The sequence below is a fragment of the Brevibacterium sp. K11IcPPYGO002 genome (assembly GCF_050920635.1).
In the GTDB taxonomy this organism is placed as follows: Bacteria; Actinomycetota; Actinomycetes; order Actinomycetales; family Brevibacteriaceae; genus Brevibacterium.
This window is the reverse complement of record NZ_CP131929.1, coordinates 3,843,699-4,072,046: the sequence shown is the minus strand read 5'-3', so window position 1 is coordinate 4,072,046 and position 228,348 is coordinate 3,843,699. Positions and strand designations below refer to the sequence as shown.

Sequence of the window (228,348 nt, the reverse complement as noted above, 5' to 3'; positions counted from 1 at the left end):
GTCCGGAGAACACCGGAGCCAGCACTCAGTCATCCGCAGGTCCCCTGACAGCGGGCGACGTCTTCGAAGGGACGAACCGACGCGGGCCGGCGACCTGGGTGACCGAATGCGTCGTCACCGACTCCGTACCGGGCAAGCGGTTCGCCTTCGCGGTGCGCCGGATCGGCCCCCGCACTCCGAGCCTCGAAGGAGCGAACGCCAGTTGGGCATACGACTTCGAGGACCTCGGTGAGGCGACTCGAGTGACCGAGACGTGGACCGATGACCGCCGAGGCTGGCCCGACCCTCTGGCCTGGGTCTTCGACCACATCGTCACACGCGGGAGGAGCTTCGCGGACTTCCAGCGACTGAATATCCGGCGGACTCTCACGGCGTTGAAGGACGACGTCGAAAAGCGGTGACGCAATCGAAACGAGGGCGAAACATCGCCTCGCTAGCCTGATCCCATGACAGACACGGCACAGTTCACCGAAAGTCCCGTCGGCCAGCCCGCGAGTCCCGCCCACCATGCGGAAAGCATGAACTTCTACACCCGCAAATGGGTCCGGCCCGAAGACCTCAACGCCAACGGTTCCCTCTTCGGCGGCAGCCTGCTGCGATGGATCGACGAGGAGGCTGCGATCTATGCGATCATCCAGCTCGGCAATCACCGGGTCGTGACGAAACTGATCTCGGAGATCGACTTCCAGGCTTCGGCGAGGGAGGGCGATCTCATCGAGATGGGACTCATCGCCACGCATTTCGGGCGAACCTCACTGACGATGAGGGCCCGGGTGCGCAATATGATCACGCGCAGATCCATCCTCAGCATCGACAAGATCGTGTTCGTCGGGGTCGATGCGGACGGCACCCCGATTCCCCATGGGTATTCGACGATCACCTATGACCGGGATCGGATGCCCGAACCGCAGGGAACGATGTCGTAGGAGAGACCCTCGATGCGGCTCAGAGGTTCCCTGACAGGGTATCCCTCACAGGCGAGAACACGTCTAACCTGGAAACATGGACAACCGAGCCGAAGTACGCGAATTCCTCATGTCGCGGCGGGCGAAGATCACCCCCGATCGCGTGGGCCTTCCCTCACACGGCACGAGACGGGTTCCGGGACTGCGTCGCAGCGAGGTCGCGGCGCTGGCAGGACTGAGCGTCGAGTACTATTCGAAGCTCGAACGCGGCGCCATCGCAGGGGCATCCGCGGCAGTCCTCGAAGCACTGTCCGAGGCCCTCATGCTCGACGACACCGAGCGGAGCCACCTCGTCGATCTTGCCCGCGCCGCCGACGGCATCCCGACCTCGGGTCGCAGGCGCCGACCAGTGACCGTCCAGCGTCCCCCGCACGAGACGCTGTTCTGGATGCTCGATTCGATCACGGACTCGATCGCCTTCGTCCGCAACGATATGCAGGACATGGTCGCCGTCAACGACCTCGGCCGCGCATTCTATTCACCGATCATCGGAGATGGCGGCCGGACACCGAACCTGGCGCGATTCCAATTCCTCGACCCCGCCTCGAGGGACTTCTATCCGGATTGGGACCTCTTCGCCCAGATGTGCGTGGCGATCATCCGGAGTGCGGCAGGGAAGGATCCGCACAATCGCGGGATCCAGGACCTCGTCGGTGAGCTGTCGACCCAGAGCGAGACGTTCAGAACTCTGTGGGCCCAGCACGACGTCCGCACACACGGGACGGGAATGAAGCGCTTCAACCATCCCGTCGTCGGTGAACTCGACCTCGCCTTCGAAGAGCTGCGAATCACCGCCGAAGACGGACTCGCGCTGATCATCTACACCCCGGAACCGGGGTCGGATTCGGAGCAGCGGGTGCGTCTGCTCGCTTCCTGGGCGGCATCGGACACCAACCACCACCCCGACTTCGGTCTCGCGGGAGACCGAACCCAGACCGACGCCGAAGCGGACGTGAATCGTCCGCGGGGCTGAGCCTGACAAACAGAACCGAAGAACCGAACGTTTCAAGGAGAGAACAATGCGCGGAGTGATCATGCACGGGCCCGGCGACGTCCGGGTCGAAGAACGACCCGATCCGACCATCGAGGCACCCACCGATGCGGTCATTCGTGTTGTGGCCGCTTGTGTCTGCGGATCGGACCTGTGGCCCTACCGTGGTGCGGACGCACCGGACCAGCAGCTGATGGGCCACGAATACGTCGGCATCGTCGATCAGGTCGGCGACGAGGTGCGCACCGTCAAACCCGGTGACTTCGTCGTCGGATCATTCGTCATCTCGGACAACACCTGCCAGATCTGCGCCGCCGGCTACCAGTCACGCTGCGTCAACGGCATGTTCGTCGACGGTGGGATCGGCACCCAGGCCGAAATCGCCCGCATCCCCCATGCCGACGGCACCCTGGTCGCCACGCCGGGACAGCCCGATGACGACCTCATCCCGTCCCTGCTGGCCGCATCCGATGTGCTCGGCACCGGGTGGTTCGCCGCGGACGCCGCCGAGGTGGGACCCGGGAAATCGGTCGCCGTCATCGGCGATGGCGCGGTCGGACTGATGGGAGTCCTCGCGGCCAAGCAGATGGGGGCGGAGACGATCATCGCCATGAGCCGTCACGCCGACAGGCAGAACCTCGCCCGCGAATTCGGTGCCACCCATATCGTCGAAGAACGCGGCGACGCCGGAGTGGCGAAGATCAGGGAACTCACCGACGGGCTCGGCGTCCACAGCGCCATCGAGGCGGTCGGCTCACAGGAATCGATGATGCAGGCGATCCAGTCGACCCGACCGGGCGGTCACGTCGGCTATGTCGGCGTCTCACACGACGTCGAACTGCCCGGAGGGGAGCTGTTCTTCGGCCTCGTTCACCTGCACGGCGGGCCGGCACCGGTTCGCCGTTTCCTGCCGGACCTCATCGACCTCATCTGGAACAGAACGATCGACCCGGGCAAGGTCTTCGACCAGACGATGAGCCTCGACGACGCCGCGACCGCCTATGCGGCGATGGACAGTCGCGAAGCCGTCAAGGTCCTGCTCAAACCATAAGTACGTCATCAGGTGTCGGCGGGAAAAGGTGACACGGTGGAACTGAACGATCTGCTCACAGCGCTCAACGCCGGAGAGACGATCACAGTCGGTTCACCATTGCACGAGGCCATGCCACGCACCAGCCAGGAAGCGCTGCGCATCACGGCCGAGATCAACGGCAGCTATCACGAACCCGACGAGGTTCGAGCGCTGCTGGCCGAACTGACGGGCCGCCCGATCGATCCGTCCGTGACGAAGTTTCCCCCGTTCCACTCGGACTTCGGGAAGAACATCACCCTGGGGCAGCGGATCTTCATCAACTCCGGGTGCAGCTTCCAGGACCAGGGCGGCATCATGATCGGCGATGACACGCTCATCGGACACAACACGATGCTGGCCACCCTCAACCATGAGATGGAGCCGGACCGGGCCGTCGTCGTCGGATCACCGGCACACGTCGTGCGCACGATCGACGAGTGAATCAACTGATCAGTGAGCCTGCTGTCTCCACGCGACCGATCCCGGGCCGCGGGGAGACCAGGCGAGTTCAGCTGCCGAGGTAGGCCAAGGCGCCGACGACCTGTGCCTTCGTCGCAATCTCGAGTGTCGGGTCGAGTTCGGGGGCGAAGAACGGCGAATGATTGGCCGGAACATCCGTGAGCACGGTTCCGGCCTCCTCGGCGGCCTGGTACTTCTCGGCATCGAAGGACCCGACGAACCAATAGGCATAGGGGATGCCGAAGGCATTCGGCAGCTCGCTGAAGTCCTCGGACGCGGTCGCAGGTGTCGCCTCGAGCACCGCCTCGGCGCCGAAGTACTCGGTGAGCGCCTCGGTGACGGTGTCATTGACGGCCTCACTGTTGTCCGTGAGCGGGAACTGGTCGAAGTACTCGAACCTCGGTTCCTTCGGGGTCCCGGCGGCCTCGCATTCGCCGCGGACGATGCGCTCGATCGACGCGATGACCCTCGCCCGCACCGCGGTGTCGTAGGTGCGGACATTGAGCAGCAGCTCGGCGCGATCTGGGATGATGTTCGACTTCGATCCGGCGTTCGACGCACCGACGGTGACGACGGCGAACTCACCCGGTTCGGTCTCCCGGGACACGATGGTCTGCAGGCGCAGCACGATCGAGGCCGCGAGCACCACGGGGTCGATGGACAGGTGCGGCATCGACCCGTGGGCGCCGCGGCCGAAGACCGTGATCTTCACCGAATCACCGGCCGACATCACCGGACCGGAAGCGGTGAAGATCGTGCCGGCCGGCAGCGGCATGACATGCTGGGCCAGGGCCACATCGGGGGTCGGAACCGTGTCCGTCAGCCCGTCGCCGATCATCGCCTTCGCTCCCGCCGCGTTCTCCTCTGCCGGCTGGAAGAGCGCGATATACGTGCCTGACCAGGCATCTTGGTTCTCTTTGAGCAGTCGGACCGCGCCGAGGAGAGCGGCGGCATGCATATCGTGACCGCAGGCGTGCATGACTCCGTCGACCTCGGACGCGAAGTCGAGGCCGGTGTCTTCGGTGACGGGGAGGGCATCGATATCGGCTCGTGCGAGAACGGTGGGCCCGGTGCCGTTGTCGATGACGGCCACCAGCCCGGTATCCGAGATCCGGGTGACTTCGAGGCCGAGGTCGGTGAGCTCTGCGGCGAGGCGCTCGGCGGTCCTGTGCTCGTCGAGGCTGACTTCAGGGTGGCGGTGAAGGTCTTTGTAGACCTCACGCTGCCAGTCCAGCTGGGAATCGATGGAGTCGAGGAATGCGGGTGTCGTCATCGTGTCTCCTGTTCAGGCGGCGGGTGGAGTCTCCAGGCGCGGATGAGTTCACGGTATCAGCGGGGAGGGGCCCGTTCAGGGGCGCTGGTCCGACGGTGCGAAGTGACCGTCCTAGGGAGTGAGCAGCCCTCGTTCGGCAAGATCCGTCCGCAACTCGGCGGCTCCTGAGAACACATGGCCGATGAAGCCGAGGCTTTCGGCTGCCTCCACGTTGGCGGGCAGATCATCGACGAAGACCGTTCGGGCCGGGTCGAGGCCGAAACGGTCTCGGGTCAGTTCGAAGATCGCCGGATCGGGTTTGACGAGGCCGACTCGGCCCGAGACGACGATGTCTTCGAGTTCACTGATCGCCGGGGCGACGGCGGGAGCGTGATGAATGGTCTCGGCCGACCAGTTCGAGAGTCCGAGCAGGCGGATACCGGAGTCGCGCAACTGCGCGACGATCTCGGCCATGCCGTCGATCGGACCGGTCAGCGACTTTTCGAAGTGCTCGTAGTAGCCGGCGACGATCTCACCGTGGCGGGGATCCGCCTCGGCGGCGCGTTCGATGATCTCGGTGATCGGAACCCCGGAATCAACTGCGGTGTTGAGCGCGGGAAAATCGGCCGCCTCGGCGAAGGACTGCCAGTCCTCGGCACTCATGCGATCTGCCAGAGGTCCTGTCTGGTCCCAGCCAATGAGGACATTGCCGAGGTCGAAGAGGACGGTCGTCGGGGTCGGGCGATCGAGTTCGGTCATGGGCCACCACCTGTCATCGGCATCTGAGAGTCGATCCCTACGCTACCCGCAGTCGCCTGACCATTGTGGATTCGGGCCGGCTGGCTTAGGTTGGTTGCATGATCGGCTACCCGCCACTGCAGATTAGGGTGAGGACGCCCCGACTCGAGCTCGTCGGTGCCAGTGATGAGAGGTTGGCGGAACTTGCTCCGCTGGTCCGCGATGGCAAGGTCTTCGCGGAACCCGCTCCCTACGATGATCCGATGTCGTTCTACGAATCCGACCCGGACGTGCGGGTGAGCAGATGGCTCCAGAGTGTGTGGCGCGGACGCGGGCGTTTCTCTCCCGCCGAGTTCCGGTTGGCGTTCGCCGTGATCGTCGACGGTGAGCCCGTGGGGATGCAGGACCTCATTGCCGAGAAGTTCGATACCTGCGGCACCTTCGCCACCTTCTCCTGGCTGTCGACGGATGTGCGTGGTCGCGGCCTCGGCACGGAGATGCGCAGTGCTCTGCTGCATCTCGCCTTCGCCGGACTCGGGGCGAGAGAGGCCGGTTCCGATGCCTTCGTCGACAACGTCGGGTCGAACCGTGTATCCGAGAACCTGGGTTATGAGCACAACGGTGTCGAATGGGACATCCGCCGCGGCGAGCCGGGCCTCATCCAACGCTGGCGCCTGACCCGCGAAGCGTGGGAAACCAGACGGCGAAACGACATCGACCTCACCGGAGTCGACGACTTCCTCGCCCTCCTAAACAACCATTAATTGCTACCCGACGGCGGCTCAGCAACCTCGCGCGAGGTATCTGGGCCCCCGTCGGGTAGTAATTAGGGAGATCACAGGTCCAGTGAGAACACGTCATGGACCGGGGACTTGTGTCGGAGGTCGGGGTTGCGGTGCATTCCGAGCTTGTCGGCCACTCGCTGCGACGGCCGGTTGTCGTGGTGGATGACGGCGACGAGGACGGGACTGACGGCGAGATCACGGGCGTGATCGACGCAGGCCCGCGCCGCCTCGGTGGCGAATCCCTTGCCTTGGGCCGCGGCCTTGACGTGGTAGCCGACCTCGAGGTGAGGGATGCCATTGACGGTCTGCCAGGTGAGGCCGCAGTCGCCGATGAATTCTCCGGTCCGGGTTTCGACGAGCCACAGTCCGAACCCGTGCTCGGCATAGCTACGCCGGCTCCAGCGGATCCACTCAGCCACCTCGGTGCGGTCTTTGGGGTGAGGGTAATACTCCATCACTCGCGAATCGCCGAGGAGGGCGGCCATCTCGTCGAGATCGTCGTCGGTCATCTCCCGCAGGTGCAGACGAGGAGTGTTGCGGGGCGGCATGAGTTCAGGATAACCGGGCGGGGCGATGTGCCTGGAGCTGCCGGAGTGTTCAGCCAGATCGGCGTCGCCGGCGTTCACGGATGACCGCGAGTGTCGTGGCTGTGATCATGAGTACGAGGGCGAAGAACCACAGAAACGCGGCAAAGTCATGGAACGGGGCCGTCTGGGAACTCAGTATGCAGGCGGCGGCAAGCAGGATGAATGCGACGATCCAACGGGTGAGTACCGAGTGCTTCATCGCTCCTCCATAGTCAGGGTTCACGGTCGTTGGCACCGACTCTAAATAGAGCAAGGGTGCCTGTCAACGCCGGTGACGGCGGCTCAGCAACCTCGCGCCAGGTTGCTGAGCCGCCGTCAGGTAGCAATTGGGGAGGAGATGACAGCGACCCTGCGTTCACACCAAGTGGGTGAACACAGGGTCGCTGGTGAATCTCAGAAGTCTCTAGGTGAGACTCTCAAAGAGTCTCAGAGGCCGCGGACGCGGGTCGCCTGCAGGCCCTTGGAGCCCATCTCCGAGTCGAACTCGACGTTCTGACCCTCGGTGAGCTCGCGGTAGCCGGTGGCTTCGATCGCGGAGAAGTGGGTGAACACGTCAGCCGAACCGTCGTCAGGCTGGATGAATCCGAAACCCTTTTCCGCGTTGAACCATTTCACGGTACCTGTTGCCATAATCTTTGTATCCTTATTTTTTAACTGATGACCGCTGCTGCGATCGTGATGGTCGAACCCAATGCTGGATCCGGCTTTCCCGCTGGCTGGACTGGATCTTCAGACGCAGATCCAACGAAAATCTGTGGGTGAACCGAGGACTCGGAATCGCTGGTGAGGATGAGGTCTCTGATGTGAGGTCTCTGTCTCGGACGAAATCGCGGGGATACTCGGTTTCGATCATGCACTCGAAAGTGCGGACGGAAGTCGTCAAACGACTGAATTGGGAAAAATCATGAAGGGCGCGGAAGGCAGACACGCGCCGACGGGCAAACACATGGTGACGAGCGAATCTACCTGCTCTTGAGACACCATCTGCTCCGCACATTTCTGTGCGAGAACAGTTCCAGCATAACAGAGTGATCGCTCTGCGGGTGATTTCGGTCGAATGATTTCAGTCGAGAGATGGCACACAGCGATGTGCACTCGACCGGACAGGTGTTTAGGATTGTATACATTCCGTTTTGTATGCAATCCGCCGTGACCCCGGACGCAGGAGCACCCGAACCGTGGACAACCGAGAAACACCGCCGCCAGGACCCCGCCGACAGCGACGTCTTGCCGCGAAGTACCGGCGCCGGCGCACCTTCGTCGCCGTGGCTGCGGTCCTCATCATCGGCGCCCCGGTGACGATCGCGGTGGCGGTGCACAACCTCGGCGCGAATCTCACCTCGTCCCCGCTGCGCGCCCACGGCGGCGACGTACCGGAGAAGCTCACCGATGAGACGAACGTCCTCATCATCGGATCCGACACCCGCGATCTCGACTCGGCGAAGGAGGCCTCCGATGGCTCTGACTCGGGTTCCGCCGCGACCTCCGGGGCCGCCTCGGCGCAAGGATTCGGCGGCGCTGAAGGTGCCCGCAGCGATGCGATGATCCTCGCTCACGTCGCCGCGGACGGCGGTCGCATCGACGCCGTGCAGATCCCACGTGACACGATCATGGACATACCCGCCTGCGACGACACCGGCCACGGCGCGTCAGCGTCCACGCACGGGATGATCAACTCGGCTCTCAATGCGGGGCCGGCCTGCTCCGTGTCAGCGGCGGAGGAACTCACCGGGGTGCGCGTCGACCACTTCATCAACGTCGACTTCGACGGATTCTCAGCGATCGTCGACGCGCTCGACGGGATCACCGTCGACCTCGACGAACCTCTCACCGACCCGAAGGCGAACCTCGACCTGCCCGCCGGCCACCAGACGATCGGCGGTGACGACGCCCTAGCCCTGGCCCGGACGCGGCACGCCGTGGGCGATGGCAGCGACATCTCCCGAATGGGCAACCAGCAGATGGTCATGGAGGCCATCATCGACCGCGCCAAGAGCGGCCAAGTCCTCACCCGGCCCGACCGCCTCTACGGATTCCTCGACGCCGTGACCTCGACGATCGGCGTCGACGACGAACTCGACTCGATGCGTTCGCTGGCCTCCCTGGCCACGACGGTGGCTTCCGTGCCCGAGGACGACATCACCTTCGAGATCATGCCCTGGACCGCGGCGCCGGAGGACCCCAACCGAGTGGTCAAATCCGCCGAGGCGGATGCCGTGTTCACCGCCATCATCGACGACGAACCGATCGCGGACCTCGTCGGCTGAATCGGCTCGGGCCGTCCCCGGCTGCGGCAGCGCTGGTTGCCCCGGCCGAAGCCGGCAGGGAGCCGTCGATGACCTCCCGTCCAGGCGATATTCATCCGCGGCTCCTAGACTGGGTCGCATGTCTACGATCGAAATCACGCAAGACAACTTCGAGTCGACCATCAACGACAACGAGATCATCCTCCTCGACTTCTGGGCCGATTGGTGCGGCCCCTGCAAACAGTTCGCCCCGGTCTACGAACAGGCCGCCGAGGCCAACCCCGACATCGTCTTCGGCAAGATCGACACCGAAGCCCAGCAGCAGCTGGCCGGACTCTTCGCGATCTCCTCGATCCCGACCCTCGTCGCCTTCCGCCAGGGCATCGTCGTCTTCGCCCAGCCCGGCGCGCTCGCCGCCCCGCAGCTCGACCAGGTCATCACCGCGGTCAAGGGACTCGACATGGACGAAGTCCGTGCCGAACTGGCCAAGCAGGAAGCCGCCGCTGCCGCAGAGACCGACGGAGCGGACGGTGCCGCACCCGATTCGATCCCTGCCGACCCGGGCGTCGACAAGTGACCGCGACCAGCAGCCACAATGACCACACCCACTCAGACAGAACCGACGCAGGCAATACCGGCGCGCCCGATTCCGTGGCCGCCTGGGAAGAGCGCTACGCCGAGGGCGACGACGCCATCTGGTCCGGAAACCCGAACGAATCCCTCGTCGCCGTCGTCTCCGAGATGACCCCCGGCCGCGTCCTCGACGTCGGCTGCGGTGAAGGCGCCGACATCGTCTGGATGGCCGACAACGGCTGGGACGCCACCGGCATCGACCTGTCGACCACGGCCATCGACCGTGCCCGCCGGGCCGCCGAATCCCGCGGAATCTCCGCCGAATTCGTCGTCGCCGACGTCTCCACCTGGGAACCGGAGGACCCCGATCGCCGAGGCGGCTTCGACCTCGTCACCGGATCCTTCCTCCACACCCGGTTGCCGGACACCCGAGAGGAACTGCTGACCCGCGTCGCCGCGCACGTGGCACCGGGTGGGGCACTCCTCCTCGTCTCCCACGCGACGATGCCGCCGTGGGCCGCCGAACACAGCGAGAAGTTCGAGCACGGCATGGACCACCACCATGAACTGGTCAGCCCGAACGGAGACTTCGCCCTCCTCATCGGCGCCAGCCCGCACCGGTGGGAGATCGAACTCGCCGACACCCGCACCAGGCAGGCGACCTCCCCGTCGGGCGAGCTCGCCGAACTCGAGGACGCAATCCTCCTGGCCCGCCGGGTCTGAACCAGGCGACCTGAACCCAGAGACCCGAACCCGGCACCCAGCACCGAGGCGGCTGCGCGGTCATGATCGACCGCGCAGCCGCCTCGGCGAACCGGGCATTCCCAGCTCCTGAGACCCAATCGAAAACCCGGTCTCACCTGGTGCATTTCCGCCCCGTGAGGGGCTAAGGTGGTGCCATGGCTCGGTTCAGCTTCCTCGAGTGGCCGGTACTCCGGCAGCTGCGCACGTCGGATAAGACGGGACGCGGCGAATCCGTCGTGTCCCAGCAGACTCGGGACACCACCCCACGTACGGTCACGGCCGACAAGGTCGTCCAATCCGTGTGCCCCTACTGCGCCGTCGGCTGCGGGCAGAAGATCTTCGTCAAGGACGACAAGGTCGTGCAGATCGAAGGCGACCCGGACTCACCGATCTCACGCGGTCGCCTGTGTCCGAAGGGCGCAGCCAGCGAACAGCTCGTCAACGCTCCCGGTCGTGTCACCGACGTCCTCTACCGGGCTCCGAAGGCCAAGGACTGGACGAAGATCGACCTGTCGACCGCGATCGACATGATCGCCGACCGATTCATCGAAGCCCGCCGCAACCACTGGGAAGACGTCGACGACAAAGGCCACCCGCTGCGGCGGACGATGGGCATCGCCAGCCTCGGCGGGGCGACCATCGACAACGAGGAGAACTACCTCGCGAAGAAGCTCTACACCGCGGCCGGGGCGATACAGATCGAGAACCAGGCGCGCATTTGACACTCCGCCACCGTTCCCAGTCTGGGAACTTCGTTCGGGCGCGGCGGCGCCACTCAACCCGTCCAGGATATGGCGAATGCGGACTGCATCATCATCCAGGGCTCCAATATGGCAGAGTGCCACCCGGTGGGCTTCCAATGGGTGAGTGAGGCCAAGGCCCGGGGTGCCCGCATCATCCACGTCGATCCTCGTTTCACGCGCACCACCGCGATCGCCGACAAGCACGTGCCCATCCGGGCCGGCTCCGACATCGTGCTGCTCGGTGCGCTCATCAACCGACTGCTGAGCGAAGGCAGGCACTTCGACGAGTATGTGCGTGCCTACACGAACGCCGCGAACCTCATCAGCGACGACTACGTCGACACCGAGGATCTCGACGGGCTGTTCTCCGGGTTCGACCCGGACACGAACTCGTACGAGAACTCGACCTGGTCGTACCAGACGGACGAGCACGGCGCTCCGCGGACGGATCCGAGCCTGGAAGACCCGAAGACGGTCTTCCAGATCCTCCGCCGCCACTATTCGCGCTACACGCCTGAGATGGTCGAGGAGAACTGCGGAATCAGACCCGCAGACTTCGACTACCTCTACGAATCGGTGACCGAGAACTCGGGCCGGGAGCGGACCACGTGCTTCGCGTACGCGGTCGGCTGGACCCAGCACAGCCTCGGCGCGCAATTCATCCGTACCGCCTCGATCCTCCAGCTCCTGCTGGGCAACATGGGTCGCCCGGGCGGCGGAATCATGGCGCTGCGCGGGCACGCGACGATCCAGGGATCGACCGATATTCCGACCCTGTTCAATCTGCTGCCCGGCTACCTGCCGATGCCCAGCGCCGGAGTCCACGACACCTTCGACGACTATGTCGCCGCCGTCGGCACCCCGGAGACCCACAAGGGCTACTGGGCCAACGGTCGTGCCTACACCACCAGCCTGCTCAAGGCCTGGTGGGGCGATGCGGCGACTGCGGACAACGACTTCGCCTTCGACTATCTGCCGCGCATCAACGGCGCCCACGGCACCTACCAGACGCAGGTGCGCATGCTCAATGACGGCGTCGACGGGTACTTCCTGCTCGGTCAGAACCCGGCCGTGGGATCGGCGAACGGCCGGATGCAGCGCAGGGCGATGAGTCACCTGAAGTGGATGGTCGTGCGCGACTTCAGCCTCATCGAATCCGCCACCTGGTGGAAGGACGGTCCCGAGATCGAGACCGGGGAGCTGAAGACCGAGGACATCGACACCGAGATGTTCTTCCTGCCCGCAGCCAACCACACGGAGAAGGCCGGCACCTTCACGCAGACCCAGCGTCTCGTGCAGTGGCGCCACAAGGCCGTCAACCCGCCCGGGGACGCGCAGAGCGAACTCGACTTCTTCTACGAACTCGGCCAAGCCGTGCGCGAGAAGCTGAAGAACTCCGATGACCCCCGCGATCGACCGCTGCTCGACCTGACCTGGGACTACCCGGTCGACGACGAAGGCGAAGTCGACGCCGAGGCGGTCGTCAGGGAGATCAACGGCTACTTCGTCGGCGGCGACCGCGACGGCGAGCCCTTGGACAACTTCAACCAGATGACCGACGACGGCACCACCGCCGGAGGCTGCTGGATCTACGCCGGCGTCTATGCCGGTGGCCAGAACATGGCCGCCCGCCGCAAACCGCGGGATGAGCAGGACGAGACCGCCGCCGAATGGGCGTGGGCCTGGCCGGCGAACCGTCGCATCCTGTACAACCGTGCCTCGGCCGCACCCGACGGAACTCCCTGGTCGGAGCGGAAGAAGTTCGTGTGGTGGGACGACGAGGCCGGGAAGTGGACGGGCAAGGACGTGCCCGACTTCCCGATCGACCGGGCCCCGGCGGCGCGGTCGGACCAGGCCTACGGCGGGCCCGCCCACCTCGACGGTGACGATCCGTTCATCATGCAGGCCGACGGCAAGGGGTGGCTGTTCGCGCCCAGCGGCATGGTCGACGGTCCGATGCCCACGCACTACGAGCCGCAGGAATCGACGGTGTCGAACCCGCTGTATGCGCAGCAGAACAGCCCGACCCGGATGGTCATGCGTCGTGAGGACAACCTGTCCGCACCCGGTGCCGGAGTGCCCGGATCCGAGGTCTTCCCCTACGTGTTCACGACCTACCGGCTCACCGAGCACCACACCGCCGGAGGCATGTCCCGGTGGCTGCCGTACCTGTCGGAGCTGCAGCCGGAGATGTTCTGCGAGATCTCACCGGAACTCGCCGCCGAGGTGGGACTCGAGCCCTACGGCTGGGCCACCCTGGTCTCCCCGCGGGCGGCCATCGAGGCCCGTGTGCTCGTGACGAAGCGGATGACCCCGCTGACCATCGGGGGGAAGACCGTCCACCAGATCGGTCTGCCCTACCACTGGGGCGTGGGCGGTCAGGGCGCCGTCGTCGAAGGCGATTCCGCCAACGACCTGCTCGGAGTGACGATGGACCCCAACGTCTACATCCAGAACAGCAAGTACGTGGCCGGAACGATCATGCCCGGCCGCCGACCCCGCGGACCCGAACTCGTCGACTTCGTCGAGAAGTACCAACGCGAGGCCGGGCTCAGTCCCGAATCCGGAAACCAGCAGGTCACGGTGTCCGCCGAGGATGTCGCGGCCGCCCATGGCACCGGGCAGGGCCGCAGCGCCGGTGGGCACGCTCACCGAGGCGGCGACTCGGCCGTCGGCGTCACCCCCGGCAAGACCTTGGACGGGGGACGGGATGGAGCCTCCGATCGGGACGGCACGACCGCCTCGGCGAGTGGATCCGGCGAGGGCGACACCGACGCCTCGGCGACGGTCGACAGTGCCGATGATCGCAGCGGTAGGATCACCATCGAACCCACCGAGGCGACCGAACCCGCCGAGCCCACCGAACCCGCCGAGACTGCGGTGTCGAACCGCGCCGACGACGGGGACCCCAGCGACGGCGACCCCGACCACGGACGGCACGCCGACGGCAGTGCGATCGCCGACACCGAGGTGGCCGAGGCCGAAGCTCGCGCCCGCGCGGCCCGGGACCGGCAGGAGAACGAGGAGGAGGACTGATGTCGACACCGACGATCGATGGAGGCACGCTCGCGGACGGGCACTGGCACGATTCCGCGCACAGCCGCAAGGGATTCTTCACCGACACCTCGATCTGCATCGGCTGCAAGGCCTGCGAAGTCGCGTGCAAAGAGTGGAACCGCAACCCGCAGGACGGCACCTTCGAACTGCTCGGTTCCTCGTATGACAACACGGGCAGCCTCGGGGCGAACACGTGGCGGCACGTCGCGTTCATCGAACAGGATTCCGACCGCATCGAGAAGGCTCGCGAATCCGGGCGCAAGCTCGTCAATCTCGGCATGCCCACGATCCGTCCGCGCACCGATGAGTCTGCTGCCGCGCAGCCGCTCGATGGGGCCTTGGGGGCGGCGGCCGAAGGTCGAACCTCCGCCGGACTGCCGACGACTCCTGAGCTCGGAGTCGACCTGTTGGCCCCCGGTGCCTTGGAGCCGAGCGACCCCGATGACTTCACCGGCGTCGATACGACACCGCCGGACACCGCGGACTTCCGGTGGCTGATGTCCTCGGACGTGTGCAAACACTGCACCCACGCCGGCTGCCTCGACGTGTGTCCGACCGGCGCGCTCTTCCGTACCGAGTTCGACACCGTCGTCGTCCAGAACGACGTCTGCAACGGCTGCGGCACCTGTGTGGCCGGCTGTCCGTTCGGCGTCATCGAGCGCCGAGACGACGGCACGATCAACACCCCCACCGACCGGGACGATCGCAAAGCCGCGGACATGGACGTGCCGGATGCGGGCACGGCGAACAAGTGCACCCTCTGCTATGACCGCCTCGTCGAGGGCCAGGAACCGGCATGCGCCCAGACCTGCCCGACCCAGTCGATCAAGTTCGGCGACCGGGACGACATGGTCGCCCAGGCACATGACCGTGTGGCCACACTGCACGAGAAGGGCCTGACCGAGGCCCGCCTCTACGGAGCGAACCCGAACGACGGGGTCGGCGGCACAGGGTCCGTGTTCCTCCTCCTCGACGAACCCGAGGTCTACGGCCTGCCGCCGGACCCGCGAGTCGCGACGAAGGACCTGCCGAAGATGTACGCCAACGCCGGGATCGCGGCGTTGGGCATGGTCGCCGCGGCCGGGCTCGCGTTCCTCGGGAGCCGCCGTTCATGAGCACCTCAGAATACGATTCCTACCGCCCACCCGAGCCGGAAGGCGGACGGAAGAAACGTCGCCGAGGCGGCCGTGGCGGTCCCAGCGGACCTGACGGTCCCCGTGGTCGAAGGGGCGGTCGCGGCGGCGGGTGGAAGAACCGCGGTGCCGACGGCAACCGTGAGATGCCGATGGTCGAGGATGTCGAGTTCACGTCCTACTACGGTCGACCGATCGTCAAGGCTCCGCCGTGGGGCGATGAGATCAGTGCGTACCTGTTCCTCGGCGGTCTGGCCGGGGGATCGTCTCTGTTGGGCTACGGTGCGCAGCTGACCGATCGGCCGGGCCTGCGCATTGCCTCCCGGATGACCGCCATTGCGGCGACCGGCATCGGCGGTGTCGCTCTCGTGGCCGACCTCGGCAGGCCTGAGCGGTTCCTCAACATGATGCGCGTCGTCAAGGTCTCCTCGCCGATGAGCTTGGGAGTGTGGATCCTCTCGGGCTTCGGCGTCGGATCGGGCGTGACCTTCGCGATCGAACTCGACCGGATCACCGGCGAGAAGCTGCTGCCTCTGGGACCTCTGCGGAAGGTGCTCCATGGTCTGGAGACGCCGGCTGCGGTTGAGTCCGCGTTCTTCGCCACACCGTTGGCCGCATATACCGCTGTGCTTCTGGGCGCGACGGCGGTTCCGACCTGGAACGCCGCCGGTCGCAACGGTCTGCCGTATGTGTTCGTGTCCTCGGCGTCGATGGCCGCCGGTGGTGCCGCAATGGCGTTGGCTCCGGTGGGTCAGACCGGCCCGGCCCGGCTGCTCGCGCTCGCCGGGACCGCCGGAGAGGCTTATGCGATGTCGGCGATGAAGAAGCGCATGCATCCGGCCGAGGTCGATCCGATGGACGACGGCGAACCGGGTCACAAGCTCCACCGCGCCGAGAAGCTGCTCATCGCCGGAGCCATCGGCACCGCCGTCGCCGAGGTGGGCGCGCGGGTGTTCGCGAAGAAGCTCGGTGGCGGCTGGAAGACTCGGGCTGTGCTGCGGGGGCTGTCCGTCGTTTCCGGTGCAGCCTTGGCGGCCGCCTCGGCGTACACGCGTTTCGGTGTGTTGGAAGCCGGCATCGAATCGACGAAGGACCCCAGGCACGTCGTTGAGCCGCAGCGAGCTCGCCTCGAGGAACGTCGGGCTCGCGGCATCACCGACGACTCGATCACCACAGGCCGGTAGGCGAGCGGAGGTTGACCTTCACCGCTCGAGTCGCAGGGCGTCGCTCACCGTGAGCAGCTCTCACCGTTCGTGCCACCGCCTCCCGTTGGTGGCACGTCCTACAGTCCGCTGGGCATCAGTCACCGTTCGTGCCGAAACACCCCTCCGCAACGCGGTGGTGTGCGAGAACCGGTGAGGGACGCTCGAACTCGCTGCGCGAACTTCCCCTGCGAACGCCGATTGGTGCCGAAAAGTGCCTCACGAGACAGCATATTCAGCAAACATACTTGCGAAATGAGGCTCATTGGGTAGCGTGAGAAACCTATGAAGAAGCTACTCAGGGATCGCCAGAGCATCCAGCTCGGTGTGTTTGTGGCAGTAGCCTTCCCGCTGATCTACTTCGGGATGAGTTTCCTCGGCTGGAGCAATGGGATGTTCAGCTGGTGGCAGACACTGCTGTTCGGACTCGTCCAAGGTGCCGTCTTCTGGTTCTTCATGTCCAGCTTCCGACAGTTCCGCGACGAGGACGTCACTCTTCGCTGAGCAGGTATGGCGGTGACGCCGAGTCGCAGCACCGGCATTTGAAGAAACGGACTGTGGGCAATGGCCTTTCTGCCAAGTCAGCCATCTACGACTGAATCACTGTTCCTCCACACCAATTCACCGTCGACGATGGTGGCACGCACCTGTGCCTCAAGGAGTCGGTCTTCATCATCGGAGAAGGGATCGACGTCGAGAACGACGAGGTTGGCACGGCCGCCTGGGGTGATCTGGCCAATGCCGTCGGCGAATCCCCCTGCCCGCGCCGCGGAATGCGTGAGTGCACCCAATGCTTGGGCTGGCGTGAAAGCTCGCTCCGGATGATAGCTGGCATCCCCAGGTTCTAGTGCCGAGCGGGTGGTCAAGGCGATGAAGAGGTTGTGCGACATCTGATGCGGTGCCGTCGGCGCATCCGTGCCCAGAGCAATGTGGACTCCGGCCTCTCGGAACTTCTGCCACGGGAACCCGCTCTCGGCGCGTTCGCCTCCGAGCACCGCCATCCAATTGCCCATGATCGCCGGATCGCAGTGCACCGGCTGCATCGATGCAACGACGCCGAGGCCGGCCATGCGTGCGATCGTCTCGTCGGTCACTGACTCGAGGTGTTCGATCCGCGGGGACCGGATTCGGGGTCCATTGACGCGCACGCATTCGGCCACAAGGTCGAGAGCGATCTCACTGGCGTGGTCGCCGATGGCGTGCATGGCAAGCTCGAGCCCATCGGCATCGGCAGCGACAGCGACCGGGGCCGCCGACTCGAAAGACCATATCGGCCCGGCATGAGTGCCGTCGACATAAGGATCGCGCATGGCTGCGGTGCAGGCATCGATGACGCCATCGAGAATGAACTTCACACCGACGATGCGGAACCATTCGGAGCCAGGGAGGTCGGCGAACTGGTCGCGAACCTTGGCGGCCCGCGCGACAGCGGCGAGATCGCGGGTCGGATCGCCGGTGGGCCGCAGCAACCAGTGAGCAGTGACAGGAAACGGCAGTCGTCCGCCTCTCTCGAGCCGACGGCGGAAAGTCGCAGCCTCTGCTTCGCCCACCGCCATGTCTGTCGCCGATGTAACTCCGTTCTCCAGATAGACGCGGAAGGCGCTGTCGAGGAAACGATCACGATCTTGATCAGTCGTGACGGACTCGAGATAGGTCCATGCGTACTCGATCGCCGCGTTTTCGAGCAGGAACCCGGTGGCCTTCCCCTGCTCATCGCGGACGATCTCGCCGCCGTGCGGGTCCGGTGTCGCCTCGGTGATGCCCATGGCCTCAAGCGCCGCTGTATTCACCCAAGTGGAATGCACATCATTAGAGTCGAGCAGCACGGGGATGTCGCCAACCACCTCGTCGATCATGGCCGCCGTGGGCCGGTTGTCGGGGATGGCGTCGAACATCCAACCCGAGCCCAGCACGCATGGGGCTTCGGGCTGCTCCCGCCGCCTGAGCACCAAGCGCTCTTGGATCTCATCGAGACTCGTGCAATCACGCAGCTGAACCTTGTCGAGCGTCTGGCCGAGCATCATCATGTGCGTGTGTCCCTCGACGAACCCGGGCGCGAGGAGGCTTCCTTCGAGGTCGATCCGCTGGGCGGAGTCTCCGGCGGTGTCGAGGACCGCAGAAGTCTCTCCGACGGCGAGAATACGGCCGGCATCGATCGCCACTGCCTTGCCGATCGGTGCGTGTTCGTCTCCGGTGAAGACAGCGGCATTCTCATAGACCGTAGTCATGATGTCCTTTCGTGGGTTTCTGCGGCCTCGTCGAGGCTGTTGAGCGTCTTCTCTACGCGGCTTGATACGCGTGCGATGAGCATCGTCGGAATGATGAGTGCGACGCTGACGAGACCCACGATCAGTCCGAAGCTCGGAATTCCGACACCGTCGATGATCCAGGCTCCGATGATCGGGGCGAAGCTGGACCCGACGATATAAGCCCCGATCAGCGGTCCTGACCAGTTTCCTCGCGCATCGAGACCGGCGGCAGTGGCAATGAAGAGAGTGAAGGCGAAGGCGTAGATGGTGTTCACCGCGATGATGAGAATGGCGAGCATTGCGGGATCCGTCTCCACACCGATCCAGATCTTGATCGCTCCTCCGAGCGCCAGCGCGATGCCTAAGGGCAGGGCGCGTCCGATTCTGCTGCCGAGCAGGATCACAACGAGCATTGCTCCGGCACCGATGCCCGCTGCCGCGCTGAGCGCGAAGCCGAGGGTCTGATCGGTCATTCCGACCGCGTCTCCGAGGGTCGGTGCTAGCGTCCACACCGAATCCTCGCTGGTCCCCCACAAGGGGAAGACGATCAGGACGCCGATTCCTGCGAGGAGGACGGCCCGCGGCGTCCGCGGTCGATTCGATGAAGGGGTCGTATCAGCCGTGGTTTCGGCGAGGACTTCAGCTGTCGAAGCTTCAGGTGTGTTCGGCAGCCAAATCGTCACGGCGAGACTGATCAGCGACAGCAGGGCCAGCGATCCGAAGACGGTGATCTGGGCAAGGCCGAGGGCGGGTATGACAGCGAGGACGACCATGACGAGCAGCCGGTTGACGACTCCGGACGATGCGCTGACCCGGTTGGGATTCCGCAGAGCGGCGATCGCCGCACCAGAGGTCGACACCGCGGCACCGAGTCCCGCCGAACCAAGGAGGAAGCTGATGACGATGAGCCCTGTGGGGCCGGTGACCAGCGCAGCGACGAGGAAGGCGATCGTCGCGATGCCGAGCCCGCTGCCTGCGATGGTTCGCCTTCTGGCACCGGCTGCGGCACGAGAGGTCACCAACCCGATGATCGCCGAGGTGAAGAGTCCCCAGGTGAGGAGATTGCCTGAGGCGACGATGTCGAATCCGATCTGTTCGAAGACCGACATGATCAGCGGGGCGAGGTTGGCCAGCATGAGTCCGGCGAGAGAGACGAGGAAGACTGCAGATCCGTTCCGCGGCCCGAGGGGGACCCGCGGATCATCCGGCGTCGGCGGTGCGGAGGTGGAAGTGGAACTCATAGGTCGGCCCCTTTGCCAGTGCGAGTTTCGCGAGTTAAACGAAAAGATTTCGGTTATATAGAATGGTGCCCGTACACCGAGACCTTGTCAATGCGTAGACGAGTAGCGTTAGTCCAGATTTCGGGCCCCTTAAGCGCCTGGGCGTCCGGACGTCCTTGAGGAAGTGAGCGCTTCATGGCACGACCTAGTTCCCCACTGCTGAGCCGGGAGAAGATCGGACGCGCAGCGATTGGGATGATCGATGGCGGCGGTGAGCTCAAGATCCAGCCCTTGGCCAAGAAGCTCGGGGTCAGTCTGTCCTCGATCTACCATCATGTCGACGGACGTGAAGGGGTCATCCACGCGATGCGTGAGGTTCTCAGCGTCGAATACGCCCTGAACATCCCTGATCAGGGGTCATGGAAAGACAACCTGAAGGCAAGGGTGGATTCGCTGTGGCGGCTGTATTCGGATCATCCGCGGGTGATGATCCACCTGCTCGGAGTCACAGTCGAGGAACCCGGGACGTTGACTCTCTACGAGTCCCTCATCGACGTGCTGGCCGATGCGGGTGTGCCGGAGACCGAGCTTCTCACGACGATCGAAGTGCTCGATGCGTTTGCCTTCGGAGCCGCACTCGACGCGCTGTCGCCGCAGGTGATCTTCGCCCCTGCGTCAGAGGACTCTCGGCTCACCAGTTTGAGTGAGAATCACCCTGCGGGCACCGAGCGCAATCACCGGCTCTACCGACGCGGTCTCGACATCATCATCGCCGGCATCGAGGCTGGGATCCCTCAGCCCTAGCCCCTCACCTCACGTGCACGCCCGAACCGGCGACGATCTCACCGATGACCGGGTGACCGGGCAGTTCGCCGACGACGAGGAGCCCGCCGGAGGTCTGCGCATCGGCCAGAAGCAGCAGGTCATCCTCGGTCACAGAATCATCGGCGGTGAGATGCGGCCGCACCCAGTCGAGGTTTCGCCTGGTCCCACCGGACACATACCCGTCAACGATCGACTCATCGACGCCGTCGAGGCGCGGCACTGCGGCCGCGTCGATGACGGCTCCGACCCCGGAGGCTCGGGCCATCTTGAACAGGTGCCCGAGCAGACCGAAGCCGGTGACATCCGTGGCCGCCCGCACACCAGCAGCCACGGCCGCTCGTGACGCTTCGGCATTGAGTGCGGTCATCGTGGCGATGGCCTCGTCGAATCGATCCCCCGTGACCTTATGTCGGTTGTTGAGGATCCCCACGCCGATCGGCTTGGTCAATGTCAGGGGCAGCCCCGCCTCGGCGGCGTCATTGCGCATGAGCTCATCCGGGTGGGCCACGCCGGTCACGGCCATTCCGTACTTCGGTTCGGGATCGTCGATCGAATGTCCGCCGGCGACGGGACAGTTCGCCTGCGCCGCCACGTCGAGTCCGCCGCGAAGAACCTCGGTGAGCAGCTCCATCGGCAGCTTCTCCCGCGGCCACCCGACGAGGTTGATCGCCGTCACCGGGGTCCCGCCCATCGCGTAGATGTCGGAGAGCGCGTTGGCCGCAGCGATCCGACCCCAGTCGTAAGCATCGTCGACGACGGGAGTGAAGAAGTCCGCCGTCGAGAGCACCGCAAGGTCGTCACGGACCCGCACCGCCGAGGCATCATCACCGTCATCGAGGCCGACGAGGACATCTGGACCGGACTGACCGACCAGCCCGCGCACCGCGTCCTCGAGTTCGCCCGGCGGGATCTTGCACGCACATCCTCCACCGTGGGCGAACGAGGTCAGGCGGTCCTGCATCTCAGTCATACCCGGAGACTAACACTCACGTGACGAGACCGTCACCAGATCCGATGGGTGTGCACATCGAGAAGAGCGACGTGCTCCGCGCTCAGCTGTGAGCACTCGCCCACGCCCGCGATAGGATGACCGATGGAGGCGTCCGTGTCCTGGTGGGCGCCCTGGTCTTCAAAACCAGTGAGACCGAGTATCTCGGTCTGGCGGGTTCGATTCCCGTCCGCCTCCGCCAACCGTTTCGCGGTCCCGCCGACCAAGCGGCGCCGCCGTGACCCTGCACCGAGGAGGCCGCCCCATGGTCGATCCCGATCCGCGTCGATCCATTCCGCGCACGGATCACCTCCTCGCCCTTCCCGAGGTCATCACCGCAGGTGAGCACCTCAAGCAGGCGACCATCAAAGCGATCATCTCCGAAGTGCAGACCGCCGCCCGAGCCGGTGAGATCCCCGTCGCCGAGGTGGCCCCCACCATCACCGCCGAGCTCGGTTCCCGTTCGGCCTCCTCCCTGACTCCGGTGCTCAACGCCACCGGCATCCTCGTCCACACGAACCTCGGCCGAGCACCGCTCTCACCTGCAGCAACACAGGCAATCACCGAGGCGGCCGGCTACGTCGACGTCGAGATGGACCTCGTCACCGGCAAACGCAGCAAGCGGGGAACCGGAGCGAAAGCCGCACTCTTGCGGGCCTGCCCGGCAGCCGAGGACGCCCTTGTCGTCAACAACGGTGCGGCCGCCCTGCTGCTTGCCGTCACTGCGCTGCGCGGCCGCAGCGCAGGTTCCGGCGAGATCATCATCAGCCGCGGCGAACTCATCGAAATCGGCGCCGGCTTCCGCCTCACCGACCTCATGACCACCACCGGCGCCAGGCTGCGTGAAGTCGGCACGACGAACCGCACGCACCTGGCCGACTACGCCGATGCCATCAGCGACGACACGTCCTGCCTGCTCAAGGTCCATACGAGCAACTTCCGCGTCGAAGGATTCACCTCCTCCGTCGAGGTCGCTGACCTGCACAGACTCGCCGAGGAGCACGAACTGCCGCTCGTCGTCGACCTCGGCTCCGGACTCTTCACCCCCGACCCGGCCCTGCCCGACGAACCCGACATTGACACCGCCCTACGCGCCGGTGCCGACCTCGTCATCGTCTCCGGCGACAAACTCCTCGGTGGCCCGCAAGCCGGCCTCATCCTCGGCCGCACCGAAGCAGTGCAGACACTGGCCAAACACCCCCTGGCCAGAGCACTGCGCACCGACAAACTCACCCTCGCCGCGCTGGACGCGACGGTCACCCACACCGCGAACCCGATCCACGACGCCCTCCACATGGATCCGAACCATCTGCGCCAACGCACCGAAGAACTCGCCGAGGCGGTCGGTGCCACGGTCGTCGACCACGACGGACGGGTCGGCGGCGGGGGAGCCCCCGGGGTGCCCCTGCCCGGCTGGGCCGTCGAGCTGCCCGAAGAGTGCGCCGAACCGCTGCGCCTCGGCGATCCCGCGATCGTCGCCCGCGTCCACCAGGGACGATGCCTCGTCGACCTGCGCTGCGTGTCCGAAAGCGACGATCGACGCGTCGCCGAGGCAATCGCCCGAGTCCGTGGCAGCCATGCCTGAAACACCGCACGGCTCCGCGCACGCGACCCCGGGTACCTTCGTCATCGCCACCGCCGGGCACGTCGACCACGGGAAGTCGACGCTGGTGAGCGCCCTGACCGGGATGGAACCCGACCGCTGGGCCGAGGAGAAGAAGCGCGGACTGACCATCGACCTCGGTTTCGCCTGGACCACCCTGCCCTCGGGCCGAGAACTCGCCTTCGTCGACGTTCCCGGACACGAGAAATTCCTCGCGAACATGCTCGCCGGGCTCGGCCCCGCCCCCATCGCCTGCTTCGTCATCGCCGCCGACAAGGGCTGGCAAGCTCAATCGAGCGACCATCGCGACGCGATCAATGCGCTCGGCATCACCCACGGCCTCGTCGTCATCACCCGCGCCGACCTCGCCCCCGACTCCGTCGAGACCACACACGCCCAGGTCAGCGCTCAACTGCGGGGAACAACCCTCGAACACGCTCCGATCGTCGCCGTCTCGGCCACTACTGGGGAAGGTCTGCCCGAACTCATCAGCGTCCTCGACGAGGTCACGGCCCCAGCCGAGCCTCCGACCATCTCGGGGAGGGTGCGACTGTGGGTCGATCGGGCCTTCACCATCAAGGGAGCCGGCACCGTCATCACCGGCACCCTCACCTCAGGCACCCTGACCGCCGGTGATGCCGTCGAACTGCGCGGAGAGACCATCGACCGGACCGTGGGTGTGCGGGGTCTGCAGTCCCGGAATTCCACCACCACCGAGGTGGTCCCGCAGGCCCGCGTGGCCGTCAACCTCCGCGACGTCCCCGCCGACGACCTCCACCGCGGCGACGCTCTGCTCACGAGCGGGACCTGGCCGATCGTCGACACGATCGACGTGCGCCGCACCATGGGCGAGGCCCTCGACTCCGGCATCCACGAACTCATGGCCCATATCGGCACCGCCGCCGTGCCCGCCAGGCTGCGGGACTTCGATGCCGATCACGCCCGACTCACCCTCGACCGGCCGCTTCCCCTGCAGGTCAGCGACCGGATCGTGCTGCGCGCCCCGGGCAGCCGCAACGTCTTCGCAGGCCTCCTCGTCCTCGACGTCGACCCGCCCGAACTGTCCCGGAGAGGCGACGGTGCCAGGCGCGGCCGAGAGCTCGCCGAACGACCCACCGCAGGCGATATCCTCGCCGAGGTGGCCCGCCGCGGAGCCGTCGAACGCTCCGTCCTCACCCGGTTCGGTCTGCAGGTGCCCGGTGACGAGGGTTTGCCCGCCGACGTCGAGAGTGTGGGCGGCTGGCTCGTTCACTCACCGACACTGACCGCCTGGGTCGAGGCGACGAAATCCTTGGTCAGTCGCGAACTCGCGGCCACACCGATGGCCGCGGGAGTCCCCGTCAAAGCCGTCGCCGAGGCACTGCGCAGGAGCCCGGACACGAGCCGCAGACATGGTGGCGAGACCAGGCGCGATGCCCTGTCGATAGCGAACGATCAGCCGACCCTGCCCGAAGGGACGGGGACCGCAAATCGGGCACTGCTGGACGCGATCATCGTCCGCGCCGGACTCGAAGCCGTCGACGGAATGGTCCGCCCGCCCGGGCATACCGCGGGACTCGGTGCCGCCGAAGCCGGTATCGCCGAGATCGAACGTCGACTCGCATCCGACCCGTTCGCCGCACCGGAAGCCGATGACCTGCGCGAACTCGGTCTCGGAGCGCGGGAGCTCGCGGTCGCCGAGAAGGCGGGACGGATCCTGCGCCTCGGCGACGGAATCATCGTGTCCCCGCGCACCCCCGCGCAGGCGATGCGGATCCTCGCCGGTCTCGACCAGCCCTTCACCACAAGCCAGGCGAGGCAGGCGCTGGGGACGACCCGACGCGTCGTCATCCCCTTGCTCGAACACCTCGACGGCCGGGGCTGGACGCGCCGGCTCGACACCACACACCGCGAAGTCGTGCGCTGAGGACGGTCACGGCACCATCGGTCGGGTGGGCACGGCGACGAAACGATCTCCTCGTCGCTGGGCGGCCGCCTCGGCGAATCTCCGTGACCTGTATTACGATCATGTCGGAATGATCGTTCGCGCCGATCCGGGCGCTTCCGTCGATGGTATGGGTGATAACTGACTGCGGTGATGGGGCCGCAGCACACCATTTTTCCCTCACCCCTCTGCAATTTCGGAACCATCACAGGAGCAAACATGTCGAACTATCGTGTTCAGAATCCCGCCACCGGCGAAATCGTCGAGACCTTCGCCGAGGCGACCGACGCCGAGATCGAATCCACCGTCGCTGGCGCCCACACCACCTACCTGACGTGGAAGGACACCGACATTCAGGAACGGGCGTCGATTGTGCGCAGGGCGGCGGAGATCTTCCATGAACGCAAGGACGAACTCGCCAGGACCATTTCGGTGGAGATGGGCAAGTCGTATGCCGAGTCCGTCGATGAGGTCGAGTTCGCCGCCGACATCATCGACTACTACGGCGTCCACGGACCCAGTCTGGCCACGGATTATCAGATCCCGTCGACCATCCCCGGCACTGCCCGGATCGAAGCGCTGCCGATCGGCGCCCTGTTGGGTGTGATGCCGTGGAACTTCCCCTACTATCAGGTCGCTCGGTTCGCTGCCCCGAATCTTGTGCTGGGCAACACGATCATGCTCAAACACGCTGACATCTGTGGGCGGTCGGCGCTGCTGATGGAGGAGATCTTCCGCGCCGCCGGTGTCCCGGCCGGCGGATATAGCCACTTGTTTGCCAACCATGATCAGATCGCTGCGATCATCGCTGACCCCCGGGTTCAGGGTGTGTCGTTGACCGGGTCGGAGCGGGCCGGTGCGATCATCGGTGCCCAGGCCGGGCAGAATCTCAAGAAGGCCGTGCTCGAGCTCGGTGGGATCGACCCGATGGTCGTCCTCGACGCCTCTGATGTTGCGGCGGTGGCGCGTGAAGCGTGGGAGTTTCGGACGTATAACGCCGGACAGGTGTGCAACTCGAATAAGCGGCTGATCGTCATGGACGACATCTATGACGAGTTCGTTGCCGAGCTCGTGAAGTTGGGCACCGGGTTGAAACCAGGTGATCCGCTGAGCCTGGGTGAGGGCGAGTATGTGCCTCTGTCGAGCCGTGCTGCCGCCGAGACCGTTGACGCGCAGGTGACCAAGGCCGTGGCTGAGGGTGCCAGGGTGCTCATCGGTGGTGAGGTGGGTGAGGGTCCGGCTGCGTATTATGCGCCGACGGTGCTCGTCGATGTGCCCAGGGACTCGCAGTCGTATGGCGAAGAGATCTTCGGGCCCGTGGCTACTGTGTATCGGGTCTCCAGTGATGAGGAGGCTCTCGAGTTGGCCAACGATTGTGCCCTGGGCCTGGGCGGGTCCGTGTTCTCCACTGATGAGGGGCGTGCCGATCGGGTGGCCGCGCGCCTGGAGGTGGGGATGACGCATGTGAACACGATTGCGGCGGAGGCGGCTGAGTTGCCGTTCGGCGGGGTGAAGCGGTCCGGTTTCGGTCGTGAGATGGGGCCGATCGGGATGGGCGAGTTCGTCAACAAGCGCCTCCACTTCATCGCGAAGTAGAGTTCGCCCAGCAGGACTCAGCCTCCTCGCGCTGCCGACCTCAGTCGAGGGCGGCAGCGATGATGTCCTCCATCGCCGAGGCGGTCAGCCCCCGCCACTGCCGTCGTGACGGTGCGGACGGAATCCGCGCGCCGCGCACTTTGGCCAGGGCCACCTCGGTGATGGGGGCGTGCTGAGGAAATGCGGTCAGCGCGCGGCGTCCCGCTTCCTCCTTGCCGATGATCTCACCGGTCGCAAGCGTATGATGCATCCGCGCGGGACCGAGCACACACCACGCGACGGTGCCGGCTGAAAGTCCCCGCGGGGACGTCACGAGCCGACGAAGCAGCGTTCCCGGGGTGCTCGACGGACGGACGCGCAGCTGTGCGGCCAACGGAGTCCAGTACTCGCGCAGATTCGTACTGACCCACGGGCGAAGCGTCTCCGGCTGCGCGTTGACCTCCCACTCGGCGATCGGCCGACCCCGCACCGTGATCCCGCCGTCGACGAGCTCCTTCCAGATCACCGGATTGACGTCGAATGCGCCTTTCGGGTCGAAGATCTCCCCGGTGTGGGAGGCGATCGGCGGAATCTCGGTGACAGGGCGACCGACCTCGGATTCGGCGATGAAGACCGTATTGCAACAGGCGCTCACACCTCGCCCGCGCGCCGCCCCGACCACCAAGCGGGGCACCTGCGAGAGGTGGAGCAGCCGCAGGCGGCGGAGGAGATCTGGCCGTGTCCGGCACTCATCGGCGATGACCGCGACGAGGTCGATGTCGCTGCGGCCCGGACGATAGGCGCCGAGCGCGATCGAGCCGGTGACAGCGCAGGCGATGATGCCGCCGGGCAGGACCCGATCGGCAACACGCAGATAGGACCTGATGGCGGATGCGACGTCCGGCGGCAGCGCTGCGTTCATGGAAACAGCGTATCGAGTCCGCCGAACTCGCGCCCAGCGAACAATGAGATCAGGGAAACGCGCGGTTCATATGTCGTTGGAACCCCATTGAACGGCTGTTGACGGCCTGTTTGTTGAGCGAGGTTCTCAGGTTCGACAGCCTGGATTGCGGGCATGAGATCAGGGCCACGTGGAACCCGGTGGAAGGAAGCCGAGAGGGCCCAACGCCCGATACAACTGGAAAGTGGGAACTGATGAAACTCGTACGCAAGTTCGCTGTGGCAGCCGTTTCCGCGACTGTCATCGTCGGCGGCGTCTCCATGGCGACGGCAGCTTCTGCCGAACCGGCGCCCGTCTCCAAGGAGGCCGCTCCGTTCACGAGCAAAGCACTCGAGGGTGGCAAGGTGCCGAGCACCCAGGACGCAACCCAACTCACCCAGGAGCAGATCGACAACGCCCGCACGATCATCGCCGTCGGCAAGGGAGCAGGACTGTCGACGCAGGCGCAGAAGATCGCAGTGATGACGGCCCTGCAGGAGTCGAGTCTCTACAACCTCGACGGGGGCGACCGGGATTCGGCCGGCCTGTTCCAGCAGCGCCCGTCCATGGGGTGGGGCACCCTGGCGCAGGTGACCGACCCTGTCTACGCCTCGAAATCGTTCTACGGCGTCAACCCCGAAGGTGCAAACCTCGGCCTCATCCAGATCGAAGGATGGGAGACGATGGTCCCGGGAGCCGCCGCACAGTCAGTGCAGGGCTCCGCGTTCCCAGCCGAATACGACAAGTGGGACCCTTTGGCCACCGAGCTCGTCAACGGCAATCAGGACGTCGCCCCGATCAGCTGATCCGCCTTTGGCATGTTCCCGACACGATCCATTCCGAAGTCAGCAGTGCACACACGAGAAGCAGCAGGAGAGACGATGACAATTTCGCGCACACTCACGACCGCTGTCCTCACCGCAGGAATCCTCGTCGGCGGCACCACACTGGCCACCGTTCCGGCGCAGGCCGACCAGGCCCCCGCCGCGCAGGCCGTGGCCGCACAGTCTTCCGCCCTGCGGGCGGATTCCGGTACGACCGCCTCGGCGCAGGCCGATGACCGTCGGGCCGCGATCATCAACCGCGCGCAGACGTGGGTCGACCAGGGAGTGCCCTATGACATGGGTGCCTACCACCCCGACCCCGAGGGCAAGAACTACCGCACAGACTGCTCCGGATTCGTCTCGATGGCATGGGGGCTCGACGACAGCCTCAGCACCGTGACCCTGCCCGACGTCTCCCACGAGATCAGCAAGGACGAACTCCAGCCCGGTGACATCCTGCTCAAGGGCGGCCCCGGCACCGAGGGCGCCAACGGCCACGTCGTCATCTTCAACGGTTGGGCCAATGACGACAAGACGGCCTACCATGCCCTCGAGGAGAACGGTTCGCTCGGCTCGGTCGCCCACGACGTCTCCTACCCGTACGACCAGGACGACAGCTTCGTGGCCTACCGTCTGAACGGACTGTGATCTGATCGGCCCGTGATCCGGCACAGACTCGGCACTGGTCGGGTGCCGATCCGTCGGCACCGAATCGCCGGCCGTGCTCTGAGCAGCTGAGCACACATCGTCGCCGCGCCCCTCACATGGGACGCGGCGACGGCACATGTGACGAGGCGGGCCGCCTCGGGGGAACAGTGCCGACCTCGGAGTGCAGGATCGCCGAGGATCGACCCCACCGGTCACGTTCGAGCGCCTGAACTTTCCCTGGCCCACGCCTGCGAACCGCCCGACGAGCCTATCGAGACCCCGGTCACGGGCGGGTGAGAGCACCGCTGGTGACCGCGCGGCGTTCAGCGAACTCTGATCGCACGCACACGGATCCGTGACGATTCGTTGCGGCGAGAATAAGTCACCTCGAAGTCTCTCTGCATTGAACGGGGCCGATCGGTCCGTCAGTGTTGTGTGGGGCGATTCCACGGCACGTTCTGCATTGGTGTTCCTGTGCCGACCACAGGGCAGATGCCGCAGAACCCACCACGTGTGCCGCGCACCAGGAGTCGCCGACCGGGTCGAGGGCCCGATCAAGAGAAAGTGAGAACAGATGAAACGTGCGCGCACACTTGCGGTGACTGCACTGTCCGCCGCCGTCCTCGCCGGGGGAGTCTCCCTGGCAACGGCGACCTCGGCCTCGGCCGACCCGATCTCCGGAGGCGTCAGCCAGGAGGGTGAAGCAGCCCAGTCCGACGCCGGCTCGACCGGAGGGATCGACGACCCGGATGAGCTGAGCGAGGAGCAGATCGACAATGCGCGCACCATCATCGGCGTCGGCAAGGGCGCGGACCTGTCGGAGCAGGCACAGACGATCGCCGTGATGACCGCACTGCAGGAATCGAGCCTCAACGACCTCGACGGCGGAGACCGCGATTCCGCCGGTGCCTTCCAACAGCGTCCCTCGATGAACTGGGGATCGGCCGACGAAGTCACCGACACCGTGTACGCGTCGAAAGCCTTCTACGGGGTCGACTCCGGAACCGCCAACCCGGGACTGACCCAGATCGCCGACTGGGAGAACATCGACCCCGGTGACGCCGCACAGGAAGTGCAGCGCTCGGCCTACCCCGACGCCTACGACAAGTGGGAGCCGCTGGCGAAGAAGCTCGTCGACGAGAACCAGGACGTCGACTCCATCGACTGACGCATACTCACTGCGCCGCTGGCCCACACTGCCCGGCCCACCGACTGGTTCAAAGTGCAGGTGTCCCGCATTAGTGAGGGACGCCTGCACTTTGAACCAGTCGGTGGGAGCGTCTCCCCGCCCTCCCTCAGGCCAGTGCGCCGGCGGCGAGCCGGCGAACCACCTCGGTGAGATGATGGAGACCCGAGACGAGGTCCTCGTCCTTCGTGAATTCGGCCAGACTGTGCGAGACCCCGTCGACGCTGGGAATGAAGAGCATGACGGTGGGCACCTCGTCCTTCATGTTCGTCGAATCGTGTCCGGCCACGGTCATCACAGTCGCCGAGGTGAGTCCCAAATCATCGGCCACGGTGCGGGCCAGCTCGACTCCGTCCTCGGAGTACGGGTTCTGATCCCAGCTGTGTTCGGCGACGATCTCGATCTCCACGCGATCATCGGCGCTGACCTGGGCGATCGTGGCCATGAGCGTCTCATGGGCGGCGGCGATCACCTCGGCGCTGGGGGACCGCAGATCGAGCAGCAGGCTGACTTCGCTGGCGACGACGACCGGTGAGTTCGGGTAGACGGTGAGCTGTCCGCACGCGGTGTGGAGGGCACCCGGCTCGAAGTCGTCGACGAGCTCCCGTGCGGCCACGACCAGGCGCGCCGCACCGAGCAGAGCATCCTGTCGATCGGCCATGAGCGTCGACCCGCTGTGCGCCTGTGCGCCGGTGACCTTGAACTCGTACTTGTGCGCCGCCCACGTGGCATTGACCAGCCCGATGCTCACACCGTCCTCTTCCATGCTGCGGCCCTGCTGGACGTGGATCTCCGCATAGGAGGCGATCTCCGGGACCGTGAAGTCTCCGCGCTCTCCCAACTCATCGAGCGCCTCGGCGACGGTGACTCCCGCAGCATCACGCGTGGTCAGGGCCGCCTCCAACTCGGCCTTGCCGGTGAAGACATTGGATCCCATCATCGAGGGCTTGAACCGTGAGCCCTCTTCGTTGAACCAGTTGACCACGGCGAGGTTGAATTTCGCCTTCGACGGGTCCGCCCGCAGCTCATCGGCGATCGCGAAACACGCATGCGCCGAAGCCATCACCCCGTAGGCACCGTCGAAACGACCGGCCGTCGGCTGCGAGTCCATATGCGACCCCGTGAGCACATACGGGGCACCGGGCACGAGTTCGAGGAGCCCGAACTGATTGCCGATCGCATCCCGGTGGACGCTGAAACCGTGCTTGACGAGCAGGTCTTCGAACCATTTCCGCTGCTGACCATCGGCGGCGCTCGCCGCCTGCCGGTCGACCCCGTTCGTGCCCTCGACGGCACCGAAGCGCGAATGCACGGCCCAATCGGCGAGGAACTCGGCTTCGCGATCGGCGCTGATCAGGGAGGGTGAAACGGTCATGAGGGGTCCTTTCGAGACGGTGTCGCGGGCGGGGTGACCTGCGACGGCGGGATGGAGGGGTGCTGCGCCGGCGGTGCCGGTGTCAGGTGGAAGGTGCCCACCGCGGTGGGCACCCAGGTTTGATCAGGCGGTTTCGTCGGCGGACGGCGGCATCGTCGCCGAGTCGACGAGCACATGGATGAGGGCGGGCCCGTCGTGGGCCAAGGCCCGGTCGAGCGCGGCCGCGAAGTCCTCAGTGGCCTCGACGCGCTCGCCGTGACCGATCATTCCCGCTCCCGTCGCAGTGCCGCCTGCTCCCGGTGGAACAGAGCCGGAGACCCTCGCCGAGGCGGCCCCGGAGCTGCCGAGATCGAATGCCGACATCCACGCCGCGAAGTTCGGGTTGACCATCCGCGTGCCCGAGGGCCGCCCGGGATAGTGGTTCTCCTGGTGGGACACGATCGTGCCGTACACGCCGTTGTCGATGACGATGATGAGTGGTGAACCGCCGTGGGCGAAGGCCGTGGCGATCTCCTGCCCGTTCATGAGGAAGTCTCCATCGCCGCAGATCGCGACCGCACGACGCTCCGGGTACGCCAGGGAGGCCGCCACGGCTGCAGGAACGGCGAGGCCCATTGCTCCGTTGCGGGCTCCGACGAGGCTGGCCGGGCGCTCATGCCGGATGAACCGGTGCCCCCAGATCGTCGCATTGCCCGCCCCGTAGGTGAGGATTGCATCCCCGCCGAGGCGGTCATCGAGAATCCCGAACGCCACCCCGAGATCGACCCCGGTACGGCCCGGATTCTCCGGAGCCGCCTCGGCGTCGGGGCGGTGCGCGGCGAACCGGGACTGCACGTCGGCACGTGACTGCATCCACTCATCCGTTCGAACACCGCGCAGCTGCCCGGAAGCACGAGCGGCATCGGCATCGGTACTGGTCAGGGCACGAGTGAAGGATTCCGGGGAGGCGATGATGTGCTCATCGATGCGCCCTGCGTGCTGGGTGGCCTCCATATCGAGGGAGACGAGCACGGTTTCGGCGTCGAAGCCGATCGTGTACCCGTCGCTCAAGACATCGGACCGGGCGCAGCCGACGAAGACGACGAGGTCCGCCTCGGCGAAACCGGCCGCCACCGCATCGGCGCGACCGTAGCCGAGCCACCCCGCCCACGCCGGCGAGGAATGCGGAATCGCATCGTAGGCGCGCCAATCGCAGAAGATCGGGAACCCCGCTGAGGCGGCCAGTCGGGCCAACTCAGCTCCGCAGCCGTTGTGCCACCCATCCCCGCCGAGCACGAACACGGGACGCTTCGCGGCCGCGATCCGTGAAGCCAGCCAGTCGATGACGGCGGGGGCAGGGATCGGTGGGGCCACCTCGGCGAGGGTCGGCGTGGGGGCCTCGGTGAGACGGACGAGGACGTCTTCGGGCAGGCCGACGACGACGGGGCCGGGCCGACCGGATGCGGCGATGCGCAGGGCGTCGGCGGTGATCTCACCGGCACGGTCCTCGTCATCGATGGTGAGCACGCGCTTCGCCGTCGAGGAGAACCATTCGGGCAGGCTGAACTCCTGGAAGGATTCGCGGGACCGGTCATTGAGTGGGACGAGGCCGACGAACAGGACGAGCGCGGTCGCGTCCTGCCAAGCGGTGTGCACGGAGATCATCGCATTCGCCGCTCCGGGACCACGGGTGACCATGGCGATTCCGGGACGGCCGGTCAGCCGGGATTCGGCCAACGCCATGAACCCCGCACCGCCCTCCTGCCGGCACACGACGGTCTCGATGTTCGCGTCATACAGTCCGTCGAGGACGTCGAGGTAGGACTCGCCGGGCACCGCGTAGACGCGTTCGATGCCCGCGCTCTCCAGGGTGTCGACGATGAGGTGGCCGGCGGAACGCGACATTGGGTGTCCTTTCGAGGGTCGAACGGTGTGAGGTCCGGGGCTCCCGGCCCGGTGCTACGCTGGGTTCTCAGTGTTTGAAGCCGGGCAGGTCGACGCTCATGCGGGGTGCGACGAAGCCGGCGAAGGCCGTGAACAGGGAGAGGAAGACGAGCATCGCGGCGGCCGGCCACCAGTGGTCTCCGGCGGAGGCGACGAAGCTCGTGGCCAGCAGCGGGATGAACCCGGAGAGCATGCCTGCGGCGTTCTGCGCCATGCCCACACCCGTGTAGCGGGTGGTGGCGGGGAACAGGCCGGTGAGCACGGTGCCCGAGGCCGCGTAGGGCAGGGACAGGGTGGACACAGCCAGGGTCATGGCGATGACAACGAGGACCGGGTTGCCGGACTCGAACATGAAGAATGCGGGCACCGCGACGACCGCCGAGGCGATTCCGCCCCAGAGGATGACCTTCGAGGCACCGAATTTCGTTCCCAGGGCGCCGCCCCAGATGAGGGCTCCGATCTCGACGGCGGCGGCGACCATGCTGCCGAGCAGGAGGAGGGAGTTCGTGTACCCGAGGACGTTGACGCCGTACCAGACGCAGAAGGCGGTGACGAGGTAGAAGCCGCCGACGCCGAGCAGGGCCGCGGCCATGCCGATGATGATCTGCTTCCACGAGTCTCGGAAGGTCGTGCTGATCGGGCTCTTCTCGACCTCACCGGACTCTTCGAGCTGGCGGAAGACCGGTGACTCCTCGAGGCGGGAACGCAGGTAGACGGCGACGACGAGCAGCGGCAGGGCGATGAGGAACGGGATCCTCCAGCCAAACGAGTTGAAGTTCTCCTGTGAGAACAGCAGGGTCATGACGAAGAATCCGCCGGAGGACAGGATCGTGCCGATGGGCGAACCGATCTGCGGGATCGCCGCATAGCGGGCGCGCAGGTGCAGCGGGGCGTTCTCGACGACGAGGGTCATCGCGCCCGACCATTCGCCGCCGACGAAGAGGCCCTGGAGGATGCGCAGGAGGACGAGGAGGGCGGGAGCGGCGAATCCGATCGCCGCATAGGTCGGGAGCACACCGATGAGGCCGGTGACGACGCCGATGCCGATGATCGTGATGAGCAGGACCTTGCGGCGTCCGATCTTGTCGCCCATGCGGCCGAAGATCAGACCGCCGATGGGGCGAGCGGCCAGACCCACACCGAAGGTCGCGAAGGAGGCCAACGCAGCTGCGGTGGCGTTCTCGCTGGTGAAGTACTGGACGTTGAAGATCAGGGCGGCCGCGGCCGAGAAGAGGAAGAAGTCGTACCACTCGAGGGCGGTGCCGATCAGGGCGCCGGCGGCGACCTTGTTCGCGTCCTTGATGCTCAGCTCTGTGGTGGCGCTGAGCTCGGCGGACGCCGTGATGTTCTGCTCGCTCATGGTTCTCTCCGTCGAGTCCGGGGACCTGGGCCTGGTCGGCCGAGTCCGGGTGCGGGTGGTGCATCGGTCGATCACTGCGTTCGACCGGCAGGTATCGACCTTACAGAGTGCCACGTGTCCCGATCCAGACGCATTTGTCACCGAAAATCGGGCAGTGCTTGTGCAGATGCACATATTCTTGAGGGTGTGATGGATGAGAATAACGGATTTGTGGGCACACGACAGCTGCGGGACCGGCCGCAGCCCGGAGATGAACGGCGGTGGCTCGAGCTCCTCGACGCCCTCGATCTCGACGAGCTGACCGAGCGGTTCATGACCCGCGTGGTCACGGTCTCCGGCTACGATCCTGCCCCGATTCCGGTTTCGGAGCTGCGCCGAACCGGTCGGCTCTCCTTCTCCACCCTCATCGAGGGACTGCGGGCCGGTGGTTTCGACGGGCCTGTGGCCGTGTCGACGGAGGTTGGGGTCTCCCGGGCGCGGGCAGGCATCCCGCTCGAGGCCCTGATGACGGCGATCCGCCACGACTTCAGCGTGCTCTGGGAGGTGCTCACCCGGGTGGCGAGCCAGGACGACGCGGAGCTGGTCATCCGCCACACGGGCATCGTATTGTCGACGGTCGACGAATACGTCTCCCAGGTCCAACAGGCCTACACGGCCGAGCTCGCACGAATGCGGGCCGAGGAGTTCTCGGTGCATGCCGGCCTCATCGCCAGTCTCTTCGATGATCCGGACCCGACCGGTGAACGACTGTCGACGATCGCGACCGGGCTCGGTCTCGACGTCGACTGTCCGCTGCTCGTCATCGCCGCCACCGGCGACGACGTCCGGGCCCTGCGGGTCATCATCTCCGATCATGTCCGCGCGGGCGGTACCGTGTTCACGCACCACCTCGGCGAGGTGCTCATCGCCTTCACGCAGGTTCCAGAAGGCGCGGGCCATGTTTCCGATCCCGGCGGGGGCGGAGTCGGTCATTCGCTGGGGGCGCTCGCCGGCAAGATCGCCGAGGCGAGGGTGGGGTATGTGCGTGCCGAAGGGATCGGGGCACTGCGGCGGTCGGCGTTGACCGCGCGTGACCTCGCCGACGTCATCGCCGCTGATGAGACGTCTGCGATGACCTGGCGCAGCGGGTGGGCGCGGTTGGCCGCCCGGTCACTCAATGCCGCGGGCAACCCGATCCTCGCCGATGTCGAGTCCGCGCTTGCCGCCTGCGGTCCGGTCGAGCGAGAGCGCCTCATCGAGGCGGTGCAGGTCTATCTGGCGACGGGGAGCATCGGTGCGTCGGCTGAGCAGCTGTTCTGCCACCGCAACACTGCGGCCAATCGTCTGCGCCGTTTCGCCGACCTCACCGGCGTCGACCCGATGATCCCCGCCGAGGCGGCCCGCCTCGTCGTCGGTTGGGCGTGAGCCGCAGGGTTCCAGCGCAACAACTGCTTCAAAGTGTGTGCGCATAGCATTTGCGTTATGCGCCTGCACGTTGAGCCAGCTGGTGTGCACGTGGGCGCGAATTCGGCACCATATTGTGACTTGTTCGAAGCGGGGGACCAATCAGCGGGCCTGTGGCAGTCCGGTGAAGCTCTGCCCGTGGGGACCGGTCAGAGCGACCGCCTGGCCGTCGACGCTGAGCACGAATCGCCCGTCGGGCTCAATCCCGAGTGTCTCGAGCTGCGCGCGAGTGTCAGGGAGGACTCCGGCTCCCTCATTGCTGATCCAGACGACGTCGTCGCGTGATTGCATGAGAGCGGCGAAGCGGGCACGCGACTCAGCATCGACATAGGCGAGCACCGCACTGTGGAAGACGACCGGCTGGGCTCCGGAGGGTACTTCGGCGAGCAGGGATTCGACGGTCTCAAGCAGGTCTCCGCGGACGAGGTGCGGGGGATCGGCAGCTGCAATCGAGGCGGCGGCGAGGAGGCGCTCCCGCCTCGACTCATGCTCGGGCCAGATCAGCGACGTCAGCCATTCCCGCTGGTCAGCATCGGTGATATTGAGAGGATTGAGATCGATTCCGGCCCGCCACGCCACCTCGGGAAGGTGTTCCGGCGCCGTGGTGTTCGCCAGTTCGCATTCGAGCACGACCGGGCTGGGGCCATTGGCCGGGTCGAGCGTCACCGACTGCTCGAACTTCGCACCGGACGTCCCGGGAACAGAACGATCGGTGGTCACTGCGCCTCCGCGAGCGGTCCGATCGTCGGCTGCGGTGCGTCCGGCCGCTTCGGTGACGGTGAATCTGCAGCTGTAGCGGTCGGGATAGAGGCACAGACCCGCCGAGGCTCCGACCTCGATGAGCGCAATCGGACCGGGGATCTGCGCGAGCACCGGCAGCAGCGTCGCGCAGCGGCCCGCCTCGTTCGTCTGCGTGGACCGAGCGAGCATGAGCTCCCGAACGTCGTCCCAGTGATCGAGCAGCCACGATCGCAGCTGAACATAGGAACCCTCGCCCGCACCGAGGTGGCGCGCCGCTGCGAAGAGGAGATTGGCTTGGCGCTTCGGTCGGGGCAGTTCGAGCAGGAGCGAGATGACCTCGTCATCCGCGGCCACTCCCTCGGCCCACATGGCGTAGATCGGGGAGGTGCCGGCCGCTTCGAGGCGGGCGAACGTGCCGTAGTAGTCGCGCAGTGTCTCGGCCTCGAGCTCGGTCATCGGCTGCACTGCGGCTCCCCTTCGCAATCGGGTTGTCTGCACTCATCGTAACCGTGTCGCCGCAGCTGCACTCGCAACCGGACAGCGCAACAACTGCTTCAAAGTGTGTGCGCCCAGCATTTGCGTTAAGCGTTTGCACGTTGAACCAGCTGGTGTGCTCGTGGGCGCGGATTCGGCGCGGCGTCCCGCTATTCGGCACTTCATGTCCGATTGCTAGGCGAAGTAGGAGCGCTGTCGTAGTGTGTTGCCGTAATGCACTGGCTGCCGCGCCGATGCACCCGCAGCGAACCGCTGCCGCACGTCCGCGGCACGAGTCCGCGCCACCGCTGAGCCACCACCGTGGCCCGACCTGATCGAAGGAGATCGCATGTCATCCGAGGTGAGCCCGCGTATGAGCGGACAGACCCCCGCCGATTCGGCGCTGGAGAAGAGGACCCTGCGCAAGGTCCTCATCCGTCTCATCCCGTTCGTCATCGCGATGTACTTCATCAACTACCTCGATCGGACGAACATCGGCATCGCCGGACCGGGCGGAATGAACGAAGACCTCGCGATGAACGCGACTCAGTTCGGGTTCGCCGCAGGCGTCTTCTTCTTCGGCTACCTCATCCTCGAAGTGCCCTCGAACCTCGCTCTGCACAAGTTCGGCGCCCGCATCTGGCTGGCCCGCATCCTCATCAGCTGGGGCATCGTCGCCGCGGCCATGGCATTCGTGCCCAACCACGGCTGGCTCTACGTGCTGCGGTTCCTCCTCGGCGTCGCCGAGGCGGGGTTCTTCCCCGGTATCATCCTCTATCTCACGTACTGGTTCCCGACCTCGATGCGTGCGCGGGCCACGGCCCTGTTCATGCTCGCCATCCCACTCTCCAGCGTGGTCGGTTCGCCCCTGTCGTCGTGGCTGATCTCCAGCGGCAACTCGATCTTCGAGAACTTCGCCGGCTGGCGCTTCATGTTCATCATCGAAGGCGTGCCCGCCGTCCTCCTGGGCATCATGTGCATCTTCTACCTCACCGACCGCCCGCGGGACGCGAAGTGGTTGAGCGCCGAAGAACGCAACTGGCTGCAGTCGACGATGGACGCCGAGGAGAAGAGCAAGGAAGAGACCTTCCACTACCCGGTCCGCCGGTCCCTGCTGCAGCCACGCGTGTGGGCCCTGTCCTTCGTCTACTTCGGCATGGTCTACGGCCTCTACGCCATGAGCTTCTTCCTCCCGACGATCATCGCCGGATTCCAGGAGTCCTTCGGCGTCGAGTACTCGATCGTCGAGATCGGCCTGATCACGGCCATCCCCTATGTCTTCGGCGCCCTGGCCATGTACTTCTGGTCCCGGCACGGCGATTGCACGGGCGAGCGTGTGTGGCACGTGGCCGTCCCGCTGTTCGTCGGGGGAGTGGCGATTCCCATCGCCCTCTACCTGTCCTCACCGTTCACAACGATGATCGCCGTGACGATCACCTGCATGGCGATCTGCGCCGCCCTGCCGACGTTCTGGCCGCTGCCGCAGACCTTCCTCGCCGGTGCCGGTGCCGCCGCGGGACTCGCACTCATCAACTCGCTCGGCAACTCCGCGGGCTTCTTCGCCCCCTACATCACCGGCTGGCTGGCCGACCTCACCGGCACCCAGAACGCGGGCATGTGGGTCGTCGGCGCGGCCATGGTCGCCGCCGGCATCGTCACCCTCATCCTCCGGGCCGCGCCCGCCCCCGATAACCTGGACGTGATGAAGTAACGGCCCGCCGTCTGTCTTCGACCGACCGATCCGAGGAGCAGAATTGACGACCCCGACGTCCATAGCACCCGACTTTCCCGCCCTCGACCCGGCTGCGCTCGATGAGCTTGCCGCACGACTGAGCCCGGGTGCGCTGACGACTGACCCGGATGTCATCGACGCCCACTCCAGCGACGAAGCCCTGTTCTGCCCACGCGAGGGGGCGATCGCCCTGGTCAGGGCCACCTCGGCGGAAGACGTCCAAGAGGTCATGGCCTTCGCCAGTGCACATCGGGTGCCGGTCGTCCCGCAGGGGGCGAGGTCCGGGATCTCGGGAGGCGCGAACGCCTCACCGGGAGCGATCCTGCTCAATGTGTCGAAGATGAACGACGTTGTGGCCGTCAACGAGGCAGAACGCCTCATCACCGTCCAACCGGGCATCATCAACCAGGACCTCAAGGACCACCTCGCTCAGTTCGGACTGTCCTACCCGCCGGATCCCGGATCGGTGGCACTGTCATCGATCGGCGGGAACATCGCAACGAATGCCGGCGGACTCTGCTGCGTCAAATACGGTGTGACCAGGGACTATGTCCGATCGCTCACAGTCGTACTCGCCGACGGGACCATCACCACGCTCGGCCCGCAGACGGCCAAGGGTGTGGCCGGACTCGATATGCGCCATCTCTTCATCGGCTCCGAAGGCACCCTGGGCATCGTCGTCGAAGCGACGCTGCGCCTCGTGCCCGCCCTGCCCGAGCCGTTCACCGCGATCGCGACGTTCCCGGATGAGCGCAGCGGACTGCAGACCGTCGCCGATTTCATGGCCGGCGGCGGGGTGCCGAGCTTATTCGAATTCCTCGACGGGGCCAGCCTGCGCATGCTCAACGACTACGGCGACTTCGGCCTCGACGGCGATGCCGGTTCGATGCTCATCATGCAGGTCGACGACAACCCGACCGATGCGGAAGCCGCGATGGCGACCTTCACCGAGGTGGCCGAACGCTGCGGCGCCCTCGACGTTGCGTACTCGGACGATCCGAGCGACTCGGCGGCCCTCATCACCGCGCGGCGGATGATCCAACCGGCCTACGAGAAGTTCGCGGGCGCTCACGGCGGCGGTCAGCTGCTCGACGATGTGTGCCTGCCGCGCACCGCCGTGCCCGAATTCTGTGACCGGCTCACCGAACTGCGGTCATCATCCGGACTCGAGATCGCCCTCGTCGCCCACGCCGGCGACGGCAATATGCACCCCTCCATCTTCTTCGACTCGTCCGATGCGGGGGAGACCGCGAAGGCCGAAGAAGTGTTCGCAGAGATCATGCGCATCGGCATCGACCTCGGCGGGACGATCACCGGTGAGCACGGGGTCGGGTTCCTCAAACGCGCGTGGCTGCCGAACGAACTCGACGAAGGATCACGACGGATCCAGCTGGCCGTGAAGAACGCGCTCGACCCGCTGGGCATCCTCAACCCCGGAAAGATGCTCGCCGAGATCTGAGGGAGGCCGAGCCCTCGGACAAAGGGTGCACACGTCGCTTCGGCATGCCCGGAAGGCAGGGCAGAGCCGTCCTCTCGTCAGCTGGTGGCGAGCTCGCGCAGGGCTGTGACCGCATCCTCGATGAGTTCCTGCTGCGGGTGGCCCGGATCGCAGATCGCGTGGATGAAGCGGATCGGTTCGGGCGCTGTCAGCCGGATGATGGCCACCCCGGGAGGCAGGGGTTCGACACCGAGCCGCGGGAGAATCGTCAGACCCAAGCCCCGACTGACCATGTGCAGCGCCGTGACGAAGCTGTGCGCTTCATGTTTGAAGTGCACTCTCACTCCTGCACGGGAGCAGGCATCGAAGAGGATCTTTCGGCACGGGCCGTCCGCCGTGTCATTGTCGATCCAGGGGTGACTCTCCAATTCGCCGAGACTCACTTCCTCACGAGATGACAGCGGGTGGTCCTCAGGAACGGCGACGACATAGGGATCCTCGGTGAGGAAATGACTCTTCACCTGCTGCGGAAACTCAGGGTTCTTCGTCTCCGAGATCACCACGTGCAGATCGGAGGGGAACTCGGTCCAGGGGCCCTCAGCCAGATTGAGCTGCACCGTGACATCGGGATGACGGTTCTCGAGGTAGGCAACGAGTTCCGGCAGCCACCGAGTTCCCGCCGTCGCGAAGTACCCGATCGACAGGTACCCGATTCGATTCTCATGCAGGTCGGCGATGCATTGGCCCAAGCGTCCGGAGCTCTCGAGCACGGAGTCGACGTCGGGCATGATCGCCGATCCGGTGTCGGTCAGGCACAGACCGCGTCCCTGTCGCTGAAACAGAGTCAGCCCCGTCTCTTGTTCGAGAAGTTTGAGGTGATGGCTGACCGCGGACGGGGAGAGCCCGAGATGCTGCGCGGCGGATCGGACGGACCCGGTGAGGGCGACCGATTTGAACGACTTCAGGTGAGCGACGGTGTACACAGATGAACCGTACGCACGTCGTGGACAGTTGTGCAATAGTGTGCGCTTTTCTTTCACAGTCAGGAGACGAATAATCGTGCCTATGAACAGATCAGCCCTCAGCATGCGAGTCGCGAGTCCGAATCCCCGCCTGACGACAGCTCCTCGTCTTCTCCCGTGGATTGCCGCCCTGCTCACCATGACCTTCTGGGCGTCGTCCTTCGTCGTCATCCGCGACGCCGGCGAATTCTTCTCTCCTGGTCCGATGGCGCTGCTGCGGGGCGCGTCCGCAGCCGTGGTGCTCTCCGCCTGGATGCTCTTCCGTCGTCCGCGGTTCCCTTCCGGCAAGGTCGTCTGGCTGATTCTCGTCCTCTGGGGCATCGCCTGGTTCTCTGCCTATGTCGTCGTCCTCAACGCGGCGGAACGGTCGATCGATGCCGGAACCGCCTCGATGATCGTCAATATCGCACCGCTGATCATCGCCGTCTTCGCCGGTCTCGTCTTCGGAGAAGGGCTGCCGAAGCGCCTGCTCATCGGCATCATCGTCTCTCTGCTCGGAATCGGGCTGATCACGGCCGCCAGCTTCACCGGCTTCTTCACTGTCGGCGGCCTTGTCCTCAGCCTCGTCGCCGCAGTGCTCTACGCCTCCTGCGTGCTGCTGCAGAAGCATTTCCTATCCGGGGAGGATTCGGTGACCGTGACCTGGATGGGAATCCTCGTCGGTGCGCTGGTCAGTCTCGTCTTCGCTCCCGGCCTCATCGACGAGGTGGCCGCGGCGCCGATCGGCATCACGCTTCAGATCATCTACCTGGGGGTCGTACCGACCGCCATCGCCTTCAACCTCTGGGGATATGCGCTGAAATCTCTGCCGGCGGGTCTGCTCAGCTCTTCGAGTCTCCTCGTCCCCGCCATCGTCGTCGTGATGGCCTGGGTCGTTCTCGGAGAGGTCCCGCCTCCGCTGGCCGCAGTCGGCGGAGTGCTGTGCCTGGCCGGCGCGGCTGCCGCGATCGGGCCGCAGATCATCGGAGCTCTGCGACGCTCGCCGGGTCAGCCCAGCAGGGTCTGAGAGTTCAGTCGGGCAGGGTCTGAGGGCTCAGCCCTCGGCCTTGCCCTGACGCCAGTAGCCCATGAACGCGATCTGCTTGCGGTCGACTCCGACTTCCTGGACGAGGTAGCGGCGCAGACGCTTGACCGGTCCGGCCTCTCCGGCGATCCAGGCATAGAAGGGGCGGTCGTCCTTGTCCGTGGCACTCGAACTGCCCTGAGCCGCCTCGGTGAGGGCTGCGGGAACATCCCAGAGGATCTCTTCGTCGATGTTGACATCGTCGAGATCCCGGACCTGACCACTCAGACCGCCGGTCGACCCCGCCGCTCCGGCCCCGACGGGGGTCCGGGTCTCCGCACGCACCGCCTCGCGGACGGCAGGTTCGAGCAGCTGACCGAAGTCGGCCTGCCCGCGCGGCAGCCATTCGACCTCGAAGCCGGTGGGAATGGTCATGTCGATGATGTCCTCGGCGCTCGGGACCTCGAGAACGGCCTTGCCCTGCGCCTGGCTGTCCTTGAGCGAATCGAGGATCGAGGCGATGGCGGGCACAGCGGTCTCGTCGCCGGCGAGGAGGATCTGGTGGGCATCTCCCGGGGCGAACTCGATCCCGGCGCACGGAGTCTCCGAGGCACGGGAGGGACCGATGATATGGAGGCGGTGCCCCACCTCGGCGGCTTCGGCCCACTCGGCTGCCGGGCCCGAATGACCATGCTCATCGGTGTGGAGGACCATGTCGATGACGAGTCTGCGCTCGGCATCGTTCCATTCGCGCACGGTGTAGGTGCGCATCGCTCCGCGCACGTCGGGGCTGACCTGCAGCCAGGCCTGGTACCAGGACACTCCAGCGGCTTCCTGCTCGGTGAGGAATCCCGGCAGATCGAACTGCGGCGCAGCGGCACGCTGAGGAGGGATGACGAGTTTGATCCGCAGGTCACGAGGGTGGGTGTTCGGGCCGAATTCCCCGAGTCCCGCACCCCCGAAAGTCACCCGACGGAAGGACGGGCTGAGGTTGTCGACGGCGAGGACCTCTGCTTCGAAGGCACCGATGGGGGCTCGTGACACTGATTCTCCTTCGCCTCCCACGACCGCGCGGTCGTGAGGGCGTCCCCGCGGGGACGCGTTGTGTTCGTGTGTGCAGCTGTCGTGGATACGTCAACATCCGCAACGCTACTCTACTCTAATTTAGTAAGGCTAGCCTTTCCAAATAGTGCTACGGTGGTCCCGGCGTCACTACAGGCGCACCAGTTCCGTCCCTGCGGGGACGCCCACCGAAAGGCTCTCGATGCGTCGTCGTCAGCTCCTTGCCCTGTCCGTTCTCGCCCCGTTCGCCTTCGTCGGCTGCCGCGGCGAAGCCGATGGCGATGCGGGTGACGGCGCGTCTGGCACTGCGGGCAGCAACCCGAACTTCACGTATTCGCCCGAAGGCTATGACGGGCTGACGATCGAACTCGACCGTCCGGCGAAGCGCATCGCCGCGGACTTCTATTCGGCAGCCGGTCTCGCGCAGTACGGAATCACGCCGGTCGCGGTCTTCGGGTTCGGACAGAACGAGTCCCCGGGAAAGTCCTTCGACTCGGAAGGAGTCGAGGTCGTCGGCACCGATATGGAACTCGATATCGAGGCCCTCGCGGTTGCCGAGCCGGACATCCTCGTCGCCTACGGCAATGAAGCCGGCGACGGGTGGACCTGGTGGGACGAGAAGGTGAAAAGCCAGGTCAGCGAGCTCGTGCCGTTCGTCCCGGTCAAACTCGGCGGGCAGGGCCCCGACGCGATGTTCGCTCAGTACGCGGCCATCGCCGAGGCGCTGGGCAAGGACACAGACACCGGCGCCATCGCGGACAAGCGGAAGGCCTTCGACGACGCTCGGGCACGCATCCGCAGCGTGGCGAAGAAGCAGGACCAGCTGACAGTGTTGCTGGCGAACTTCACCGCGGAGATCAACTACACCTCGAACTCCCTGGGCGTCGCCGAGATGCTCAACGAGGACGGGCTCACCCTCGTCGGCCCCGACGCTAAGGGAGAGAGCAGTTGGGCAGAAGTCTCCTGGGAGAAGATGTCGGACTACCCGGCCGACGTCGTCCTCGTCCACGACGCCTCGACCGACTACGAGGACAACCCGGTGTACAAGAGCCTGCCCGCGGTCAAGGAGGACCAGCTCGGCACCTGGGACGATAAACGCGCCTACACTTATGACGGCTACGCGAAATGGCTGAACGAACTCGCCGACGTCCTCGAACCCGCGAAGAAGATCGTCAAGAGCTGAGGCCCGCACCCCGCCGGGCTACGATCGGTGCATGACCGACCTGACTGACGAACTCAGCACCGACGAGATCATCCGGTCCCTGGCCTCGGGTGCTCCGACCACGTGGCTCCGCTCCACCTCCACCGAGGCGGCCCTGCCCGACCTCGGCGACGTGATGGATTCCGCGGCGGCCCGGTTCGACCGCTTCGCGCCCTGGTTCGCCGAGACCTTCCCGGAGACGGCGACCGTTCCGGCCGAGCTCGCATCAGCGTTCCCGGAGGCAGACGGCGGGTTGATCGAATCGGCTCTGGTTCCGGCGCCTGCGGCGCAGCACCGCCTCGACGGTCTGTTCGGATCCGAGCTGGGCGGACGGCTGTGGCTCAAACGTGACGACTGTCTGCCGGTGAGCGGGTCGATCAAGGCCCGCGGCGGCTTCCACGAGGTGCTCGAATTCGCCGAGGCGGTCGCCGCCGACCATGGACTCGACGCTCATGATCCCGCCACCTATTCGAATCGTGAGTTTCGTGAGATCGCCGCGAACCACCGCATCGTCGTGGGCTCGACTGGGAACCTCGGGCTGTCGATCGGGATCCTGAGCGCTCGCCTCGGCTTCGCCGCCTCGGTGCATATGTCCGCCGACGCCCGGGAATGGAAGAAGACGATGCTGCGCGACCACGGGGTCGACGTCATCGAACATGCCGGTGACTTCGTCGAGGCCGTCGAGGCCGGCCGTGCCTCGGCCGAGGCAGCCGAGAACACGCACTTCGTCGACGACGAGGACTCGGTGAGCCTCTTCGCCGGATATTCGGTGGCTGCCCTGCGGCTGGAGCGCCAGTTCGCGGCCGCAGGCGTCACCATCGACGAGCAGAATCCGCTCACCGTCTATCTGCCGTGCGGCATAGGCGGCGGTCCCGGGGGAGTGACCTTCGGGCTCAAGCGGGTGTTCGGCACTGCGGTGCGCTGCGTCTTCGTCGAACCGAGCCAGGCACCGGCGATGTTCCTCGGCGTGCGCACCGGTCGGCACAGCGACATCTCCGTGCAGGACATCGGGTTGTCCGGAGCCACTGCCGCCGACGGACTGGCGGTCGCCCGCCCGTCACGCTTCATCGGACCGACGATCGGGCCGCTCATCTCCGGGTTCGCCGCGGTCCCCGACGAGGTCATCCGGGCAGGAGTCGGCGTGCTCCATGAGACCGAAGGCATCGATGTCGAACCCTCTGCGACCGCCGGGCTGACCATTCCGTGGCGGACGGGTGACGCGGCGGCTCAGTCCCCGACCGGCGTCCACCTCGTGTGGCTCACCGGTGGGGCGATGGTCCCCGCCGACGAACGCGCCGCCTACGTCGACGAAGGACTGGGGCTCGTGGACCGGATCAGCAGCACCGCCTCGACGATCTTCATCGACTGAACGGCGTGCCCTGGGCCGGGTCACGCTGCCTCGGTCACCAGTTCCAGGGGTCGTCGCTGACGGTGATGACGATCTTGCCGTCGACGATCTCTGCCGTGCCGTTGAGGTCGAAGGTCACGGTGTCATCGAAGGGCTCGGACTCGTCGAACATGTCGTAGCTGCCGGTCACGAGCGCCTCGCCGGAGGTGTTCGAGGAGATCAGCCACGCCGGACCGCCGTTCGGGCCGGTCGCGTCCTCGGGGTTCGAATACTGGTCGGCGCCCATGGAGTCATCGGCGACGGTGACCGTCGGATATGACGAGATCGACCAGGTGAGGCCGGTGGCGTCATAGCTGTCGGCCAGAGAGGATCCGAACGGACACCCGTCGGGCTGGGCGACTGTCTTCTTCGCGCAGCTGTCGATGAGGGTCTTGACCTGTTTGTCGACCTCGCTGCGGAACGCGTCCGAGGGATGGGCGGCGAGCAGCGGCGTGTCCTCACCCTCCATGTTCGCGTCATCGCCGAGGAAGGCCCGCACCTCGACCGCGTCCGCGGTGATGAGATCGGACTTCTCGGCCAGGTCGATCGTGTAGAGACCGGGGAAGGCCGGCAGGGACAGTGTCGACCCGTCGCTGTCGACGTCGGTTCCGTTGACCTTGACCTTCTTGAGGCCGGGAGTATCGACGGTGAGAGTGAGCAGGTCGGGACTCTTGAGCGCCCAGTCGTCGAAGAACACCGCCTTCTTTCCGGCTTTGTGCAGGGTCAGGGTGCTGTTGCCCTTGGAGCCGCCGACGTCATAGGTGACTGCGACCGTCGCCGTGTCTCCGGAGATCTCGGCATCCTCGACGGTGACATCGTCGGGCAGCGCCTTGGAGCCGCCGAGGACATCGTTGGTCAGCAGGGTTCGTGCTTCCTGCGGAACGTCGACGTCGGCGACCTCGAGGGCACCCTCGGCGTCGCCGTCGGAGAGCTCTGAGAAGTACTTCTCCACCGTCGCTTCGGGGCCGAACATGTGTCCGTTGAGTTGGGTGACGACGATGAGTGCGGCCACGAGGAGGAGGACAGCACCTCCGGCGACGACCGATACGAGCGTCGTCTTCCTCTTGTCGAAGGGTTTGGCCGGGCCCGCATACGGCTGCGCGGCGTACATTCCCTGCGGAGCCGAGTATGACTGCTGCCCGGCCGAACCCTGCGGGGCCGAATAGGCCGGCTGACCGGCGGCGCCCTGCGGATAGGCATAGGGCTGCTGGTCGGACGGTGCCGGATGCTGCTGCGGACCGACCGGATCCGAGAACTGCTGCGGACCCTGCTGTGGATGGGGCGGTTGGCCCTGCGAGTCGAACGTATTCGGCGATGCGGGCGGACTCTGATAGCCGGCAGGTCCCTGTGGTCCGAACCCGCCCGCCCCGTATGGCCCGACCTCGCCGGGTCCGGGGGCGACCGGCGGTGGCGTCGGGGCGGCGGCTCGAGCCAGATCGGGATGGACGAATGCGAACTGCGGTTCGCTCATGCCCAGGTACGGTCCCCAGTGCGGGTGCACAGTCCGTCCGGCGGTGATCCGTGCCACGGCGGGGAAGGTGAGGGCGAGCCGCGGGCCGAGGGTGCGCGAAAGCACCTCGATGATCCCGCCCCAGAGGGCGAAGATGAGGAACGTCCAGGCCAGAGGGCCGATCCCGGCACGGGCCGCACCGGATCCGCCGAAGAACATGGCCGCCTCGGCGGATCCGGACATCGACAGGTTCGCGGGGATGGCCAGCAGTGACAGCAGACCCCAGACGAGGCAGAACGCCACCGGCAGCTTCCACGCACTCGACCACTGCTGCTTGTCCTGCTCGATCACGGTCCAGGCCGGACGCCGGGTGACGGTGGCGACGATCGTCGCGATCAGCACCGCGGCCGCGACGACGAGCAGGCCCAGCCACAGCAGGTCGGGTGCCTCGCGGCTGAACAGGGTGAGGCTCTCGGAGAAGGTGTCAGAATAGGCGCCCAGGTCGCCCTGGGCGGTGGCGCTGATTCCGCCGAGGTGGGTCAGGGACGTGAGGATGAGGCCCATGTTGACGAACGTCAGCGGCACCAGCTGGCCCGGCATCTCGACGGACAGCGGCAGGACGAAGAGCGCGACGATCGAGAACACGGCTACGGTGAGGGCGAGGTGGATCCAGGTCACCAGCAGAGGTGGGACTGCCCAGCGCAGGAATGGTGCACCGATCGCCTCGGTGCCCTTGAAATGCCCGGCGACACGGCCGGCGATGCTCGTGATGAGGATGACGAGCAGGGGCAGGAAGAACGATCGGACGGTGACCGCCGAGACGGTGAAGGTAAACGATCCTTCCTCTTCGAAGGCGGAGGCGCGGGCGGCGAAGATGACCTGGAGGAGGAAGAGCACGAGCGTCATCGCCAGGGTAGCGACCCCGATGCGGATCCACGTGGACACCCGGTTGGGCGCGGGGGAGCGGCGTTCGCTCAATTTCGTCATCCACCACAGCAGACCCACGGTGACGATGGTGACCACCAAGGGTGCGCCGGTCGTGAAGATGCCCAATTGGGCGTTGAAGCTGTCAGGGGCATTGATGTCCAGGCGCAGCGCGGCCGAACCGAACAGTGACAGAGCCATGAGCATGAACGGCAGGGCGTAGTTGAGGCTGTCGAGGTTGAGGCCGGTCTCCTCGGTCAGAGAGCCGAACTCCGACATCGACGTGAGGATGACGGTGAGGATGATGGAGACGATGATGCCGCCGAGGAGGGCGATCCCCGGCGGGATCAGCGCCGTCTTCCAGGTCGCTCCCTTTGCCAGCGCCGAGGCGAATTTCGACTTCGGGGCATTCGCCGGGTAGCCCGGTGGCGCAGGGTAGGGCATAGGGCCGGATTGGAAGGGGCTCTGCTGGTGAGGGGCGTGCTGGTCGGGGGCGTGCTGATAGGGCACCTGCTGGTAGGGGTCTTGTCGGTATGGGTCGATGGTCTGCTCGGTGGTGGGTGTGCCATTTTCCGGCGGCGCCCAGCGAGCAGTCTCGTCGGTGGCCTCATCATCCTGAGGTGCGGGATCATCCGAGGTCTCGGCCGCGTCCGGAACCTCGTCTTCGGGGCTCTCCTGGTCCTCGGCGGTCTGATCCTTCGGATCCTCGGCGGCGGTCGGTGTCGTCTCGTCGGATTCGTCGTGCATACCCAGTCCTCAAGTGCAGTTGCCCGACAGCTCCGCAATGTAATTCAAATCGAAACAATCCACTGAGCAGATCAAGCATGTGTAGTTCACAACTTATATTAGGCTGTTAATGCAAGAGAAGTTCTCTATTAGGACTTTTTCTGAAATACGGCGTGATCGATCTGGAGTTGCGGATGAGTACGAACCCTCCCGGGCGCGGGGATGAGAACGAATGGGACGTCAACGACCGGTCGGGAAGCCAATGGTCCTCGCAGCCCGGAACCCAGCCGGGATCCCTGCCGAATCCGCAGTCAGGACCTCAGGCGGGCAACGGTTGGGGCACCCCTCCACCGCCTCCGCAGTCACCTCAGCCGCAGCGCCCCTATATCCAGACCCCGCACTCGCAGAGCGGCCCGCCTCATCGCAGCGGTCAGCCTCCTCACCAGCAGAGCGGACCCTCCCCGGCTCAGGGCGCCCAGCCTTTCCCCGGCGGCTACGCGGCCGCCAATGGAATGCCTCCACAGTCCGGCCAAGCTGCATACCAGCAACAGCCCTACGGCTACGGTCCGGGACCGTATCAGCAGGCCGGACCGCCAGCGCAGAAGAAGCGCGGCGGAATGATTGCCCTCTTCGCCGTCATCGTGATCGTTCTCGGTGTGGGCATCGGATGGGGTGCGGCGAAATTCTTCTCGAAAGATCCCGAGGACTCCGCCACCGTCGCCTCCACCGACGAACCGACGAACGCTGCCAGCGATGACGGTTCGGCTGCGGCCAGCAATTCACCCGAACCCACGGAGACCGAATCGGCGCTGCCCGACGACCCGAAGGAGGCACTCAAACAGCTCGCCGACTCCGACGGACAGACAGCGAAGAGCGAACTCAACGGCAAATGGGTGCCGCAGCTGAGTTCGAAGAAGGTCGGCCTCGAAGCCGAGGGAAAGACCTGGGACGAAGAAGCGATCCTCGAAGAATTCGAAGGGCTGCGCGAAGAGTTTCCCCGCGTGAAGCTCATCTGGTCCGGCGATTTCAGCAGCTTCAAAGAAGACAACTTCTGGGTCACCGTCGTCGGCATCGGCTACGACGACCCTGATGATGCTCTGTCCTGGTGCTCATCGCATGGCCTCGGCCCCGACAGCTGCTACGCCAAACAGCTCAACACCTCCGGCGGCCACGACGGAACGACCCGCCTGCAGGACTGACGGACTCTCGCCGAGGCGGCTCAACCGTGGATTCGCCGCCGATTGTTCACCGCGAACACCGCAATGCCGATGACGAGCCAGATCGCGCCGACGACCAGGGCCAGAGGATTCGCGCTGACGAGCACGGCGATGAGCAGTCCGGCGCCGATGATCGGAATGACGCCGTGATTGACCCAGTTCGGAGTCTCGCTGCCCTGCCTCTTCACGAGGAAGTAGCCGACCACCGAGGCCTGAAGGAAGATGAACGCCGTCAGCGCGCCGACGTTGACGATCGAGGTCAGCTGGTCGAGGCCATCGGCACGGGTCGCCGCCCACCCGGCCACGATGACATTGCCGCCGGCGGCCACGAGGATCCCCTTCCACGGGACACCGGTCTTCGGGGCCACCTCGGCGAGGAATTTCGGCACCTGACGCGACCGTCCCATGTCCATGAGGATGCGGGAGCCGGCGGCCTGACCGATCATCGCGGAGAACGCTGCGCCCACGGCCTTCGCCAGGGCGAGCAGCCAGTGCAGCCACGATCCCAGCGTCGAATCGACGGCTTCGTAGTAAGCGGCTCCCTCGAGCGCGGGATCGGCCTGCAGCTCCGCCGGGGTCAACGGTGAGAGCAGACTGCCCACCCAGGTCTGCGCGACGAAGAAGACGCCGGCCAATACGAGGCAGATCAGCGTGGCCCGGCCGACGATCCGCGGCCCGCCATTGGCCTCCTCGGAGAACGTCGCAAGCGAATCGAAGCCGAGATACGACAGCACGGCTACGGACACGGCCGCGAGCACCGCAGTCACGGAGAACGCATCGACCCCGGTCAGCGGGGTCAGCCATCCCCGCGTCGGCCCATGCTGGATGAGGTATGCGATGCCGAGGACGAGGACCAGGGCGAGGACGGCCACCTCGGCGAGGACGACCCCGGTGATCACCCGGGAGGCGACCTTGACCCCGGCGAGGTTGAGCCCGGTGGTCAGCACGACGGCGACGGCCACGAACACCCAGACAGGCAGGGCCGGGAAGATCGAGTTCAGCGCGATCCCGGTGAACAGATAGGCGACCGAGGGGATGAAGAGATAGTCGAGGAGGATCATCCACCCGGCGACGAAGCCGGCCGGTTTCCCGATTCCCGCCGAGGCGTAGGCGAAGACCGTGCCCGCGCGGGGGACCTCCCGTGACATGCGCATATAGCTGACCGCGGTGAAGGCCATGACGATCGTGGCGACGATATAGACCAACGCCACGGCCCCACCCGACCGGGCATCGAGAGTGCCGAACACCCCGACGGCGGCCGCCGGGCCGATGAAGACGAGACCGAAGAAGACGAGTTCGCTCAGCCCGATCGTGCGTTTGAGCGTCCCACCTCGCGCCGAGGCGGCCGTGCCCCCGGGTGCGGAAGTGTGAGTTTCGTTGTCGACCTGGTTGGACCGATCGTCGGCGGTCATATCGTCCATCGTGGTGCCCGTCTTTCGAAGTCTGTGCTTCAACTCTACGCGCAGGTCATGGCGTGGTTTCGAGTCCCCGATAGGATCGGAGGTTTCGAGTCCCGATAGGATCGGAAGAGACGAAGGAGGCCCGGATGACGTATCACCCGCAGATGATCCAGCCCGGTGGGTTTCCGCCGCAGGGCGTGCCTGCGAAGAAACCGTCCGTCGTGCCGGGAATCCTCCTCATCATCGCCGGAGTCCTCGGACTCGGCGTGGGGCTGTGCATCCTCGTCATCCCGATGTTCCTGTTCCTCCTCGGAGGTGGCGGCAACGTCGACGCCTTCGATGATTTCGCCTCCGGTTTCTACACCACCGGATTCGCTGTGGTCGGCGTATCCGTTCTGGTGCTGATCGCCGGGATCGTCCTCACCACAGTCGTCGCGAGGAAGCGAGGCCGAATGCGACCGCAGGTCTGGATGGTCAGGCCCCCTGGCGGGCCGCCGTTTCAGCAGACTCCCGGAGGACCTCCAATGCCGAGGCGATGATCGGCTGAGCGCCCGAACCGCGGCGGATGCCCGAGAGGATCTTCCGCGACGGCACCGGATCACCGCGCAACGGCACACGCACCACATCGAAGCCGTCCGGCAGGCGTGCCAGGCGAGGAATGAGCGCGACCCCGAGCCCCGCCGAGACCAACGATGCCCCCGTCTCCCACTCGCGTGACTGGTGTGCCTGTTCCGGCTGGAAGCCGGCCGCCGCGCACGCCGTGCGCACCAGGCGGTGATACGGCGAACCCGCCCGATCGAGGATCCAGGATTCTTCGGCCGCCTCGCTCAACGCCACCGCCGACTTCTCTGCCAGACGGTGTCCCACGGGAACCAGCAGATCGAGGCGATCGCTGAATAGCGCCGACTGCTCGAAACGAGGATCGCTGCGTGGTGGCAGCGGGTCGGTGGCCACGACTACGGCGACATCGGCGTGGTCGGAGACGAGGAGGTCGAAGCACTCCTCGGGATCGGCTTCGATGATCGTGACCTCGGCGCCCGGGAACCGCTCCATCACCGTCAGGGCAGTCGGGGGAAGCAGAGCGGCCGCGGCAGTGGAGAATCCGCACAGACGCAGCCGCCTGGTGCGTGTGTCGAGACCGGAATCGAGACCGTCGAGCTCACCGCGGATCTCCTCCCACCGGGTGAAGAGCTCCTGCGAGCGTTCGAGGAGGAGCTGACCGGCACGAGTGAGGACGAGGCCGCGGCCGCGCGGTTCGACGACACGCACACCGAGATCCTTCGATAAGCCTCTGAGCTGGTGCGATACGGCCGAAGGGGTGTATCCGAGGCGGTGTGCCGCCTCGGTGAGGGTGCCGACTTCGGCAAGGACCCGAAGGACGTGGAGACGCGGATCGATCATGCAATAGTATTGCACGTTTCGGATGAAGAAGATTCGCTTTTCTTCAGCATACCTCTGGCGGACACTGGGGGCAGGAGCACGAACTCCACGGTCGCGGCCGGCGAAGGGGCCGACATCAGACGCGGCCGAACCATGACAACGAGGTGGTGGACGAATTGACTCTGGCACCAGAGCAGAAGCGGACCGATTCCGGCACGAGCGGACCCGCCGGGTCGGGTGCGGCTGCCGGATCGGGCGGGCACGGCAGGACCGATATCGATCGGCTCATCGACGAACGCGTGCCGGGCTATTCGCTGGCGGCACCGTTCTATATCAGTCCGGAGTTCTTCGCACGCGATATCGAGGCGGTCTTCGCCTCCACGTGGATCTTCGTCGCCTCTGCTGCCGAGGTGCCCGAGGCCGGTGACTACCTCACGATCGACATCGGCGCCTACTCCGTCATCGTCATCCGCGATGACGACGGCGAGATCCGTGCGCACCACAACGTCTGCCGTCATCGGGGCACTCGGCTGCTGAACGACCTGTCCGGTTCGGTGGGCAATATCGTCTGCGGCTACCACCAGTGGACGTACACCCCATCGGGCGAGCTCATCTCCGCGGGCGTCCAAGCACCCGACTTCGATCGGACCTGCTTCTCGCTGCGCCCGGTGAACGTCCGTGTCATCGGCGGGCTGATCTTCATCTGCCTCAGCCCCACTCCACCCGATGACATCGACGAGGTGGCGGACGTCATCGAACCCTACCTGGCAGGACATGATATCGCCGGGACGAAAGTCGCCGCGCAGAGTGACCTCATCGAGGACTCGAATTGGAAGCTCGTCATGGAGAACAACCGCGAGTGCTACCACTGCGAAGCCGGGCACCCGGAGCTGACGTGCACGTTCTTCCCCACCTACGGCTACGAACCGGAAGAGATTCCCAAACGCCTGCAGCCGGCCTACCAGCGCTACCTCGACGCCGAAGACCAGCTGCACGCCAACTGCGACCGCAACGGCCTGCCTTACGCCCTCGTCGAGGAGCTGAGCGGACGACCCACCGGGTTCCGGATCGAACGAGCCGCGCTCGACGGACAGGGCGAGTCGTACACGATGGACGGATCGGCCGCCTCGGCGAAATTGCTGGGCGATCTTGACACCTTCGTCCTGGGCCGGGCCTCGCTGCACGTGCAGCCGAATATGTGGTTCCACGCAATGGGCGACCATGTGGTGACGTTCAGCCTGCTGCCGTTGGCCGAAGACAAGACGCTGGTGCGCACGACCTGGCTCGTCCACGCCGATGCGGAAGAAGGAGTCGATTACGATCTCGACAACCTCACGACGGTGTGGCTGAAGACGAACGAACAGGACGCGACCTTCTGCGAACGCGGACACCTGGGAATCTCGTCGCCGGCATATGTGCCGGGCCCCTACGCACCCACCGAATCGCAGGTCGATGACTTCGTCACCTGGTACATCGAACGTCTCAAGGCCCATCGAGAGCAGCGGACCGTGCAGTTGGGCAATGGGCAGTTGGAAGGAGTTGAGAGGCGATGAGGTACCGTCATTCGACATTCGCCCCGGCTGCGTCCGTGCCCGTGGGCAAGGCGACGCTCCGAGTGCCCACTCGGGGCGGGCGACCCGCACTCGCAGCCGCCGCCCAACCGGTCTTCGATACGGCAGTCGAGCCCGCGCTCGCCGCGCCGGTCGACCGGGTGCCCGCTGAATCAGCTAGCCCCGTGCTCGCCGAACTTCAACTCGATCCCGAGCTGCTCACCGGCCCCGTCGAGGTCACCGGCATCACCCGGGTGACCCACGACGTGACAACCTTCGAGCTGCGGGCGGGATGGATGACCAGCGTCGACTTCGCGCCGGGCCAGTACGTGACGATGCGCATCCCCGAGCTGGGTCTCGAGCGCTGCTATTCGATCTCCTCGGCGCCCTTCGGCACGAATATCTTCACCATCACGGTCAAGCGCGTGCCCGGGGGAGCGGTGTCGACCCATCTGCACGACAACGTGCGCGTCGGCGATCGGCTGCACGCGGACGGGCCGTACGGGCTGTTCAGCACGAGCTTTCATCAGGCCGAACGGCACCTCTTCCTGTCCGCCGGCTCCGGAATCACCCCGATCATGTCGATGGTGCGCAGCCTGCTGGCCCGACAGGGAGGGTTCGGCACCGACATCACCTTCGTCCACAGCGCCTCGACGCCGGAAGACATCATCTTCCGCGCCGAGCTCGAACAGCTCGCCGAGGTCGCCGGAGTCAGCGTCACCATCCTGTGCTCCCGGGATTCCGAGGACGAGACCTGGATCGGTCGGTTGGGTCGGATCGACGCGAACACCCTCGCCGAGGTGGTCCCCGACGCGGCCGACCGCGAAACCTTCGTGTGCGGGCCGGGTCCGTATATGGAGGCGGTACGGCCCTTGCTCGCCGAGGCGGGGGTGGCGTCGGCGCGCATGCATGAGGAGTCGTTCGTCTTCGCCACTTCACCTGCCGACCGTTTGGCTCGAGCTGGGGCGAGGGTCCGTGCCGCCGGGGCTGGGTCCGGCGGAGTCACCGGTGCGAGGCATGCCGTCGAGTTCACGGTCTCCGGGCGCGTGGTCGACTGCGATGAGTCCACGACCGTCCTCGACTCCGCGCTGGATGCCGGACTGTCGGTGCCCTCCTCTTGCTCGGAAGGCGCGTGCGGAACCTGCAAATCCGTCCTCATCAGCGGAGAGGTCGAGATGAAGCATGCAGGAGGAATCCGGCCGAAGGAGATCGCTGGGGGCAAGTTCCTGCCCTGCTGCTCGACTCCGCTGACCGACCTCGTCGTCGAGAGGTGAGCGTAACCTCACCGCAGCACGAAGCCGGGCACGAGATCATCGAGCGGGTCGACCTCGAACGTCGAGGTGGCCACCCGGTGGGCGCTGCCGGTGACGACCGGGACGACGCCGTCGGCGGTCTCTTCGAGTACTCGCGCCCGGAATCGCGTGCCGACGATCGACTCATGGACGAGCGTCTGCCTCGCGCCGAGCTCACCGGTGGCATGGAGAGCGGCGACCCGAGCCGCCGTTCCCGATCCACACGGTGAGCGGTCGACCTGACCGTCGGCGAAGACTGTGACATTGCGCTGATGCAGTTCACCGCTGGGCAGCGAGCCGAACCGGTCGACGAAGATCGTGCCATAGACACCGGAGAGCCGGTCATCCTCGGGGTGAACGGTGTCCGGATGACCGGCGAGACCCGCCTTGATCTCCCGGCCCACGGCGATGAGCGCGGTGAGGTTCTCGGGCACGACTTCGCAACTCACCTCACCGAGGCGGCCCACCTCGTCGGCCTGAGAGGAACCGGCGGCGGCACCTAACTGAGCGACGTCGACGAGCGCGTAGACCGCCCCGCCCCACGCGAGATCGACAGTGACCGGCCCCAGGCTGGTGTCCACTGTGATCCCTGAGGCGACGAGCCGGCTGGGCACGTTGACGAAGTCCACCGAGGCGGCCCGTCCCTCGGCGTCCGTGTGCACCTGCGCGCGAACTTGACCCGAGGGCACGTCGATCGTGACCTCCGTGGTCCCGGACGGATCGATGGCGACGACTCCCGCCGACACCGCCCAGGCACCCAGCGCCATCGTCCCGTGGCCGCATGCCGTGGAGAAGCCGTCCTTGTGCCAGAACAGGACCCCGAAATCGGCACCGTCGTCATTGGGTTCGGTGATGAAACCGCCGTACATGTCCGCATGCCCGCGCGGTTCGAGGCACAGCAGCTTGCGCAGATCATCGGCCGGCGAACCGGGTACGGCCAGTTCCCGACGCTGCGCCACACTGCGACCGGGGATCTCGACCGGGGGTTCGGCGACGATCCGGAAGGGTTCGCCGCCGGTGTGGAAGTCGACACTCGTGCAGACCGTCGTCACCCCTGTGCTCACAGCCCCATTCCCACTCTCAGCCCTTCCAGTACCGCCGCATGCACATTGCGGGAGGCGACGGCATCACCGATCCGGTACAGCGCGAACGGGTGCCCCGTCGCGGCGGAGGTGGTGGCCTCGGGATCCGGACCGGGTTCCGGCTGCGGGCGTCCGTGGACCCACGCCTCGAGATCCGTGGCCCCGTGGTTCGACGACTGCGACTTGAGCTCGAAATAGACCTCATCGTTGGGCGTCGTCCCGAAGTCGACGACCACGGCATCGGTGACGACCTCCGTCTCCCGATCCGAATAGTCGTTGCGCAGCATCGCCACGATCTCTTTGCCCTCGTTCCGCGGCTTCGCCGTCAGACGCTCGCCGAGGCGGACCTCGACTCCGAATTCGGAGAACACCTGCAGATACGCGGGGGAGTTCATCGACCCCACGTCGATGCCGATCGTGCGTTCGGGGCTGACGTAGGTGACCTGCTGACCGGCCCGGGCCAGGCGTTCGACGGCGTCGAGGGCCGGGTAGAACCCGTGGTCGTCGAAGACGAGCACCCGCTGCTTCGACTTCAGCCGGTCGTCCATGACATCCCAGACGTCGAAGCTCGGACCCTGCTCACGGAAGGGATACCCGGCATCGGGAACCCCTCCGGTGGCGACGATGACGACGTCGGGACCGAGGCCGAGTATGTCGGCCGCCTCGGCGAAGGTGTTCAGGCGCAGGTCGACACCGTGCTTCTTACACTGCTGGACGCGCCAGTCGATGATGCCGATGAGGTCGCGTCGGCGCTGCGAGCGGGCGGCGATGCGGACCTGCCCGCCGGGAGCGTCCTCGGCCTCGAGCAGGGTCACCCGGTGCCCGCGCACGGCCGCGACACGGGCGGCTTCGAGTCCGGCGGGACCGGCGCCGATGATGACGACATGCTTGGGCCCGGTCGTGACGTCGTGGGGAACCTCCTGCGGCAGATCGGCCTCCCGGCCGGTAGCGGGATTGTGGATGCAGGTGGCCGAACCGGAGGTGTAGATCGAGTCGAGGCACATGTTCGCGCCCACACAGGGGCGGATATCGTCCTCACGTCCTTCGGCGACCTTGCGCGCCAAGTGCGGATCGGCCAGCTGCGCCCGGGTCATCCCGACCAGGTCGAGGCACCCGTCGGTGATCGCGAACCGAGCGGTCGCGGCATCGGAGATGCGCGCGGCGTGGAGGACAGGGATGTCGATGGCCTCGCGGATACGGCGGCAGGTCTCGAGCCAGGGTGCCGAGGGCGTGCCCATGCCGGGGATCGCCTCGGCGAGCTGACGGTCCGAGTTGATCATCCCGACATTGAGGTTGAGGAAGTCGATGCCGTGATCGGTGTAGGTCCGCAGGATCTCGGTGGCTCTCGCCTCGTCCATTCCGTCCTCGCGGCGCTCGTCGACGGCCATGCGGATGCCGAGGACGAAATCATCCGGGACGACCGCGCGCACGGCATCGATGATGCGCATCGGGAACTTGATGAGATCGTCCAGTTCGCCGGAGAACTCGTCGTCGCGGTCATTGAGCCACGGGGCGAGGAAGGAATCGAGAAGGTGACCGGCGTGCATGACCTCGAGCCCGTCGAATCCGGCGGCCGCCACGCGTTCGGCAGCGGATGCGAAGTCTGCGACGATGCGATCCATGTCGAAGTCCTCGAGCGCCTTCGTGAAGGACCGATGCGCGGCCTCCCGGGTCCGAGAGGCCGAGACCAACGGCAGCCAGTCGCCGGCGAAGTTCGAGGACCTGTGGCCCAAGTGGGTCGCCTGGATCATGATCGCCGCGCCCTCGTCGTGGCAGTCTCCGGCGATCGCGGACAGCCACGGAACCACCTCGTCGGTGGACAGGTCGATGTTGCCGAACGCGGCGGGGGAGTCCTTGGACACGATGGCCGAACCGCCGATCATCGTCAGACCGACACCGCCGCGGGCCTTCTCCCGGTGATAGAGGCGGTAGCGGTCCTTCGGCATGCCGAGCTCGGTGTACGCGGGCTCATGCGAGGTCGAGACGATGCGATTGCGCAGCGTGAGCCGGCCGAGTGAGAAGGGCTGGAGCAGCGGATCGGCGGACGCGTCCGTCGCGGACATCGTCGGTGCGGGTGTGCCGGACGCGTCTGATGCTGGTGTGCCGGATGCGGGGTCGGCGGTCATGGGTTCCTCCTTCATTGCAGGAACGTCACTGTGGGTATGACTCCGCGGGGGAGTCCGGGCAGGTAATCGATTACCGACTACCTGCTTCTATGGTGCGATCTCACGGTTATGCTGTCAATAGGCGACCGGCAGATCGTCGCCGCACACATCGCGCTGGAGGAGGTGTGCGGTTTCGGACTGCTGACCACGAATCGAAGGGGAGCGTGAGATGGATCGAGTGAGAACACAGTCCGAATCGCTGCGCGAGCAGGCACTGGGCATCATCCGCGACGCCATCACCGCCGGTGAGCTCGCCGAAGACAAGATCTATTCTGCTGCTGGCCTGGCCAAGCAGCTCGGCATCTCACTCAGTCCCGTACGCGAGGCGATGATGGCGCTCGTGACCGAAGGGACCGTGGAAGCCGTCCCCAATCGCGGATTCCGTCTGGTCACCGTCACCGAGGCGGACCTCGAGGAGATCATCGCCATCCGCGTCCTCCTCGCTGTCCCCGCCGCCCGCAGTCTGGCAGAGGCGGGCAGCGACGACATCGTCGGTCGCGGCCAACGGGCAGATGCGGACGCGACGAGCCAATCGACGACCAAGGCGGACGCGGTCACCCGACTGCGCAGCCTCGCCGAGGCGACCGTCGCGGCGGCCGAGGACGGTGACGTGGCCGAGTTCTATACGCAGGACCGCAGGTTCCATGAGGCCCTGCTCGAGCACGGACTCGGCGGGCGCGCCGCGGCGATCAGCCTGCGCCTGCGCGATCAGTCCCGCCTCTACCGGCACCAGGACCAGATCGGGGCCGTCGCGGTCGATTCCGCTCGCGAACTGCCGCGGATCGTCGACCTCATCGAGGAAGGGAAGTCCGCCGAGGCGGCCGACCTCGTCACGTCGAACCTCTACTTCTTCAAGCGCGTCCCGGCTGACGCCGACGGCTGAGCCCCGGCGCGTTCGGCGGCGCGCTCGGCGTTGTGTCAGTACCCGCGGGTTCAAAATTCATACGCACTGATCAAGATCACCACGTATGAATCTTGAACCCGCTCATGCATGCACTTACCGCTCATGCACTCACCGCTCAGGTGCAGACCTTGTTCAGGCGGGTGCCTTGTCGGGGTCGGTGTCGACGATCGGCATGGACTCGATGTCCATGTCCGGGTTGTCCGCCTGGGTGCGAGCGAGCTCTTCGGCCTCTTCGTGGGTGTTCACCGTCGGGAACGAACCCGGCAGCGGCCGGTGCGCCGATTCCTTCATGAGCAGCACGGCGACGAGTGCGACGACCGAGAAGAACATGATGTAGAACGCGGGCATGTACGAGTTGCCGGTGACATCGATGAGAGCCTGGGCGAACAGCGGCGTGGTGCCGCCGAACAGCGAGACGCCGAGGTTGAACGTCAGGCCCATCGCACCGTAGCGCGACGCGGTCGGGAACAGCGCCGGCAGCGTCGAGGCCAGGCAGGCGATGTAGAATCCGGCGGGCAGGGCGACCATGAACAGAGCCACCATCACTGCCCACATCTCACCGATCTGCATGACGGCGAAGGCGGGGACGATGAGGATGATCGTCATGATCGCGGCCGTGAGGAAGACGAATTTCCGTCCCAGCTTGTCCGAGAGCTTGCCGATGAGCGGCAGGCACAGCGACATGATGACGAGGACCGGGATCGTGGCCGCAGCCGCCTGGACGTTCGAGACCTTGACGGTCTCTTCCAGGTAGGTGGGCATGAAGCTCGTCAGGGCGTAGCCGACCGTCTGGGAGCCGGCGACGACGGCGATGCCGATGAGGATCTCTTTCCAGAAGTGGCGGATGACGCCGAGGAGGCCGTGCCGGGCGTACTTGTCGTCCTTGACCTTGATGTCGCGGCCGGCTTCCTCGCTCGATTCGAAGCTCGGGGTCTCCGGGATCTTCAGGCGGAACCAGATGGCGACGGCGCCGAGCGGGATGGCGATGAGGAACGGGATCCTCCAGCCGCCGTCGAGCATGGCGTTCTCGCCGTGGATGGATGTGGTGATCACGGTCGTGATGGCGACGGTTCCCGCACCGGCGGCGAAGCCGAGGTAGGAGCCGACATCGAGCCACGAGGCCCAATAGCCGCGGGACTTGTCCGGAGCGAACTCCGAGACGTAGGTGGTGGCACCGGCGTACTCGCCGCCGGTGGAGAAGCCCTGGATCATCTTCAGCAGGTAGAGGGGGACGATCACCCACAGGCCGACCTGGGCCGCGGTGGGCAGGACGCCGATGAGGGCGGTGGCGGTGGCCATCGTGGCCATCGTGAAGAACAGGACCTTCTGGCGGCCGATCTTGTCACCGAGCGGGCCGAGCACCATGCCGCCGAGCGGGCGGACGAGGAAGGACACGGCGAAGCCGAGGAGGGTCACGAGCAGACCCATCTGTCGGTCCATACCTTCGGTGAACACCGACGTCATCGTCACGGCCAGGTAGCCGTAGACGCCGAAGTCGAACCATTCCATGAAGTTGCCGACGGTGGTTCCGCCGATGGCGGTGCGGATCGATTTGGTTTCGACGACGATGCAGTCATCGGCCTCGAACCGCTTCTGTTTCTTTATTGCACGCCGTTCCTTGCGGGTCGGCTTCTTGTCTTTCTGCGCGGGTCTGTCGTGGCCTTCTGACATCAGTGGTTCCTCGTTTCAGCTGCTGCTAGGCAAGTTGCAGGGCCGAGTCGCCGGAATGGTGCGGACTCTGCGCGGCAGTTGCTGTCGGATTTCGACAATGCAGAACATCTTTGTTGGGCCGTATGGGCATGTCAACAAAAATTGTGACACAGTTCATGACGAATGCGCCTGAGGGTAGTCACCTGCGTTGGAAATCGTCCAGTGGTCCAGAAAATACGCAATGAAGATGTTGTCTAATTGGCAGTGTCACTTGTCCAGTGATGTTGCCGGCCGAGGCCTGCGGGGTCGGCGGGGGCGGTGACTGCGCGCTGATCAGTTCCTGACGACCCGATAGGTCTCGAGTCCGGGGTCGACGGCGCCGCGGACGTGTCCGGACAGGCTTGCGGCCACGGCTTGGAGGAAGTCGATGGTGTCGGCGGTGATCTCCTCGCCGGGCAGGACATTGGGGATTCCGGGTGGGTATGCGGCGAGCGAGCTCACGCTCACCCGTCCGAGGGCCTCGGCGGCGGTGACGAGTTCGGAATCGGCGAAGTACGCCTCGCGCGGGGTCATCGCCAGTCGGCCGGCTGTGGGCAGTGGTGGGAGGCCGGCGGCAGGGGTCGTCGCGGTGGCGGAGTCTGCGGTTTCGAGGCGCAGAGTCTCCAGGGCGTCGATGAGGCGGCCGATGTCCGGGGACTTTCCGATGCCGATGAGGGCGACGAGGGTGGTTGCCGTCGACATCTCGGGGAAGATGTCGAAGTCCTCGGCCAGGCGCTTGCGCACCGTGTGGCCATCGAGTCCGGTGGCGGTGATGTCGATGGGCAGGCGGAACGGGTCGATATCGACGACGTCGGCATGACCGAGGAACTCGCCGGACAGCAGGTGGTAGCGGTCGGTGGCCTCGATCTGCGCACGGATATGGCGGATGTTCTCCAGCGAATCCGTGATCGCCTCTTTCGAGGTCATGAGTGCGCGGCGGGCCAGGTCGATCGAGGCCATGAGGTGGGCGTTCTCGCTCGTCGAGGCGGTCATCATGAACGCGCGTGCCAGCGCCGGTTCGAGGCGATCGGCGAACTCGGTGTCACCGAGGTGGAGCAGTGCGGACTGAGTGAGCGAACCGGCGAGCTTGTGCGTGCTCATGATGACGATGTCGGCGCCCTGGGTGACAGGAGACGCCGGCAGGTCCGGGTGGAAACCGAAATGGGCACCCCACGCGGCGTCGATGATCAGTGCCGCACCTGCTTCGTGGGCCACCTCGGCGAGGGATTCGACGTCGGCGACGGCACCGAAGTAGCTCGGGGTCACGAGGTAGACGGCGGTCACCGGCTCGGGGTGATTGCGGATGGCCCGGCGCAGTGCGTCGGGGGTGACGCCGTGGGCGATGCCGTTGACCTCGTCGACGTTGGGGTAGACGAAGCCGGGGTTGAGCCCGGCCAGCACGATGCCGTCGATGAAGCTCGAATGCGCGCTGCGCTGGGCGACGACGCCGGACCCGAGGGTGCCGACGGCCAGGGCGGCCATGCGGTTGCCCTGAGAGGAGCCGTTGGTGAGGAACCAGGTGCGGCGGGCGCCCCAGGCCTCGGCGGCCAGGCGCAGAGCTTCGTCCTTCGGGGTATCGACGCCGAGGTCGATTCCGTCGAAGAGCGGGGGGATGTCCAGGGAGAGGGTGTGCTCGCCGAAGAATTCGGCCTGACCTGCGGAGATGCCCTCGGTCGTGCCGCCGTGTCCGGGGGTGGACAGGAACAGCGAATTGCGGTCGGCCGCATACGCCAGAGCTTCGGCATAGGGTGCGCGGGACTGCGTGAGGGCAGGATGCGTCGCCGACCCCGAGGAGGAGTGCGGGGCCGGGGGCATGGGGGAGTCCTGGTGCACGGTCATGCGTCCAGGTTAAAGAGGTGAGCGGGTATGGGAGAATAGCAACTTTCCTCCCTTGCTCTATAGTCAGTATTGAACTCGATGGAGGAGAGCAATGGAACCTCTGGACACTCGCGGACTCGTCGCCCTGCGCGCCGTCGCCGAGGCCGGATCCGTGGCCGCCGCGGCGACGGTGCTGTCGTGGAGCCAGCCGACGGTCAATCATCATCTGCGCAACCTCGAGCGCAGGCTCGGGGCTACGCTCATCGACCGCTCACCACGCGGATCGCACCCGACTTCGGTGGGCAGCCTCGTCGTCGCACGGGCCACGGAGATTCTGGGGCTGTGCGACCGCCTCGGCGCCGAGGTGGCGCTGTGGCGGGAATCCCAGGCCGTTCCGGTGCGAATCGGGGCGGTGCCCACCGTCGGAGCCCGCGTGATCCCCCGGCTGCACGATCAGCTGCAGGCTCGGCCCCGGTGGCAGACCCGCGACGAGGCGGTCGCGGGCGAGCGGACCGAGGTGTTCACCGCGGCCTTGGACGTGACGATGGACGAGCACGCGAAGCTCGTGTCCCGGCTCGAATCCGGCGACCTCGACCTCGCGCTGCTGGTCTCGACCGACATCGACCGAACGTGGATCCCCGCGACCCTCAATGCCGCTCACCTCTATTCGGAACAGCTGCACCTGTGCGTGCCGCGCTCGATCGGCCCGATCGAGCGTGACTCCCACGGCATGCCCGACCTCGCCGTGCTCGTGTCTCAGACGTGGGCGTTCAGCATCGATCCCGGGGACGCCATCGACGAGGTGGTCAGATCTTTCTGCCTGTCCGCGGGCTTCGAACCGCGGGTGGGGATGCGGATGGACGATTACGCGGCCATCAACCGGATGATCTCGGCCGGTCTGGCGGTCGCGATGATCCCCGAGTCTTCCCTGTCGACCGACCCCGACATCGAGGTCATCCCGATGCCGTTGAGTGCCTGCCGGCGCGATGTGCTGCTCGTGTCCCGGTCTCGGTCGGCCGCCTCGGCGGGGTCGCGGGCCCGGCACGATCCGATCGTGGCCGCCCATGATTCCGCCGTCGCCGAGGTGGTCGCCGACATCCGCACGGTCACGGCGCAGTGGCGGTGATTGCAAACGGCGATTGCTGACGCGAAGCTGAGAAGTCGACGCGGATGGTTAGGGTAGGCTCACCAATGTGACAATCTCTGCGAATGCCGTCCGCACGCCCATGCCCACCCGTCGTTCCCTCCTCGGAGGGGTGGCCGGACTCGGATCCGCGCTCCTCCTCTCCGCCTGCTCGAGCGGCGGTTCGTCCTCGCCTGAGTCCTCCGCCTCGGCGAGGAAGGACGGGGCACCGAGCCGCATCGTCGCGACCTCGACCGGCCACCTCGACCACTGCCTGGCTCTGGGGATCATGCCGGTGGGCATGACGGTCGCCGTGGCCGCGGCGACGAACAGGAGCTGACGGGCATCGCCGAGGTGGTCAAGACGAACGGCGGGTCGGAGAACTTCAAAGACGATCTGGGGATCGTCGCCTAGGCACTCGGTAAAGAGGCGAAGGGCCGAACGCTGCTCGAGGACTATGAGAAGCGGGCGCGGGAGTGGGGGAGGAAGCGCGGAACGCAGGAGAGCGTCTCGCTTGTGCGGTCGAAGGGGGGATCAGTACCTCTACTTCGGCAAGCACTCCCTGGCGAGCATCGTCGCCGAGGACTCCGGGCTGATCCGCCCCGAATCCCAGCGCTTCGACGACAGGCCCAGCCATGAGCTCTCGCTGGAGAAGGTCGAGCTGCTCGACGCCGACTGGCTCTTCCATGCCTTCCCCGAGGGCAAGGCCAGTCCCACCGAGTCAGACCTGTGGAAGGAGCTGGACGTCGTCGAGGCGGGGCACGCGTTCCCCGTCGACGTCGACCCGTGGTTCCTCAACGCTTCGGTCGTCGCGGCGAATCGGGTGCTCGACGACATGCAGAAGTTCATGGCCTGAGCACTGTGCACGCCGCAGGACGCGTGCCCTACAGGGCGAGGATCGCAGGCACGGTGAGCACGGCGACGTAATAGCCCATGAACTGGACGCCGGCGTGCATGCCGATCATCCGGTTGAACAGTCCCCCGACGAGTCCGACGGTGATCGTCACACCGAGTGCCAGCAGTCCGCCTTCGTAGAGGCAGATGACGCAGATGAGGGCCGCGAACCCAGCGATGATCGCCTCGTGTGAGACCGATTTCATCACCCAGGTCGCCGCCCGATGGGCGTTCGTCATCACGAACGGGTAGGCGATGACGATGGCGATGACCGCCGCGATCACGGCGAAGAGGGCGAACTGCCCGGTCGTGAGCAGATCGTGGAGGTTGTTCGTCGTTCCCGTCTCAGCATCGAGGGTGTAGACGGGAGGAGCGTTGAACAGCGGTGCCGCGGGACCGGCTGCCACGGGTGAGAGCGGCAGGCCGATGGCGATGAGGGGAATGAGCGTTTCGGCGATATAGGTCGATTCGGTGGTCGCGTTGCGCACCGTGGCCACCGTCGTCAGCCGGTGGAAGCCGTTCTTGATCCGACTGCCGGCGATCTCGCCCATGAGCACGGCCATGGCCACGGGTGAGAAGACGAAGGTCGCCGAGGTGATCACCGCAGATCCTGTCGTATACGTCAGCTGGGTGCGATCGAGGACCGCGAAGGGGTTCGGGATCCGGCCACCGGAGCGCGGAACGTCGGGGGCGAGGGCGAATTCGCGCTTGCCCTCCTGCCGCATCGCCTTCCTGCCTGCGGGGGACAGTCCCGCGAACAGGTCGAAGATGAGCGGGCCGGTGGCGATGCCGAGGAAGAACGACGTCGTGAACGTCGCGTCCTTCTGGTCCATGATGAACGCCTGCAGACCGCTGATGAGCAGGACGAAAGGGATGAGTGCGACGACGGCGGCGAGCTTTCCCTTCGACGTGTACGCGACGAGCACAGCCGCGGCCACGAAGATCCACGGAGCCGCGGACTCGATGCTTTCGGCGAACGGGGTGAGGACGAGAGCGAAGAGGATGGACAGCGGAATCGCGATGATCACGGCGATGACCCCGCCGGAGATCGCCTTCTGCAGGGCCAGATGCGGCACGCCCAGGGCGCGCAGAAGTTGGGCCTCGCGCAGCATCGGCACCGCAGTCGTGTCACCGGGGATGCCGAGCAGGGTCGTCGGCACCGCGTGGGAGATGTGTTTGGCGATGACCGCGGCGAGGAAGAATGCGATGACGCCGGCGGGCGGTACGCCGAGGAGGATGACGAGCAGAGCGATGGGAGCGACTGTTGCCGTCTCATCCGTGCCGGAGATCAGGCCGATGCCGGTGAACAGCACGGCGGCGAGCACGGCCATGCCGATCGCCCAGAGGATGGGTTCGAGGAGGTCTGCGCTCACTGCTGTTCGTCCGTCTTCCGTGCGCCGCTGCCGTCATCGACCGCGTGGCGCCGATGGTTCTCGAGGAGGGCGTCGAAGAGGCCGAGCGCCCGCACTTCGGCCTGCACAGCCTCGGGGAGTTCGCGCGGGTCGCCGAGGTCGCCGTACTCCTCGACGATCTCGTCGATGATCTCCTGCCGGCTGCGCGTGTCGGTCGTCGGGCTCGTGATCACGCGTTTGGGCTTGAACAGGAAGCCGGTGATCAAGGCGCCGAGGATGCACCCGAGAATGCCGATGAGCAGAGCATAGGAGTGGCCGAGTTCCGTCTGACCGGCCGCGGCGAAGAGATGGTCGGCGACGAGATAGGCGGTGACCGCGATGCCGACGGAGATGGCGATGCCGCCGGTGAGGTGTCGGGAGTCGACGGTGTCGTTCCACACTTCGATGAGGTGCGGCATCCCTACCCGCCTTCGGCTCGATGGTGATTGTTACTGAGTCAGGATACCCACCTCAGAGACGGTGCCGGACGGAAGCCGTGGTGCCGGACGGTTCGATGTCCGCCCGGCACCACATGATTCTCAAAGAGGCGCTCGCCCTTTTTGATGAGGCAGCCTCGTCGGTTCAGCCCGTCAGCCGGCTGCGGGCGATGCCGCGTGCTCGGTTTCGCGCACCACGGGCAGCTCGCACGTCGTCGGAGCGACCTGCCGGTAGCCGGAGAGGAACGTGTCGAGGCGTTCGATCGCCTCGGTGAGCACCTCGACCGACGGCAGGGTGACGAGTCGGAAATGGTCGGGCTTCGGCCAGTTGAAGGCCGTGCCGTGGGAGACGAGGATCTTCTGTTCGCGCAGCAGGTCGAGGGCGAACTGTTCGTCGTCGGTGATGCCGAACTTCTCGACATCGAGCTTCGCGAACATGTACAGCGCACCGTCGGCGCGATGGGCCGAGACGCCGTCGATCGAATTGAGCCCTTCGTAGGCGACCTGCATCTGCGCGCCGAGGCGGCCCGTCGGCAGGACGAGATCATCGATCGACTGCTTCCCGCCCAGGGCCGCTTGGATCGCGTGCTGGGCCGGAACGTTCGAGCACATGCGCATATTCGCGAGCAGCTTGATGCCCTCGAGGTAGCTGTGCGCTTCGTCCAGAGGTCCGGTGATCGCCAGCCAGCCGGAACGGTAGCCGGCGACCCGGTAGGCCTTCGACAACCCGGAGAAGGTCAGGCACAGAACATCATCGCCGGTGAGCGTGGCCATGTTGACCAGGTCGACGCCGTTGTAGGTGATCTTCTCGTAGATCTCATCGGAGAAGACGATGAGGCCGTGCCGGCGGGCGATGTCGGCGATCTTCTGCAGCGTCTCCTGCGAGTACACCGCACCGGTCGGGTTGTTCGGGTTGATGACGACGATTCCGCGGGTACGTTCGGTGATCCGGGATTCGAGGTCGTCGAGGTCCGGCTGCCAGGCGTCCTCTTCCGCGCAGCGGTAGTGGACGGGGGTGCCGCCGGACAGCGCCACCGAGGCGGTCCACAGCGGATAGTCCGGGCCGGGCACGAGGATCTCGTCGTCCGGGTTGCACAGGGCCTGCAGGCTCAAGGTGATGAGTTCGCTGACTCCGTTGCCGAGGTAGACCTCGTCGGTGCCGAGATTGTGGATGCCGCGGGTCTCGTAGTACTGGACGACGGCACGGCGGGCCGACAGGATCCCCCGCGAGTCCGAATACCCCTGCGTCACGGGAAGGTTCGCGGCGATGTCCTGGACGATCGCCTCGGGGGCTTCGAATCCGAAGGGGGCAGGGTTGCCGATGTTGAGCTTGAGGATCGTGTGCCCGGCGGCTTCCATCGCCTGGGCCTCTTCGAGGACGGGTCCTCGAATGTCATAGAGGACATTGGCCAACTTCGACGACTGCCTGAACATGTGAACCGGAAAACCTTTCATACGACTGCTGCTACATCCACGCTAGGACCCCCGCCGAGGTGGTTCTGACCAAACAGAGGCCCGTTTCCCAGACCTTTGCTCGGTCGGGCGGACCGTTGTGCAGACCTTTGGGATGCCGGGTTCACCTTACTCCCGGTAATTCAGAGAAATCTGGGCGGTTTCGGTGACGGCGTCGCATATGCGGAGCCATTGACGGCTGGCGTTCACGGATGTCTCATTCACCTTATGAAGAACAAATCAGTCGAGGTGCGGGGTCTCACGATTCGGCGGGGTCGTCGGACCGTCATCGACTCACTGGATATTGATGTGCCCCGCGGGGCGATCGTCGGGTTGCTGGGTCCCAGTGGCAGCGGGAAGACGACGCTGATGCGGGCCGTCGTCGGAGTGCAGATCGTCGCGGGCGGACGTGTGCAGGTGATCGGCCGGCCTGCCGGATCGGCGGATCTGCGGCATCGGGTCGGGTATATGACCCAGTCGGCGAGCATCTACGACGACCTCAGCGTGCGAGCGAATCTGCGCTACTTCGCGCGGGTGCAGGGAGCTCCGAAGACCGATGTCGACCGGGTGCTCGAGCGCACGGATCTCATCGACCAGGCCGATCAGCTGGCTCGGACGCTTTCGGGCGGTCAGGCGAATCGGGTGTCGCTGGCTGCGGCGATGATCGGTTCCCCGGACCTACTCGTCCTCGACGAGCCGACGGTGGGACTCGACCCTGTGCTGCGCAACGATCTGTGGAATCTCTTCCGTGGGCTCGCCGAGGAGGGGACCACGCTGCTGGTCTCGAGCCACGTCATGGATGAGGCCACCCGCTGTGACCGGCTGCTGCTCATGCGGGAGGGCGCGATCATCGCGGACACGACACCGCACGATCTGCTCGCCGGCACGGGGGCCGCCTCGGCGGAGGAGGCGTTCCTCGACATCATCGCGAAGGACACGGCCGGTGGGGGATCTGCCGGGCACGGACGCCGGTCGGGGACCCATCTGCTCTCCCAGGACGTGAACGGCGCCGGTCGGCCAAGCCACGATCGGCGGGGCCGCGGGACGACGAAGGGAGGCCGGCGATGAACCCGATGCGCACCCTGGCGACGACGGGACGAGTGCTCGTCCAGATCCGCAACGACCCGCGTACGATCGCCCTGCTGCTCATCGTGCCCAGCCTGCTGATCGGCCTGGTGGCATGGATCTTCGACGAGACCGAGGTGTTCGCTGACATCGGGCCGGCGATGCTCGCGCTCTTCCCCTTCATCGTCATGTTCCTCGTCACGAGCATCGCGACCCTGCGCGAACGCCGCAGCGGAACGCTGGAGCGGCTGCTGTCGATGCCGTTGGGCCGCGGCGACTTCATCCTCGGCTACACCCTGGCATTCGGCCTGCTCGCCGTCATTCAGACGGCTGTGGCGGTCGGCTACGCGACTCTGGTGTGCGGTCTGGAGATCGAAGGATCGGTGGTCCTCCTCTTCGTCGTGGCGATCGCCGATGCCCTGCTCGGTACGGCTCTGGGCCTGCTGGCCAGCGCTTTTGCGCGCACCGAATTCCAAGTCGTGCAGTTCATGCCGGTATTCGTGTTCCCGCAGATCCTGCTCGGCGGGATCTTCCTCCCGCGCGACCAGTTGCCGGATGTGCTCGAAGTGATCGGCGACTGGCTGCCGCTGTCACACGCGATCGACGCATTGGATGCCGTGTCGACCGGCAGCGAGGATGACGCCTATATCTGGCTGCGGGTGCTCTTCATCGCCTGCTGGATCATCGGCGCCATCATCGTCGGCTCGCTCACACTGCGTCGCCGGACGCCGTGAGGTCAGAGGTATCGCGGGGGATGGTGAACCAGTTGGCTGTTACTTGCCCGAATTGATGGGTTCGGTGCGATCGGTGAGGTCAATAGGTCGGCGGCCCTGACCGCGGACGAAGGCGAGGTAGCACAGCCACAGCGCGACGACCCACAGCAGACCGACCCATAGGGCGGGTCGTGAGCCGGGGACGACGCCGACCATGACGACGATGAAGACGATGAACGTCAGCGTGATCCAGGAACCCATCGGCCACAGCGGAACGGGGAATTCGCTGGGAAGGCGAGCCTCCTCGGCGATCACCTTCTTCATCCGGATATGGGATGCGAGGATGATCAGCCACACGAGCACCGTGGCGAAGGTCGCCAGCGCGCCGAGGAGGAACAGCGCCTGATCGGGGTAGAGGTAGTTGAGGACGACGCCGGCCAGGAGGGCGATGATCATCGTGACCACGGTCATCACGGGCACGCCGTTGCTTGAGGTGCGGGCGAAAGACCGCGGAGCTTGTCCCTGTTCGGCAAGACCGTGGAGCATCCGACCGGCGCCGAAGATGTCAGCGTTCATGGCTGACAGAGCTGCTGTGATGAGGACGACTTGGAGGATCGCGGCGGCCGCGGTGAACCCGACGGAGTCGAAGATCGCAACGAAGGGGCTGATCTCGGAGGTGATCTGATTCCACGGCAGGATGCACATGATCACGCCGAGGGTGAGGACGTAGAAGAGGAGGATGCGCACCGGCACCGAGTTGATGGCGGCGGGGATCACCTGCTTCGGGTTCTGCGCCTCACCAGCGGTGACGCCGATGATTTCGACGCCGCCGAAAGCGAACATGACGATGGTGAAGGAGGACAGCAGCCCCCAGAGTCCGTTGGGGAAGAAGCCTCCGTGGTCGAACAGCGCCTGCGGCCCCATCTGGTCGTGGTCGGCGATGCCGAAGCCGACGATGATGATGGCGACGCCCGCGACGATGAGGACGATGATCGCGGCGATCTTGATGAGCGCGAACCAGAATTCCAGCTCACCGAAGACCTTGACTCCGAGCATGTTGATCGCGGCGATGAAGAACACGACGGCGAGCACCCAGATCCAGCGGGGCACGTCCGGGAACCAGAAGCCCATGTAGACACCGATCGCGGTGGCATCGAAGACGGCGACGAGGACCATTTCGAAGGCGAACGTCCAGCCGACGAGGAAGCCGGCGAAGGGGTGGATGTAGCGGGAGGCATACTGGCCGAAGGACCCGGAGACGGGGTGGCGGACGACGAGTTCGCCGAGGGCGCGCATGACCATGAACACGGCGGCGCCGCCGATGATATAGGCGAGCAGCACTGCCGGTCCGGCGGCTTGGATCGACTCGGAGGAGCCCATGAAGAGGCCGGTGCCGATGGCCGAACCGAGCGCCATGAAACGGATGTGGCGAGCGGTCAGGCCTCTTTTGAGGCCGACGTTCTCTTCACGTCCGTTCGCGGTTTCGTCTCTGGGGAACGCCTCGTTGCGGTCGCTGCCGGCTGGAGCCATCGGTGTCTGCTGTCCTCTTCTCTCTGCTGCCCATGGCCACGCTGGCCCACGTGATCGACGGACCCGGCTCCACGGCCATCTCAGATTCTCACACTGGCAGGGCGAGCGAAGACGGAAGCTGGGGCAAAGAGTCCGAGATCTCACAAAATCGGGTCGGACCGGGGTCTGGAACGGAGCAGTCAGGCTGTCTGCCGATCGCTGGAAAGCATCCCGAAGATGAGGGTGTCGGTCCATTCGCCCTTGGACCACCAGTCCTTGCGCAGGTGCGCTTCCTCCCGCATCCCGATCCTGCGAGCCAATTTCGCCGAGGCGGTGTTCCGGGCATCCATCTGCGCAAACACTCGGTGGAGTCCGTAATGGTCGAAGGCGACATTGAGGACCGCGATGGCCGCCTCGGTGGCGAAGCCGTGGCCGCTGGCGGCCGGATCGAGGATCCAGCCGATCTCGGCCTTCTCATCACTGCCGTCGTCGAGCCAGATCGCGATGTCGCCGATGACGTGCGAGCCTTCAAGAGAATCGAGGCCGTCGACGGTCTCGATGACCAGGGCCAGGGCACGGGATTCGGTCTCGAGCCCCGTGCGATGCATCCGTTCGGCGACCTGCGCCCGGGCCACCTCGGCGGTCCAGGGATCCTCGAGGAGGAATCGGGAGACGTCCTCGCGGGAATAGATCGGAAGGTGCGTCTCGGCGTCGGACTCGCGATATGTGCGCAGCCGCAGTCGATCGGTGGTCAGCGGGAGTTCGAGTGGTTCCATGAGCCTACTCTGCCAGGTCGACCTGTGGAGACGACGAACGATGCCGGACGCTTCGCTGGGAAGCGTCCGGCACCGTTCGCAGTCGGGCTGGTGTCAGGCGGGGAGGATTCCGCGGCGCTTGGCCATGCGGATCAGGGCCGATCCGCCGATGATCGCGGCCACGCCGAAGAAGATCGCCGCACCGATCTCGACACCGGTGCGCGGCAGTGCTCCGCCGCCACCGCCGGCCAGACCGGGACCTTCGTCTCCGCCACCGGACGAGGCATTGCCCTCGCCGCCTTCGGGGCCGCCGTTCGCACCGGCGCCGCCTCCGGCTGAATCGGAGGATCCGTTGGAGTCCTCGGATCCGTTCGAGTCCTCGGTGCCTGCCGTACCGTCGTTGCCACCGGCATCGGACGAGCCTGCGGCATCGTCGGAGCCGTTCGCATCGTCGGAACCGGACGAGTCGTCATTGCCGTTCGCGTCGTCGCCCGGGTCGCCGGGCACTTGGGCGTCGGGGTCGAGTCCCAGACCGTCCGCGATCGTGAAGTGCATGTCGGTCTGGTCGGTCAGCCCGACGACATTGGCCGCGCCCGGACCGTAGGCCGCGATGCGCAGCTGCGTGCCGGTGTGGCCCTGTGATTCCTCTTCGTCAGCGGTCGCGTAGTTCATCGTCATTTCGCTGCCGTCGGCGGTGGTCAGGGTCCGGGTGAGACCCGGGGTGTCCGCACCGGCGCTGACGATCTGGCTGGTGTGAGCGTGATCGGCGGTCGTGATGACGAGGGTTTCGCCGTCCTCCTTCGCGAAGTCGAGGGCGGCCTTGACCGCCTCGTCGAGGTCGACGGTCTCACCGATCTGACCGCACGGGTTGGCCGCGTGATCCTGCTTGTCGATGCTCGCTCCCTCGACCTGGAGGAAGAAGCCCTTGTCATTGTCGAGCAGATCGACGGCCTTGCTCGTCAGCTGGTCGAGCTTCGGTACGTCCGAGGTGCGCTCCGGGTTGTTCTTGCACTTCACAGCCGGTTCGGTGCCGCCTCCGTGCGTGGCCTTCGGTCCCTCCCAGCGAACGGGGAAATTGCCCTCTGTGAAGAGACCGAGCACCGGAGCATCTTGGTTCGCCTCGGTGATGGAGTCGAGTGAGCCGGAGTCGTTCACGAGCTGGTAGCCGCGTTCCTCCGCCTGCTCACGCAGCGTCTTGTCCTTCCAATCGCCGGCGGTGGCCTTCTGTTCGAAGGACGCCGAACCGCCGCCGAGGGTGACATCGGCGCGAGCATTGAGGATCTGCTCGCTGATCGAGCCGAGCCCGCCGTTCTCCAGTGCCTCGTCCGCGCAGTCCTTGGCCGTCTCCTCGGGGCCGTAGCAGCCACGCTGGCTGATGTGGGCGAGCTGCGCGGCCGGAGTCGCGTCCTGGATCTCCGCGGTCGAGACGTCGCCGGTCTTCATTCCCTTGGCGCGGGCCATCTCGATGAGAGTCTTGTGCGGTTTGCCTGTCCGGTCGACGCCGAGAGCGCCGTTGTACGTCTTCGTTCCCGATGACCAGCCGGTGGCGCTCGCCGCGGAGTCGGTGACATAGTCCGGCTTGCCGGAGTCCTTGTCCACCGCGTAGGTCGTGTACTGCCCGGTCAGCGGCAGTTCGTCGAGGCCGTCGAAGCGTCCGTGGGCGCCCTTCGCATAGTTGCGGGCGGCGGTGATCTCCGAATCGCCCATGCCGTCGCCGATGAGGAGGATGACGTTCTTCGCGCCGGAGTCCTCGACCGCGTCGCGGATGGCGTCGGTGTTGTCGCCGTCGAGTTGGCGGGCTCCGCCGGGTTCGTCGATGCCTGCCGCCGAGGCGGGGCTTGCGAATCCGAAGAGTGCGAGGCTGAGTGCGCCGGTTGCCGCGGCGAGACGCAGGGTTGTCCTGGCCATGTGCAGTCCTTTCGTTGGGGTGCACAGGCGCTCACCGATGTGGAGTTGTCGGGACGATTCGAGCGGTGCCGAAGGCAGGGCCCGGGCGAGTGCGTGAGCGTCGTGTGCGAGCAGACGGCCTCCAACCTACTCAGCATTCACACAAGGCGAGTGGAGGGAACGTGAAGCCTGAGTTAACTCGCAGTTCGGTCTCTGCGCCGCTGCGATGGCTTTGCAATCAATGACAAATGGCACCCCCGCCTCGATGACAAATGGCATCTGCTCACACGTCCGCTGATTTCTAGTCTGTGGCTATGACCTCACAGACAGCGACTCACACAGCCCCTCCGACCCGGACGACAGCCGACACCCCATCAGCGGTCACCCTCACCAGCCTGACCAAGAGCTTCGGCGACCTGACAGCAGTCGACGGCCTCGACCTCGACATTCGCCCCGGAGAAGTCGTCGCCTTCCTCGGACCCAACGGGGCCGGCAAGACGACGACGATCGACATGCTCCTCGGCCTCAGCCGACCCGATGACGGCTCGGTCGAGATCTTCGGAATGCCGCCTCGGCGAGCGGTCGCCCTCGGGCTCGTCAGCTCCGTGATGCAGACCGGCGGTCTGCTCGATGACCTCACCGTCCGCGAAACCGTCGACTACACCTCGGCGATCTTCGCGTCCTCCCTCGACACCGACCTCGTCCTCGACCGCGCCGGAATCACCGACATCGCCGATTCGGTGGTGAAGAAATGCTCGGGCGGACAGAAGCAGCGCCTGCGCTTCGCCATGGCTCTGCTGCCGGACCCCGCACTCATCGTCCTCGACGAACCGACCACCGGAATGGACGTCACCGGCCGCCGCGACTTCTGGCACCAGATGCGCGCCGATGCTCTGACAGGCAAGACGATCCTCTTCGCCACCCACTACCTCGAAGAGGCCGACGAATTCGCCGACCGTGTCGTCCTCGTCGCCGACGGGCGGATCGTCGCCGACGGACCCGCCCACGAGATCCGCGGCATGACCGCCGCGAAGACCGTGAGTGCAACCCTGCCGATGACCGACGACACCGCCGCCGAGGCGGGCGTCAGCGAACTCCTCGACCGCCTCGGCGGCCTGGCCGGAGTCGAATCCATCGACGTCGCTGCCAGACGTCTGAAGATGCGCACCACCGACTCGGATGCCGCAGCGAAGATGCTCTTCGACAATGCGTGCACCGACCTCGAGATCACCTCCCATTCCCTTGAAGACGCCTTCATCAGCCTCACCTCGAAAGGAGCCTGACATGTCCGCTCAGCCTTCCACCAACCCCACCCGAACCCCTGACTCCGCAACCCGGCCGGCCGGTCCCACGACGATGCCCACCGACCGCACGGCCGCCTCGGCGACGTTCCTCACGTCATTGGAGAACCGACGGGTGCCCCGCCTCGGCGGATTCTCTGCCACCCTCCTGCGCCTCGAACTGCTGCGGAAGCTGCGCAATCGGCGCACCATGATCTTCACGATGATCATGCCTGCGGTCTTCTACCTCATCTTCGGGCTGACGAACAAAGGCGAGATGCTCGGGAGCACGGACGTAGCACTCTACATCTCGGTGTCCCTGGCCACGTATGGGGCAATGATCGCTACGACCACGGGTGGTGCGCAGGTCGCCATCGAACGGGCACTGGGCTGGAGCCGCCAGCTCGCGCTGACCCCCTTGCACCCGGCGGCCTACATCCTCATCAAGGTGGTCGTGTCCATGGCGCTCGGTGCGGTGTCCGTCATCGTCGTCTTCGCCCTCGCCGCCGTCACCGGCGTCCACGCCCCGCTGGGCACCCTCATCGCCTCCGGCCTCCTCGTCGTCCTCACCTCCGGGGTCTTCGCGGCCTTCGGCGTCATGCTCGGCTATCTGCTGCCGGCCGAGAACGCGATCCAGGTCGCGAGCATGGTCCTCGGCATCCTCTCGCTCATCGGCGGACTCTTCGTTCCGCTCGAGATCTGGCCCGACACCCTGCAGACCATCGCACGCTTCACCCCGGCGTACGGAGTCGGCGAAATCGCCCGCGCACCACTGGGCGGGGGTTACGATCATTGGGCGATCGTCAGCGTGATCGCATGGCTGGGGATCTTCGTGGCAGGTTCGGCCTGGGCCCTGCGCCGCGACACCAAACGGGTCTGAAATTCAGGGCACAGTGACCGAGGAAGGACCACAGTGACCACTCACGACACCACCGGCGAGGCGAGGGCAGAGACCTCGCCTGCCGGGCTGCGTTCGCTGAACTTCATGAGTTGGTTCTTTCCGTTCTTCTGGCTCGTCTTCCTCGTCTACCCCCTGAGCGCATCGTTCCAGCTCGGCGGAGCACAGCGGATCTGGGGCGTGAGCCTGACCATCGCATTCGCCCTCGTCTTCTACGGCGGAATGATCGCCGGCGGGGTGGGTCTCGGCACGTTCGCCCGCACGATGCGCGACCCCCACGCCCGCCGCACCCGCCAGGCGCTCGTCATCGTCAACGCCTCCATTGCCGGCATGATCGTCATCACCGCCGTGGCCGTGCCCATTGTCGGGGAGCAGGCGCTGGCCTTCCTCGCCTACATCTCCGTCCTCTCCGTCGTCGCGATTCGCCGGGTGATTCCCGGGCTCACCATTGCGGCATCAACGCTCATCGTCGCCGAGGCGGCCCAACGTCTCGTGCCCGGGTGGAGTCACGATTGGTCGTCGACCTTCGGGATCTCGATCTCCGGGTTCGCCATGGTCATGGCGCTCATGGCAGGCGACCGAGCTCGCGCGGCACGAGCGGCAGAAGAGGAGAACCGGCGGCTCGAGCGGGAGGCCGAACGCTTACGCGTGTCCCAAGTCGTTCATGATGTGCTCGGACACTCCCTGACCGTCATCGCGCTCAAGGCGCAGCTGGCAGCGAAGCTCGAAGCGGCCGGGTCACCGGATGCGGCTCGGCATATCGCCGAAATCGAAGAACTCGCCCGTGGAGCGCTGGCCGACGTGCGGACCACGGTGCAGGGGACACGGACGATTTCGCTGGCCGAGGAGCTCGTCGAGGCGACCAGGGCTCTGCGCGCCGCCGACATCACGGTCGAGGCCCCCACCTCGGTCGATGTCGTCGACCCGCGGCTGCGAGAGCTCTTCGGTTGGAGTCTGCGTGAAGGCAGCACGAACATCCTCCGGCATGCCCGAGCCCGACGGGCCACCATCGTTCTCGAGAGGAACCGAATGACCATCAGCAATGACAACGGTCGCCGCGATGATCCCGCGCACCCGGTCACGGAGCTCAACCTCGGCGAGGTGGGTGCCGGGTCCGGTCTGCAGGGACTGCGGAGTCGGGCCCGCGCACTCGGCGGGAGCCTGCGTACGCAGCAGACCGACGCTGGTTTCGAGCTCATCGTCGCAGGAGCGGATGCGGGTCTCGTGCGTCCTCGCGGGGACGCAAACGTCGACGGACTCGACGCGGGCGATGCCGAACTCAACGCAGAGAGAGGTGGGGGCTGGTGACGACGCTGCTCATCGCTGACGACCAGACCATGGTCCGTGAGGCGCTCGCCGCGCTGCTCGGCATGGAATCCGACTTCGAGGTCGTCGCCCAGTGCGCCCGCGGTTCCGAGGTCGTGCCGGCGATCACTGCGATCCGGCCGGATGTGGCGCTGCTCGACGTGGATATGCCCGAACCCGATGGGCTCACCGTCGCGGCCATGCTGAAGCACGATTTTCCCGAGGTCAAGGTCATCATCGTCACGACCTACGGGCGGCCCGGCTGGGTCAAGCGCGCCCTGGACGCCGGGGTCAGCGGGTTCATGGTCAAGGATGCTCCGGTCGATCACCTCGCCGAGGGGATTCGCCGGGTCATGGCCGGAATGTCGGTCATCGACCCCGAACTCGTCGTCGAATCGACGATGCACGGATCCTCCCCACTGACCACCCGGGAGACCGATGTTCTGCGCGCGGCCGCGGACGGGGCGAGCGTCGATGAGGTGGCCGCTCAGCTCTATCTGTCGGCAGGAACCGTGCGGAATCGATTGTCCTCGTCGATCGGGAAGACGAACGCCCGCAACCGCGCCGACGCCGCACGGATCGCCGCGGAGAACGGTTGGCTGTGAGGGTCAGCCCCATTACCGCTTGAGCGCCTGCCCCCACGTCAGCTTCGGTCCCGACTTGAGGATCGAGCGCTCGAAGATCCTTGTCGCCAGCAGCAGTGCCAACAGAGTGGTGACAGCGAGAATGAGCAGGGAGACCAGCGGCTCCCACCAGGCGATCGTGCCGAGGAAGACGCGCATCGGCACCGCCACCGCTGCCGAGAACGGAATGTAGGACAGCACTGCCATGACCGTTTCGTTCGACGAGAAGATGATGACGCCCATATAGGGCAGGAAGATGAGCATCATGATCGGCGTGCTCGTCGAGGGCAGGTCCTCGGTGCGCGAGACCATCGACGCGGCTGCCGCATAGAGGGCGGCGACCATGACGAAGCCGATGACGAAGAGTGGGACGAACCAGGCGATCGGTTCGGCGACCTTGCCCAGCACCAGATCGTTTCCGCTGATGGCGGCCCCGGCGAGGACCGCGATCGCGGTGAGTCCGATCTGTGCGAAGGCGAGGATCGTGCACGCGATGACCTTGCCGAACATGAGCACCCGCGCCGAGGTGGACGCGAGCAGGATCTCCACGATCCGCGACTGCTTCTCCTCCACCACGGACGAGGCGATCGTGTTCCCGAATGTCATCGCGGCCATGAAGAACACCAGACCGAGCCCGAGCCCGATGAAATAGGTGAGCGCAGGGTCCGGTGCGTCGGGGTCGAGGAGTTCGACCTCGGGGGTGAGGCTGAGTGCCCCGATGAGCGACTCCGGTGCCGAACGCAGCGAGTAGACGGCGACCCCGGTCGGCGAATCCTGCGATTCGACGACGGCCGCGTCGACCTCCTCGGAGGTGACCAGGGACTTCGCCTCATCCGCGTCATCGACGGCGACCGTGTCGATGTCATCGATCCCCTCGACTGCCTTCGCCCCCGCCGAGGTGACCGCCACCTTGTCCGAGGAGGAGAAGAGCGAGGGCAGCGAACCGGACACCCCGACGAGGACACCGAAGATGACGATGGACAGGATCGTCGAGACCATGAAGGCCTTCGACTTGAGACGGACCATGATCTCGCGTTCGATGACGAGCCCCATGGCGGTAGTGAAGCCGGCACGGCTCGTGGCGGTGCGGGCTGTGGGGGTGCTGTCGGCTGCGGTGGTCGTATCGGTGCTGCTCATGACTGCGTGACCTCCTGGAAGAGACGGTTGAGGGCAACGTCGTGCGGGCCGAACGACCTCACCGAGGACACGGTCAGCGCTTGGCGCAGAACCGCCTCGGCGGCATCGGCAGTCGGGGCCGTGAACCGGACCCAACTGCCGTCGAGTTCGACGACGGAGACATCGGGCAGGCCGCGCACCCACCCGAGGTCGGCATCGGTCTGCAGCGTCCACTCGGGCAGGCTGCGTTGGCGGCGCAGTTCCGTGGTGGTTCCGGCTGCGACGAGGCGGCCGTCGTTGATGATGACGAGATCGTCGACGAGGCGTTCGACGAGGTCGAGCTGGTGACTGGAGAAGAGCACCGGGGCGCCGGAGGAGGCGAACGAGGTGAGGACGCTGAGGGTGCGCTCGACGGCGGCGGGATCGAGACCGGAGAACGGTTCATCGAGGACGAGGGCCTGCGGGTCGTGGATGAGGGCCGCGGCGATCTGAACCTTCTGCTGATTGCCGAGGCTGACCGATTCGAGGGTGTCGGTGGGTTCGCCCTTGAGGTCGAGCTGCTCGAGTAGATCGAGACCGCGCTTCTTCGCTGCCTGGCGGGACAGCCCGTGGAAGCGGGCGAGGTAGATGAGCTGGTCGATGATCGGCATCTTCGGATAGAGGCCGCGTTCTTCGGGCATGTAGCCGATCGCACTGCGGTGGCTTGCGGTGATCGGGGTGCCGTCGACGAGGACGCGGCCGGAATCCGCGGCGAGCACGCCGAGGAGGATCCGCATGGTCGTGGTCTTGCCGGAGCCGTTCGACCCGACGAAGCCGGTCATCCGACCGTCGCCGATGTCGAAGCTGAGATCGTGCAGCACCTGTTTGTCGCCAAAGCTGCGGTTGATGTTCTCCAAGGTGATCATGACTCAACGCTATGTGGAGACCGGCGTGAGCGGATCAGTCTTGAGGGTGAATTCGGTGCCCTGCGTGAGGGGGATCGCGGCTCCTCGCAATCGAAGGTGCAATCGGGGCCAGTTGGCACCTGAGAAGAGTCCGAATATCCCCTGTTGTGTGGGTCGGCACGCGAGTACGATTCAGCCCATGACGAGACCGAGTGAGATTCTCGGCAGCGTAGTCGCCGCCAGCGAGCGCGAGCAGCTCGACACGTTCCTGGACTATCTGCGCGACGCCGTCGTGCGCAAAGTTCGCGGAGTCTCGGAGGAGGAAGCTCGGCGCAGCCCAGTGCCGACCGGCACCAACCTCGGCGGCTTGATCAAACACCTGCGGTGGGTGGAATTGGGAGCGTTCGCCGAGCAGATCGGGCAGCTCCCCGCCGCGGATCTGCCCACGCCTCCGTGGACCGACGCAGAACCGGAGGCCGACCTGCGGCTGGAGCCGGACGAGAAGCTGGACGATGTCATCGGTGCCTACCAAGCGGAGTGCGACCGCTCCCGAGAGATCGCTGCCCAGCACAGTCTCGACTACTCACCGCAGGGCAGTGAGCTGACGTTGCGGTGGGTGTACCTGCACCTGATCCTGGAGACCGGCCGGCACGCGGGACACGCGGACATCGTGCGCGAGATGATCGATCGCAGCGTCGGCGACTGACTGCTCGGCGCGCCTTCGGTCGGTATTCCGGTCGTCGCAGTGAAACAGCCAAAGGGGGAATCTGTGATGCGTCAGGTCGACCGTGAACGCAATGGTGCGGTCAGGTTGGGCTCACTGCCCGACCTTTGCGACCCCGTTTTCATACGCCCAGATCACCGCATGGATGCGATCGCGGATGCCGAGCTTCGACAGCAGATTCGACACGTGAGTCTTCACGGTCGCTTCGCCGACGAACAGTCCGCCGGCGATTTCGGAATTGCTCGCTCCGGTTGCTACCAGCCGCAGCACCTCGAGCTCGCGGTCGGTGAGCTGCTCGAGTTCGGGCGCGCTCGGTGCTGCCGGTTCCGGGGTGGACACGGAACGCTCGATGACCCGGCGGGTGACCTCGGGGGAGAGCAGTCCGTCTCCGGCAGCCAGAGCGGTGACCGCGTCGATGAGCTGTTCGGCCTCGGCGGTCTTGAGGAGGAATCCGCTGGCGCCTGCGGCGAGAGCCCGGAACAGGAAGTCGTCGCGGTCGAAGGTGGTGAGCATGAGGACGGCTCCGGCAGCGCCGCGGCGGACGATCTCCTCTGTCGCTTCGAGCCCGTCCATAACCGGCATCTGCACATCCATGCAGATGACATCCGGCGACAGTTCGAGCGCCTGATCGATGGCGATCTGCCCATTCTCGGCCTCGCCGACGACGGCGATGCCTTCCTCGCTTTCGAGGATCGTGCGGAAGCCGGTGCGAACCATGGACTGGTCGTCGACGAGGAGGACTCGGATCATGTGGATGCCTTCGCTGGAGTATCGGGGGACGAGTGATCTACGGTGCTGCGCGGATAGGGGATGCGGGCGCGCACGATCCATCCACCGCGGGACTTCGGGCCGGCTTCGAGGCTTCCGCCGAGAGCGGTCATGCGTTCCCTCATGCCGACGATGCCGAGGCCGAGCCCTTCGCTCATGGGGCGCCCCTCGGTGACAGATCGGGAATCTGTGGACTGCGCCGGCGCGGTCGCACCTGCCGGGCGGGAATCGCTGATCTCGACCTCAAGATCAGTGCTGCCATAACGCAGCCGCACAGCCACCTCGGCGCCGGTGCCCGCGTAGCGGGAACAGTTGGTCAGGGATTCCTGGATGACCCGGTAGATCGACATCTCGGTGATCGGAGTGAGCGGGCGAGAGTCCCCGATCGTTGCGTACTCGATGGTTTGGTCGAATCGTCGGGCCGATTCGATGAGTTCCGGAAGGTCGCCGAGGCTGGGGTTGCCGTCCGTCGTCGACGACGTCGACGCCTCGACCGGGGAATCCGTGTCGCGCAGCGTGTAGACGAGGGCGCGGAGTTCGTCGACGGTCTCTCGGGTCGAGGATTCGATGACCTGGAGCGATTCCCTGGCTTTGTCGGGATTCCGATCGAGGCTGCGACGTGCAGCGGCAGCGTGGATGCCGACCCCGGCGATATGGTGGGCGACTCCATCGTGGAGTTCGCGAGCGATGCGGACTCGTTCGAGGTCGAGGGCCTGCCGAGTCAGCCGCTGTTCCTGTTCGCGGACTTCGTCATTGGCGGCTCGAAGGTCGGCCATGAGTCTCCGCTGCTTCCAGGCGCGGTTGCCGAAGATCCACGCTCCGCCGAAGAAGGCGACGTTCGTCAAGAAGGAGACACCGCCGGAGGCGGCGAACTGGAGAATGGTGAAATCGCCGAGAGCCCGATACTGGACGGTCAGGGACACCGCGAAGAGCACCGCCATGCCGATGCACAGCAGCAGACGCGACCAGAAGGCGACTCTGCGGCTGCGTTGCCACGGACCGATCGAATAGATGCCCAAGAACAGGACGATCTGAGAGACACCGATCTCCATGGCACTGTTGACCAAAGCCACCGAGTACACGAGGCAGATGACGAAAGCGCTCTGGCTCGGATACCTGCGTCGATACAGCAAGGGGACTGTGAGGAGAACGGACGCAAGGCAACAGACCCACAGAGGAGCCTTGAGAACCTGAATGCTGGAGGCGCTGTAGAGCACCGCGAAGAGCATGGAGGACACGGCCAGGCCGATGACGATGTAGACATCGCCCTTGGTGGTTCTGATGGCTGCCTCGTCCTCCGTCATCCTTCCAGCTTAGACAGTGCCGAGCACTGCCGGTATCCACCGCAGTGGGGAAATCGCGATGTGCTTCTCCCGCCGGAGGTGGAGGGGCCGATCGAATCCGGATGGCAGCACGAACCCGCGCTGCCGCCGAGGTCAGAGGTCGATGGCGACGATCGGATCCGTGGTCGGCTGCTTCGAGCCGCCCTCGGGTTCGACGGTGATGCCGAAGACGCTGCCGGCGGAGAACTTCTCCCCGGCGATGGTCACCGGCTCGCCCGACATCAGACCGGCGCTCTCCGGGCCGTCGGCACCGATGACCCACATCTGCATCGACTTTCCGGCCGGAGGCTGACCGATGTCTTTGGGACTGAGACGGATGAGCTGCTCGCTCTCGGAGGAGAGCACAGTCACGCTTCCGCCGTCCGGCATGTCCGCGGTGTTCGTCTGCAGATCGCTGGCCTCCATGAGACGAGCGGAATCATCCAGCTGCTGCTGAGTCGCGGCCAGGTCTTCTTCCAGCTCGTTCTGCCGCTGATTCTGCTGCCAGACGGTCGCACCGAGACCTGCGGCGACGACGATCGCCGCCGCGGCCGCCACCCAGGGCAGCCAGGGACCGCGGCCGGACCGCAGCTCATCGCTGTCCTCAGCGCGCGCGTCGGATCGGCGGGCCTCCCGATGTTCGCTCAGCGATGTCGGTGCGGTCAGTGCATCCCTGTCGGCATCCGCAGCAACCGCGGAGGTCTCAGGCTCGGCAACGGGGGACGTTTCCTGCGCCGACTCCTGCTGGTGGCTCTCAGGGATCGACAGAATCGCCTCTCGAGTCGCCGAGCTGACGTCAACCGGTTCATCGGATTCGGCCGCGTCGGCCATGACGTCGGCATAGGCGGCGACTTCGGCACGGAATTCGGCGTCGGCATCGGCCAGCGCCTGAGCCTCGGCGAGCTCGGAGTCGCTGAGCCCGCCGAGGGCCAGCCCGGCAGCCAGATAGTCACGATCTGCGCTCATCGGCTTGCCTCCAACTCTTCTCGCAGCTTCTTCATTCCGTCTCTGATCCGTGACTTGATGGTGCCCAGGGGCACCTGGAGATTCTCCGAGATCTGGGTGTGGGTCATGCCCTGGTAGAAAGCCATGACGATGGGCCTGCTCTGATCTTCGGGGAGGATCTTCAACGCGGAGACCGTGCGGTCCGACTCCGCCCGGTCGATCACAGTCTGCTCGACTCCTTCCACCGCCTCGGTGGAGGTGCGCAGCCCGTCGGCGAGGTCACGGTCCTGCTGGGACTGAACACTGCGCACACAGTCGATGGCGCGTCTGCGGCACAGAGTGATCAGCCATGCCCGTCCGCTGCCGCGGGTCGGGTCGAATCCCGAACACCGCGTCCACACCTCGGTGAAGCAGTCCTGGAGGACCTCCTCGGCCAGTGTTCGGCTCTTGACGATCCGGACGATCACGGCCATGAGGATGCGGGAGTGCGTGGTGAACAGCTCTTCGAATGCGGACCGGTCACCCTCGGCGATGCGGATCAGCAGGGCTCCGCCGGGGTCGGCGGTATCCGCCGGCTGGTGATCAGAGCTCATTGCCCAATCATGCCATGCATGCAGAAACCGATCACACCTTTCCCAGGTGAGCGAGTCGAACGAGGTGCGCGCAGCGGTCGGGCCGTGCGCTGCCGAAACGGTCAGCCAGCGTTCGTACGAAGCCGCCGGGACCGTCGAGGAAGCGAAGGCGGCCGGGAGCCGATCCTGGTGCTGCTGATCGATTCCCGGCCGCTGCATCGTGATGCTCTCTCACTGTGGAGGTTCCGGTCACTTCTCCGGCATCATCACGGCGTCGACCATGTAGACCGTGGCGTTGGCGGTCTTGACACCGCCGCAGACCAGTCCGGCATCGTCGAACTTCATGTCCTCGCCCTCACCGGAGACGGTCACCTTCGAACCTTCGACGGTCTCGTGCTCACCGGCGATCTCATCGGGGGAGAGCTGTCCGGGGATGACGTGGTAGGTCAGAACCTTCGTCAGCTGGTCCGAGTCCTTGGCCAGGGCGTCGAGGTCGTCCTTGGGCACATGAGTTCGCCCGAGACCGCCTTGGTCAGGGTCGTCAGCATCGGATTGTTCGACGCGGCAGTGGCGACCGGGTCCTGGCCCATGCCCTCGACGGATCCGGCCCCGTCCGGGTTCGCCTCGGCGTAGGCCGAGCAGCCCTTGCCGACGAGGTCGGAATCGGCCATGGACGCGTCGCCGGACTCGTCGGGCATCTCGGACTCGCTCGAGTCAGCCGGTTGGGATTCGGAGCTGCCGGAATCCGAGCCGGAGTCGTCGCTGCCGGATCCGGAATCCATTCCGCAGCCGCTGAGGGCCAAGAGGCCGATGGCGCCGGCCGAGAGGATGGTGGCGGTGCGTGTGCGAAGCAGAGTCTTCATTGTTCTTCTCCTTAGAAACAGTGATGCGGATGATCCCACAGCAGTGAAGTGGTCTCCATTGCTCGCTGTGTACTGGGTATTCGGTGCGGTTTCGGGTTCGGATGGGTGGATGGGAAGAAATTGTGAGAATTTCTTCGCCGAGGCGGCTGCGGGCTCATTCGACGCGGAATTGGATGTGGTGGTGCCCGGTGGCCGAGTTCGGGATCGACTCCCGACGTTTCGAAGTCTGCACGGTGCCGTCCTTGTCCGTGGCACGCACGGTGAGGGTGTGGGAGCCCGCAGCCACCTCGGCGAATTCGGCCCGCCACTGCCGCCAGGTGTCGATCGTGACCTCCTCGGCCAGATCCGCCTGCGTCCAGTCACCGTCGTCGAGCTTGACCTCGACACGGTCGATCCCTGATCGCTGCGCCCAGGCGGTGCCGCCGACCTGGATGTCTCCGGCCGGGACCGTGGCCAAGGGCCCCGGCACCTCGATGCGGGAGGCGACGAGGATGGGTGCCTTCGCATCCCACCCACGGTCGGTCCAATAGGCGGTCTTCTCATCGAAGCGGGTGACCTCGAGTTCGGTCACCCATTTCGTCGCGGAGACGAAACCGTAGAGCCCGGGAACGACGAGGCGGGCGGGGAAACCGTGGATCGGGGTGAGCGGTTCGCCGTTCATGCCCACCGCCAGCAGGGCGGCGCGGTCATCGGTCAGCGCACCGAGCGGAGTCGAGGCGGTGAATCCGTCGAAGGAATGGGAGAGGACCATATCGGCCTGCGAGCTCGGGCGGGCTCGTGCGAGGAGTTCGCGCACCGGATATCCGAGCCAGGTCGCGTTGCCGACGAGCTCCCCGCCGACCGGGTTGGACACGCAGGTAAGCGTGATGTGGTGCTCTTCGAGCGGCAGGTCGAGGACGTCGTCCATCGTCAGGGTCACCTCCTCCTCGACCATCCCGTGGATGCGCAGGGACCACTGCTGCGGGTCGATGACCGGTGGTGAGAGCACTGTGTCGATGCGGTAGAAGTCCTTCGCCTCCGTGACGAAGGGGACCGTGCCATCGAGGTCGGTACTCGCGGCCGCGGGGATCGCGGCCGCCTTCTTCGCGGGGGTGGGCAGGACCAGCTTGGCCACTGCGGCGCCGGCGTCCTGTGTGAGTGAGACGATGGTCTGACCAGCGGCGATGCTGACGGCCCCGATGGCACCGAGGGCTCCGGCCAGGCCGAAGAAACGGCGGCGGCTCAATGGATCCGACGTCCGCGAACCGCGCGTGACATCGGCACGGTCGGCCGCCTCGGCGGGGGGTGCCGGTAGGCCGAGACGCAGCAGCAGGATGAAGCCCGTGATGCCGACCGCGAAGCCGATGAGCGCGGGAACGAGGTCGAGGGCACCCGCCTCGGGGCGGATGATGATGACGATGACCGGGACGAGCCCGGCGACGATCAGCAGCGTCGTGGCCAGACGGCGGCGGGAGGCGGCCAGGGCTCCGATGAGACCGGCGAGGACGATCGCACCGAGCCCGGTGGAGAGGACGAGGACGAGCTTGTCGTTGTCGCCGAAGAGGGCGATGACGGGTTTGATCGCTGCCGGGGGAGCCAGGGGGATGATCGCCTGACCGAGGGTGAGCAGGGGTGCCGCACTCGGGGTGAAGGCACGCGCGATGAGGTCCGCGAGACCGAACATCATGACGGTGGCGACGATGCCTGCCACTGCGCCGCGGAAACGGTGGGTTGCACGGGTTGTCCGATTCATAGTGATCATTCGGAGCCGCGGGCGCGGTGGATGGGTCTGTGCGCTTTCGTTACTGACCATTCACTGAAACGCCAGTGACCTTGTTGCGCGCCTGTCGTAGCATGGTGCAATGACTGAGAACCCCGGATACGCCCAGCCGCAGGCTCCGACCGGAGATGCGGATGAGCCGAAGAGCCCGAGTGCGCCGATCTACACCGCGAAGGTCGAGAACCTCGGCGGCACCTCGGGCGAGGTGCGCGTCGAAGACGGCCAGACCCTGCCCACCGCCCCGACCTCACGGGTCGAAGAAGGCAACAACCCGGAACAGTTCCTCGCCATGGCCTGGTCGACCTGCCTCGGCGAAACGCTCAAGGTCGTCCTCGCGGTCAATGACATCGAAGCGCTCTCACGCGTGCGCGTCGAGGTCGAGCTGCACAACGAACCCTCCGGCAGCGGCTTCTACTTCGCACCGAAGGCGTTCATCTCCATCGAAGGGGTCTCGGACACCGACGCCGAGAAGTACGCTGCCCGCGCCCACGCTCGCTGCCCGATCTCCAAACTGCTCATGGGCAAGGGCACCCCGGTCGTCGAGATCGAACCCTACAAGAATCCGGACAACTTCCAGCTCAGCTGAACTCTCCACCCACCTCGGCGGCGATCTGCGCCAACTGCACGGCCGCCTCGGCGGGGCGGATCAGCCATCCCACGTGGGACGACGCCAGCGTGCGCACCCGGTAGGGATTGTCCGGGGTGAGCGCATCGCCTTCGCGGATGAGACGATCCTGCATGGCGGGCGGCATGCTCCGATCCTCGCCGAGGCGGACGAACGTGCGCGGGATCGTGCCCCATGTGCCCGCCTGCGCACGGTCATCCTGGCCGCCCGCGTCGAGGTTCTCGTCCGGCTGGAGTGAATTGAGGAAGAGGCGGAATTCGTCATCGCCGGCATCGGCACAGAAGAGTTCCTTCAACCCGTCGAGGACCTCCGGGTCTGCTTGCCGGAAGTTGCAGCGCAGCAGGTCCAACTGTCCGGGATCACCGGCCAGGGCCCGGGCGAGAGCCGCATTGTCGACCTCGGCCATCTCCGGCTCTGCATTGTAGGCGGCAGCCGGGAGGTTCACCGGTGCCCATGCGGAGACATAGACCATGTGGTCGATGAGCTCCGGGTGCGCATTCGCCACGGCAGTCAAGGTGGCCCCGCCGCGACTGTGGGCGACGATGACCACCGGGCCATTGTCCTTGGCACGGGCGGCCGCCTCGGCGAGAGTCTGAACATTGTCCTCCAGCGTCACACCTCTGATCGATCCCGGTGCCGAGGTGAACTGAGCAAGATCCTGAGGCGCCTGATAGCCGAGCGGGAACGTGGCGGCGAAACCGTGGCCGGGCAGGTCGACCGCTGCCGAGCGCACACCGTGGAAGGCGAGTTCGGCCTGCAGCGGGGCGAAGGAGAACGAATTGGCGAAAGCGCCGTGGACGAGGATGAGCGTCGGCTGCGTCATTGCCTCAGCCTAGCGGCCGCCTCGGCGAGGGGGAACGGAACACCAGACAATCGCTCACCGGAGTTCGAAGCGGATTACAGTGGCTGGTAGGACGTTCGGCACCGGGCCGGGCACGGAGCGACGAGAGGAGCCGAGGTGGAGATGGACCTGCAGGAGTTCCTGTTCCTCGCCCTCGACCTCACCGGCACGTTCGTCTTCGCAGTCTCCGGAGTGCTGTTGGCCGCGCGACGCGATTTCGACATCACGGGCGGGCTGGTGCTGGGCACGATGACGGGAATCGGCGGCGGCATGATCCGCGATGTGCTCCTCGACCGGGTGCCCAACGCCATCGGCCAACCCATCTACCTCGCCCCGCCGGTGATCGCGACACTGCTCATCTACATCATCGGATCCCACATCTCCCGGGCACGGATCTGGATCGTCGCCTTCGACGCGATGGGCCTCGGCCTCTTCAGCGTCACCGGGACGACGATCGCGCTGGCCGCCGGGACGAACTATCCGGCGGCGCTGCTCATGGGGGCGCTGACCGCGTGCGGCGGCGGGCTCATGCGCGACGCCGTGGCCAGTGAGGACCCGGCGATCTTCCGCGGCACCGACCTCTACCTCATCCCCGCCCTGTTCGGTTCGGGACTGACGATCATCGCCGAGGTGACCGGACTGTTGGGTGCCATCGCCTCACTCATCATCGCGGCCGCCGCCTTCGGCTTCCGCATGCTCGCCTGGAAGCTGCAGTGGCGGGTGCCGCAGCCGATGCGGCAATGGTCGTACCGGGACACCGGGCAGCGGGTGAAGAAGAAGCTGCCGTCGGTGTTCCGGAAACCGGACTGAGGTCGTGGCTTGTGGGACGGTGTCTGACCGGTTGAGTTCCGCGATGGCGGATCTGAAACATCGATACCGGCATCGGTCGCCCGTGCTTGTGCGACGATGACACCATGAGCGAGACACCGCCAGGGCCGCCCCCGTCAGGGCCGCTTCCATTGCACGAGATGGAGCCGGTCCCGACATGGACGCGTGACTTTCTGCGGGTCTTGGGTATCGCCTTCTTCGGTGCGCTCTTCTTCACCTTCCTCATCTGGCTCGCCTCGACCGGGCTGATGCTGGAGCAGAACTTCGAGGTCATCGAGGCCGACGCGGTATGGATGGGGGTCTGTGCCGGCGGGATGGCCTTTCTCTTCCCGTTCCTGTTCATGGAGTACAAACGCTCAGACGACGGGTTCCGGCGTGACGGTCTCATCCCGCTGATCCTTCTCAGCGTGGTCGCCTCCGCCGTGATCGTCACTCTGGTGGCGTTGGTCTGGCCGTTCTTCCTCGGCGAGCGGGCCGTTCCCGGAACGATTGCGGCGGAACTCAACACCGATCCTGCGAGCTTCTTCCTCATCCTGCTCTTCTTCATCGGGGGAATGGCCTGGAGCACCAGCATGATGATGCCGATGATGATCGGCGGCTATAAGGTCGCGCTGTGGCTCCTGCTGCCGTACCTCGGATTCGTCTTCCTCATCCTCTTCGCTGGTGTGAGGGTCTTCGACAATCAGCCGAGCCTGCTCACCACGATGATCTGGGTGGCCGTGGCGCTGTCTGGTCTGGCAGTGCTGACCGTTCTGGCGATGCTTCGGAATGTCATCGACAAGCCGAAGGTCCAGATGACCGCGGCCGAACGTGATGCGGCCTATCAGAGGTACCTGATGGACCGACGCCGGCGCGGATTGACGAACGAGAATCCTCTGCCGGGCATCGACGGGCCACAGCAGCCGCCGCAGGGCCCTCCTCCAGGTCACCGGCTCGGCCCGCCGATCCAGCAGCGCCCACCCCAACGGCCGCCTTTTCCGCCGCAGCCGCCGCAAGGTCCGCAGAGGTGAGCCGCCGGACGTTCAACGGTGACTCATCGGTATAGACGCGGCCATTCCCACCTGGAAAGATGAACGCATGAGTGAGCTGAGAAGCAACTGGACGACCGACCCCGCACCACTGCTGCGCGTGGGGGAGGGATTCCGCCTCGGCGAGGTCGACCAGCAGTCGACGCCCGGCTACGACGGGGACAAGAAGAGCGGGAAGAAGGATCTCGAGGCGCTGTCGACCGAGCTGAGCGATCTGCAGGAGCGCCTCTTCGCCGCGCACCATGACGAGGACTCCGGGCCTGCCGTTCTCCTTGTTCTCCAAGCCATGGACACCGCCGGCAAGGGCGGAATCGTTCGTCACGTCGTCGGCGCCGTCGACCCGCAGGGCGTCGAACTCGCCGCCTTCAAGAAGCCGACCGAGGAGGAGCTCGCCCACGACTTCCTCTGGCGCATCCGTCCGCGCGTGCCCGGGCCCGGAATGATCGGAGTCTTCGACCGCTCCCACTACGAGGATGTGCTCATCGGCCGCGTCCGTGAACTCGCCGACGCCGCCGAGATCGAGCGCCGCTACACAGCGATCAACGACTTCGAAGCCGAACTGGTCGCGGCAGGGGTGCGCATCGTCAAGGTCATGCTCCACATCTCCCCGGAGGAGCAGAAGGAGCGCCTGGCCGAACGCCTCGACCGGCCGGACAAATACTGGAAGTACAACCCCGGAGACGTCGATGAGAGACTCCTGTGGCCGGACTACATGGACGCCTACCAGGCAGCTTTCGACCGCACCTCCACCGAGGCGGCCCCCTGGTTCGTCGTCCCGGCGAACCGGAAATGGTTTGCCCGGCTGGCCGTGCAGCGTCTGCTGCTCGAGGCTCTGGTCGACATCGACCCGCAGTGGCCGGCCGCCGATTTCGACGTCGAGGTCGAGAAGAAGCGGCTCGCCGACAGCTGACGATCACGTCTGCACGGAACGGTGGGCCGCCTCGGCGAAGGATCTGCCGCGCGGAATCGGGGCGTCAGTCGCGACGGATGCTGAAGTCGACCTTCGTGGGGTGTTCGACGGTGCGGGAGACCGTGCAGTACTTGTCGTGGGAGAGCCCGACGAGGCGTTCGATGCGGGCATCGGCCTTCCGGCCCTCCTCGTCGTCGGGGAATGCGAGATCGAAGTCGAGGTGGACGTTGTCCACACGGGAGGCACCGTCTTCGTCGATCTTGTCTGCGGTCGCAGCGACATCGAACTTCGTCGGTTCGGTGTGACGGCTGGTCACGGTGTCGACGTCGATCGATGAGCAGCCGGCGACGGCGGCCAGGAGCAGTTCGACGGGGGTCATGAGGCCCTCGCCGCGACCGAATTCGATGCTCGCTCCGCTCGGGGCGGTGGCGCGGTAGTGGTTTTCGGAGATGCGGGTCAGTTCGATGCTGCGGATGTCTTCACTCATGCCCTAATGATGGCAGATTTGCGGGGCTGCAGAATGGCAGACTTGCGGGGTTGCAGGCGCGGGGGCGATCACGGTCTGGCGAAGTCGACCTCGCTCGACTCCTGGACCCGTGCCTGCCGACCGGGACCGGATTCGAACTGCCAGTACAGGTTCGTGTGGGACACGACCTGCTCCGGAGGGGGAGCGCCCCACTCGGTGAGATCCTCGGTGGTGTGGGCGTCGGTGACGAGGGTGACGTCATAACCGCGGGCAAAGCCGCCGTGGATCGTCGAGCGCACACAGGCGTCCGATTGGGCGCCGGTGACGACAAGATGGCCGACGGCCTTTCCGGCGAGCACCTCCTCGAAGTCCGTGTCCTCGAAGGTGTTGCCGTGGGTCTTCTCGATGATGGACTCGCCGTCGGCGGGGGAGAGCGTGTCGACGATCTGCCATTGCGGAGAATCGAGCGGAAGCTCACCTGAGCTGTGCCGGACCCAGACCACCTCGGTGCCGGTGTTCCGGGCGCGGTCGACGAGATCCGAGATCGTGGAGATGACTTGATCGGAGTTCCAACTGGCCTGCATCACCCCGTTCTGGACGTCGATGACGACGAGGGCGGAATTCGGACGAGTGGACGACGGCGGCTGAGCGGTGGGCATATGATCCTCCTTGATCAAGGATCATTGTCCTCGCTCCGATCCCAGCAGGCAAGAGGTCGACGCCAGTCGGTTCTGCGGGTGTGAGAATAGGCGAGTGAGCGATTCCTCCCAGATCTCCGGCGACGAGGCGGGTGCCGGCAAAGTCGGCGCGGGCGCGGGCAGTGCGGCCGCGGGCAAAGCGGGCGACAGCAGTGCCGTCGCCCCGCGCCGTTTCAGCGTCCTGCGCAGCTGGAAGACCGCGCCCTACCTGGTCGGATCGGGTACGGCGATGATGGGCGACAACATCGAGCACGTCATCACCTACTGGGTGCTGTGGCAGAAATTCGAATCTCCAGCTCTCGTCGGGTTCCAGCTCATCAGCCATTGGCTGCCGTTCCTGCTGCTGTCCGTCTATGCGGGATCCCTGGCCGAACGATTCGACTGCCGCCGCCTCATCCAGATCGGGCAGATCATGTTCATGGTCGTGTCCCTGTGCTGGGGGATCCTCTTCCTCACCGACTCCTTGCAGCTGTGGCAGGCCTGCGTGCTGCTCGTCATCCACGGACTTGCCGGTTGTCTGTGGGGCCCGGCCGAACAGATGATGCTCCATGACTTCGTCGATCGGAAAGAGCTGCCGAGCGCGGTCCGCCTCAATGCGACCTTCCGCAGCCTCGGCATCCTCTTCGGTCCCGTCGTCGGTTCCGCCCTGCTGCTCGGGGTCGGCGCCACATGGGGCATCTTCATCAACATCATCTTCTACCTGCCGCTGACGATCTTCCTCATCCGCACCCCTTTCACCGGACATCTGCGCAGCGGAGGTGTGCGCACCGCGCGGACGACCCTCATCCAGTCGCTGCGGGTGCTCATCGATGTCCGCCACAATCGTGCGATCGTCGGCATGCTGCTGCTGGCGGCGCTCGCCTCGACGACGATCGGGGCGGTGCTGCAGACGGCGATGCCGGTGTTCGGCGACATCCTCAATCCGGTCGGTGGAGACAGCGACTTCACCTACGGTGTGCTGCTCTTCGCCATGGGCGCGGGCGGAGTGCTCGGCGGGTTCGGGCTCGAGGCGACCGGGTGGATCAAGGCCGTCCCGGCTGCGGCGGCACTGGCCGCCTCGGCGATGGGCCTGAGTGCGCTGCTCTTCGCCCTGACCTCGCACCTGTGGCTGGCGGTCATCCTGCTCGTCATCGCCGGGGTCTCGAAGATCACCGCCGAGTCGACCGAGATGGCCATCATCCAACTCGAGGCGCCGCCGGAGATCCGCGGTCGCGTCATCGGCTCCTATGCGACGTTCGGCCCCGGCATGCAGACCTTCTCCGGAGTCACCGTGGGAGTGCTCGGCACGATCGCCACGATCCCCGGAGCCGTTATCATCGGCGGTACGGTCCTGGCCATCGGTGCGGTGGCCATCGGCACCTACGCCATCACAGGAGGCCGCAACCCCCATGCAATTACTACCTGACGGCGGCGCAGCAACCTGGCGCCAGGTATCTGCGCCGCCGTCACCTACTCCAGCGCGGGAATTCGGTGTGCCATCGATCGGGTTCGCCCAAGTCAAAGGCACACGACATGAGGCCCGACCGGGAGCAGCCGTCGACGGTCACGGCCCGATCGGCGATCGTGAGTTCTGCTTCGTCGATGTCGAGCGACGGCAGGTACTCAAAACCGTGCAGAATCCTCGGCTCATCCGCATGACCACTTCACTCGTCGACGACACACTGACCATCACCCTGCCCGACGGGCGCTCTGCCTCTGGAGTGCCAGTCGGGCAGGGCGAGCGCCTGACCTGCTATTACTGGAAGCGACCGGTCGACCTCGAGCTCACTGACGGTCCGCATTCGGAGCTCGCCTCCGAGTGGCTGGGAAAGCCGGTGCGGCTGGCCCGCGCACTTCGTGGAGACGTGATCTACGGAGCGGGCCTGTCGATCGTGACGACTGCTTCGATGAGGGAACTCGCCGATCGATCCGGTCACCACGAGCTGCTTGACGAGGCTGCCCGCTTTCGTGCCACCCTCGTCCTCGACACGGACGAACCCTTCATCGAAGAGACATGGCGAGGCCGGGAGGTGACGGTGAACGTGCCGGACGTCGGCGCTCTGCGTGTGCGGATCGGGGATCCGATTGCGCGGTGTGCCATCCTCGATCTCGACCCGATCACTGGGGAGCGGGGCAGCAATCTGCTCAAGACGCTTACCGCCAGCCGCCCGCGAAATGAGGCGGGTGAACCGTACTTCGGCGTCAACGCCGAGGTCATCGAAACCTCTGCGGCTCCGGACACCTGAACGGCCATGTCCCAACGCCGGTGACGGCGGCCCAGACACCTGGCGCCAGGTGTCTGGGCCGCCGTCGGGTAGCAATCAGGTGACGGCGCCGCGGACCTTGTGCGAAGGCGTGTCCCAGAGCCGGTTGTCGAGGATGTCACGCAGTGCCTCTACGGTGTCCCAGACCTCGGTGAAACCGATGTAGAGCGGGGTCAGACCGAAGCGCAGCACCTCCGGCTCCCGGTAGTCGCCGATGATTCCGCGTTCGATGAGCGCGCTCATCACCGCGAACCCCTCCGGATGCCGGATCGAGACCTGGGATCCGCGATGGGCGTGCTCACGTGGGGTGACGACCTCGACCGGATGATCGGCCAAACGCTCATCGACGAGGTCGATGAACAGGTCCGACAGTGCCAGGGATTTCTCCCGGACTTGTCCCATGTCCACCCGCGAGTGGATGTCGAGGCCGAGCTCCGCCACGGACATCGACAGGATTCCCTGCGTGCCCGTGAGGTACCGGCGGATACCGTCGGCCGGCCGGTAGTCCGGAGCCATTTCGAAGGGCTGCGCATGCGACCACCACCCCGACAGAGGTTGGCTGAATCGGTTCTGCAGGGCTTCTGCGACCCAGATGAACGCCGGAGAGCCGGGCCCGCCGTTGAGGAATTTGTACGTGCAGCCGATCGCCATGTCCGCACCCGTCCCAGCAAGGTCGATGGGCAGAGCACCAGCCGAGTGGCACAGGTCCCAGATGACCAGGGCTCCGCCGGCATGGATCGCCGAGGTGGTCGTGCCCATATCGAAGAGCCGACCGGTCCGGTAGTTCACATGGGTGAGGACGACGAGGGCCACCTCGTCGGACATCGTGGTCGGGAATCCTGCGGTGACCTCCCCATCGTCGACGAGCCGGACTTCGTAGCCGTCGCCGAGCTGCTCGGCCAATCCTTGAAGCATGTAGATGTCGGAGGGGAAGTTCTCCCGCTGGGTGAGGATGATTCGCCGGTTCGGGGAATCCTCGGCCTGCATCTTCAGCGCCGCAGAGGCGGCCTTGAACAGATTGATCGACGTGGTGTCCGTGACGACGGTCGACCCGGCCCCGCCGCCGACTAACCCGGCGACCTTCTCACCCAACTTCGCCGGCAGGTCCCACCAGCCGGCGGTGTTCCATGACCCGATGAGGCCGGTGCCCCATTCGTCGGTGATGACGTCCTGGGCGCGTTCTGCGGCTCCCTTTGTGCGGGGGCCGAGAGAGTTTCCGTCGAGGTAGATCGTGCCTTCCGGGAGCAGGAACTCTTCGCGGAAGCCGTGCAGGGGATCGTTCGCATCGCGTCGTTCACAGTCCGCACGGGTGATTGCAGTTGGATTCGCCGAGGTGGCTGTCCGGTCAGGGGTCGTCATCGTCGCCTTCCACGTGGTGAGGGAACCGGTGGGTTCGTCTGCATTCCAGGCTACCGCCTCAGAACTACCCGACGGCGGCCCAGCAACCTCGCGCGAGGTTGCTGGGCCGCCGTCGGGTAGCAAATGGGAGGTGAGGAGGGCTGACGACGTCTAGCCTGCGTGTGCGGTGAGCACCTCGAGCACAGAGGCGCCGTAGCGGTCGAGCTTCTTCAGACCCACTCCGCTGACCTGACCGAGTTCGCTGATCGTCGAGGGCTTGACCTCGACGATGCCGTAGAGCGTGGCATCGGGGAACACGACATAGGCGGGCACGCCCTGCTCCTTCGCCTGCTCTCCTCGCCAGGAGCGCAGGGCCTCGAACAGGGAGGCATCGGCCGGGTCGAGCTCGACCTCGGGGCCGCCCCGGCGACTTGATCCGGCCTTCTTGCCTCCGGACTTCCTCACCGGGTCGACGCGCAGTGAGATCTCCTCTTCGCCCCGCAGGACGGGGCCGGCCGCCTCACCGACCACGAGCACTCCGTAGTCGCCATGGGATTCGAGGAGTCCGCGGGCGAGCACCTGGCGGATGACGGTCTTCCATTGGCTCTCGGACAGGTCGTCGCCGACGCCCCAGACGCTCAGGCCCGCATGGTCCGAGGCCCGGGAACGGTCGTTGTCGTTGCCACGCAGCACGTCGATGACCTGCCCCGAACCGAAGCGCTGCCCGCGTTCCCGGTCGAGCCGGATGACGGCCGACAGCAGCTTCTGCACGGCGACGGTCGCGTCCCAGGTCACCGGGGGTGTCATGCAGGTGTCGCAGTTGCCGCACGGTGCGGATTCCTCATCGAAGTAGCGCAGCAGCTGGACACGGCGGCAGTCGACGGTCTCGCAGAGGGCGAGCATCGAATCGAGGTGACTCATCTGACGGCGTTTGAACACCTGGTCGCCCTCACCGGATTCGATGAGTCGGCGTTGGGAGACGACGTCGCCGAGCCCGTAGACCATCCACGCATCCGCGGGCAGTCCGTCGCGGCCGGCGCGTCCGGTCTCCTGGTAGTAGCCTTCGACCGACCGCGGCAGGTCGAGGTGGGCGACGAAGCGGACATCGGGTTTGTCGATGCCCATGCCGAAGGCGATGGTGGCGACCATGACGATGCCGTCTTCGCGGAGGAACCTCGCCTGGTTCTCCGCGCGCACCTCGGAGGGAAGCCCTGCGTGGTACGGCAGGGCCGTGAGGCCGCGGGCGACGAGTGCTTCGGCCAGCTGATCGACCCCGCGCCGGGACAGGCAGTAGACGATGCCCGAATCCCCGGGATGTTCGGTGGTGATGAAGTTCAGCAGCTGCGACCGTGCCGAGGCCTTCGGCTCGATCCGGTAGGTGATGTTGGGTCGGTCGAAGCTCGCCACGAAATGCTCGGCATCCTGCAGGTGCAGGCGCTCGGTGAGTTCGGCATGGGTGGCAGGAGTGGCCGTGGCCGTCAGAGCGATGCGCGGAACATCGGGGAACCGTTCGGCCAACACGCCGAGCCCCAGGTAGTCGCTGCGGAAGTCATGTCCCCATTGGGACACGCAGTGGGCTTCGTCGATGGCGAACAGCGAGATCTGTGCCTGCTCGAGCAGTCGCATCGTCCGCGGCAGGACGAGACGCTCGGGCGCGAGGTAGAGCAGGTCGATCTCTCCGGCGAGCAGCTGCTGTTCGACCTGCTGGGCGGTGTCGAAATCAAGGGAGGAGTTGAGATAGGCCGCCCGCACACCGAGGTTCTCCAGGGCCGCGACCTGATCGGCCATGAGTGCGATGAGCGGGGAGATGACCACACCCGTACCGGGCCTGACCAGCGCAGGGATCTGATAGCACAGGGATTTGCCGCCGCCGGTGGGCATGAGCACGACCGCATCCCCGCCGCCGACGACCTGGTCGACGATGGCCGCCTGCTGACCCCGGAACTCCTCATAGCCGAAGACATCGTGAAGGACATCGAGGGCGGAGGTCGTGGCTGCGGAGGTCATGGCACCCACCCTAGTTCACGTCACTGACCCGAGTCTCAGCGCCGTCCGGCCTCGGCACCCCGCCGTCCGACCCCGGCAGCCCCACTCCTACAGGCCCGCGAACCTCCGGGCTCCCGCCAGCCCGGCCACGCACACGGCGGCCACCGCGACGGCGAAGATCATGGTTGCGTTCGCCAGTCCCACCTCGGCGGCGAGGAATCCGGCACCGATCGCCGGCACCGACATGAATACGTAGGCGAGGATGAAGTACGAAGTGGTCGCCTCGGTGCGGCGTTCCGGTGCGGTCACTGCGGTGATCGCACGCATCCCGGTCATGAACACGAGCCCCTGCCCGGCACCGGCCAGCGCAGCGGAGACGATGAGCACCGGCAGGGACCCCGCCATGAGCGCGCACACCAGCGCACCCATGCTCACGATCATGGTCACGGTTCCGCCGATGATGAGCCGGCGGTCGCTGAGCCCGCGCAACAGCACCTGCGCAGTCGCCGAGGCGCCGAAGAGGAGGAACACGACCACGCCGGTGACCGCGGTCGACCTCACGTGCAGGGTCTGCCCGATGAAACTCGGCGCGATCGCCGAATACAGTCCGCACACCGCGAAACCGGTGATCGCCCCGGGTGAGGCGGCCAGAAACATCCGCTTCGCCGAGGCGGGAATCCCCGGCAGCTGCAACCTGACGGTGCTCGCCCCGCCCCGCGTCCGATCTCGCACGAGGATGAGCGCGACCCCGGCGATGACGAGCATGATCGCATTGACGAGGAACGGCGTGAGCAGGGGAGCGGGAGCGAAGCGGGCGAGCAGCCCGGACGACAGGATCCCGAGACCGAGCCCGCCCATATTCGCCGCCGTCGCCAAGGACCCGGCGAGCCGTTCGCGCCCGGCCGGCGCGTTCTCGAGCACGGTGACGGTGGCCGTGGACGTGAAGATCCCCGCGGCCAGCCCGGACAGGACCCGGCCGGCCAGCAGCAGGCCGATGTGAGACCCGATGAGGAAGAGCACCGCCGAGGCGATCGAGAAGACCACCCCGAGGCTGAGCACCGGCCTACGCCCCAGTCCATCTGAGAGCCTCCCGAAGACGACGAGCGCGCCGATGACCCCGAGGGCATAGATCGCGAAGAGCTGAGTGGTGAATGCGGTGCCGAACCCGAACCGCTCCTCGTAGAGCGGGTAGAGGGGTGTGGGTAGGGTGGTGCCCATCATGACGACGGTGAAGACGTACACCGCCGCGGCCAGGCCCCACATGCTCGCGGCCCGCAGCCGTGAGCCCTGTCCGTCGGACACCGTCTCCTCGGGCATCGCCCCACCGCCTTCCGTCTGCTGGTCCCGTCTGCAATCGTCCTCCGCCGAGACGGTCGATCCCGACCATCGGCACCGATGGGAGTGTCCGGGCGGACGCTTCCCCTCGCCGAGGCGGACGTCCATTACCGTCGACCGGCCCCTGCGGCCCCCTGACCGGAACCTCCGAGGATACGCCCAGGTGAACCACCGACATCGAGCCGTGAGCGATTGTACGCTGGAACCCGGACGTCCATGCCGCAGTGTCGGTATGCATACGCAAGAGGGAGCAGATTCCGATGAACACGAGCACGCACGGCCCCGTCACGACAGAGCACGCCCCGCCCGCCGAAGCCGAGTCCGCTGCATCTGATTCCGCGGCGACCGGGCCCGCGAACCCGAGCCGACGCAGTCTGATGCGCACGGCCGGGGTGGCCGGAACGGCGGCGGTCATCGGATCGTCGGCGGCGGTCACCTCGGCGTGTTCCTCGGATGACGGCGGTGCGCAGGGGCAGGAGTCGACTCCGGCGCAGGAGGCGACCGTGGCCGTGGCCGACGTTCCCGTCGGATCGGGCACGGTCGTCGACGAGAGCTACGTCGTCACTCAGCCGCAGGAGGGCGAGTTCTTCGCCTTCACCTCGGTGTGCACGCATCAGGGGTGCCAGGTCAGGGAGGTCACCTCCGAGGCCATCATCTGCCCATGCCACGCCTCGCAGTTCTCGGTCTCCACCGGTGAGGTGATCAGCGGGCCGGCCGAGGAGCCGCTGCAGAGCTACGAGGTCTCCGAGAGCGACGGGACACTCACCGTCAAGGGCGGCTGAGCTCAGAAGAAGAGCCCGGGAACGACGAGGGCGCCGGCGATGAGGAGCGCGAGCAGGGCGGAGAAGCCGAGCCCGCTCGCTTCGTTCCGGCGTGCCTTCGCCTCGTCGGATCGCCACGGCAGGTCCGCCCAGACGAGCGCAGCCCGGAAGACGGAGACGACGATGACGAGCGTTCCGGCCAGCCAGACGTAGATGAACCAGCTCTCCCAGCCTCCGAACGGTGTGATGAGGCGGATGAGCAGGACGAATACGACGGCCGTGACCAGGCCCGAGAGCAGCCCGATCCGGGACGCCGCGCGGGGAGCTCGCCACGCGGTGAACGCTCCCCAAGCCACGATGAGCGCACCGATGACCGTTGAGACGAGTTCGGGACTCATGAGCGTTCTCCCTTCGCCGAGCTTTCGTTCCCGGATGCTGCTGCGGATGCGGCATCGGCGCCGATGAGCGCCGCGGCCGCATCGACATCATTGGCAGAGTCGCTGAGCACGATGACGCCCTTTCCGGTCTGCCTGTCGAAGCCGAGGAACGACCGAAAGCCGCCGGTGCCGCCGTTGTGCCAGGTGATGGTCGAGCCACCGTGGGCCGTCGTGAACCACGCCCAACCGATGCGATCATCCTCGAAATCGGCGCGCGGTTTCGCCGCCTCGGCGCCGGGCGCGGTTCCGTCTCGGACGGCCCGCAGCCAGAGCGACAGATCATGGGTCGTCGACCGGATCGCCCCCGCCGGAGCCGAGCCGCCGAGAGTCCACGGAGCGGCCGGCAGCCCCGATGCCGTGAACCCGTGGGACAGTCCGTCGGCGGAGTCGGGGACGAACGTCTCCTTCATCCCCAAGGGTTCGGTGAGGCGGTCCCGGACGAGTTCCGAATAGTCCTGCCCAGCCACCGCGGCGAGGGCTTGGCCGAGGACGGCGAACCCATAGTTCGAGTATTCGGGCTTCGGTTTGCCGACCTCCACGTTGCTGAGGCTCGCCACGATGTCCCCGGCGTCCCCGCGGTACGGGTCCGTGTGGATGTAGTTCGCAAGAATCCCGGAGATGCCCTCGCCCCATCCTGACCACGGCTTCTGCGGTGGCAGCCCCGACCGCTGCATCGCAATCGACTCGAGCGTCACCTCGGCGACCTTCCCGTCCAGGTCCGGCCAGACTTCGCCGAGGCGGGTGTCCGCCTTCACCTCGCCCCGGTCGATCGCCTCGGCGAAGAGAGCAGCCGTGAACGTCTTCGTGATCGATCCGATCTCGAACTCGGTGTGCTCATCGGCTCCGGTGCCCGCGAAGGTCACCTCGTCGCCGTCGATGTGGGCGGCCGCCACGTGCTGCCAATGCCGGCTGCCGAGTGCGTCCTCGAGCTCAGCCATGAGCTCGGGATCCCCGGTAGGCGCGCCCTGGAAACCGCGCGGCCACGGGGTGATCGCCGCGAGCACGGCGGCCGTGAGTGAGGCAGCAAGCAAGGCAATCCCCAGTCGCCGAGGCGGCCGTCCCGCGGCCGCAGATGTGCGGTGGTCGTCGGTGACGGTCATCGTTCCTCCTGGTCAGCAGGGGTGGAAAGTGTGGTGGTCGGGTACGGGTCGTGCGGTGGGCGATGGCTCAAGGACGCGAGGTTTCGTCAGTGTGTGCCGATGAGGACGAGGGTGAGCAGCGGAACGACCCGCTGAGCGGGCACACGCCAATGTCCGCGGCGGGCGCTCTCTAACCAGCCGGCGCCGGCGAGGGCATGCACATGGTGATAGATCTGCCCGGACGTGCCGAAGCGTTCGTCCTTGCCCAGCTCGGCCACGGTGCTCGTGCCCTCATAGATCGCCTGCAGCAGCTGCAGGCGGACCGGGTGGCCGAGGGCTGCCAGGGACCCGGCCGCCTCGGCGAAGTCGATCTGCGCCAGGCCCGCGCTGCTCAGGCCCATCTGCCACGCCACGGGACCGCTGCCGCCCGGGGGAGTTGTGTACCCGGTGTAGGTCACTCCGCCCTCCTCGCCGAGGTGGTCGACGAGCCCATGCAGCGCCCAGAAGGTCTCCGCGTCGCCCGGCAGGTCAGTCGCCGCTTCGCCTGCAGCGGGCCGCGGTGGCGCGATGGAGGCGGCTGCAGCCTCGAGTTCGGCGACTCGTTGTTCGAGGGCGGAGAGGCGATCGTCTGCCGAGGGTGTCGATTCCATGCTTCGATAATACAACTAATACGTAATTACGTAAATACATGAGGCGCAAAGAAGCGCCGCCCAACCCGCGCCTGAGTCGACGCTGACCGGACAGACTCAGGCAGGCGACCTAGACTGGTGCCGTGATGAGTACCGAAGAACCGCGCACCGAATCCACGCCCCCGCGCAACGAAGCCGCCCCGCAGGCCATTGCCGCAGCGAGTCGGCTCGGCTGGCCCATGGTCGTGCGTGGAATCCTCGGCGTCGCCTTCGGCATCGTCACCGTCTTCTGGCCCCGCGACGCCGTCAACCCCGCGCAGCTGAGCCTGCCGACCGACGTCGTCGACCACCTGGCCATCGGCTACCTCATCCTCTTCGCCCTGGCCTTGGTCTTCCAGGCCGTGCGCTCGCCGTTGAACGTGCGCACCGCGATCTTCGGCCAGGCCGTCATCGCGATCCCGGCCATCGTCTTCCTCTTCCTCGCCGACCAACCGGCCGAACTGCGCGCCGCCCTGAGCATCTGGGCCCTGCTGCACGGTGCCCTCGAATTCTGGGCCCACCGGCAGCTGCGCTCCCAGCCCATGGCCTCGGACTTCCTCATCGCCTCGGGCGTCCACGTCCTGCTCGGCATCATCCTCGTCTTCGGCGACGGCATGGAAGCCCTGTCGATCCTCGGCTTCACCGGAGCGGCGACCCTCATCGCCGGCGTGATCTTCATCATCGGCGGCTACTCCCGCCTGAGCAAGGGCCGCCAGTTGGCGAAGCGCGGTGCCCTCCCCGAGGAGATCGACACCCCCGCCGAGGCGGCCGAGCCCGCCGACGCTGCCCCCTCGGGTGCCGCTGACGCCGCCGACGATACGAACTCGTCCGATGCCGCGGACACGTCCGACCCAACCGGCGCCGCCGGCGAAGCCGATCGCACGGCCGATCCCGAATCTCCCGACGATCCGGACAGCGACACCCCAGTGAAGAAAGAGCCCTGACCGGCACCCGAGCCAACCGAGACACCAGAGGTGAGATGAGCACTGTCGAGCACGAGAGCGCAACCGAATCCCGATTGGCCACCATCGCCGCCTCGGTGAGGTCCTCCGAATTATTGGGCGACTTGGCCGAAGCCAGCCGAGCACTCGACCCCGTCCTCTTCCGGCGCCTCTTCGCGCTCTCCCGCTCCCCATCCCTGCTGGTGGCCACCGACTACGACGGGACGATCGCCCCCATCGTCGACGTCCCCAGCCAAGCCTTTCCCCTGGAGAGCTCGGTCGACTCACTGCGCGCGCTCGCCCTGCTGCCGTCCACCTCGGCGGGGGTGATCTCCGGTCGCAGCCTGCGCGACCTCGCGGCGATGTCGCGCCTGCCCAGGGAGGTCCACCTCTTCGGGTCTCACGGTGGTGAGACCGACACGTTCACCATCGATACGCTCACCGATGCGCAGCGGGCGGTCCTCGCCGACTTCCGCGCCGACCTCACCCGCGCCCTGCCGCGCGACGTCATCGAGCACAAGACCACCGGCGTGGCCGTGCACCTGCGCGGACTCGACGAGACCGACCGGCGCGAGATCGAAGCCGCCGTCGACAAGCTCGCGGCCGCCCACCCGATCCACCCCACCCGCGGCAAACAGGTCATCGACCTCTCCGTCGTACCGTCGTCGAAGGCCGATGCGCTGACTCGACTGCGCAGCCAGACCGGAGCGGAAGCCGCCGTGTTCATCGGCGATGACACCGCCGACGAATTCGCTCTCGAAACCCTCGGCACCGATGACCTCGGGCTCAAGGTCGGAACTGGGAACGCGCCCACACACGCCGACTTCCGCCTCGACTCACCGGACGAGGTCTCCACCGTCCTCAGTGCCCTGTTCGAACTGCGCAAGTCCTGGCTCTTCGGCCGTCGCGCCACCCCGATCCAGCGGCACAGCCTCATCGGCAACGGACAATCGACCGCGCTCATCGACCCGACCGGCAGCATCTGCTGGATGCCGCACCCGCTGCCGCACTCGGCGTCGATGTTCTCCGAGATCCTCGGCTCCGAGGCGGCCGGATTCTTCGCCGTAGCACCGGCCAACGGAGCCGCTCCGCTGACGCAGCGCTACCTCGGGAACTCGACCCTGCTCGAGACCCGGTGGGCCGGACTGAGCTGTGTCGACTACCTCGCACCCGTCGACGGGCACAGCGACGACACGATCGTCGTCCGCGTGCTCACCGGCGACACCCCGACCCGCATTCGGTTCGCACCCAGGCTCGACTACGCCACGGTGCCCACCCGCATGACCAGGACCGATGACGGTGTGGCGGTGCTCGGCACTGCGGAGCCGATCGAACTCCACGCCCCCGGAATCGACTTCGACATCGTCGAGAACGGCGACTCCCACACCGCCGAGGCGACCGTCATCCCCTCGCAGCAGCCCGGCGGATCCATCGTCCTTGTCCTCGCCTGCGGGACGGGCACGGGCGACGCCGGATATATGGCCACCGGCGGAGAGCACCATGTGCGCGAACGCGCCCTGAACTTCTGGACGAATTGGGTCGACTCGCTCGCCCTGCCGAGCCACCACCGCGACGAGGTCATCCGCTCCGCGATCACCCTGCGCGCTCTGTGCCACGAGCCCACCGGCGGAGTCCTCGCCGCCCCCACGACCTCTCTGCCCGAAGGCATCGGCGGCGTCCGCAACTGGGACTACCGGTACACGTGGCTGCGCGACGGGTCGATGACCGTCCGCGCCCTGCTCGCCCTCGGTTCCACGGGCGAGGCCGAAGGTTTCCTCTCCTGGCTGTCGGGCATCCTCGCGCGCACGGTCTCTCCCGAGCAGCTCCACCCGCTCTACGCCGTCGACGGTTCGGCCCTGACGACCGAGGCGGTGCTCAACCACCTGCCCGGATATGCCGGATCACGGCCGGTGCGGGTCGGCAACGCCGCCGAACATCAGGTCCAACTGGACGTGTTCGGCCCGGTCACGGAGCTCCTCGACGAACTCAGCGACCACCTCGGCGAGCTGCCCGAAGATTATTGGATGCTCACCTGTCAGATGGTCGAAGCCGTGGGCAAACGGTGGTTCGAGGCCGATCACGGGATCTGGGAGGCCCGGCGCGCACCGAAGCACAACGTATACACACGCGTGATGTGCTGGGTGACGGTCGATCGGGCGCTGCGGATCGCGGACCGGTTCGATCGGGAGCCGCCCGGTGCGTGGCGACAGCTGCGCGAGGAGATCGCCCACGACGTGCTCACTCACGGCTACAACGAGGAGGTCGGAGCGTTCACCGTCGCCTACGGTGAGACGGACCTGGATTCGGCGGCCCTGTTCGTCGGACTCTCGGGACTGCTCGACGCCGACGACCCGAGGTTCGTGTCCACCGTCGACGCGATCGAACGCGAGCTGCGGGTCGGCCCGACGGTCTTCCGCTACCGCTACGATGACGGACTGCCCGGGCTCGAGGGCGGGTTCCACATCTGCACGACGTGGCTGATCGAGGCCTTCATCAAGGTCGGCCGCATCGACGATGCCTGGGATCTGTTCCGGCAGGTCGACGATCTGCTCGGGCCCACCGGGCTGCTGTCCGAGGAATACGACCCCGTCGCCGAGATGCACCTGGGCAACCACCCGCAGGCGTACTCACACCTCGGCTACATCCGCGTCGCCCAGCAGCTCGACGCCCACCGCCCGAGCTGAGGGCAGAACCTCTCCATCGAGTTAAGTGGGGTCAGATTGCCATTTTCGACGCGGAAATGTGCAATCTGACCCCACTTAACTCCGGTTTCCGGTGGCGAGACCGGTGACTCAACCGCGGTCGACTTGTGGATAGCGCAGCTCTGTCCACAGGCGTGTCACCACCCCTGGCATTCTTCGCCGCGGGTGAGGCAACCTCTGCCTATGGACTATCAGGCGCCGATGCCGCAGCCGCCGCGCGACGGGCCGAAACCGCGGAAGCTGCGGGTTCGCACCTGGACTGAGAAGCCCCGCCAGCTCATGACCGCCGCGATTCCGTTCACTCGGGCACAGGGCGTATCGCGGGGAATCACCCGTCGCGCGCTGGACGATGAGCGAAAGTACAAGCAGATCGGCTACGGCGTGTGGATCGAAACTGATCCCACGACTCGGGTCGTCGCTCCGCGCTGGGCGGATTCCGAGTGGATCGACGAACGAGTGAAGCTGTCGGGCATGGTCTGCGTCGACCCTGATGTCGTCGCCTGCAACGTCACTGCGGCACGGTTGTATGGACTGCCGGTGCCGTGGAATGCCGACACGCGGATGCATGTGGCCCGCGAGGACAAAGGTCTGTCCAGGCGACGGAAGAATGTTGTCTTCCACCGGTACGAATGGCTGCAGTCGCAGAACTTCTACGGTCTGCCGCTCATCACCCCACCACAGCTGTTCATCGAACTTGCGCGGGTGCTGACGGTCGGGCAGCTCGTGGAGTTCGGTGATGCCGCCGTCGGCCGGTGGCACGGTGGGCCGCTGACGACCCTCGACGAGATCCGCGCTGAACTTGCTTCCCGCCGCCGAGTGAAAGGACGTCGCACAGCTGAGCATGCGCTCGGTCTGGTGCGCGACGATGTCGATTCTCCCGCGGAGACGCGGCTGCGGCTCTGTCTCATCAACGCAGGTCTGCCTGAACCCGTGGTCCATCCGGCCGTCGTGTGTTCACTCATCGATGCGCAGCTCCATCCGGACATGGGATATCCGTCGATCAGACTCGCCATCGAGTACGAGGGCGATCACCACCGCAGCTCGCCTGCTCAGTTCGCTGAGGACAATCGCCGTATCTCAGCACTTCAGGCTGAGGGATGGACAGTCATCCGAGTGTCGAAAGACTCGGACATGGCGGAGGTCTGCCGCCTGATCGCCCACAAGCTGCGTGCCGGCGGTCTGATCTGAGAACGCGACGAGGCAACGTGGTCGACCAGCCGCCGCACGGACTCGTTCATCGCACCGCTCGGGGTGGGTTATGTGGGGCCAGAATGCTCATTTCAGGCTCGAAAATGGCAATCAGACCCCACTTAACCCGCCGACAGAAGGCGGCGCTCAGCTCACTCGACGAGGAGGGTGACCACCTCGGCGACGCAGGCGGGGCGGTCCTGGCCTTCGATCTCGATCGTGTGCTCGAGGATGACCTGAGTGCCCTTGTCGCCGCGGATGACGTCCTTGACCCTGATGGTCCCGCGCAGTCGGGAGCCGACGACGACGGGCTGGAGGAAGCGGACCTTGTTGAGGCCGTAGTTGACGCGGATCGACACGCCCTCGATGGTGAAGACATCAGTGGAGAACTTCGGGATGAGCGAGAGGGTGAAGAATCCGTGGACGATCGTCGCGCCGTAGGGCCCCTCGGCAGCGCGTGCTTCGTCGACGTGGATCCACTGGTGGTCGCCGGTGACGTCGGCGAAGGTGTTGATCGCGTCCTGATCCATCGTCATCCACTCGGAGGAGCCGAGCTCCTCGCCGATGAGCGATTCGATCTCGTCGATGCCGTTGATGGTGCGCACGTGGTTCTCCTTTGATCCTGGCTCAGATGCTGAGCGGACATTCGATTGAGTTCCGCTGTTCTTGGCATCATACGTGGCCGTCCGGTCGACGCCACCCCGTCGTCCGGACTGTGAGTCCCACGGTTCGAATCCGTAGGGCTGGCGGCCCGCGTCCGTTAGGTTGGAGGCATGGCCGCACATTCACAGGACCGTCCCGTGACGCTGACGCATCCCCTCTCGCCGAGGTGGCTGGAGCGTCCCGACGGCTACCGTCACTTCGAATCCGCGTACTTCGTCGGCCACGGGAAAGAGACGTTCGACCGCTGCGCCGAGGAGCTCCTGCACTGGGAGGTCAAGATCCGCAGCGGATTCGACATCGAGGTGAACGTCGACGCCGTCCTCGCCGGGAGCGCGGGCGGAGCCGATCGAGCGGGTCGAGGGGAGACGACGGCCGATGCCGACGCTCGCTCGGGCGGTGAGAGTGCCAGTCGGCCGCCTCGGGTGGAGCCGGGGCAGGAGCCGACGATCCGCGTGCGCCTCGGCCCCTTCCGGCTGCCTGAGCCCTCACGGGTCATCGACGTCTTCGAAGCCGAGGACCGATGCGGCTTCACCTACGGCACGAAGCCGGGACATCCGATCACCGGAGAGGAGTCATTCATCCTCATCCGCACCGCCGACGACCGAGTCTTCCTCGTCCTGAGGTCGGTCTCGCGGGCGGGGCAGGGCATCTGGAGACTCGGCGAACCGTTCGTTCGGCTCGCTCAGATCGTCTACCGCCGCCGCTACGGACGGGCACTGCGCAGCTGATCGATCACTTGCCGGGAATCGAGTCGCGGGCGGGAGTGTATTCCCAGTGCCAGGGCTCGTACATGCTCGACTTGGCCCAGTCGGGGTTCTCCCAGCCGTATTCGTCCCCGTGCTCGACGAGCCAGCTCCAGGCTCCGGACTTCGAGGCGACTCCACCGCCGAGGTCGAGGGCGATGCCCCAACCATGCAGTGAGGTGCCCGGCTTGGCGGCCAACCCCGGCTTCCGGCCGGCCACAGAGACCTGTCCGGCCATGTCACGGTAGGAATCCGTGATCTCGAGTTCCTTGCCGGTGTCCTTCTTGTAGGCGGCATTCATCTTCGCGAAGGAGACGGCGGCATCGGCACGGAGTCGGTGGTCTTCCTTGCCGAGGTCGCACAGCCACTCATCGGGCAGCTCGCCGTTGCCGGCGGACTGATCGAAGTTCTGCTTCTCATCGCAGCCGGGCAGGGCACTCTTCTCGACCGCGCGGGACGCGGCTTCGACCTTCTTCTGCTTGGCGCTCGGCACGCCGATCTCCATCGACGACTTCCCCTTGACCTCGGGGACGTCCGCGTTGACCTTCTCAGCATTGACGGCGGCGGGCTCACCCGCGGCGGTCGGGTCGGTCTTGACCTCCGCGCCTCCGCCGAGGTTGTTGACCAGCATCGTCACTGCAGTGGCGGCACCCGCCACTGAGACGGCAGCCAGAGTCGAAACGGTCCGCACCTTCTTCTTGCGCACGGACTTGAGCAGCGCACCATCGGACCCGCGGCTCTCGGCGGCTCCTGCGCTGACCCGACGGGCGGACGAGGCAGACGCTGAGCCGAAGGTCGTGGGAACCGCGGCGGCTTCTCGAGCCATTGCGGCCCGACGCGGGGACGACTGAGTCGCTCGCGCCTCGGCGGCCATCGCTGCGCGCCTGGGCGACAGGTTCTCGGTTTCGGAGTCAGCGGACGCAGGCGCGGTCGGTGCCCCGGTGCTGCGAGTCGAGGTGCGGGTGCGAGAGAACGGGGACGATGAGCGTCGCCTGTGCAGATCCCGTCGACGCACCGGTGACTCTGTGGTCGATGATGACTCTGGCATAACTCTCCGTATGGCTGTGACTCCTCGAAGACCGTCGACGTTCCGACGACTCCAAAACTACATCACAAAAGTGTAACGGGAATATATCGAACCTGTCATATTTTAGTGACGAGTCGCACTCGCGGGCGGTCGGCCGGCACCCAGGTCGATTTCAGCGGAACCTCGAATTCCTGCCGTCATTCCAGGTCAGCGCCCTGAACCAAGGTGAGGGCCGCCTCGGCGAGGATTATTCGGATCGGCTCTCGATGTACTGTCGGAGGGCGCGCTCCTGGGCGTCTTCCTCGGGGAAGATCACTTCGGTCCGCGCACCGCCTGTTACGGGATCGTTACTGAAGATCAGTGTGATTCCGAGCAGGCGGGCCTGCCCCTGCGCGATGACGAGACCGAGCCCCATTCCGCCGCCGCCGGCGGAGACGAAGCGGGTCGGGCCGGTGTTGACGATGTCCGGCGGATAGCCCGAGCCGGAGTCGGTGACGACGATGCTGCGCGTGCTCGTCTCCAGCCGGATGGGATCGCCACCGTGCTTGATCGCGTTGACGAGCAGGTTCGACACGATGCGTTCGAAGCGCCGGACATCGGTGACCAGGGTCGAATTCAGTGCCGCCAGATGGGTGTCGATCTGGTGGCCGGCGAGGGCGCCCGAAGCTTCCATCGTGCCCAGCAGAGAACGGATCGCCTGATCGATGTCGACGCGGGTGAACTCGGGATTGGCGCGTCCGGCATCGAGTCGGGAGACCTCGAGGAGGTCTTCGACGAGAACCTGCATGCGCACGACCCGGTCCTTGACGAGCTCGGCGGGGCGGGAATCCTCTTCGAGCAGGTTTGCGGCGTTGACCAGCCCGGTCAGCGGGGTGCGCATCTCATGCGCGAGATCGGCGGTGAAGCGCTGCTCGGAGTCGATGCGTTCGGTCAGGCGGGCCACGGCGGTGTCGACGGCCGTGGCGAAGGCCCACACCTCCTGATCGGATTCGTCGATGACATCGGCGATGCGCGTCGTCGTGTCGCCGGCGGCGATCTTCCTGGCGGCCTGCGCGCCGAGCGTGAGCCGTCGGGAGATGCGGCCGGCGACGATCGATCCGACGCCGCCGACGACGAGGGCGGAGCCGATCATACCCACCAGCAGCGCCTGGTCGATGCGGCCGATGAGCTCCTGGCTGTCCTTCGTCGAGGCGCGCACGGAGATCACCTGGGTGTGCGAGCCGACCTCGATGGGGGCCGCGGCCCACACGATCTCCTCACCGTCGACCTCGGACCGGATCGTCACGCTCTGGCCCTTGAGCGCGGACCTGCGAGCCTCCTTGGGCAGCTCCGGATCATCGATGCGGGCATTGAGGGTGAGCACCCCGGTCTCGGAGAAGATGGCCGTCGCATTCGTCAGCTGCTCGGTCACGGTCGAGCGCATCCGGTCATCTTCGGCCCGGGCCGCGGATTGCCGCAGCACGATCGAACACGACAGGACGGCGATGATCACCGAGGCGACGATGAGCAGAGAGATCTTCCAGCGCAGTGACATGCGATCAGCCTGCGAAGCGGTAACCGAATCCGCGAACGGTTTCGATCATGCTCGCCCCGATCTTCTTCCGCAGGCGCTGGATGTGGACGTCGACGACGCGGGAGTCGCCGGCCCATTCGTAGCCCCACACCGTGAACGCGATCTTCTCCCGCGAATACACGTGCTCGGGCTGCTCGGTCAGCAGCAGGAGGACCCGCAGCTCGGTCGGGGTGAGGTGGACTTCCTCCCCGTCGACCTCGACCGTCAGCCGGCCGGTGTCGAGGACCAGGGACCCCAGCCGCGTGCGGAACTGGCCGAGCCCGCCGTCGGAATCGGACGTCTCCGCGGCCACCGTGGGGGAGCCGCTCGGGCGCGGGGGAACTCCGCCGATCGCCTCTTCGTCGTCGTCCGCCTCGGGGGCGGTGGTGAATTTCCCACCGGCACCGAGGTAGGTGTCATCGGATTCGAGCTGCGCTCGCAGTCGATCCCGGGTGTCCATGCCGGGGCTGGCGCCGAGGACCTCGGGGATGCCGTCGCCGGTGACCATGCCGCCGGGGCCGATCACGGTGTCGTGATGCTCATCCGCTTCGGGGGCGGGGGAGTAGCCGAACCGGTCGGTGCCGGTGGTGATGAACCGACGGACGACCGCGCGGATGCGGGCGTTGAGCACCTGCATGTCGAAGGGCTTGGTCAGGTAGTCGTCGGCTCCGGCCTCGAGCGCCTGGACGATGTCGATGGCATCGGAGCGGGCGGAGATGATGATGATCGGGATCGTCGAGCGCTCGCGCACGGCGCGGCAGATGGAGGCGCCGTTCATCGTCGGCAGCATGAGATCGAGAAGCAGGACGTCGGCGCCGTTGGCGGAGACGAACTCGTACCCTTCGCGGCCGTCGGCAAATGCCGAGACCGTGTAATCGAAGCGTTCGAGTCCGATCTGCGTCGTTTCGCGGATGACCTCGTCATCCTCGACCAGAACTATGTGCATTACGTTTCTCCATTTAGCCGCGTGAAGCGTTGACCTGGTTCAAACCTACCGTCGTGCAGGCGGAACACCTGCACCGACCAGCCGGAGGGGCAGCATGCTTTGTCCCCGTCGGCGAACATGGCCTCCTGAACCACCAGTGTCCCATTTCTGCCGGGGCTGACCTTGAGCTGATTGCCGGTGGCGATGAGTTCGAGGCGGGGCTCGCCCCTGTGCTCGCTGATGACCGCACCGGCGATGATCTCGTTCCGCTGTTTGGGGTTGGCCACCGTGACCAGCTGGAACTTCTGTTCACCGCTGAGGAACGGCGACGCGAACTTCAGGCAGTCCTTGCAGTCGGCGACGACCTTGGCCGTCTCCGTGGCGCTGCCGGTGACCGCGATTCCCGACGACGATTCGATGGCCTTGCGGACCTCGTCGAGGGAGAACGGTTCGTTCGCTTCGCCTGCGGCCTCGGTGTTGGGGGCGAAGAGGGAAGGGGAGGGATTGCCCTCGGGTGAGACCTTGAGGCCGCGATCGGGGCCGCACGCGGTGACGGTGAGAGTCATGACTGCCGCTAGGAGGAGCGCCGCGACAGTGCGGGCGGTGCGGCGGAGGGAGGTCGAGGAGAGGGGTGTCGAAAGGGGAATGTCGAGGGAGGCGGGGCCGTGGCCGGGGCCGACTGCGGACCGAGTCGCGGTGTCTGCGCATGGTTCACGGCCAGGCGGGGCCTGGCTGGAGAGAGATGAGCACAGCGCCTCCCCGGAGGCGCGTCTGACGGTGGCGGGCACACCCTCATTTTTACCTGTTCCGAGCCCGTAGTCCACCTGATCATCGGCTCAGGCGGGTCACCGGCGCCGTCGGATCCGCCTGTCGTCGCGCATTACGTCTGGTTCAAGGCGGCTTGTGGCCACCTCGGCTCTCAGGTCGGACCGGTAGAATGGAGGACATGGCGCCCTTGAACACCCCGAAGAAGAAGTCCACAGGCGGCAAGCCCACCAGCACGGTGTCCTACAAGGATGCGATCAGAGTCGGCGCCGTCTGCGGAATCGTCACCCTCGTCCTCGCAATCATCGTCACCAGGGCGTGGCAGGACGGTCGCGCCTTCGGCTACGCATTCGTCTACGCCGGAGCGGCATTTGTGCTGGTGTCGGGCTTCACGAGCTACCTCAACTGGGTGATGCGCAAGGACACGCAGAATCAGAACCAGTCCTACCCGGTCATGCGGTAAGACGCCCCGGGCCTGCACTGAGAGGCGGGGCTCTGGGCTGAGAGTCGGGCCCTTCGCCGAGGCGCCCTAGGCCCTTCGCTGAGACGTGGGCACCGGCCGCCGCGCTGAGACGTGGGCACCGGCCTCACTTTCCGCGGCATTGTCACGCGCTCCGTCGGCATGACGTCTCGTTGCCGGCACACCCTCGCATAGCTGTCATGTCCTACAGCTGCAGAGGCATCAGACACCGTAAGTGCCATAACCCCCTGCAGGAGCAGGGGGTTATGGCACTTACAGTGAAAGATGCTCGCGGTCGAAGGATGGAAGTTCGTCGGGTTCCGCCGCAACTCCGTCGCGGCTGAGGACGGCTCGTCTGAACCCGCGCCGCTTACTTGAACTCGTCTGGCCCCGCCGCTTACGTGAAGCGCAGCAGGCGGAGGCTGTTGAGGATGACGAACACCGACGAGAACGCCATTGCGGCACCGGCGATCATCGGGTCGAGCAGTCCGAACGCCGCGATCGGGATCGCCGCGGTGTTGTAGGCGAAGGCCCAGAACAGGTTGCCCTTGATGAGTCCCAAGGTCCGGCGCGAGAGCCGGATCGCCTGCGGGATCTGCTGCGGATCGGACTTGACCATGGTGATGTCCGATGCCGCCATCGCCGCGTCCGTGCCCGACCCCATCGCGATGCCGAGATCGGCACCGGCCAGAGCGGCGGCGTCGTTGACCCCGTCGCCGACCATGGCAACGGCCCGGCCCTGCTCCTGCAGTTCGCTGACCACGGAGACCTTGCCCTCCGGGCGGACATCCGCGCGGACCTCGGTGATCCCGAGAGCCTCGGCGACCACCTCGGCGGCTTGGGCATTGTCCCCGGTCAGCAGGACGGTGCTCAGTCCCAGCGAATGCAGTTCGCCGATCGCGGCCCGAGCGGTCGGCTTAGCCTCATCGGAGACGAAGCTCAGCCCGCGGAAGACCCCGTCGATCGCCAGCGCGACGATCGTGGCTCCGCGCGGCACCGAGTCGGTCGCATAGTCGACCGCGATCCCGCGTTCCCGGAGCAGGTCCGGGCGACCGGCGAGCACCTCGGCGCCGTCGATCGTGGCCCGCAGCCCGCCGCCGGCGATGTTCTCGAAATCCGCGACCGCTGTCCCGGCGGAGCCTGCCTCTGCGGAACCCGCCCCGACGATCTCTGGTGCGGCGTCGACGATGGCGCGGGCGATCGGGTGTTCGCTGCGCGCCTCCAGATGAGCGAGCACAGCGAAGTCCGCCGGTGAGAGCTCGGTTCCGGTCAGGCTCATCACGCCGGTGGTCAGGGTGCCGGTTTTGTCGAGCACGACCGTATCGATCGACCGCGTCGACTCCAGCGCCTCAGGCCCGGAGACGAGGATGCCCAGCTGGGATCCGCGCCCCGAAGACACCGCCAGTGCCGTCGGCGTAGCCAAGCCCAAGGCACAGGGGCAGGCGATGATGAGCACGGTGAGCGCCGCATGCAGCCCAGCCGCCCAGTCTCCGGTGACGAACCCCCAGATGAGCAGGGTGAGGATCGCGATGCCGAAGACGATCGGCACGAACACCGCCGAGATCCGGTCGGCCAGCCGCTGCACGGCAGGCTTCCCGTTCTGCGCGCGAGAGACGAGATCGGCCATGGCCGCCAGGGTCGTATCGGCACCCACACGGGTGGTGCGGACCTCGAGCACACCCGAGGTGTTGATCGTGGCTCCGGTGACGGAATCGCCGGGGCCGACCTCGATCGGAACGGATTCGCCGGTGAGCATCGCCTCGTCGACGGCCGAATGACCGGTCAGCACCTCACCGTCGGTGGCGATCTTCTCACCGGGACGGACGAGGAAGACATCACCGACGGTCAGCTCGTCGATCGGCACCTGCACTTCGACGCGGCCGCCAGTCGCGACGGCAGCGTCGGAAGCAGCATCGGCCGCAGTCGCATCAGCGGCACCCTCAGCGGCACCACCCTCACGCAGCACGGTTGCGGACCTCGCGCCGAGGTCGAGGAGCGCCTTGAGCGCGGCCGTCGACCGGTTCTTCGCCCGGTCCTCGGTGAGCTTGCCGATGAGCAGGAACACCGTGATCGCCGCGGCAGCTTCGAACCACACATGGTATTCGGCGGGAATCGACCAGCCGTGACCGTCGGCGACGGCCCGGCCCAGCGTGAAGTAGGAATACAGGCTCGCGACGGTGATGCCGACGCTGACCAGGGTGTCCATGGTCGTCGACCCACCGCGAGCGGCCTTGTACGCCGCTGAGTGGAACGGCCACGCACCCCAGGTCACGACCGGCAGGGCGAGGATCGCCACGACCCACTGCCACCCGGCGAAATGCCAGCCCATCACCATCGAGATCGCGACGATCGGGACGGCCAGGGTGAGCGAGCCGATGAAGCGCGGCCGCAGATGGCGGGGATCGTAGTCGACGATCTCCGGACCGGCGCCTCCAGCACCGCCCGCGCCGGGGCGGCGCACCGTGGCACCGTAGCCGGCCTTCGCGACGGCGCCGGTGATGTCGTCGTCGCTGAGTTCGGAATCGATGACCACATGCGCGGTCTCCAGCGGCAGGTTGACCTCCGCCGTGACCCCGTCGAGGCGGGTGAGCTTCTTCTCGATCCGCGCCGAACACGACGCGCAGGTCATGCCCGTGATGTCGAGCTCGAGCTCGCGAGGCATCACTTCACCTCATAGCCGGCTTCATCGACGGCGGCGCGGATCGCCGCATCGTCGAGTTCGGTCGATGAGGTGATCGTGACCGGGGAATCGCCCCCGGCGTTGAGGTCGACCGCGACCTCCGAGACGCCCGCGAGTGCCCCGAGCTCTTCCTTGACAGCGGCTTCGCAGTGTCCGCAGGTCATTCCAGAAACGGTGATGGTGGTGGTCGTCATCGTGCTCTCCTATCAGCTGTGAAATTGTCCCGACGTCCGGGCCGCAGGCGTCGTCGCACCCCGATGGGGCGGACGCGGCCTGCGGCTTCAGCTCTTGATGAGTCGGGAGATGGCGGCTGATGCCTCCTCGACCTTCTTCCGTGCTTCCTCGTCGTCGCCGGATGAGGCGGCGTCGACCACGCAGTGAGCGATGTGCTCCTCGAGGAGGTTGATGGAGACCGCGTGCAGCGCGGCTGTCGCGGCGGAGACCTGGGTGAGGATGTCGATGCAGTACTTGTCCTCATCGATCATCTTCCCGATGCCGCGGACCTGACCTTCGATCCGCTTCATCCTCCGCGCGAGAGCGTCCTTCTGCGGGGTGTATCCATGTTGCTCAGTCATGAACACACCGTATACCCCTATAGGGTATAAATCAAGACCGACCCTCGCCGAGGCGGCTGTGCGTTTGCTCTCATCCCGACCGTTCCGAGTTCTCCGGCTCCTACAATCGAATTATGCATGTTGCCAGACTGTTCCGGTTCCCGGTCAAGGGATTCCCCGCCGAGGAACTCACCGAGGCCAGGGCGGTCAAGGACCGCGGGATCCGCGGCGACCGGATCGCGGCGTTCACGAACGGCAGCCTCGACGTTCCCGCCGACGCCTGGCACACGTATTCCGCCTTCACGGTGCTGAAAAACGACACCGACCTGCAGAAATGGCAGGTCGCCGTGGCCCTCCCCAAGGCGGCCGGCGATATCTCCGCAACCGTGACCCTCACGGCCCCGACGGGGGAGTCGACGACCTTCTCCACGGATGACGCCGACGGCAGGGCCGCCTCGGCGAGCTTCCTCTCCGAACGAATACCCCCTCAGGGTACATTCCCGCGCTGCCTGGCCGTCGCGGATCAGGGGATGTTCGACTCGCAGCGCTCGGGAATCTCTCTCATCAACCCTGCCACGGTCGCCGCGATCGCCGAAACGGACGAGGGCCGCGCGGCCCTCGGCCTGAGCGCGGAAGCTGCCGGTCGTACGGCGGTCGATCCGGCGGACACGGACGACCCGGCCACTCCCGCAGTCGCGCTCGACCCGCTGAGGTTCCGCGGCAACATCCTCGTCGAGGGACTCGCGCCGTTCGAGGAATTCGCGCTCATCGGTTCGATCATCCGCCTCGGCGGGGTGCGCCTGGCGATCCGCTCGACGATCGAACGCTGCCCGGCGACGACCGTCAACCCGACGACGACCGAGGTCGACGTCAACGTCCCAAGGCTGCTCAACTCCGCCTGCGGGCACCTGCACTGCGGAATCTACGGGCAGATCCTCGAGACCGGCGATGTCAGAGCCGGCGACGAGATCACCGTCGAGGGACCGGCCCCGCGCGAACTCATCAAGGTCGCGCGCACGCCGCGCTTCATGACCGTCGTCGGGCGTCAGCAGATCTGCAACGACATCGTCGAGGTGTCCCTGCGCGACGACCTCGGCTGGATCCGCGAGTTCGACGAACCGGGCACGAACCTGCGCGTCCACCTCGACCTCGGCGCACCGTTCTGGCGGACCTATACGATCACCGACGTCGACGACGACATCGTCCGCATCGCCGTGCGCACCCAAGGCAAGGGCTCCCGGGCTGTGGCCTCATTGGAAGAGGGGCAGCGGATCCTCACCTCCGGCCCGCACGGGACGATGACCGCCTCGCGCGTCTTCGGCGGCACAACGGCCCTGATCACCGCCGGAATCGGCATCACCCCGAGCCTCGGGCTGCTGCGCAGCGACGGTCTGGCCGAGCTGCCTGATACCGATCGGATCCGACTCGTCCACGTCGACCGCGACCACCGCACCGCATGCCTGTGGAACCGGCTGCAGGACCGCGCCCGCTCCGGCTCAGTGCCCGTCGAGACTCACGACCGCGATACCGCGACGGCCGGTCGACCGGGTCACCGGGACCTCGTCGACTGGGTGGCCGGCTGCGACAACGTCATGGTCTGCGGACCCCGCGACTTCACGGCGGCCGTGCTCGCCGCCGCGGACGAAGCCGGCGTTCCCGCGGTCCACCAGGAGACCTTCGCCTCTCCGAACACGGGCATGAGCGAGGCCATCGCCGCGTGTTCGCCCGCCGAGGTGACCCTGGAGAACTCGGGGACGAGCTTCGTCTGGCAGCCGCAGGAAGGCACTCTGCTCGAATCCTTGGAAGCGCGCGGATTCCGGTCGCCGAGCTCCTGCCGCGGCGGATCCTGCGGAACCTGTTCGGTCTCCCTGGCCGCCGGGTCCGTGCTCTACCCGATCGAACCCGCCGCCCGAGTCGAGAGCGACGAGGTGCTCGTGTGCTCTGCGGTCCCCGCCGGGCCCATCAGTCTGGCGCTCTGACCCCGGCGGGCCGAGGCGGCAGGCTGACCCCGCCGCCGGAACCCGGCAGGATGACTTGGCAGCCTGACGCGGCAGACCGACCCGGCAGGCGGCCCCTGAGCGGGTGGCACAATGGTTTCCATGCCGAAGAAGAAGCGCACCGTGCTGCCGCAGGGGCCCGCCGGACCGGTGGGCCGCCTGAGTCGGTGGGTGCGCCTGTCCGCGGCCGGGCGGATCATGTTCGCGAACTCGATCATGCTCGTGGGCGTCATGGTGCTCACGACGAGTCTGCTCTACCTCCAGCTCTCCCAGCTCAACACGAAACGCGAACAGGACCTGCTGCGGTCGGCCGCGGACAACATCTCGATGTCACTGGGTCTCGTCGCCACCGGTGAAGTCGGTCAAGACGACTACCTCGACTCCGAATCCCGCGACGATGTCCAGACGCTGCTGGACAATGTCATCAGCCAGTACGGCTTCGACGTCGCCGCGGTCGTGCCCATCGACTTCCTGCTCACCCCGCCGACGCTGGGCTCGCCCGGACGCCAGCAGGCGCTGGAGGCGAAGACCGCCTCGGCGGATTCCGGGAAGATCCCCGAGGATTCGATCGACCAGCTGGCCCAGGCGGTCGACGGGCAGGCTCTGCAGGAGGGCCGGTCGACCGTGCGCTTCATCGACGACGGGGGCCCGTCCGACGGCACCATGTACGTCGTCACCCCGGTCTATGCCGAACACGTCGGCGTCGACGGCATGAGGTCCGACACCGTCGTCGGCGCCGTCATCGTCGGCAGCTCCGCCGATTCGGTCCGCGAAGGCTTCCTGGCGCAGGGCAAATGGCTCATCGGCATCGCCGTCCTCACTCTCATCCTCGGCATCGGCTCCTCCTGGGTGACATCGCGGGGCCTGCGCAGGGTCACCGGCGACTACGGCGCCGAGGAGCTGCGCAGCATGCTCGACTTCTACTCCTCCGTGCTCACGGCCGTCTCCGAAGGTCTGCTGCTCGTCGACCGCGCCCGCGGAATCGTGCTCATCAACACCGAAGCCCGGGAACTGCTGGGCATGCCGGCCGCCGGAGACGACGAGGACACGGGCCCCACCTCGGCGGAGGAGATGCCGCTGCGTGAACTCGACCTGCCGGAGGCGCTGCACGATCTGCTCGCCTCCGGCCGGTGGGCCCGCGACGAGATCCACTACACCGACGACCGCGTCCTCGTCGTCAATCAGCAGCCCACCGAGGCGGCCAGCGATACGTGGGTCGTGACTATGCGCGATCACACGGAGCTGGCCGAGCTCTCCGGCGAGCTCGTGTCCGTGCGATCGTTCTCCGATTCCCTGCGCGCACAGACCCACGAATACGCGAACCGGCTGCACATGGTCGTGTCCCTGCTCGAGACCGGTCATGTCGATGAGGCCATCGACTTCGCGGCCAGGGACATCGACGACCTCAACCGGGTCAACGGGGACGGGTCGATGACCTTCGACCACCCCGTGCTGTCGGCCCTGCTGCTGTCGAAGATCGCCCAAGCCGCCGAGGTGGGCATCGAGATGACGGTGGACACCGCGGATCTCACGGGCAGCCTCGGCGGGGATGATCGGGATCTCGCGACGATCCTCGGCAACCTCGTCGACAATGCTTTCGACGCTCTGAGCAGGCAGGATGTCCTGCCTGAAGACAAGAGAGTCCACGTCGAGCTCTCCGGTTCCGGCGGTCCCGGCGGATTCACGATCGAGGTCAGCGACGACGGTCCGGGCATCGACGAGGAGCACCTCGACGCGATCTTCGAACGCGGCTGGTCGACGAAGCACGACGGTGTCGAGACCGACCAGGGGCAGGGGCGCCGGCAGACGGGCACCCGCGGGGTCGGGCTGTCCCTGGTCGTGCAGGCGATCCGCCGCCTCGGGGGAGCCGTCGACGTGCAGGGCCACGGGGAGGACTGCGACCGGTTCAAGGGCGCGGTGCTCACGGTGTGGCTGCCGGACTCGGCCGGTGCAGGTCAATCGGGCCACAGCTCGATGTGACGGGACTGCAACACGATCAGGCACGCTGTCAAACGGGTGCAGATAGACTGGCGGCATGTCGGACTCAACTGTGCCTGAATCGAGCATCGGTGTGCTCGTCGTCGAGGATGAGGTGGTCGCCGCCCGTGCTCACGCGAAGTACATCGACCGCATCGACGGCTATCACGTCGCAGGGGTGGCGAAGAATGCGACTCAGGCGATGGCTGCTCTCACCGGTCAGATCTACGGCCTCGATTCCTCCGGCATCCACCTCGTCCTCCTCGACATGAATCTGCCCGACGGGCACGGACTCCAGGTCTGTCGCGCCATCCGCGGCCAGCGCGTCGACGTCGACATCATCGCCGTCACCGCCGCCCGGGACATGCAGATCGTGCAGGAGGCATTGTCCTACGGCGTCGCCCAGTACATCATCAAGCCCTTCACCTTCCCCGTCTTCAAATCCAAACTCGAGGCGTATTCGTCCTTCCGCAACCGCCTCGGCGGAGATTCGAACGACGGGGAGGTCACCCAGACCGAGGTCGACAAGGCGATCTCGGCCCTGCGCACCCACACCGTGGCCGCGACCGCGAAGGGTGTGCCCGATGCCGTCCAGTCCGAGGTGAAGAACCTGCTCGATGAGAATCCGGGCCAGTCCGCCGCTGAGCTGGCCGAGGGCCTCGGCGTCTCCCGAGTCACCGCGCGCCGCTACCTCGAATCCATGGCCGACGCCGGCATGCTCGAACGCCGTCCCCGGTACGGTTCGGCCGGCCGACCGGTCCTCGAATACACCGTCGTCCCCGACGCAGGCTGACCGGCGGTCTCGGCACAGAGCAATGGACATCGGACACCCCTCGGTAGAGGATGGTCCCATGTCGAAGAAGTCCCGGCTCTGGCTGGCCGTCGCACTCGTCCTCGTTCTGCTGCTCGGCGCCGGAGTCTTCGCACTCTTCCGGCTTCCGATGACGAAGTCGTCGGCCGCCGAGGCAGCCGCCCACGACCTCGCCGAAGAGCAGCTGAGCTCGGACATCTGGCACCAGAAGGACCTCGCTCAGGGCCTGTTCGACCGCGTCACGAAGGCATTGGGCAAGCGAGTCGACCTGCGGTCGGTCACCGTCGACGACATCACCGAGGCCGAGGGGCGGACCGTGGCCACCCTCGACTGGAGCTGGGCGAGCAATGACGGAGAGTCCTGGGAATACAGTTCCCAGCTGCCCCTGGAGAAGAACGGACTCTTCTGGTGGGCGGATCTCACGGAGAAGGCCATCCATCCGAAGCTCGGCACAGGCGGCAGCTTCGCACTGCGCGCGAATCCGGGCGGACGCGGGAAGATCCTCGGTGCCGATGGCGAAGTGCTCATGGCAGAGGGGAAGGTCATCGACATCGGCATCCACCCGAATCGCCTGGAGCCCGACACCATCGGCCGACTCGTCAGCGGGCTCAATGACGGCGTCGACTCGCTCGACCTCGACGCCGCTGACCTCGAGAAATCCGTCGACGACGCCGCAGGCAACCAGCTCGTCCCCGTCGTGACCCTGCGCGAAGACGACTACAGATCGGTCAAGAGCGCCATCCACGATCTGCCGGGAGTGCTCTTTTCCGAGGACACCCAGACGCTGACCCGGTCTCGCGGGTTCGCGCAGGCCACGCTCGGTTCGGCCGGACCCGCCAGCGCCGAAGACATCGAGAAGTCCGAGGGCGAGATCATCGCCGGTGACATCGTCGGCCGCACCGGCCTGCAGAAGACCTTCGATTCCCGCCTCAGCGGACCCGGCAGCGTCGAAGTCTTCGCCAAAGGGGATCCAACCGACGACAAGGGCGGAAAGACGAAGCTGACGAGCCTCCACGCCTTCGAGTCGCAGGACGGTGAGGATCTCGAGACCACCCTTGACGTCGATATCCAGACCGCCGCGGACGACGCGGCGGCGACCGCGAAGAAACCGGCCGCCGTCGTCGCGATCCGTCCCAGCGACGGCCACGTGCTCGCCGTGGCCAACCACGACCCGGCAGGAGCGGCCTGGGACCGAGCGCTGAGCGGTCAGTACCCTCCCGGTTCGGTGTTCAAGATCGCCTCGGGGCTGGCGCTCCTCGACGCGGGGGTGAAACCGGATGACGACATCGACTGCCCGAAGACCGTGAACATCGGCGGCAAGAGGTTCAAGAACGCCGAGGACGAAGTGCTCGGCACCGTCAGCTTCGCCGACGACTTCGCACACTCCTGCAACACCGCCTTCGTCTCCTCCGCCGACAAGGTCACCGGCGACGAGGTGGCCGACGCCGCCGCCCAGCTCGGCATGCTCGGTGACACCTCGGCCATCGGCGCGAAGATGGCCTCGGTGCCGGCCGACGATGACGAGGTCACCCACGCCGCGCAGATGATCGGTCAGGGCAAGGTGCAGTCGAGCCCGCTGGCCGTGGCGACGATGGCCGCCTCGGTGGAGGCGGGGGAGACGATCACCCCGCAGCTCGTCCTCGGTGAGGCGCTCGACGAGGCGAAGAGCGGCGACAGTGGCCAGGGTGCGGGTAAGGGCACCGGCAACGACGACGATGCCCCGTCGCTCGACGCGGACGCGGCGAAGGAGATCTCGACGATGATGGCCAAGGTCGTCACCGAAGGCACTGCGACTGCACTCAAGGACGTTCCCGGCGACCCCGTCCACGGCAAGACCGGAACGGCCGAATACGGCGAGGAGACCCCGCCGCGCACACATTCATGGTTCGCCGGATTCCAGGGAGATCTGGCCGTGGCCGTCCTCGTCGAAGACGGCGGATTCGGCGCCGAGGCGGCCGTGCCGGTGGCGCACGAATTCTTCGATTCCGTCAACTGAGCTTCCACCGAGGCGGCTGCGGCGACGTGCTCCTCATCTCATGCGCAGGGACCGCATCACCTGAAGCGCCCCGGTCATGGCCTTGGCGAACGTCTTCTGATCGAGAGGACCGGCCGGTGCGATCGGGTGGAGGCGCTGCTGCGCGATCGTGTGCGTGGCCGTGAACTGGTGGAGGCCCTCCGGTCCGTGCCGGTGTCCCATGCCTGAGGCCTTGACTCCGCCGACCGGTGCGTCGATGGACCCCCAGCTGGCCGGGTAGACCTCATTGACATTGACCATGCCGGCCTCGACCAGCCGCGCGATCTCACGCCCATGGGAACGAGAGTAGACAGACGCCGAGAGCCCGTAGTCGCTGTCATTGGCCGCAGCGATCGCCGCGGCATCGGACGGCACCGAATAGACGGAGACGACGGGGCCGAAGGTCTCCTCCCGATGCAGCTCCGCCGTCGCGGGAACATCCGTGAGCACGGTCGGGGCGTAGAAGTAGGGGCCGAGATCGGGCACCGGGTGTCCGCCGGCGAGCACCGTGGCACCGGCACTGCGGGCCTGTTCGACATGAGCCGTGATCGTCTCGAGCTGCTTCGGCCCTGCCAGGGTGCCCATGTCCGGGCCGTACTCGAACTCCGCGCTGAGACGGTGGGCGCGGGCCGCCTCGGCGAAATGGGCGCAGAAGGTCTCATAGAGGTCTTCATGGACGTAGATGCGCTCGATCGAGATGCACAGCTGCCCGGCCGAGGAGAACGATCCGCGCACGGCACCCTCGACGGCCTTCTCCAGATCCGCATCGGCGGCCACGATCAGGGGATTCTTGCCTCCCAGCTCGAGCGCGGCGGGCAGCAGGCGCTGCCCCGCCTCGGCGGCGATCGACCGCCCAGCAGCCGTCGACCCGGTGAACGAGATTCCGTCGGCACCGGCCATGAGCGCGGGCCCGACCTCGGAGGACGGGCCGGGCACGAGCTGCCACACCTCGGCGGGCAGACCCGCGGCGATCGCCAGCCTGCGCATGAACACCGAGGTCAGCGTCGTCGTCGAATCGGGTTTGTGGACGACGGCGTTGCCGGCCGTCAGGGCCGCGAACAGGTCGGTCGCCCCCAGGGTCAGCGGGTAGTTCCATGGTGTGATGAAGCCGATCACGCCCAACGGGGTGCGCGTGACCTCGGTGCGGGTGAGCACGGGGATGGCTCCGCGCCGACGTTCGGGACGCAGATACCGGGCGGCCATCACCCCGTAGTGGCGGAGCACATTGAAGGTATCGAGGATCTCGTCATAGGCGTGGATGCGGGCCTTGCCGGTCTCGTACTGGATGATGTCGAGGAGCAGATCCTCGTTCCGGACCAGTGCGGAATGCAGTCGAGTGAGCACCTTCGCCCGGTGCTGAACCGACTGAGCGGCCCATGCTGCGCCTGCGATGCGGGCCGTGGCGTAGGCGACTTCGATGTCGTCGGGAGTGTTCCGGGCGAACCGGTCGACCTCCTGGCCGGTGAACGGTTCGACGCCGCGCATCACCTCGCCCGAACCGGAGGCATCGGCGTACGGATCGGTGTCGAGGAAGTCCCGCAGTGCCGCGGTGACATGCGTGGACGCGGTCTGTGCAGTGCCTGCTTCGGAGGTGCGGGCGGTGGTCTCTGTTCTCATCGGCTTCCTAACCATGTGACGTAGGTCATCGCAGGCTAGACTACCGAATATGGTTTCGAGTGGACTCCGGCGTGCGCTGAAAGGGACCTGTGCACCCACCGCCGTCCTCGATCTCGACGCGTTCGACGAGAACCTCGATGCCCTGGCTCAGCGCGCTCGCGGACTGCCGATCCGGCTGGCCACGAAATCCCTGCGCGTGCCCGAGGCCATCGACCGAGCGCTCGCCCACCCCGCCTATTCCGGCGTGCTCGCATTCTCCGTTCCCGAAGCGCTGTTCCTCCACGCCCGCGGCGTCCGCGATATCGTCATCGGCTATCCCAGCCTCGACCGGCCGGCCCTGACCCGGATGGTCGCCGAGGCGGGAGCGCGGTCGAACATCACCGTGATGATCGACTCCGTGGACCACCTCGACATCATCGACGACGTCCGCAGATCCCTCGCCGAGGCGGGGCGGGATTCCGGCTCGGAAAGGACCGGTCCGGCGGGGAACGGGGCGATCCTCGCCGAGGCGGGAGCCGCCTCGGTGCGGGTGTGCATCGACGTCGATTCCTCCTATCGCCCGGCCGAATCCTGGTTGGGAGACCGGGTCCATATCGGGGCCAGGCGATCACCGATCCGTGACGGGCGAGCAGCCGTCGCGCTCGCCCGACAGGTCGCGGCCCGGCCCGGGTTCGACCTCGTCGGGATGATGTTCTACGAGGGGCAGATCGCCGGCACCGCCGACGCCGGACGAACGGTCAGGCAGGCGATCGTGCGCGCCATGCAGAGAGCCTCGATCGCCGAACTCGCCGAACGACGAGCCGCCGTCATCGCCGCCGTCAGAGAGGTCGCCGACCTCGAATTCGTCAACGGCGGGGGAACCGGCTCGTTCGAATCCAGCTCCGGCGAAGGCACTCTGACCGAACTCGCCGCCGGATCCGGCCTCTTCTCCCCGGGACTCTTCGACGGCTATACGCACTTCCGGCACCGGCCGGCCGCATACTTCGTCACTCCCGTCGTGCGCAGACCCGGGCCCGGCTGGGTGACGGTCTTCAAGGGCGGGTTCATCGCCTCGGGAGTCCCCGGCCCCGACCGTCTGCCGACGATCGCCTGGCCGCCGGGACTCGAGTACTCCGGCCTCGAGGGGCCCGGAGAGGTGCAGACGCCGCTGACCGGGCCCGGCACGGACTCGCTGCGCATCGGCGACCTCGTGTGGTTCCGGCACGCGAAGGCCGGTGAGCTGGCCGAACACTTCAACGACGTCCAGATCGTGTCCCAGGGCCGCATCAGCGATGCCTGGACCACCTATCGAGGAGAGGGGCTCGTGCTGTGAGAGACGTGCAGCCGCGACGAGGCGACCGATCCGGTCGGCAGAGATTCCGGAACTGGGCCGGTCACGTCCATGCACATCCGCACACATTCGCACGCCCCGCCTCGGCGGAGGAACTATCGGGAATCGTCACGGCCGCTGCGGCAGCGGGGGACCGTCTGCGGGTCGTCGGGGCCGGGCATTCCTTCACCCCGGTGGCCGCCGGGGACGATGTCATGGTCAATCTCGACGGACTCTCCGGCATCATCGCCGTCGACGAGGTGCGCAAGCGGGTGCGCTTTGCCGCCGGCACCCGACTGCGGGACATTCCCGCACTGCTCGCACCCTACGGACTGGCCCTGGAGAATCAGGGCGATGTCAATCCGCAAGCCCTGGCCGGTGCGATCTCGACGAGCACGCACGGCACCGGAATCGGGTTCACCGGGTTCGCCGGGACCGTCACCGGGCTGAGCCTGATGGGCCCCGACGGGCAGGCGCGGGAGCTGTCGGCCGAAGCGCAACCGGAGGTCTTCGACCTTGCACGGGTCAGCCTCGGCGTTCTCGGCGTCATCACCGAAGTCGAACTCCAGTGCGTACCGGCCTTCGACCTCATCGCCGAGGAGAAGGTGGCCGGATTCGACGAACTCCTCGACGGGCTGACCGACCGGATGCGTGGGACCGACCATTTCGAGTTCTACTGGTTCCCGCACACCGATTCGGTGCTGACGAAGACGAACACCCGAGTGGAACCGGGGCAGGCCGGGCCGGGCCACCTCGCCGAGGCGGGGGTGCGCAACCGGTGGCTCAACCTCCTCGACAAAGAGGTGGTGGAGAACGGGGCACTGCGATTGGCCGTCGAGCTCGGGGCGAAGGTCCCGGGCGTGGTGCCCTCGATCAATCGCATCGCCCAGTCCGTCGTGGCAGACCGGACGTACCGGGCACCGGGCCATGATGTGTTCGTCACCCCTCGGCGGGTGCGGTTCAACGAGATGGAGTACGCGCTGCCCTTCGACTCCGGACCCGAGGCGATTTGTGAGATCCGAGACGTCATCGAGGCCAAGGGGTGGGCGATCTCATTCCCCCTCGAGGTCAGGTGCGCCGCCGCCGATGATGTGCCGCTGTCGACGGCGACGGGGCGGGAGACGATGTACATCGCCGTCCACCGCTTCATCAAGGAGGACTTCGCCGAGTACTTCCGCGTCGTCGAGGAGATCCTGAGCCGGCACGGCGGCCGACCGCACTGGGGCAAGATCCACACCCGCACGGCCGCCGACCTGAACGAGCTCTATCCGCGATTCGCGGACTTCTGCGAGCTGCGGGCCCGTGTGGATCCAGAGGCCGTGTTCGGCAACCGCTTCACCGACTCACTGTTCGGTCTCAGCCGCATCTGAGGGCGAAGCGTCAGCCGAGAAGTGGTCGCAGACGGATACTTCTCGGCGCGAAAAGTCTCCGATGGCGACCTATTCTTCGGCTGCTCTCGTCTCGAGCCAGTCGAGGATCTCCGGCCAGGCGTCGTTCGCGATGGATCGGCGCATGAGACCGTGATGGCCGATGTAATCGGTGCCGAGTTCCTCCGGGACGAAGGTGCGCCGCGTCACCGGTGCCAGCCGCAGGCGGTCGGTGAGCGCATCGACGAACGCACCGGTCGCCCAGGGATCGTCGGAGGTGCCGACGGCGAGGACAGGTGTGCGCAGTCGGGCGGTGCGTGCCTCGGCGTCGAAACTCGGGTCGTCGAAGAAGAAGTGGGTGCGGCGCAGCCAGTTCGTCCACTCGTAGAGGGCGGCGGCGGGGATGTCCTCGCCGAGTCCCACTCGGCTGCCGGGCATATACCCGAACACTCGTGTGACCACCCTGCCGAAGACTCCGAGGCCGACTTCCACTCGCAAGCGCTCGCTGCGGGGTGCGATGCTGCGGGCCGCCACCATCGCTGTGGCGATTGTGACGATTCCGCACAGCCGCTTTCCGCCGCTGCCCAGGAGCAGAGCGTGCCCGCCGAGGCTGTGGCCCAACGCCGTATGCGGCAGATCAGGGAACCTCTCCTCCGCCCAGGTGCCCGCGGCCGCCACATCTTCGCAGATCCAGTCGCGCATGCGCAGATGCCGATGGGCGCGAGCCGCCCTCCGGTCACCGACACCGCGGAAGCCGTAGGTGACCACGGCGAACCCACGGGCAGCCGCCGCCTCGGCGAAGGAGAAGTAGAAGCGTTCGGGAGTCGCGGTGGCCGGGTGGATCGTCAGCACCGCGTGCGGGTCGGCCGAGGGGAGGAAGAGATGTCCCTCGAGATCGCCGGCACCGGACCGGCTCGACACCGGGATGCGCACGTCCTGCTTGAGAAGTGAGTCCATATCTTTCAGGGTAATCACCACTGCCCCAATATGCTACCAGTCAGTAATATAATTCCGGTTGGCGTCGACTGCCGACATGTGCGGCGCAATCACTGCCGACATCCTCGGCGGTATTCGATGTCCGAGCGTGCTGGTACGCTCGGGGAATGACAGCGTCGGATCGGAACCATCCCGCATCACCCGCCCAGGCAGGCAGTCGAGAGCGGGAGAGAGGTCGGCGCAGGTCGATGTTCGTCGCCGCCTTCGGCACCGTCGTCGAATGGTACGACTTCTCGATCTTCTTCTATGTCGCCACGACCCTGACCAAGGAGTTCTTCGGCGACCAGACGGATTCCCTGCTGCTGACCCTCGGAGTCGGTGCGGCGGGATTCCTCTTCCGGCCCTTGGGCGCGATGGTCTTCGGTCACCTCGGTGATCGGATCGGACGTCGTTCGACGCTCATCATCTCCGCGGTCCTCATGGCGATCTCCATGCTCGGGATCGCGGTGATTCCGAACTACGACACGATCGGCATCTGGGCCGGCGTCCTCATGGTCGCCCTTCGCTGCCTGTCCGGATTCTCCGTCGGTGCCGAGTACACCGGCATCATGGTCTTCCTCATGGAATCGGCGGGACCGGGAAAGCGCGGATTGGCTGCCAGCTGGGCTGCGGCCAACAGCGAGGTCGGCGCGCTTCTGGCCGTGGGATCCGGTGCGCTGCTGGCGAATACGCTCAGTCCCGAGGCGATGGATTCCTGGGGCTGGCGGCTGCTGTTCGTCCTCGGCGCCGTGCTTGCCATCATCATGGTTCCGCTTCGGTCGATGATGGAGGAGACCGAGACCTTCAAACGGCTGCAGCAGGCGGAGAAGGACAACAAGGGCAAGAAGGACGTCGGTCTCGAACGCTCCCCGCTCATCACCGCGATCCTCGAGCAGCCGCGGGCGATCCTCGTCGCCTTCCTCATCTCGTCGATCGGCTCGGTCAGCTACTTCCTCAACATCACCTATGTGCCCACCTACATCGAGGAGGTGGCGAAGGTCCCGAACTCCGGTTCCCTGGCACTGGGCACCGTTGCGGCCGTCGTCGCCATCGTCGTCACCCCGTTCTTCGGCCTCGCCTCGGACAAGTTCGGGCGCAAACCTGCCTTGGCGGCACTCATGGTCGTCTTCGTCTTCACGACGATTCCCGCGTATGTTCTGCTGTCCAACCAGTCCGCCGGCATCGCGATCGCAGGATCGGCGTTCCTCGCGATCCCGGCGGCCGGGTGGAGCGCTGTGGCGGCCGCCATGGTCCCCGAGCAGTTCACCGGCACGAGCCGCTTCTCCGGCATGGCGATCGGCTACAACGTCGCCACCGTTCTGTTCGGCGGGCTCTCACCGCTCATCGCCACGGCACTCATGTCGTCGACGGGCATCACGCTGGCACCGGCGATCTACGCCACCGTCGTCATCATCGTCGCCGGAGTCCCGACCCTCATCCTCGCCCGCAGCATGGGCAAGAAGACCCTCGCCGAGGTGGACGCGGACAGGCATCTCGTGCCCGCTTGAGGACGTGGCCGGGCGGCTGTTCGGGGCTGCGGCGGATCGGTGACAGACGTTGCCGTTCTGCCACACGCTGCACACATCTCGGCCGCGACGAGCTCATAGATTGGTTTCAGAACACGCATTCGGGCGACCTGCTTCCGAATGCGAGAGACCGATCAAGGAGTCACCATGAAACGCATGAAGCGTGCCACCTTCACCGCTGCGGCCCTGCTCAGCTGTACCCTCGCCTTCTCGGGCTGCTCGCTCATCAGCCAGGTCGTCCAGCCCGACCAGGGCCAGACCGGCGAGCAGTCGAACGCCGACGGTCAGGGCCAGGACGGTCAGGACCAGAACGGCGGTCAGGACCAGAATGGTCAGGATCAGGGCGATGAGAACGGGCAGGAGCCGAGTGCCGACAAGAACAGCGAGGACCAGGCCGGCGGGCAGGACTCGAGTTCCGATCAGTCGGCCTCGAACTCCTCGTCGTCGTCGACCTCGTCCGCCGACGGGTCCACCGGGTCGGATTCGGGGTCGTCGTCCGGCAGTCAGGGCCAGGTCAGTATCGGTGAAAGCTTCGAGGACCCGGAGATGCAGGACAAGATCGAGGTGCTCTCGGCGGTGCGGAACTTCGAGTCGTCCAAGAGGGCCTCGGCGATCGAACTCGGCGGCGAAGTCGTCCTCCTCGAAGTCAAGATCACCCCGGGCAAGAAATACAGCGGACTCATCCAGTCCGGAGCGTTCAAGATCTCCGAAGACGGGGGTGCGGATTTCCGCTACGACCAGACCGACGGCCTCGAAGCCGAGATGCGGGCCGCCGGATTCGAACCCTTCGAAGATGTGTCTCGCCGCGACGGCGGAACCCACCAAGGCTGGCTCGCCTATGTTCCGAATGAGAAGCAGGACACCTACACGATCCGCTACGAACGCGGCGCCGGGAAGGTGATGGGAACCGACGAGAAGGTCCCCGAGTTCACGACGACCTTCGACATCCCGTCCGTCTGACCCTCGAGAAGCGAGGCCGGTCTTCCGAATTCGGACGACCGGCCTCGATGTGTCGTCAGCGTCGTGGTTCAGCCCTCGCTGACGGCCTTCCAGTCCGCGACCTCGGACTCAGCGAGCTGAGCCGCGACACCGGTGTAGGTGGCAGGTGTCAGAGCCTTGAGCAGTTCGGCGCGCTCCTCGGGCAGCCCGAGACCGTCGACGAACGTCTGCAGATCGGCCTGGTTGATGCGCTTGCCGCGAGTGAGTTCCTTGAGCGTTTCGTACGGATTGTCCATTCCCGGCACACCCTGCAGTCCGGCGGCGCGCATGACCGACTGAACGGCTTCACCGAGGACCTCCCAGTTGCCGTCGAGGTCGGCGGCCAGTGCCTCCTCGTTGATGGCGAGGGCTCCGAGGCCTTTGACCAGATTGTTGAGCGCGAGAACCGAGTGGCCGAATGCGACACCGATGTTGCGCTGTGAGGTCGAGTCGGTGAGGTCGCGCTGCATCCGAGAAGTGACCAGCGTCGAGCCCAGGGAATCGAGAAGAGCACAGGAGAGTTCGAGGTTGGCTTCGGCGTTCTCGAACCGGATCGGATTGACCTTGTGCGGCATCGTCGACGAACCGGTCGCACCGGCGACGGGGATCTGCTTGAAGTAGTTCATCGAGATGTAGGTCCACATATCGGTGGCCAGATTGTGGGCGATCCGATTGAACCGAGCGAGATCGGCGAACAGTTCGGCGTTCCAGTCGTGGGACTCGATCTGAGTCGTCAGAGGGTTGAAGGTCAGCCCGAGACGGTCTTCGACGAAGGTGCGGGCGATCTGCGGCCAGTCGGCTCCCGGCACAGCCGCCAGATGCGCCGAATAGGTGCCCGTGGCGCCGTTGATCTTGCCGAGGAACTCGGTGGCGGCGATGCGTTCGTACTGGCGGCGGAGTCGGTGGACGAAGACCGCGAGTTCCTTGCCCATCGTCGTCGGTGTGGCCGGCTGACCATGAGTGTGGGCGAGCATCGGAACCTCGGCCAGTTCCGTGGCGGACTCGGCGAGAGCGTCGATGAGAGCCTTGGCCCGCGGCAACCACACCTGTTCGGTGGCACCCTTGATGCCGAGCGCCCAGGACAGGTTGTTGATGTCTTCGGACGTGCAGCAGAAGTGGACGAGCTCGCCGAGATCCTCGGCACCGATCGTCACTAGTGCTTCTTTGATTGTGTATTCGACGGCCTTGACGTCATGGACGGTGACGGCTTCATGAGCGGCCAGCGTGGCGATGGTGTCGGCGTCGAAGTCGGCGGCGAAAGCGCGCAGTCCGTCGACCTCATCGGGGGTGAGGGTGCGTACACCCTCGATCACCGAGCTCTGTGCGAGGTGGATGAACCATTCGATCTCCACCGTGATGCGATTGCGGTTGAGAGCCGCCTCGGAGAGGTGATCGACGAGGTCAGCGGTGTCTTTGCGATAGCGACCATCAAGCGGTCCGAGAGCGATGGCGGGCGAGATTTCGGCAAGGGAAACAGTCGGCATGCCCTCATTTTCTCATGAGCGGCGAATCGGGTCGGCACCCGTCCGGGACTACTGGGCGGTAGGCGCGGGAGGCGGACGGGACTCGAGCATCGTCCCCTGTGGATTCCGTGGTGACTTCGACATCACGGCCCTGTGGACGCTCGAGGCTCTTCCCCAGGCCCGAAATCGAGGCTTCCTCTCCCGTGCTGGGGCCTCCTACGGTCGAGGGATTCGGGCACGGATGCCGGAGGGACAGGCGGGAGGGCTGAGGCATGATCACGGATGAGTTGGAGCGCAATCGCGAGCAGTGGAGACGGCGAGCGGAGGTGCTGCACTCCCTGGCGCAGAGCTGCCGCCGGATCGACGGATGGGATTCCCCAGCAGGAAAGCTGTTCGATGACCGGGTGGCCTCATGCGCGGAATCGATCGACCGGCTGGGTGAGCGGGCGGAGAAGCTCGCCGAGGCGTACGACCTCCACCTGCAGGTCGTGTCGGCAGGCGGGCGGATCCAACTGTGAACGCCCGCCCCGCCGCACGTGAGACAGCAGGGATCGACAGTTGGATCGTCGTCGACCTCGACCGGATCACCCGGCTGCCCGAACGGCTGGGTCGGCTCTGGCCGCCCGACCTGCTCCCGCGCCGGATCGAACGGGACTGTCCTTCCGCCTCGGCGGAGGTGGGGCGGGGCAGCGGCGCCCCGGAATCGGTCGGCGCAGGTACGGGAACTCTCGCCGCGGCCCCGGGAAAGGCCGAGGGCGGTGGAGGCGCGAAACGGGATCTCGATGTGCTCACCGCCTGGCTGCGAGGATTCGCCTCCGAACTCAATCGGGTGAGCACGCGCATCAGCGTTGTCGTGTCATCGGGAACCGAAACCGTTCACCTGGCGCTGTGCCTCGGGCCGGGTGTCGGTCACGCGATCTTGGCACTGCAGGGGGAGGGACTTGAGGATTTCGCGCAGCACCAGCTGCTGCGCCGGATCGAACCGGGACGGATCGGGCACGTCGTCGAGGATCTCGCCGAGCTCGTCGAACAGGACTGCGTGCTCACGCTCAGCTGGGCGTGCGGACAGGGAGCCACGGGGCTGGAATTCCTCCGCCGAAAGGGCGGGACGTGGTTCCGGCCGGTCATCGAGCGCGACGGCGATTCCGTCACCGTCGATGACGACGTCGCTGCAGGAGATGCGGCGGTGCGGACGCTGCTGAGCGCCGTGCTCACACGGACACTGACGGCAGGGGTTGCGAAAGGCCCGCAATGATCGATTCGACGACGCGCGGCGGCGGGCGGATCACCGTCGACGAACGCGCCGATGGCAACGCGGACGCACTGCAGACCGTCATCACGGACATCGGCGATCTGTCCGTCGAAGCAGCTGTCGGAGACTTCGATCTCGCGACCCTGCTCACCCAGGTCCCGGCTCCCGTGACAGCGCTCAACCTCGATGCCTGCCGGATCCGATTCCACAGCCAGCTGACCGCCTCGGTGCTCGAGCTCGAGGCGACACTGCTCGCCGTTCGGACCGCCGCCTTCGCCTACCGTCAGGCGGAGAAGGGCCTCAGCGAAGTCTTCGGCGGACTGCTCGACGCTCTCGGCTACGCGACCGGCCGCGTCATCGCTCTCAGCCTGCCTGTCATCATTCCCGTCGCACTCGTGGTCGGGGCTCAGGTCGTCGTCGTCACCAAGATCCTCGACGTGACCGGACTCGATGATGTCATCACCAAACAGTTCGGCATCGACTTGGGCAAGACGAAGGCGAAAGCGAAGGAAGCGCTGATCACGTTCGTGTTTGAACAGTCCGATGTCACGGGAGCCGTCATCGAGCACGTGCTGCCGGGCTTCGTCGTCGGATTCCTCGGCCTGCCTCCGTTCGTCCTCGACTCCGAAGGCGACCACGCGTTCTGGCCGCACGATTCGACGTCGATGACGATCTGGGTCCTGGCCGGTGCGAATGCGTTCGGACTGCTGCTGCCCTCCGATGTCGAGGTGTGGAGGGCGAAAGGGCTGACGCCGCCGCACGAAGAGCCGCCCCGTGATGTCGACGACCTCTTCATCCGCGAAGCGAACTGCCACCGCGGAGCCGACTCCGGACAGGTCCGCATCGAGGAGATCGTCGGACCCGGTGGGACGACCCGCTATATCGTCTACGTGCCGGCCACCACGGATTGGTCGCCGAAGTCGGGAGACAATACGACCGACCTGACGACGAACGTGCAGGGGATGGCCGGCAACGACACCGTGATGCGCGAAATGGTGCGCCAGGCGATCGCCGACGCCGGTATCGGGCCCGACGCCGAGGTCATGCTCGTCGGCTACTCGCAGGGAGGGATCACCGCAGGTTCTCTGGCCGCGGACCCGGCCTTCCTCGACGATGTCAACGTCACGGCACTGATGACGGTGGGGGCTCCGGTCTCCGACTTCGCCATCGATGAGGGAATCGACGTGCTCTCGATCGAACACGAACAGGACCTCGTGCCCGATCTCGACGGCAACGAGAACCCGGCGACGAAGAACTGGTCGACGGTCACCGTCGACTATGACCCCGATGAATTGCGCAGAGTCCCCGAGCTCGCGGACAAGACCGATGCCGAACTCGATGAGATGTTCGCCTCGGCCGGGGCGGCGCATTCCTCCGTTGCCTACTCTGCTTCGATCGGGCTTCTGCTCAGAGCCGGGAATCCCGCCTTCGACCGCTTCACGTCGAAGAATTCGGGCTTCTTCACCGGGGACCTCGCCAATACTCGCGATTACCAGGGCAAGCGAAAGCGACACTGAACTCGGTCGGACGGGTGCGGCACTCGGCATCGACACGATGAGCCGCCTCGGTGCGGGAACGAATCCGACCGAACCCGAAACCGACTGCGTGCCGGAGGGCCGCCTCGGTGCGGGAACGAACCCGACGAAACCAGCACTCGACCTCCCGGCGAAGTGCCGCCTCGGTGCTCGGATGTGCATTGGTCGGACGATGGAGCATCTCTGCCGAGATCGACAATTGTCCACTCAGCGCTTTGGAACTCGGCCACATGTGTCGAGCTCGGGCCATAGTCTGTTCCTGACCTGCACTTTTGATACTCGAACCGCATGGGGAGAGTGGCAAGCAGTGAGTGGATTCGGTATTGTGATACCACCTGTGAATCAGATCACTCGAGGGCGAGTTCTCACATCCGAGGGCCTGCCCGACGGACACGGTCCACCACTGGTCACCTCCGGTGAAGATGGACCTCGAACAAAGGAGAACTGAAATGACCTCCAACATTTCAGTGGGAACCGGTGCTGCCCACAGTCAGTCCTCGGAGCCCAGAATGATCCAGATGCTCACCGAAGACGGAAATCGCGTCGAGTCCGGTGAGTACGACGCCTTCGCCGCAGAACTCACCGATGAGGATCTGCGCGGCTTCTACCGGGATATGGTCCTGGTTCGCCGCATCGATGCCGAAGGAGCTGCCCTGCAGCGTCAGGGACAGTTGGGCCTGTGGGCACCTCTGTTCGGGCAGGAAGCGGCCCAGATCGGCATGGGACGAGCCGCTCGCCCCCAAGACTTCGTCTTCCCCACCTACCGCGAACACGGCCTCGCCTACACCCGCGGCGTCGAACCCGAAACCCTGCTGTCGATCTTCCGCGGTCAGAACCACGGCGGCTGGGATCCGCAGGAGCACCGGTTCCACACCTACACCATCGTCATCGGCTCGCAGGCCCTGCACGCCACCGGCTACGCCATGGGCATCTCCATGGACGGTGACGTCGGCACCGGCGACATCGAACGCGACACTGTCTCCATCGCCTGCTTCGGCGACGGTGCAACCTCGCAGGGCGATGTCTCCGAGGCGCTGACCTTCGCCGGAGCCTTCCACGCCCCGGTCCTGTTCTTCTGCCAGAACAACCAGTGGGCCATCTCCGAACCGACTCACGTCCAGTCCGCAGCCCCGCTGTCGACCCGCGGCGAAGGATTCGGAGTCCCAGGCATCCGCGTCGACGGCAACGACATCATCGCGATGTACTCCGTCGCCCGCGCCAGCCTCGATTCCGTGCGCGCAGGCCACGGTCCGATGCTCATCGAAGCCTTCACCTACCGTCGCGGCGCCCACACCACGGCCGATGATCCGACGAAGTACCGGGACAAGGCCGAAGAGGAGATCTGGGAGGACCGCGACCCGATCACCCGCCTCAAGGCGTACCTGGACATGCACACCGAGACCAGCGACGAGTTCTTCGCCGAGGTGGACGCCGAGGCCGACACCCTGGCCGCCCGCATCCGCCACAACTGCATGACCATGGAGAACCCCGACGGCGTCGAGATGTTCGCGCACGTCACCGCGGAACCCCACTCCCTCGTCGACGAGGAACGTGCCGAATTCCTGGCATACCAGGCCTCGTTCGCCGATGCGGGTGAGGCCTGATGGAGAAACTTCCCCTCTCGAAGGCGATCACCGCCGGAATGCGCAAGGCCATGGAGGACGACCCGAAGGTAGTCCTCATCGGTGAGGACATCGGCAAGCTCGGCGGCGTCTTCCGCGTCACCGAAGGTCTGCAGAAGGACTTCGGCCCGCAGCGCGTCATCGATGCCCCGCTGGCCGAGTCCGGCATCGTCGGCACCTCGATCGGCATGGCCATCCGCGGCTACCGTCCCGTCATCGAGATCCAGTTCGACGCGTTCATCTTCCCGGCATACGACCAGATCGTCACTCAGGTGGCGAAGCTGTACAACCGCACCCTGGGCAAAGAGAGCATCCCGCTGGTCATCCGCGTGCCCTACGGCGGCGGCATCGGTTCACCCGAGCACCACTCGGAGAGCCCCGAGACCGTGTTCGCCCACCACGCGGGACTGCGGCTCGTCTCCCCGTCGAACGCTCATGACGCGTACTGGATGATCCAGGACGCCATCAAGAGCGAAGATCCGGTGATGTTCTTCGAACCCAAGCGTCGCTACTGGATGCGCGGAGACGTCGACACTACCGCTCGCGGCGAGCTGGGCATGCACGACGCCCGCGTCGTGTCCGAAGGCACCGATGTCACCCTCGTCGCCTACGGGCCGCTGGTCCCGACGGCGCAGGACGTGGTCACCGCGGCCGCCGAGGAGGGCAAGAGCGTCGAACTCATCGACCTGCGCAGCCTCAACCCGATCGACTTCACCACGATCGAGAAGTCCGTGACGAAGACCGGCCGATTGGTCGTCGCCCACGAGGCACCGACCTTCTTGGGACTGGGTTCGGAGATCGCCGCGCGCATCACCGAACGCTGCTTCTTCAACCTCGAAGCCCCGGTCATCCGGGTCGGCGGCTACCACACCCCGTACCCCGGTTCGCGGATGGAAGAGCACTACCTGCCCGACCTCGATCGCATCTTCGATGGTGTCGATCGGGCCCTGTCCTACTGATTTCGAGGAGAGTCAAGAATGTCATTCGAATTTCCTCTTCCCGACGTCGGTGAGGGCCTGACCGAGGCCGACATCGTCGCGTGGAAGGTCGCCCCCGGCGACACCGTCACCGTCAACCAGATCCTCGTCGAGATCGAGACCGCGAAGTCGCTCGTCGAGCTGCCCAGCCCGCAGGCCGGCACCGTCGGTGCCCTCCTGGTCGAGGAGGGCCAGACCATCGAGGTCGGCACCCCGATCATCCGCTTCGGCGGAGATGATTCCGGCGCCGAGGCGGCCCCCGCCTCCGCTGGAGCGCCGACTTCCGGTTCGGCCGAGGAATCGGCCGATGCCTCCGGTGATGCCGACGGCGGAGCAACTCTCGTCGGCTACGGGGCGAAGGAGACGTCGTCGAAGCGTCGTCCGCGCAAGGGCGCTCCCGTCCCAGCCCCTGCCGCAGGCGCTGCTCCCGCAGCGTCGGCTGCGCAGGCTCCGGTCGCGGACGCACCGGCACCAGCGGCTTCGGCACCTGCACCGGCCGCGGCTCCTGCACCTGCTGCGCCGCCTGCACCGGCAGCGGCTCCTGCTGCGGCTTCGGCGGCTCAAGCACAGCCCGCATCGGCTCCTGCTTCACCGGGCAAGCCGCTGGCGAAGCCGCCCGTGCGGAAGCTTGCGAAGGATCTCGGTGTCGACCTGTCCCAGGTGACCCCGACCGGTCCCCGCGGAGACGTCACGCGCGACGATGTGCACGCCGCCGCCAACCGGACGGCCGCGCCGACCACGGGTGCCACGGCACCGGCGGCCGCCTCGGCGAGTGATCAGGCAGCGCTCGAAGAGCGGATCCCGTTCAAGGGCGTGACGAAGATGATGGCCAAGGCCATGGTCGATTCGGCATTCACCATGCCGCACGTCACCGAGTTCCTCGACGTCGACGTCACCGAGACGATGGCGATGGTCCGCCGGCTGAAGTCGACGAAGTTCCTCGGCGAGGATGTGAAGGTCTCGCCGCTGCTCATCGTCGCCAAGGCCGTGGCGTGGGCCGTGGGACGCAATCCGCGGATCAACTCGTGCCTCGAAGGCGACGAGATCGTCGTGAAGAAGTACGTCAATCTCGGCATCGCGGCCGCCACCCCGCGCGGACTCATCGTGCCGAACATCAAGAACGCGCAGGCTATGGGTCTGAGCGAACTGGCACAGGGCATTCAGGATCTCACCGCTCTGGCGCGGTCGGGCAAGACACCGCCGGCTGATCAGGCCGGGGGCACGATCACGATCACGAACGTCGGCGTCTTCGGAGTCGATGCGGGTACGCCGATCATCAATCCGGGTGAGGCCGCGATCCTCGCGTTCGGGCAGGTGCGGAAGAAGCCGTGGGTGGTGGGCGACGAGATCGTTCCGCGTGAGATCACCACGCTGTCGGTCAGCGCCGATCACCGGGTCGTCGATGGCGAGATCATCTCGAAGTTCCTCGCCGACGTCGGACGGGGTCTGGAGGACCCGACCCTGATGTTGGCCTGAGGTTACACCCTGGTGTCGGCTGTCCGTCGGCGCTGCTGGCCCGAGCGTCCCGGTCTCGCATGGTGCGGGGCCGGGGCGTTCTTTCTGTCCCTAGTTCTGGCCGCAGCCCAGTCTGAGTCAGACAGCCCAACTTCAAATCTGGGCTATCTGCCTCAGACTGGGCCGTGAGCGAATGGCAGGACGGTGAGGATCTCCATGCGCATTGGCGGAGCCGATCTGCATGCGCGGGGCCAACCCGACTGGCGGGTCTATCCGTCGAGGTAGGCGCTGTTGTCCTTGGGGCTGCCGTCCTTGACGAGACGCTTGGCGATGCAGTGGTTGCGGTCAAGACCCCACGAACGGCACTGGTCGAGCGCCTGTTCCGGGTCGCTGTAGCCGGTGTCGACGACCGTGACCCAGTAGCTGCCGTCCTTGTACGAGGCCCAATCGCCGCTGTGGATGAGGATCGCGCCCGGATATTTGATCTTATTGGCTTCGTACTCGTTGAGGATGTCCTGCGCCGACCATGTCTTGCCGTCGGCCTTGAGGCCGACGTTCTTCGCACTCACCTGGGTCACCCACTGACCTTCGAGGTCAGCGGCCTTCTTCGTGCCTTGCTCCGTATAGGCGTCGAGCTGCTGTTCGGGGCTCTTCGTCGGTTGGACCAGATCGCCGGACGGGCTGGGTGACGGGCTCTCCGGCTCACTTGATCCGACATCGACGGGGACGGTTCCCGACGAGGGAGCGAGCCACCGGATGCCGAAGAATCCCACCAGAGCCAGAATCATGAGGATGGCGATGATGACGACGGTGATCTTCAGCCCATTGCCCGACGACGATTCGCTGTGGGCGGTGGGCGGAAACTGCGGTGGAGGAGGAGTCTGCGGTCCGTTCTGTGCCGAGCCGCCGACGTCGTCGCGGGCGCCGCTGCCGCCACTGCCGACAGACCACTGAGCCTGCCGAGAATTTCCATACTGATGTGGGCCGGCAGGGTGAGAATCATCGAATGGTGAGTGTCCGGCAGGCGCGAAGACATTGCCGCTGCGGGCTTTCGAGATCGACTGTTCCCCCGTGTGCCGTTCGAGGTACTCGTAGTAGGTCGAGTTGTCGAAATCGGCAGACGATCGGTCCGCTCCATTCCCGTACGTCGGGTTCTGACCAGCGGATTCACCAGAATCCTTGTGCCAGTCGTCGCTCGTCGCCGGACGAATGCGCGGCCTCTGTGGAACGTCGCTCATCAGTCCTCCCGAATGCCAGATGTGGTGGCAATCATCTACTAACCTTGGCACGAGTCGAGCAGGCGTTCAACAGGATCGCCGACAGGACGCGTTGCCGACGAAAGCCTACTGCGGAAATCACCGAGTTGGCTTGACCTCAGCTGTGAAAGTCCCTCCCGGCGTCGGTGGAGGCCGCAGAAACCACCTCGGAGCGGCTGAAGTCCGTGATGAAAGCCCCGCTGCAGGAGCCGAGATGAATTTGCCCTCCGGCCCGCTGTCTCAGTAAGATTGATTTCTGTTGTGTCGTAGCAGGCAGGTCACCGATCGATCTGTTAGGACACGCATGGTGCTCACCCACCGCTGCACTCCAGCTTCGGCCATCTCTCACAGGCTACGGCTTCAGCGCTGGTGAGACATCTCGCCCGAACGGGCAGACCTGTTTCGGCGTACACAATTTTCACGGTGACAGTCGAGAAAATTTGTTGATGTCTTCCGACATCGGCGCAAGCGAGCGGGGAGAACACTCACGTGTGATTCCGCAGGAGCTTGTTTCGAGAGTCGGTAACTTGTGAACTGGAGGAGAGACATGGCAGCAACCTGCCAGGTAACCGGGGCCGTCCCCGGTTTCGGACACAACGTGTCCCACTCGAAGCGCCGCACGAAGCGCCGCTTCAACCCGAACATTCAGAAAAAGCGCTACTACGTTCCGTCGCTGCGCCGCAACGTCACGCTGACCTTGTCCGCTAAGGGCATCAAGGTCATCGACGCTCGCGGAATCGACGCTGTGGTCAACGAACTCATCGCCAAGGGAGTGAAGCTCTGATGGCTAAGGCACAGGATGTTCGTCCCATCATCAAGCTCAAGTCGACGGCCGGCACCGGGTACACCTACGTGACCCGCAAGAACCGCCGCAACACTCCGGACCGCATCGTGCTCAAGAAGTACGATCCCGTAGTCCGCAAGCACGTCGATTTCCGAGAGGAGCGCTGAGCGCACATGGCTAAGAAGTCAAAGATCGCAAAAGACAAGCAGCGTCGCGTCATCGTTGAACGCTATGCAGAGCGCCGCGCGACTCTCAAGCGTCAGCTGACCCACCCCGATTCCACCGACGAGCAGCGCGAAGAGGCACGCCTCGCCCTGCAGAAGCTTCCCCGCGATGCTTCGCCGGTTCGCCTTCGCAACCGTGACCAGGTCGACGGTCGTCCGCGTGGCTACCTCCGGAAGTTCGGACTCTCCCGAGTTCGTTTCCGCGAAATGGCTCACAACGGCGAGTTGCCCGGCGTTACTAAGTCAAGCTGGTAATCTCGAGGAAGTTCGTCATCGGAAAAACGGACCGGTGACCTACCGACTTGTCCTAAGGAGGACACTTTTATGGCTAAGAACCGCAGTGAGCTCGTTGCAGAAGTTGCCGAGAAGTCCGGCCTGACCCAGAAGCAGGTCTCGGACGTGCTCGATGGTGTCTTCGATGTCTTCTCCGACGTCGTGGCCAAGGGCGAAAAGCTCACCATCCCCGGCTGGCTCTCCGTTGAGCGCACCGAGCGTGCCGCTCGCAAGGGTCGCAACCCGCAGACCGGTGAAGAGATCCAGATCAAGGCCGGCTACTCCGTGAAGCTGTCCGCTGGTTCGAAGCTGAAGGGCGCCGCAGGCAGCCCGAACTGATCGACGCAGCAGCATCAAATGGCCCGGATCGTCTGATCCGGGCCATTTGCTGTCTCAGAACGCCGGCGAACTGGAGGAATCGTCGTCCCCGACGTCGGAATCCACCCTCGCCGAGGCGGCTCCCCGAGATCTCGACCACGAAGGGATCTCCCGGTTGGCAGTGCGGCGACGCCGAACGATATCCTGGGGGCATGTCAGAAGGGGCGGTCCGCGCGCAGTGAGTTCTTCAGTTTTCGAGCCGATCACACGGTTCGTGCAACGTGCCGCGGTCCCCATCGTCGTCTTCCTGGGACTCATCGCCGGTCTGGCCGCACTCTTCTTCACCGGAGCAGCCAATCCCACTCTGCTCAATGACCCTGGCTCCGTCGTCCGCTTCGGTCTTCCCGCAGCCAAGTTCGTCTTCAACACTGCGATGTCGCTGACCATCGGTGCCCTCATGTTCGCCGTCCTCATCCTCCCGCGCACAGCCGGCGGTCGCAGTCCCCGACACAAGGGCCCGGTGGCCGACCTGCCTCTCGACCCGCTGTGGACGAGGGCGGTTCGGATCGCCGAATACTCGTCGGTCGTGTGGACGCTGTCCGCGGTCGCCGTGCTCGTCTTCTCGTTCGTCGACACCGTCGGTGCCCAGGCCTACCTCGATTTCTCGAATCAGCTCGGCGTCTTCGTCACTCAGATCGCCTACGGGCAGCTGTGGGTGCTCATCGTCGTCCTCATCGCCGTCGCCTCGACCCTGTGCTTCGGCACTCGCTCCCACGTCGGCATCGCCGCCGCCGGAGTGCTCAGCGTCGCCGTGATCCTGCCCTTGGCCCTGATGGGCCACTCCTCAGAGGCCTCCGGGCACACTCAGGCCGTCAACAGCCTCGGCCTGCACATCCTCGGCGCGGTCCTCTGGCTCGGCGGGCTCTTCGTCATTGCGCTGCTGGGAACACGCCTGGCCGCCTCGAAGAACCTCAAGCCGATCATCGAACGGTATTCGACGATCGCACTCATCTCCTTCGGTCTCATCGTCTTCTCCGGAGTCGTCAATTCGCTCCTGCGCGTGAAAGGCTTCGACGACCTGATGACCCCCTACGGGCAGGTCATCCTCGCGAAGGCGTTCGCGACCGTACTGCTCGGTCTGATCGGATTCTGGCACCGTCAGTTCGTCATCTCGCGTTTGGGCTCTGCCGCCTCGGCGACGGTGGAATTCTGGCGCCTCATCACCGTCGAATTCATCCTGTTCGGAATCACGATGGGCATGGCCGTAGCTTTGGCCCGGTCGCAGCCGCCGGTGCCGCAGGAACCGGTGGGCGACCCCACCCCGGCCGAGATCCTCACCGGTGATCCGCTGCCGCCGAAGCCCGACCTGTCCCGCTATTTCAGCGAATGGTCGATGGATCCGCTGTGGATCGCGGTCGCTGTGGGCTTCTCGATCGCCTACGTCGTGGCGTTCATCAACCTTCGCCGCCGCGGCGACAGGTGGCCGGTGCTGCGCCTCGTCAGCTGGCTGGTGGGCATGGTCTTCCTCGTCTACGTCACCTCGGGCGGACCCCGCGTCTACGGTGAGGTGCAGTTCTCCGCGCACATGATCGAGCACATGCTTCTGGTCATGGTCGTACCCCTGCCGCTCGTGCTCGGCGCGCCGATCACCATGCTCATGCGCGGGACGAAGGCGCGCACGGACGGGTCCGTCGGCCTGCGCGAATGGGTGCTCTGGCTCGTCCACACCCCGTATCTGCGCTTCTTCGCCCACCCGATCGTGGCGAGCGTGAACTTCGCGGGTTCGCTGATCGTCTTCTACTACTCGGGAATCATGTACTACGCGCTCGATACGCATCTCGGGCACGAGCTGATGATCGCGCACTTCCTCGGCGCCGGGTACCTGTTCGCCCAGGCCCTCATCGGCATCGACCCTGGCGTCAAGCGCCCCGTCTTCCCGATGCGGCTCGTGATGCTGCTGGTGACGATGGCCTTCCACGCCTTCTTCGGCATCTCGATCATGAGCTCGAACGTGCTGATCGCCGGAGACTGGTTCGGCAACGTCGGCGCAGGTTGGGGCTATACGGCGATCGATGACCAGCAGCTCGGCGGTTCCATCGCGTGGGGCATCGGCGAGTTCCCGACCCTGTTCATCGCGATCATGGTCTGCGTCCAGTGGGCGAAGTCCTCGGACCGGGAAGCCAAGCGCATCGACCGCAGCGAAGATCGCACCGACGACGCCGAACTGCGTGCCTACAATGCGATGCTCGCCTCGATGGCCGAGCGAGACGCAAAGGCGCCTCCGCGCCGGCGGTGAGTTCGGGGCCTCTCTGGTTGGTCGGTGCGGGGGCACGGTGCGGTAGGGGCCGCCACGGTGCGGGGACCACGGCCCTGCGGGGCCGCCTCGGTGCGGGGACTCGTCGCGGGTGTGAGGCGGCTTGTCACGCAGAGCCGATCGTGCCGCAATGGGCCTTGCGGTCGGACCGCAGCAGCATCTGCCGGCTGCACATCAGTTGCACATCCGCTGTGCACGAATATGCACCGGAAATTCTCGGATTATGGCCAGGTCGTGACCAAAAACTCTGTAACGTGGCGCACACTGATCCTTGGATGAGAAATATCCAAGCGCCCGAAACACTGGGCTGAAGCAGGGGGGGGGCGCCGGCCGCGCCGATGCGGTCTGAGTGCCCCGAGCTGTCAGCCGATCGGCGCCAGAGCAAGTCGATTCGCGCATTCAACGGTGACGCGGATTGTGGAAACGAAGGAGTCCCATGAGTTCTCAGAACAATGCTGAGAGGAAGTCGATTCGCGCCCAGCTGCGCAAGGTCGTCGCTGCCTCGATGGCCGGAACGGTCGTCGAATGGTACGAGTTCTTCCTCTACGGTTCGGCCGCCACACTGGTGTTCAACCACATCCTGTTCCCGCCGTCCGACAATCCGCTGACTCCGATCCTGGCCGGCTTCGCCACCTATGCGGTCGGCTTCATCGCTCGTCCCATCGGCGGCATCGTCTTCGGTCACTTCGGCGACAAATACGGACGCAAGAAGCTGCTGCAGCTGTCGATCGTCCTCGTCGGTGTGGCCACCTTCCTCATGGGCTGCCTGCCGACCTTCGACCAGATCGGCTATCTCGCCCCGATCCTGCTCGTGCTGCTGCGCGTGGTCCAAGGCTTCGCCGTCGGAGGCGAATGGGGTGGCGCGGTCCTTCTCGTGGCCGAGCACGCTCCGAACAAGGAACGCGGCTTCTGGGCGTCATTCCCGCAGTCCGGCGTTCCCTTGGGCAACCTGCTCGCCACCGGTGTTCTGTTCGTCCTCACCGCAACGCTGACCGAAGAGCACTTCCTGTCGTGGGGTTGGCGTGTATCGTTCTGGCTCTCGGCCGTCATCGTTCTCATCGGCTACTACATCCGCACCCGCGTCTCCGATGCGCCGATCTTCGACGAGGTTCAGGCCGAGGAGATCGAGGAAGGCGTCGACTACGGCGTCAAGGCCGTGTTCAAGCGCTACCCGCGTGAGGTCTTCGCCGCAATGGGCCTGCGTTTCGTCGAGAACATCCACTACTACCTCGTGGTGACCTTCTCGATCACCTACCTCGCCACGCAGGTGAAGATCGAAGCGGCCGAGATCCTCGGGCTCCTGCTCGGAGCTCACGCGATCCACGCAGTCCTCGTCCCGCTCGTCGGCGCCGCCACCGACCGGATCGGACGCAAGATGCCCTACGCCTTGGGCATCATCCTGACAGCGACGTGGGGCTTCTTCGCCTTCCCGATGTATGACACCGGCAACGCCGTCATGATCTTCCTCGCCCTCCTCATCGGCCTGGTCTTCCATGCGCTGATGTATGCGGGTCAGCCGGCGATCATGTCCGAGATGTTCCCGACTCGCATGCGCAACTCGGGGGTCTCGACCGGCTACCAGGTGACAGCCATCGTGGCGGGATCCTTTGCGCCGATCATCGCCACTGCGCTCCTCGACGCCTTCGGATCCTCGATTCCGATCGCGCTCTACCTGCTGGCCGCTGCGATCATCTCGTTCATCGCTCTGATGTTCACCCGCGAGACCAAGGGCATCGACCTGCGCTCGCTCGACCATGCAGACAAGGTGCGACGCGGAGTCGCCACTGCCATCTGAAGTCAGTCGCTCAATGTCTGACGGGGCGGTGTCGGTGAAGACCGGCACCGCCTCTTCGCCTGCCGCGCGGCGCACCTCGATGAATCTTCACCCTCCGCACGGTGGAAGATGGACACGGACCACAGACCCGAACCACGAAAGGGACATCTCATGGGAGACCTCACCAGCAAACGCGCACTCGTCACCGGCGGCGCATCCGGTCTCGGCAAGGCGATCGTTCAGTCATTCGCGCAGGCCGGAGCCTCCGTCATCGTCGCCGACGTCGACGCTGACGCGGCACAGGCCGTCGCCGACGACATCGGCGGCGAAGCGTGGGCAGTCAACCTGGCGGACACCTCGGCGCTGGACGGCACCGAGCTCGACGTCGACATCCTCGTCAACAACGCCGGCATCCAACGGATCCACCCGATCACGGAATTCCCGCTCGAGGACTGGCGGCTGATCAACACGCTCATGCTCGAAGCACCGTTCGTGCTCACGAAAGCGGTGCTGCCGAAGATGTGCGAGCGCGGCTGGGGACGCATCATCAACCTCTCGTCCGTCCACGGGCTGCGCGCCTCGGCGAACAAGTCCGCCTACGTCGCGGCCAAACACGGACTGATGGGGCTGACGAAGACGACCGCACTCGAAGCCGGACCGCACGGAGTGACGTGCAATGCGATCAACCCCGGCTATGTGCTCACACCCCTGGTCAAGGGACAGATCACCGACCAGGCGAAGACGCACGGCATCAGCGAGGACGAGGTCCTCGAGCAGGTGTTCCTCGGCCATTCCGCGGTGCCCAAGCTCGCCGAGCCCGAGGATGTCGCGGCCATTGCGCTCTTCCTGGCCGGGGAGCATGCCGCGGTCATCAACGGCAGCGCTCACAGCATTGACGGCGGTTGGGTCGCCGCCTGACTCGCTCGAGCACACCCTCCCCTCCCAGGACTACCCGACGGCGGCCCAGCAACCTCGCGCCAGGTTGCTGGGCCGCCGTCGGGTAGCAATTAGAGGAATTCTAGGACTTTGCGGACTCCGGCGTTGCGCAGGGACTCGTGACGGACCGAGGCCCAATAGGACACTTTCTTGGAGAACAGCTCCGGCAGCACCTGCACGAGGCGCGAATTGCCGTGGGCGAGGAAGTCCGGCAGGATGCCGATCCCGGCCCCGTGCGAGGTCGCGAGCACATGCGCATGCACCGAGGTGGACCGGAAGAAGCCTGCCCCACGGGGAAGGGCATCGGCCGCCTCGTCGAGATCATCGACCCGCAGCGAATTCTCGATGTAGTAGACCATCCGGTGGTCGGCCAGATCATCCAGCGTCTGCGGCATCGGATGCGAGGAGATGTAGTCCTGCGAGGCATAGAGCTGGAGCCGGTAGTCGCGGATGTGCTTGGCAATCGACCGCGGGGCATCGGGACGCCCGACGACGATCTCGATATCGACACCCGACCGGTACTGCCTGGCCCGCTGCGTGGCAGTGATCAGTTCGATCTGCAGTCCCGGATGCTGCGCCTGCAGTGTAGTGAGCGCCGGAACGGCATACTCAAGGGCGAAGGCCTGCGGACAGGCCAGCCGAATCGTCCCGGACAGAGCCGAGTTCGAATGCGCATCGATGCGGCCCAGCGCGGCCTCGATATCCTCGGCGATCGGCAGCAGCTGGCGCCCGGCGGCGCTGAGCTCCCACCCGTCGGGGGAAGCCACGAGCACGCGATCGCCGTACGCTTTCTCGAGCGCGGCGATGCGCCTGGACACGGTCGTGTGGTTGAGGCCGAGGCTGTGCGCGGCGGCCGTGAACTTCCCCAGTCGGGCGACGGCGAGCAGAGTCAGCAGATCCTCGGGAGCGATCTGCAGACCTGAACTGCCAGGTGCATAGGAAGCCATAGTGGCTCCATTCTATCTGCGTCCGCGCACATAACCGGTGCGGAATAGGTGAGGCGGCCCGCCGGGCTTCCGTCCATCGACTGGCGTACTGTGAGAGGGAACACCTAAGAGTTGCTGAACATGATGCGAGGAGGCATATTATGTCGACGATTGGATGGGTTGGCCTGGGGAATATGGGCCGCCCGATGACTGCGAACCTGGTCAGGGCCGGTCACACCGTCAATGGTTTCGATCTCGTCCCCGAAGCCGTGGACGCAGCCGCGAAGAACGGGGTGAACCCCGTGAACTCCATCGCCGAGGCGGTCGCCGGTGCCGATATCGTCTTCACGATGCTGCCCAAAGGTGAGCACGCCCGCACCGCCTACCTCGAGCCCGACGGTGTCCTGGCCAACGCGGACCAGAGGACCCTCCTCGTCGATTCCTCGACGATCGACTTCGATTCGGCTCGTCTCCTCCATGCCGAGGCGAAGAAGGCAGGCTTCCGCCTCATCGACGGACCCGTCTCCGGCGGAGTCACCGGTGCCGAAGCCGGCACCCTGACGTTCATGCTCGGCGGTGCCGACGCCGACATCGAAGAGGCTCGCCCCTTCATCGAGGCGATGGCCGGCAACATCTTCCACGCCGGTGGTGACGCCGCAGGTCAGGCCGCGAAGATCGTGAACAACATGATGCTGTCGATCAGCCTCCAGGGTGTCGTCGAAGGCGCCGTGCTCGCCGATCGCTTCGGCCTCGACCCGAAGGTCTTCCACGATATTGCGACGGTGTCCTCCGGTGACTCCTGGCCGCTGCGTACGTGGTACCCGGTGCCGGGCGTGACGACGACGGCCGCAGCGAACAACGAGTTCCAGCCCGGCTTCGCCACCGCACTCATGCACAAGGACGTCGGCCTGGCCCTCGCCGGTGCTGAGACCCAGGGTGTCGAGCTCCCGGCCGCCGCCCTCGTCCACGCGCAGCTGCAGAAGCTCATCGACGAAGACCTCGGCGGACTCGATACGTCCGCCCTGATCAAGAACATCGACCCGAACGCCGAGGGTCTGCCGAAATAGGCACTGTAACGGGGCCGAGGCGGCACCGAGTTGCGGACGATCCGTGTCGAAGAACCACAATGATTTCGACACGGATCGTCCGCAACTCGTTTCCCGGCCCGGTGGACCGGCTAGGTGGACCGGCCCGGATGCGGGCCCGTTCCCGTCGCGACACCTGGTGCGGGACTCGGCCGCCGGAGCATCCTCGGCGTCCTGAAACTTCGTGCGGCTCATGTAAGACTGGAGTCATGAGTACGTCTGATTCCGCCTCCCCGCTCTCCGCCGACGACATCGCCGCCATCACCGGCAACCTCGACGAGGTGGCTGATCGGGCCCGGGCCGCCGCCGAGGCGAGCGGTCGCAGCGGGGACGATGTGCGAGTGCTGCTGGCGACGAAGACGCAGCCGGCGGAGAAGATCCGCGTCGCCCTCGAACACGGGTTCACGCTCATCGGCGAGAACAAGGTGCAGGAGATCACCGGCAAGGCCGAGGCGCTCGCCGACCTCGATCCCGAGACCCACCTCATCGGACCGCTGCAGCGCAACAAGGTCAATCACACCCTGCGGCATGCTCAGTGCATCCAGTCCGTCGACAACCTCCCGCTGGCCGAGAAGATCAACAACCGCCTCGACGTCCTCGACGAGACCGTCGACTACTTCATCCAGGTCAACACCTCCCGCGAGGACTCGAAGTTCGGTGTCGCACCCGAAGACGCCGAGGAGCTCATCACCGCGACCCGGGCACTCGGCCGGATGCGGCTGCGCGGACTCATGACGATCGGACTGCCCGGCAGCAGCCCCGAAGAGATCCGCCCCAGCTACTCCGACCTGCGCGAGCTCAGCGAGACGCTGCGCGGATCAGGGGTCATGCTCGCCGAGGCGGCCGAGCTGTCGATGGGCATGAGCGGCGACTTCGAACTCGCCATCGCCGAAGGAGCGACGATCGTCCGCGTCGGATCGAGCATCTTCGGCGCCCGCGACTACTCCTGACCGCTCGTCCGCGCCCGCGACTACTCCTGACCGGTCCTCCACACCCGCACGGGCCGACTCGGCATCCGCCGCATTCCCGGGCGGGGGAGAGAACCGTCACTTGATGACGTTGGGAAGGCCGCCTCGGTGGAGGATCTGCGATCATAGAACCATGAACAGCAGTCCAGATATCTCCGCGTCAGCCACCTCCTCGGCACGGGACGTCAAGGTCCGTGCGCCCGAACTCGTCGGTCGTCGGTGGATGAACTCCGGCGGCAAGGATCTGACCCTGGCCGATCTGCGCGGAAAGGTCGTCCTCCTCGACTTCTGGACGTTCTGCTGCATCAACTGCCTCCACGTCCTCGACGAACTGCGCCCGTTGGAGGAGAAGTACGCCAAGGAGCTCGTCATCATCGGCGTGCACTCGCCGAAGTTCGAGTTCGAACGCACCGTCGAAGCCGTCGACCAGGCCGTGGAGCGCTACCAGGTCGAACACCTCGTCCTCGACGATCCCGACCTCGTCACCTGGCAGGCGTACACCGCTCGCGCCTGGCCGACCTTGGCCGTCATCGATCCCGAGGGCTACCTCGTGGCGACCATGTCCGGTGAGGGCCATGCGGCCGGTCTCACCGAGATCATCGAGGGCCTCATCGAGGAGCACTCGGCCAAGGGCACCCTCCATTCGGGTGACGGCCCCTACGTTCCGCCGCCGGCTCCGGAGACGGATCTGTTCTACCCGGGCAAGGCCACTCGCCTCCCCTCGGGCCACCTCCTCGTCGCTGATTCCGGACACCACAGCCTCGTCGAATACGACGACGATGCGGCCACGATCATCCGCCGCATCGGCACCGGTGAACGCGGCGGCGTCGACGGCGACTTCGCCTCGGCGAGCTTCAGCGAACCCGGCGGCATCACCGTGCTGCCTGCCGACCTGGCGGCCGAAGTCGGCTACGAGCTCGTCGTCGCCGACACCGTCAACCACACTCTGCGCGGAATCGACCTGACGAACGAGACGGTCACGACGATCGCCGGTACCGGCGAGCAGCACATGGTCGGCGCCATCGACAATGTCCGCGGCAAGCCCGGTGAGCTGGGACGATACGACGGGCCCGCCCTTGATGTGAAGCTGTCATCGCCGTGGGATGTCCTCTTCGTCCCCTCCACCGCCGAGGTGGTCGTGGCGATGGCAGGCAATCACACCCTCTGGTCTTTCGACCCGAAGGCCGGCACGATCCGCATCCTCTCGGGAACGATGAACGAAGGTCTGGTCGACGGCGATGGGGAGTCTGCGTGGTTCGCCCAGTCCTCCGGTCTCGACCTCGGGCCCGAGGGCGAGGTGTTCGTCGCCGACTCCGAGACCTCGGCGATCCGCCGCCTCGACCCGGCAACCGGTGAGGTGTCCTCGCTGGTGGGCGTCGGTCTCTTCGACTTCGGCTTCCGTGACGGGCCGGCCGCCGAGGCGCGCCTGCAGCACCCGCTGGGCGTGCGCAGTCTTCCCGACGGGTCGGTCGCGATCGCCGACACCTACAACGGTGCGATCCGCCGCTTCGACCCGAAGACCGAGGAAGTCACGACTCTGGCGCGCGGACTGCGCGAACCCTCGGACATCGTCCTCATCGACAATGCGGGCACCCCCGACGACGCCGAACTCATCGTCGTCGAATCCGCGGCGCATGCGCTCACTCGGGTGAAGCTGCCCAAGGACGCTCAGAAGGTCGACGAGGGCGCGCTGACGACGAAGCGCCCGTCGACCGAGATCGCCTCCGGTCCGGTGTCGCTGACCGTGAGCTTCACGGTCCCGGCCGGTCAGAAGCTCGATGACCGCTGGGGCGACCCCACGTTCCTGCAGGTGTCTGCGACGCCGCCGGAACTCATCGTCTCCGGAGCCGGCGGAGCCGAAGGGCTCAGCCGCGATATCGTCATCGATCCCGAGTTCGCCGAGGGAGTGCTGCATGTGACTGCGCGGGCCGCCGCCTGCGATGGCGAGCCCGGGGGAGAGATCCCGCTGCACGCGGCCTGCCACCTCTACCAGCAGGACTGGGGAATCCCCGTCGAGCTCGCGGACTCGGCGCCGAACGAACTCACCCTCGACCTCCGGGGCGCCTGAGCGCTCGGCCACCGGAGCGAGGGCCGCTGTCGATCAGGCGATGGAGACATCGCCGAGGCGGCGCGGCTCGAAGCTCACCTGTGAGGACTTGACGACCACTGAGCCGCCCAGGACGAAGGAGAGCTTCTCGTCGAAGTCGTGTTCGGCAGCGGTGACGATGTCCCGGTAACGTCCCTTCACCCTCACCTCGACCGTCGAGGGGGTGAGTTCGAGATCATTGCCGGACGAGGTCAGTCCGATCTGCGGACTGCGCTCGAGCGACCACGAGACATCACCGATGATCTCGTTGTCCGTGTCGTAGCCGAAGACGCAGCCGGACGGCATGAGGGTCGTCGACTTCATGCAGTCCTGCAGATGGTCGGTGACCTGCTCTTCCACGGTCTGCTCGAGCTTGGCCGTCGGCTCTGGCGAGAGCTTCACGGTGTGGGAGTCGCCGGGGGCGGTCACCTCGGCGCGTTGGGATCTGGACTTCAGATACGTCGCATCGAATCCGACGAGGTAGCTCGCCGGGAACAGCACCGGCACACTTCCCGTGCTGACTCCGTAGCCGTTGACCGTCGCCGTCGACGATCCGGAGACGTCCAGGGTCAGCGTCGGCCATTCATTCTGTTCGATGGCCCATCGGTTGAAGAGTCCCGCGCTGGAAGGCAGGCGGACCATATCGAGATCGACGGTCTGCTCCTGCGAGGAGAGGTTGAAGCTGAGGCGGACCTTCGCATGGTCGCCGTCGACGGAGACGGTCTCGGCTTCGGGGTCGCGCGGCAGATCGGGAGCCGCTGAGAGGACGTCGTCGCTGAGCGCCAGGGTCGACGACGGGGTCGGCGTGGACAGGTATGAGAAGGCACTCTGCGCATTACCGTGTTCGATCGCCGAGATGTAGGCCTCGGCAGATCGGGCGGGCGTGTAGACGGTGAGGTTGAGGAGGGGGACCGCTGCGACCGTGAGGACGATGACCGTCAGCGCTGAGATCAGAAGTCTGCGCGACGTTCGCATGGCGCTCCTGATTCGGTTGGGGACTGAAGGGGGACTGGGCAGTTCTCAGTCTATCTTCCGCCCGTCACTCAACCGGGTAGGCGTGCAGGGCGGAGGTGTCGACCTCGACGAAGACATGCGTGCCGACCTTGACGTTGGTGCGCAGCTCGGTGATCGTCGTGCCGAGTCCCGGATGCAGGACCCCGAATCCGATGGCCGGCGTCTGGGTTCTCGGCACGCCCGCGAGGTCGGCCAGGTCGACGTCGAGGGCGAGGCCCATCTCCGTGTCGACCGGTGAGAGCTTCGCCTGCAGGCAGGAACCGCGATCACGGAGTCCGGTGACGATGCCTTCGAACACCGTCGCCGAGGTGAACGCCGGGTCTTGTTCGTCCAGTGACAGGAGGGCGGCGCGCCACCCAAGAGTCACGAACACCTTCCCGTCGAGTTCGGTGCGGGCGCGCACGGCCGAATGGCCGATGGACAGCCAACCCTTCCGGGCCAGCCCGGAATAGACGTTGACCCCGCTGAGCTCGGCCGGCAGCGAACCGCGCGGTTCGGTGACGATCTGCTCCAGGGAACCGAGCGCGACGAGCTGGTCCTTTTCGATGTTCGCCACCCCCGCCTCGGCGATGGTGTGGTCGGTCAGCGAATTCGAGCTGAACACGACTCCGCGGCCCTCCCCGGCGACGAGTTCGGCGAAGCGACTCCGCAGCCCGGTGCGCAGATGGCCCGGGACCGTGCCGAAAGGGTCGATGAGGGTCAGCCACTGTGCGCCGCTCGCCCAGGCCGCAGCCAGGGCGAGGCGGGCACGATCGGTCGGATCAAGATCGTCGAGGCGACGGCGCAGAACATCGGGTCGCAGCCCGAATGCTGTCAGCGCAGCTGATGGATCCGCTGCCGATGCCGCCTCCCCAGATCCGGCATCGGCTTCGCGAAGATAGCTCTTCATCCAGTTGCGCACACGCAAGCGACCCGACCGGCGTCCGGTCGGGAAGCGTGGTGGTGGTGCGACGTGGGGCAGGGCCGCCGCGGACAGCACCACAGAGGTGGTGCTGACCGGGCTGCCCATCAGTCCGAGCATTGTCCCTGCTCGCAGACGTCCGAGGTCGATCTCGCGTCCGTCGAGCTGCAGCCCCGCGAGGGACAATTCATCGTTCAATGCGGTTTAGAACTCCGCGGGATCGTCGGAGGCGTTCATCCGCCGACGGGTGATGATGACGGCTGCTGCACCGACGGCGAGGAGACCGACACCGAGTGCCAGTCCGGTCATCTCGGCACCGGTCCGAGGCAGGTCGCTGCCCGAATCGTTCGAGCCGCTGCCGTTGCCGTTTCCGCCTTCGTCGACGGCGGTGCCGTTGGTGAGCACGGTGAAGCTTCCGCCCTGGGGCTCATCGAAGCTCTCGGCCTGGGCTCGCACGTTGTAGGTGCCGAGCACGGCCTTGACCTTGGCCTGGACGCCGAAGGTGACCTTGCCTTCGGAATCGGCTTCCTTGGTCATCGTGTAGCGGTCGACCTTGCCCTGGGCATGCTCGACCGTGATCGAGACCTTCTCGCCGGGCTGAGCCCCGCTGACGCCGATCTTGATGCCGTCGTTCAGGAAGTCCTCGGAGCTGACCTCGGTCGGGTTGATGAACATGGACGCCTGCGCGGCTGCGGCAGGCTTCTTGTCCTCGGTGCCGGGGCTGGCCGGACCGGTGGACTCGGGAGCCTCGTCCTCGGCGTCCTTGGCGTCATCAGATGCATCCGCGTCGGCGTCCTTGGCGTCATCGGCCTTATCGGCTTCCGAATCCTTGGCGTCGTCCGATCCCTCTGAGTCTTCGTCTCCAGTCGGGGCCTCGGCCGGTCCTGGCTGCACTCCGTCGGCCGCAGCCTCCTCCGAGCCATCGTCGGCGGCCGAAGCCTCTTCCGAGCCTTCGTCGGCCTTGTCCGTCTCCGATGGTGTCGGCTTCGGCGCCTTGGTCGTCGGCTCCTCGGTCTCAGACGGGCTCGGCTTGGGCGCCTCGGTGGTGGGCTCCTCGGTCTTGGTCTCCGTCGGTTCCGGGGCCTTTGTGGTGGGGTCCTCGGTCTTCGTCTCCGAAGGCGTGGGCGCCTCGGTCGTCGGTGCTTTGGTCGTCGGCTCCTCGGTCTTCGTCTCCGAAGGTTCCGGGGTCTCCGTTTCGCTGGGAGTCTTGATCGGACCGGTGGCCGACTCGCACTTGTCGTCGTCGCCTGTGCCCGGTTCGTCGACCTCGGAGGCCTTGGAGACGACCTCGAAGGTCACCTTCGAGGACTTCTTCTCGGACTTGAGATCGGTGAGGTAGAGGGAGTATTCGCCGGCAGGAACCTTGGCACCATCGGTGACGGTGAAGAAGTAGGTGCCGGACACCTTGCCCTTCTCATCGACCGTGAGCTTTTTGTCCGGAGAGTATTCGGTGCCATCGGTGCCGATGACGGTCACCGTGGCCTTCTGGTCCGGGCTGAATCCGGTGCCGGAGAAGCCGATTCCCTTTTTGTCGTCAGCGATGTCGGCGCGGGTCACCTGCGCCTGCGCAAGGGTCGCCTGCGGGTCCGACTCGTCGGGAACCGAGGAATCCGATTCGGAGCTGCTCGATGACTGCTGATCACCCTGGGCGCACAGCGGTTGCTGAGGGACCGAAGCGGTGGACTCTGTCGCTGCGAACGCCGGGGCGCCAGCAAGACCTGTCAATGCAACGGCTACTGCGGGGGCAAGCACAAGACGCGAGGTCTTCACAGTAATGCCTTTCGATTGTTGTCTACCCACGAAAGACGATGGACTCCCGGCATTCCTTGGCTTAAGAAGGGGAAGGCACCATCGTGCGCGGGTCCGTACAGCTCATTACCCTAAAGCATTCATCCGCCGCTATGGGGAGACACACTGGTAAAAATCAGGAGAATTCCCGCAAATCGTTATCAGTTTGTGACATAGTTTCGGCGTGTCGGTCGGAATCTTCCGTGGAGCCGGTGTGCCTGGATCATGCGTTCGCGAGCGTGCGAAGCCCGGAACGACTACCATCTGAAACGTGACTCTGCTTTCAGACCGCGACATCCGCGCCGAGCTCGACTCCGGCCGCATCGCCCTCGACCCCTACGACCCGTCGCTGATCCAGCCGGCCAGCGTCGACGTGTGTCTCGACCGCTACTTCCGGCTCTTCGACAACCACAAGTACGCGGTCATCGATCCGAGCCTCGAGCAGCCCGAACTCACCCGCTTCGTCGAGGCCGCTCCGGGGGAGCCTTTCGTCCTCCACCCGGGCGAATTCGTCCTCGCCTCCACCCATGAGCTCGTGACTCTGCCCGTCGACGTCGCCGCTCGGCTCGAAGGCAAGTCCTCGCTCGGACGTCTGGGTCTGCTGACCCATTCGACGGCCGGATTCATCGACCCCGGCTTCAGCGGCCACGTCACGCTGGAGCTGTCGAACGTCGCGACCCTGCCGATCACCCTGTGGCCGGGAATGAAGATCGGCCAGCTCTGCTTCTTCCGACTCAGCTCGGCGGCGGAGAATCCCTACGGTTCCCAGGCCACAGGCAACCGCTATCAGGGCCAGCGCGGCCCGACCGCCTCCCGTTCGCATCTCAACTTCTACCGGAGGGACATGTGATCACCCGCCGCGAACTGCGGCTGCAGCGCGAAGCCGCTGAACGCGCCGCCCGGGAACGGGCCGACGCCGCGCGCTACCAGAATCCTGACCCTCAGGCTTCGGGCGTCCCGGCGACGGACGCCCAGGCTTCGGGCGTCCCGAGTGCAACCGGAGATCCGGCCGGCCCCGCGGCCCCGGCCGCCCTTGCCCCCGAGGTCCTTGCCCCCGAGTCCCCTGCCTCCGAGCCCCCTGCCTCCGAGCCCCCTGCCTCCGAGCCCCGGGGGCCCGAAGATCAGGCCGCGAGCCGGCGACGGAGCGGAATGCCGTCGACGGGGCGGCCCGGCTACGGCAGTGACACGTCCGCACCCGAGGACACGGCCACCTCGGCGGATCTGCGGGGTTTCCACCTCATCCTCCTCGATGACGCGGTCGAGGTCTCCGACGTCCTCGCGCTCATCCACAACAAGCTGCCCGACCTTCGCCCGGTGCTCGACGAGCACGGGCAGATGCGACTGAGCCGGCACTCCCGGCTGAGCTCGGGGGTCGCCCTCGATCCCTCCGATGCCGCCGCGCTCGAGGTCCCCGACTGGGCTCAGCACGCCATCGTCATCGACTGCCCCCGGGACCGGCAGCCGACCCCGCCGCCGGACTGGTTCGCGGACGCCGACGGACTCCACGAGGCCTTTCCCGCTGGGATGCCGGACCGGGAGGAGGAGCGGATGCTCAGCCTCATGCTCGCCGTCGCCTCCCGCCTCCACACGGGCGTGCGCCTGGCCGACGAGCCCGGACTGCCGACGCGGGTGATCATCCCCGATCCCGAGGCGAAGATCGACCTCTACATCTACTCCTCGTACTGGATGGAACCGCCCGTCGTCCTCGACTTCGTGCGCCGCCATGCCCCACAGGCCTTCCAGCAGGCCCTGCCCACCCCCGACGAGGATGTGCTGGCCCAAGCGAGCATCGACGATCCGCTCTTCGACCCGTCCGCCCCGGTCATCCTCGACGGCTATGCCCTGCTCGTCCCGCTCGGCGAGATCGACGAATCCGCCGGCAGCCTCGAGATCCGGGTGATGGAGGCCGAGTGGGTTCCGCCGATCATCGCCGCCCACACCGACGCCCCGCAGATCGAATACCACGTGCACTGGATGGACACCGAGTCAAAGCGCTATCAGCCGAACCAGGGGCGCCGATTCCGGCGGATGCGGAGCCGGGTTGCTGAGCTCACCGACGCGATCGGGGCCGAGCTGCTCGTCGGCTCGGCAGGCATCGGACTCGACGAGAACGGCTTCCTCGTGACCAGCCGACAACTGCGTACATGATCGGTGCCATGCCGGGGCAGGACCGGTCTCAGCTCACACTCTGCAATTGGGGAAACGACACCTGTCCGTGCGAAAATGACCTGACGAAGCTTTCTCACAAACAGGCATATGACGGAGGTGGCCGCCGGTGATGATCATGACAGGAGCCTTCTTCGGGGCATCTGTCATCGCCTACCCTCTGGTTCGCCTGCTCGGCCGCAACGCCTTCTTCCTTCTCGCCCTCGTTCCCTTCGCGGGACTCCTGTGGAGCCTGTCGGCGATCTCCGATCTGTTCGGCCCTGCGGCCCAGCCGATCGTCGAGAATCTCGACTGGCTGCCCGAACTCGGCCTCTCCGGAGTCTTCCGCCTCGACGTGCTCTCCTGGATCATGACGCTGCTGGTCACCGGGGTCGGTGCTCTCGTCTTCGTCTACTGCGCGCGCTACTTCCCGCCCGACGAGCCGGGCCTGGCTCGGTTCGCGGGAATCTTCATGGCCTTCGCCGGAATGATGTACGGGCTCGTCGTCGCCGACGAACTGCTCATGCTCTACCTGTTCTGGGAAGGCACCACAGTCTTCTCGTACCTGCTCATCGGGCACAGCCAGTCCCGCCGTCGCTCGCGGCAGGCTGCCCTGCAGGCGCTCATCGTCACCACAGCCGGCGGCCTGACCATGCTCGTGGGCATGATCCTGCTCATCACCGCCACCGGCACCGGGCAGATCTCGACCCTGATCGACCGTGCCCAGTCCGGAATGGACACGGGCGGAGTCATCGTCTCCGCCGTCATCCTCATCCTCGTCGGCGCGATCTCGAAGTCCGCGCTCATGCCCTTCCACTTCTGGCTGCCCGGCGCCATGGCCGCACCCACCCCGGTGAGTGCCTATCTGCACGCCGCGGCGATGGTCAAGGCGGGAATCTACCTCGTCCTGCGCCTGGCACCGGGCTACCACAACATCCCCGGCTGGTCCGAGGTGCTGCTCACCCTGGGACTGCTGACGATGTTCATCGGCGGGTGGCAGGCGCTGAAGCAGACCGACCTCAAACTGCTTCTGGCCTTCGGCACGGTCTCGCAGCTCGGCTTCCTCACCACCATGGCCTCGTTCGGGACTCCGGACATCACGAAGGCGGCCCTGGGTCTGCTCATCGCCCACGCCCTGTTCAAGTCCTGTCTGTTCCTGTGCGTCGGCATCATCGACCACCGTGCCGGCACCCGCGACCTGACGAAGCTCTCCGGCGGTTGGAGGGCGTTCCCCGTCGTCGCCGTGTGCGCGACGATCGCAGCCGCCTCGATGGCGGGGCTGCCGCCGCTGCTCGGCTTCGCCGCGAAGGAAGCCGCGTACTCGACCCTCCTGTCCTCGCCGGACAAGACCTCGGTCATCGCCTTCATCGGGATCATGATCGGCTCGATCCTCACCGTCGCCTACTCGGCCCGCTTCGTCTGGGGCGCGTTCTCCTCGAAGCCGGGAGTCGATGACATCGCCCGCCGCGACGAGAAGCTCACCCTCGTCGTCTCCCCGCTCATCCTCACCGCCCTGACGCTGGCGCTCGGCCCGGGAGTCGGACTGCTCGACGGCTACTTCTCCGCCTGGACCACCGGACTGCCGGCTGTGGCCGAGGGCGACGGGCACTACCACCTCGCGCTGTGGCACGGATTCGAACCGGCGCTCGCCTTCACCGCTGTGACCGTCGTTGCGGGCCTCGCCCTGTTCATCGTCCGTCGTCCCTTCGCGAAGGTTCAGGCGACACTGCCGTCGGGACTGGACTTCCACGAGCTCTACCGGATGCTCATCGGCTGGACGGAGGCCCTGGCGCTGTGGGTCACCGCCCGCACCCAGCGGGGTTCGCTGCCGTTCTACCAGGGCGTGGTCTACTTCGTCCTCGTCGCCGGATTGGGTCTGGCGATCATCGCCAACGACACGTGGAACATCACCTTCCGGCTCTGGGACACTCCGCTGGATCTCATCGTCGCGGCCGTGCTCGTCGTCGTCGCGATCGGGGCCACTCGCGCGAAGAAGCGCTTCACCGCCGTCGTCGTCACCGGCATCTCCGGCTACGCCATGGTCGCCTACTTCGCCTTCGTCGGCGCTCCCGACCTGGCCCTGACCCAGGTGCTCGTCGAGACCATCACGATCGTCGTCTTCGTCCTCGTCCTCCGCCGGCTGCCGGCGCGCATCGGTGAGTCCACCGGTCGCCTCACCCCCGCATGGCGGGCGATCATCGGCTGCGCCGTCGGCATCACCGTCATGCTCGTGGTCCTCATCGCCACCGGTGTGCGCGTGGCCGATCCGATCTCCACCGACTTCGGACAGCTCGCCTACGAGCTCGGCCACGGCAAGAACATCGTCAACGTCACCCTCGTCGACATCCGCGCGTGGGACACGATGGGCGAGATCTCGGTGCTCGTGGCCGCCGGGACCGGTATCGCCGGACTCATCTTCGTGCGCGGTCGCGAAGGTCACCTGCACCGGTTCGAGAGGAAGAAGGACGGCACCGAGGCGGCCGGCCGCATCCGCTTCCAACCCGTGGCCGAGGACGTCGTCGATCTCCACCACGCCGGCCGTGGCGAGGGTCTGTCGCAGAAGCGAGCGTCCTGGCTCATCGCCGGACGCACCCTGGCCCCACGCAACCGGTCGATCATCCTCGAGGTCACCGCACGCCTCATCTTCCACGCCGTCATCATCTTCTCCGTCTACCTGCTCTTCGCCGGCCACAACGACCCGGGCGGCGGATTCGCCGGCGGCCTCGTCGCCGGCCTCGCCCTCGTCGTGCGCTACCTCGCCGGAGGCAAGTACGAACTCGCCGAGGCGGCCCCCTTCACCCCCTCGGGAATGCTGGGCACCGGCCTGGTCACCGCGATCCTCACCGTCATCGGAGGGTGGATCTGGGGCGAGACGGTCTTCGACTCCGTCTACCTCGAGGGGGATCTGCCGCTGCTGGGCCACGTGTCCTTCGGCACGTCGACGTTCTTCGACATCGGCGTCTACCTCATCGTCGTCGGCCTCATGCTCGACATCCTCCGCTCGCTGGGGGCCGAGGTCGACCTGCACCAGGAGCGCGACGAGGCGATGCTGACCACTCGCATCCACGACAATGTGAACTTCTCCGACGGCATGGGCGCCACCGCCGAACACCGAGCCGTGTCCGAGATCATCGACCGGGTCAACGAACTCGACGTCGACAACGGCGCGGAAGGAGGCCGACTGTGAGCGTCTCCTTCGTCATGGTCCTGGCCATGGGCGTCCTCTTCGCCGCCGGCATCTACCTCATGCTCGAACGCTCCCTGACGCGCGTTCTGCTCGGCTTCATCCTGCTCGGCAACGGAGTGAACCTGCTCATCATCCTCACCGCCGGGCGCGGTTCCCCGCCCCTGACCGACGGAGAGAACCTGTCGACCGAGGGCATGTCCGATCCGCTGCCGCATGCCCTCGTCCTCACGGCCATCGTCATCACCTTCTCCGTGACGGCATTCCTGCTGGCGATGATCTACCGTTCCTGGAGGCTCATGCGCGCCGATTCGCTGCAGGACGACGACACCGACCTCCAGGTGGCGATCACGAAGCTCATCGACTCCGAGGCGGAGGCGAGCACCGACTACGACGACACCGAGTTCGGCGACGAGGCGGAGTCCCCGATCACCGGCGCCATCGACCTCGACGACGACGGCACTCCTGCGGAGCGGGAGGAACTCGTCGACGATATCGAGGATGCGTCGACTCCGGCCGAGGCCGATGCCATCGCCGAGGCGGCCGCGGACTCGCAGACGGAGGCCCACGGCGCCGAGGAGGCCGAAGTCGCCGAAGAGGCCAAGGACGCGAAACCGCAGGGAGACGACGCATGATCGATCTTCTGCCCGTACTCGTTCCCCTGCCGGTTCTGCTGCCGCTCATCGGTGCCGGCATCGCGCTGATCCTGTCCAAGCACACGCGGGCGCAGAACCTCGTGTCGATCGCGATCCTGGTCGCGGTCATGGTCATCGCCACGCTGATCCTCTTCGGGGTCGATGCGCACGGACCGCAGGTTGTGGCGATCGGCGGCTGGCAGCCACCGGCCGGCATCGTGCTCGTCGCCGACAGGCTGTCCTCGCTCATGCTCATCGTGTCCGCGCTGGTCACCCTGTGCGTGCTCGTCTACGCACTGAGTCAGGACGCCAACGACGACTCGAACGAGACACCGATCTCCGTGTTCAACCCCAGCTACCTGGTGCTGTGCGCGGGCATTGCGAATTCGTTCCTCGCCGGAGACCTGTTCAACCTCTACGTCGGCTTCGAGATGTTCCTCGTCGCCTCGTATGTGCTGCTCACGCTCGGTGCCACAGCGGAGCGGATTCGGGCGGGAGTCACTTATGTGATCATCTCGCTGGTGTCCTCGGTGATCTTCCTCGCCGCCATCGGCATCATCTACGCCGCGTGCGGCACCGTGAACATGGCGCAGCTGGCGGGGAGGATCTCGGATCTGCCGGCCGATGTGCAGATGATCCTCCACGTCCTCCTGCTGCTGGGCTTCGGCATCAAGGCCGCGATCTTCCCGCTGTCCTTCTGGCTTCCCGACTCGTACCCGACGGCACCGGCCCCGGTGACTGCGGTCTTCGCGGGACTGCTGACGAAGGTCGGCATCTATGCGATCATCCGCACCGAAACTCTGCTGTTCTCCGAATCGTCCCTGCGGGTGCCGCTGCTCATCGCGGCGGGACTGACGATGCTCGTGGGCATCTTCGGCGCCATCGCGCAGTCGGAGATCAAGCGGATCGTGTCCTTCACCCTCGTCTCCCACATCGGCTACATGCTCTTCGGCGTCGCCTTGGGGACGAGTGTGGGCCTGTCCGCGGCGATCTACTACACGGTTCACCACATCATCGTCCAGACCGCGCTGTTCCTGGCCATCGGCCTCGTCGAAATGCGCGGCGGGTCCACCTCGACGAGGTCGCTGGGCGGTCTCATGGTGCTGTCTCCGGTGATCACGATCATCTTCTTCATCCCGGCGCTCAATCTCTCCGGCATTCCGCCGTTCTCCGGGTTCATCGGCAAGGTCGCGCTCTTCCTCGCCGGCTTCGACGATCAGGCGTGGCTGCCCACGGTCCTCATCGTCGCCGGCACCGTGACGAGCCTGCTCACTCTCTACGTCATCGGCCGTACCTTCAACCTCGCGTTCTGGCGTGATCCGGCCGACGTGGAAGAGCCGAACGAGGACCTCGTCGAGGAGTTCACGGAGCGGAAGAAGACGCTGCTGGCGGGGAAGACGTGGAAATCTCAGATCGGAGTGCCCCCTGCCATGGTGGCGGCCACCTCGGTGGTGGTGATCGCCTCCATCGTGCTCACGATCGCCGCCGAACCCCTGTGGGACATGTCGAACCGGGCGGCCGAGAACCTCTCGACTCCGATCGACTACGTCACGAACGTGCTCGGAGGTGATGACTGATGAGCCCCGATCGCGAGCACGGACGGCCGCGAGCTCAGGGCCGGGACGATGCGCAGGGCCGGGCCCGAGCTCAGCGACAGGTCCGCGACCAGGGCCGGGCCAGCGACCAAGGACAGAACCGTGCACCGGTTCCCAACCGGGCGCGGATGAGCCGGGGCCGCGGAATCATCCAGCAGCTCGTGCTGCTGATCTCGCTGGTTCTGCTGTGGCTGATGCTGTGGGACGCCATCACGGTGGTCACCGTGGTCACCGGAATCGTGCTGGCGTTCATCGTCACCCGCGTGTTCTACCTGCCGCCCGTCGTGCTGTCCGGACGGTTCAACGTCTGGCATGCCACGGTGTTCGGCCTGTGGTTCCTCTACTCGGTCCTCCACGCCTCCGTCGAAGTCGCCTGGTATGCGTTCCGCCGCAAGGCGGTCGGAGCCGGGTCCGTCATCGCCTGCGATCTGCGCACGAGCTCGGACCTCGTGCTCACCCTCATCGCCGATACCGCCAGCCTCATCCCCGGGTCGATCATCATCGACAGCGACCGGGCCATGGGCATCCTCTATCTGCACTTCCTCGACTGCGATTCCGAGGAGAAGCTGCGTAAGGCCAAGGCGCAGGTCTACTTCATCGAAGAGCTGCTCATCCGCACTCTCGGTTCGCACCGTGACCTCGCCTCCCTGCGGGCCAGGCCGGATCCGCTGGGCGAGACCGAGGGAGGTCGCTGATGAGTGAGATCGTCCTCCACACCCTCGTCATCGCCGGTTCGGTGCTGCTGGCCGCCTCGGTGGTCATCGCGCTCTTCCGGATCGTCCGGGGTCCGTCGATCCTCGATCGCATGATCGGCACCGACGTCGTGCTCGCTTCGATCATGTGCGGCCTCGGCGGGTATATGGCTCTGTCCGACCGCACGGATCTGCTGCCCGTGCTCATCGTGCTCGCGATGCTCGGCTTCGTCGGTTCGGTGAGCGTGTCGAGGTACGTGTCGAAGTCCGATTCGATGACCCTGGGCGCCGAGGCGGGGGCACTGTCGGACTTCACCAGCACGGATTGGCATATGCCGCGTGGTGCGGGGGAGCAGAGCGCCGAAGCGACGGAGGTCGGGGAGCCGGAGGTCACCGAGATCACGGATCCCACCTACGACGCCCACGCCGACAGCGATGGAGAGGGCGAGGGCACCGGGCCCGACCCGGGACCTGAAGACGCCGAGCACATGTCGGGTGGCGACGGAGAGGAGAACAGTCGTGGTTCTTGACATCATCTCGGCCGTGCTCATCTTCCTCGGCGCGGTCCTGTCCCTGGCCGCAGCGGTCGGTCTCGTCCGCTTCGCCGACCTTCTCTCGCGTATGCATGCGAGTGCGAAACCCCAGGTGTTGGGCCTGGTGCTCGTCGCTGTGGCGATCGCGATCCAGTTCCCGACCTGGGCGACGGTGACGACGTTGGCGATTATCATCTCCTTCCAACTGGTGACGATCCCCGTCGCCACGCATATGGTCGGCCGCGCCGGATATCGCACCAAGCACCTGCGTCGATCTATGCTGTACCGAGATGAACTCGCCGAGGCGGTCGATCGTGCCGAGGCGAGAGAGATCGCCTGGGAACGCCAGAGAGGAACCGGAACTGACCACCATGACGGCTGACAATCACACCGAGCCCCAACCACTCGTCTTGGTCGCCGATGATGAGCCGGACGTCCTCGGAGCGGTCGTGCCGTTCCTCGAACGCTCCGGATTCCGGGTGCTGCCCGCCAGCGACGGACTGCTCGCCCTCGATGAGATCCACCGCCACCGACCCGATGTGTGCGTTCTCGACGTGCTCATGCCCGGAGCCGACGGACGGCAGGTGCTGCGTCGACTGCGCCAGGAGGAGAACTGGGTTCCGGTGCTGCTGTTGACTCAGGTCGGCGAAGGCGTCGAGCGGGCGATGGCACTCGAGGAGGGTGCCGACGACTACCTCAACAAGCCCTTCGACCCGCACGAGCTCGTCGCTCGCATCCGTGCCGTGCTGCGTCGCACCCGCAATGACGGGCCGCCCCTGGCCACAGCACCGGTGCTCGTGTCCAGCTTCGGCCTGCGCGTCGACCGAGTCGGACGCCGGGCCTGGTTGGGGCAGCGTGAACTCGTCATCACGCCGAAGGGCTTCACCCTGCTCGAGTACCTCATGGTGCACAAGGACGAACTCATCGAACGTTCCCGCCTGCTCGAAGTGCTGTGGGGATTCGAAGAGGCCGTGGGCACCCGTGCCGTGGACTCCCGTGTCGCCGAACTGCGTCGCGTGCTCGGCGAAGATGCCGCAGAGCCCAGGTGGATCGCCACCGTGCAGGGGCGCGGCTACCGGTTCGTCGGTGAGGTTCGCGGCGAGGATGGACAGAGCCGTCTATGACGAACTTCCTTGTCTTCGAGATCCAGGTCTGGCTGTTCCTGCTGCTGCTCGTCATCGTGCTCGGCGGTCTGGCCGTCGGCGCCTGGTTCGGCTGGCGGCATCTGAAGAAGCGTGAGGCCGCGCTGCGGGAATCCATCGAGACGGCCGCGGCCGAGGATTCGATGACGAAGCGCAATCGGATGCTCATCCGACTCGACCACGAGCTGAAGAATCCGCTGACGGCGCTGCGCACCTCGGCGGCGAGCATCCGCGAGGTCGTCCGTGACGGCGGTACTCTGAGCGAGGTGGAGCCGGCAGCGAAGCAGGTCGACGTGTCCTCACGCCGGGTCGCTCGACTGCTGGCCGATCTGCGCAAGCTCGCCGATGTCGAGACGCGCATCATCGAATACGCCCGCGTCGATCTCGACGCGCTCATCCATCAGGCCGTCGAAGATGCCTCGACCGCGCCGGGCGCCGAGGATCGGATGATCGTGGCGACTGTCGCCCGTGCTCCGTGGCGGCTGCCCGATGTCGCCGGTGAGGAGGATCTGCTGCTCACCGCGATTCTCAACCTGCTGGGCAATGCCCTCAAATACTCGTCTCAGGCCGAGGTCGTCGAGCTGCGCGCCAATGAGCAGATCATCGACGGCCACCGCTGGGTCGTCGTGGAGGTCGCCGACACGGGCAGCGGCATCCCGCTGGCCGAACAGGAGAACGTGTGGGACGAGCTCTCTCGCGGTTCTCGTGTGCGGGCGGTGGCCGGTTCGGGAATGGGGCTCTCGCTCGTGCGTGCCATCGTCACCAGGCACGGCGGTTCCGTGCAGCTCTTCAGCCAGGAGGGCGTGGGCACCTCGGTGCGTATGGTCCTCCCGGTCCTCGCCGATGCCGCACCCGTGACCGTTCCGCAGATGTCCGATCATATGGATCGGGTCGCCGCCGGTTCGCATGCGGTGCAGCCGGTACAGCAGGCGGATTCGCGGCGGGCACCCGGATTCCTGCCTCCCCGGCAGCCGAATGAGGCCGAACTGCAGGGACGGATCCTCGGCACTCCCAGGCGGACGTCGAAGCGTCGCCTCGAGAGAGTCGACGGAAACCTGGTCAACCGTCGGACGGGCGAATCCGTCTCCGGTGGATTCCCACCCGATTCCGGCCAGCATTCGCAGTTCAAGCCACCGCGGCAGGCACCGAACGTCGGCGGACAGAACCCGGGTTACGGGCAGCCGCCAGTCGGCAGCCAACCGCACTCCGGCCCGCAGAACTTCGGCCAGCCCTACGCGGGACGTCAGCCGAATTCGGGCCCGCAGAACTTCGGACAGCAGCCCGTCGGCAGCCAGCCCGGTGCTCCGTACAACGGTCAGCCGCCTGCAGGCAGTCAGCCCGCCGGACAACCACCTGTCGGCAGTCAGCCCAATTCAGGTCCGCAGCCGTCTCAGCAGCAGTACGGTCAGGCCCAACCGAACCAGAATGGCCCGGAAGCGGGGTACCCGGACCGTCGCAGACACGGTGACCAGCAGTGAGATCAGTGACTGGACGAACGCCATCGCCCACCTCCTCCTCCGCGGGGAGCTTCGCGTCGAATGGCCTCCCATCGTCGAGGTCCGCAATGGGCAGGGTCGTCTCGGGCAGACCCGCCTCAGTGCGGCGAGCCGCGGCGGCCGGCACACTCGCGCTGACCGTCCTGCTCAGCGGGTGTTCGGTCTTCCAGGTCCGCACCGAAGACAAGTCGTCTGGTCCCATGCGGATCGGTGTGCAGGAGACCGCCGGCCCCGAGCCCACAGGCACACCCACCGAGGCCGGAATCCCCGAGGGGATGACGAAGACGTCGGTGACATTCGGCAGCAGCTGCCCGGTCGAACTCAGCTTCGCGCTCGGCGATGACTGGAGGGACAGCAGCGGCAACACCGATCAGTTCCATGTCTTCACTCACGGCGATGACAGTTCTCGCGCCGATATCATCCTCGTGAACTGCACCGACGAATACGGTGACAGTGCGCAGGAAGTCGTCGACAGTAAGCGACGCTATAACTTCTCCGAACAGGACTCACAGGTGTTGGCCGAGCAGACGGGATCTCTGGCCGCGGGAGAGTTCTGGAGCTATCAGGGTGAACTCGGTCCCACAGAGATCCTCGCTCTCAACAGCAAACCCACCTATGCGTTCGGCGTGCAGACGGGTTACAAGATCAACGGGCGCCTGGTGAATCTGTCCATCGAGATGCGCACACCGAAGACGAACACCGAAGTGGCGGAGGACTTCAAGAAGATGCTGCCGACGGTGACGATCGATGGTGAGAGGGTCCCGGCACCGAGCTTCCGCTGACTTTCCGCGGAGTGTCGAACGACGCGGCGATCACGTGGCCGCGACCCCCGACCGTGACCCCGACCGGCCACCGTGACCCCGACCAGCCACCTCGGCGATCCCGACCCCGACCGACCACCTCCGTGAACTGGAGTTTTCTCGGATCTCACTCCGGAGTCGACATTGGGACCTAGGATGGGAAGATGACGACCCACGACGCAGTGACCCGACTCCTCGACGCCCGCCGCCTGCAAGGCCTCTTGACGAATCAGAGCGGCCGCGTCATCGCCCAGTACTCGTTCCTCAACTCCGAGGGCAATTCCTCTCTCAGCCACCTCGCCGATATCAGCGGGGAGAGGCCTCGGCGGATCACCCGCGGCGACCAGTCCGTGGGTCCGGCCGCGCTGAGTGAGAACGGCACGATCGTCTTCGCCTCCAAGCGCAAGGGCGAGGACGGCAAGGATGCGGAGTCACCGAGCCTGTGGGCACTTCCAGACAATGGTGAGGCCCGCAAACTCGCTGATCACGCGGGCGGTTTCTCCCGCATCGAGGTCAAGGGAGAGACCATCGTCGTCGAGTTTCCCGTCCATACGTGGGCCGCCGGCGAGAACGACCATCAGGAATTCAGCTCCGAACGCAGCGATGCGAAGGTCAGCGGGATCCTCCACACCGGGTTCCCGATCCGCCGCTGGGATCATGATCTGGGGCCGGGCCGACAGACCCTGGCCGTGGCCACGCTCAACGAGGCGGACGCCGACTTTCCCGAAGCCAGCGACGAGCTGAGTGCCCCGGCGGGCCTGGACTTCCGATACCTGTCTCTGCCGTCCGGTCGACTGGTCGACTGGGCCGTCGACGATGAGGCTCGCTTCGTCCTCGTCCAGCTCGAGAAGCCGATCCCCGGCCAACTCGAGGCCAGTGAGATCTGGCGCGTGGATCTCGACGGGGAACCCGAACTGCACCGCCTGACGAAACCGGCAGCCGATCACAGCTTCGACATCGAAGCCATCAGCCCGGACGGAACGAAAGCACTGGTCACCCGCGTACAAGCCTGGACTCCGCAGACCAACCTCGCGGCCGAACTCAAGGTCCTCGACCTGGAGACCGCAGAACTGAAGTCCGTGTGGCCGGATGCCGATTTCTGGTTCTCCCCGATCTGGGCGGACGATTCGACCATTGTGGCCACCGCCGATGACCACGGCCGCGGCAGCATCTTCATCGGTGGTGTCAATGATGCGCAGCCCAGGCGGCTCGTCGGGGGAACCGATCAGAAGTATTCGTTCTCGGGGCTGGCACTGCGCGAGGACACGGTCGTGGCGACCGCCTCGGCGATCGATGTCGCGCCCCTGCCGATCTCCGTCGACCTCGCCACCGGAGTGATCAGCGAACTCGCGAACCCGGCGACGGTCCTCGACGAGGAAGGCACCCTCACCGAGGTGGAGGTCCGTGCCGAGGACGGCACGCCGATCCGTGCGTGGCTGGTCCTGCCGGAGGGGGAGGGGCCGCATCCGCTCGTCGTCTTCGCCCACGGCGGACCGTGGGGGTCATGGAATGCGTGGACCTGCCGGTGGAATCCGGGTCCTTTTGCGGCCGCCGGCTATGCTGTGCTGCTGCCGGATCCGGCGATCTCCACCGGATACGGGCAGGCGATGATCGATCGCGGGCAGCAGCAGCTCGGCGGCACCCCGTTCACCGACATCATGGCGCTGACCGAGGCCGCAGGGGAGAGGACGGACATCGATGCCGAACGCATCGGCCTGGCCGGCGGATCCTACGGCGGGTACATGGCCAACTGGGTGGCCGGGCACACCGGCAGCGCGTTCAAGTGCATCGTCACCCACGCCTCCCTGTGGAACACCACGTCGATGGGGCGGACGACGGACAACTCGTCCTGGGATCAGGCGATGCGGGAACAGTCGGCGCAGTATTCGCCGCACCTGTTCGCCGATGACATCGAGGTGCCGATGCTCGTCATCCACGGTGACAAGGACTACCGGGTCCCGATCGGGCAGGGCCAGGAACTGTGGCTGGACCTGCTCACCCGGGCGAAGACTCCGCTCGACGCCGATGGCGACACTCAGCACCGGTTCCTCTATTTCCCCGACGAGGGGCATTGGATCCTCGGCCGTGGGAACGCCGAGGTCTGGTACCGAACCGTGCTCGCGTTCCTCGACTCGCACGTGCTCGGCATCGACGCGAACCGAGTCCGCACACTGGGGTGAGTCGGCAGTCGATCCGTCCGCTTCCTGCGGAGGGGGAATTTCACCGCCCGATTCCGTACCCTGAATGTGGTGTTCGCAGAGCGATGGAAGGACCCCGATGACACAGACCGAACAGATCCCCGCCGAGGCGGTCATCCACAATGCGTGCATCCTCGACGGTGGTCGGGCGACGTTCACCGAGGAGACCGCAGACACGTGGATCGCGATCGCCGACGGAACGGTCACGGCACGGGGCCGTGGGGACGGCTGGAAGGAGAGGGCCGCCTCGGGGCGGGGAGAGTTCATCGACGCCGCCGGCGGATACGTGGCTCCCGCGTTCGTCGACATCCACTGTCACGGTGCGGGCGGTGCGAGCGCCGAAGACGGGATCGAGTCGATCGATGCGATCCTCGACGTGCATCGGTCTCACGGCACCGGCCGGCTCGCGCTGTCCTACGTCTCGGACACGATCGAGGGTCTGTGCCGGTCCCTGCGTGCCGGTGCCGGGCTCGTCCGCGATCGGGCCATGGTCATGGGTCTCCATGCCGAAGGGCCGTTCCTGTCCCCGGATTTCAAGGGTGCGCATGCGCCCGAGGTGCTCACGTCGCCGACCCCAGAGGCCGTCGAGGCGATCCTCGAAGCCGCAGATGGATCTCTCGCGCAGATCACCATCGCACCCGAACTTCCCGGTGCGCTCGATGCGATCGCGCGGTTCTCTGCGGCGGGCGTGCGTGTGGCCGTCGGTCATACGGCTGCCGACTTCGAGCTGACCGCGCAGGCGTTCGAGGAGGGAGCAAGCATCCTCACCCACGCATTCAATGCGATGCCGGGCATCCATCACCGTGCTCCGGGGCCGGTCCTCGCTGCGGCTGAGGCTGAGCATGTCACCGTCGAACTCATCAATGACGGTGTCCACGTCGTCGCCCCGGTCGTGCGCATGCTCCATGAACTCGTGCCCGGACGCCTCGCGCTCATCACCGATGCCATGGCGGCGACGGGCCTGCACGACGGGAGATATCACCTCGGTTCGCTCCCGGTCGAAGTCAAGGATGCGGTGGCGCGCCTGGTCACCGCCGACGGCACTCAGGGTGCCATCGCGGGGTCCACATCGACGATGGACGACGCCGTGAAGCGAGCCGTCGCCGAGGTGGGGCTCAGCCCGTTCGATGCTGTGCAGTCCGCGGGACTCGTTCCGCTGCGTGCGGTGGGTGGTGTGCCGGGGTCGGGTGATTCTCTGTGTGCGGTGGGTGGTGCCGTTGATTCCGGCAGCCTGTTGGCTCCCGGAATGCCGGCTGACCTCCTGCTCCTCGATGAGGACATGAGCATCCGAGACTCGCGGTTCGGCGGCTGAACTCCGGTCGAGGCGGGCCGAACCCGGTTGAATCCGGCCGGATCGGGCTGAATCCGGCTGAACTTGGAAAGTGGGCACAGCTGTCCCCTGAAAGTCGGGGCGGCTATTTGTCGAACAGGGAGTCGACGATGTCATCCGCGATGAAGCGGGCGTGGAGGATCGGCTTACGAGCCGGGTCGTTTGCGGCGGGCGGAATGTAGGCGGGTCGCCCGTCGAAGAGCATAACCGTGTCCCAGTCGGTGCGGTCGAGCAGGTGGTGATGATAGCTGCAGAGCAGCGCGAGATTGTTGATCTCCGTCTTGCCGCCGAGCGACCATGGAAACACATGGTTGGCATCGCACCAACCGGGAGGGGCGTCACAGCCGGGGAAGGTGCAGCCTCGGTCGCGGGCGGTGATCACTGCCAGCTGTTTGCGATTGGCGAAGCGCTGTTCTGTGGCCACCTGCATCGTCTTGGCCTTGTCGCTCATGAGGTGGAAGAACAGCGAGCCGTTGAGGCCGTTTCTCATCAGTTCCTTGATGGGAACGGGATTGTCGGCGCCCGTGGTGCCGTGTCCCGTGCCTTTGGCCAGATCTTCGGCGGTGGCGTTGATGACGAGAGCATAAGGCGCTCCTGCAGCCGTCCGCTGCTTATCGATCGTGGTGACGAGGCCGGCGAATCGTTCGTAGATCCATTCGCGCGCCGAGGGCTGTTCGGCGCTGACGTCGACGAAACCGCCGTCCTCACGAACGCCGACGCCGGGGACGGCAGCCGAATTCCCGCTCGTGCGAGCTGCGTTGAGATCGGGTTCCGGAACTCGCTTCGCGTCATATCGGTCACCGGAGAGCACCGCATCGACGATCTCGAGCAGCTCTTTGTCAGGAAGCGGCGAGCTCGTTGCCTCAGGAGCGGCGGTTACGGTGGCGGGATTGCCCACGGCCGCGATCCCAGAGGCGCCGGTCGCCGAGTCGGCACCGGTCTTGTCGGCATCGGCATTGTCGGCGTCTCCTGCCGACTGGATTCGTGAGGTCAGCAGTCCGTTGAGAGTGCCCCCGGTGACGGGGTCGAGCAGTCCACGCAGCTCCCAGTCGCCGTTGGCCCTGGCACGCATGGACATGTTGTAAGCCGAGCGGTCGCCTGAGTCTTTCGGTTCTTCTCCGTCCGGGTCGATGTAGCCCATGAGCTTGCCGAAGATCTCCCGCAGGTCCTTGAGGCGGACCTTGGGTGCGTTGTCGACCAAGCGCGTCTCGACGTCGGTGCGGACCGCCTGACTGACCCACGTGGGCAGCTTGCGCATGCAGTCTTCGATGACAGATGCCTGGGCGGCGGAGATCGTGCCGGCATGGAGCGCATCCGCGACGACCGGGTAGAGAGGCGGCAGAGCCTGTCCGGCCATATCGACGCGTCCGCCGAGGTTCTTGGCCATATCGGTCCGGCGGTTCGCCTCCGCGCCGGTGAGGTTGAACCGGTTCTCGATGAGCGATTTCGTCGACTTGGCGCCGAAATCGCTGGGTGTTCCGACGCGTTCGCAGACGGAGAGTGCGAGCGTCGACAATGCGTCGTTGATGCGTGTGATCGCCTCGACCCCATCGGCGAGCATAATGGCCTGATCCGGTCCCATGGGGCGATCGAACGTGCGCAGCTCATCTTTGAGGCTCATCAGCTGAGTGATCGAAGAGGTGACCTCGGGCGCAAAACGGCTGAGATCCGCCCACTCCTCGTCGGCCAGCAGCGGGTGACCGCTGGTCTGCGGGGAGTTGCCGGCGTTCCGAGCGGAATGATCGGAACTGCGTTCGGGAGTGAGGGTCATGGGGATGATTTCCGTTCACCAACATCGTTGTTGTTGGAATCCATTTTACTCTCGAAGGCAATAGAATGCCATAAATAATCGAAAAAAAGCTCGAACAAATATGGTGTGTTCGCAGCTGTTCGATCATAGAAGCATGGACGCTTGCCAGATTATTGCAGAAGCGCATGCCGATGACTCGTGCTGCATCCGGCCCGTTCCGCCGAGGCCTCCGCGGCAGCGTTCCGGCTTAGAAAGTGTCAGGCGGTCGTGGCACGATTGGAGTATGGATGCCCTGCTCCTCATTGATACCGACGACGCCAGCTACCCCAGCGATGACGCCATGGAGACCCTCGGCGATATCGTCACCCGGACCCGCGCGGTTGGCGGTGTGCTCATCTTCGCGTCGACGAAGGCCGACCTCGCCGACACTCCCGATGAGGAGCTGAGCATCTTCGTCCCCGATGAGGAGGACCTCGTGCTCCGCTCCGAGAGCCCGGATGTGTTCGAGGGCGTCGACGATCTGGCCGCAGGTCTGCATGACCTCTCCGTCGACCGGATCATCATCGCCGGGGCCGACGCCACCGCGGCCACGCCCGGGGCCGACGCCACCGTGGCGGAGCCCGACGCCGGAACTGGCGGCGATGTCACTGACCCTGCCGCCCATGCAGGAGGCGATGCCGACGCCGGCACCTCCTCGGCGAGCACCCCCGGAGCCGTCTACGCCTCGGCGATGGCGGGCCTTGTGTGCAACTTCGACGTCGTCGTCCTCTCCGACTCCACTACGGATCCCGACGGAAAGCTTGTCACCTGGGGCGATGCTGCCGTTGGGGCCGGCGCTATGGTCAAGAAGACCGCCGATACCTGGCTGCGGATGTAGGCTCAGCCGCCTTCCCGAAAGTGTTCTACATTGAGTAGAATGTGGGAGCGAGCTGAGAGGAGGGCCCATGACCGGATGGACGAAATCCGTACGCGCGCTCTTCGCTGCTCTCTTCACGACCCTTCTCGCCCTGCTCATGCACCTCGCCGCCGGTGGCGGAATCTCGATTCCCGGCACTGTGGTCGTCTTCGTCCTCGTCCTCTGGGCGGCGATGATCGTCGCCGGCAGGCGCCTGGGCTACCTCACTCTGGCCGGTCTGCTCGGCCTCGGGCAGGTGCTCATGCACCTGACGATGAGCTGGTCCGCCCACACCCTCGCCCATGCGGGGGCTCACACGGGAACCGCCCATTCCGGAACCGGCCAGACCGAGTCCGCGAGTACCGGTTCGACCTCCGCCGAGGCGGCCCTCCACGCCCACGCCGGACACATCGTCCCGGCCCCGGGCTCCCTTGATCTCGGTCCGGCCGCATCCGCGCTCGGACATGCCAACCACGGAGCCACCTCGGTGGGGATGTTCATCGCCCACCTCGTCGCCGTCCTCGTCACCGCCGTGATCCTCAAGCGCGGTGAGGACATCGTCCTCAGCATTCTGCAGCTGGCCCTGGGCCCGGTGATCGGTGCACTGCGTGCCCTCGCCGAGGCGGCCGGAGTCCTGGCCGACGAACCGTTCCGCAAGTTGTGCGCTTCGTTCCGGCTGCCGCAGCCGGTCACTTCGGCGGTCGTCGGTCCGAACTATCGGCGCGGACCACCCGCACTCGTCTGACATCCCATTCGGCGCATCCGCCGCCGACCCACACCCGGCTCCCCGGGTGACCATCCAACTTCGGGCGACCGCCGAAACAGCGGCGGCTCGCCCCTCGGTGTCAGTCGAACACGTCCGCGCAGACCGCGGCGCAGGTCGACCCGTGCTCGACTGCACCTGAATGACGAAAGTGCAGACACCATGCGAAAGAACATCAGCCTAGCCGTTGCCCTGCCCCTCGCCGTCGCCATCGGCCTGGCAGGCTGCGGCCACGACGACAGCACGGCAGCCGGGCCGACACAGACCGAAGGCAGCAGCAGCTCCGCCTCAGCGGACAGTTCGGACAGTTCGGACAGTTCGGACAGCCAAGTCGACGCCGAGGCGCTCAGCCTCGACGGCGCCTGGGTCAAGGCCGCCGATGACGGAATGACCGCAGTCTTCGGCGAACTGAAGAACGACACCGACCAGGACATCAACCTCGTCGAAGCGAAGTACGCGGACGCGAAGATGGTCCAACTCCACGAAACCGAAGGCGACGGTTCCGGCGGAATGTCCATGCAGGAGAAGAAGGGCGGCTTCACCATCCCGGCCGGGGAGAGCCTCGACCTCGAGCCCGGGGGCGATCACATCATGATCATGGGCCTGAAGAAGGCCGTCAAGCCGGGCGAGCAGATCAGCCTCGACCTCGTCACCGCCGACGGCGAGACCATTGAGGTCACTGCCGTGGCGAAGGAGTACTCCGGAGCCCAGGAAGACTACGCGCCCGGTGAGGCCGAAGGCTCCAGCGACGGCGAGAATGCCGACCACGCAGACCACGGCGACGACGAAGACCTCGGCGACGACGAGGACTCCGACCAGGGAGACCACGGTGATCACTGAGCCCGGTCGCCCCGGCTTCAGCCGCCGAGGTCTCCTGACCTCGGCGGCCGCGGCCGGCGGCGTCGGAATCGTCGGTGCCACGGGCGGATTCGCGCTCGGTCGCGGCTCCGGGGCGCAGGGCGCGAGCGCTGGTGACGAAGGGCCGCCTCGGCGAGATCTGGACGGGGCGAACGGGCCGCAGACCGAGCCGTTCTTCGGCACTCATCAATCCGGTGTCGAAACCCCGGCGCAGGCGTATGCGCAGTTCATCGCGTTCACGCTGGGGCCCGGGATCACGGCGGCCGAGGCGGTGCGCTGGCTGCGGCTGCTCACCGCGGATGCGGCGGCGCTGACGCAGGGGCAGGCGCCGTTGGCTGATTCCGAACCGGAGCTCGGCGTCAACCCGGCCCGACTGACGGTGACTTTCGGATTCGGCGCCGCACTGGTGGCATTGGCCGGAAAGGACCACGTCCCGGACTGGCTGAGGCCACTGGAGGGGTTCTCGATCGATCGCCTCGATCAGGACCGGTGCAGGGGTGACCTGCTCCTGCAGATCTGCGGCGACGACCCGCTGACCTTGGCACATGCCAGGCGCATGCTGTTCAAGGACTCACGTTCATTCGCCGAGGTGGCCTGGCAGCGGGACGGATTCCGACGTGCCTACGGCAGCTCGGGGGAGGGGACGACCCAGCGGAACCTCTTCGGTCAGCTCGACGGCACGGCGAATCCGGGGCCCGGATCCGAGGACTTCGCGCGGATCATCTGGGGCCAGAGCACCGAGACTGCGGGCCCGGTGTTCTCCGCTCGCGGGGAGCCGCCGGCCGATCTCGGCGCGCATCTGCCTGTGTGGATGCGTGGGGGAACGACGCTGGTGCTGCGTGATATCGCGATGAACCTCGACACCTGGGACCAGGCCGACCGTCCGGCGCGGGAGTTCTCGGTCGGGCGGACCATGGACACCGGGGCACCGCTGTCGGGCAAGGACGAGTTCGACGTTCCGGACTTCACCGCCGTCGATGGGCGCGGACTGACGAAGATCTCTCAGGTCGCGCATATCGCTCGTGCCCGCGACGGGCTGGGTCCGGAGGCGCAGATCCACCGGCGCACGTTCAACTATGAGACCGGTGCGGGTGGGGATTCGGGGCTGCTGTTCGCGTCGTTCCAGGCCGATATCGAGCGGCAGTTCCTGCCGATCCAACGCCGCCTCGCCGAGGTGGACCTGCTCAATGAATGGACGACCCCGATCGGGTCGACCGTGTGGGCGATACCGCCCGGAGCGACCGAGGACGGCTACGTCGGGCAGGAGCTGTTCGACGGGTGAGGGAGGTGCGAGGTCGCCAGACCAGCGGCTGTGGACCTGGCGGACTCGCAGCAGACAGCGGCCGCCGTCCCCGCAGTCGCGGGTGCGGCGGCCGTGTGAGCGCGCGGATGCTCAGTCGGTGATCTCGGAGTCGAAGGCCTTCGGGTTGTCCTTGACCCACTGGTCGACGGCGTCACCTTCCTGACCCTCTTCGTATTCGTTGACGATGAGGTCTTCGAGCTCTCCGTACGTCTTGTCGTCGAGCTTGATTCCCTTGATGAGCTCGGACGCTTCGGGGAACTTGTCGCTGAAGCCGTCGGTGCCGAGGAAGTGCATCTTCTCCGGATCGCCCATGGCGTTCTTCGGGTCCTCGAGTTCCTTGACGTCGAAGGCGTTGTTCGCCCAGAACGGCCGCCACAGGGTGACGACGATGTCGTCCTTCGCGTCGATGGCATTGCCCAGCTCGGTGAGCATGGCCGGGGTCGAGGAGGTGACGAGTTCGAAGTCCTTCTCCAAACCGTACGCAGGCATCATCGAATCCTTCGTCACCTTGGTCAGACCGGCTCCGGGTTCGATGCCGACGATCTTGCCGTCGAACTCGTCGGCGTTGTCCTTGAGCTCATCCAGCGAATCGATGTCGACGTAGTCGGGCACGACGATCGTGTTCTGCGCCTTGTCGTAGTAGGTGCTGATGTCCTCGATCTTGTCGCCGTACTCATCCATGTACTGCTTGTGGGTCTTCTCCGGCCAGGCGGAGGGGTAGATGTCGATGTCGCCGTTCGCTGCTCCCGCATAGAGGATCGCAGCTTCGGAGATCGTCTCCAGCTCGGGCTCGTATCCGAGTTTCTCCAGCTGGTCCTCGAGCAGGAACGCGGTGCTGCGGCTGTCGGACCACGACGAGATGCAGCCGATGGTGATCGTGCCCTTGTCGCCGTCGGAACCGGCGTCCTTGCCGGCTTCCTGGGAGCATCCGGTCAGGGCGAGGCCCAGCGTCGCACAGGCGGCGACAACGGAGGTGAGTGTGCGTGACTTCATCAGTTTCCTCTTCGTGGTGGCTGCTCGAGCGCGGTGAAACCGCCGACTCTGGCAATTCCGGTCGTCCGAGCAGGAACATGTGAATGCAGGATGATTTGTGATCACAAAAGTTGGTACGGCAATGTAATCACATTATTCGCGCAACTTCCAGTGGCGTCCTCCTGATCTGCCGTGGTCCCGACCCGTGTTCGGAGAGCTCCGCCCGGTGGACAGCTGCGTGCAGCACAGCGGCGGCACGGAACGGGACCGAAGCAGGCCGGAAGCAAGCCCGGCGCGGGCCCGGCGCAGGCCCGGACCGCTTCGGGAGCGTCAGAACAGCGGCTGCGGCAGGGCGCCTTCGAACTCGAGGAGGCGCCGCTTGGTTTCGAGCTCGTGCCCGGGCAGTCCGCCCGAGTACCCGCCGAGCCCGTCACCGGCGACGACACGATGGCAGGGGACGATGATCGGGATCGGATTGAGCCCCATGATCCCGCCGACGGCCCGCGCCGGAATCCCGGTGCCGCTGGCTTCGGCGAGTTGCCCGTAGGTGACCGTGGTCCCCGCCGGAACCTCGTCGGCCAAGGTCGTCAGCACGATCCTCGCGATGTCCGATACCTGACCGAAGTCCACGGGCAGATCGACGTCACCGAGGCGGCCGTCGAAGTACGCGCGCAACTGGGCGATCGCTTCAGTGAGGATGGGGTCCGACTGTCCGGCCGCCTCGGCGGGGATCGGGTCCGACTGTCCGGCCGCCTCGGCGGATGTGCGCCATTCGAGCCGGACGATCGACCGGCCGTCGCTGGAGACTGTCAGGGGGCCGACGAAGGTGTCGACGGCTGCCGAATGAGTCGCCATGGGATGCCCTCCGTTCGGGTTCCGCGCACCGAATGCGGTGTCAACGGCGCTGCTCCATCGAGTCTACTCACACAGCTGTGCCCTCCCGACTCTTCCGAGTCGGGAGGGCACAGCATATTCATGACCGCACGCCGCGCTGCGGGGAAGTCAGCAGGAGAGCAGAGGGCGTCGACCTCAGGGCATCTGCTGCCGCGGCGACGAGATCACTCCTCGTCAGGCAGCTCACCTTCGTAGGCATCCGGGTTGGCCTTCAGCCACTCGGTGATAGCCGCTGGGGGATCATTCTTGCCGTCCTTGCCGTACTTGTTGACGACCAGGTCCTCGAGCTCCCCGTACTGCTTGTCATCGAGCTTGATGTTGCCGATGTAGTCGGCGGCATCGGAGAACTCATCGCTGAAGCCCTTGGTCGCGGTGAAGTGGAGCTTCTCGGGATCGCCCATCGCACCCTTCGGGTCCTCGAGGTCCTTGACCGGGTACTCGTTGTTCGCCCAGAACGGACGCCACAGCGTGACGACGATGTCCTTCTCCGCATCGGTCGCATTGCCGAGCTCGGTGAGCATGGCAGCCGTCGACGAGGTGACGAGTTCGTATTCGTCGTCGAGACCGTATTCGGGAATCATCGCCTTGGTGGCCTTCGTCAGACCGGCACCGGGCTCGATTCCGACGATCTCGCCGCCGAAGTCCTTGCCCTTGCCCTTGAGGTCCTCGATCGAGTTGACGTCGTCCATGTACTTCGGGACGGCGATCGTGAGGACGGCGTTGTCGTAGTAGGCGCCGACGTCTTCGAGATCATCACCGTACTTATCGATGTACTGCTTGTGCGTGACCTCGGGCCACGAGGACGGATACATATCGATATCACCGTTGGCGACACCGGCGTAGAGGACGGCGGCGTCGCTGAAGGTCTCGGTCTCGACGTTGTATCCCATCTTTCCCAACTGGTTCTCGAGCAGGAGCGAGATGCTCTCGCCGTCGGTCCAGCCGGTGACATAGCCGAGCTTGATGTCGCCCTTGTCGCCGCCACCGCTGCCGTCGTCCTTCGACGCTTCCTGCGAGCAACCGGTCAGAGCGAGGCCGAGGGCTGCGACTGCAGCGACGAACGGGGTGAGGAATCTTCTCTTCATTGTGTGTTCCTTTTCTCTAGTGTTCGACAATTCAGACTGTGTGGTCCATCGATTCAGGCTGCTGCGGCAGCTGCCTTGTTCTTCGCGCCGCGACGGCGCAGCCCTGCCACGAGCGAGCGTGGGTAGTCCTTGGCATTGCCCAGGGCCGCGGTGACGCGATCGAGGTAGACCGCGATGATCACCACGCCGAGTCCGGCTTCGACACCGAGCGGCAGGTTCTGGGTCGCGATCGCTTCGACGACGTTCTTTCCGAGTCCGTCGGCGCCGACCATGCCGGCGATGACGGCCATGGCCAGTGCGAGCATGATGACCTGGTTGATGCCGGCCATGATCGTGGGCGTGGCCAAGGGCAGCTGGACTCCGCGGAGGATCTGGCCGGGAGTCGCACCGAAGGACTGTCCGGCTTCGACCGTCTCCGAATCGACTCCACGGATGCCGAGCTCAGTGAACCGCACACCTGGGGGCAGAGCGAAGATCACCGTTGCCACGAGGCCGGGAACGACGCCGATGCCGAAGAAGGTGACAGCAGGGATGAGGTAGACGAATGCCGGCATCGTCTGCATGAAGTCGAGGATCGGTTTGATGACCGCTGAGGCTTTGTCGCTGCGTGCGGCCAGAATGCCGACCGGAATGGCGATGATGACAGCGATGACAGCAGCGATGATGATCAGCGCGAGGGTCTGCATCGCGGCCACCCACTGGTCCATCGTCATGATGAAGAACAGGGTGATGAGGGTGCCCACGGCCATCTGCCACGACCGGAAGATCCAGCCGATGAGCGCCAGCAGGATGATGATGACGAGCGGGTGGAGGTCGACGAGCACGTCGGTGAGGATCTCGATGAGGAAGTTGAACAGCCAGGTGACGGCGTCGAAGAACCACGCGACGTTGTCTTTGAGCCAGTCGAAGGCTGAGTCGACCCAGGCTCCGATCGGAATTCTGATGTTCTCCATCAGCGCTCACCCCTTTCGCCGGCGGCCTGCGGTGCGACGGCATCATCACCTTCGGCCAGTACCTGGTCGATGATCCCGGTGTCGACCGGCTCCGGCCAGTCTTCGACAGCGGCGTCCGCGGCCTGCTCGTCATTGCCGGTCTGGTTGCCGAGCGCGGCCAGCAGTGTGGCCCGGGGCACGACGCCGACGAGTTCGCCGTCCGCATCGGTGACGGGCACCGGCAGAGGCATCTCCGCGGTCGGGAGGAAGAGATCGATGAGCAGGTCGTCCGGCGACGCCGGGTGGGCGACCGGCTTGATGATCTCGTCGAGAGTCGTGGCGCCCGTCCGGATGTGCTCGACGCAGGCGCGGTCGCTGACGAGTCCGAGGAACTTCCGGTCCTTGTCCGTGACGTACACGCCCGAGGCGTTGTTCTCACGCATGGTGCGCAGAGCGACGCGGGGGCCGTTCTGATTGGTCACGGTCTGACGTGCCTTCTCCATGACGTTGTTCGCGGTGAGGACGCGTGCCCGGTCGACGTCGTGGACGAACTGCGCGACGTAGTCGTTGGCCGGGTCGGTGAGGATGTCCTCCGGGGTGCCGACCTGGACGATGCGTCCATTGCGCATCACCGCGATCCGGTCACCGAGGAACATCGCCTCATTGAGGTCGTGGGTGATGAAGATGATCGTCTTCTTCAGCTCCCTCTGCAGCTCGACGAGCTGTTCCTGCATTTCGCGCCGGATGAGCGGGTCGAGAGCGGAGAAGGCTTCGTCCATGAGGAGGATGTCGGTCTCGGCCGCAAGCGCGCGGGCCAGGCCGACGCGCTGCTGCATGCCGCCGGAGAGCTGCTCTGGGAATTTGTCGCCCCAGCCATCGAGGCCGACGGTCTTGAGCCAGCGGTCGGCGGTCGCGTCCCGCTCCGCCTTCGCAACTCCGCGGATCTCGAGCGCATAGGCGGCGTTGTCCCGGACAGTGCGGTGGGGGAGCAGTGCGAAGTGCTGGAACACCATCGAGATGTGTTCGCTGCGGACCTTGCGCAGTGTGGCCGCGTCGACTTTTGCGATATCAGTGCCCAGCACCTCGACGGACCCGGCAGTGGGTGCCCAGAGCCCGTTGAGGGTGCGGATCAGGGTCGACTTGCCCGAGCCCGACAGGCCCATGACGACGAAGATCTCGCCGGCCTCGACTTCGAAGCTCGCGTCGATGACGGCGGCCGTTCCGAGTTTCGTCAGATCATCACGGTCGGCGCCGGATTCGAGTCGTTTGACGACTTCGTCTTCGCGCTTTCCGAAGACTTTGTAGACGTGTGACGCTTTGACAACGCTCACGTGCTTCCTCCTTGCATTCTTGGCAGTCCGCAAGAACGAGAGGCTTCACCCCCGTTTGCACGGTTCGGTGCTCGCAGAACAGATCCGAATAGCTCAATTGCGCACGCGCCTCACCGCACACGGATATCTGATCCACCATTGTAGTTTTGTTCAGGGTTTTCGGTAGAGAATTTATCGCACGTATCCGGCGCGTCAGCCTTGACTGCCGCTCTGACCTGGGCAAACACAGGTTGGCGCGTTACTTGATTGTTATAATCATCGATTGGAGCATGTAGATATGCCGTTAATGGATTTGGTGCCGGATATGGGATTTTGATGCAGTAGGCGGCCTTGTCTTCAGGATTTCTGCAGCGAATCCGAGAGGAAGCGGATCACGGCCGGAGTGACCACCTCGGCGAATTCTTCGAAGAATCCGTGGCGCCCCTCCGGCAGGATGCGCAGCTGAGAACCGGGGATGCGTTCGTGGAGGATGCGGGCATTTCCGACCGGGTTCATCCTGTCGGCGTCGCCGTGCATGATCAGCGTCGGTGCGGTGACCTCCGGCAGCCGCTCCCACGCGTCATGATTGGCGCTGATCCGCAGATGAGCGGACGACTCGGCGGCCGTCATCGTGTCGTCGCCGAGCATCTTGCTGTACTTCGCCGACACCGTCCATTCGGGGGTGTAGAAGAGGTCGAAGAGGTACTGAGTGTGCTCATCACCGCGCAGCCGCGCCAATGCCTGGCCGACCTCGCGCGGACGCTTGACCGCGTGCGGACCGCCCGGGGAGGTGCACCCGAGGACGAGCGCGCTCACCCGCTCCGGGTGGTTGAGCGCCAGCATCTGCGTGATGCGCCCGCCCATGGAGGTGCCGTACACCGCAGCCCGATGCACGCCGAGGTGGTCGAGCACGTCCGCGGCGTCGTCGGCGAAGCTTGCCGTCGACAGTTCGCCGAGCTCACCCCTGCTGCCGCCCGTGCCGCGATAGTCGAACGTGATCGTGCGGAAATCCGCTTCGAAGTCCCCGCGCAGATCGTCCCACCACTCGTGCGAATTCGACTGACCTTGCAGCAGGAGCAGTGCTGGGGCGTCCGCCGGCCCGCTGACCTGGACTTCGAGGGGGAAGCCATCGCGTGTGCCGATCCTGTCCACCTGCATCGTTCCCACCCGTGTGCTCCTGCCCGCGCGCGCCTGATCACCGCCTACGCTTGAGAGATGAAATCATTGCCGTTCCTCAATCCTGCCGCAGGATCGCCCGCCGTGCGCAATCCCGGCCGACCGGCCATCATCGTGCCCACGCAGGCGCTCGACGCCGAGGACCTCTCCGCCGAATGCGCTGCAGCCGCCGCGACCCGGATCGTCGACGCCGTCGAATGGCGCATCGATCCGCTGCTCGCCGCCGCTTCCGCGCAGGGTGGGGCGCAGGGTGGGGCGCACAGTGGTCTGCACGGACTCGCCGAGGCGGCCCTTCGTCTGCTTCCGCATGCGCTCACAGCCGAGCTGCCGATCCTCCTGACCGTGCGCACCGGTTTCGAAGGCGGGCAGGTGGAGATCACGGAGGACGCCTACGCCGAGGTGGTGCGGGAACTCATCGCCGGGGTCGCTGATGTCGAGGCGGACGCCGGAACCGCTGCCGGCACCGGTCTCAGCGGCACCGGTCCCACCGGCGCCGCCTCCTCGGGAGTTCCCGGCAGCGCATCATCGGGCGTTCCCGCGGCCATCGACGTCGAGATCGATCGGGCCGAGGCGGGCTCCCTTATCGCCTCGGCGCGGGAAGCGGGCGTACCCGTCGTCGCTTCACACCACAATTTCGAGTCCACGGACTCTTCCGAGCGCCTGCTGAAGACGTTCGCTGTAATGAGCGAGGCCGGTGCAGACGTGGCCAAGGTGGCGATGATGCCGCAGACGCCGGCCGATGTTCTGCGTCTCCTGGAGGCGACGGCCGCAGCGGATGCCTCGCTGCCGGTTCCCGTGCTCGGAATCGCGATGGGACTCTTGGGCCGGACGAGCCGGATCATGGGCGCCGACTTCGGCAGCTGCGCCACATTCGCGCAGATCGGTCGGGCCTCGGCCCCGGGGCAGATCGAGGCATCGATCCTCGCCGAGATCCTCGACCGCGTCGGAGGTAGGTGTGTATGAGCGGCCTCAAAGTTCGTACGCGGTGATCTTGATCAGGGCGTATGAATTTCTGACTCGCGTTTGCTGAGGGGTTTGCTGACGGGCCGGGCTCAACCGGCAGATTTCGCCAGGGAAGCAGACGGCCCGCGAAGCATGAGCTTCGCGGGCCGCTTCTCTGCTGCAGAGCCGGCAGAATCCGACAGGGGATCAGTCGGTCATCTCTTCGATCTGCTTGCGGAACTTCTTCGGCAGGGCTTCCTCGCCGAAGTTGTTGCGCACGGTGTTCGCGGCGATGCGCTGAACGACGAGCTGGGCCACGGCCACGCCGACGCCGGAGACGATCGTCCAGGCCAGAGCCTCGGACATCGAGATCTCGTCATCGACAGGGTTCGACGGCGCCGGGCGCTTCGTCGACTTCTCCCATGCGAAGGTCAGGGTCTTGCGAGCGACGAACGCGGCTGCGATGGGCGCTCCCACGCCGATGATCTGCCAAGCGAGCTTTCCCATGCTCGTGTCCTTTCCTTTGAACCTTGGATCCCGTGCCTCTGGGGAGTCGCGGGAACGTATTCCGTCGAAGACAACACTAACGCAGGACGATGCGCCCGAGGCCACCCCCGATCGAACGAGGCCGAGAAAGTTCCCTCATTTCATACTTTTGGGGGATGTGCCGGAGAGACCGGGGCAGATAGCGTGAGAGCACGCTTCGGTCGGGCAAAGGGAAGGTCTGAACCGAAACGTGAAGAGAAAGGCACACGATGCTGAGGAAGTGGAAGACGCGTGTCGTCACCGGACTGTTCGTCTGTGGCGCCCTCGGATTCCTGCTTGCGCTGCTGCCGGGACTCTCCGGCGTCTTCTGGCCGGTGTGGCTGATCAGCTGCGCCGCCTGCATCCTCGGGCTCGTTCTCGCCTTCACTCTCCCCTCGGCGAAACCCGCCGACGCTCTGCCCCGAGCCTGAAGAGCTCGGGGCAGCGCATCCCCGACAGCACCCGGAGACTGGACGGTCGAGGGCAGGTCATCCCCACAAACTCCTCGGTGCGTCACCGGCCGCGGACGATCGCCTGGAATCGGTCGGTGAGATTCTGATCAACAGCGATGGCGTTCCCGTCGAGTTCGCGCAGAGCGGCTGCCGTGCGCATCGACGAGACGAACCAGGCCCCGTCCGCGTCCTTGACGTCGTCGAGTCCGAGGTCGGCGTATTCGGCGCGCAGCCCCAGATCCTCCGCATGATCGAAGATCAGACGCTGCGTCGTTCCGGACAGCAGACCAGCCTCCGGATTCGGAGTGAGGAGGCGGTCGCCTCGGCGGATGATGAGGTTTGCGGTCGGGCCCTCCAGCACGATTCCGTCGTGGGAGACGAACAGCGCCTCATCGGCGTCGTTCGCCGCGGCATAGCGGCCGGCCGCCTGATTGACCGCATAGGACAGCGTCTTCGCACCGATGAGCAGCCACGGGGCCTTGCTGCCGATATAGGCGTCGAATCCGCGGTCGAGGCTGACGGCGGTGACTCCCTGGCTCCGGGCTGTGAGGATATGGTCGTCCACGGGCACGGGGAAGGCCCATCCGCGGCCCCGGAACCGACCGTTCGCGTCCTGCTCCCCGCGCGAGAGGGCGTAGCGGATCCCGAACTCGACGTTCTGGGGATCGGCGGCGGCCACCTCGGCGATGAGGGAATCGATGACCCGATCCCACAGTCCTTGGTCCGGATCGGGCAGATCCAGCGCCGAGGCGGACGCGCGGAAGCGGGTGAAGTGCCGTTCCCGCGACACCACGGTGGCTCCGTGCGCCCCCACGCTGACCAGCACGGTTTCGAAGATACCGTCCCCGCGATGAGCGGAGAGATCCGTGACGGGCAGCTGAGCGGCACCGAGATCCGTGAGTTCGAACTCAGCCGTGGTGGGGTCGACGAGGATGAGCGGATCGGTCATGCGGTACCTCCGAAGAGCAGGCCGAGGACGTAGGTCACGGCGGCGGCACCGAAGCCGATGCCGAGTTGGCGCAGGGCGCGGGGGCCGGGTGATTTGCCCGAGAGCAGGCCGACGATGCCGCCGGTGAACAGCAGCGCGATGCCGACGAGTCCGGCGGAGAGGAACACGGCGGGCAGTCCGGACATGCCGAAGATATACGGCAGGATCGGGATGAGCGCGCCGGAGGAGAAGAAGCAGAAGCTTGAGAGGGCAGCGCCGATGCCGGTGCCCAGTTCGTCACGGTCGACCTCGGAGTCGAGGTTCGGCAGGCGCGGCGCCTGTCTGTTCTTCGCCGCCGCGATCGTGCGGTTGGCGCGGGCCTCGGCTTCGCGGGCCTCCATGCCGCGGGCGCGGAAGACGAGGGCGAGCTCGTTGGCGTCGATGTTGAGGTCGGCGAGGGCGTGCCGGGACTCGGGGTCCGGGGTGGAGGCGTCGAGGAGTTCGCGCTGGGATCGCACCGAGATGTACTCGCCGGCTCCCATCGACAAGGCGCCGGCCAGCAGCCCGGAGACGCCGGTGAGCAGGATGACGGTGTTCGAGACTCCCGCCGCGCCGACGCCGAGGACGAGTGCGAGGTTCGAGACCAGTCCGTCGTTGGCGCCGAAGACGGCGGCACGGAAGTTTCCCGACAGGCGGGCGCGGGAACGGGCAGCCAGAGCGCGGACCACCTCGGCGTGGATGCGTTCGTCGGCGGCCATCTCGGCCGAGGCGGCTTCGTCTTCGTCGTACGGCGAGCTCGTCTCCGACTGCTGAGCAAGAGCGAGGACGAACACGGAGCCGAACAGACCGCCGAGGAAGGCCAGGCAGCGGGTGACGAGATCGGCGGAACGGCGCTTCTCGGCATGCTCGCCGAGCAGCGTGATCCAATGCTCCTGGTGCCGGGATTCCGCGGCGGCCAGGCTGAGCAGGATCCCACGGTCCTCGCCGCTGCGGCGTTCGGCGAGGTTGCGGTACACCCGTTCCTCGAGCCGTTCGTTGGCGAGGTAGCGCTGCCAGCGGCGAATGGTTCGTCTGTCGGGGGAGGCAGGCGGAGTCGCTCCTGCGGAGTCATCGGTCGTCACTGGTCCGAGTCTAGTCGTGCGGTCTGATTCCGGCACTGGGTGGGCGGCGAGCGGTCGGGCGGGTTCGGCCGAGTGGCGGTGACGCTGGGACGGCGCTGCTCGGTCGGGCTCCGCTCGGTGTGGCGTTGGGACGGCGCTGCTCGGCCGGGCGCGTGTGGGCGCGTTTCCGGTGTGGCTGGGGTGCCGCGGAAGCGACCGTCGGCGCGGACGCTATGACCGCAGGCAATCCGCATCGCGACCGCAGGTCTCCCGCGTGTGCGAAACCGATCAGTGACCGGTTGTTATCAATTCGTAATATAAAAGCCGGCTGGGGTGCGTTAGATTAATGACCAATGTGAGTTGTGTCACCGTTTCGTTATAGAAGCACGTGATTCGTTACCAATGGCGAATCATGGCGAAGCGTCAGAATCGAGCTTCCCCGCAAGTGCAGCCGTCGATGGGCCGACACAGGTATGGACGAGCAGTCATGCCGTGGCGGTCATCTCCGGTGCGCCGTCATGTGCGATTCCTCTGGACACAGACAAAGGAGCGAAAGGAACTCCATGAAGTTGCGCACGAAGAGCTGGCTGGCGGTCACCGCCACAGCCGGACTGGTCCTCGGCGGGGTGAGCCCGGCGCTGGCAGCGGGCACCGCAGGACCGACCGAACACACCGATATGGGCGTCAACGGCGACGCCGTGATGGAGCATCTGCAGAAGATCTCCGACATCTCCACCTCGCACGCGGATGAAGGACACCGTGCGCTGGGCACCCCCGGCTACGAAGAAGCCGTGGAATACGTCGAATCCACCCTCGAGGCGACCGGAGCCTTCGATGTGAAACGTCAGGCCTTCGACGTCGAGAGCCAGGACTTCGGTACCGTCGACGTCAAGGTCGACGGGGAGGCGGTCAAGGTTGCGACCGCCTCATACACAGAGGGGACCACGGAGCCTCTGACCGATCTGCCAGTGGTGCTGCCGGTCGATGACGACAACAGCGACCTGGCCGGCGGACAGCTCGGCTGTCAGGCCAGTGACTTCGACGCCAGCGCCGAAGGTGCGCTTGTGCTCGTATCCCGCGGCGAATGCGCCTTCGGTGAGAAGACCAAGGCCGCCACCGAAGCCGGTGCCGCAGCGGTCATCATCTACAACAACGACAAGGACAATCCGGACGAGGAGCTCAACGCCACCCTGGGTGAGCGGATGGAAGGCAGTGCCCCGACGGTGACGGTCACCTACAACGTCGGCACCGACCTCCTCGAGAAGGTCGAAGCCGCAGGTGCCGAGGCCGGCACAGAAGCCGGCAGCCAGACTGACGCCGAGGCGGGCCTCGGGCAGGGCGCCGACGAGACTGAGGAAGCCGCCGATGACGACGCGGCGGCCGAAGCCGCGGCCCTGACCGCCGACTTCACGCTCGAGACCGAGTTCGTCACCGAGACGACCTGGAACGTCATCGCCGAGACCAAGGCCGGCGACCATGACAACGTCCAGATGTTCGGCGCACACCTCGACGGCGTCGAAGAAGGCCCCGGCGTCAACGACAACGGTTCGGGAACCGCGGCGCTCCTCGCTTCGGCCGAAGCGCTTGCCGAGCAGCCGACCGAAGTCGACAACGCCATCCGCTTCGGCTGGTGGGGCGCGGAAGAGGTCGGACTCGTCGGTTCGACGGAGTACGTCGCGAGCCTCGACGATGCCGAGCTGGGCAAGATCAAGTCCTACATGAACTTCGACATGATCGGCTCCGACAACTACATCGTCGGCACGCTCGACTCCGACGGCTCCGATGTGCCGATCCCCGACGGCGTCAACGTCCCCGAAGGTTCGGCCGAGCTCGAGAAGATCTTCACCGACTACTTCGCCGACATCGACCAGCCCAACGTCGGCACCGACTTCTCCGGACGTTCGGACTACCAGGCGTTCATCGACAACGGCATCCCGGCCAGCGGCCTGTTCTCCGGAGCAGACGGCACGAAGACGGCTGAAGAGGCTGAGATGTTCGGCGGCACCGTCGGCGAGAAGCACGACACGAACTACCACCAGCCCACGGACACGATCGAGAACGTGAGCAAGGAGTCCATCGACATCTTCGCTCCCGCCATCGGCTTCGCCGTCCACACGCTGGCCTATGAGCTGGCCGACGCACCGACGGATCCGCCGACCGATCCGACGACTCCGCCCACGGACCCCACCGATCCGCCCACGGAGACACCGACCGAGGCCCCTGATGAACGAGCACTGAGCATCGATCCGAAGACGATCGAAGCGCCGGACTTCGTCAGTGAGAAGGGCGTCCAGGTCGCGGCCACCGGCTGCGCCGCCGACACCACGGCGACGATGACGGTGACCCCGAACAACGGGAAGATCGAGACGTTCGAGCAGACCGCCGAGGTCGGAGCCGACGGCACTGCCCGATTCGGAGTCCGCGGACTCGACGCGTCGATGGTCGACAGCTACATCGGCACCTACGACGTCACCGTCGACTGCGAAGGCGGAGACCCGCTGACCGGATCCTTCGAGGTCGTCGCCGAGGGTGACGGGCCGGGAGCCGGTGACGGCGGCAACGGCGGCGGTGGAGGAGACCTGCCGCGGACCGGTAACGAAGCCCTGCCGCTGATTCTCTCGGCCGGAGCGCTCATCGCGCTCGGTCTGGCGATGACGCTGGGTTCACGCCGCCGCCGCAGCTGAGCGGCAGCACCTTCGCCGAGGCGGCGTGCCCTGATCGGCACGGATGGCCCGACGTGGTCGGCGACTGGAGACGGTCGCCGCCCGCGTCGGGCCGTTCTCATCTGCTTAGACGGCCATGACCATGGTGAGAATCCGACGCCGCAGCGAGGATGACGCAGCTGAGCCTGCCCTGATGCGGAGCTGAGACCGATGGGCTCATCTGTCGGCACCCTTCAGGGGTCGTTCACCTTGTCCGGGCACAATGGTCTTCCGTGACTCCCAAACGCTTCTTCACCTTCTTCGCCATCGCCGAGACCGTGACCTGGACTCTGCTGCTGATCGGCATGTTCCTCAAATACGTCACCCACACCACCGAGGTGGGGGTGCGGATCGGCGGAGGCATCCACGGCTTCATCTTCATCTGCTTCGTCATCGCCGTCATCGGCGTCGGCACCTCGCAGCAGTGGAGCAAGCGTCGTATCGCCACTGGCCTCGGGTCGGCGATCATTCCCTATGCCACGATTCCCTTCGAACGCTCGGTGGAGAAGACCGGGTCGCTCGAAGGCGACTGGGGACTGGGCCGCAACGGCCGCACCCCGCAGACCTGGTTCGAGAAGCTCACCTCCTGGTGCATTCGTTTCCCGAGGGCGGCCATCGGAATCGGCATCATCTTCGTCATCGCAGTCTTCTCGGGTCTGCTCATCGCCGGACCACCCTGGGAATGGGGCAAGTGAACTTGAACACCGCCTCGGTGGGGTGAGGGCGGGCTTTCGCCGCGCGATCAACGGTCGGGGTGGGCCGCCTCGGCGAGGGGCGGCAGCTGCGGATCTGGACGGACGGCGGGCGTGAAGAGCCGCCTCGGCGGACATCCTCCCTGTCCTGTGTCCGTGGCCTCGCATAGGATGAATGGGACGGGCCGGAAAACGGCCGCCCAACCGCGATGAAAGGCCCACCGATGGACCTGCTCTTCGGCGTCGGAGGAATCGGCATCCTCGTCGTCATCATTCTCATTGCCCTGCTCGTGATCCTCAGGTCCTACAAGATCGCCTCACCGTCCGAGGCGCTCATCATCACCGGCCGGAACGCTTCGGGGTCGTCCGGCACCGGTCGCATCGTCATCGGCGGTCGCTCGGTCGTCTATCCGATCGTGCAGAAGGCGTTCATCCTGTCGCTGTCCTCGCGGCAGATCTCCGTCGAGATCGACGGCATCTCCATCAACGGCATCGCCCTGCGTCTGCGTGGAGTCGCCCAGGTCAAGGTCGGCGGCACCGAGGATGATGTGCGCAAGGCCGCGCAGCGCTTCCTCGACCAGCAGGATCAGATCGACCACTACTCGAAGGAGATCCTCTCGGGTACCCTGCGCGCCGTGGTCGGCACGCTCACCGTCGAGCAGATCATCCAGGATCGCGCTTCCTTCGCCGCGCAGGTGCAGGAGGAGTCCGCGCACTCGATGAACAATCAGGGCCTCATCATCGACACGTTCCAGATCTCGGCGGTCGAGGACGAGGGCAGCTACCTGCGCGACTGGGGCCGACCGCAGGCCGCCGAGGTGGCGAAGAACGCCGCCATCGCCGAGGCGAACGCCGGCCGTGCTTCGGCTGTCGAGCAGGCGCAGCAGAACGAGGAGACCCAGAAGCAGCAGGCGCTGACCGACCAGGCCATCGCCGAACAGCAGCAGCAGCTGGCTCTGCGGCGGGCCGCGCTGAAGGAAGAAGCCGATCAGCGTCAGGCGACGGCCGACAATGCGGGCCCGCTGGCCGCGGCAGCCGAGAAGCAGAAGCTGCTGGAGAAAGACCGGATCGTGGCGAAGGAGGCCGCGGAACTGCGTGCCGAACAGCTCGATGCCGAGGTGCGCCGACCCGCCGACGCCGAACGCTACCGGCAGCAGGCCGCGGCCGATGCCCGTGCGTACGAGATCGAAGCGCAGGGCCGAGCCGAGGCCGCCGCCGAACTGCACCGCCGCTCGAAGGACGCCGAGGCGATCCGACTCGAGGGTGAAGCCGAAGCCGATGCGATTCGTGCCCGCGGTGAGGCCGAAGCCGAGGCGCTGCGGGCCCAGGCCGAGGCCTACAAGCAGTTCAACGATGCGGCAGTGCTGTCGAAGGTGCTCGAAGTGCTGCCCTCGGTCGCCGGGGAGCTGGTGGCGCCGTATGCGAACATCAAGGACCTCTCCATCGTGTCCACCGATGGCGAATCGAAGCTCGCGAACTCCGTGTCGAACAACCTCTCGCAGGTCCTTGAGGTCGTGCGCGGAACGACCGGTGTCGACCTCACCGACCTCGTGGCCAAGGCGAAGGGCTCCGGCGAGGCTGGTTCGAGTGGTGCTGGGTCGGACGGGTCCGGAAAGTCGGAAGGACTTGGTGGGTCCGGCGGATCCGACAGCGGGGGACCGGACGGAGCCTCTGCCGCGGATGCGAGTACAGGCGAGGTCGTCGACGGGGTCGTGGCAGACGGCGCGGCCTCCGGGCCGCGATCGAACCGTCCCGGCTTCGACCCGAAGGCCTTCCTCGACGACAGCGGGGTCGATCTCGACCGGATCGGCGACGAGGTGAAGAAGGCCACCGGCTTCGATGTCCAGGCCTATATCGACGAGGCGAAGCGCCGCCTCGACGAGGGCGGTTCAAGCGCGGCGGGGACCGGTCAGGCCGGGGCCGGCTCGGGCGAAGCCTCGCCCGGCGGCGACGGACCCGGTGACGATCAGGGCACCGACGATCAGGGCACCCGCGGTCAGGACGACGACGGACCGGACACTCAGAGCTGACAGCAGCGGGTGCCGGGGCGCCCGCATCACGCAGACAGCGGCCGCCGAGGACTTCCTCGGCGGCCGTTTCGTGCATGGAGCGCGACGGTGCCGACTGGCCGGGCGGTGATGTGTCCCGCGGGTGGATCCACCTCGATTTCCCGAACGATTTCGTGGTGGATCCACCAGCAGGAGACGCAACCGGATTCTGGTGTGCTCCGATTCTTCGTCGGGGCCGATCAGATGCATAAATAAATGTGCATATGTTAATGTGTTGAGTCGAGGAGGTATCTATGGCTCATGATCATGCGCATGGTTCAGGTTCACGGCGGCAGCTGAGGATCGTCTTCGGCATCGTCGCGACGATCTTCGTCTTCCAGCTCATCGGGTCCGTCGTCACGGGCAGCCTGGCGCTGCTCATCGACACCGGCCACAATGCCGTCGATCTCATCGGCATCGGGATCGCACTCTTCGCGGCGAGTCTGGTCAGCAAACCGACAGGCGGACAGAAGACCTGGGGTTTCCGTCGGGCAGAAGTGCTCGCAGCCGGGGCCCAGGCAACACTGCTGCTGGGGCTCGGCGTCTACAGCCTCATCGAAGGCATCCGGCGATTCTTCGTCCCGCCGGAGGTGCCCGGGCCGGGCCTGCTGCTCTTCGGCGCCATCGGTCTCGTCGGCAATCTCGTCTCCATCGTCATCCTCAGCTCATCGAAGGAAGACTCCCTCAATCTCAAGGCGGCGTTCCTCGAGGTCATCGCCGACGCGCTCGGCTCCGTGGCTGTGATTCTCGCAGCTCTGGCGATCTGGCTCTTCGGGTGGGAGCGCGCCGACGCGGTGGCTGCCCTGGTCATCGCGGCGCTCATCGTCCCGCGGGCGTTCGCCATCCTGCGCGAGACCGGGTCGATCCTGCTCGAAGAGGCACCGAAGGAGCTCGATCTGGACAAGGTCCGCGAGCATCTCGAGGCGGTCGAGCATGTGCAGGAAGTCCACGACCTCCACATCACCCGCATCGACTCGAACTTGCCGGTGCTCACCGCTCATGTCGTTCTCGCCGATGAATGCTTCTATGACGGGCATGCTCCGCGTATCCTCAAGGCTCTGCAGGAGTGCCTGACGGAACACCACAAGATCGCGATCGAACACTCGACGTTCCAGTTCGACCGGGCGAAGGACGCTGCCGAGGAGACCCACATCCACGACTGAGGCGGCCCGCCCATCATCGGTCGGTGGCCGGTGAGGGGAGGACCGCCTCGGCGGGATTCGGATCACTTCGCGGGCAGGATCTCCACTGATTCGGTGCGGAAGCGGTCGAGCTTGGCCGGGTCGATGGAGACGCCGAAGCCGACGCCGGTGGGCACATCGACCTTGCCGTCGTACATGACGATCTCCTCGGTGATGTCCTCATGGAAGAAGCGGTTCGAGCCGGAGATGTCGCCGGGCAGGGTGAAGCCCGGCAGCGATGCCAGCGCCGCATTCGCCGCCCTCCCCAGGCCGGTTTCGACCATTCCGCCGTGCCACACGGCGACGCCGTGGGCGGCGGCGAGATCGTGGATCTTCTTCGCCTCGATGAACCCGCCGACTCGTCCGGGTTTGATGTTGATCACCGAGGTGGCTCCCAACATGATCGCGTCCGCGGCCGCCTCAGCGGAGACGATCGACTCATCAAGGCACATCGGGGTGTCCATGAGCTTCGCGAGCTCCGCATGCTGGCGGATATCGGCTTCGCCGAGGGGCTGTTCGATGAGGAGCAGCCCATATTCGTCGAGGCGCCGCAGATGAGCAGCGTCGACGAGGGTGTAGGCGGCGTTGGCATCGACCTGGAATCCGAAGTCGTCGCCGAAGGCCTTGCGCACCGCGGCCACGGGGGCGATGTCCTTGCCGGGTTTGATCTTCAGCTTGATCCGGGCGTACCCCTCGTCGAGGTAGTCGCCGATGACCTTGACGGTCTCCTCGACGGAATCCTGGATGCCCACCGATACGCCCGAGGGAACCGTATCGACGACTCCGCCCAAGTAGTCCTTGAACGACTGGTCGTTGAGCTTCAGCTGAGCTTCGATGACGGCCATCTCGAGTGCGGACTTCGCCATCGGGTGGCCGATGACATGGCGGAGATGCCACCCGACGGTCTCCGCGGTGAGGTCCTCGACGTCGAAGAGCAGCGGTGCCAGCCAGCGGCGGGTGACGTCGATGCCGGCGGCCACGTATTCGGAGGAGTAGAGCGGGGAGATCATCGCGACGGACTCACCCCACCCGGTGATCTCGCCCTTCGGAGTGTCGAACACCGCCTCGACGAGGTAGCAGTCCTTCTCCGTCTCCCGCATGAACGAGGTCTCGAACGGGGTGACGAGAGGAATTGAGACTTGGTGGAGAGTGACTGACTTGAGCTTCATGTGCCGGGCTCCTGCTTCGCAACGGGGCGGATGGGTCTTCGCTTCCACCTTATGCCAGCGGTCCGCAATGAGGAGGCGAGTATCGCGATTCAGGTCGGGAAGGACTCTGGAGCCTCATTGCAATACCTCCGGGAAAGAAACCCTGGAGCGGCGGTCCGGGGATTGATAATGTGAACAAAAGTCTTCCTGTCAGCAAGGGGGCCACCGTCGTGAACGACCACCTGCGCACTCTCACCGCACGCAGACAGTCCTGGTTCGGCCTCAAGCTGCCGGTCAAAACCGCCCTCGCTCAACCGGCGTTCCACCCGCTGCTGCGAACGATCGCGCCCCGGATCAGAGGGCTGAAGATCGGTCGCCTCCCAGCGCCCATCGAACTCACCGAGGTGCGCGGACGAGCCGGCGGAGCGGAATTCATCCTCGTCGAGCCCTTCCGCTGCGAAATCGCCAAGGAGTTCTACTGGGGCAAAGGCCGCCGCACCGAACCCGAAGACGCGTTCGCCCTCGATCTCATGGTCGCGCTCAGTGCGGATGCGGACGTCTTCCTCGACATCGGTGCCTACACCGGGGTCTTCACCATGGCCGTCCTCGCGGCGAACGAGAATGTGCGCGCCCACCTCTTCGAGATCATCCCGGCTGTCGTCGCCGGCGCGGAGAAGAACATCGACCGCAACGGCTTCAACACCCGCGTGACCGTCCACCCGACCGGTGTCGGCAGTCCCGACACCTGGATGAAGGTGCCCATCGGGGACGGGGGATCGGCGCTGCCGTCGTTCTACTCCTCGGACATGCACTTCGACTCCGACGCCGAGGTGCGCTTCACCTCCCTCGACGCCCTCCTGCCCGAGGTGCTGGCCGAAGTGCCGGACCGAGACACGCAGTCGCAGCCAGGGGAGGGCTTCCCCGACGGTTCAGTACGGGGCGAGACGCCGCGTGTGACGGTGAAGATCGACGTCGAAGGCGGGGAGAACGACGTCCTCGCCCACGGGCGGGAATTCCTCTCGACCTTCCGTCCGGACATTCTGTGCGAAGTCCTCTTCGACCGCGCGAAGCCACGAGAAGTAATGAGCCACCTCGGCGAGCACGGCTACCACTACTATCTCGTCGGCGAAGACCGACTGTACGCACGGACGGTGATCCGGCCCGATGCGCTCCTGCGCGACTGGCTGTTCACGCTGAAGTCACCGGATCAGATGCGCGCCAGCGGCTACCCGGTCGACTAGCCGCCGAGCGCGACCGCGGTGTGCGCGACCGCGGTAACCGCCGGCCGCGACCACGGTGTGCGCGATCGCGGTTACCACTGGCCGAACCGCGGTGTGCGCGACCACGGTTACCGCCGGCCGAACCGCGGCTACCACTGGTTAAGTCGGCGCAGATTGCACATTTTCGGCTCGAATCCGGCAATCTGGCCCCACTTAACTGCGGAGAGGGCGGCCCCCGGCGCACTGTCGGCAGCGGGACTGGTCGGCGGCAGCGAAAGGCAACCGATCCGCCTCAGCCCTGCAGCTGATCGGCGATGAGGGCGGCCAGCAGAGCGGTGCGCGGGGCGATCTCGTCGATGACGGCGTGTTCGTGTTCGGCATGCGCCCCATCACCGACGGCGCCCAGACCGTCGAGGGTGGCGATGCCGTCACCGGCGGTGAAGTTCCCGTCCGAGGCTCCGCCCACCGACACTCCCTGCGGCGCGGGCAGCCCGAGTTCGCCCGCAAGGGCCGTCGCCCGGTCGAAGAGCGCAGCCGACTGCTCCCGTTCGAACGGAGGCCGGTTGATCCCGCCGAGCACCTCCGTCGTCGAGCCCTCCACCTGCGGCTTCGCAGCCAACTCACGGATCTGCACATCCACGCGTTCGAGCTCGGCCGCCGTCCGGGCGCGCACATCGATGTCCACCCGGGCTTCGGCCGGCACAGTGTTCGACGTCGTCCCCGCGCTGATCACGGTCGGCACCACCGTCGTCCCCGCCTCGGCATCGGCGAGACCCGCCACCAAAGGCAGGGTCAGGGCCAGGGCCATGCCTGCGTTGATGCCCTTCTCCGGTTCGAGGCCGGCGTGCGAGGCTCTGCCGGTGAACTTCAGCACGTAGTTGCTCGTGCCCTTGCGCTCGAGTTTGAGCGCGCCGCCGGCGCTCGCCTCCATGACGAACACGGCCTTCGCCTCGGCCGCCTCGGCGCGAATGAGATCCGAGGAGGTCAGCGACGCGATCTCCTCGTCACCGGTGACGAGGATCGACAGACCGTCCAGTCCGCCCGCGCCGAGGTGGTCGGCCACGATCGCGGTCGCGTGCACGCTCATGATCGCCCCGGTGAGCATGTCGAAGCTGCCGGGACCGCGCAGGATGCCGTCCTCGGTGGAGAAGGGGAGACGTTCGAGCGTGCCGTGCGGCCACACCGTGTCCTGATGGTTGAGCAGGACGACGCGGGCGGGGCCGGTGCCGAAGCGCAGGCGCACGTGGGTGGTGCCGTCGACGTCGAGCAGCTCCGCCTCGGCGCCGAGGCGGTCCCCCAGGAGCGCGGCGAAGTCCCGAGCGCCTGCGGCCACGGCCGCCTTGTCGTGGGAGGGGGTCTCGAGGGAGATGACCCGTTCGATGTCGGCGAGCATGTCGGGCAGGCGTCGCTTCGCCTGTTCGACGAAGTCAGCGGGCTGGGGCGACGGCGATGTGGTGGAAGTCATGGTGCGAGTCTACGGAAGGCCGGTTGCCGTCTCCCGCGGTGTCCGGATGGTGCGATCGATGCATGACCAGTGACGGCACCAGATGTGTGCCTGGATGCGGGACGGAGATCACCGCGCACAAACCCAGCCGTCTGTGGTTTGCTTGTCCTATGGGTGAGGCAGTCAGCTCGAAGCGGTACACGCCGGAAGAACGCACACTGTATCGAGAGAAGCTCGCAGAGAATCTCGAGCTCTTCGATACCTACCTTCGCCATGCGGATTTCAAATCGGCGGGCACGATCGGGCTCGAACTCGAGCTCAACCTCGTCGGCGACGGCAATCAGCCGAGCCTGCGGAACAAGGAAGTGCTCGCCCGACTCGATGACGAGTACCAATCCGAGATCGGCGCGTTCAACCTCGAACTCAACCACCCGGTGCTTCAGGTCGCGGGCCGTGGGCTCAAAACACTTGAAGCCGGTGTCGCCCACCGCCTGGAGAAAGCGCAGAAGGCCGCCGAGGAGGACGGACTCAAGGCGGTGTCGATCGGTACCCTGCCGTCCCTGACCACCGAGTTCCTCACCGACGAGAAGTGGATGACCGAGGAGAACCGGTACGAGGCGCTGAGCAACTCGGTCATCGACGCCCGTGGCGAGTACGTCCGCATCGAACTCGGTCGCGAAGAGCGGTACAAGGCGGAGTTCGCCGATATCGCTCCGGAGTCCTCCTGCACGTCGATGCAGCTGCACCTGCAGGTGGCGCCGAACCGGTTCGCCGATGCGTGGAACGCCTCGCAGGCGATCGCCGGGGCGCAGGTCGCGATGGCGGCGAACTCGCCGCTGTTCGTCGGCCGCAAGCTGTGGCACGAATCCCGGATCCCGATCTTCGCGCAGTCCATCGACACCCGCACACCCGAACTGGTCAACCAGGGTGTGCGACCCCGCGTATGGTTCGGCGAACGATGGATCACCAGCGTCTTCGACCTCTTCGAGGAGAACGTCCGCTACTTCCCGCCGCTGCTGCCGGAGATCAAGGACTTCGTCGAATTCCGTGCCGCCGACGCTCCGAAGCTCTTCGAACTCAATCTGCACAACGGCACCGTGTGGCGGTGGAACCGGCCCATCTACAACTCCGGTGACGGCGGCGCCCATATCCGTGTCGAGAACCGGCTGCTGCCGGCCGGCCCGACCCCGGTCGACATGGTTGCCGATGCGGCCTTCTACTACGGACTGGCCGAGTTCCTCGTCGGTGAGAACCGTCCCGTGTGGTCGCGGATGTCGTTCGCCGAGGCGGAGGAGAACTTCAACGCCTGTGCCAAGGACGGGATCGAGGCGCGCGTGACGTGGCCGAAGATCGGGCGCATCGGCGTGGCCGACCTCGTCACCGATGTGCTTGCGCCTCAGGCCAGGCGCGGACTGGCGCGACTGAACATCGATAAGGACGTCATCGACGAATACATGTCCATCATCGAGGGCCGCGCCGAGCGCCGCATCAACGGTGCGACCTGGCAGCTGAAAGCCCTCGAGAGCCTCGCTCCCGGAAGCCGACAGGACTCACCCGAACGCGTTGAGGGCATCACGGCGATGATGGACGCCTATGTGGCGAACCAGGCGACCGGCAAGCCCGTCCATACGTGGGAGATCCCCACTCGCTGATGGCCGTTCGGCACCAAATGCAGGTCACTATCGGATACTCAGCGCCAAAACTAGGTCGCTATCGGATACTTCGCCACGCAGAAAGTATCCGATAGCGACCTATTCTCGGGCTCAGGCGACGGGCCTCAGAGGCGTTCGACCTCGACGAAGACGACGTCGGCGCTGCCTCCGGGATTCGAGACCTCGTGCTCGGACCCTGCCGGGCGTGTGTAGGAGACTCCGGCCTCGAGTTCGGCACGGATCTCGGTGCCATCCGAATTGCGCACGAGCATCGTGTCCGTGACCATCGGCACCACGACGTACTCATACTCATGTTTGTGCATCGGGATGACGCCGTCGGGCCGGATCGTCCACTTGGTCACCCGGAATACGCCGTTGTCGAGCTGGACCTCGCCGGTCGAACCGGTGTCTGCTGCATTGTCTGCGGTCATGGTGATCTCCTTCGATGCGCGAACGGCCTGCGGCGGAAGCCGGGACGAACCTGACGCCTTCACTGTATCGCTCGCACCGCTCCGTCTGGGCATCTCACGGGCGCACACCGCCACCTGCCCTCACGGCGAGAGGGCTCGACGCAGCCCGAGCCACCCGGGCTAGCATGAGTGATATGCGATACCCACTTGCTGACATCGACGACGTCGACGATGACATCCGCACCCAGATCCTCGAGGTCGCCGAGAAGTCGGGCTTCGTGCCCAACGTCTTCCTCGCCCTGGCCCGCCGACCGGACGAATTCCGCGCCTTCTTCGCCTACTATGACGCGCTCATGGAGAAGGAGACGGGGAACCTGACCAAGGCCGATCGGGAGATGATCGTCGTGGCCACCTCGGCGATCAATCACTGTCTCTACTGCGTCGTCGCGCACGGGGCGATGCTGCGGATCTTCCAGAAGGACGCGCTCATCGCCGATGTCGTCGCCACGAACTACCGCCAGGCTGATATCAGCCCACGTCAGATGGCTATGCTCGACTTCGCCGTGAAGGTCTGCGAAGAGCCGTGGGCCGTAGGAGACGCCGACCACCAGAGGCTTGCCGACCACGGATTCGACGCCGAAGACGCCTGGGACATCGCCGCGATCACCGGCTTCTTCGGGCTGTCCAACCGCATGGCCCATATCTCCGAAATGCTCCCGAACCCGGAGTTCTACACCCTCGGCCGCCTCCCGCGTGAGAAGAAGTGAACCGATGACCTCATCCACCCCCACCGAGGCGGACCTCACCACCCGTGCCTCCGCCGTTTCCGGCCCGGCCGCCTCCGCCAAAACCATCCCGGCCGCCTCCGCCCGTTCCGGGCTCGTCAAGCCCTTCGCAGCGATGGGCATCGTCGCCACCGTCGGTCAGATGCAGCGGTCCGGCCGCGACACCATCGCCATGTGCCTGGGCGAACCGACCCAGGGCGCGCCCAGCCCAGTGCTCACCCGCGCTGCCGAAGTCATGAACGACGGTACGGGACTCGGATACTCGCCGATCTTCGGCATCCCCGAACTGCGCGAGGCCATCGCCTCCCACTACCGCGACTGGTACGGACTCGACATCGCGCCCGACCGCATCGCCGTGACGACCGGGTCGTCGGGAGCGTTCCAGACGACGTTCCTCACCTGCTTCGACGTCGGCGACCGGGTGGCTCTGGCCCGGCCCGGGTACGGCGCGTACAAGAACATCCTCGCTGCATTGGGCTGCGAGGTCGTCGAACTCGACTGCGGTGCCGACGAAGGGTTCCAGCCCACCGTCGACCTCTTGGCCGCCGCCCATGCGAAGGCCCCGCTCAAGGGGCTCATGCTCGCCTCACCCGCGAACCCGACGGGCACGATGATCGGCCCCGAGGCACTCGGGCAGATCGTCGACTGGTGCCGAGACAACGGGGTGCAGGTGATCTCCGATGAGATCTACCACGGCATCAGCTACATCGGCACCCGCGGCGAATGCGCACTCGCCCACGACGACACTGCCATCGTCATCTCCTCGTTCTCCAAATACTGGGGCATGACCGGGTGGCGCCTCGGCTGGGCGATCCTGCCCGAAGCGCTCGTCGCCCCGGCCCAGAACGTCACGGGAAATCTCTCCCTGTGCGCCCCGGTTCCGGCACAGTACGCGGCGGTTGCGGCCTTCGCCGATGAGTCCTATGCCGAATGCGAAGCGGCCGTGGCCTCATTCGCCGGGGCCCGCGAGCATGTGCTGAACGCCGCTGCCGACCTCGGCTTCGGCGAGATGGCCCCACCCGACGGCGCCTTCTACATGTACGCCCGCGTCGATGACATCCTCGACCGCGCGGGTCTGGCCACCTCCGGCCAGTGGTGTGAGCAGGTTCTCGAGGCCACCGGCGTTGCGCTCGCCCCCGGTGACGATTTCGACTCCGTCGACGGATCCAGGTCGGTGCGCCTGTCGCTGGCCGTCGGAGCGGACCGGACGGCCGAAGCCATCGACCGCATCCTCGACTTCATGGGATGAGCCCTGAATGTCGTGAGATGAGTCCCGCCATGGTGGACCGATGAGCGCCGAGGATGTGCGAGCGGGCGGGCCGCCTCCGCCCCCGAAGGCCCTGCCGGTGCTCGGCGTCATCCTCGCGGCCGTTCTGCTCGGGTCGGCCGGGCTCTTCGTCATCCTCGCCGAGGCGACCGCCCCCACTGCCGCTTTCCTGCGGTGTTGGATCGCGGTCGTTGTGCTCGCTCCGTTGGCGGTGCTCGAGCTGCGTCGGCACGGACGGTTTCCGCCGAAGGCGATCCTCATCGCCGCGGTCTCCGGTGCCGCGCTCGGCATCGACTATGTGCTGTGGGCCCAGAGCGTGCTCGACGCCGGTCTGGGTGTGTCCACGGTCCTCATCAGTGTCCAAGTCATCGTGTTCCCGGCACTGGTGTGGGCGTTCGGCGGTTCCCGGCCGGGCTGGCTGTTCATCGGCTGCGTGCCCATCATGATCGTCGGCATGCTGCTGACCGGAGGAGTGTTCGGTGCTGATGAGACGGCGGCGAATCCGACGCGGGGAGCGATCTTCGGGGTGCTGTCCGGTGTGCTCTACGGCGTGTACATCTTCGGCATCCACCACAGTCGGAAGGTCGCCGGAGACTTCGTCGTCGCCCCGGTCCAGGTGGGCACGATCGCCGCCGGTGTGATGACCGCCGTGGCCGGGCTGACTCTCGGCGGACTCGACTTCGACCTCGGCTGGGCCGGTTGGGGTTGGATGATCGCCCTGGCCGTCTGCGGTCAGGCGCTGTCGTGGGTGCTGCTGAGCATCTCCAGCCCGCTGGTGCCGGTGCCGATGACCGCAGCGCTCATGCTGCTGCAGCCGCTGTCGGCGGTGGTGCTCGGATCCCTCATCGCCGGGGAACGGCTGCAGGCGGGACAGTGGATCGGTGCCGTGCTCGTGGCCCTCATCGTATGGATCGTCGGTGGGGGACCGGAGGCCCTGACACGTCGTCGACGTCGGTAGCGCAGAGCCGTCGGACTCGAACCGGTGTCGCGGGCCGCGTCGGCGAGCCGGGGAACGGTGGGCCGCCTCGGCGAGGGAATCGCTGCGGAAGCAGCGCTCCGGGCGGAACTCAGTGCTCGTGGGCCTCGATCGTGTGGGCGATGGCGTCGACGATGATGTGGGCGACGTGGTCGTCCTTGAGCGAATAGTAGGCTTCGCGGCCGATCCGATTGACGCCGACGAGGTGGAGCCCGCGGAGGAACTTCAAGTGCTGGGACACCAGCGGCTGGGACAGTCCGGTCGCCTCGACGATGTGCGTGACCGTGGCCTCGCCGTGGGTGAGGACGAGCAGCATCTTCAGTCGGGAGGGTGTGGCGAGTGCCTTGAAGAGGTCGGCGGTCTCGGTGATGGCTTCGAGATGGTCCTCGGGATTGAGCAGGAGCTGCTCGACCTCGTCATTGACGGGAACGGAATCGGGAATGGAAGCCATGAGTGCAGATTACCGGACAACCGGGCGTGGTCATGCGATATCGGGCACCGTGAGGCAGCCGCGGCCGCCTCGGCTTCGGCCCCGGACTGCCGGCGCGTCAGTCGAGGGCTTCGACGTCGGCCTGAGTGCCGAGGAGGTCATCGGCCAAGGATTCCCACTGCCCATAGGCGTCGGGGAGAGCTGAGCGCTGCACGGACTGTGCCGCCTCGGTCGGTGACATCGCATCCCAACCGTCGATCTGGTTGAGACCGGGGTTCTCGACCTCGGGGTTGATCCCGTAGAAGGCTTTCGTCGCGTAGATGGGATCGGTGAGCTGATGGGGTTCGCCCCATCCCTGGGAGGGGCGCTGCTGGAACAGGCCCACCGAATCACGGTCGCCGGAATCCAGATTGCGCAGCGAGGACTCCTGCAAGGCCGTCATGAGGGCGATGCGGATCGCGTGGTCATCGAAGTCGCCGCCGCGGCCGACGCCGATGATGAGCCGAGCATTGTCGATCTGCTGCTGACTGAGCTGGTTGACCGAAGCCATCTGCATCTGCCTGATCTTCGTGGAACCGAACGAAATGGGGGAATTGAGGATGATGACGGCGCCCACGACCAGTGCCATCACTGCAGCCCCGAGCCCGATGAGGGCACCAGTGAGCACGGACCGGCGGCCCTTGCGAGATGAGGTCAGACGAGGCATGAATATAACGATAATGCAACAAACTTAAGGACGCATGAGACCATGCCGAGGTTTTTGTCACAGGAAGGTCACGGCCGAGTGGCGGTGAGGGTGCGAGCGGAGCCGAGCGTGGACTCGTCTCGGATGGCTCCGCACAGCTTAGGCTTGAACCATGGTGAGAATCGTTCGGCGCAGCAACCGCCCACCTCTGATGACCTGCCTCATCGTGGTCTTCTCCTTCGTCGCCGTCGGCATCCTGACCATTGCCGGCATCCTCGTCGCCGTCATCTTCCTCTCTGCGGAATCATCGTCGACGGGCTCATCGCCGACCTCGGACTCCTCGTCGATCGGATCCTTATCCTCCGCTTCCGACTCGGACGGCGGCCCCGGTCCGAGCACCACTGCTCCAGTCAGCGGAGGCTGGTCGAGCGGAGGCTGAGACTCCGCGCTGAGGATGAGAAGGAAGCGAGTCCAGCCTCCTTGACCTTGACACGATGTCAGGGTCTTCACTGGGTGACAAGGAGGTGGAGACCATGACACATCCACTGGGGCGTCACCAGGCTCGCGGACCGGAACCCCCGACCGAGGCTGACCAACAGACCGGCGGCGACGTTCGGAACGACACCGGAAACCTTCGGGACGGCACCGGCGACCCCATGATCGACGCGCTGAGTGCGTCGAACCCACAGCAGCGCCTGCAGGCGGCGATGGCCATCGGCACACGGGCCGAACCCTGTGACCTCGACGTGCTCATCGCCCGGTGCCGCATCGAACCGGACTTCTTCGTCCGCGACATGCTCACCTGGGCGCTCACGCGGCTGCCCGCCGACGACACCGTTCCCCGCCTCATCGCTGAACTCGACTCGCCGCTGCCGCAGGCGATCAGCCAATCCCTGCACACCCTGTCGAAGATCGGTGACGTCCGCGCCTGGCCGGCCATGGACCCGGCCCGGATCGGCACCGCCCTCATCGCCCATGCCGACACCGAGGTGGCCCGCAGTGCGTGGAGAGCCGCCGTTGCCCTTGTCCCGGGTGACAATCGCGCAGAACTGGCATCCGCCCTGATGTCGCAGTTGGGACGCGGTGAAGTCGAGATGCAGAAGAGCCTCAGCCGAGCGATCGTGGCCCTCGGTGAGGATCTCGTGTCAGTGGTCGATGAGAGGCTACATGCAGAGGACGACACAGTGCGGGCTCACGCCATGGCGACCCGGGACATGTTCGATGACCCGGATGCCGGCTTCGCCCACGCCTTGGACGCAGCCAAGCGGGTGGTCGCACTGGGGTCCGAGACCACGGTCTAGATCGGCGCAGGGAAGGTTCGATCGTGCGTGTGCCGACGGGTGGGGCAAGCCCGCCGGCACACGGCCGAGGTCTCGGATCCCTTCCTTCAGGGCGCTGTTCCAGCACCTGCGCGAAGTCCGCCTGCGGCCGTTGAGCGACGTCCGAAAGGTCCCAGGCATCGAAGAACTTCGGAACACTGCACCCGGAGGGCCACTATTGCGGCATAGAGTGGCTGACAGCGGAGAAGAGGTGGCAATGCTCATCGGCGAAGTGGCCCGGCGCTCCGGTGTGAGCGCACGCATGCTGCGCCACTACGAATCATTGGGCCTCGTCTTGCCCAGCCAGCGGACGCCTGGCGGCTACCGGGAGTACTCCGATGCCGACATCGGGCGCATCTTCCACATCGAAGGTCTGCGCAAACTCGGGATGTCTCTGACCGAAGTCAGTCGGGTGCTGTCCGAGCCGGACTTCGACCCCGGCACAGTGCTCGGGGACCTCATCGACCAGGCACGTGAGCGGATCGCGGCCGAGCAGCGTCTGCTCGACCACCTCCAGTCCGTCGCTCGGCTCGGTCGAGCCGACGGCGAGTCTCTCCTGTACACCATCGATCTCATGCGCTCTCTCGAATCCGGCGATGTCATCCAACGGCACAAGGCCGCACTCGGCAGCGGAGTCGACGGAGGAATGCCGATCGAGGCCCTTTCGCAGGCGGTCCTGCAGGAGACCGTGCTCAACGCGGCTGGGGCCATGCGGTGGGCACTTGCCCAAGCCGGCGCCGAGGCCGTGCCCCATGTGGTCGTCGGAATGGACGACGCATCGGCCCAAGTGCGTCGCAATGCACTGATCGCCCTCGACGAGATCCGCAGAACCACACCGGATGAGAAACTCGACTCACGCTCGACATCGATGATCCGTCAGGCACTGGACAAGGGACTCGACGATGTCGACTCTGATATCCGCAGCATCGCCGCGCTCACCCTCGGCCGCTCAGGTGACGAGAAGGCCGTGCCCGTGCTGCTCGACATGGCGATGAACGGACCGAGGGACATCGAGGCGGCCGAGACCCTCGGCTTCATCGTCGACGCGACCGGGCCGAGGGCCGATATGAGCGAACGGATAATGACCGAACTGCACCGGCACGCGGACTCCAGCGACACGACGGCACGATTCAGGGTGCTCCAAGTCCTTCTCGAGATCCCCGGCGAGCACAGTGATGACTTCATCACCGAACTCAGCAATGACGACAGTCCGGAACTCGCGGCCACCGCACGTGCTGCACTCAGACGCCGCCGGGAACAGCCGCCCCGCACAGGGCGAACTTGACCGACTCCGGCCGGGCCGCCTCGGTGAGGTCCGACTCGCAGGGAGGGGCGAGCGTGATCGTTTTCGGTCGGGCCGCCTCGGCGGAGGACGGCGGGAATCCGCAGTACGGACGCTGGAAGAGGTTGGCTAAACTGACGCCCATGACTTCGGGCGGGACGACGGACGGAACGGACGCGGCGGTCGGGCAGAAGCGGCGGCTGAGGCAGCCGTTCGTCTATCGGCGACACCACTTCACGCCCACCGGGGTGCTCGACTACCTGTTCTTCCTGTTCGCCGGCGCGGCCTCGACTTGGCTGGCGCTGCTCATCCTGCTCAAGGGATTCAGCCTCGGCTGGTGGCAGGTGCTCACGCTGCTCGTGTTCTGGGGAGTCGTGTCCTATCTGGCTCTGCCCAGGCTGCACCGCATCCTGTCCCAGATCTATGTGCCGAACTACTTCATCGGCCGCACTCGCACCTCCGACGGTCTGCTCGGCGATCCGGTCAACCTCGCCTGGCGTGGTGAGGAGGCGCAGATCCACCATGCGATGCGCGAAGCAGGATGGATCCTTGCCGACAGCATCACTCCCGCGTCGACGTGGGAGATCATCCGCTCGACGGTGACGAAGCGCAGCTACCCGCAGGCGCCGGTGTCCCCGCTGCTGCTGTTCGGCCGCCGTCAGGACTTCGCCTACCAGCAGGAAGTCGACGGCGACCCGGGCCAACGTCACCATGTGCGGTTCTGGAAATGCCCGCACGGATGGCTGCTGCCCGGCGGGCACCAGGCCGATTGGCTGGCCGCGGGAACCTACGACAAAGCCGTCGGCATCTCCCTGTTCACCCTCCAGTTCACCCACAAGATCGAAGAGAACACCGACGTCGAACGCGACCACATCGTCGACACGGTCGCCGGTGCCAACGACGTGATCGCGGTCGATAGGATCAAGGACTTCTCCACCGGATACCACTCCCGCAACGGCGGCGGCGATGCGATCATCACCGACGGGCACCTGCCGATCGTCGACGTCACCGAGGTGGTCGCCGACGAAGCCGATCATCCCGAACGCTTGGAGCTGGCTCTCGACGCCACCCGCATCTACTCCGATTCACACAGCGTGTCCGAAGTGACGAAGACGCTGTGGCGGCAGCGCCCCCTGCAGACCGTCGTCGGGGCCGCCCTTGTGCTCGTTCTGCTGCTCTTCCAGGCGTGGGATGTGATCAGCATGCTCCTCGACTGGAACGGGCTGCGATCCGAAGTCGTCGACTACAGCTCGGACATCGCGGCAGTCAGCGACGACACGGCCACACGCATCGTCGCGGGATTCCTCGTCGGTCTCAGCCTCCTCATCGGGTGTCTGCAGGTCATCGCCTCGACGTCGGTGTTCCGCGGCAGCAACCGAGCGAGGCTGTGGATCCTCACGCTCTCGACGATCTCCGTGATCGTGTCGATGACGAACTACTTCACCGGAGACCGCGACCTGGCGACGAACATGTATGCTCTGACGACCATCGCCATGCAGGTGGCGGTGCTGCTGGCGCTGTCGAGCGACTCCTCCCGGATGTTCACCCGCTTCAGCACGGCAGCCCTGCGTGCCGAACGACAGGACCGCGCCCTCGAGGACTGAGGTGGCGGGTTCCCACCCGCGAGGAACGGGGCGGCGGGTTCCCGCCCGCAGGGCCCTGGGCGGCGGGTCCGTGTATTCTGACCGTGTCCGATTCACCCCGCACGTCCACTCGACGCCGAGGCTGGACCACACACGAAGGCAGGACTCTATGACCGACCAGACCCCTGATGCTTCCGTCTTCGATTCGATCGATCCGGCTCTCAAGGTCGTCACTGCCGAGATCGAGATCTCAGCTGCCGCCGAGGCGGTCTTCGAACTCATCGCCGACCCGCAGAGACAGCCGGAATGGGACGGAAACGACAATCTCGGCTCGGCCCTCGAGGGCCAGCGAGTGCGCGGGACCGGCGGTTCCTTCATCACGACCCTGACCAAGGGCGTGGAACGCGAGAACCACATCGTCGACTTCGCCGAGGGCAGGCTCATCGCCTGGAAGCCCTCTGAGGTCGGCGGAGAGCCCTTCGGGCAGAAGTGGGTGTGGGAGATCGAACCGACCGGGGACGACTCGGTCCTGGTCCGTCACACCTATGACTGGACCGAGCTGCGCGATCCGAAGCGCCTGTCGCGCGCACAGTCGACGACGACGGCGAATCTGCTCGCCTCCCTCAAACGACTCAAGCAGCTCGCTGAGGGCTGAGATCCGGCGCCTGGCAGACAGCCGCGTCCGAGGTCTGACTGCTCACCGCATCCGAGTGCCCGTCCTGCCGGGACAGCAGTCCGGTCAGAACAGACGGACAGAGGCGCTCACTTCGGCCAGGCATCGGCGAGGCGGGTGAGCAGCGATGCCAACTGTGCTCTCTCGTCCTCGGTGAATGCGCTCAGTGCCTGATCGACGTTCTCGCGTTGAGCGCCGCGGAACCTGTTGGTGATCGCGCGACCCTTGTCCGTCAGTGCGATGAGGGTGCGCCGGGCATCGTCCGGGTCGGCCTCGCGACGCAGGAAGCCGAGCTCGACGCCTTGGGACACGAGCCTGGACGCGCGCGGCTGATCGACGCCGATCGCATCGCCGAGTGCGCTGACTCCCAGCGCCGTGCCCGCCTGGACGAGGGAGACGAGCAGACGGATGAGCGCACGCCCGCGACCGTGTGCGGCGAACGGTCCGCCGGGATGACGCTTGCCGCCGAAGGGGAAGTCATCTGAGCTCCGACCGCCACCGAATCCTCCGCGTTCACCGAACCCGCCGCGTTCACCGGGGACCCCGTGCTCGCCGGGACTGCCGTGCTCACCGAACCCGCCGAAAGGTCCGAAACCGCGCGGACCACCGGGTCCGCGCCGCCACTGCAGGCGGGTGAGCGCCTCGGCGATCGCCTGAATGTCATCGTTCGTGCTCATACTCCGATTTTACATGCCACTTGACATGCAATCGAATTGCATGTCATTCTGCATGTACATGTCAGATGACAACTAAGGAGATGACATGACTGCACACAATGACTTCAATGATGACAACGACGACTTCACCACCCCGACCGGAGGAGCCGGCGCAGCAGGGGCCGATGATCGGAAGGACTCGCCGAACACCGACGAGAACACCGCCGCCGGCGACGCCTCGAGCCTCGGCTCCGATCAGGTACGGCCGGGCGAAGCGGACAAGGCCGATGCGGCGGAGACTGATTCGGCCGCGCGCGCCGAGCCCGTGAGCGACGAGCCTGCAGACGGCGCCGATTCCGGCGACGGCAAGGGCGATGACACCGACGCCGATCTGCCGCAGCTGCTGCGCGAGTTCAGCCACGTGCTGCGCCGCGAATTCCGCGCGGCCGCGGCCGACTCCGGCTTCGATCCTCGCGACTTCGGGCGTATGCGGCGAGGACGTCGCCGCTGGGATTCCGATGAGGTCGTCGCCGACGGCGCCGCCTACCCGGAGGAACCGGTGACCTACGGCCCTCCGCGTGGCCGAGGCGGATGGGGACCGTCGAAGAACATCGATCCCGACGAGCTGCGCCAGCGCTTCCGCGATATGCGCGACGGAGTCGGCGATCGCATCGAAGAGGTGCTCACCTCCGAAGAGTTCGAGAATCTCAAGGCCTCGCTGTCGAAGATCGTCGAGAACTTCGGACCCGAACGCTGCGGAGACGACTCGGATCGCCGCGACGGACCACGCGATCCCGAACACCCCCGCGAGCATGACGCTCACGAAGCCCACCGAGGCGGCCCTGACCGTCACGGGGATCACGGCCCTCATGGCGGGCACGGCGACCGCGACCGCCGTCGCGGGGGAAGCCGCGGACGACGCGGGTTCGGCCCGAACGTCGGACCCGGCTTCGGACCTGGCCGACGAGGATTCGACCCCTTCGGTTGGGCCGATGAGCGCCGCAGCCGCGAACAGGAGGTCCAAGAGGCCTTCGAGCGCGGATTCGCCGCGGGCTTCGAACAGGGGCGCAGCGCGTAACCGAATCGCGTCTGCGTGCTGAAGCCTGAGACTGCTCAGCCGCGGGAGAGCACCGCCCCGAGGTCATCGAGCACGCTGCGGTCTTCGATCGTCGACGGCACCGCCGGATCGGCGACGCCATCGGCGATCTGCCGCATCGTCTTGCGCAGGATCTTGCCCGACCGGGTCTTCGGCAGACCCGCGACGATGTCGACGCGCTTGAACGCGGCGACCGGACCGATCTCCTTGCGCACGAGCGCCACGAGTTCGTCGATGACTGTGTCCGGGTCGGCCGCCTCGGCGGAATCCCCGAGCACGACGAGGGCACGCGGGATCTGTCCCTTCATGTCATCGTGGACGCCGATGACAGCGGCCTCGGCCACGGCCGGGTGGGAGGCGACGACCGCCTCGATGATGCCGGTGGACAGGCGGTGGCCGGCGACGTTGATGACATCGTCGGTGCGACCCATGACGAAGACGTACCCATCCTCATCGAGATAGCCGGAGTCACCGGTGAGGTAATAGCCGTCGAAGGCGGCGAGGTAGGAGGAGATGAACCGCTCGTCGTCGCCCCACACCGTGGACATGGTGCCCGGCGGCAGCGGCAGCCGGATGACGATGAGCCCCTCCTCACCGGTCGGAACGGGCTGACCGCCGGGGTCGACGACCTCGACTTGGAAGCCGGGAGTCGGCTTCGTCGACGACCCCGCCTTGAGCGGGAACCGGGTCAGTCCCAGCGGGTTCGCCGTGATCGGCCAACCGGTCTCCGTCTGCCACCAATTGTCGACGACGGGGACGTCGCGGCCGGTCGCCTCGGCGAGGATCGTCGTCGTCCACTCGTACGTATCGGGATCGAGTCGTTCGCCGGCGAGGAATTCCGCGCGCAGGTGTGAGAGGTCGTGCTTCTTGATCAGCTCGCCGTTCGGATCCTCCTTGCGCACCACGCGCATGGCGGTCGGGGCGGTGAAATGGACGTTGACCTTGTGCTGCTCGATGGCGCGGAAGAAGGCCCCGGCATCGGGTGTGCCCACGGGCTTTCCCTCGTAGAGCACCGAGGTGACGCCGGCGAGCAGGGGTGCGTAGACGATGTAGGTGTGCCCGACGACCCAGCCGACGTCGGAGGCGGTGAACATCGTGTCGCCCGGGTTCAGCCCGAAGACGGTCGGCATCGAGAACGCGCCGGCCACCGCGTAGCCGCCGGAGTCGCGGACGATTCCCTTCGGTTTGCCGGTGGTGCCCGAGGTGTAGAGGACGTAGAGTTCGTCGGTGGCTTTGACGGTCACCGGGTCGATGCCCTCAGGTGTCTGGTCGAGCAGTTCGGCGTAGTCGAGGTCGTTCTCGCCGAGTTCGCAGCGATGTTCGTCGCGTTGGACGATGACGGTGAAGTCCGGTTTGTTCGCAGCGATCTCGATCGCCTCATCGAGCATCGGCTTGTATTCGAGGATTCGGCTCTTCTCGACTCCGCAGGAGGTGGAGATGACGGCTTTCGGTGCCGTGTCGTCGATGCGCACGGCCAGTTCGTTCGGGGCGAAGCCGCCGAAGACGACCGAATGGATCGCGCCGAGGCGGGCGCACGCGAGCATGGCAACCGCTGCCTCGGGGATCATCGGCATGTAGATGACGACGCGATCGCCCTTGGCTACGCCCTTGTCGGCCAGGGCGCGGGCGAAGCGGGAGACCTCATCGAGCAGTTCGGCGTACGTGATCGAACGGACGGTGTCGGTGACCGGCGAATCGTAGATGATGGCGGCCTGGTCGCCGCGGCCACCCTCGACATGTCGGTCGATCGCGTTGTAGCAGACGTTGAGCTCGCCATCGGGGAACCAGCGGTAGATCGGCGCATTCGAATCGTCGACGGCCTTCGTCGGCTCGGTGACCCAGTCGATGAGGCTCGTGGCCTGCTCGAGCCAGAATCCGTCGGCATCGTCGGCGATGCGGGCGACGATGTCGTCGTAGCTGGGGGCGGCGGTGTCGGGTTGCGTATCCATATGCCCATTGTGACGCATGGCACAGTATTGTGCCGAGGTGGGTCGCATCCTCGGGCGAGCGTCGGCGGCACGAAAGTGGACCCATTTCCCTGCACTCGGACCGGGAGAGGGCACAATGGGGATATGAGATTCCTGGTTGCACTGATCCTCGGCCTGGCCGTCATGTTCGGCCTGAACGCCATCTTCGACTTCTTCGCGATGGCGCGACCGTGGGGCTCGATCCTCATGGGCGTCATCGTCGGCCTGACCATGCTCGTCGTCCTGCTCATCTGGGAGGCCGTGCGCCCGACCCAGCCGAAGGGCGAATCTGCGAAGGCCAAGGCGAAGGCGCAGAAGAGCGAAGACGAGCGGGCGAAGGCTCGTGCCGAACGACGTGCCCGACTCGCCGCCGAGGCGGGAGTGAGCCTCGAAGGCATCGACGGCGCCCTGCCGGGATCGACCGCCCAGTCCGCCGAGGTGACCTCGTCCGATGACACGGACATCGCTGAGGCGGCCCCCACCGAGGGCGCCGACGCGGAGATGTCTCGCTTCGAGGGGGCCGATGCCGAGGAGGCAACCGCCGAGGAAGAAGCGGCAGGCGGTGAGTCCGCCGCAGCGTTTCCTGCCGAGGGGGAGGTCGCAGAGGGCGAAGCCGCTGAGGATGATTCCGCCGAGGGCGAGGCGTCCGGAGGCGAGGATTCGGCAGTGTCTGCTGCGACGACCGAAGATGAGGCATCCGCGCAGGCCGACGACACAGCCGGTCGGAACGCGGCTGACGATGCAGCCGAGCAGAACAATGAGTCAGATTCCTCCCTGGAAGCCGACGGAGCCGAAGGTGACGAGGCCTCGACGGATGAGGAACGACCCGCCGAGTCAGCGAAGCCCGCAGTGGTCGTGAAGACCGCGGAGCCGGCCGCACCCGCAGAGCCGACAGACTCCGCCGAATCCGCACAGCCGGGCGACACCGACGCCGCCAAGGCCCACGCCGGCGGTGACACCGAATCCGGAGACACCGGCGCTGACGCTGATGAACCCTCTCGGCCCGTTGAGAAGCCGACCGTCCAGACAGGGGATTCGTCCGAACTGCCGCCGCCTCCGCCGATGCCGCCGTCGTTCCCCGCCCGACCCACCGCCGCCCCGCAGGCCGATGCCACCGAGGCACCGCAGGCCGATGTCGCCGACGCGACGAACGATGACGAGTCCGCGGCTCCGTCGCTCAATCAGGACGATGCCGGAGACAGCGGCTCCGCCTCGGCGTCCGACCCGGGGCTCGAAGGACCGGCCGATGATCCGGCGACGCTCGACCCGGAGGAGTTCGACGAATCCGCCAGCGGATCCTCGCTCGAGGCACCGCCGACGGGCGAACCCGGAATGTCGGCCGACGCGCTCTCCGGCAAGATGCCGGACGAGGCCGATGAGTCTGCCGGCACAGCCGACGACGAGCCCGCCGATGACGACGGCGAGGGAGCCCAGGCTCCCGAACGCAAGGGACCCTCAGCCGAGGAGAACAACCAGTACCGGCTCTGAGCCCGGCAGCACCGGCTCTGATCCGGTGATATCGCCCCTGTTCCGGAGGAACCCTCAGGCGTAGTGTGCGGCGAGGATCTCCAGACCCTCTTCGATGCTGACGCGGGGAGTCCAACCGAGGACGTCCTGCGTCCGCCGCTGATCGAACCAATGCGCGGTCGACAGCTGTTCGGCGAGGAACCTCGTCAACGGCGGTTCGTCGTCATGGTCTCCGAGCTCCCACACCTTTTCGACCACAGACCCTGCTGCCAGAGCCGGGGCCACCGGGATGCGCAGCTTGGGTTCTGCCGCTCCGCCGGCGATCGCGATGCGTGACATCAGCTCACCGATGGGTCGCGGCTGGCCGTTCGTCACCACCAGCGCCTCACCATGAGTGGAATCGACCGCGGTCACCGCAGCGACGATCGCCTCAACTGCATTGTCGACGAACAGGGTGTCGACCAGCGCCGCGCCCGATCCGAGCACCGGCATCCGACCCGATCGGGCACGATCGATGACCCGCTCCGTGAGCTGAGTGTCACCCGGACCCCACATGAGGTGGGGGCGCAGGACGAGTACCCGGAAATCGGGCGAATCCGCGCCCAGGGCAATCCGCTCACCGGCTCCCTTCGTCCGCGCATACTCGCCGCGTGCGAACTCCGGAGACGCCGGTTCGGCACCGTCGCCGATGATCGACTCACCGGTGTGCGCGACCGACGGCGATGAGATGTGGACCAGGCGCTGCACGACGGCGGCCCGAGCCGCATCGACGAGAGTGCGGGTGCCGCCGATATTCACGGCCTCGAAATCCTTGGGATCGCCCATCATGGACACCTTCGCGGCCAAGTGCACGACCGCGTCGGCGCCGGTGACGGCCTCATCGACGGCGGCCGCATCGGTCACCGAACCCACCACATCGGTGGCCCCGTCAACCCCCGAGGGGCGACGCTGCAGGGTCGTGACCTCGTGACCGGCGGTGACGAGCGCACGCGCGACGGACGAACCGAGCAGCCCGGAGGCTCCGGTGACGGTGATTCTCATTTCATCCTCAGACGTTTCCCCGCACCGGCCCACCGGCCAGGACGCTGACGGCCCAGGCGGCGAGACGGGAGCGGTCGATCTTCGAATTGTGGCGGATATCCGTGGGGAATTCGGGTGCCACGAGGACCGCGGTCAGGTCATGACCGACGGCCTCGGCGATCTTCTCCCGCAGCCGCGCCGTCAGGTCCAAGGGCGCCAGGCCGGGCGACAGCGTTGTGCCCTCGGCATCGAGCACAGCCACCAGCGCCTGGGTGCCGACGGGTCCGATTCCGACGACGGAGCTGCGGCTGACCTGGGAGTCGGCGTCGATGAGCGCCTCGAGCCCACCGGGCCCCACCGGCCCGCGCGGCGTCGTGACGACGTGCTGCAGCCGCCCTTCGAGCCACACGCGACCGGCATCGTCGATATGCCCGATGTCGTTCGTGCGGTGCCAGGTCAGACCGTGCAGATCATCACGGGCCGAATCCGCGGTGGTGCGCCACAGATTGTCGTAGCCGGACTTGATATGGGCGGCACTGACGACGAATTCGCCGAGGCGGCCCCGCGCGTCTTCGCCCTGTATCAGCTCATCGGTCGATCGTCCGGACTCATCGATGGGTGCCAGTGCGAGTTCGACCCCGTCGATCGGCTGCCCCACGCACACCCCGTGACCGCCGGTGGCAGCGGCGGCAGCCACCCCGTCGCGGTCGATATCGGTGAGCAGGAGCCCCTCGGTCATGCCGTAAGGAGAGTGGATGGACGCGTTCGGGAACACTCCGGCGATGGCATCCATGAGTTCGAGAGGCACAGGTGCACCCGCCGAGAGCACAAGCTCGACGCCCGCGCACGCTGCCCTCTGCTGGTCGTCGAGCTCGCCGACGGTCGCGGCCACGTTCGTGTACGCCGCGGGGGAGGCGAAGACCATGGTCGCCCGTCCGGCGATGATCGCATCGGCGATCGCTGAGGCCGTGAGCGTCTTCGGTTTCGTCACCGACATGTCCGGTGTCACCGAGGTGGCGCCGATGGCCGGGCCCAACAGGGCGAACGGTGGGAACCCGGCGACCAGACCGGTGCCCTCCGTGACGTCGAAGACCCTGGTCAGCACGGCCGCCAGAGCGGAGATGTCCGCATGCGTATAGCGCACGCCTTTCGCCGGTCCGGTCGAACCGGAGGTGAAGAGGATCGCCGCATCGGCATCCGGGGCCAGGGTCGGCAGCTCGGCCCGGTGCGGGGTGCGGGAGAGTTCGGTCAGGCTCGTCTCTGCCTTGAACAGGCGCGAGCGCACGGGTCCGAGCGGACTCACCGAGATCCGTCGCCCCGGCCAGCCGAAGGCCCGTGCAAGAGTGAGCCCGGGCAGTTCCCCGATGATCCACTGCGGGTCCGCCGAGGTGACCGCCCGAGTCATTCCCTTCGGGCCGAGACCGGCATCGGCGACGACGGCGACCGCGCCGATCTTCAGGCATGCGTAGAGCGCGGCGGTGAGGTTGTTGCCGGGCGGGACGAGCATGGAGACCCGGTCCCCGGGCTGTACGCCGAGGTCGAGCAGCCCGTTCGCGATCGACGTCGTCACGTGCCACAGGTGGCGCCAGCTGATCTGCTGCGCCGGGTTCTGCGCGAAGTCGACCGAGGCGATCGCCTCGTCGTCACGGCGCGCATCGAGGATCGCCGTGACCGTGCGGACATCCGCGGATCCGTCGCCGGCGGCTGGGTCATCCGCGACATCGGAAGTCGACCCCCTCGCCGAGGCGGCTGTGCCCGACCGCGCGGACGTTCCCTTCGCGGGGGCCGCCTCGGTGGGGGTGTTCGCGGTGGTGGGTGCATCGAACTGCGCGTCCAGCCAGTCGAGGACGAGTCCGGCCACATCGTGATCTTCGCTGACGAGGTGGGACGCCGTCTCGAACCGATGCACATCGGCCTGCGGCAGACGCCGGCGCAGGTCCCGCAGATAGCGTTCGAGGAACACCGGGTCCTTCGGACCCCAGACGAGCAGCGCCGGTTTGTCGAAAGCGGCGATGTCCCGGCCGATGCGCTGGAGCTCGGGATCGGAGGCATGCGTGTCATCGACGGGGATATCGGCGACGAAATTGCCGATCGCCCACCGGTCCGCAGGTGTGCGGTACGGGGCGCGGAATGCGTCCTTCGTCTCGGCATCGAGATCGCCGAGACCCAAAGTCACGCGCAGGAATCCGTCGGTGAGCACGGTGGCCGTCGGCAGCATCGGACCGGCCAGGGTCGCCCGCAGCGGTGCAGGCACCGGGGTGTCCTCGGGCTGGTGGACCGCAGTGTTGAGGCTGATGGCCGCAGACACACGATCGGTGTTCCGGGCTGCCCAACCGAGCGAGAGGACTCCGCCCCAGTCGTGACCGATCGTCACGATCGGGTGGGTGGCGGATCCGGTGGCGGCCACCTCGGCGAACAGATCGGAGACGACGGCGTCGAAATCGCTGATGCGATCGGCGATGCGACGGACCTCGGCGGATTTCGGCGCCGGCATCGAGGAGTGCGCGAGCCGTTCGGAGAAGCCCATCTCGAGCTGGTCGGGGGCGATGAGCCGCCAGGCACGTCCGCCCGACCGAGCGGCGGCGATGGTGGCGCTGGCCAGCCGACGCCACAGGTACGACCACGTCGGGTTGCCGTGGAGGGCGACGATCGTGCCCGTCGGCTCGACACCGGCCGCGGCCAGGGCGGGCAGGGTGTCGAGGACGTGGAACTCGTGTGTCCCATCAGGGGTCGCGGCCTCGACGATCCGGGACCAGGCGGGGTCCCACTCGGGCAGCTGCGGGGGAAGCGTGGCCGGCCGTGCAGGAAATCTCATGAAGGTCTCTACCACTCGATCTCGGTCATGGCGGTGTTGAGGCCGGAGCCGACGCCCATGCACAGGATGCGGTCGCCGGGTCTGAGGTTCTCGGCCTCACGGGACAGGGTGATGGGCAGTGAGGCGGGGCCGACGTTGCCCAGCTCCGGGTAGGTCACCGGGATCCGGTCGGGGTCGAGGTTCGCGGCCCGTGTGATCGAATTCGTGTGCACATCTGAGACCTGGTGCATGACGTAGCGGTCCATCTCCCGCCAGTTCCAGCCGGTCTCGTGGGCTTCCTCCCACGCGGCGACGACGAGCTCCATGCCGCCGGAGAGCAGCCCTTTCGTGTCGGTGAACATGCCGTTGTGGTCGCCGACGCACAGTTCATGATGCTGGGTGGCGGCACGGGTGATCCCGCCGAGGATGCGGTGGCCCTCCGGATGCTTGTCGGCCGGCCCGAGGACGGCCGCGGCAGCGCCGGAACCCAGGGTCAGGGACGCGAATTCGTTGAGGTACTCCTCGCGAGTGATCTCCGGACGGTTGAGGCGGCGCAGCGTCGCGTCTTGGACGCGGGAGGCGTCTTCGCCGGCGACGATGAGGGCGTATTCGATCTGCCCGGCGTCGATCATGTTCGCGGCCAGGGTCATCCCGTTGACGAATCCGAGGCAGGCGTTGGCGATGTCGAAGTTCATCGCCTGCGGGCCGAGCCCGATGCCGGCGTGGACGCCGACGGCCACGGACGGTTCCAGGTGCTCACGGGTCACGGAGGTGTTGACCATCAGTCCGATGGCATCGGGAGGGACACCCGCCTCGGCGAGGGCCTTCTTTCCGGCCGTGATCGCACCCGCGGCGAACTGGTGGGGCTCATCCCAGTTGCGGCGGGCGTACACGCCGGCGACTCGTTGGAGCAGACCCTGCGGCAGTTTGAGCGATGACAGCGTATCGGCGAGGCGTTCGTCGAATTCCTGGGAGGTCACTTCGTTCGGGGCCAGGGTCTCGGTCAGGCCGAGCAGGGCCACGTTCGAGTGCCGGAATGTTGCGTTGCCATTCGCCAATTGAGTAACTCATCCCTTTTCGGGTCGTTCGTCGGTGTCGATATCGGCCGCAGAGGCGCGCGCGTGACGCGTCACGACGGGGAATTCCGGACCTATCTTACCGCCCGGTTTCTGAGATGTTCCTCAGCGTGTGAACCAGGTGAAGCCGTCATAGAGCAATCCTGTGGCCGCGAGCACGGCGATGACGGCGAGAACGAGCGAGGTCACGGTGTGCGAGACCTTCGAGGTCTGAAAGCGCACGGCACGCGAATGCGACATCGGACGGTCGGTGACGTTGTGGCCGAACTGGGCGAAGATCCGCCAGTCCATGACGTCGACGAGCGACTTCGCGGCCAGGGTGAACACGATGATGCAGCCGATGCCCATGAACAGCAGGAACACGAAGCCGAGGAAGCCGAAGTCCTTGAAGAACGTCACCACCCGGTCGCCGATGGCCACGGCGAAGGCCGAGAATCCGTCGCTGAAGGGCAGTGCGTCGAACGAGTCGGTGATCGTGGACAGGCTGATATTGTCGCGCACCGTCTGCACGGACCCGATGTACATGAAGATCGACGCGGCCAGGGCGACGAGCAGGTTGATGATCGAGATCGTGGCATTGTCCGGCCAGAAGTCCAGATGCTTGATCGTGTAGGTCGCCGACAGGGCGACGCAGATGATCGCGCCCGTCAGCGCACCGATGGTGGCCGGCAGGAGCAGATTGTTGAAGAACACGAAGGCGACGACGGCGATGAGGGCGGCGCCGAGGATGTAGGTGAACACTGCGACGGTGTCGCCGTTGGCCGCGGTGGCGGCCCGCCGGTTGGCCTCGATCATCTGACCGGAGTGCTGGATGTTGGCGGCGAGTTCTCTCTTCGTGGCCCGCGGCTGATCGGCGTCGACGTCGTCGTAGCCTTGGGCGTCGTAGCCCTGTGCGTTGTTGGGAAGCACACGGGTCTCATCCTCGCTGCTCCACTGGCGACCGGACTGGGAGTAGCCGGACTGGCCGTAGGGGTTCTGACCGTAGCCCTGTGCCTGCGGGTAGCCGCCCTGAGCACCGGCTCCGCCGTTGGGATTCCGGGGCTGCCATCGTCCGAGCTTCGCTCCGATGAAGTAGATGACGAAGACGACGAGAGCCGCGAGGACTCCGATGGAGATGCCGGCGCCGAGCTCGTTCATAAGGGTGACTTCCTGGGGATGGACAACGGTGGTCTTCTTGTCAGTCTATGGACTCATGCCGCTCAGAGCACGTTTCGCGGCGCATATGCGCGCGGCTCGGAGCGATCTGCTCCGTGCTGAAGGGGGTGCGAACATTGCCTTCGCGCACGACTCCGTCCTGGCGCAGCTCCGTCCCGGCGCGTGCGGTTCCCTCGTGCGGTTCCTGGGTATGGTGGGGTCAGGATCCGCCCACCGACGTCTGAAGGAGACACGCGATGAGCAACCCCCAGGCATTCACCTCCGAGGCCCTGCCTCTCGACGAGCAGGTCGTGCTCGTCACCGGATCCGGACGCGGCCTGGGCGCTGCGATCGCGAAGGCCTTCGCACCGGAGGGTGCGGCGCTGGTCATCAACTACCGATACTCGGCCGAGGCCGCGGAAGAGCTCGCCGAGGCGGTCCGCGCTCGCGGTGGGCGCGCCGTGGCCATCGAGGCCGACGTCACCGACTCCCGCGCCGTCGACGCCATGTTCGAGACCGCGGCAGCCGAGTTCGGAGCTCCGGTATCCACTGTGGTCAACAACGCGCTCGCCGACTTCTCGTTCAACGGCGACGAGCGCCAGCCGGCCGACGAGATCGACTACTCGGACTTCGCCGACCAGTTCCGCGGTTCGGTCGAAGGTGCGGTCAACACGATCCAGGCCGCGATGCACGGCTTCCGCGAGCTCGGTTCCGGCCGCGTCATCAACATCGGCACCAACCTGTTCCAGGATCCGGTCGTGCCGTACCACGACTACACGGCCGGGAAGGCGGCGCTGCTGTCGCTGACGAGGACGTTCGCGAAGGATCTCGGACCGGCCGGGGTGCGGGTGAACATGGTCTCCGGCGGACTGCTGCGCACCACGGATGCCTCCTCGGCGACACCCGAAGCGGTCTTCGACCAGATCGCCGCCTCCAGCGCTCTGCGACGGGTGACGACTCCGGAGGACTTCGCCTCGGCGGTGGTGTTCTTCGCCTCTCCCGCTTCGCGTGCGGTGACCGGCCAGAACCTCATCGTCGACAACGGCCTCGTCATGGGGTGACCGGTCCCACTGCAACGTAGAGCGAACCAACTCAGCTCACAGTCACTTCGCCGACCGCTCGACTCAGTGCCCACCGCGCGTCCTAGCCTCGACCGCGCGTGTTGTCGCCGAGAGAGCAGCTCAGCTCGCCGACCGCTCGACTCCGCGTCGAGCGCGCGGCGTATAACTTGATACAGCGACGCTGAGATGAGCGGTCGGCAGGGGAGTCGAGGTCATTCGCTGCGCTGGGTGAGTTCGCTCTTCGCCAGCGTGTCCAGTTCAGCTTTGATCTTGATGAACTCATGGGGTCGGAACAGGTCCGCCCAGACGAGATTGAAGATGCGGAACCCCGCGTTGAGCAGCTTCATGTGGCGTTCATGGTTCTTCTTGCTGGCTTCGTCGGGGCTGTTGCGCCCCATGAAATACTTTCCGACACCGTGGCATTCGACGATCAGTCCGTACTTCTCATGGCGGAAGTCGTTGCGGCCGAGGAGATTTCCAGCCGCGTCGCAGGTCTCGACTTGGGGGATCATTCCGGTGATGCCGAAGCGATAGAACTTGACGGCAGTGATCGATTCTGCTGCTGACTCGTGGTTCGCGTCCGCGAGGCTGATGGCAAGAGCGGCGGTGCGACAGCCTCGGTGGACCGGTGGAAGGGCGGTTCGCAGTGCTGCTTTGGTGACCAACCGCCGGCGAAGTGCGTCCGAGAGCAATGGGACCGAGAACTCTGGGTCGTATTCGCGAGCAATGTCCACGAGGGTCCTGAGCAATGTCGTGACGGGGAGTCCTCCGATCGAACCGACGTCATTTGGAGGCAGGTGCCGATCACGAATGTGGAGAGTGTCGCTGCTCCGGCGAGTTCCGGTCCGGATCATCTCGCACTTGTCGACTGCGGGGAACGGTGGATCAAGACCATGTAACAAGGCCGCTGACACATGGGAGAAGGCAGCGTCGGGCAACCGGTCATCAGCGTACGACCGGATCAGGGACTTGAGGTCTTCGGCTGTGTCTCTGATGTCCCCGTAGGTCCGAGGGTACGAGGTCGAGGATGCCGAGTGTACGTCCTGCAGCACGGCGTGAGCCTGCTGATCACAAGGCCGGTTGAGGACGAATTGGCCACGTCGGACCCTCTGCAGACAGCACTGCAGGGCCTTGACGATGTCCTTGTGCGCGAAGCCGAGGCTGCGAAGTCTCTTGGTGCTGAAGACGGTCACCATGACAACAGTGTGCCTTCAGTGAAGTCAAATTGCAATATAATTCAGCAAATGGAATCAAACGAATGGGTTCGGGGGTGGTCAGCTCTGATCTGCAAAGGACTGATTTCGCCGACCGCTCGACTCAACGCCGCTGTATCAAGGTATGAGTTGAGCGCTCGGCGCTGACTCGAGCGGTCGGCAAGGAGGTGGAGTGCTGAGGTGATCGGTCGACGGCAGCATGAGCGCTCGGCGCTGACTCGAGCGGTCAGCGCTTCCACCGCGAGGCAACCTGCCTGCGGGGTGGCCCGATGGTGAGTGGAGGACCTCAGAAGCGGTCGAGGAAGGCCAGGGCCCTCTCAAAGAGCAGTTCGGCGCTGTCCTCTCGGTAATCCGGGGTCGTCGGGTCGCTGAACAGATGGGTGTTGCCCGGGTAGAGGAAGTACTCTGCCTGCGCGCCGGCCCTCGCAGCGGATTCCATCAGGGTCTCGATCGTGCCCGGGCTGCGCCACGAATCGTCGACGGCGAAATGCGCCTGGACCGGCACACCGGCCTGCCAGCGCGTCGGCTTCGGGAATCCGCCGCCGTGGAAGAGCAGGACGCCGCGGGCGCGCGGATCGTTCTTGCCCATCTGCTGCGCGAGCGCGGCTCCGAGCGACAACCCGCCGAAGACGAGGTCGTCGCCGAGATCCTCGCACTCCTCCTTCGCCCGATCCACGAGGCCCGAGAACCCGACCTCCTGGGAGTGGGCGACTCCCGCTTCGGCGGTGTCGAAGGTTCTGCCCGCGTAGACGTCGGGAGTGTGGACGGCATACCCGGCCAGTGCGAAGCGTTCGGCGATGGCGTCCATTCCGGACGTCCGTCCCAGAGCCGAGTGGAGAAGGACAAGGGTGGTCATAGGAATCCTCTCGCTCAGCGGCTGTGTCCGCGGGGGATCGAGAACGTGTCGGCGCGAGCCGTGGACCAGTCGTCGGCCCACTCCGACGGGGTGTCGTCGAGGAGTTCGCCGGGCTTCAGCCAGTCGTAGAGGCGGGCATAGGACCAGGACTCGGAGGCCGAGACATTGCGACGCAGCATCGTCGGTTCGAGCTCATCCGGTGCGGCCGCACCCATCGACGCCATGAGCCGGACCGCCTCGGCGACGACTCCGTCGTGATAGTTGCGCACGCGTTCGGCCTTGGTGGGCACGTCGATGGCGCGGGCTCGCCGCGGATCCTGAGTGGCGACGCCGACGGGACACTTGCCTGTGTGGCAGGCCTGGGCCTGGATGCAGCCGACGGCCATCATCATCGCGCGGGCCGAATTCGTGAAGTCCGCACCCTGGATGAGGCGTTTGACGATATCGGTGCCGGTGGCGATCTTGCCCGAGGCACCGACCCTGATCTTCTTCCGCAGCCCCGCGCCGACGAGCGCGTTGTGCACGATCATCAGCCCCTGGGTCAGCGGCAGACCGACATTGTCCTCGAACTCCAGCGGTGCCGCACCGGTGCCGCCTTCGGAGCCGTCGACGATGATGAAGTCCGGCAGGATGTTCGTCTCCACCATGGCCTTGACGATCGAGAGGAACTCCGTGCGCGAACCGATGCACAGCTTGAAGCCGGCGGGCTTGCCGCCGGAGAGCTCACGCATCTGCCGGATGAACTGGAGCAGCTCGATCGGGGTCGAGAACACCGTGTGTCCGGGCGGGCTGATGCACGTCTGGCCGACGGGGATGCCGCGGATCTGCGCGATCTCCTCGGTCACCTTGGCCCCGGGCAGCACCCCGCCGATGCCCGGCTTCGCTCCCTGAGAGAGTTTGAGTGAGACCATCTTCACCTGCGGGTCCCGAGCCTTCTCGGCGAAGATCTCGGGGGAGAACTGTCCTTCCGGGGTGCGGGCGCCGAAGTATCCGGTGCCGAGTTCCCAGATGAGGTCGCCGCCGTGTTCGCGGTGATACGGCGAGATCGATCCCTCACCGGTGTCGTGGGCGAATCCGCCCAGTGCCGCGCCTTTGTTCAGGGCTCGGATGGCGTTGTTGCTCAGCGAGCCGAAGCTCATTGCGGAGACGTTGAGCAGCGAGATGTCGTAGGGCTGAGTGCAGTCGTCACCGCCGATGCGCACTCGCGGAGGCCGGGGCGGATTGGGGATCGGCATATTCGAGTGCATGAGCGACTCGTAGCCGGCACGGTCGACATCGCGCTCGGTGCCGAACGCGTGCTCGGAGTGGGTGCCCTTGGCTCGTTCGTAGATGGTGGTGCGAGTGTCGCGGCTGAATGGGCGACCGTCCCAGTTGCGTTCGATGAAGTACTGCTGGATCTCCGGCCGGATCGACTCCAGCAGGAATCGGGCGTGCCCGGCGATCGGATAGTTGCGCAGGATCGAGTGCTTCTTCTGCGTGAGATCCCATGCGGCGAGTGCGCCGAGCCCGAGCGCCGAGGCGGCCGCCGCCGCTCCCGCGATCTGTTTGCCTGCCGAGTCGCCGGTGACCATCCTGACAATGGGGAATTGCCGTTTCATTGTGCCTCCTTGAACTGTTCTGACTTCGAGCCTAGACCCGGGAGACGCAGATTTCAGGAAAGGCAGACCTGAGACGGTTGTGAACAGTCGGCGAAGCGCATCGGAACAGGCGTGGGAAATGCGTCAGAACAGGGAGCTCAGCAGCGCCGTGACCAGCTCGTCGACCTGCATCGAATAGGCGACGATGAGGGTGAAGCCGGTGGCGATCCACGCGATCTCCTTGTCCTGAGCGTAGCCGCGCAGCGGAGCTCTCCCACAGCGCAGACCGCCGGCCAGAACGATGCCGAGATCGATGATCCACCAGATCCCCAACCCGCCGAGGCTGAGCAGCTTGAGCGCGCCCGTGAGGTACCGGCCGGTGTAGAACCGGTCAAGACCGAGGACGCCGAAGAGCATCGACAACAGCCAGGTGATGACGAAGGAGCGGTTGCCGGGAACGTCCGTGTGCCGACCGTCGGTCGGCGCGAGCGATTCCAGGGACGAGGTGGGGACGCCGGGGGAGGGCGCGGCAGGGCGGTTTGCGGGGTCTGCGCTGAGTGCGGGAATCTCGCTGGTCGCCGTCATCGCTGGCACGTCCATTCACTGCTCGTCGAACTTCTGGTTTCAGCCTATGAAACGTCGGGCCGCCTCGGCGATGGGGTTATCCTCCACATCCGCCGCGCCGTCGAATCCGCGGTGCCGTGCGATCGTGCGGGAGCACCGGCAGCGAGCGCCCACAGACACCCGCGCTGTCCGGACTCACACGGTCCGGGACTCGGAATCGTTTGAGCGGGTGCTTCTCGGAGGCATAGCGTTGGACTCATGAGCACAGGTGAGCCGAGTCCGACGAGCACTCGGCGAACCGTCGCTGCAGTATTCCTCGCGGGAATCGCCGTCTTCCTCGTCCTCTACGAGACTCAAGGGCTGCTGCCGGCGATCCGAGACGCCTACGGAATCGACGGTCCGACGGCGAGCCTGACCGTGTCCGCGACGAATGTGGCCATGGCCTGCTTCCTCATCCCGTTCTCGATGCTCGCCCCGCGCATCGGCCACGCTCGCCAGATCGGTGCGGGAGTGATCGTTGCGGCGATCCTCGCGCTCGTCCTTCCCTTCACCCCGACCCCGGAGCTGCTCATCGCCGTCCGATTCCTCCAGGGACTGGCGATCGCCTCGGTGCCGGCCACGGCCATGGCCTATCTGTCCCTGCGCCTGCCGCCGGCCGCGCTGCCCGGGGCGATCGGGGTCTACATCGCCGGCAACACGATCGGCGGACTGTGCTCGAGGCTGCTCACCGGGCTGGCGTCGGAACTCCTCGGCTGGCACGGCGGACTCGCGTTCACCGCGGTCGTGTCGCTGGTCTTCGGCCTCATCGTCGTCTGGCTGCTGCGCCACGACCTCTTCTCCACCGCCCGCAGCCGCGCCGTCCTCGACACGGACGATGCCGGTCCGCCCGATGCGGACCCCACCATCACCGAGGCGGCCGACCCCGACGCTGTCACCGCCGGTGACACCGTCGATGGGTCCGTCGACGACGATCCCCTGTCTGCCGGCGACGCCGCCGACGACGGTGGGGCCGGGAGTGCACGGCCGCCTCGGCGAGCGATTCCGCTGCGCGGGGGACTGTGGCGGATCTATCTCACCGGGTTCCTGTGCATGATCGTCTTCGGCGGATCGTTCACGATGCTCGGCACCCGCCTGCAGCAGGACCCATGGCACCTGAGCGAGGGCGCGGTCGCCCTGTTCTTCCTCATCTATCTCGTC

At 66.1% G+C, this 228,348-nt stretch carries 199 protein-coding genes, 1 tRNA gene and 1 pseudogene (2 of these 201 running past the window's edge); 115 read left to right on the top strand and 86 right to left on the bottom strand.

From position 1 onward, the window contains the following. The 5 genes from QYM46_RS18590 to QYM46_RS18570 all read left to right on the top strand — a co-directional run. Positions 1–401, top strand: the 3' portion of a protein-coding gene (locus QYM46_RS18590) for an SRPBCC family protein (RefSeq protein ID WP_432790161.1). It extends 100 nt beyond the left edge of the window; only the last 401 of its 501 coding nucleotides appear in the window; its start codon lies beyond the left edge, outside the window; the stop codon is at positions 399–401. 117 nt (positions 402–518) lie between these two features. After that, positions 519–926 carry an acyl-CoA thioesterase gene (locus tag QYM46_RS18585; protein WP_169254035.1) on the top strand — a complete coding sequence of 136 codons (408 nt, stop codon included), beginning with the start codon at positions 519–521 and terminating at the stop codon, positions 924–926. Between the two features lie 76 nt (positions 927–1,002). Continuing rightward, entirely contained in the window at positions 1,003–1,938 is a 936-nt protein-coding gene (locus QYM46_RS18580) for a helix-turn-helix transcriptional regulator (protein ID WP_169253669.1), read from the top strand. 46 nt (positions 1,939–1,984) lie between these two features. Next, complete coding sequence (locus QYM46_RS18575; protein WP_432790160.1) at positions 1,985–3,007, top strand: zinc-dependent alcohol dehydrogenase family protein; 1,023 nt, start codon at positions 1,985–1,987, stop codon at positions 3,005–3,007. Positions 3,008–3,043: 36 nt separating this feature from the next. Then, positions 3,044–3,469 carry an acetyltransferase (isoleucine patch superfamily) gene (locus tag QYM46_RS18570; RefSeq protein ID WP_432790159.1) on the top strand — a complete coding sequence of 142 codons (426 nt, stop codon included), beginning with the start codon at positions 3,044–3,046 and terminating at the stop codon, positions 3,467–3,469. A gap of 67 nt (positions 3,470–3,536) precedes the next feature. Here QYM46_RS18570 and QYM46_RS18565 read toward each other — a convergent pair whose 3' ends face one another. Beyond that, the gene (locus QYM46_RS18565; RefSeq protein ID WP_432790158.1) at positions 3,537–4,760 is read right to left on the bottom strand and encodes an amidohydrolase; all 1,224 of its coding nucleotides are present in this window, start codon (positions 4,758–4,760) and stop codon (positions 3,537–3,539) included. A gap of 111 nt (positions 4,761–4,871) precedes the next feature. Then, entirely contained in the window at positions 4,872–5,498 is a 627-nt protein-coding gene (locus QYM46_RS18560) for an HAD family hydrolase (protein WP_432790157.1), read from the bottom strand. Positions 5,499–5,596: 98 nt separating this feature from the next. On the opposite strand from QYM46_RS18560, the gene QYM46_RS18555 reads away from it, so the two are divergent. Then, the gene (locus QYM46_RS18555) at positions 5,597–6,241 is read left to right on the top strand and encodes a GNAT family N-acetyltransferase (RefSeq protein ID WP_432790156.1); all 645 of its coding nucleotides are present in this window, start codon (positions 5,597–5,599) and stop codon (positions 6,239–6,241) included. A gap of 71 nt (positions 6,242–6,312) precedes the next feature. Here the strand turns inward: QYM46_RS18555 and QYM46_RS18550 are convergent, their stop codons facing one another. Both QYM46_RS18550 and QYM46_RS18545 read right to left on the bottom strand, forming a co-directional pair. Next, positions 6,313–6,810, bottom strand: coding sequence for a GNAT family N-acetyltransferase (locus tag QYM46_RS18550; protein WP_432790155.1), 498 nt, complete (start codon positions 6,808–6,810; stop codon positions 6,313–6,315). Between the two features lie 465 nt (positions 6,811–7,275). Continuing rightward, on the bottom strand, positions 7,276–7,479 hold the full coding sequence (locus QYM46_RS18545) for a cold-shock protein (RefSeq protein WP_025776564.1): 204 nt from the start codon (positions 7,477–7,479) through the stop codon (positions 7,276–7,278). A 548-nt stretch (positions 7,480–8,027) separates the two neighbouring features. On the opposite strand from QYM46_RS18545, the gene QYM46_RS18540 reads away from it, so the two are divergent. From QYM46_RS18540 to QYM46_RS18510, 7 genes and pseudogenes are all read left to right on the top strand, one after another. After that, positions 8,028–9,116: an LCP family protein gene (locus QYM46_RS18540; protein ID WP_432790154.1), complete on the top strand. Its 1,089-nt coding sequence runs from the start codon at positions 8,028–8,030 to the stop codon at positions 9,114–9,116. 118 nt (positions 9,117–9,234) lie between these two features. Continuing rightward, complete coding sequence (locus QYM46_RS18535) at positions 9,235–9,672, top strand: thioredoxin family protein (RefSeq protein WP_432790153.1); 438 nt, start codon at positions 9,235–9,237, stop codon at positions 9,670–9,672. Next, the gene (locus QYM46_RS18530; RefSeq protein WP_432790152.1) at positions 9,669–10,391 is read left to right on the top strand and encodes a class I SAM-dependent methyltransferase; all 723 of its coding nucleotides are present in this window, start codon (positions 9,669–9,671) and stop codon (positions 10,389–10,391) included. The genes QYM46_RS18535 and QYM46_RS18530 overlap by 4 nt, the downstream gene beginning before the upstream one ends. Positions 10,392–10,567: 176 nt before the next feature. Then, positions 10,568–13,753: pseudogene (gene fdnG, locus QYM46_RS18525) on the top strand (formate dehydrogenase-N subunit alpha); the annotation flags it as partial. A 437-nt stretch (positions 13,754–14,190) separates the two neighbouring features. Next, positions 14,191–15,327 (top strand): 4Fe-4S dicluster domain-containing protein, encoded by a 1,137-nt coding sequence (locus QYM46_RS18520; protein ID WP_169253657.1) that lies wholly within the window; start codon positions 14,191–14,193, stop codon positions 15,325–15,327. Then, entirely contained in the window at positions 15,324–16,529 is a 1,206-nt protein-coding gene (gene nrfD / locus QYM46_RS18515; protein ID WP_432790151.1) for an NrfD/PsrC family molybdoenzyme membrane anchor subunit, read from the top strand. The genes QYM46_RS18520 and nrfD overlap by 4 nt, the downstream gene beginning before the upstream one ends. 303 nt (positions 16,530–16,832) lie before the next feature. Further along, entirely contained in the window at positions 16,833–17,051 is a 219-nt protein-coding gene (locus QYM46_RS18510) for a hypothetical protein (protein WP_432790150.1), read from the top strand. Between the two features lie 77 nt (positions 17,052–17,128). On the opposite strand, the gene QYM46_RS18505 is transcribed toward QYM46_RS18510, so the two are convergent. Both QYM46_RS18505 and QYM46_RS18500 read right to left on the bottom strand, forming a co-directional pair. Continuing rightward, positions 17,129–18,775 carry an amidohydrolase gene (locus QYM46_RS18505; RefSeq protein WP_432790149.1) on the bottom strand — a complete coding sequence of 549 codons (1,647 nt, stop codon included), beginning with the start codon at positions 18,773–18,775 and terminating at the stop codon, positions 17,129–17,131. After that, entirely contained in the window at positions 18,772–20,037 is a 1,266-nt protein-coding gene (locus QYM46_RS18500) for an MFS transporter (RefSeq protein WP_432790148.1), read from the bottom strand. The genes QYM46_RS18505 and QYM46_RS18500 overlap by 4 nt, the downstream gene beginning before the upstream one ends. 174 nt (positions 20,038–20,211) lie before the next feature. On the opposite strand from QYM46_RS18500, the gene QYM46_RS18495 reads away from it, so the two are divergent. Then, a complete protein-coding gene (locus QYM46_RS18495; protein WP_432790147.1) occupies positions 20,212–20,820 on the top strand; it encodes a TetR/AcrR family transcriptional regulator in 609 nt (202 codons plus the stop codon). 4 nt (positions 20,821–20,824) lie between these two features. On the opposite strand, the gene selD is transcribed toward QYM46_RS18495, so the two are convergent. Further along, on the bottom strand, positions 20,825–21,811 hold the full coding sequence (gene selD / locus QYM46_RS18490) for a selenide, water dikinase SelD (RefSeq protein WP_432790146.1): 987 nt from the start codon (positions 21,809–21,811) through the stop codon (positions 20,825–20,827). 125 nt (positions 21,812–21,936) lie between these two features. On the opposite strand from selD, the gene QYM46_RS18485 reads away from it, so the two are divergent. The 4 genes from QYM46_RS18485 to QYM46_RS18470 all read left to right on the top strand — a co-directional run bounded on the left by QYM46_RS18485 (position 21,937) and on the right by QYM46_RS18470 (position 26,952). Beyond that, positions 21,937–22,031 (top strand) — tRNA-Sec (locus tag QYM46_RS18485). Positions 22,032–22,094: 63 nt separating this feature from the next. Next, positions 22,095–23,414 (top strand): L-seryl-tRNA(Sec) selenium transferase, encoded by a 1,320-nt coding sequence (gene selA / locus QYM46_RS18480; protein WP_432790145.1) that lies wholly within the window; start codon positions 22,095–22,097, stop codon positions 23,412–23,414. After that, the gene (gene selB, locus QYM46_RS18475) at positions 23,407–25,338 is read left to right on the top strand and encodes a selenocysteine-specific translation elongation factor (RefSeq protein WP_432790144.1); all 1,932 of its coding nucleotides are present in this window, start codon (positions 23,407–23,409) and stop codon (positions 25,336–25,338) included. Before selA ends, selB begins: the two co-directional genes overlap by 8 nt. 237 nt (positions 25,339–25,575) lie before the next feature. After that, complete coding sequence (locus QYM46_RS18470; RefSeq protein WP_432790143.1) at positions 25,576–26,952, top strand: NAD-dependent succinate-semialdehyde dehydrogenase; 1,377 nt, start codon at positions 25,576–25,578, stop codon at positions 26,950–26,952. Between the two features lie 40 nt (positions 26,953–26,992). On the opposite strand, the gene QYM46_RS18465 is transcribed toward QYM46_RS18470, so the two are convergent. Next, positions 26,993–27,853: a hypothetical protein gene (locus tag QYM46_RS18465; protein ID WP_432790142.1), complete on the bottom strand. Its 861-nt coding sequence runs from the start codon at positions 27,851–27,853 to the stop codon at positions 26,993–26,995. 233 nt (positions 27,854–28,086) lie between these two features. On the opposite strand from QYM46_RS18465, the gene QYM46_RS18460 reads away from it, so the two are divergent. The 3 genes from QYM46_RS18460 to QYM46_RS18450 all read left to right on the top strand — a co-directional run bounded on the left by QYM46_RS18460 (position 28,087) and on the right by QYM46_RS18450 (position 30,511). Further along, on the top strand, positions 28,087–28,677 hold the full coding sequence (locus QYM46_RS18460) for a hypothetical protein (RefSeq protein ID WP_432790141.1): 591 nt from the start codon (positions 28,087–28,089) through the stop codon (positions 28,675–28,677). Positions 28,678–28,752: 75 nt separating this feature from the next. Then, positions 28,753–29,343, top strand: coding sequence for an NlpC/P60 family protein (locus QYM46_RS18455; RefSeq protein WP_432790140.1), 591 nt, complete (start codon positions 28,753–28,755; stop codon positions 29,341–29,343). Positions 29,344–29,917: 574 nt separating this feature from the next. Continuing rightward, a complete protein-coding gene (locus tag QYM46_RS18450; RefSeq protein ID WP_169253632.1) occupies positions 29,918–30,511 on the top strand; it encodes a hypothetical protein in 594 nt (197 codons plus the stop codon). A 127-nt stretch (positions 30,512–30,638) separates the two neighbouring features. Here the strand turns inward: QYM46_RS18450 and QYM46_RS18445 are convergent, their stop codons facing one another. From QYM46_RS18445 to QYM46_RS18435, 3 genes are all read right to left on the bottom strand, one after another. Further along, positions 30,639–31,904, bottom strand: coding sequence for a M20 family metallo-hydrolase (locus QYM46_RS18445; RefSeq protein WP_432790139.1), 1,266 nt, complete (start codon positions 31,902–31,904; stop codon positions 30,639–30,641). A gap of 123 nt (positions 31,905–32,027) precedes the next feature. Next, a complete protein-coding gene (locus QYM46_RS18440) occupies positions 32,028–33,788 on the bottom strand; it encodes a thiamine pyrophosphate-dependent enzyme (protein ID WP_432790138.1) in 1,761 nt (586 codons plus the stop codon). A 67-nt stretch (positions 33,789–33,855) separates the two neighbouring features. Then, positions 33,856–35,187 carry an MFS transporter gene (locus tag QYM46_RS18435; protein WP_169253627.1) on the bottom strand — a complete coding sequence of 444 codons (1,332 nt, stop codon included), beginning with the start codon at positions 35,185–35,187 and terminating at the stop codon, positions 33,856–33,858. 189 nt (positions 35,188–35,376) lie between these two features. On the opposite strand from QYM46_RS18435, the gene QYM46_RS18430 reads away from it, so the two are divergent. Next, on the top strand, positions 35,377–36,591 hold the full coding sequence (locus QYM46_RS18430; protein WP_432790137.1) for a helix-turn-helix domain-containing protein: 1,215 nt from the start codon (positions 35,377–35,379) through the stop codon (positions 36,589–36,591). A gap of 141 nt (positions 36,592–36,732) precedes the next feature. Here the strand turns inward: QYM46_RS18430 and QYM46_RS18425 are convergent, their stop codons facing one another. Then, positions 36,733–37,827, bottom strand: a complete 1,095-nt coding sequence (locus QYM46_RS18425) for a DUF2332 domain-containing protein (RefSeq protein WP_432790136.1) — start codon at positions 37,825–37,827, stop codon at positions 36,733–36,735. A 367-nt stretch (positions 37,828–38,194) separates the two neighbouring features. On the opposite strand from QYM46_RS18425, the gene QYM46_RS18420 reads away from it, so the two are divergent. Together QYM46_RS18420 and QYM46_RS18415 are read left to right on the top strand one after the other, a co-directional pair. Continuing rightward, on the top strand, positions 38,195–39,556 hold the full coding sequence (locus tag QYM46_RS18420) for an MFS transporter (protein WP_432790135.1): 1,362 nt from the start codon (positions 38,195–38,197) through the stop codon (positions 39,554–39,556). Positions 39,557–39,599: 43 nt separating this feature from the next. Next, positions 39,600–41,036, top strand: coding sequence for an FAD-binding oxidoreductase (locus QYM46_RS18415; protein WP_432790134.1), 1,437 nt, complete (start codon positions 39,600–39,602; stop codon positions 41,034–41,036). 77 nt (positions 41,037–41,113) lie between these two features. On the opposite strand, the gene QYM46_RS18410 is transcribed toward QYM46_RS18415, so the two are convergent. Beyond that, entirely contained in the window at positions 41,114–41,998 is an 885-nt protein-coding gene (locus tag QYM46_RS18410) for a LysR family transcriptional regulator (RefSeq protein WP_432790133.1), read from the bottom strand. An 82-nt stretch (positions 41,999–42,080) separates the two neighbouring features. Here QYM46_RS18410 and QYM46_RS18405 point away from each other — a divergent pair, with 82 nt between their 5' ends. Next, complete coding sequence (locus tag QYM46_RS18405) at positions 42,081–43,043, top strand: DMT family transporter (protein ID WP_432790132.1); 963 nt, start codon at positions 42,081–42,083, stop codon at positions 43,041–43,043. Between the two features lie 27 nt (positions 43,044–43,070). Here QYM46_RS18405 and QYM46_RS18400 read toward each other — a convergent pair whose 3' ends face one another. Beyond that, on the bottom strand, positions 43,071–44,084 hold the full coding sequence (locus tag QYM46_RS18400) for a siderophore-interacting protein (protein ID WP_432790131.1): 1,014 nt from the start codon (positions 44,082–44,084) through the stop codon (positions 43,071–43,073). A gap of 220 nt (positions 44,085–44,304) precedes the next feature. Here QYM46_RS18400 and QYM46_RS18395 point away from each other — a divergent pair, with 220 nt between their 5' ends. Both QYM46_RS18395 and QYM46_RS18390 read left to right on the top strand, forming a co-directional pair. Next, positions 44,305–45,285 (top strand): ABC transporter substrate-binding protein, encoded by a 981-nt coding sequence (locus QYM46_RS18395; RefSeq protein WP_432790130.1) that lies wholly within the window; start codon positions 44,305–44,307, stop codon positions 45,283–45,285. 31 nt (positions 45,286–45,316) lie between these two features. Further along, positions 45,317–46,672 carry a D-serine ammonia-lyase gene (locus QYM46_RS18390; RefSeq protein ID WP_432790129.1) on the top strand — a complete coding sequence of 452 codons (1,356 nt, stop codon included), beginning with the start codon at positions 45,317–45,319 and terminating at the stop codon, positions 46,670–46,672. A gap of 34 nt (positions 46,673–46,706) precedes the next feature. On the opposite strand, the gene QYM46_RS18385 is transcribed toward QYM46_RS18390, so the two are convergent. Then, positions 46,707–49,811, bottom strand: a complete 3,105-nt coding sequence (locus QYM46_RS18385) for a hypothetical protein (RefSeq protein WP_432790128.1) — start codon at positions 49,809–49,811, stop codon at positions 46,707–46,709. Between the two features lie 173 nt (positions 49,812–49,984). Here QYM46_RS18385 and QYM46_RS18380 point away from each other — a divergent pair, with 173 nt between their 5' ends. Then, a complete protein-coding gene (locus tag QYM46_RS18380) occupies positions 49,985–50,989 on the top strand; it encodes a hypothetical protein (RefSeq protein WP_432790127.1) in 1,005 nt (334 codons plus the stop codon). Between the two features lie 20 nt (positions 50,990–51,009). On the opposite strand, the gene QYM46_RS18375 is transcribed toward QYM46_RS18380, so the two are convergent. Next, a complete protein-coding gene (locus QYM46_RS18375) occupies positions 51,010–52,419 on the bottom strand; it encodes an APC family permease (protein ID WP_432790126.1) in 1,410 nt (469 codons plus the stop codon). A 134-nt stretch (positions 52,420–52,553) separates the two neighbouring features. On the opposite strand from QYM46_RS18375, the gene QYM46_RS18370 reads away from it, so the two are divergent. Then, positions 52,554–52,946: a hypothetical protein gene (locus QYM46_RS18370; protein WP_432790125.1), complete on the top strand. Its 393-nt coding sequence runs from the start codon at positions 52,554–52,556 to the stop codon at positions 52,944–52,946. On the opposite strand, the gene QYM46_RS18365 is transcribed toward QYM46_RS18370, so the two are convergent. Beyond that, positions 52,882–53,808 (bottom strand): LysR family transcriptional regulator, encoded by a 927-nt coding sequence (locus QYM46_RS18365; protein ID WP_432790124.1) that lies wholly within the window; start codon positions 53,806–53,808, stop codon positions 52,882–52,884. The two genes, QYM46_RS18370 and QYM46_RS18365, sit on opposite strands and share 65 nt — an antisense overlap. A gap of 155 nt (positions 53,809–53,963) precedes the next feature. Between QYM46_RS18365 and QYM46_RS18360 the strand changes: the two genes are divergently transcribed. After that, complete coding sequence (locus QYM46_RS18360) at positions 53,964–55,340, top strand: aromatic ring-hydroxylating oxygenase subunit alpha (RefSeq protein ID WP_432790123.1); 1,377 nt, start codon at positions 53,964–53,966, stop codon at positions 55,338–55,340. After that, complete coding sequence (locus QYM46_RS18355; protein WP_432790122.1) at positions 55,337–56,611, top strand: FAD-binding oxidoreductase; 1,275 nt, start codon at positions 55,337–55,339, stop codon at positions 56,609–56,611. The genes QYM46_RS18360 and QYM46_RS18355 overlap by 4 nt, the downstream gene beginning before the upstream one ends. A gap of 8 nt (positions 56,612–56,619) precedes the next feature. On the opposite strand, the gene QYM46_RS18350 is transcribed toward QYM46_RS18355, so the two are convergent. Beyond that, entirely contained in the window at positions 56,620–57,693 is a 1,074-nt protein-coding gene (locus QYM46_RS18350) for a proline racemase family protein (RefSeq protein ID WP_432790121.1), read from the bottom strand. Continuing rightward, entirely contained in the window at positions 57,690–59,774 is a 2,085-nt protein-coding gene (locus tag QYM46_RS18345; RefSeq protein WP_432791766.1) for an FAD-dependent oxidoreductase, read from the bottom strand. Before QYM46_RS18345 ends, QYM46_RS18350 begins: the two co-directional genes overlap by 4 nt. A gap of 280 nt (positions 59,775–60,054) precedes the next feature. On the opposite strand from QYM46_RS18345, the gene QYM46_RS18340 reads away from it, so the two are divergent. Continuing rightward, the gene (locus tag QYM46_RS18340; protein WP_432790120.1) at positions 60,055–60,759 is read left to right on the top strand and encodes a GntR family transcriptional regulator; all 705 of its coding nucleotides are present in this window, start codon (positions 60,055–60,057) and stop codon (positions 60,757–60,759) included. 153 nt (positions 60,760–60,912) lie between these two features. Here QYM46_RS18340 and QYM46_RS18335 read toward each other — a convergent pair whose 3' ends face one another. Both QYM46_RS18335 and QYM46_RS18330 read right to left on the bottom strand, forming a co-directional pair. Next, on the bottom strand, positions 60,913–62,451 hold the full coding sequence (locus QYM46_RS18335; protein WP_432790119.1) for an MFS transporter: 1,539 nt from the start codon (positions 62,449–62,451) through the stop codon (positions 60,913–60,915). 312 nt (positions 62,452–62,763) lie between these two features. After that, on the bottom strand, positions 62,764–64,308 hold the full coding sequence (locus QYM46_RS18330; RefSeq protein WP_432790118.1) for an aminotransferase class I/II-fold pyridoxal phosphate-dependent enzyme: 1,545 nt from the start codon (positions 64,306–64,308) through the stop codon (positions 62,764–62,766). Between the two features lie 91 nt (positions 64,309–64,399). On the opposite strand from QYM46_RS18330, the gene QYM46_RS18325 reads away from it, so the two are divergent. From QYM46_RS18325 to QYM46_RS18315, 3 genes are all read left to right on the top strand, one after another. Further along, a complete protein-coding gene (locus tag QYM46_RS18325; RefSeq protein ID WP_432790117.1) occupies positions 64,400–65,413 on the top strand; it encodes a LysR family transcriptional regulator in 1,014 nt (337 codons plus the stop codon). Positions 65,414–65,480: 67 nt separating this feature from the next. After that, entirely contained in the window at positions 65,481–65,750 is a 270-nt protein-coding gene (locus tag QYM46_RS18320) for a hypothetical protein (protein ID WP_432790116.1), read from the top strand. 174 nt (positions 65,751–65,924) lie between these two features. Then, positions 65,925–66,266 (top strand): hypothetical protein, encoded by a 342-nt coding sequence (locus tag QYM46_RS18315; RefSeq protein ID WP_432790115.1) that lies wholly within the window; start codon positions 65,925–65,927, stop codon positions 66,264–66,266. Positions 66,267–66,294: 28 nt separating this feature from the next. Here the strand turns inward: QYM46_RS18315 and QYM46_RS18310 are convergent, their stop codons facing one another. The 3 genes from QYM46_RS18310 to QYM46_RS18300 form a co-directional block, all read right to left on the bottom strand. Continuing rightward, a complete protein-coding gene (locus QYM46_RS18310; protein WP_432790114.1) occupies positions 66,295–67,677 on the bottom strand; it encodes a tripartite tricarboxylate transporter permease in 1,383 nt (460 codons plus the stop codon). Beyond that, entirely contained in the window at positions 67,674–68,114 is a 441-nt protein-coding gene (locus QYM46_RS18305) for a hypothetical protein (RefSeq protein WP_432790113.1), read from the bottom strand. Before QYM46_RS18305 ends, QYM46_RS18310 begins: the two co-directional genes overlap by 4 nt. A gap of 171 nt (positions 68,115–68,285) precedes the next feature. Next, on the bottom strand, positions 68,286–69,566 hold the full coding sequence (locus QYM46_RS18300) for a pyridoxal phosphate-dependent aminotransferase (protein WP_432790112.1): 1,281 nt from the start codon (positions 69,564–69,566) through the stop codon (positions 68,286–68,288). A 246-nt stretch (positions 69,567–69,812) separates the two neighbouring features. On the opposite strand from QYM46_RS18300, the gene QYM46_RS18295 reads away from it, so the two are divergent. After that, a complete protein-coding gene (locus QYM46_RS18295; RefSeq protein ID WP_432790111.1) occupies positions 69,813–70,652 on the top strand; it encodes an ABC transporter ATP-binding protein in 840 nt (279 codons plus the stop codon). Next, positions 70,649–71,383 carry an ABC transporter permease gene (locus QYM46_RS18290; protein WP_432790110.1) on the top strand — a complete coding sequence of 245 codons (735 nt, stop codon included), beginning with the start codon at positions 70,649–70,651 and terminating at the stop codon, positions 71,381–71,383. Before QYM46_RS18295 ends, QYM46_RS18290 begins: the two co-directional genes overlap by 4 nt. A 39-nt stretch (positions 71,384–71,422) precedes the next feature. Here QYM46_RS18290 and QYM46_RS18285 read toward each other — a convergent pair whose 3' ends face one another. The 3 genes from QYM46_RS18285 to phoA all read right to left on the bottom strand — a co-directional run bounded on the left by QYM46_RS18285 (position 71,423) and on the right by phoA (position 75,534). After that, positions 71,423–72,892, bottom strand: a complete 1,470-nt coding sequence (locus QYM46_RS18285) for an amino acid permease (RefSeq protein WP_432790109.1) — start codon at positions 72,890–72,892, stop codon at positions 71,423–71,425. Positions 72,893–73,071: 179 nt separating this feature from the next. After that, a complete protein-coding gene (locus QYM46_RS18280; protein ID WP_432790108.1) occupies positions 73,072–73,647 on the bottom strand; it encodes a GNAT family N-acetyltransferase in 576 nt (191 codons plus the stop codon). A gap of 93 nt (positions 73,648–73,740) precedes the next feature. After that, positions 73,741–75,534: an alkaline phosphatase gene (phoA, locus tag QYM46_RS18275; RefSeq protein WP_432790107.1), complete on the bottom strand. Its 1,794-nt coding sequence runs from the start codon at positions 75,532–75,534 to the stop codon at positions 73,741–73,743. A 293-nt stretch (positions 75,535–75,827) separates the two neighbouring features. Between phoA and QYM46_RS18270 the strand changes: the two genes are divergently transcribed. The 4 genes from QYM46_RS18270 to QYM46_RS18255 are packed head-to-tail and all read left to right on the top strand — an operon-like array spanning position 75,828 to position 79,601. After that, positions 75,828–76,796 (top strand): ABC transporter ATP-binding protein, encoded by a 969-nt coding sequence (locus QYM46_RS18270; protein ID WP_432790106.1) that lies wholly within the window; start codon positions 75,828–75,830, stop codon positions 76,794–76,796. A gap of 1 nt (position 76,797) precedes the next feature. Next, complete coding sequence (locus QYM46_RS18265) at positions 76,798–77,673, top strand: ABC transporter permease (protein ID WP_432790105.1); 876 nt, start codon at positions 76,798–76,800, stop codon at positions 77,671–77,673. 33 nt (positions 77,674–77,706) lie between these two features. After that, positions 77,707–78,999, top strand: coding sequence for a sensor histidine kinase (locus tag QYM46_RS18260; protein ID WP_432790104.1), 1,293 nt, complete (start codon positions 77,707–77,709; stop codon positions 78,997–78,999). Positions 79,000–79,028: 29 nt separating this feature from the next. Beyond that, positions 79,029–79,601: a response regulator transcription factor gene (locus QYM46_RS18255; protein WP_432791765.1), complete on the top strand. Its 573-nt coding sequence runs from the start codon at positions 79,029–79,031 to the stop codon at positions 79,599–79,601. A gap of 12 nt (positions 79,602–79,613) precedes the next feature. Here the strand turns inward: QYM46_RS18255 and QYM46_RS18250 are convergent, their stop codons facing one another. Together QYM46_RS18250 and QYM46_RS18245 are read right to left on the bottom strand one after the other, a co-directional pair. Continuing rightward, a complete protein-coding gene (locus tag QYM46_RS18250) occupies positions 79,614–80,756 on the bottom strand; it encodes an ABC transporter permease (protein ID WP_432790103.1) in 1,143 nt (380 codons plus the stop codon). Further along, entirely contained in the window at positions 80,753–81,640 is an 888-nt protein-coding gene (locus tag QYM46_RS18245) for an ABC transporter ATP-binding protein (protein ID WP_432790102.1), read from the bottom strand. Before QYM46_RS18245 ends, QYM46_RS18250 begins: the two co-directional genes overlap by 4 nt. Before the next feature lie 178 nt (positions 81,641–81,818). Here QYM46_RS18245 and QYM46_RS18240 point away from each other — a divergent pair, with 178 nt between their 5' ends. Continuing rightward, positions 81,819–82,325, top strand: a complete 507-nt coding sequence (locus QYM46_RS18240) for a DinB family protein (protein WP_432790101.1) — start codon at positions 81,819–81,821, stop codon at positions 82,323–82,325. A gap of 111 nt (positions 82,326–82,436) precedes the next feature. Here the strand turns inward: QYM46_RS18240 and QYM46_RS18235 are convergent, their stop codons facing one another. The 7 genes from QYM46_RS18235 to QYM46_RS18205 all read right to left on the bottom strand — a co-directional run bounded on the left by QYM46_RS18235 (position 82,437) and on the right by QYM46_RS18205 (position 88,545). Then, a complete protein-coding gene (locus QYM46_RS18235; protein ID WP_432790100.1) occupies positions 82,437–83,093 on the bottom strand; it encodes a response regulator in 657 nt (218 codons plus the stop codon). Beyond that, a complete protein-coding gene (locus QYM46_RS18230) occupies positions 83,090–84,415 on the bottom strand; it encodes a sensor histidine kinase (protein WP_432790099.1) in 1,326 nt (441 codons plus the stop codon). The genes QYM46_RS18235 and QYM46_RS18230 overlap by 4 nt, the downstream gene beginning before the upstream one ends. A gap of 132 nt (positions 84,416–84,547) precedes the next feature. Continuing rightward, a complete protein-coding gene (locus QYM46_RS18225) occupies positions 84,548–85,399 on the bottom strand; it encodes an anti-sigma factor domain-containing protein (RefSeq protein WP_432790098.1) in 852 nt (283 codons plus the stop codon). Then, positions 85,396–85,971: a sigma-70 family RNA polymerase sigma factor gene (locus QYM46_RS18220; protein ID WP_432790097.1), complete on the bottom strand. Its 576-nt coding sequence runs from the start codon at positions 85,969–85,971 to the stop codon at positions 85,396–85,398. The genes QYM46_RS18225 and QYM46_RS18220 overlap by 4 nt, the downstream gene beginning before the upstream one ends. Positions 85,972–86,199: 228 nt before the next feature. Further along, positions 86,200–86,457 carry a fasciclin domain-containing protein gene (locus QYM46_RS18215; RefSeq protein ID WP_432790096.1) on the bottom strand — a complete coding sequence of 86 codons (258 nt, stop codon included), beginning with the start codon at positions 86,455–86,457 and terminating at the stop codon, positions 86,200–86,202. Beyond that, a complete protein-coding gene (locus QYM46_RS18210) occupies positions 86,409–86,813 on the bottom strand; it encodes a hypothetical protein (RefSeq protein WP_432790095.1) in 405 nt (134 codons plus the stop codon). Before QYM46_RS18210 ends, QYM46_RS18215 begins: the two co-directional genes overlap by 49 nt. A gap of 154 nt (positions 86,814–86,967) precedes the next feature. Further along, entirely contained in the window at positions 86,968–88,545 is a 1,578-nt protein-coding gene (locus tag QYM46_RS18205) for a molybdopterin-dependent oxidoreductase (protein ID WP_432790094.1), read from the bottom strand. Positions 88,546–88,654: 109 nt separating this feature from the next. Here QYM46_RS18205 and QYM46_RS18200 point away from each other — a divergent pair, with 109 nt between their 5' ends. Beyond that, positions 88,655–89,158: an OsmC family protein gene (locus QYM46_RS18200; protein WP_169253592.1), complete on the top strand. Its 504-nt coding sequence runs from the start codon at positions 88,655–88,657 to the stop codon at positions 89,156–89,158. On the opposite strand, the gene QYM46_RS18195 is transcribed toward QYM46_RS18200, so the two are convergent. Then, positions 89,151–90,020 (bottom strand): alpha/beta hydrolase, encoded by an 870-nt coding sequence (locus QYM46_RS18195; protein ID WP_432790093.1) that lies wholly within the window; start codon positions 90,018–90,020, stop codon positions 89,151–89,153. The two genes, QYM46_RS18200 and QYM46_RS18195, sit on opposite strands and share 8 nt — an antisense overlap. Before the next feature lie 141 nt (positions 90,021–90,161). Here QYM46_RS18195 and QYM46_RS18190 point away from each other — a divergent pair, with 141 nt between their 5' ends. The 3 genes from QYM46_RS18190 to QYM46_RS18180 all read left to right on the top strand — a co-directional run bounded on the left by QYM46_RS18190 (position 90,162) and on the right by QYM46_RS18180 (position 92,804). Further along, entirely contained in the window at positions 90,162–90,848 is a 687-nt protein-coding gene (locus QYM46_RS18190; RefSeq protein WP_432791764.1) for a trimeric intracellular cation channel family protein, read from the top strand. A gap of 158 nt (positions 90,849–91,006) precedes the next feature. Beyond that, entirely contained in the window at positions 91,007–91,876 is an 870-nt protein-coding gene (locus QYM46_RS18185; RefSeq protein ID WP_432790092.1) for a hypothetical protein, read from the top strand. Between the two features lie 67 nt (positions 91,877–91,943). Next, positions 91,944–92,804: a PPK2 family polyphosphate kinase gene (locus QYM46_RS18180; protein ID WP_432790091.1), complete on the top strand. Its 861-nt coding sequence runs from the start codon at positions 91,944–91,946 to the stop codon at positions 92,802–92,804. Between the two features lie 64 nt (positions 92,805–92,868). On the opposite strand, the gene QYM46_RS18175 is transcribed toward QYM46_RS18180, so the two are convergent. Then, on the bottom strand, positions 92,869–93,291 hold the full coding sequence (locus QYM46_RS18175; protein WP_101554445.1) for an OsmC family protein: 423 nt from the start codon (positions 93,289–93,291) through the stop codon (positions 92,869–92,871). Between the two features lie 68 nt (positions 93,292–93,359). Next, positions 93,360–93,929 carry an isochorismatase family protein gene (locus QYM46_RS18170; protein ID WP_169253587.1) on the bottom strand — a complete coding sequence of 190 codons (570 nt, stop codon included), beginning with the start codon at positions 93,927–93,929 and terminating at the stop codon, positions 93,360–93,362. 94 nt (positions 93,930–94,023) lie between these two features. Between QYM46_RS18170 and QYM46_RS18165 the strand changes: the two genes are divergently transcribed. Beyond that, positions 94,024–95,373, top strand: coding sequence for an MFS transporter (locus tag QYM46_RS18165; protein ID WP_432790090.1), 1,350 nt, complete (start codon positions 94,024–94,026; stop codon positions 95,371–95,373). Between the two features lie 229 nt (positions 95,374–95,602). Next, positions 95,603–96,193: an MOSC domain-containing protein gene (locus QYM46_RS18160; RefSeq protein ID WP_432790089.1), complete on the top strand. Its 591-nt coding sequence runs from the start codon at positions 95,603–95,605 to the stop codon at positions 96,191–96,193. Between the two features lie 75 nt (positions 96,194–96,268). Here the strand turns inward: QYM46_RS18160 and kynU are convergent, their stop codons facing one another. The 3 genes from kynU to QYM46_RS18145 form a co-directional block, all read right to left on the bottom strand. Further along, positions 96,269–97,570 (bottom strand): kynureninase, encoded by a 1,302-nt coding sequence (kynU, locus tag QYM46_RS18155; protein ID WP_432790088.1) that lies wholly within the window; start codon positions 97,568–97,570, stop codon positions 96,269–96,271. Positions 97,571–97,720: 150 nt separating this feature from the next. After that, positions 97,721–99,556, bottom strand: coding sequence for a DNA helicase RecQ (gene recQ, locus QYM46_RS18150; protein WP_432790087.1), 1,836 nt, complete (start codon positions 99,554–99,556; stop codon positions 97,721–97,723). Between the two features lie 87 nt (positions 99,557–99,643). Further along, complete coding sequence (locus QYM46_RS18145; protein ID WP_432790086.1) at positions 99,644–100,852, bottom strand: MFS transporter; 1,209 nt, start codon at positions 100,850–100,852, stop codon at positions 99,644–99,646. A gap of 278 nt (positions 100,853–101,130) precedes the next feature. On the opposite strand from QYM46_RS18145, the gene QYM46_RS18140 reads away from it, so the two are divergent. Further along, the gene (locus tag QYM46_RS18140; protein WP_432790085.1) at positions 101,131–101,652 is read left to right on the top strand and encodes a Rieske 2Fe-2S domain-containing protein; all 522 of its coding nucleotides are present in this window, start codon (positions 101,131–101,133) and stop codon (positions 101,650–101,652) included. A 2-nt stretch (positions 101,653–101,654) separates the two neighbouring features. Here QYM46_RS18140 and QYM46_RS18135 read toward each other — a convergent pair whose 3' ends face one another. The 3 genes from QYM46_RS18135 to QYM46_RS18125 all read right to left on the bottom strand — a co-directional run bounded on the left by QYM46_RS18135 (position 101,655) and on the right by QYM46_RS18125 (position 103,797). After that, complete coding sequence (locus QYM46_RS18135; RefSeq protein ID WP_432790084.1) at positions 101,655–102,029, bottom strand: hypothetical protein; 375 nt, start codon at positions 102,027–102,029, stop codon at positions 101,655–101,657. Further along, entirely contained in the window at positions 102,026–103,168 is a 1,143-nt protein-coding gene (locus QYM46_RS18130; protein ID WP_432790083.1) for a serine hydrolase domain-containing protein, read from the bottom strand. The genes QYM46_RS18135 and QYM46_RS18130 overlap by 4 nt, the downstream gene beginning before the upstream one ends. 86 nt (positions 103,169–103,254) lie before the next feature. Continuing rightward, positions 103,255–103,797: an ArsR/SmtB family transcription factor gene (locus tag QYM46_RS18125; RefSeq protein WP_432790082.1), complete on the bottom strand. Its 543-nt coding sequence runs from the start codon at positions 103,795–103,797 to the stop codon at positions 103,255–103,257. 125 nt (positions 103,798–103,922) lie between these two features. Here QYM46_RS18125 and QYM46_RS18120 point away from each other — a divergent pair, with 125 nt between their 5' ends. From QYM46_RS18120 to QYM46_RS18110, 3 genes are all read left to right on the top strand, one after another. After that, on the top strand, positions 103,923–104,759 hold the full coding sequence (locus QYM46_RS18120; RefSeq protein ID WP_432790081.1) for an HdeD family acid-resistance protein: 837 nt from the start codon (positions 103,923–103,925) through the stop codon (positions 104,757–104,759). A gap of 35 nt (positions 104,760–104,794) precedes the next feature. After that, entirely contained in the window at positions 104,795–107,440 is a 2,646-nt protein-coding gene (gene otsB, locus QYM46_RS18115) for a trehalose-phosphatase (RefSeq protein ID WP_432790080.1), read from the top strand. Between the two features lie 201 nt (positions 107,441–107,641). Continuing rightward, positions 107,642–108,646, top strand: a complete 1,005-nt coding sequence (locus QYM46_RS18110; protein WP_432790079.1) for an endonuclease domain-containing protein — start codon at positions 107,642–107,644, stop codon at positions 108,644–108,646. A gap of 152 nt (positions 108,647–108,798) precedes the next feature. On the opposite strand, the gene QYM46_RS18105 is transcribed toward QYM46_RS18110, so the two are convergent. Beyond that, positions 108,799–109,251, bottom strand: a complete 453-nt coding sequence (locus QYM46_RS18105) for a MaoC family dehydratase (RefSeq protein WP_432790078.1) — start codon at positions 109,249–109,251, stop codon at positions 108,799–108,801. 168 nt (positions 109,252–109,419) lie between these two features. On the opposite strand from QYM46_RS18105, the gene QYM46_RS18100 reads away from it, so the two are divergent. Continuing rightward, on the top strand, positions 109,420–110,037 hold the full coding sequence (locus tag QYM46_RS18100; protein ID WP_432790077.1) for a DUF1990 family protein: 618 nt from the start codon (positions 109,420–109,422) through the stop codon (positions 110,035–110,037). A gap of 4 nt (positions 110,038–110,041) precedes the next feature. On the opposite strand, the gene QYM46_RS18095 is transcribed toward QYM46_RS18100, so the two are convergent. From QYM46_RS18095 to QYM46_RS18080, 4 genes are all read right to left on the bottom strand, one after another. Next, positions 110,042–111,100, bottom strand: coding sequence for a M15 family metallopeptidase (locus QYM46_RS18095; RefSeq protein ID WP_432790076.1), 1,059 nt, complete (start codon positions 111,098–111,100; stop codon positions 110,042–110,044). Between the two features lie 226 nt (positions 111,101–111,326). Next, positions 111,327–112,613: a sensor histidine kinase gene (locus tag QYM46_RS18090; RefSeq protein ID WP_432790075.1), complete on the bottom strand. Its 1,287-nt coding sequence runs from the start codon at positions 112,611–112,613 to the stop codon at positions 111,327–111,329. 4 nt (positions 112,614–112,617) lie between these two features. After that, positions 112,618–113,577 carry a response regulator transcription factor gene (locus tag QYM46_RS18085; protein ID WP_127365116.1) on the bottom strand — a complete coding sequence of 320 codons (960 nt, stop codon included), beginning with the start codon at positions 113,575–113,577 and terminating at the stop codon, positions 112,618–112,620. Beyond that, on the bottom strand, positions 113,577–114,122 hold the full coding sequence (locus QYM46_RS18080; RefSeq protein ID WP_169253571.1) for a hypothetical protein: 546 nt from the start codon (positions 114,120–114,122) through the stop codon (positions 113,577–113,579). The genes QYM46_RS18085 and QYM46_RS18080 overlap by 1 nt, the downstream gene beginning before the upstream one ends. A 380-nt stretch (positions 114,123–114,502) precedes the next feature. Between QYM46_RS18080 and QYM46_RS18075 the strand changes: the two genes are divergently transcribed. Beyond that, positions 114,503–114,784 (top strand): hypothetical protein, encoded by a 282-nt coding sequence (locus QYM46_RS18075; protein WP_432790074.1) that lies wholly within the window; start codon positions 114,503–114,505, stop codon positions 114,782–114,784. A 394-nt stretch (positions 114,785–115,178) separates the two neighbouring features. Here QYM46_RS18075 and QYM46_RS18070 read toward each other — a convergent pair whose 3' ends face one another. From QYM46_RS18070 to QYM46_RS18060, 3 genes are all read right to left on the bottom strand, one after another. After that, on the bottom strand, positions 115,179–117,443 hold the full coding sequence (locus QYM46_RS18070; RefSeq protein ID WP_432790073.1) for a heavy metal translocating P-type ATPase: 2,265 nt from the start codon (positions 117,441–117,443) through the stop codon (positions 115,179–115,181). Then, positions 117,443–117,655 carry a heavy-metal-associated domain-containing protein gene (locus tag QYM46_RS18065; protein WP_169253569.1) on the bottom strand — a complete coding sequence of 71 codons (213 nt, stop codon included), beginning with the start codon at positions 117,653–117,655 and terminating at the stop codon, positions 117,443–117,445. Before QYM46_RS18065 ends, QYM46_RS18070 begins: the two co-directional genes overlap by 1 nt. A gap of 87 nt (positions 117,656–117,742) precedes the next feature. Continuing rightward, positions 117,743–118,036 (bottom strand): metal-sensitive transcriptional regulator, encoded by a 294-nt coding sequence (locus QYM46_RS18060; protein ID WP_062862662.1) that lies wholly within the window; start codon positions 118,034–118,036, stop codon positions 117,743–117,745. 113 nt (positions 118,037–118,149) lie between these two features. On the opposite strand from QYM46_RS18060, the gene QYM46_RS18055 reads away from it, so the two are divergent. The 4 genes from QYM46_RS18055 to QYM46_RS18040 all read left to right on the top strand — a co-directional run bounded on the left by QYM46_RS18055 (position 118,150) and on the right by QYM46_RS18040 (position 124,796). Next, positions 118,150–119,994, top strand: coding sequence for an MOSC domain-containing protein (locus QYM46_RS18055; RefSeq protein ID WP_432790072.1), 1,845 nt, complete (start codon positions 118,150–118,152; stop codon positions 119,992–119,994). A gap of 120 nt (positions 119,995–120,114) precedes the next feature. Continuing rightward, the gene (locus QYM46_RS18050; RefSeq protein ID WP_432790071.1) at positions 120,115–121,992 is read left to right on the top strand and encodes a sensor histidine kinase; all 1,878 of its coding nucleotides are present in this window, start codon (positions 120,115–120,117) and stop codon (positions 121,990–121,992) included. 55 nt (positions 121,993–122,047) lie between these two features. Beyond that, positions 122,048–122,782, top strand: coding sequence for a response regulator (locus QYM46_RS18045; RefSeq protein ID WP_169253566.1), 735 nt, complete (start codon positions 122,048–122,050; stop codon positions 122,780–122,782). Between the two features lie 58 nt (positions 122,783–122,840). Then, positions 122,841–124,796: a penicillin-binding transpeptidase domain-containing protein gene (locus QYM46_RS18040; RefSeq protein WP_432790070.1), complete on the top strand. Its 1,956-nt coding sequence runs from the start codon at positions 122,841–122,843 to the stop codon at positions 124,794–124,796. A 33-nt stretch (positions 124,797–124,829) separates the two neighbouring features. Here QYM46_RS18040 and QYM46_RS18035 read toward each other — a convergent pair whose 3' ends face one another. Continuing rightward, positions 124,830–126,431 (bottom strand): succinic semialdehyde dehydrogenase, encoded by a 1,602-nt coding sequence (locus tag QYM46_RS18035; RefSeq protein WP_432790069.1) that lies wholly within the window; start codon positions 126,429–126,431, stop codon positions 124,830–124,832. Between the two features lie 49 nt (positions 126,432–126,480). Here QYM46_RS18035 and QYM46_RS18030 point away from each other — a divergent pair, with 49 nt between their 5' ends. Both QYM46_RS18030 and QYM46_RS18025 read left to right on the top strand, forming a co-directional pair. Further along, positions 126,481–127,743 carry an amino acid deaminase/aldolase gene (locus QYM46_RS18030; RefSeq protein ID WP_432790068.1) on the top strand — a complete coding sequence of 421 codons (1,263 nt, stop codon included), beginning with the start codon at positions 126,481–126,483 and terminating at the stop codon, positions 127,741–127,743. Continuing rightward, positions 127,740–129,110 carry a D-arabinono-1,4-lactone oxidase gene (locus tag QYM46_RS18025; RefSeq protein ID WP_432790067.1) on the top strand — a complete coding sequence of 457 codons (1,371 nt, stop codon included), beginning with the start codon at positions 127,740–127,742 and terminating at the stop codon, positions 129,108–129,110. Before QYM46_RS18030 ends, QYM46_RS18025 begins: the two co-directional genes overlap by 4 nt. A 69-nt stretch (positions 129,111–129,179) precedes the next feature. Here QYM46_RS18025 and QYM46_RS18020 read toward each other — a convergent pair whose 3' ends face one another. Beyond that, on the bottom strand, positions 129,180–130,064 hold the full coding sequence (locus QYM46_RS18020; RefSeq protein ID WP_432790066.1) for an alpha/beta hydrolase family protein: 885 nt from the start codon (positions 130,062–130,064) through the stop codon (positions 129,180–129,182). A 146-nt stretch (positions 130,065–130,210) separates the two neighbouring features. Between QYM46_RS18020 and QYM46_RS18015 the strand changes: the two genes are divergently transcribed. Together QYM46_RS18015 and QYM46_RS18010 are read left to right on the top strand one after the other, a co-directional pair. Further along, the gene (locus QYM46_RS18015) at positions 130,211–131,590 is read left to right on the top strand and encodes an MFS transporter (RefSeq protein WP_211168026.1); all 1,380 of its coding nucleotides are present in this window, start codon (positions 130,211–130,213) and stop codon (positions 131,588–131,590) included. A gap of 165 nt (positions 131,591–131,755) precedes the next feature. After that, positions 131,756–132,568: a transcriptional regulator gene (locus QYM46_RS18010; protein ID WP_169253561.1), complete on the top strand. Its 813-nt coding sequence runs from the start codon at positions 131,756–131,758 to the stop codon at positions 132,566–132,568. Positions 132,569–132,636: 68 nt separating this feature from the next. On the opposite strand, the gene purB is transcribed toward QYM46_RS18010, so the two are convergent. Next, positions 132,637–134,070, bottom strand: a complete 1,434-nt coding sequence (gene purB, locus QYM46_RS18005; protein ID WP_432790065.1) for an adenylosuccinate lyase — start codon at positions 134,068–134,070, stop codon at positions 132,637–132,639. A 251-nt stretch (positions 134,071–134,321) separates the two neighbouring features. Here purB and QYM46_RS18000 point away from each other — a divergent pair, with 251 nt between their 5' ends. The 6 genes from QYM46_RS18000 (at position 134,322) to QYM46_RS17975 (ending at position 140,911) form a co-directional block, all read left to right on the top strand. Next, a complete protein-coding gene (locus tag QYM46_RS18000; protein WP_101554417.1) occupies positions 134,322–134,567 on the top strand; it encodes a hypothetical protein in 246 nt (81 codons plus the stop codon). Beyond that, on the top strand, positions 134,564–135,304 hold the full coding sequence (locus tag QYM46_RS17995) for a hypothetical protein (protein ID WP_432790064.1): 741 nt from the start codon (positions 134,564–134,566) through the stop codon (positions 135,302–135,304). Before QYM46_RS18000 ends, QYM46_RS17995 begins: the two co-directional genes overlap by 4 nt. Further along, positions 135,301–136,818 carry a hypothetical protein gene (locus QYM46_RS17990; protein WP_432790063.1) on the top strand — a complete coding sequence of 506 codons (1,518 nt, stop codon included), beginning with the start codon at positions 135,301–135,303 and terminating at the stop codon, positions 136,816–136,818. Before QYM46_RS17995 ends, QYM46_RS17990 begins: the two co-directional genes overlap by 4 nt. A 467-nt stretch (positions 136,819–137,285) precedes the next feature. Beyond that, positions 137,286–138,440: a pyruvate dehydrogenase (acetyl-transferring) E1 component subunit alpha gene (gene pdhA / locus QYM46_RS17985; RefSeq protein ID WP_432790062.1), complete on the top strand. Its 1,155-nt coding sequence runs from the start codon at positions 137,286–137,288 to the stop codon at positions 138,438–138,440. Next, the gene (locus QYM46_RS17980) at positions 138,440–139,417 is read left to right on the top strand and encodes an alpha-ketoacid dehydrogenase subunit beta (protein ID WP_432790061.1); all 978 of its coding nucleotides are present in this window, start codon (positions 138,440–138,442) and stop codon (positions 139,415–139,417) included. Before pdhA ends, QYM46_RS17980 begins: the two co-directional genes overlap by 1 nt. A gap of 18 nt (positions 139,418–139,435) precedes the next feature. After that, the gene (locus tag QYM46_RS17975; RefSeq protein ID WP_432790060.1) at positions 139,436–140,911 is read left to right on the top strand and encodes a dihydrolipoamide acetyltransferase family protein; all 1,476 of its coding nucleotides are present in this window, start codon (positions 139,436–139,438) and stop codon (positions 140,909–140,911) included. Positions 140,912–141,159: 248 nt separating this feature from the next. Here the strand turns inward: QYM46_RS17975 and QYM46_RS17970 are convergent, their stop codons facing one another. Further along, positions 141,160–142,128 (bottom strand): protein kinase, encoded by a 969-nt coding sequence (locus QYM46_RS17970; RefSeq protein ID WP_432790059.1) that lies wholly within the window; start codon positions 142,126–142,128, stop codon positions 141,160–141,162. Between the two features lie 565 nt (positions 142,129–142,693). Here QYM46_RS17970 and rpmB point away from each other — a divergent pair. The 7 genes from rpmB (at position 142,694) to QYM46_RS17935 (ending at position 148,751) form a co-directional block, all read left to right on the top strand. Next, positions 142,694–142,930 (top strand): 50S ribosomal protein L28, encoded by a 237-nt coding sequence (gene rpmB / locus QYM46_RS17965; RefSeq protein WP_025779147.1) that lies wholly within the window; start codon positions 142,694–142,696, stop codon positions 142,928–142,930. Next, positions 142,930–143,097 (top strand): 50S ribosomal protein L33, encoded by a 168-nt coding sequence (gene rpmG / locus QYM46_RS17960; protein ID WP_092010042.1) that lies wholly within the window; start codon positions 142,930–142,932, stop codon positions 143,095–143,097. Before rpmB ends, rpmG begins: the two co-directional genes overlap by 1 nt. Before the next feature lie 6 nt (positions 143,098–143,103). Beyond that, positions 143,104–143,409, top strand: a complete 306-nt coding sequence (rpsN, locus tag QYM46_RS17955; RefSeq protein WP_169253553.1) for a 30S ribosomal protein S14 — start codon at positions 143,104–143,106, stop codon at positions 143,407–143,409. A gap of 69 nt (positions 143,410–143,478) precedes the next feature. Further along, the gene (locus QYM46_RS17950) at positions 143,479–143,766 is read left to right on the top strand and encodes an HU family DNA-binding protein (protein ID WP_025779153.1); all 288 of its coding nucleotides are present in this window, start codon (positions 143,479–143,481) and stop codon (positions 143,764–143,766) included. Positions 143,767–143,983: 217 nt separating this feature from the next. Then, positions 143,984–146,041, top strand: coding sequence for a cytochrome c oxidase assembly protein (locus tag QYM46_RS17945; RefSeq protein WP_432790058.1), 2,058 nt, complete (start codon positions 143,984–143,986; stop codon positions 146,039–146,041). Between the two features lie 454 nt (positions 146,042–146,495). Then, positions 146,496–147,854: an MFS transporter gene (locus QYM46_RS17940; protein WP_432790057.1), complete on the top strand. Its 1,359-nt coding sequence runs from the start codon at positions 146,496–146,498 to the stop codon at positions 147,852–147,854. Positions 147,855–148,004: 150 nt separating this feature from the next. Beyond that, on the top strand, positions 148,005–148,751 hold the full coding sequence (locus QYM46_RS17935) for a 3-hydroxybutyrate dehydrogenase (RefSeq protein ID WP_432790056.1): 747 nt from the start codon (positions 148,005–148,007) through the stop codon (positions 148,749–148,751). Between the two features lie 89 nt (positions 148,752–148,840). Here the strand turns inward: QYM46_RS17935 and QYM46_RS17930 are convergent, their stop codons facing one another. After that, a complete protein-coding gene (locus tag QYM46_RS17930; RefSeq protein ID WP_432790055.1) occupies positions 148,841–149,716 on the bottom strand; it encodes a LysR family transcriptional regulator in 876 nt (291 codons plus the stop codon). 140 nt (positions 149,717–149,856) lie between these two features. Here QYM46_RS17930 and mmsB point away from each other — a divergent pair, with 140 nt between their 5' ends. From mmsB to QYM46_RS17915, 3 genes are all read left to right on the top strand, one after another. Further along, a complete protein-coding gene (gene mmsB, locus QYM46_RS17925) occupies positions 149,857–150,762 on the top strand; it encodes a 3-hydroxyisobutyrate dehydrogenase (protein WP_432790054.1) in 906 nt (301 codons plus the stop codon). A 227-nt stretch (positions 150,763–150,989) separates the two neighbouring features. Next, a complete protein-coding gene (locus QYM46_RS17920) occupies positions 150,990–151,730 on the top strand; it encodes a YggS family pyridoxal phosphate-dependent enzyme (RefSeq protein ID WP_432790053.1) in 741 nt (246 codons plus the stop codon). A gap of 151 nt (positions 151,731–151,881) precedes the next feature. Next, positions 151,882–153,816: an NHL domain-containing thioredoxin family protein gene (locus QYM46_RS17915; RefSeq protein WP_432790052.1), complete on the top strand. Its 1,935-nt coding sequence runs from the start codon at positions 151,882–151,884 to the stop codon at positions 153,814–153,816. A 33-nt stretch (positions 153,817–153,849) separates the two neighbouring features. Here the strand turns inward: QYM46_RS17915 and QYM46_RS17910 are convergent, their stop codons facing one another. The 3 genes from QYM46_RS17910 to QYM46_RS17900 form a co-directional block, all read right to left on the bottom strand. After that, positions 153,850–154,809: a hypothetical protein gene (locus QYM46_RS17910; protein WP_169253546.1), complete on the bottom strand. Its 960-nt coding sequence runs from the start codon at positions 154,807–154,809 to the stop codon at positions 153,850–153,852. 64 nt (positions 154,810–154,873) lie between these two features. Further along, the gene (locus QYM46_RS17905; RefSeq protein ID WP_432790051.1) at positions 154,874–155,947 is read right to left on the bottom strand and encodes an ABC transporter; all 1,074 of its coding nucleotides are present in this window, start codon (positions 155,945–155,947) and stop codon (positions 154,874–154,876) included. A gap of 6 nt (positions 155,948–155,953) precedes the next feature. Next, a complete protein-coding gene (locus QYM46_RS17900; RefSeq protein WP_432790050.1) occupies positions 155,954–157,519 on the bottom strand; it encodes an LPXTG cell wall anchor domain-containing protein in 1,566 nt (521 codons plus the stop codon). Between the two features lie 289 nt (positions 157,520–157,808). Between QYM46_RS17900 and dcd the strand changes: the two genes are divergently transcribed. The 13 genes from dcd to QYM46_RS17835 all read left to right on the top strand — a co-directional run bounded on the left by dcd (position 157,809) and on the right by QYM46_RS17835 (position 173,269). Next, complete coding sequence (dcd, locus tag QYM46_RS17895) at positions 157,809–158,387, top strand: dCTP deaminase (RefSeq protein ID WP_139468980.1); 579 nt, start codon at positions 157,809–157,811, stop codon at positions 158,385–158,387. Beyond that, the gene (locus QYM46_RS17890) at positions 158,384–159,685 is read left to right on the top strand and encodes a hypothetical protein (protein ID WP_432790049.1); all 1,302 of its coding nucleotides are present in this window, start codon (positions 158,384–158,386) and stop codon (positions 159,683–159,685) included. Before dcd ends, QYM46_RS17890 begins: the two co-directional genes overlap by 4 nt. A 130-nt stretch (positions 159,686–159,815) precedes the next feature. Beyond that, positions 159,816–162,869 carry a Na+/H+ antiporter subunit A gene (locus tag QYM46_RS17885; RefSeq protein ID WP_432791763.1) on the top strand — a complete coding sequence of 1,018 codons (3,054 nt, stop codon included), beginning with the start codon at positions 159,816–159,818 and terminating at the stop codon, positions 162,867–162,869. Further along, positions 162,866–163,501, top strand: coding sequence for a Na(+)/H(+) antiporter subunit C (locus QYM46_RS17880; RefSeq protein WP_432790048.1), 636 nt, complete (start codon positions 162,866–162,868; stop codon positions 163,499–163,501). The genes QYM46_RS17885 and QYM46_RS17880 overlap by 4 nt, the downstream gene beginning before the upstream one ends. Beyond that, positions 163,498–165,078, top strand: coding sequence for a Na+/H+ antiporter subunit D (locus QYM46_RS17875; RefSeq protein WP_211168025.1), 1,581 nt, complete (start codon positions 163,498–163,500; stop codon positions 165,076–165,078). The genes QYM46_RS17880 and QYM46_RS17875 overlap by 4 nt, the downstream gene beginning before the upstream one ends. After that, positions 165,078–165,791: a Na+/H+ antiporter subunit E gene (locus QYM46_RS17870; RefSeq protein WP_248279020.1), complete on the top strand. Its 714-nt coding sequence runs from the start codon at positions 165,078–165,080 to the stop codon at positions 165,789–165,791. The genes QYM46_RS17875 and QYM46_RS17870 overlap by 1 nt, the downstream gene beginning before the upstream one ends. After that, positions 165,791–166,318 carry a monovalent cation/H+ antiporter complex subunit F gene (locus QYM46_RS17865; protein ID WP_432790047.1) on the top strand — a complete coding sequence of 176 codons (528 nt, stop codon included), beginning with the start codon at positions 165,791–165,793 and terminating at the stop codon, positions 166,316–166,318. Before QYM46_RS17870 ends, QYM46_RS17865 begins: the two co-directional genes overlap by 1 nt. After that, positions 166,308–166,703: a monovalent cation/H(+) antiporter subunit G gene (gene mnhG / locus QYM46_RS17860; RefSeq protein WP_025780490.1), complete on the top strand. Its 396-nt coding sequence runs from the start codon at positions 166,308–166,310 to the stop codon at positions 166,701–166,703. Before QYM46_RS17865 ends, mnhG begins: the two co-directional genes overlap by 11 nt. Then, the gene (locus QYM46_RS17855; RefSeq protein ID WP_039211949.1) at positions 166,693–167,445 is read left to right on the top strand and encodes a response regulator transcription factor; all 753 of its coding nucleotides are present in this window, start codon (positions 166,693–166,695) and stop codon (positions 167,443–167,445) included. The genes mnhG and QYM46_RS17855 overlap by 11 nt, the downstream gene beginning before the upstream one ends. Next, positions 167,442–168,941 (top strand): ATP-binding protein, encoded by a 1,500-nt coding sequence (locus QYM46_RS17850; protein ID WP_432790046.1) that lies wholly within the window; start codon positions 167,442–167,444, stop codon positions 168,939–168,941. Before QYM46_RS17855 ends, QYM46_RS17850 begins: the two co-directional genes overlap by 4 nt. Before the next feature lie 86 nt (positions 168,942–169,027). Then, positions 169,028–169,741, top strand: a complete 714-nt coding sequence (locus QYM46_RS17845; protein ID WP_432790045.1) for a hypothetical protein — start codon at positions 169,028–169,030, stop codon at positions 169,739–169,741. A gap of 182 nt (positions 169,742–169,923) precedes the next feature. Continuing rightward, on the top strand, positions 169,924–171,939 hold the full coding sequence (locus tag QYM46_RS17840; RefSeq protein ID WP_432790044.1) for a S9 family peptidase: 2,016 nt from the start codon (positions 169,924–169,926) through the stop codon (positions 171,937–171,939). 97 nt (positions 171,940–172,036) lie between these two features. Next, positions 172,037–173,269: an N-acetylglucosamine-6-phosphate deacetylase gene (locus QYM46_RS17835; RefSeq protein ID WP_432790043.1), complete on the top strand. Its 1,233-nt coding sequence runs from the start codon at positions 172,037–172,039 to the stop codon at positions 173,267–173,269. A 103-nt stretch (positions 173,270–173,372) separates the two neighbouring features. Here the strand turns inward: QYM46_RS17835 and QYM46_RS17830 are convergent, their stop codons facing one another. Next, positions 173,373–175,058 carry a DUF222 domain-containing protein gene (locus QYM46_RS17830; RefSeq protein WP_432790042.1) on the bottom strand — a complete coding sequence of 562 codons (1,686 nt, stop codon included), beginning with the start codon at positions 175,056–175,058 and terminating at the stop codon, positions 173,373–173,375. Positions 175,059–175,320: 262 nt separating this feature from the next. Between QYM46_RS17830 and QYM46_RS17825 the strand changes: the two genes are divergently transcribed. The 4 genes from QYM46_RS17825 (at position 175,321) to QYM46_RS17810 (ending at position 178,835) form a co-directional block, all read left to right on the top strand. Beyond that, the gene (locus QYM46_RS17825) at positions 175,321–175,914 is read left to right on the top strand and encodes a hypothetical protein (RefSeq protein ID WP_432790041.1); all 594 of its coding nucleotides are present in this window, start codon (positions 175,321–175,323) and stop codon (positions 175,912–175,914) included. 67 nt (positions 175,915–175,981) lie between these two features. After that, positions 175,982–176,677 (top strand): hypothetical protein, encoded by a 696-nt coding sequence (locus QYM46_RS17820; RefSeq protein ID WP_432790040.1) that lies wholly within the window; start codon positions 175,982–175,984, stop codon positions 176,675–176,677. 180 nt (positions 176,678–176,857) lie between these two features. Next, positions 176,858–177,535: a copper chaperone PCu(A)C gene (locus QYM46_RS17815; protein WP_432790039.1), complete on the top strand. Its 678-nt coding sequence runs from the start codon at positions 176,858–176,860 to the stop codon at positions 177,533–177,535. Further along, positions 177,453–178,835: a Dyp-type peroxidase gene (locus QYM46_RS17810; RefSeq protein ID WP_432790038.1), complete on the top strand. Its 1,383-nt coding sequence runs from the start codon at positions 177,453–177,455 to the stop codon at positions 178,833–178,835. Before QYM46_RS17815 ends, QYM46_RS17810 begins: the two co-directional genes overlap by 83 nt. Before the next feature lie 111 nt (positions 178,836–178,946). Here the strand turns inward: QYM46_RS17810 and QYM46_RS17805 are convergent, their stop codons facing one another. The 6 genes from QYM46_RS17805 to QYM46_RS17780 all read right to left on the bottom strand — a co-directional run bounded on the left by QYM46_RS17805 (position 178,947) and on the right by QYM46_RS17780 (position 185,207). Further along, the gene (locus QYM46_RS17805; RefSeq protein WP_432790037.1) at positions 178,947–179,849 is read right to left on the bottom strand and encodes a glycine betaine ABC transporter substrate-binding protein; all 903 of its coding nucleotides are present in this window, start codon (positions 179,847–179,849) and stop codon (positions 178,947–178,949) included. 309 nt (positions 179,850–180,158) lie between these two features. Next, the gene (locus tag QYM46_RS17800) at positions 180,159–180,683 is read right to left on the bottom strand and encodes a methylated-DNA--[protein]-cysteine S-methyltransferase (protein WP_432790036.1); all 525 of its coding nucleotides are present in this window, start codon (positions 180,681–180,683) and stop codon (positions 180,159–180,161) included. Between the two features lie 203 nt (positions 180,684–180,886). Then, complete coding sequence (locus QYM46_RS17795) at positions 180,887–181,807, bottom strand: glycine betaine ABC transporter substrate-binding protein (protein ID WP_432790035.1); 921 nt, start codon at positions 181,805–181,807, stop codon at positions 180,887–180,889. Between the two features lie 53 nt (positions 181,808–181,860). Next, positions 181,861–182,760, bottom strand: coding sequence for an ABC transporter permease (locus QYM46_RS17790; RefSeq protein ID WP_432790034.1), 900 nt, complete (start codon positions 182,758–182,760; stop codon positions 181,861–181,863). Beyond that, the gene (locus QYM46_RS17785; protein WP_432790033.1) at positions 182,760–184,070 is read right to left on the bottom strand and encodes a quaternary amine ABC transporter ATP-binding protein; all 1,311 of its coding nucleotides are present in this window, start codon (positions 184,068–184,070) and stop codon (positions 182,760–182,762) included. Before QYM46_RS17785 ends, QYM46_RS17790 begins: the two co-directional genes overlap by 1 nt. A 336-nt stretch (positions 184,071–184,406) precedes the next feature. Next, positions 184,407–185,207 carry an alpha/beta fold hydrolase gene (locus QYM46_RS17780; protein ID WP_432791762.1) on the bottom strand — a complete coding sequence of 267 codons (801 nt, stop codon included), beginning with the start codon at positions 185,205–185,207 and terminating at the stop codon, positions 184,407–184,409. A gap of 57 nt (positions 185,208–185,264) precedes the next feature. Here QYM46_RS17780 and QYM46_RS17775 point away from each other — a divergent pair, with 57 nt between their 5' ends. Further along, positions 185,265–186,188: a type I 3-dehydroquinate dehydratase gene (locus tag QYM46_RS17775; protein ID WP_432790032.1), complete on the top strand. Its 924-nt coding sequence runs from the start codon at positions 185,265–185,267 to the stop codon at positions 186,186–186,188. Between the two features lie 186 nt (positions 186,189–186,374). Here the strand turns inward: QYM46_RS17775 and QYM46_RS17770 are convergent, their stop codons facing one another. Continuing rightward, positions 186,375–186,674 (bottom strand): DUF4235 domain-containing protein, encoded by a 300-nt coding sequence (locus QYM46_RS17770; RefSeq protein ID WP_169253526.1) that lies wholly within the window; start codon positions 186,672–186,674, stop codon positions 186,375–186,377. Between the two features lie 248 nt (positions 186,675–186,922). On the opposite strand from QYM46_RS17770, the gene QYM46_RS17765 reads away from it, so the two are divergent. Then, complete coding sequence (locus QYM46_RS17765) at positions 186,923–187,123, top strand: hypothetical protein (protein WP_025777086.1); 201 nt, start codon at positions 186,923–186,925, stop codon at positions 187,121–187,123. An 82-nt stretch (positions 187,124–187,205) separates the two neighbouring features. Here the strand turns inward: QYM46_RS17765 and QYM46_RS17760 are convergent, their stop codons facing one another. Both QYM46_RS17760 and QYM46_RS17755 read right to left on the bottom strand, forming a co-directional pair. Then, positions 187,206–188,093, bottom strand: a complete 888-nt coding sequence (locus QYM46_RS17760) for an aminotransferase class IV (protein WP_432790031.1) — start codon at positions 188,091–188,093, stop codon at positions 187,206–187,208. Further along, on the bottom strand, positions 188,090–189,193 hold the full coding sequence (locus tag QYM46_RS17755) for a VIT1/CCC1 transporter family protein (protein WP_432790030.1): 1,104 nt from the start codon (positions 189,191–189,193) through the stop codon (positions 188,090–188,092). Before QYM46_RS17755 ends, QYM46_RS17760 begins: the two co-directional genes overlap by 4 nt. A gap of 542 nt (positions 189,194–189,735) precedes the next feature. On the opposite strand from QYM46_RS17755, the gene QYM46_RS17750 reads away from it, so the two are divergent. The 4 genes from QYM46_RS17750 (at position 189,736) to QYM46_RS17735 (ending at position 195,777) form a co-directional block, all read left to right on the top strand. Then, on the top strand, positions 189,736–191,856 hold the full coding sequence (locus QYM46_RS17750) for a M28 family peptidase (protein ID WP_432790029.1): 2,121 nt from the start codon (positions 189,736–189,738) through the stop codon (positions 191,854–191,856). Positions 191,857–192,107: 251 nt separating this feature from the next. Next, positions 192,108–192,569 carry a DUF3817 domain-containing protein gene (locus tag QYM46_RS17745; protein ID WP_432790028.1) on the top strand — a complete coding sequence of 154 codons (462 nt, stop codon included), beginning with the start codon at positions 192,108–192,110 and terminating at the stop codon, positions 192,567–192,569. A gap of 221 nt (positions 192,570–192,790) precedes the next feature. Then, positions 192,791–194,596: a flotillin family protein gene (locus QYM46_RS17740; protein WP_432790027.1), complete on the top strand. Its 1,806-nt coding sequence runs from the start codon at positions 192,791–192,793 to the stop codon at positions 194,594–194,596. 272 nt (positions 194,597–194,868) lie between these two features. Then, positions 194,869–195,777 carry a cation diffusion facilitator family transporter gene (locus QYM46_RS17735; RefSeq protein WP_432790026.1) on the top strand — a complete coding sequence of 303 codons (909 nt, stop codon included), beginning with the start codon at positions 194,869–194,871 and terminating at the stop codon, positions 195,775–195,777. 62 nt (positions 195,778–195,839) lie between these two features. Here QYM46_RS17735 and menC read toward each other — a convergent pair whose 3' ends face one another. Next, the gene (gene menC, locus QYM46_RS17730; protein ID WP_432790025.1) at positions 195,840–196,964 is read right to left on the bottom strand and encodes an o-succinylbenzoate synthase; all 1,125 of its coding nucleotides are present in this window, start codon (positions 196,962–196,964) and stop codon (positions 195,840–195,842) included. Between the two features lie 209 nt (positions 196,965–197,173). Between menC and QYM46_RS17725 the strand changes: the two genes are divergently transcribed. Continuing rightward, the gene (locus tag QYM46_RS17725; RefSeq protein WP_432790024.1) at positions 197,174–198,184 is read left to right on the top strand and encodes an FkbM family methyltransferase; all 1,011 of its coding nucleotides are present in this window, start codon (positions 197,174–197,176) and stop codon (positions 198,182–198,184) included. Positions 198,185–198,455: 271 nt separating this feature from the next. On the opposite strand, the gene QYM46_RS17720 is transcribed toward QYM46_RS17725, so the two are convergent. Next, positions 198,456–199,628, bottom strand: a complete 1,173-nt coding sequence (locus QYM46_RS17720) for a M20 family metallopeptidase (RefSeq protein ID WP_432790023.1) — start codon at positions 199,626–199,628, stop codon at positions 198,456–198,458. A 149-nt stretch (positions 199,629–199,777) separates the two neighbouring features. On the opposite strand from QYM46_RS17720, the gene QYM46_RS17715 reads away from it, so the two are divergent. Further along, positions 199,778–201,259: a glutamate--cysteine ligase gene (locus QYM46_RS17715; protein WP_432790022.1), complete on the top strand. Its 1,482-nt coding sequence runs from the start codon at positions 199,778–199,780 to the stop codon at positions 201,257–201,259. Between the two features lie 125 nt (positions 201,260–201,384). On the opposite strand, the gene QYM46_RS17710 is transcribed toward QYM46_RS17715, so the two are convergent. Then, positions 201,385–201,690 carry a cupin gene (locus QYM46_RS17710; protein ID WP_025777100.1) on the bottom strand — a complete coding sequence of 102 codons (306 nt, stop codon included), beginning with the start codon at positions 201,688–201,690 and terminating at the stop codon, positions 201,385–201,387. Between the two features lie 173 nt (positions 201,691–201,863). Between QYM46_RS17710 and QYM46_RS17705 the strand changes: the two genes are divergently transcribed. The 3 genes from QYM46_RS17705 to QYM46_RS17695 all read left to right on the top strand — a co-directional run bounded on the left by QYM46_RS17705 (position 201,864) and on the right by QYM46_RS17695 (position 204,679). Beyond that, positions 201,864–202,436 carry a peroxidase-related enzyme gene (locus QYM46_RS17705; RefSeq protein WP_432790021.1) on the top strand — a complete coding sequence of 191 codons (573 nt, stop codon included), beginning with the start codon at positions 201,864–201,866 and terminating at the stop codon, positions 202,434–202,436. A gap of 133 nt (positions 202,437–202,569) precedes the next feature. Then, entirely contained in the window at positions 202,570–203,703 is a 1,134-nt protein-coding gene (locus QYM46_RS17700; protein ID WP_432791761.1) for a pyridoxal phosphate-dependent aminotransferase, read from the top strand. A gap of 40 nt (positions 203,704–203,743) precedes the next feature. Then, positions 203,744–204,679, top strand: coding sequence for a DMT family transporter (locus tag QYM46_RS17695; RefSeq protein ID WP_432790020.1), 936 nt, complete (start codon positions 203,744–203,746; stop codon positions 204,677–204,679). A 109-nt stretch (positions 204,680–204,788) separates the two neighbouring features. Here the strand turns inward: QYM46_RS17695 and QYM46_RS17690 are convergent, their stop codons facing one another. Together QYM46_RS17690 and QYM46_RS17685 are read right to left on the bottom strand one after the other, a co-directional pair. Then, positions 204,789–205,148, bottom strand: a complete 360-nt coding sequence (locus QYM46_RS17690) for an ArsR/SmtB family transcription factor (RefSeq protein ID WP_025777104.1) — start codon at positions 205,146–205,148, stop codon at positions 204,789–204,791. A gap of 97 nt (positions 205,149–205,245) precedes the next feature. Continuing rightward, positions 205,246–205,833, bottom strand: coding sequence for a peptidoglycan-binding protein (locus tag QYM46_RS17685; RefSeq protein WP_432790019.1), 588 nt, complete (start codon positions 205,831–205,833; stop codon positions 205,246–205,248). Between the two features lie 151 nt (positions 205,834–205,984). Here QYM46_RS17685 and QYM46_RS17680 point away from each other — a divergent pair, with 151 nt between their 5' ends. The 5 genes from QYM46_RS17680 (at position 205,985) to QYM46_RS17660 (ending at position 210,651) form a co-directional block, all read left to right on the top strand. Next, entirely contained in the window at positions 205,985–206,251 is a 267-nt protein-coding gene (locus QYM46_RS17680) for a hypothetical protein (RefSeq protein ID WP_432790018.1), read from the top strand. A 94-nt stretch (positions 206,252–206,345) separates the two neighbouring features. Further along, positions 206,346–207,113, top strand: a complete 768-nt coding sequence (locus QYM46_RS17675) for a HEAT repeat domain-containing protein (RefSeq protein ID WP_432790017.1) — start codon at positions 206,346–206,348, stop codon at positions 207,111–207,113. Positions 207,114–207,321: 208 nt separating this feature from the next. Further along, positions 207,322–208,416: a MerR family transcriptional regulator gene (locus tag QYM46_RS17670; protein ID WP_432790016.1), complete on the top strand. Its 1,095-nt coding sequence runs from the start codon at positions 207,322–207,324 to the stop codon at positions 208,414–208,416. 140 nt (positions 208,417–208,556) lie between these two features. Next, complete coding sequence (locus QYM46_RS17665) at positions 208,557–210,017, top strand: LssY C-terminal domain-containing protein (RefSeq protein WP_432790015.1); 1,461 nt, start codon at positions 208,557–208,559, stop codon at positions 210,015–210,017. A 148-nt stretch (positions 210,018–210,165) separates the two neighbouring features. Beyond that, positions 210,166–210,651, top strand: a complete 486-nt coding sequence (locus QYM46_RS17660) for an SRPBCC family protein (protein WP_432790014.1) — start codon at positions 210,166–210,168, stop codon at positions 210,649–210,651. Between the two features lie 107 nt (positions 210,652–210,758). Here the strand turns inward: QYM46_RS17660 and QYM46_RS17655 are convergent, their stop codons facing one another. Further along, on the bottom strand, positions 210,759–211,346 hold the full coding sequence (locus tag QYM46_RS17655; RefSeq protein WP_248279016.1) for a MarR family winged helix-turn-helix transcriptional regulator: 588 nt from the start codon (positions 211,344–211,346) through the stop codon (positions 210,759–210,761). Between the two features lie 85 nt (positions 211,347–211,431). Here QYM46_RS17655 and QYM46_RS17650 point away from each other — a divergent pair, with 85 nt between their 5' ends. Beyond that, complete coding sequence (locus tag QYM46_RS17650) at positions 211,432–212,403, top strand: hypothetical protein (RefSeq protein WP_432790013.1); 972 nt, start codon at positions 211,432–211,434, stop codon at positions 212,401–212,403. A gap of 35 nt (positions 212,404–212,438) precedes the next feature. Here QYM46_RS17650 and QYM46_RS17645 read toward each other — a convergent pair whose 3' ends face one another. Next, the gene (locus QYM46_RS17645; RefSeq protein ID WP_432790012.1) at positions 212,439–214,370 is read right to left on the bottom strand and encodes an acetate--CoA ligase; all 1,932 of its coding nucleotides are present in this window, start codon (positions 214,368–214,370) and stop codon (positions 212,439–212,441) included. 123 nt (positions 214,371–214,493) lie between these two features. Between QYM46_RS17645 and QYM46_RS17640 the strand changes: the two genes are divergently transcribed. Then, positions 214,494–215,876, top strand: coding sequence for a hypothetical protein (locus QYM46_RS17640; protein ID WP_432790011.1), 1,383 nt, complete (start codon positions 214,494–214,496; stop codon positions 215,874–215,876). Positions 215,877–215,930: 54 nt separating this feature from the next. Here the strand turns inward: QYM46_RS17640 and QYM46_RS17635 are convergent, their stop codons facing one another. From QYM46_RS17635 to QYM46_RS17620, 4 genes are all read right to left on the bottom strand, one after another. Further along, entirely contained in the window at positions 215,931–216,896 is a 966-nt protein-coding gene (locus QYM46_RS17635) for an NAD-dependent epimerase/dehydratase family protein (protein ID WP_432790010.1), read from the bottom strand. A gap of 7 nt (positions 216,897–216,903) precedes the next feature. Further along, positions 216,904–219,690 carry an alpha/beta fold hydrolase gene (locus tag QYM46_RS17630; protein WP_432790009.1) on the bottom strand — a complete coding sequence of 929 codons (2,787 nt, stop codon included), beginning with the start codon at positions 219,688–219,690 and terminating at the stop codon, positions 216,904–216,906. 8 nt (positions 219,691–219,698) lie between these two features. Further along, positions 219,699–220,727 carry a 3-oxoacyl-ACP synthase III gene (locus QYM46_RS17625; RefSeq protein WP_432790008.1) on the bottom strand — a complete coding sequence of 343 codons (1,029 nt, stop codon included), beginning with the start codon at positions 220,725–220,727 and terminating at the stop codon, positions 219,699–219,701. Between the two features lie 123 nt (positions 220,728–220,850). Next, positions 220,851–221,882, bottom strand: coding sequence for a hypothetical protein (locus QYM46_RS17620; RefSeq protein WP_432790007.1), 1,032 nt, complete (start codon positions 221,880–221,882; stop codon positions 220,851–220,853). Positions 221,883–222,136: 254 nt separating this feature from the next. On the opposite strand from QYM46_RS17620, the gene QYM46_RS17615 reads away from it, so the two are divergent. Then, positions 222,137–222,940: a 3-oxoacyl-ACP reductase gene (locus tag QYM46_RS17615; protein WP_432790006.1), complete on the top strand. Its 804-nt coding sequence runs from the start codon at positions 222,137–222,139 to the stop codon at positions 222,938–222,940. 212 nt (positions 222,941–223,152) lie between these two features. Here the strand turns inward: QYM46_RS17615 and QYM46_RS17610 are convergent, their stop codons facing one another. From QYM46_RS17610 to QYM46_RS17595, 4 genes are all read right to left on the bottom strand, one after another. Continuing rightward, positions 223,153–224,136, bottom strand: coding sequence for a hypothetical protein (locus tag QYM46_RS17610; RefSeq protein WP_432790005.1), 984 nt, complete (start codon positions 224,134–224,136; stop codon positions 223,153–223,155). Positions 224,137–224,440: 304 nt separating this feature from the next. After that, a complete protein-coding gene (locus tag QYM46_RS17605) occupies positions 224,441–225,010 on the bottom strand; it encodes a dienelactone hydrolase family protein (protein ID WP_432790004.1) in 570 nt (189 codons plus the stop codon). Positions 225,011–225,024: 14 nt separating this feature from the next. Next, complete coding sequence (locus QYM46_RS17600) at positions 225,025–226,608, bottom strand: FMN-binding glutamate synthase family protein (protein WP_432790003.1); 1,584 nt, start codon at positions 226,606–226,608, stop codon at positions 225,025–225,027. A gap of 123 nt (positions 226,609–226,731) precedes the next feature. After that, positions 226,732–227,172 (bottom strand): TM2 domain-containing protein, encoded by a 441-nt coding sequence (locus QYM46_RS17595; protein ID WP_432790002.1) that lies wholly within the window; start codon positions 227,170–227,172, stop codon positions 226,732–226,734. A 237-nt stretch (positions 227,173–227,409) separates the two neighbouring features. On the opposite strand from QYM46_RS17595, the gene QYM46_RS17590 reads away from it, so the two are divergent. After that, positions 227,410–228,348, top strand: partial view of an MFS transporter gene (locus QYM46_RS17590; RefSeq protein WP_432790001.1) — the 5' portion only. It continues 408 nt past the right edge of the window; 939 of the gene's 1,347 nt are visible here — the first part of the coding sequence; the start codon lies at positions 227,410–227,412; its stop codon lies off the right edge, out of view.

What these genes read in the sequence shown, in the direction of transcription:
- QYM46_RS18585 (WP_169254035.1), top strand. Translation starts at nt 519, where the DNA reads ATGAACTTCTACACCCGCAAATGGGTCCGGCCCGAAGACCTCAACGCC.
- QYM46_RS18580 (WP_169253669.1), top strand. Translation starts at nt 1,003, where the DNA reads ATGGACAACCGAGCCGAAGTACGCGAATTCCTCATGTCGCGGCGGGCG.
- QYM46_RS18575 (WP_432790160.1), top strand. Translation starts at nt 1,985, where the DNA reads ATGCGCGGAGTGATCATGCACGGGCCCGGCGACGTCCGGGTCGAAGAA.
- QYM46_RS18565 (WP_432790158.1), bottom strand. Translation starts at nt 4,760, where the DNA reads ATGACGACACCCGCATTCCTCGACTCCATCGATTCCCAGCTGGACTGG.
- QYM46_RS18560 (WP_432790157.1), bottom strand. Translation starts at nt 5,498, where the DNA reads ATGACCGAACTCGATCGCCCGACCCCGACGACCGTCCTCTTCGACCTC.
- QYM46_RS18555 (WP_432790156.1), top strand. Translation starts at nt 5,597, where the DNA reads ATGATCGGCTACCCGCCACTGCAGATTAGGGTGAGGACGCCCCGACTC.
- QYM46_RS18550 (WP_432790155.1), bottom strand. Translation starts at nt 6,810, where the DNA reads ATGCCGCCCCGCAACACTCCTCGTCTGCACCTGCGGGAGATGACCGAC.
- QYM46_RS18545 (WP_025776564.1), bottom strand. Translation starts at nt 7,479, where the DNA reads ATGGCAACAGGTACCGTGAAATGGTTCAACGCGGAAAAGGGTTTCGGA.
- QYM46_RS18535 (WP_432790153.1), top strand. Translation starts at nt 9,235, where the DNA reads ATGTCTACGATCGAAATCACGCAAGACAACTTCGAGTCGACCATCAAC.
- QYM46_RS18520 (WP_169253657.1), top strand. Translation starts at nt 14,191, where the DNA reads ATGTCGACACCGACGATCGATGGAGGCACGCTCGCGGACGGGCACTGG.
- nrfD (WP_432790151.1), top strand. Translation starts at nt 15,324, where the DNA reads ATGAGCACCTCAGAATACGATTCCTACCGCCCACCCGAGCCGGAAGGC.
- QYM46_RS18510 (WP_432790150.1), top strand. Translation starts at nt 16,833, where the DNA reads ATGAAGAAGCTACTCAGGGATCGCCAGAGCATCCAGCTCGGTGTGTTT.
- QYM46_RS18505 (WP_432790149.1), bottom strand. Translation starts at nt 18,775, where the DNA reads ATGACTACGGTCTATGAGAATGCCGCTGTCTTCACCGGAGACGAACAC.
- QYM46_RS18500 (WP_432790148.1), bottom strand. Translation starts at nt 20,037, where the DNA reads ATGAGTTCCACTTCCACCTCCGCACCGCCGACGCCGGATGATCCGCGG.
- QYM46_RS18495 (WP_432790147.1), top strand. Translation starts at nt 20,212, where the DNA reads ATGGCACGACCTAGTTCCCCACTGCTGAGCCGGGAGAAGATCGGACGC.
- selD (WP_432790146.1), bottom strand. Translation starts at nt 21,811, where the DNA reads ATGACTGAGATGCAGGACCGCCTGACCTCGTTCGCCCACGGTGGAGGA.
- selA (WP_432790145.1), top strand. Translation starts at nt 22,095, where the DNA reads ATGGTCGATCCCGATCCGCGTCGATCCATTCCGCGCACGGATCACCTC.
- selB (WP_432790144.1), top strand. Translation starts at nt 23,407, where the DNA reads ATGCCTGAAACACCGCACGGCTCCGCGCACGCGACCCCGGGTACCTTC.
- QYM46_RS18470 (WP_432790143.1), top strand. Translation starts at nt 25,576, where the DNA reads ATGTCGAACTATCGTGTTCAGAATCCCGCCACCGGCGAAATCGTCGAG.
- QYM46_RS18465 (WP_432790142.1), bottom strand. Translation starts at nt 27,853, where the DNA reads ATGAACGCAGCGCTGCCGCCGGACGTCGCATCCGCCATCAGGTCCTAT.
- QYM46_RS18460 (WP_432790141.1), top strand. Translation starts at nt 28,087, where the DNA reads ATGAAACTCGTACGCAAGTTCGCTGTGGCAGCCGTTTCCGCGACTGTC.
- QYM46_RS18455 (WP_432790140.1), top strand. Translation starts at nt 28,753, where the DNA reads ATGACAATTTCGCGCACACTCACGACCGCTGTCCTCACCGCAGGAATC.
- QYM46_RS18450 (WP_169253632.1), top strand. Translation starts at nt 29,918, where the DNA reads ATGAAACGTGCGCGCACACTTGCGGTGACTGCACTGTCCGCCGCCGTC.
- QYM46_RS18445 (WP_432790139.1), bottom strand. Translation starts at nt 31,904, where the DNA reads ATGACCGTTTCACCCTCCCTGATCAGCGCCGATCGCGAAGCCGAGTTC.
- QYM46_RS18440 (WP_432790138.1), bottom strand. Translation starts at nt 33,788, where the DNA reads ATGTCGCGTTCCGCCGGCCACCTCATCGTCGACACCCTGGAGAGCGCG.
- QYM46_RS18435 (WP_169253627.1), bottom strand. Translation starts at nt 35,187, where the DNA reads ATGAGCGAGCAGAACATCACGGCGTCCGCCGAGCTCAGCGCCACCACA.
- QYM46_RS18430 (WP_432790137.1), top strand. Translation starts at nt 35,377, where the DNA reads ATGGATGAGAATAACGGATTTGTGGGCACACGACAGCTGCGGGACCGG.
- QYM46_RS18425 (WP_432790136.1), bottom strand. Translation starts at nt 37,827, where the DNA reads ATGACCGAGCTCGAGGCCGAGACACTGCGCGACTACTACGGCACGTTC.
- QYM46_RS18420 (WP_432790135.1), top strand. Translation starts at nt 38,195, where the DNA reads ATGTCATCCGAGGTGAGCCCGCGTATGAGCGGACAGACCCCCGCCGAT.
- QYM46_RS18405 (WP_432790132.1), top strand. Translation starts at nt 42,081, where the DNA reads ATGAACAGATCAGCCCTCAGCATGCGAGTCGCGAGTCCGAATCCCCGC.
- QYM46_RS18395 (WP_432790130.1), top strand. Translation starts at nt 44,305, where the DNA reads ATGCGTCGTCGTCAGCTCCTTGCCCTGTCCGTTCTCGCCCCGTTCGCC.
- QYM46_RS18390 (WP_432790129.1), top strand. Translation starts at nt 45,317, where the DNA reads ATGACCGACCTGACTGACGAACTCAGCACCGACGAGATCATCCGGTCC.
- QYM46_RS18385 (WP_432790128.1), bottom strand. Translation starts at nt 49,811, where the DNA reads ATGCACGACGAATCCGACGAGACGACACCGACCGCCGCCGAGGATCCG.
- QYM46_RS18380 (WP_432790127.1), top strand. Translation starts at nt 49,985, where the DNA reads ATGAGTACGAACCCTCCCGGGCGCGGGGATGAGAACGAATGGGACGTC.
- QYM46_RS18375 (WP_432790126.1), bottom strand. Translation starts at nt 52,419, where the DNA reads ATGACCGCCGACGATCGGTCCAACCAGGTCGACAACGAAACTCACACT.
- QYM46_RS18370 (WP_432790125.1), top strand. Translation starts at nt 52,554, where the DNA reads ATGACGTATCACCCGCAGATGATCCAGCCCGGTGGGTTTCCGCCGCAG.
- QYM46_RS18365 (WP_432790124.1), bottom strand. Translation starts at nt 53,808, where the DNA reads ATGATCGATCCGCGTCTCCACGTCCTTCGGGTCCTTGCCGAAGTCGGC.
- QYM46_RS18355 (WP_432790122.1), top strand. Translation starts at nt 55,337, where the DNA reads ATGAGGTACCGTCATTCGACATTCGCCCCGGCTGCGTCCGTGCCCGTG.
- QYM46_RS18345 (WP_432791766.1), bottom strand. Translation starts at nt 59,774, where the DNA reads ATGTCCGCGACGGACGCGTCCGCCGATCCGCTGCTCCAGCCCTTCTCA.
- QYM46_RS18335 (WP_432790119.1), bottom strand. Translation starts at nt 62,451, where the DNA reads ATGTCAGAAGGCCACGACAGACCCGCGCAGAAAGACAAGAAGCCGACC.
- QYM46_RS18330 (WP_432790118.1), bottom strand. Translation starts at nt 64,308, where the DNA reads ATGACCGTGCACCAGGACTCCCCCATGCCCCCGGCCCCGCACTCCTCC.
- QYM46_RS18325 (WP_432790117.1), top strand. Translation starts at nt 64,400, where the DNA reads ATGGAACCTCTGGACACTCGCGGACTCGTCGCCCTGCGCGCCGTCGCC.
- QYM46_RS18305 (WP_432790113.1), bottom strand. Translation starts at nt 68,114, where the DNA reads ATGCCGCACCTCATCGAAGTGTGGAACGACACCGTCGACTCCCGACAC.
- QYM46_RS18300 (WP_432790112.1), bottom strand. Translation starts at nt 69,566, where the DNA reads ATGTTCAGGCAGTCGTCGAAGTTGGCCAATGTCCTCTATGACATTCGA.
- QYM46_RS18295 (WP_432790111.1), top strand. Translation starts at nt 69,813, where the DNA reads ATGAAGAACAAATCAGTCGAGGTGCGGGGTCTCACGATTCGGCGGGGT.
- QYM46_RS18290 (WP_432790110.1), top strand. Translation starts at nt 70,649, where the DNA reads ATGAACCCGATGCGCACCCTGGCGACGACGGGACGAGTGCTCGTCCAG.
- QYM46_RS18285 (WP_432790109.1), bottom strand. Translation starts at nt 72,892, where the DNA reads ATGGCTCCAGCCGGCAGCGACCGCAACGAGGCGTTCCCCAGAGACGAA.
- QYM46_RS18280 (WP_432790108.1), bottom strand. Translation starts at nt 73,647, where the DNA reads ATGGAACCACTCGAACTCCCGCTGACCACCGATCGACTGCGGCTGCGC.
- phoA (WP_432790107.1), bottom strand. Translation starts at nt 75,534, where the DNA reads ATGGCCAGGACAACCCTGCGTCTCGCCGCGGCAACCGGCGCACTCAGC.
- QYM46_RS18270 (WP_432790106.1), top strand. Translation starts at nt 75,828, where the DNA reads ATGACCTCACAGACAGCGACTCACACAGCCCCTCCGACCCGGACGACA.
- QYM46_RS18265 (WP_432790105.1), top strand. Translation starts at nt 76,798, where the DNA reads ATGTCCGCTCAGCCTTCCACCAACCCCACCCGAACCCCTGACTCCGCA.
- QYM46_RS18255 (WP_432791765.1), top strand. Translation starts at nt 79,029, where the DNA reads ATGGTCCGTGAGGCGCTCGCCGCGCTGCTCGGCATGGAATCCGACTTC.
- QYM46_RS18250 (WP_432790103.1), bottom strand. Translation starts at nt 80,756, where the DNA reads ATGAGCAGCACCGATACGACCACCGCAGCCGACAGCACCCCCACAGCC.
- QYM46_RS18245 (WP_432790102.1), bottom strand. Translation starts at nt 81,640, where the DNA reads ATGATCACCTTGGAGAACATCAACCGCAGCTTTGGCGACAAACAGGTG.
- QYM46_RS18240 (WP_432790101.1), top strand. Translation starts at nt 81,819, where the DNA reads ATGACGAGACCGAGTGAGATTCTCGGCAGCGTAGTCGCCGCCAGCGAG.
- QYM46_RS18235 (WP_432790100.1), bottom strand. Translation starts at nt 83,093, where the DNA reads ATGATCCGAGTCCTCCTCGTCGACGACCAGTCCATGGTTCGCACCGGC.
- QYM46_RS18230 (WP_432790099.1), bottom strand. Translation starts at nt 84,415, where the DNA reads ATGACGGAGGACGAGGCAGCCATCAGAACCACCAAGGGCGATGTCTAC.
- QYM46_RS18225 (WP_432790098.1), bottom strand. Translation starts at nt 85,399, where the DNA reads ATGAGCGCAGATCGTGACTATCTGGCTGCCGGGCTGGCCCTCGGCGGG.
- QYM46_RS18220 (WP_432790097.1), bottom strand. Translation starts at nt 85,971, where the DNA reads ATGAGCTCTGATCACCAGCCGGCGGATACCGCCGACCCCGGCGGAGCC.
- QYM46_RS18210 (WP_432790095.1), bottom strand. Translation starts at nt 86,813, where the DNA reads ATGAAGACTCTGCTTCGCACACGCACCGCCACCATCCTCTCGGCCGGC.
- QYM46_RS18205 (WP_432790094.1), bottom strand. Translation starts at nt 88,545, where the DNA reads ATGAATCGGACAACCCGTGCAACCCACCGTTTCCGCGGCGCAGTGGCA.
- QYM46_RS18200 (WP_169253592.1), top strand. Translation starts at nt 88,655, where the DNA reads ATGACTGAGAACCCCGGATACGCCCAGCCGCAGGCTCCGACCGGAGAT.
- QYM46_RS18195 (WP_432790093.1), bottom strand. Translation starts at nt 90,020, where the DNA reads ATGACGCAGCCGACGCTCATCCTCGTCCACGGCGCTTTCGCCAATTCG.
- QYM46_RS18190 (WP_432791764.1), top strand. Translation starts at nt 90,162, where the DNA reads ATGGACCTGCAGGAGTTCCTGTTCCTCGCCCTCGACCTCACCGGCACG.
- QYM46_RS18185 (WP_432790092.1), top strand. Translation starts at nt 91,007, where the DNA reads ATGGAGCCGGTCCCGACATGGACGCGTGACTTTCTGCGGGTCTTGGGT.
- QYM46_RS18180 (WP_432790091.1), top strand. Translation starts at nt 91,944, where the DNA reads ATGAGTGAGCTGAGAAGCAACTGGACGACCGACCCCGCACCACTGCTG.
- QYM46_RS18175 (WP_101554445.1), bottom strand. Translation starts at nt 93,291, where the DNA reads ATGAGTGAAGACATCCGCAGCATCGAACTGACCCGCATCTCCGAAAAC.
- QYM46_RS18170 (WP_169253587.1), bottom strand. Translation starts at nt 93,929, where the DNA reads ATGCCCACCGCTCAGCCGCCGTCGTCCACTCGTCCGAATTCCGCCCTC.
- QYM46_RS18160 (WP_432790089.1), top strand. Translation starts at nt 95,603, where the DNA reads ATGACCACTTCACTCGTCGACGACACACTGACCATCACCCTGCCCGAC.
- kynU (WP_432790088.1), bottom strand. Translation starts at nt 97,570, where the DNA reads ATGACGACCCCTGACCGGACAGCCACCTCGGCGAATCCAACTGCAATC.
- recQ (WP_432790087.1), bottom strand. Translation starts at nt 99,556, where the DNA reads ATGACCTCCGCAGCCACGACCTCCGCCCTCGATGTCCTTCACGATGTC.
- QYM46_RS18145 (WP_432790086.1), bottom strand. Translation starts at nt 100,852, where the DNA reads ATGCCCGAGGAGACGGTGTCCGACGGACAGGGCTCACGGCTGCGGGCC.
- QYM46_RS18140 (WP_432790085.1), top strand. Translation starts at nt 101,131, where the DNA reads ATGAACACGAGCACGCACGGCCCCGTCACGACAGAGCACGCCCCGCCC.
- QYM46_RS18135 (WP_432790084.1), bottom strand. Translation starts at nt 102,029, where the DNA reads ATGAGTCCCGAACTCGTCTCAACGGTCATCGGTGCGCTCATCGTGGCT.
- QYM46_RS18130 (WP_432790083.1), bottom strand. Translation starts at nt 103,168, where the DNA reads ATGACCGTCACCGACGACCACCGCACATCTGCGGCCGCGGGACGGCCG.
- QYM46_RS18125 (WP_432790082.1), bottom strand. Translation starts at nt 103,797, where the DNA reads ATGGAATCGACACCCTCGGCAGACGATCGCCTCTCCGCCCTCGAACAA.
- QYM46_RS18120 (WP_432790081.1), top strand. Translation starts at nt 103,923, where the DNA reads ATGAGTACCGAAGAACCGCGCACCGAATCCACGCCCCCGCGCAACGAA.
- otsB (WP_432790080.1), top strand. Translation starts at nt 104,795, where the DNA reads ATGAGCACTGTCGAGCACGAGAGCGCAACCGAATCCCGATTGGCCACC.
- QYM46_RS18110 (WP_432790079.1), top strand. Translation starts at nt 107,642, where the DNA reads ATGGACTATCAGGCGCCGATGCCGCAGCCGCCGCGCGACGGGCCGAAA.
- QYM46_RS18100 (WP_432790077.1), top strand. Translation starts at nt 109,420, where the DNA reads ATGGCCGCACATTCACAGGACCGTCCCGTGACGCTGACGCATCCCCTC.
- QYM46_RS18095 (WP_432790076.1), bottom strand. Translation starts at nt 111,100, where the DNA reads ATGCCAGAGTCATCATCGACCACAGAGTCACCGGTGCGTCGACGGGAT.
- QYM46_RS18090 (WP_432790075.1), bottom strand. Translation starts at nt 112,613, where the DNA reads ATGTCACTGCGCTGGAAGATCTCTCTGCTCATCGTCGCCTCGGTGATC.
- QYM46_RS18085 (WP_127365116.1), bottom strand. Translation starts at nt 113,577, where the DNA reads ATGCACATAGTTCTGGTCGAGGATGACGAGGTCATCCGCGAAACGACG.
- QYM46_RS18080 (WP_169253571.1), bottom strand. Translation starts at nt 114,122, where the DNA reads ATGACTCTCACCGTCACCGCGTGCGGCCCCGATCGCGGCCTCAAGGTC.
- QYM46_RS18075 (WP_432790074.1), top strand. Translation starts at nt 114,503, where the DNA reads ATGGCGCCCTTGAACACCCCGAAGAAGAAGTCCACAGGCGGCAAGCCC.
- QYM46_RS18070 (WP_432790073.1), bottom strand. Translation starts at nt 117,443, where the DNA reads ATGCCTCGCGAGCTCGAGCTCGACATCACGGGCATGACCTGCGCGTCG.
- QYM46_RS18065 (WP_169253569.1), bottom strand. Translation starts at nt 117,655, where the DNA reads ATGACGACCACCACCATCACCGTTTCTGGAATGACCTGCGGACACTGC.
- QYM46_RS18060 (WP_062862662.1), bottom strand. Translation starts at nt 118,036, where the DNA reads ATGACTGAGCAACATGGATACACCCCGCAGAAGGACGCTCTCGCGCGG.
- QYM46_RS18055 (WP_432790072.1), top strand. Translation starts at nt 118,150, where the DNA reads ATGCATGTTGCCAGACTGTTCCGGTTCCCGGTCAAGGGATTCCCCGCC.
- QYM46_RS18050 (WP_432790071.1), top strand. Translation starts at nt 120,115, where the DNA reads ATGCCGAAGAAGAAGCGCACCGTGCTGCCGCAGGGGCCCGCCGGACCG.
- QYM46_RS18045 (WP_169253566.1), top strand. Translation starts at nt 122,048, where the DNA reads ATGTCGGACTCAACTGTGCCTGAATCGAGCATCGGTGTGCTCGTCGTC.
- QYM46_RS18040 (WP_432790070.1), top strand. Translation starts at nt 122,841, where the DNA reads ATGTCGAAGAAGTCCCGGCTCTGGCTGGCCGTCGCACTCGTCCTCGTT.
- QYM46_RS18035 (WP_432790069.1), bottom strand. Translation starts at nt 126,431, where the DNA reads ATGAGAACAGAGACCACCGCCCGCACCTCCGAAGCAGGCACTGCACAG.
- QYM46_RS18030 (WP_432790068.1), top strand. Translation starts at nt 126,481, where the DNA reads ATGGTTTCGAGTGGACTCCGGCGTGCGCTGAAAGGGACCTGTGCACCC.
- QYM46_RS18020 (WP_432790066.1), bottom strand. Translation starts at nt 130,064, where the DNA reads ATGGACTCACTTCTCAAGCAGGACGTGCGCATCCCGGTGTCGAGCCGG.
- QYM46_RS18015 (WP_211168026.1), top strand. Translation starts at nt 130,211, where the DNA reads ATGACAGCGTCGGATCGGAACCATCCCGCATCACCCGCCCAGGCAGGC.
- QYM46_RS18010 (WP_169253561.1), top strand. Translation starts at nt 131,756, where the DNA reads ATGAAACGCATGAAGCGTGCCACCTTCACCGCTGCGGCCCTGCTCAGC.
- purB (WP_432790065.1), bottom strand. Translation starts at nt 134,070, where the DNA reads ATGCCGACTGTTTCCCTTGCCGAAATCTCGCCCGCCATCGCTCTCGGA.
- QYM46_RS18000 (WP_101554417.1), top strand. Translation starts at nt 134,322, where the DNA reads ATGATCACGGATGAGTTGGAGCGCAATCGCGAGCAGTGGAGACGGCGA.
- QYM46_RS17990 (WP_432790063.1), top strand. Translation starts at nt 135,301, where the DNA reads ATGATCGATTCGACGACGCGCGGCGGCGGGCGGATCACCGTCGACGAA.
- pdhA (WP_432790062.1), top strand. Translation starts at nt 137,286, where the DNA reads ATGACCTCCAACATTTCAGTGGGAACCGGTGCTGCCCACAGTCAGTCC.
- QYM46_RS17980 (WP_432790061.1), top strand. Translation starts at nt 138,440, where the DNA reads ATGGAGAAACTTCCCCTCTCGAAGGCGATCACCGCCGGAATGCGCAAG.
- QYM46_RS17975 (WP_432790060.1), top strand. Translation starts at nt 139,436, where the DNA reads ATGTCATTCGAATTTCCTCTTCCCGACGTCGGTGAGGGCCTGACCGAG.
- QYM46_RS17970 (WP_432790059.1), bottom strand. Translation starts at nt 142,128, where the DNA reads ATGAGCGACGTTCCACAGAGGCCGCGCATTCGTCCGGCGACGAGCGAC.
- rpmB (WP_025779147.1), top strand. Translation starts at nt 142,694, where the DNA reads ATGGCAGCAACCTGCCAGGTAACCGGGGCCGTCCCCGGTTTCGGACAC.
- rpmG (WP_092010042.1), top strand. Translation starts at nt 142,930, where the DNA reads ATGGCTAAGGCACAGGATGTTCGTCCCATCATCAAGCTCAAGTCGACG.
- rpsN (WP_169253553.1), top strand. Translation starts at nt 143,104, where the DNA reads ATGGCTAAGAAGTCAAAGATCGCAAAAGACAAGCAGCGTCGCGTCATC.
- QYM46_RS17950 (WP_025779153.1), top strand. Translation starts at nt 143,479, where the DNA reads ATGGCTAAGAACCGCAGTGAGCTCGTTGCAGAAGTTGCCGAGAAGTCC.
- QYM46_RS17940 (WP_432790057.1), top strand. Translation starts at nt 146,496, where the DNA reads ATGAGTTCTCAGAACAATGCTGAGAGGAAGTCGATTCGCGCCCAGCTG.
- QYM46_RS17935 (WP_432790056.1), top strand. Translation starts at nt 148,005, where the DNA reads ATGGGAGACCTCACCAGCAAACGCGCACTCGTCACCGGCGGCGCATCC.
- QYM46_RS17930 (WP_432790055.1), bottom strand. Translation starts at nt 149,716, where the DNA reads ATGGCTTCCTATGCACCTGGCAGTTCAGGTCTGCAGATCGCTCCCGAG.
- mmsB (WP_432790054.1), top strand. Translation starts at nt 149,857, where the DNA reads ATGTCGACGATTGGATGGGTTGGCCTGGGGAATATGGGCCGCCCGATG.
- QYM46_RS17920 (WP_432790053.1), top strand. Translation starts at nt 150,990, where the DNA reads ATGAGTACGTCTGATTCCGCCTCCCCGCTCTCCGCCGACGACATCGCC.
- QYM46_RS17915 (WP_432790052.1), top strand. Translation starts at nt 151,882, where the DNA reads ATGAACAGCAGTCCAGATATCTCCGCGTCAGCCACCTCCTCGGCACGG.
- QYM46_RS17910 (WP_169253546.1), bottom strand. Translation starts at nt 154,809, where the DNA reads ATGCGAACGTCGCGCAGACTTCTGATCTCAGCGCTGACGGTCATCGTC.
- QYM46_RS17885 (WP_432791763.1), top strand. Translation starts at nt 159,816, where the DNA reads ATGATCATGACAGGAGCCTTCTTCGGGGCATCTGTCATCGCCTACCCT.
- QYM46_RS17875 (WP_211168025.1), top strand. Translation starts at nt 163,498, where the DNA reads ATGATCGATCTTCTGCCCGTACTCGTTCCCCTGCCGGTTCTGCTGCCG.
- QYM46_RS17870 (WP_248279020.1), top strand. Translation starts at nt 165,078, where the DNA reads ATGAGCCCCGATCGCGAGCACGGACGGCCGCGAGCTCAGGGCCGGGAC.
- QYM46_RS17865 (WP_432790047.1), top strand. Translation starts at nt 165,791, where the DNA reads ATGAGTGAGATCGTCCTCCACACCCTCGTCATCGCCGGTTCGGTGCTG.
- QYM46_RS17855 (WP_039211949.1), top strand. Translation starts at nt 166,693, where the DNA reads ATGACGGCTGACAATCACACCGAGCCCCAACCACTCGTCTTGGTCGCC.
- QYM46_RS17850 (WP_432790046.1), top strand. Translation starts at nt 167,442, where the DNA reads ATGACGAACTTCCTTGTCTTCGAGATCCAGGTCTGGCTGTTCCTGCTG.
- QYM46_RS17845 (WP_432790045.1), top strand. Translation starts at nt 169,028, where the DNA reads ATGGGCAGGGTCGTCTCGGGCAGACCCGCCTCAGTGCGGCGAGCCGCG.
- QYM46_RS17840 (WP_432790044.1), top strand. Translation starts at nt 169,924, where the DNA reads ATGACGACCCACGACGCAGTGACCCGACTCCTCGACGCCCGCCGCCTG.
- QYM46_RS17835 (WP_432790043.1), top strand. Translation starts at nt 172,037, where the DNA reads ATGACACAGACCGAACAGATCCCCGCCGAGGCGGTCATCCACAATGCG.
- QYM46_RS17830 (WP_432790042.1), bottom strand. Translation starts at nt 175,058, where the DNA reads ATGACCCTCACTCCCGAACGCAGTTCCGATCATTCCGCTCGGAACGCC.
- QYM46_RS17825 (WP_432790041.1), top strand. Translation starts at nt 175,321, where the DNA reads ATGGATGCCCTGCTCCTCATTGATACCGACGACGCCAGCTACCCCAGC.
- QYM46_RS17820 (WP_432790040.1), top strand. Translation starts at nt 175,982, where the DNA reads ATGACCGGATGGACGAAATCCGTACGCGCGCTCTTCGCTGCTCTCTTC.
- QYM46_RS17815 (WP_432790039.1), top strand. Translation starts at nt 176,858, where the DNA reads ATGCGAAAGAACATCAGCCTAGCCGTTGCCCTGCCCCTCGCCGTCGCC.
- QYM46_RS17810 (WP_432790038.1), top strand. Translation starts at nt 177,453, where the DNA reads ATGCCGACCACGCAGACCACGGCGACGACGAAGACCTCGGCGACGACG.
- QYM46_RS17805 (WP_432790037.1), bottom strand. Translation starts at nt 179,849, where the DNA reads ATGAAGTCACGCACACTCACCTCCGTTGTCGCCGCCTGTGCGACGCTG.
- QYM46_RS17800 (WP_432790036.1), bottom strand. Translation starts at nt 180,683, where the DNA reads ATGGCGACTCATTCGGCAGCCGTCGACACCTTCGTCGGCCCCCTGACA.
- QYM46_RS17795 (WP_432790035.1), bottom strand. Translation starts at nt 181,807, where the DNA reads ATGAAGAGAAGATTCCTCACCCCGTTCGTCGCTGCAGTCGCAGCCCTC.
- QYM46_RS17790 (WP_432790034.1), bottom strand. Translation starts at nt 182,760, where the DNA reads ATGGAGAACATCAGAATTCCGATCGGAGCCTGGGTCGACTCAGCCTTC.
- QYM46_RS17780 (WP_432791762.1), bottom strand. Translation starts at nt 185,207, where the DNA reads ATGCAGGTGGACAGGATCGGCACACGCGATGGCTTCCCCCTCGAAGTC.
- QYM46_RS17775 (WP_432790032.1), top strand. Translation starts at nt 185,265, where the DNA reads ATGAAATCATTGCCGTTCCTCAATCCTGCCGCAGGATCGCCCGCCGTG.
- QYM46_RS17770 (WP_169253526.1), bottom strand. Translation starts at nt 186,674, where the DNA reads ATGGGAAAGCTCGCTTGGCAGATCATCGGCGTGGGAGCGCCCATCGCA.
- QYM46_RS17765 (WP_025777086.1), top strand. Translation starts at nt 186,923, where the DNA reads ATGCTGAGGAAGTGGAAGACGCGTGTCGTCACCGGACTGTTCGTCTGT.
- QYM46_RS17760 (WP_432790031.1), bottom strand. Translation starts at nt 188,093, where the DNA reads ATGACCGATCCGCTCATCCTCGTCGACCCCACCACGGCTGAGTTCGAA.
- QYM46_RS17750 (WP_432790029.1), top strand. Translation starts at nt 189,736, where the DNA reads ATGAAGTTGCGCACGAAGAGCTGGCTGGCGGTCACCGCCACAGCCGGA.
- QYM46_RS17740 (WP_432790027.1), top strand. Translation starts at nt 192,791, where the DNA reads ATGGACCTGCTCTTCGGCGTCGGAGGAATCGGCATCCTCGTCGTCATC.
- QYM46_RS17735 (WP_432790026.1), top strand. Translation starts at nt 194,869, where the DNA reads ATGGCTCATGATCATGCGCATGGTTCAGGTTCACGGCGGCAGCTGAGG.
- menC (WP_432790025.1), bottom strand. Translation starts at nt 196,964, where the DNA reads ATGAAGCTCAAGTCAGTCACTCTCCACCAAGTCTCAATTCCTCTCGTC.
- QYM46_RS17720 (WP_432790023.1), bottom strand. Translation starts at nt 199,628, where the DNA reads ATGACTTCCACCACATCGCCGTCGCCCCAGCCCGCTGACTTCGTCGAA.
- QYM46_RS17715 (WP_432790022.1), top strand. Translation starts at nt 199,778, where the DNA reads ATGGGTGAGGCAGTCAGCTCGAAGCGGTACACGCCGGAAGAACGCACA.
- QYM46_RS17710 (WP_025777100.1), bottom strand. Translation starts at nt 201,690, where the DNA reads ATGACCGCAGACAATGCAGCAGACACCGGTTCGACCGGCGAGGTCCAG.
- QYM46_RS17705 (WP_432790021.1), top strand. Translation starts at nt 201,864, where the DNA reads ATGCGATACCCACTTGCTGACATCGACGACGTCGACGATGACATCCGC.
- QYM46_RS17700 (WP_432791761.1), top strand. Translation starts at nt 202,570, where the DNA reads ATGGGCATCGTCGCCACCGTCGGTCAGATGCAGCGGTCCGGCCGCGAC.
- QYM46_RS17695 (WP_432790020.1), top strand. Translation starts at nt 203,744, where the DNA reads ATGAGCGCCGAGGATGTGCGAGCGGGCGGGCCGCCTCCGCCCCCGAAG.
- QYM46_RS17690 (WP_025777104.1), bottom strand. Translation starts at nt 205,148, where the DNA reads ATGGCTTCCATTCCCGATTCCGTTCCCGTCAATGACGAGGTCGAGCAG.
- QYM46_RS17685 (WP_432790019.1), bottom strand. Translation starts at nt 205,833, where the DNA reads ATGCCTCGTCTGACCTCATCTCGCAAGGGCCGCCGGTCCGTGCTCACT.
- QYM46_RS17680 (WP_432790018.1), top strand. Translation starts at nt 205,985, where the DNA reads ATGGTGAGAATCGTTCGGCGCAGCAACCGCCCACCTCTGATGACCTGC.
- QYM46_RS17675 (WP_432790017.1), top strand. Translation starts at nt 206,346, where the DNA reads ATGACACATCCACTGGGGCGTCACCAGGCTCGCGGACCGGAACCCCCG.
- QYM46_RS17665 (WP_432790015.1), top strand. Translation starts at nt 208,557, where the DNA reads ATGACTTCGGGCGGGACGACGGACGGAACGGACGCGGCGGTCGGGCAG.
- QYM46_RS17660 (WP_432790014.1), top strand. Translation starts at nt 210,166, where the DNA reads ATGACCGACCAGACCCCTGATGCTTCCGTCTTCGATTCGATCGATCCG.
- QYM46_RS17655 (WP_248279016.1), bottom strand. Translation starts at nt 211,346, where the DNA reads ATGAGCACGAACGATGACATTCAGGCGATCGCCGAGGCGCTCACCCGC.
- QYM46_RS17650 (WP_432790013.1), top strand. Translation starts at nt 211,432, where the DNA reads ATGACTGCACACAATGACTTCAATGATGACAACGACGACTTCACCACC.
- QYM46_RS17645 (WP_432790012.1), bottom strand. Translation starts at nt 214,370, where the DNA reads ATGGATACGCAACCCGACACCGCCGCCCCCAGCTACGACGACATCGTC.
- QYM46_RS17640 (WP_432790011.1), top strand. Translation starts at nt 214,494, where the DNA reads ATGAGATTCCTGGTTGCACTGATCCTCGGCCTGGCCGTCATGTTCGGC.
- QYM46_RS17635 (WP_432790010.1), bottom strand. Translation starts at nt 216,896, where the DNA reads ATGAGAATCACCGTCACCGGAGCCTCCGGGCTGCTCGGTTCGTCCGTC.
- QYM46_RS17630 (WP_432790009.1), bottom strand. Translation starts at nt 219,690, where the DNA reads ATGAGATTTCCTGCACGGCCGGCCACGCTTCCCCCGCAGCTGCCCGAG.
- QYM46_RS17620 (WP_432790007.1), bottom strand. Translation starts at nt 221,882, where the DNA reads ATGAACGAGCTCGGCGCCGGCATCTCCATCGGAGTCCTCGCGGCTCTC.
- QYM46_RS17615 (WP_432790006.1), top strand. Translation starts at nt 222,137, where the DNA reads ATGAGCAACCCCCAGGCATTCACCTCCGAGGCCCTGCCTCTCGACGAG.
- QYM46_RS17610 (WP_432790005.1), bottom strand. Translation starts at nt 224,136, where the DNA reads ATGGTGACCGTCTTCAGCACCAAGAGACTTCGCAGCCTCGGCTTCGCG.
- QYM46_RS17605 (WP_432790004.1), bottom strand. Translation starts at nt 225,010, where the DNA reads ATGACCACCCTTGTCCTTCTCCACTCGGCTCTGGGACGGACGTCCGGA.
- QYM46_RS17600 (WP_432790003.1), bottom strand. Translation starts at nt 226,608, where the DNA reads ATGAAACGGCAATTCCCCATTGTCAGGATGGTCACCGGCGACTCGGCA.
- QYM46_RS17595 (WP_432790002.1), bottom strand. Translation starts at nt 227,172, where the DNA reads ATGACGGCGACCAGCGAGATTCCCGCACTCAGCGCAGACCCCGCAAAC.